The 230686-nt window shown below is 64.4% G+C and carries 204 protein-coding genes, 2 tRNA genes, 3 rRNA genes and 1 pseudogene (2 of these 210 running past the window's edge); 68 read left to right on the top strand and 142 right to left on the bottom strand.

What is annotated here, in order from left to right; genetic code table 11:
* On the bottom strand, positions 1-1119 hold the 5' portion of the coding sequence (locus tag ABG82_RS08190) for a sensor histidine kinase (RefSeq protein WP_043076028.1). Its footprint begins 99 nt before the window's first position; only the first 1119 of its 1218 coding nucleotides appear in the window; its start codon is at positions 1117-1119; its stop codon lies off the left edge, out of view.
* Positions 1120-1253: 134 nt separating this feature from the next.
* Here ABG82_RS08190 and ABG82_RS08185 point away from each other — a divergent pair, with 134 nt between their 5' ends.
* Entirely contained in the window at positions 1254-4166 is a 2913-nt protein-coding gene (locus ABG82_RS08185) for an MMPL/RND family transporter (RefSeq protein ID WP_043076029.1), read from the top strand.
* Here the strand turns inward: ABG82_RS08185 and ABG82_RS08180 are convergent.
* Positions 4163-4543 (bottom strand): hypothetical protein, encoded by a 381-nt coding sequence (locus ABG82_RS08180; RefSeq protein ID WP_043076123.1) that lies wholly within the window; start codon positions 4541-4543, stop codon positions 4163-4165. The genes ABG82_RS08185 and ABG82_RS08180 overlap by 4 nt on opposite strands.
* 91 nt (positions 4544-4634) lie before the next feature.
* The gene (locus ABG82_RS08175) at positions 4635-5270 is read right to left on the bottom strand and encodes a TetR/AcrR family transcriptional regulator (protein WP_043076124.1); all 636 of its coding nucleotides are present in this window, start codon (positions 5268-5270) and stop codon (positions 4635-4637) included.
* Positions 5271-5322: 52 nt separating this feature from the next.
* Between ABG82_RS08175 and ABG82_RS08170 the strand changes: the two genes are divergently transcribed.
* On the top strand, positions 5323-6153 hold the full coding sequence (locus ABG82_RS08170) for a class I SAM-dependent methyltransferase (protein WP_043076030.1): 831 nt from the start codon (positions 5323-5325) through the stop codon (positions 6151-6153).
* Between the two features lie 17 nt (positions 6154-6170).
* Here the strand turns inward: ABG82_RS08170 and ABG82_RS08165 are convergent, their stop codons facing one another.
* The gene (locus ABG82_RS08165; RefSeq protein WP_043076125.1) at positions 6171-6407 is read right to left on the bottom strand and encodes a DUF3618 domain-containing protein; all 237 of its coding nucleotides are present in this window, start codon (positions 6405-6407) and stop codon (positions 6171-6173) included.
* Between the two features lie 84 nt (positions 6408-6491).
* On the opposite strand from ABG82_RS08165, the gene bcp reads away from it, so the two are divergent.
* Positions 6492-6965: a thioredoxin-dependent thiol peroxidase gene (gene bcp, locus ABG82_RS08160; RefSeq protein WP_043076031.1), complete on the top strand. Its 474-nt coding sequence runs from the start codon at positions 6492-6494 to the stop codon at positions 6963-6965.
* 133 nt (positions 6966-7098) lie between these two features.
* Here bcp and ABG82_RS08155 read toward each other — a convergent pair whose 3' ends face one another.
* The 6 genes from ABG82_RS08155 to ABG82_RS08130 all read right to left on the bottom strand — a co-directional run bounded on the left by ABG82_RS08155 (position 7099) and on the right by ABG82_RS08130 (position 21629).
* The gene (locus tag ABG82_RS08155) at positions 7099-7584 is read right to left on the bottom strand and encodes an NUDIX hydrolase (protein ID WP_043076032.1); all 486 of its coding nucleotides are present in this window, start codon (positions 7582-7584) and stop codon (positions 7099-7101) included.
* Positions 7585-7684: 100 nt separating this feature from the next.
* Complete coding sequence (gene acpS, locus ABG82_RS08150) at positions 7685-8092, bottom strand: holo-ACP synthase AcpS (RefSeq protein ID WP_043076033.1); 408 nt, start codon at positions 8090-8092, stop codon at positions 7685-7687.
* The gene (locus tag ABG82_RS08145; protein WP_043076034.1) at positions 8089-17319 is read right to left on the bottom strand and encodes a type I polyketide synthase; all 9231 of its coding nucleotides are present in this window, start codon (positions 17317-17319) and stop codon (positions 8089-8091) included. Before ABG82_RS08145 ends, acpS begins: the two co-directional genes overlap by 4 nt.
* A gap of 817 nt (positions 17320-18136) precedes the next feature.
* Positions 18137-18856: a DUF1906 domain-containing protein gene (locus ABG82_RS08140; protein ID WP_043076035.1), complete on the bottom strand. Its 720-nt coding sequence runs from the start codon at positions 18854-18856 to the stop codon at positions 18137-18139.
* A 110-nt stretch (positions 18857-18966) separates the two neighbouring features.
* Positions 18967-19788: an alpha/beta fold hydrolase gene (locus ABG82_RS08135; RefSeq protein WP_043076036.1), complete on the bottom strand. Its 822-nt coding sequence runs from the start codon at positions 19786-19788 to the stop codon at positions 18967-18969.
* A 71-nt stretch (positions 19789-19859) separates the two neighbouring features.
* A complete protein-coding gene (locus tag ABG82_RS08130; RefSeq protein WP_043076126.1) occupies positions 19860-21629 on the bottom strand; it encodes an alpha/beta hydrolase in 1770 nt (589 codons plus the stop codon).
* 265 nt (positions 21630-21894) lie between these two features.
* On the opposite strand from ABG82_RS08130, the gene ABG82_RS08125 reads away from it, so the two are divergent.
* The gene (locus tag ABG82_RS08125; RefSeq protein ID WP_043076037.1) at positions 21895-22647 is read left to right on the top strand and encodes a TetR family transcriptional regulator; all 753 of its coding nucleotides are present in this window, start codon (positions 21895-21897) and stop codon (positions 22645-22647) included.
* 6 nt (positions 22648-22653) lie between these two features.
* Here ABG82_RS08125 and ABG82_RS08120 read toward each other — a convergent pair whose 3' ends face one another.
* Positions 22654-23337, bottom strand: coding sequence for a sensor domain-containing protein (locus tag ABG82_RS08120; RefSeq protein WP_043076127.1), 684 nt, complete (start codon positions 23335-23337; stop codon positions 22654-22656).
* Between the two features lie 146 nt (positions 23338-23483).
* Between ABG82_RS08120 and ABG82_RS08115 the strand changes: the two genes are divergently transcribed.
* Positions 23484-23939: a MaoC family dehydratase gene (locus tag ABG82_RS08115; protein WP_043076038.1), complete on the top strand. Its 456-nt coding sequence runs from the start codon at positions 23484-23486 to the stop codon at positions 23937-23939.
* Between the two features lies 1 nt (position 23940).
* Here ABG82_RS08115 and ABG82_RS08110 read toward each other — a convergent pair whose 3' ends face one another.
* From ABG82_RS08110 to ABG82_RS08080, 7 genes are read right to left on the bottom strand one after another with little or no spacing between them, the layout of a single operon-like run.
* Positions 23941-25134 (bottom strand): AI-2E family transporter, encoded by a 1194-nt coding sequence (locus tag ABG82_RS08110; RefSeq protein WP_234707967.1) that lies wholly within the window; start codon positions 25132-25134, stop codon positions 23941-23943.
* 33 nt (positions 25135-25167) lie between these two features.
* Positions 25168-25965: an ABC transporter permease gene (locus ABG82_RS08105; RefSeq protein WP_043076039.1), complete on the bottom strand. Its 798-nt coding sequence runs from the start codon at positions 25963-25965 to the stop codon at positions 25168-25170.
* A gap of 1 nt (position 25966) precedes the next feature.
* Entirely contained in the window at positions 25967-26860 is an 894-nt protein-coding gene (locus ABG82_RS08100; RefSeq protein WP_043076040.1) for a 2-aminoethylphosphonate ABC transporter permease subunit, read from the bottom strand.
* Complete coding sequence (locus tag ABG82_RS08095; RefSeq protein ID WP_078343557.1) at positions 26857-28068, bottom strand: ABC transporter ATP-binding protein; 1212 nt, start codon at positions 28066-28068, stop codon at positions 26857-26859. The genes ABG82_RS08100 and ABG82_RS08095 overlap by 4 nt, the downstream gene beginning before the upstream one ends.
* 1 nt (position 28069) lies before the next feature.
* Positions 28070-29110: a 2-aminoethylphosphonate ABC transporter substrate-binding protein gene (locus tag ABG82_RS08090; RefSeq protein WP_078343556.1), complete on the bottom strand. Its 1041-nt coding sequence runs from the start codon at positions 29108-29110 to the stop codon at positions 28070-28072.
* An 11-nt stretch (positions 29111-29121) separates the two neighbouring features.
* Positions 29122-29808 carry a phosphonatase-like hydrolase gene (locus ABG82_RS08085; RefSeq protein ID WP_043076042.1) on the bottom strand — a complete coding sequence of 229 codons (687 nt, stop codon included), beginning with the start codon at positions 29806-29808 and terminating at the stop codon, positions 29122-29124.
* 28 nt (positions 29809-29836) lie between these two features.
* Positions 29837-30964: a TIGR03364 family FAD-dependent oxidoreductase gene (locus ABG82_RS08080; RefSeq protein ID WP_043076130.1), complete on the bottom strand. Its 1128-nt coding sequence runs from the start codon at positions 30962-30964 to the stop codon at positions 29837-29839.
* 97 nt (positions 30965-31061) lie between these two features.
* Between ABG82_RS08080 and ABG82_RS08075 the strand changes: the two genes are divergently transcribed.
* From ABG82_RS08075 to ABG82_RS08060, 4 genes are read left to right on the top strand one after another with little or no spacing between them, the layout of a single operon-like run.
* A complete protein-coding gene (locus ABG82_RS08075; RefSeq protein WP_043076043.1) occupies positions 31062-31586 on the top strand; it encodes an HD domain-containing protein in 525 nt (174 codons plus the stop codon).
* The gene (locus tag ABG82_RS08070; protein ID WP_043076044.1) at positions 31576-32283 is read left to right on the top strand and encodes a GntR family transcriptional regulator; all 708 of its coding nucleotides are present in this window, start codon (positions 31576-31578) and stop codon (positions 32281-32283) included. The genes ABG82_RS08075 and ABG82_RS08070 overlap by 11 nt, the downstream gene beginning before the upstream one ends.
* 33 nt (positions 32284-32316) lie before the next feature.
* Positions 32317-32889 (top strand): TetR/AcrR family transcriptional regulator, encoded by a 573-nt coding sequence (locus tag ABG82_RS08065; RefSeq protein ID WP_043076045.1) that lies wholly within the window; start codon positions 32317-32319, stop codon positions 32887-32889.
* Complete coding sequence (locus ABG82_RS08060; RefSeq protein ID WP_043076046.1) at positions 32886-34313, top strand: FAD-dependent monooxygenase; 1428 nt, start codon at positions 32886-32888, stop codon at positions 34311-34313. The genes ABG82_RS08065 and ABG82_RS08060 overlap by 4 nt, the downstream gene beginning before the upstream one ends.
* On the opposite strand, the gene ABG82_RS08055 is transcribed toward ABG82_RS08060, so the two are convergent.
* Entirely contained in the window at positions 34310-36541 is a 2232-nt protein-coding gene (locus ABG82_RS08055) for a molybdopterin-dependent oxidoreductase (protein ID WP_043076047.1), read from the bottom strand. The genes ABG82_RS08060 and ABG82_RS08055 overlap by 4 nt on opposite strands.
* Positions 36538-37110: a TetR/AcrR family transcriptional regulator gene (locus tag ABG82_RS08050; protein WP_043076048.1), complete on the bottom strand. Its 573-nt coding sequence runs from the start codon at positions 37108-37110 to the stop codon at positions 36538-36540. Before ABG82_RS08050 ends, ABG82_RS08055 begins: the two co-directional genes overlap by 4 nt.
* Positions 37111-37183: 73 nt before the next feature.
* Here ABG82_RS08050 and ABG82_RS08045 point away from each other — a divergent pair, with 73 nt between their 5' ends.
* Entirely contained in the window at positions 37184-37969 is a 786-nt protein-coding gene (locus ABG82_RS08045; RefSeq protein ID WP_043076049.1) for a crotonase/enoyl-CoA hydratase family protein, read from the top strand.
* A gap of 9 nt (positions 37970-37978) precedes the next feature.
* Here ABG82_RS08045 and ABG82_RS08040 read toward each other — a convergent pair whose 3' ends face one another.
* From ABG82_RS08040 to ABG82_RS08015, 6 genes and pseudogenes are all read right to left on the bottom strand, one after another.
* A complete protein-coding gene (locus tag ABG82_RS08040; RefSeq protein WP_043076050.1) occupies positions 37979-41326 on the bottom strand; it encodes an ATP-binding protein in 3348 nt (1115 codons plus the stop codon).
* The gene (locus ABG82_RS08035; protein WP_043076051.1) at positions 41313-42053 is read right to left on the bottom strand and encodes a DUF4194 domain-containing protein; all 741 of its coding nucleotides are present in this window, start codon (positions 42051-42053) and stop codon (positions 41313-41315) included. Before ABG82_RS08035 ends, ABG82_RS08040 begins: the two co-directional genes overlap by 14 nt.
* The gene (locus ABG82_RS08030; protein ID WP_043076052.1) at positions 42050-43510 is read right to left on the bottom strand and encodes a DUF3375 domain-containing protein; all 1461 of its coding nucleotides are present in this window, start codon (positions 43508-43510) and stop codon (positions 42050-42052) included. Before ABG82_RS08030 ends, ABG82_RS08035 begins: the two co-directional genes overlap by 4 nt.
* A gap of 147 nt (positions 43511-43657) precedes the next feature.
* Positions 43658-45451 carry a fatty acyl-AMP ligase gene (locus ABG82_RS08025; protein ID WP_043076053.1) on the bottom strand — a complete coding sequence of 598 codons (1794 nt, stop codon included), beginning with the start codon at positions 45449-45451 and terminating at the stop codon, positions 43658-43660.
* Positions 45452-45499: 48 nt separating this feature from the next.
* Positions 45500-46668, bottom strand: a pseudogene (locus ABG82_RS29310) (DUF2075 domain-containing protein).
* Positions 46669-47656: 988 nt separating this feature from the next.
* Positions 47657-47740 (bottom strand) — tRNA-Leu (locus ABG82_RS08015).
* Positions 47741-47863: 123 nt separating this feature from the next.
* On the opposite strand from ABG82_RS08015, the gene ABG82_RS08010 reads away from it, so the two are divergent.
* The 3 genes from ABG82_RS08010 to ABG82_RS08000 all read left to right on the top strand — a co-directional run bounded on the left by ABG82_RS08010 (position 47864) and on the right by ABG82_RS08000 (position 49599).
* Positions 47864-48232 (top strand): hypothetical protein, encoded by a 369-nt coding sequence (locus tag ABG82_RS08010; protein WP_043076054.1) that lies wholly within the window; start codon positions 47864-47866, stop codon positions 48230-48232.
* Complete coding sequence (locus tag ABG82_RS08005; RefSeq protein ID WP_043076055.1) at positions 48229-48588, top strand: DUF3817 domain-containing protein; 360 nt, start codon at positions 48229-48231, stop codon at positions 48586-48588. The genes ABG82_RS08010 and ABG82_RS08005 overlap by 4 nt, the downstream gene beginning before the upstream one ends.
* Positions 48589-48663: 75 nt before the next feature.
* Positions 48664-49599, top strand: coding sequence for an NADP-dependent oxidoreductase (locus ABG82_RS08000; RefSeq protein ID WP_043076056.1), 936 nt, complete (start codon positions 48664-48666; stop codon positions 49597-49599).
* A 40-nt stretch (positions 49600-49639) separates the two neighbouring features.
* Here ABG82_RS08000 and rdgB read toward each other — a convergent pair whose 3' ends face one another.
* Genes rdgB through clpS form a run of 11 tightly spaced genes read right to left on the bottom strand, consistent with a single transcriptional unit; the run spans position 49640 to position 57046 of the window.
* On the bottom strand, positions 49640-50260 hold the full coding sequence (gene rdgB / locus ABG82_RS07995; protein WP_043076057.1) for an RdgB/HAM1 family non-canonical purine NTP pyrophosphatase: 621 nt from the start codon (positions 50258-50260) through the stop codon (positions 49640-49642).
* Positions 50261-50272: 12 nt separating this feature from the next.
* Entirely contained in the window at positions 50273-51049 is a 777-nt protein-coding gene (gene rph / locus ABG82_RS07990) for a ribonuclease PH (RefSeq protein ID WP_043076058.1), read from the bottom strand.
* Positions 51050-51098: 49 nt separating this feature from the next.
* The gene (locus ABG82_RS07985) at positions 51099-51860 is read right to left on the bottom strand and encodes a cyclic nucleotide-degrading phosphodiesterase (RefSeq protein WP_043076059.1); all 762 of its coding nucleotides are present in this window, start codon (positions 51858-51860) and stop codon (positions 51099-51101) included.
* A 53-nt stretch (positions 51861-51913) separates the two neighbouring features.
* Positions 51914-52762, bottom strand: coding sequence for a glutamate racemase (gene murI / locus ABG82_RS07980; RefSeq protein ID WP_043076060.1), 849 nt, complete (start codon positions 52760-52762; stop codon positions 51914-51916).
* Entirely contained in the window at positions 52759-53436 is a 678-nt protein-coding gene (locus ABG82_RS07975; RefSeq protein WP_043076061.1) for a rhomboid family intramembrane serine protease, read from the bottom strand. The genes murI and ABG82_RS07975 overlap by 4 nt, the downstream gene beginning before the upstream one ends.
* Complete coding sequence (locus tag ABG82_RS07970; protein WP_043076062.1) at positions 53433-54407, bottom strand: cysteine synthase; 975 nt, start codon at positions 54405-54407, stop codon at positions 53433-53435. Before ABG82_RS07970 ends, ABG82_RS07975 begins: the two co-directional genes overlap by 4 nt.
* A 6-nt stretch (positions 54408-54413) precedes the next feature.
* Positions 54414-54686, bottom strand: a complete 273-nt coding sequence (locus ABG82_RS07965; protein WP_043076063.1) for a MoaD/ThiS family protein — start codon at positions 54684-54686, stop codon at positions 54414-54416.
* Between the two features lie 18 nt (positions 54687-54704).
* Positions 54705-55118, bottom strand: coding sequence for a Mov34/MPN/PAD-1 family protein (locus tag ABG82_RS07960; RefSeq protein ID WP_043076064.1), 414 nt, complete (start codon positions 55116-55118; stop codon positions 54705-54707).
* 37 nt (positions 55119-55155) lie between these two features.
* Complete coding sequence (locus ABG82_RS07955) at positions 55156-56148, bottom strand: P1 family peptidase (protein ID WP_043076065.1); 993 nt, start codon at positions 56146-56148, stop codon at positions 55156-55158.
* The gene (gene aosR, locus ABG82_RS07950; protein ID WP_043076066.1) at positions 56145-56732 is read right to left on the bottom strand and encodes an oxidative stress transcriptional regulator AosR; all 588 of its coding nucleotides are present in this window, start codon (positions 56730-56732) and stop codon (positions 56145-56147) included. Before aosR ends, ABG82_RS07955 begins: the two co-directional genes overlap by 4 nt.
* A gap of 11 nt (positions 56733-56743) precedes the next feature.
* A complete protein-coding gene (gene clpS / locus ABG82_RS07945) occupies positions 56744-57046 on the bottom strand; it encodes an ATP-dependent Clp protease adapter ClpS (RefSeq protein ID WP_043076067.1) in 303 nt (100 codons plus the stop codon).
* Positions 57047-57163: 117 nt separating this feature from the next.
* Between clpS and ABG82_RS07940 the strand changes: the two genes are divergently transcribed.
* From ABG82_RS07940 to ABG82_RS07920, 5 genes are read left to right on the top strand one after another with little or no spacing between them, the layout of a single operon-like run.
* The gene (locus ABG82_RS07940) at positions 57164-58468 is read left to right on the top strand and encodes a nicotinate phosphoribosyltransferase (RefSeq protein WP_043076068.1); all 1305 of its coding nucleotides are present in this window, start codon (positions 57164-57166) and stop codon (positions 58466-58468) included.
* Between the two features lie 18 nt (positions 58469-58486).
* Positions 58487-59080, top strand: coding sequence for a TetR/AcrR family transcriptional regulator (locus tag ABG82_RS07935; protein WP_043076069.1), 594 nt, complete (start codon positions 58487-58489; stop codon positions 59078-59080).
* A gap of 25 nt (positions 59081-59105) precedes the next feature.
* Positions 59106-59660 (top strand): nicotinamidase, encoded by a 555-nt coding sequence (locus ABG82_RS07930; RefSeq protein ID WP_043076070.1) that lies wholly within the window; start codon positions 59106-59108, stop codon positions 59658-59660.
* Between the two features lie 8 nt (positions 59661-59668).
* Positions 59669-61714, top strand: a complete 2046-nt coding sequence (locus ABG82_RS07925; protein WP_043076071.1) for an ATP-dependent DNA helicase — start codon at positions 59669-59671, stop codon at positions 61712-61714.
* 19 nt (positions 61715-61733) lie between these two features.
* Positions 61734-63179: a neutral zinc metallopeptidase gene (locus tag ABG82_RS07920; protein WP_043076131.1), complete on the top strand. Its 1446-nt coding sequence runs from the start codon at positions 61734-61736 to the stop codon at positions 63177-63179.
* Between the two features lie 8 nt (positions 63180-63187).
* Here the strand turns inward: ABG82_RS07920 and glgP are convergent, their stop codons facing one another.
* Positions 63188-65818 carry an alpha-glucan family phosphorylase gene (gene glgP / locus ABG82_RS07915; RefSeq protein WP_043076072.1) on the bottom strand — a complete coding sequence of 877 codons (2631 nt, stop codon included), beginning with the start codon at positions 65816-65818 and terminating at the stop codon, positions 63188-63190.
* Positions 65819-65995: 177 nt separating this feature from the next.
* Between glgP and ABG82_RS07910 the strand changes: the two genes are divergently transcribed.
* From ABG82_RS07910 to ABG82_RS07900, 3 genes are read left to right on the top strand one after another with little or no spacing between them, the layout of a single operon-like run.
* Positions 65996-68077 (top strand): maltotransferase domain-containing protein, encoded by a 2082-nt coding sequence (locus tag ABG82_RS07910; protein ID WP_043076132.1) that lies wholly within the window; start codon positions 65996-65998, stop codon positions 68075-68077.
* The gene (gene glgB / locus ABG82_RS07905; protein WP_043076073.1) at positions 68074-70290 is read left to right on the top strand and encodes a 1,4-alpha-glucan branching protein GlgB; all 2217 of its coding nucleotides are present in this window, start codon (positions 68074-68076) and stop codon (positions 70288-70290) included. Before ABG82_RS07910 ends, glgB begins: the two co-directional genes overlap by 4 nt.
* A 53-nt stretch (positions 70291-70343) precedes the next feature.
* A complete protein-coding gene (locus ABG82_RS07900) occupies positions 70344-71798 on the top strand; it encodes a neutral zinc metallopeptidase (RefSeq protein WP_043076074.1) in 1455 nt (484 codons plus the stop codon).
* A 31-nt stretch (positions 71799-71829) separates the two neighbouring features.
* Here ABG82_RS07900 and ABG82_RS07895 read toward each other — a convergent pair whose 3' ends face one another.
* From ABG82_RS07895 to ABG82_RS07885, 3 genes are all read right to left on the bottom strand, one after another.
* Positions 71830-72759 carry a co-chaperone YbbN gene (locus ABG82_RS07895; protein ID WP_043076133.1) on the bottom strand — a complete coding sequence of 310 codons (930 nt, stop codon included), beginning with the start codon at positions 72757-72759 and terminating at the stop codon, positions 71830-71832.
* A gap of 34 nt (positions 72760-72793) precedes the next feature.
* Positions 72794-73147, bottom strand: a complete 354-nt coding sequence (locus ABG82_RS07890) for a DUF3817 domain-containing protein (protein ID WP_043076075.1) — start codon at positions 73145-73147, stop codon at positions 72794-72796.
* 62 nt (positions 73148-73209) lie between these two features.
* Positions 73210-74406, bottom strand: coding sequence for an acetyl-CoA C-acetyltransferase (locus tag ABG82_RS07885; RefSeq protein ID WP_043076076.1), 1197 nt, complete (start codon positions 74404-74406; stop codon positions 73210-73212).
* A 62-nt stretch (positions 74407-74468) separates the two neighbouring features.
* Between ABG82_RS07885 and mce the strand changes: the two genes are divergently transcribed.
* A complete protein-coding gene (gene mce, locus ABG82_RS07880) occupies positions 74469-74942 on the top strand; it encodes a methylmalonyl-CoA epimerase (RefSeq protein WP_043076077.1) in 474 nt (157 codons plus the stop codon).
* On the opposite strand, the gene ABG82_RS07875 is transcribed toward mce, so the two are convergent.
* Together ABG82_RS07875 and nucS are read right to left on the bottom strand one after the other, a co-directional pair.
* Positions 74939-75247, bottom strand: a complete 309-nt coding sequence (locus tag ABG82_RS07875; protein ID WP_043076078.1) for a hypothetical protein — start codon at positions 75245-75247, stop codon at positions 74939-74941. The genes mce and ABG82_RS07875 overlap by 4 nt on opposite strands.
* A 1-nt stretch (position 75248) precedes the next feature.
* Positions 75249-75947, bottom strand: a complete 699-nt coding sequence (gene nucS / locus ABG82_RS07870) for an endonuclease NucS (protein ID WP_043076079.1) — start codon at positions 75945-75947, stop codon at positions 75249-75251.
* A 36-nt stretch (positions 75948-75983) separates the two neighbouring features.
* Between nucS and ABG82_RS07865 the strand changes: the two genes are divergently transcribed.
* Positions 75984-77594 carry an adenylate/guanylate cyclase domain-containing protein gene (locus ABG82_RS07865; protein ID WP_043076080.1) on the top strand — a complete coding sequence of 537 codons (1611 nt, stop codon included), beginning with the start codon at positions 75984-75986 and terminating at the stop codon, positions 77592-77594.
* Between the two features lie 6 nt (positions 77595-77600).
* Here ABG82_RS07865 and ABG82_RS07860 read toward each other — a convergent pair whose 3' ends face one another.
* The 5 genes from ABG82_RS07860 to murA all read right to left on the bottom strand — a co-directional run bounded on the left by ABG82_RS07860 (position 77601) and on the right by murA (position 85473).
* Positions 77601-78464 carry a DUF4436 domain-containing protein gene (locus ABG82_RS07860; RefSeq protein ID WP_052510909.1) on the bottom strand — a complete coding sequence of 288 codons (864 nt, stop codon included), beginning with the start codon at positions 78462-78464 and terminating at the stop codon, positions 77601-77603.
* 99 nt (positions 78465-78563) lie between these two features.
* Positions 78564-78680: ribosomal RNA gene (rrf, locus tag ABG82_RS07855) — 5S ribosomal RNA — on the bottom strand.
* A gap of 94 nt (positions 78681-78774) precedes the next feature.
* A 23S ribosomal RNA gene (locus ABG82_RS07850) occupies positions 78775-81887 on the bottom strand.
* Between the two features lie 310 nt (positions 81888-82197).
* A 16S ribosomal RNA gene (locus ABG82_RS07845) occupies positions 82198-83714 on the bottom strand.
* Together the 16S, 23S and 5S rRNA genes form the textbook arrangement of a ribosomal RNA operon.
* Positions 83715-84219: 505 nt before the next feature.
* Entirely contained in the window at positions 84220-85473 is a 1254-nt protein-coding gene (gene murA / locus ABG82_RS07840; protein WP_043077132.1) for a UDP-N-acetylglucosamine 1-carboxyvinyltransferase, read from the bottom strand.
* A 51-nt stretch (positions 85474-85524) separates the two neighbouring features.
* On the opposite strand from murA, the gene ABG82_RS07835 reads away from it, so the two are divergent.
* Positions 85525-86145, top strand: a complete 621-nt coding sequence (locus ABG82_RS07835) for a cob(I)yrinic acid a,c-diamide adenosyltransferase (protein ID WP_043077304.1) — start codon at positions 85525-85527, stop codon at positions 86143-86145.
* Here the strand turns inward: ABG82_RS07835 and ABG82_RS07830 are convergent.
* The 15 genes from ABG82_RS07830 to rpmE form a co-directional block, all read right to left on the bottom strand.
* The gene (locus ABG82_RS07830) at positions 86142-86564 is read right to left on the bottom strand and encodes a DUF2550 domain-containing protein (protein WP_043077133.1); all 423 of its coding nucleotides are present in this window, start codon (positions 86562-86564) and stop codon (positions 86142-86144) included. The two genes, ABG82_RS07835 and ABG82_RS07830, sit on opposite strands and share 4 nt — an antisense overlap.
* A 49-nt stretch (positions 86565-86613) precedes the next feature.
* Positions 86614-86979 (bottom strand): F0F1 ATP synthase subunit epsilon, encoded by a 366-nt coding sequence (locus ABG82_RS07825; protein WP_043077134.1) that lies wholly within the window; start codon positions 86977-86979, stop codon positions 86614-86616.
* A 60-nt stretch (positions 86980-87039) separates the two neighbouring features.
* The gene (gene atpD, locus ABG82_RS07820) at positions 87040-88467 is read right to left on the bottom strand and encodes a F0F1 ATP synthase subunit beta (protein ID WP_043077135.1); all 1428 of its coding nucleotides are present in this window, start codon (positions 88465-88467) and stop codon (positions 87040-87042) included.
* A gap of 12 nt (positions 88468-88479) precedes the next feature.
* Complete coding sequence (locus tag ABG82_RS07815; RefSeq protein WP_043077136.1) at positions 88480-89406, bottom strand: F0F1 ATP synthase subunit gamma; 927 nt, start codon at positions 89404-89406, stop codon at positions 88480-88482.
* Between the two features lie 20 nt (positions 89407-89426).
* A complete protein-coding gene (atpA, locus tag ABG82_RS07810; RefSeq protein WP_043077137.1) occupies positions 89427-91076 on the bottom strand; it encodes a F0F1 ATP synthase subunit alpha in 1650 nt (549 codons plus the stop codon).
* Between the two features lie 46 nt (positions 91077-91122).
* Positions 91123-92469: a F0F1 ATP synthase subunit B/delta gene (locus ABG82_RS07805; protein ID WP_043077138.1), complete on the bottom strand. Its 1347-nt coding sequence runs from the start codon at positions 92467-92469 to the stop codon at positions 91123-91125.
* A 6-nt stretch (positions 92470-92475) separates the two neighbouring features.
* On the bottom strand, positions 92476-93009 hold the full coding sequence (locus tag ABG82_RS07800; protein ID WP_043077139.1) for a F0F1 ATP synthase subunit B: 534 nt from the start codon (positions 93007-93009) through the stop codon (positions 92476-92478).
* Positions 93010-93014: 5 nt separating this feature from the next.
* Positions 93015-93266, bottom strand: a complete 252-nt coding sequence (locus ABG82_RS07795) for a F0F1 ATP synthase subunit C (RefSeq protein WP_043077140.1) — start codon at positions 93264-93266, stop codon at positions 93015-93017.
* A 62-nt stretch (positions 93267-93328) separates the two neighbouring features.
* Positions 93329-94087, bottom strand: coding sequence for a F0F1 ATP synthase subunit A (gene atpB, locus ABG82_RS07790; RefSeq protein ID WP_043077141.1), 759 nt, complete (start codon positions 94085-94087; stop codon positions 93329-93331).
* Positions 94084-94527 carry an ATP synthase subunit I gene (locus ABG82_RS07785; protein ID WP_043077305.1) on the bottom strand — a complete coding sequence of 148 codons (444 nt, stop codon included), beginning with the start codon at positions 94525-94527 and terminating at the stop codon, positions 94084-94086. Before ABG82_RS07785 ends, atpB begins: the two co-directional genes overlap by 4 nt.
* A 261-nt stretch (positions 94528-94788) precedes the next feature.
* Positions 94789-96006, bottom strand: a complete 1218-nt coding sequence (locus ABG82_RS07780; RefSeq protein ID WP_043077142.1) for a glycosyltransferase family 4 protein — start codon at positions 96004-96006, stop codon at positions 94789-94791.
* Positions 96007-96021: 15 nt separating this feature from the next.
* Positions 96022-96702, bottom strand: a complete 681-nt coding sequence (locus ABG82_RS07775; RefSeq protein ID WP_043077143.1) for an L-threonylcarbamoyladenylate synthase — start codon at positions 96700-96702, stop codon at positions 96022-96024.
* Positions 96703-96711: 9 nt separating this feature from the next.
* The gene (gene prmC, locus ABG82_RS07770) at positions 96712-97554 is read right to left on the bottom strand and encodes a peptide chain release factor N(5)-glutamine methyltransferase (RefSeq protein ID WP_043077144.1); all 843 of its coding nucleotides are present in this window, start codon (positions 97552-97554) and stop codon (positions 96712-96714) included.
* Entirely contained in the window at positions 97554-98624 is a 1071-nt protein-coding gene (gene prfA / locus ABG82_RS07765; protein WP_043077145.1) for a peptide chain release factor 1, read from the bottom strand. Before prfA ends, prmC begins: the two co-directional genes overlap by 1 nt.
* A gap of 94 nt (positions 98625-98718) precedes the next feature.
* Positions 98719-98943 carry a 50S ribosomal protein L31 gene (gene rpmE / locus ABG82_RS07760; RefSeq protein WP_043077146.1) on the bottom strand — a complete coding sequence of 75 codons (225 nt, stop codon included), beginning with the start codon at positions 98941-98943 and terminating at the stop codon, positions 98719-98721.
* 253 nt (positions 98944-99196) lie between these two features.
* On the opposite strand from rpmE, the gene ABG82_RS07755 reads away from it, so the two are divergent.
* From ABG82_RS07755 to ABG82_RS07745, 3 genes are all read left to right on the top strand, one after another.
* Complete coding sequence (locus ABG82_RS07755) at positions 99197-99604, top strand: hypothetical protein (protein ID WP_043077147.1); 408 nt, start codon at positions 99197-99199, stop codon at positions 99602-99604.
* Positions 99605-99757: 153 nt separating this feature from the next.
* Complete coding sequence (locus ABG82_RS07750; RefSeq protein ID WP_043077148.1) at positions 99758-99988, top strand: hypothetical protein; 231 nt, start codon at positions 99758-99760, stop codon at positions 99986-99988.
* A gap of 112 nt (positions 99989-100100) precedes the next feature.
* A complete protein-coding gene (locus tag ABG82_RS07745; protein WP_043077149.1) occupies positions 100101-100565 on the top strand; it encodes a hypothetical protein in 465 nt (154 codons plus the stop codon).
* 60 nt (positions 100566-100625) lie between these two features.
* Here the strand turns inward: ABG82_RS07745 and rho are convergent, their stop codons facing one another.
* The 6 genes from rho to argS all read right to left on the bottom strand — a co-directional run bounded on the left by rho (position 100626) and on the right by argS (position 109255).
* Complete coding sequence (gene rho / locus ABG82_RS07740; RefSeq protein WP_043077150.1) at positions 100626-102566, bottom strand: transcription termination factor Rho; 1941 nt, start codon at positions 102564-102566, stop codon at positions 100626-100628.
* 327 nt (positions 102567-102893) lie between these two features.
* Positions 102894-103814, bottom strand: a complete 921-nt coding sequence (gene thrB / locus ABG82_RS07735; protein WP_043077151.1) for a homoserine kinase — start codon at positions 103812-103814, stop codon at positions 102894-102896.
* Positions 103811-104878 carry a threonine synthase gene (gene thrC / locus ABG82_RS07730; RefSeq protein ID WP_043077152.1) on the bottom strand — a complete coding sequence of 356 codons (1068 nt, stop codon included), beginning with the start codon at positions 104876-104878 and terminating at the stop codon, positions 103811-103813. The genes thrB and thrC overlap by 4 nt, the downstream gene beginning before the upstream one ends.
* Entirely contained in the window at positions 104875-106188 is a 1314-nt protein-coding gene (locus ABG82_RS07725) for a homoserine dehydrogenase (protein WP_043077153.1), read from the bottom strand. Before ABG82_RS07725 ends, thrC begins: the two co-directional genes overlap by 4 nt.
* Positions 106185-107606, bottom strand: a complete 1422-nt coding sequence (lysA, locus tag ABG82_RS07720) for a diaminopimelate decarboxylase (RefSeq protein ID WP_043077154.1) — start codon at positions 107604-107606, stop codon at positions 106185-106187. Before lysA ends, ABG82_RS07725 begins: the two co-directional genes overlap by 4 nt.
* Positions 107603-109255 carry an arginine--tRNA ligase gene (argS, locus tag ABG82_RS07715; protein ID WP_043077306.1) on the bottom strand — a complete coding sequence of 551 codons (1653 nt, stop codon included), beginning with the start codon at positions 109253-109255 and terminating at the stop codon, positions 107603-107605. Before argS ends, lysA begins: the two co-directional genes overlap by 4 nt.
* Before the next feature lie 120 nt (positions 109256-109375).
* Between argS and ABG82_RS07710 the strand changes: the two genes are divergently transcribed.
* Positions 109376-109448: transfer RNA gene (locus tag ABG82_RS07710), tRNA-Arg, on the top strand.
* Positions 109449-109463: 15 nt separating this feature from the next.
* On the opposite strand, the gene ABG82_RS07705 is transcribed toward ABG82_RS07710, so the two are convergent.
* The gene (locus ABG82_RS07705; protein WP_043077155.1) at positions 109464-110039 is read right to left on the bottom strand and encodes a hypothetical protein; all 576 of its coding nucleotides are present in this window, start codon (positions 110037-110039) and stop codon (positions 109464-109466) included.
* Between the two features lie 23 nt (positions 110040-110062).
* Positions 110063-111262 carry an FAD-dependent monooxygenase gene (locus tag ABG82_RS07700; protein ID WP_043077156.1) on the bottom strand — a complete coding sequence of 400 codons (1200 nt, stop codon included), beginning with the start codon at positions 111260-111262 and terminating at the stop codon, positions 110063-110065.
* An 80-nt stretch (positions 111263-111342) separates the two neighbouring features.
* On the opposite strand from ABG82_RS07700, the gene ABG82_RS07695 reads away from it, so the two are divergent.
* A complete protein-coding gene (locus ABG82_RS07695; protein ID WP_043077157.1) occupies positions 111343-111942 on the top strand; it encodes a TetR/AcrR family transcriptional regulator C-terminal domain-containing protein in 600 nt (199 codons plus the stop codon).
* On the opposite strand, the gene ABG82_RS07690 is transcribed toward ABG82_RS07695, so the two are convergent.
* Both ABG82_RS07690 and ABG82_RS07685 read right to left on the bottom strand, forming a co-directional pair.
* Entirely contained in the window at positions 111939-113168 is a 1230-nt protein-coding gene (locus tag ABG82_RS07690) for an MFS transporter (RefSeq protein ID WP_043077158.1), read from the bottom strand. The two genes, ABG82_RS07695 and ABG82_RS07690, sit on opposite strands and share 4 nt — an antisense overlap.
* Positions 113169-113311: 143 nt before the next feature.
* Positions 113312-113878, bottom strand: a complete 567-nt coding sequence (locus tag ABG82_RS07685; RefSeq protein ID WP_043077159.1) for a YdcF family protein — start codon at positions 113876-113878, stop codon at positions 113312-113314.
* A gap of 156 nt (positions 113879-114034) precedes the next feature.
* Here ABG82_RS07685 and ABG82_RS07680 point away from each other — a divergent pair, with 156 nt between their 5' ends.
* Entirely contained in the window at positions 114035-115378 is a 1344-nt protein-coding gene (locus ABG82_RS07680) for a cytochrome P450 (protein ID WP_078343902.1), read from the top strand.
* A gap of 6 nt (positions 115379-115384) precedes the next feature.
* On the opposite strand, the gene ABG82_RS07675 is transcribed toward ABG82_RS07680, so the two are convergent.
* Genes ABG82_RS07675 through ABG82_RS07665 form a run of 3 tightly spaced genes read right to left on the bottom strand, consistent with a single transcriptional unit; the run spans position 115385 to position 117896 of the window.
* Entirely contained in the window at positions 115385-115960 is a 576-nt protein-coding gene (locus ABG82_RS07675) for an HD domain-containing protein (RefSeq protein ID WP_043077160.1), read from the bottom strand.
* Positions 115957-117516, bottom strand: coding sequence for a cytochrome P450 (locus tag ABG82_RS07670; RefSeq protein WP_043077161.1), 1560 nt, complete (start codon positions 117514-117516; stop codon positions 115957-115959). Before ABG82_RS07670 ends, ABG82_RS07675 begins: the two co-directional genes overlap by 4 nt.
* 2 nt (positions 117517-117518) lie before the next feature.
* Entirely contained in the window at positions 117519-117896 is a 378-nt protein-coding gene (locus ABG82_RS07665) for a hypothetical protein (RefSeq protein ID WP_043077162.1), read from the bottom strand.
* 157 nt (positions 117897-118053) lie between these two features.
* Between ABG82_RS07665 and ABG82_RS07660 the strand changes: the two genes are divergently transcribed.
* Positions 118054-118731 carry a TetR family transcriptional regulator gene (locus ABG82_RS07660; protein ID WP_043077163.1) on the top strand — a complete coding sequence of 226 codons (678 nt, stop codon included), beginning with the start codon at positions 118054-118056 and terminating at the stop codon, positions 118729-118731.
* Here ABG82_RS07660 and ABG82_RS07655 read toward each other — a convergent pair.
* Complete coding sequence (locus tag ABG82_RS07655) at positions 118673-119044, bottom strand: VanZ family protein (protein ID WP_054175724.1); 372 nt, start codon at positions 119042-119044, stop codon at positions 118673-118675. The genes ABG82_RS07660 and ABG82_RS07655 overlap by 59 nt on opposite strands.
* Before the next feature lie 77 nt (positions 119045-119121).
* Between ABG82_RS07655 and ABG82_RS07650 the strand changes: the two genes are divergently transcribed.
* Positions 119122-120339 carry an acyl-CoA dehydrogenase family protein gene (locus ABG82_RS07650; protein ID WP_043077164.1) on the top strand — a complete coding sequence of 406 codons (1218 nt, stop codon included), beginning with the start codon at positions 119122-119124 and terminating at the stop codon, positions 120337-120339.
* A 5-nt stretch (positions 120340-120344) separates the two neighbouring features.
* Here ABG82_RS07650 and ABG82_RS07645 read toward each other — a convergent pair whose 3' ends face one another.
* Positions 120345-122969 carry an AAA family ATPase gene (locus ABG82_RS07645; RefSeq protein ID WP_043077165.1) on the bottom strand — a complete coding sequence of 875 codons (2625 nt, stop codon included), beginning with the start codon at positions 122967-122969 and terminating at the stop codon, positions 120345-120347.
* Positions 122966-124150 (bottom strand): metallophosphoesterase family protein, encoded by a 1185-nt coding sequence (locus ABG82_RS07640; RefSeq protein WP_043077166.1) that lies wholly within the window; start codon positions 124148-124150, stop codon positions 122966-122968. Before ABG82_RS07640 ends, ABG82_RS07645 begins: the two co-directional genes overlap by 4 nt.
* A 134-nt stretch (positions 124151-124284) precedes the next feature.
* Here ABG82_RS07640 and ABG82_RS07635 point away from each other — a divergent pair, with 134 nt between their 5' ends.
* Complete coding sequence (locus ABG82_RS07635; protein ID WP_043077167.1) at positions 124285-124797, top strand: SixA phosphatase family protein; 513 nt, start codon at positions 124285-124287, stop codon at positions 124795-124797.
* 9 nt (positions 124798-124806) lie between these two features.
* Here the strand turns inward: ABG82_RS07635 and ABG82_RS07630 are convergent, their stop codons facing one another.
* From ABG82_RS07630 to ABG82_RS07620, 3 genes are read right to left on the bottom strand one after another with little or no spacing between them, the layout of a single operon-like run.
* Positions 124807-125325: a DUF3558 family protein gene (locus ABG82_RS07630; RefSeq protein WP_043077168.1), complete on the bottom strand. Its 519-nt coding sequence runs from the start codon at positions 125323-125325 to the stop codon at positions 124807-124809.
* 32 nt (positions 125326-125357) lie between these two features.
* Positions 125358-125915, bottom strand: coding sequence for a DUF3558 domain-containing protein (locus ABG82_RS07625; protein ID WP_078343901.1), 558 nt, complete (start codon positions 125913-125915; stop codon positions 125358-125360).
* Entirely contained in the window at positions 125912-126472 is a 561-nt protein-coding gene (locus ABG82_RS07620; protein ID WP_043077169.1) for a DUF3558 domain-containing protein, read from the bottom strand. Before ABG82_RS07620 ends, ABG82_RS07625 begins: the two co-directional genes overlap by 4 nt.
* Before the next feature lie 155 nt (positions 126473-126627).
* Between ABG82_RS07620 and ABG82_RS07615 the strand changes: the two genes are divergently transcribed.
* On the top strand, positions 126628-128349 hold the full coding sequence (locus ABG82_RS07615) for an ABC transporter ATP-binding protein (RefSeq protein WP_174544355.1): 1722 nt from the start codon (positions 126628-126630) through the stop codon (positions 128347-128349).
* Complete coding sequence (locus tag ABG82_RS07610; RefSeq protein ID WP_043077171.1) at positions 128346-130241, top strand: ABC transporter ATP-binding protein; 1896 nt, start codon at positions 128346-128348, stop codon at positions 130239-130241. Before ABG82_RS07615 ends, ABG82_RS07610 begins: the two co-directional genes overlap by 4 nt.
* Here the strand turns inward: ABG82_RS07610 and ABG82_RS07605 are convergent.
* From ABG82_RS07605 to ABG82_RS07520, 18 genes are all read right to left on the bottom strand, one after another.
* Positions 130238-130762, bottom strand: a complete 525-nt coding sequence (locus ABG82_RS07605; protein ID WP_043077172.1) for a hypothetical protein — start codon at positions 130760-130762, stop codon at positions 130238-130240. The two genes, ABG82_RS07610 and ABG82_RS07605, sit on opposite strands and share 4 nt — an antisense overlap.
* 76 nt (positions 130763-130838) lie before the next feature.
* Positions 130839-131045, bottom strand: coding sequence for a hypothetical protein (locus ABG82_RS07600; RefSeq protein ID WP_043077173.1), 207 nt, complete (start codon positions 131043-131045; stop codon positions 130839-130841).
* Between the two features lie 29 nt (positions 131046-131074).
* Positions 131075-132112, bottom strand: coding sequence for a mechanosensitive ion channel family protein (locus ABG82_RS07595; protein WP_043077174.1), 1038 nt, complete (start codon positions 132110-132112; stop codon positions 131075-131077).
* 133 nt (positions 132113-132245) lie between these two features.
* Positions 132246-133190, bottom strand: coding sequence for an alpha/beta hydrolase (locus ABG82_RS07590; protein WP_078343899.1), 945 nt, complete (start codon positions 133188-133190; stop codon positions 132246-132248).
* On the bottom strand, positions 133183-134433 hold the full coding sequence (locus ABG82_RS07585) for an MFS transporter (RefSeq protein ID WP_043077310.1): 1251 nt from the start codon (positions 134431-134433) through the stop codon (positions 133183-133185). Before ABG82_RS07585 ends, ABG82_RS07590 begins: the two co-directional genes overlap by 8 nt.
* A 5-nt stretch (positions 134434-134438) precedes the next feature.
* Complete coding sequence (locus tag ABG82_RS07580) at positions 134439-137318, bottom strand: MMPL/RND family transporter (RefSeq protein ID WP_043077175.1); 2880 nt, start codon at positions 137316-137318, stop codon at positions 134439-134441.
* 24 nt (positions 137319-137342) lie between these two features.
* Complete coding sequence (locus tag ABG82_RS07575) at positions 137343-137801, bottom strand: MmpS family transport accessory protein (RefSeq protein WP_043077176.1); 459 nt, start codon at positions 137799-137801, stop codon at positions 137343-137345.
* A complete protein-coding gene (locus tag ABG82_RS27580; RefSeq protein WP_078343898.1) occupies positions 137801-139090 on the bottom strand; it encodes a phthiocerol/phthiodiolone dimycocerosyl transferase family protein in 1290 nt (429 codons plus the stop codon). Before ABG82_RS27580 ends, ABG82_RS07575 begins: the two co-directional genes overlap by 1 nt.
* A 57-nt stretch (positions 139091-139147) precedes the next feature.
* Entirely contained in the window at positions 139148-140089 is a 942-nt protein-coding gene (locus tag ABG82_RS07565) for an ACP S-malonyltransferase (RefSeq protein ID WP_043077177.1), read from the bottom strand.
* A gap of 59 nt (positions 140090-140148) precedes the next feature.
* Positions 140149-140898 carry a thioesterase II family protein gene (locus tag ABG82_RS07560; protein WP_043077178.1) on the bottom strand — a complete coding sequence of 250 codons (750 nt, stop codon included), beginning with the start codon at positions 140896-140898 and terminating at the stop codon, positions 140149-140151.
* 97 nt (positions 140899-140995) lie between these two features.
* A complete protein-coding gene (locus tag ABG82_RS07555) occupies positions 140996-141766 on the bottom strand; it encodes an SDR family NAD(P)-dependent oxidoreductase (protein WP_043077179.1) in 771 nt (256 codons plus the stop codon).
* Positions 141767-141805: 39 nt separating this feature from the next.
* A complete protein-coding gene (locus ABG82_RS07550) occupies positions 141806-143071 on the bottom strand; it encodes a beta-ketoacyl synthase N-terminal-like domain-containing protein (protein ID WP_043077180.1) in 1266 nt (421 codons plus the stop codon).
* A gap of 22 nt (positions 143072-143093) precedes the next feature.
* Positions 143094-144383, bottom strand: coding sequence for a beta-ketoacyl-[acyl-carrier-protein] synthase family protein (locus ABG82_RS07545; RefSeq protein WP_043077181.1), 1290 nt, complete (start codon positions 144381-144383; stop codon positions 143094-143096).
* Positions 144380-145522 (bottom strand): beta-ketoacyl synthase N-terminal-like domain-containing protein, encoded by a 1143-nt coding sequence (locus tag ABG82_RS07540; protein WP_043077182.1) that lies wholly within the window; start codon positions 145520-145522, stop codon positions 144380-144382. Before ABG82_RS07540 ends, ABG82_RS07545 begins: the two co-directional genes overlap by 4 nt.
* Before the next feature lie 6 nt (positions 145523-145528).
* Entirely contained in the window at positions 145529-146842 is a 1314-nt protein-coding gene (locus ABG82_RS07535) for a beta-ketoacyl-[acyl-carrier-protein] synthase family protein (RefSeq protein ID WP_043077183.1), read from the bottom strand.
* 26 nt (positions 146843-146868) lie between these two features.
* Positions 146869-147372, bottom strand: coding sequence for a phosphopantetheine-binding protein (locus tag ABG82_RS07530; RefSeq protein WP_043077184.1), 504 nt, complete (start codon positions 147370-147372; stop codon positions 146869-146871).
* A gap of 476 nt (positions 147373-147848) precedes the next feature.
* Positions 147849-149090, bottom strand: coding sequence for a haloalkane dehalogenase (locus tag ABG82_RS07525; RefSeq protein WP_052510962.1), 1242 nt, complete (start codon positions 149088-149090; stop codon positions 147849-147851).
* Between the two features lie 69 nt (positions 149091-149159).
* Positions 149160-150155 carry a GlxA family transcriptional regulator gene (locus ABG82_RS07520; RefSeq protein WP_043077185.1) on the bottom strand — a complete coding sequence of 332 codons (996 nt, stop codon included), beginning with the start codon at positions 150153-150155 and terminating at the stop codon, positions 149160-149162.
* Positions 150156-150260: 105 nt separating this feature from the next.
* Here ABG82_RS07520 and ABG82_RS07515 point away from each other — a divergent pair, with 105 nt between their 5' ends.
* Genes ABG82_RS07515 through ABG82_RS07490 form a run of 6 tightly spaced genes read left to right on the top strand, consistent with a single transcriptional unit; the run spans position 150261 to position 156154 of the window.
* Positions 150261-150680: an HIT family protein gene (locus tag ABG82_RS07515; protein WP_043077186.1), complete on the top strand. Its 420-nt coding sequence runs from the start codon at positions 150261-150263 to the stop codon at positions 150678-150680.
* A 54-nt stretch (positions 150681-150734) separates the two neighbouring features.
* On the top strand, positions 150735-152006 hold the full coding sequence (locus ABG82_RS07510; protein WP_043077187.1) for an MFS transporter: 1272 nt from the start codon (positions 150735-150737) through the stop codon (positions 152004-152006).
* Positions 152007-152016: 10 nt separating this feature from the next.
* The gene (locus tag ABG82_RS07505) at positions 152017-152850 is read left to right on the top strand and encodes a mycofactocin-coupled SDR family oxidoreductase (protein WP_043077188.1); all 834 of its coding nucleotides are present in this window, start codon (positions 152017-152019) and stop codon (positions 152848-152850) included.
* Positions 152847-154214 carry an FAD-binding oxidoreductase gene (locus tag ABG82_RS07500; protein ID WP_043077189.1) on the top strand — a complete coding sequence of 456 codons (1368 nt, stop codon included), beginning with the start codon at positions 152847-152849 and terminating at the stop codon, positions 154212-154214. Before ABG82_RS07505 ends, ABG82_RS07500 begins: the two co-directional genes overlap by 4 nt.
* Before the next feature lie 47 nt (positions 154215-154261).
* Positions 154262-155503, top strand: a complete 1242-nt coding sequence (locus ABG82_RS07495; RefSeq protein WP_043077190.1) for a cytochrome P450 — start codon at positions 154262-154264, stop codon at positions 155501-155503.
* A gap of 39 nt (positions 155504-155542) precedes the next feature.
* Entirely contained in the window at positions 155543-156154 is a 612-nt protein-coding gene (locus ABG82_RS07490) for a TetR/AcrR family transcriptional regulator (protein ID WP_043077191.1), read from the top strand.
* Here ABG82_RS07490 and ABG82_RS07485 read toward each other — a convergent pair.
* Both ABG82_RS07485 and ABG82_RS07480 read right to left on the bottom strand, forming a co-directional pair.
* A complete protein-coding gene (locus ABG82_RS07485) occupies positions 156057-157253 on the bottom strand; it encodes an acyltransferase family protein (RefSeq protein WP_043077192.1) in 1197 nt (398 codons plus the stop codon). The two genes, ABG82_RS07490 and ABG82_RS07485, sit on opposite strands and share 98 nt — an antisense overlap.
* Complete coding sequence (locus tag ABG82_RS07480; RefSeq protein ID WP_043077193.1) at positions 157250-159046, bottom strand: DEAD/DEAH box helicase; 1797 nt, start codon at positions 159044-159046, stop codon at positions 157250-157252. Before ABG82_RS07480 ends, ABG82_RS07485 begins: the two co-directional genes overlap by 4 nt.
* Positions 159047-159136: 90 nt before the next feature.
* Here ABG82_RS07480 and ABG82_RS07475 point away from each other — a divergent pair, with 90 nt between their 5' ends.
* Together ABG82_RS07475 and ABG82_RS07470 are read left to right on the top strand one after the other, a co-directional pair.
* Entirely contained in the window at positions 159137-159709 is a 573-nt protein-coding gene (locus ABG82_RS07475; protein ID WP_043077194.1) for an LppP/LprE family lipoprotein, read from the top strand.
* 36 nt (positions 159710-159745) lie between these two features.
* Positions 159746-163171, top strand: a complete 3426-nt coding sequence (locus ABG82_RS07470) for a TM0106 family RecB-like putative nuclease (RefSeq protein WP_043077195.1) — start codon at positions 159746-159748, stop codon at positions 163169-163171.
* A gap of 13 nt (positions 163172-163184) precedes the next feature.
* Here ABG82_RS07470 and ABG82_RS07465 read toward each other — a convergent pair whose 3' ends face one another.
* Both ABG82_RS07465 and ABG82_RS07460 read right to left on the bottom strand, forming a co-directional pair.
* Positions 163185-163772, bottom strand: a complete 588-nt coding sequence (locus tag ABG82_RS07465) for a CerR family C-terminal domain-containing protein (RefSeq protein ID WP_043077196.1) — start codon at positions 163770-163772, stop codon at positions 163185-163187.
* Entirely contained in the window at positions 163759-165018 is a 1260-nt protein-coding gene (locus ABG82_RS07460; protein ID WP_043077197.1) for a M24 family metallopeptidase, read from the bottom strand. Before ABG82_RS07460 ends, ABG82_RS07465 begins: the two co-directional genes overlap by 14 nt.
* A gap of 114 nt (positions 165019-165132) precedes the next feature.
* On the opposite strand from ABG82_RS07460, the gene ABG82_RS07455 reads away from it, so the two are divergent.
* On the top strand, positions 165133-166461 hold the full coding sequence (locus ABG82_RS07455; RefSeq protein ID WP_043077198.1) for an FAD-binding oxidoreductase: 1329 nt from the start codon (positions 165133-165135) through the stop codon (positions 166459-166461).
* On the top strand, positions 166458-166823 hold the full coding sequence (locus tag ABG82_RS07450) for a nuclear transport factor 2 family protein (RefSeq protein WP_043077199.1): 366 nt from the start codon (positions 166458-166460) through the stop codon (positions 166821-166823). The genes ABG82_RS07455 and ABG82_RS07450 overlap by 4 nt, the downstream gene beginning before the upstream one ends.
* On the opposite strand, the gene ABG82_RS07445 is transcribed toward ABG82_RS07450, so the two are convergent.
* Together ABG82_RS07445 and ABG82_RS07440 are read right to left on the bottom strand one after the other, a co-directional pair.
* A complete protein-coding gene (locus ABG82_RS07445) occupies positions 166761-168251 on the bottom strand; it encodes a DHA2 family efflux MFS transporter permease subunit (protein WP_264031970.1) in 1491 nt (496 codons plus the stop codon). The genes ABG82_RS07450 and ABG82_RS07445 overlap by 63 nt on opposite strands.
* Positions 168238-169533 carry a Bcr/CflA family efflux MFS transporter gene (locus ABG82_RS07440; RefSeq protein ID WP_043077200.1) on the bottom strand — a complete coding sequence of 432 codons (1296 nt, stop codon included), beginning with the start codon at positions 169531-169533 and terminating at the stop codon, positions 168238-168240. The genes ABG82_RS07445 and ABG82_RS07440 overlap by 14 nt, the downstream gene beginning before the upstream one ends.
* Before the next feature lie 462 nt (positions 169534-169995).
* On the opposite strand from ABG82_RS07440, the gene ABG82_RS07435 reads away from it, so the two are divergent.
* The 3 genes from ABG82_RS07435 to ABG82_RS07425 all read left to right on the top strand — a co-directional run bounded on the left by ABG82_RS07435 (position 169996) and on the right by ABG82_RS07425 (position 176093).
* Positions 169996-170751 carry a hypothetical protein gene (locus ABG82_RS07435; RefSeq protein ID WP_043077201.1) on the top strand — a complete coding sequence of 252 codons (756 nt, stop codon included), beginning with the start codon at positions 169996-169998 and terminating at the stop codon, positions 170749-170751.
* Positions 170752-170924: 173 nt separating this feature from the next.
* Positions 170925-174614, top strand: a complete 3690-nt coding sequence (locus ABG82_RS07430) for a multifunctional oxoglutarate decarboxylase/oxoglutarate dehydrogenase thiamine pyrophosphate-binding subunit/dihydrolipoyllysine-residue succinyltransferase subunit (protein WP_078343896.1) — start codon at positions 170925-170927, stop codon at positions 174612-174614.
* A 159-nt stretch (positions 174615-174773) separates the two neighbouring features.
* Complete coding sequence (locus tag ABG82_RS07425) at positions 174774-176093, top strand: lipase family protein (RefSeq protein WP_043077202.1); 1320 nt, start codon at positions 174774-174776, stop codon at positions 176091-176093.
* Positions 176094-176101: 8 nt separating this feature from the next.
* On the opposite strand, the gene ABG82_RS07420 is transcribed toward ABG82_RS07425, so the two are convergent.
* Positions 176102-177256 carry a PucR family transcriptional regulator gene (locus ABG82_RS07420; protein WP_043077203.1) on the bottom strand — a complete coding sequence of 385 codons (1155 nt, stop codon included), beginning with the start codon at positions 177254-177256 and terminating at the stop codon, positions 176102-176104.
* A 241-nt stretch (positions 177257-177497) separates the two neighbouring features.
* Here ABG82_RS07420 and ABG82_RS07415 point away from each other — a divergent pair, with 241 nt between their 5' ends.
* From ABG82_RS07415 to ABG82_RS07405, 3 genes are all read left to right on the top strand, one after another.
* Positions 177498-178139: a class I SAM-dependent methyltransferase gene (locus tag ABG82_RS07415; protein ID WP_043077204.1), complete on the top strand. Its 642-nt coding sequence runs from the start codon at positions 177498-177500 to the stop codon at positions 178137-178139.
* 95 nt (positions 178140-178234) lie between these two features.
* Positions 178235-179065 carry an SDR family NAD(P)-dependent oxidoreductase gene (locus tag ABG82_RS07410; protein WP_043077205.1) on the top strand — a complete coding sequence of 277 codons (831 nt, stop codon included), beginning with the start codon at positions 178235-178237 and terminating at the stop codon, positions 179063-179065.
* A 45-nt stretch (positions 179066-179110) separates the two neighbouring features.
* A complete protein-coding gene (locus ABG82_RS07405) occupies positions 179111-179944 on the top strand; it encodes an SDR family NAD(P)-dependent oxidoreductase (RefSeq protein WP_043077206.1) in 834 nt (277 codons plus the stop codon).
* Between the two features lie 29 nt (positions 179945-179973).
* Here the strand turns inward: ABG82_RS07405 and ABG82_RS07400 are convergent, their stop codons facing one another.
* The 5 genes from ABG82_RS07400 to ABG82_RS07380 form a co-directional block, all read right to left on the bottom strand.
* Entirely contained in the window at positions 179974-181242 is a 1269-nt protein-coding gene (locus tag ABG82_RS07400) for a serine hydrolase domain-containing protein (protein WP_043077207.1), read from the bottom strand.
* Positions 181243-181346: 104 nt separating this feature from the next.
* Entirely contained in the window at positions 181347-182618 is a 1272-nt protein-coding gene (locus ABG82_RS07395; RefSeq protein ID WP_043077315.1) for a serine hydrolase domain-containing protein, read from the bottom strand.
* 88 nt (positions 182619-182706) lie between these two features.
* A complete protein-coding gene (locus ABG82_RS07390; RefSeq protein ID WP_234707995.1) occupies positions 182707-183474 on the bottom strand; it encodes a glycine betaine ABC transporter substrate-binding protein in 768 nt (255 codons plus the stop codon).
* A gap of 97 nt (positions 183475-183571) precedes the next feature.
* A complete protein-coding gene (locus ABG82_RS07385) occupies positions 183572-184714 on the bottom strand; it encodes an NAD(P)-dependent malic enzyme (RefSeq protein ID WP_043077316.1) in 1143 nt (380 codons plus the stop codon).
* An 84-nt stretch (positions 184715-184798) separates the two neighbouring features.
* Positions 184799-185410 carry a MarC family protein gene (locus ABG82_RS07380; protein WP_043077209.1) on the bottom strand — a complete coding sequence of 204 codons (612 nt, stop codon included), beginning with the start codon at positions 185408-185410 and terminating at the stop codon, positions 184799-184801.
* A gap of 93 nt (positions 185411-185503) precedes the next feature.
* On the opposite strand from ABG82_RS07380, the gene corA reads away from it, so the two are divergent.
* A complete protein-coding gene (gene corA / locus ABG82_RS07375) occupies positions 185504-186598 on the top strand; it encodes a magnesium/cobalt transporter CorA (protein WP_043077210.1) in 1095 nt (364 codons plus the stop codon).
* Between the two features lie 26 nt (positions 186599-186624).
* Positions 186625-187125: a hypothetical protein gene (locus tag ABG82_RS07370; RefSeq protein WP_043077211.1), complete on the top strand. Its 501-nt coding sequence runs from the start codon at positions 186625-186627 to the stop codon at positions 187123-187125.
* 9 nt (positions 187126-187134) lie between these two features.
* Here the strand turns inward: ABG82_RS07370 and ABG82_RS07365 are convergent, their stop codons facing one another.
* The 6 genes from ABG82_RS07365 to ABG82_RS07340 form a co-directional block, all read right to left on the bottom strand.
* Positions 187135-187740, bottom strand: coding sequence for a suppressor of fused domain protein (locus ABG82_RS07365; protein WP_043077212.1), 606 nt, complete (start codon positions 187738-187740; stop codon positions 187135-187137).
* Between the two features lie 11 nt (positions 187741-187751).
* Positions 187752-188924 carry an ABC transporter ATP-binding protein gene (locus ABG82_RS07360; protein ID WP_043077213.1) on the bottom strand — a complete coding sequence of 391 codons (1173 nt, stop codon included), beginning with the start codon at positions 188922-188924 and terminating at the stop codon, positions 187752-187754.
* Positions 188925-188926: 2 nt separating this feature from the next.
* The gene (locus ABG82_RS07355; protein WP_043077214.1) at positions 188927-189760 is read right to left on the bottom strand and encodes a carbohydrate ABC transporter permease; all 834 of its coding nucleotides are present in this window, start codon (positions 189758-189760) and stop codon (positions 188927-188929) included.
* Positions 189757-190656 carry a carbohydrate ABC transporter permease gene (locus ABG82_RS07350; protein ID WP_043077215.1) on the bottom strand — a complete coding sequence of 300 codons (900 nt, stop codon included), beginning with the start codon at positions 190654-190656 and terminating at the stop codon, positions 189757-189759. Before ABG82_RS07350 ends, ABG82_RS07355 begins: the two co-directional genes overlap by 4 nt.
* Entirely contained in the window at positions 190653-192077 is a 1425-nt protein-coding gene (locus ABG82_RS07345; protein WP_043077216.1) for an ABC transporter substrate-binding protein, read from the bottom strand. The genes ABG82_RS07350 and ABG82_RS07345 overlap by 4 nt, the downstream gene beginning before the upstream one ends.
* A gap of 198 nt (positions 192078-192275) precedes the next feature.
* The gene (locus ABG82_RS07340; protein WP_043077217.1) at positions 192276-192797 is read right to left on the bottom strand and encodes a general stress protein; all 522 of its coding nucleotides are present in this window, start codon (positions 192795-192797) and stop codon (positions 192276-192278) included.
* 157 nt (positions 192798-192954) lie between these two features.
* Between ABG82_RS07340 and ABG82_RS07335 the strand changes: the two genes are divergently transcribed.
* Complete coding sequence (locus ABG82_RS07335) at positions 192955-193617, top strand: DUF4190 domain-containing protein (RefSeq protein ID WP_043077218.1); 663 nt, start codon at positions 192955-192957, stop codon at positions 193615-193617.
* On the opposite strand, the gene ABG82_RS07330 is transcribed toward ABG82_RS07335, so the two are convergent.
* Together ABG82_RS07330 and ABG82_RS07325 are read right to left on the bottom strand one after the other, a co-directional pair.
* The gene (locus tag ABG82_RS07330) at positions 193614-194576 is read right to left on the bottom strand and encodes an HpcH/HpaI aldolase/citrate lyase family protein (RefSeq protein WP_043077219.1); all 963 of its coding nucleotides are present in this window, start codon (positions 194574-194576) and stop codon (positions 193614-193616) included. The two genes, ABG82_RS07335 and ABG82_RS07330, sit on opposite strands and share 4 nt — an antisense overlap.
* A gap of 23 nt (positions 194577-194599) precedes the next feature.
* Positions 194600-195550, bottom strand: coding sequence for an oxygenase MpaB family protein (locus ABG82_RS07325; RefSeq protein WP_043077220.1), 951 nt, complete (start codon positions 195548-195550; stop codon positions 194600-194602).
* A gap of 326 nt (positions 195551-195876) precedes the next feature.
* Here ABG82_RS07325 and ABG82_RS07320 point away from each other — a divergent pair, with 326 nt between their 5' ends.
* Positions 195877-197160, top strand: coding sequence for a lytic transglycosylase domain-containing protein (locus tag ABG82_RS07320; protein ID WP_043077221.1), 1284 nt, complete (start codon positions 195877-195879; stop codon positions 197158-197160).
* Between the two features lie 23 nt (positions 197161-197183).
* The gene (locus tag ABG82_RS07315; protein WP_078343894.1) at positions 197184-198320 is read left to right on the top strand and encodes an Mrp/NBP35 family ATP-binding protein; all 1137 of its coding nucleotides are present in this window, start codon (positions 197184-197186) and stop codon (positions 198318-198320) included.
* A gap of 95 nt (positions 198321-198415) precedes the next feature.
* Here the strand turns inward: ABG82_RS07315 and tatB are convergent, their stop codons facing one another.
* From tatB to sigE, 4 genes are all read right to left on the bottom strand, one after another.
* Positions 198416-198826, bottom strand: coding sequence for a Sec-independent protein translocase protein TatB (tatB, locus tag ABG82_RS07310; protein ID WP_043077222.1), 411 nt, complete (start codon positions 198824-198826; stop codon positions 198416-198418).
* Entirely contained in the window at positions 198826-200304 is a 1479-nt protein-coding gene (gene htrA / locus ABG82_RS07305; RefSeq protein WP_043077223.1) for a serine protease HtrA, read from the bottom strand. The genes tatB and htrA overlap by 1 nt, the downstream gene beginning before the upstream one ends.
* 9 nt (positions 200305-200313) lie before the next feature.
* A complete protein-coding gene (gene rseA / locus ABG82_RS07300; protein ID WP_078343893.1) occupies positions 200314-200757 on the bottom strand; it encodes an anti-sigma E factor RseA in 444 nt (147 codons plus the stop codon).
* Between the two features lie 106 nt (positions 200758-200863).
* Positions 200864-201634 (bottom strand): RNA polymerase sigma factor SigE, encoded by a 771-nt coding sequence (gene sigE, locus ABG82_RS07295; RefSeq protein ID WP_043077224.1) that lies wholly within the window; start codon positions 201632-201634, stop codon positions 200864-200866.
* Positions 201635-201807: 173 nt separating this feature from the next.
* On the opposite strand from sigE, the gene ABG82_RS07290 reads away from it, so the two are divergent.
* From ABG82_RS07290 to ABG82_RS07270, 5 genes are all read left to right on the top strand, one after another.
* A complete protein-coding gene (locus ABG82_RS07290; protein ID WP_043077225.1) occupies positions 201808-202455 on the top strand; it encodes an O-methyltransferase in 648 nt (215 codons plus the stop codon).
* 134 nt (positions 202456-202589) lie between these two features.
* Complete coding sequence (locus ABG82_RS07285; RefSeq protein WP_043077226.1) at positions 202590-203234, top strand: TetR/AcrR family transcriptional regulator; 645 nt, start codon at positions 202590-202592, stop codon at positions 203232-203234.
* Positions 203231-204136, top strand: coding sequence for an ABC transporter ATP-binding protein (locus tag ABG82_RS07280; RefSeq protein ID WP_043077227.1), 906 nt, complete (start codon positions 203231-203233; stop codon positions 204134-204136). The genes ABG82_RS07285 and ABG82_RS07280 overlap by 4 nt, the downstream gene beginning before the upstream one ends.
* Positions 204133-205755: an ABC transporter permease gene (locus ABG82_RS07275; RefSeq protein WP_043077228.1), complete on the top strand. Its 1623-nt coding sequence runs from the start codon at positions 204133-204135 to the stop codon at positions 205753-205755. The genes ABG82_RS07280 and ABG82_RS07275 overlap by 4 nt, the downstream gene beginning before the upstream one ends.
* 13 nt (positions 205756-205768) lie before the next feature.
* Positions 205769-206443, top strand: coding sequence for a methyltransferase family protein (locus ABG82_RS07270; RefSeq protein ID WP_043077229.1), 675 nt, complete (start codon positions 205769-205771; stop codon positions 206441-206443).
* A 10-nt stretch (positions 206444-206453) separates the two neighbouring features.
* Here ABG82_RS07270 and ABG82_RS07265 read toward each other — a convergent pair whose 3' ends face one another.
* Complete coding sequence (locus ABG82_RS07265) at positions 206454-207965, bottom strand: amidase (RefSeq protein WP_234707996.1); 1512 nt, start codon at positions 207963-207965, stop codon at positions 206454-206456.
* A 64-nt stretch (positions 207966-208029) separates the two neighbouring features.
* Positions 208030-208734, bottom strand: coding sequence for a pyridoxamine 5'-phosphate oxidase family protein (locus ABG82_RS07260; protein WP_052510967.1), 705 nt, complete (start codon positions 208732-208734; stop codon positions 208030-208032).
* 114 nt (positions 208735-208848) lie between these two features.
* Here ABG82_RS07260 and pdxR point away from each other — a divergent pair, with 114 nt between their 5' ends.
* Positions 208849-210252 (top strand): MocR-like pyridoxine biosynthesis transcription factor PdxR, encoded by a 1404-nt coding sequence (gene pdxR / locus ABG82_RS07255; RefSeq protein ID WP_234707997.1) that lies wholly within the window; start codon positions 208849-208851, stop codon positions 210250-210252.
* Positions 210253-210265: 13 nt separating this feature from the next.
* Here pdxR and glgC read toward each other — a convergent pair whose 3' ends face one another.
* The gene (glgC, locus tag ABG82_RS07250) at positions 210266-211480 is read right to left on the bottom strand and encodes a glucose-1-phosphate adenylyltransferase (protein ID WP_043077231.1); all 1215 of its coding nucleotides are present in this window, start codon (positions 211478-211480) and stop codon (positions 210266-210268) included.
* A gap of 93 nt (positions 211481-211573) precedes the next feature.
* Between glgC and glgA the strand changes: the two genes are divergently transcribed.
* Positions 211574-212785: a glycogen synthase gene (gene glgA / locus ABG82_RS07245; RefSeq protein WP_078343891.1), complete on the top strand. Its 1212-nt coding sequence runs from the start codon at positions 211574-211576 to the stop codon at positions 212783-212785.
* Positions 212786-212804: 19 nt separating this feature from the next.
* Here the strand turns inward: glgA and ABG82_RS07240 are convergent, their stop codons facing one another.
* The 3 genes from ABG82_RS07240 to ABG82_RS07230 all read right to left on the bottom strand — a co-directional run bounded on the left by ABG82_RS07240 (position 212805) and on the right by ABG82_RS07230 (position 213988).
* Positions 212805-212972, bottom strand: coding sequence for a DUF3117 domain-containing protein (locus tag ABG82_RS07240; protein WP_005059648.1), 168 nt, complete (start codon positions 212970-212972; stop codon positions 212805-212807).
* Between the two features lie 133 nt (positions 212973-213105).
* Entirely contained in the window at positions 213106-213684 is a 579-nt protein-coding gene (locus tag ABG82_RS07235; RefSeq protein WP_043077232.1) for a DNA-3-methyladenine glycosylase I, read from the bottom strand.
* Entirely contained in the window at positions 213674-213988 is a 315-nt protein-coding gene (locus ABG82_RS07230; RefSeq protein ID WP_078343911.1) for a DivIVA domain-containing protein, read from the bottom strand. The genes ABG82_RS07235 and ABG82_RS07230 overlap by 11 nt, the downstream gene beginning before the upstream one ends.
* Positions 213989-214037: 49 nt before the next feature.
* Between ABG82_RS07230 and ABG82_RS07225 the strand changes: the two genes are divergently transcribed.
* Entirely contained in the window at positions 214038-214529 is a 492-nt protein-coding gene (locus ABG82_RS07225) for a pyridoxamine 5'-phosphate oxidase family protein (protein WP_043077234.1), read from the top strand.
* Between the two features lie 26 nt (positions 214530-214555).
* Here the strand turns inward: ABG82_RS07225 and ABG82_RS07220 are convergent, their stop codons facing one another.
* Together ABG82_RS07220 and folP are read right to left on the bottom strand one after the other, a co-directional pair.
* Positions 214556-215479 (bottom strand): glucosyl-3-phosphoglycerate synthase, encoded by a 924-nt coding sequence (locus ABG82_RS07220; RefSeq protein ID WP_043077235.1) that lies wholly within the window; start codon positions 215477-215479, stop codon positions 214556-214558.
* Positions 215476-216351, bottom strand: a complete 876-nt coding sequence (folP, locus tag ABG82_RS07215) for a dihydropteroate synthase (protein WP_054416741.1) — start codon at positions 216349-216351, stop codon at positions 215476-215478. Before folP ends, ABG82_RS07220 begins: the two co-directional genes overlap by 4 nt.
* A gap of 133 nt (positions 216352-216484) precedes the next feature.
* Here folP and ABG82_RS07210 point away from each other — a divergent pair, with 133 nt between their 5' ends.
* On the top strand, positions 216485-217462 hold the full coding sequence (locus tag ABG82_RS07210) for an NAD-dependent epimerase/dehydratase family protein (protein ID WP_043077237.1): 978 nt from the start codon (positions 216485-216487) through the stop codon (positions 217460-217462).
* Here ABG82_RS07210 and ABG82_RS07205 read toward each other — a convergent pair.
* From ABG82_RS07205 to ABG82_RS07175, 7 genes are all read right to left on the bottom strand, one after another.
* Positions 217459-217791, bottom strand: a complete 333-nt coding sequence (locus tag ABG82_RS07205) for an HNH endonuclease (protein ID WP_043077238.1) — start codon at positions 217789-217791, stop codon at positions 217459-217461. The two genes, ABG82_RS07210 and ABG82_RS07205, sit on opposite strands and share 4 nt — an antisense overlap.
* A gap of 25 nt (positions 217792-217816) precedes the next feature.
* Positions 217817-219607: a long-chain-acyl-CoA synthetase FadD6 gene (gene fadD6, locus ABG82_RS07200; RefSeq protein ID WP_043077239.1), complete on the bottom strand. Its 1791-nt coding sequence runs from the start codon at positions 219605-219607 to the stop codon at positions 217817-217819.
* Between the two features lie 90 nt (positions 219608-219697).
* Complete coding sequence (gene fadD6, locus ABG82_RS07195; RefSeq protein ID WP_043077240.1) at positions 219698-221488, bottom strand: long-chain-acyl-CoA synthetase FadD6; 1791 nt, start codon at positions 221486-221488, stop codon at positions 219698-219700.
* 103 nt (positions 221489-221591) lie between these two features.
* Positions 221592-222134: an LOG family protein gene (locus ABG82_RS07190; RefSeq protein ID WP_043077241.1), complete on the bottom strand. Its 543-nt coding sequence runs from the start codon at positions 222132-222134 to the stop codon at positions 221592-221594.
* Positions 222131-222883, bottom strand: coding sequence for an LOG family protein (locus ABG82_RS07185; protein ID WP_043077242.1), 753 nt, complete (start codon positions 222881-222883; stop codon positions 222131-222133). The genes ABG82_RS07190 and ABG82_RS07185 overlap by 4 nt, the downstream gene beginning before the upstream one ends.
* Positions 222884-222910: 27 nt before the next feature.
* The gene (locus tag ABG82_RS07180) at positions 222911-223849 is read right to left on the bottom strand and encodes a TIGR03564 family F420-dependent LLM class oxidoreductase (RefSeq protein ID WP_078343890.1); all 939 of its coding nucleotides are present in this window, start codon (positions 223847-223849) and stop codon (positions 222911-222913) included.
* A 29-nt stretch (positions 223850-223878) separates the two neighbouring features.
* Complete coding sequence (locus tag ABG82_RS07175) at positions 223879-225078, bottom strand: MFS transporter (RefSeq protein ID WP_043077243.1); 1200 nt, start codon at positions 225076-225078, stop codon at positions 223879-223881.
* A 55-nt stretch (positions 225079-225133) separates the two neighbouring features.
* Between ABG82_RS07175 and ABG82_RS07170 the strand changes: the two genes are divergently transcribed.
* On the top strand, positions 225134-225874 hold the full coding sequence (locus ABG82_RS07170) for an AraC family transcriptional regulator (protein ID WP_043077322.1): 741 nt from the start codon (positions 225134-225136) through the stop codon (positions 225872-225874).
* Here ABG82_RS07170 and dapE read toward each other — a convergent pair.
* Positions 225864-226940, bottom strand: a complete 1077-nt coding sequence (gene dapE / locus ABG82_RS07165; protein WP_043077244.1) for a succinyl-diaminopimelate desuccinylase — start codon at positions 226938-226940, stop codon at positions 225864-225866. The two genes, ABG82_RS07170 and dapE, sit on opposite strands and share 11 nt — an antisense overlap.
* 23 nt (positions 226941-226963) lie before the next feature.
* Here dapE and dapD point away from each other — a divergent pair, with 23 nt between their 5' ends.
* Together dapD and ABG82_RS07155 are read left to right on the top strand one after the other, a co-directional pair.
* Positions 226964-227911: a 2,3,4,5-tetrahydropyridine-2,6-dicarboxylate N-succinyltransferase gene (gene dapD, locus ABG82_RS07160; RefSeq protein ID WP_043077323.1), complete on the top strand. Its 948-nt coding sequence runs from the start codon at positions 226964-226966 to the stop codon at positions 227909-227911.
* A 7-nt stretch (positions 227912-227918) separates the two neighbouring features.
* A complete protein-coding gene (locus ABG82_RS07155; protein WP_043077245.1) occupies positions 227919-228872 on the top strand; it encodes an SGNH/GDSL hydrolase family protein in 954 nt (317 codons plus the stop codon).
* 8 nt (positions 228873-228880) lie between these two features.
* Here the strand turns inward: ABG82_RS07155 and ABG82_RS07150 are convergent, their stop codons facing one another.
* Positions 228881-229429: a DinB family protein gene (locus tag ABG82_RS07150; protein ID WP_043077246.1), complete on the bottom strand. Its 549-nt coding sequence runs from the start codon at positions 229427-229429 to the stop codon at positions 228881-228883.
* Positions 229426-230686, bottom strand: partial view of an acyl-CoA synthetase gene (locus tag ABG82_RS07145; protein WP_043077247.1) — the 3' portion only. It continues 131 nt past the right edge of the window; 1261 of the gene's 1392 nt are visible here — the last part of the coding sequence; the start codon falls outside the window, past its right edge; the stop codon is at positions 229426-229428. The genes ABG82_RS07150 and ABG82_RS07145 overlap by 4 nt, the downstream gene beginning before the upstream one ends.

Raw genomic sequence — 230686 nt, 5'->3', positions numbered from 1 at the left:
TCTCCCCGCACGGAACTCCCCGCCGAGCATCTCAATGCGCTGTCGCATGCCCGCGAGCCCACCCCCGGAACAGGTATCCGGGGGCAATCCGGCGGCCAGATCGTTGCTCACCGTCAGGCTTGCCACCGAGCCGTCGATATCAAGGAGTACCGCGGCAGACGATCTCGGCGAATGCTTGGCGATGTTGGCCAAAGACTCCTGGGCCACTCGGTACAAGGCCAAACCCACTCCAGCGCTGACAGACTCATCTGAGCCGTAGATATGCGATTCCACCGCCATTCCTGCCGCCGTGAAATCAGCGATGAGATCCGGGATATCGGTGACGCCGGGTTCGGGCGCCAGCCGCATCGGCTCGACACCGCCCGGGCCGGAACTCAGTAACCCGACCGTGCCCCTGATGTCCGACATGGCCTGTCGTCCAAGACGTTCGGCATCCAACAATCCCGCGACGGCATCGTCCACATCATGGTCCTCTTGTAACGCACGCCTGGCGCCGGTCAGGTGAAGCATTGTCACCGAGAGGGAATGCGCTATCACGTCATGGATTTCCCGCGCGATTCGACGGCGTTCATCTGAGGCGGCCTGTTCCAGCATGCGCACCTGCTGTGCGCGTTCCTGTAAGAGCAGACGTTGTTGCAACTGCATGATGCGCCCTATCAACCACCCGCACAGCACGAAGAACACCATGTAGAGCGAGAAGGTTCCTAGGTGGTTCAGCTGTTCGGCCGCCACGAGCAGCGCCACACAGGCGCCCACCGCGATCAGACCGGCGCGCACCGAAGCGATGGCTCCCACTTCCCCCAGCGTGAACATCAGCAGGAAAGGCGCGGCATCGACGGCGTTGGGAGGCCAGGTAAGGAACAGCCCGACCCCCGCCAGCGCGAACGCCACGGTCCAAAACGCGTTCAGCTTGCGCCCAGCGACGATGAACGACAGGATCGGAGTCAGCGCGAGCAGGGCCGCCAAGGCCAGTAGCCACGGACGGGTGAAACCTCGCTGCAGCACGGCACAACCCACGATGAGCAACGTGCTGATGTACATCACCAGCGGCACCGCCCACGGAAATTCGTACGGCACCAGAGCACGACGTCGCAACGCAGTCTCCCGGAACCAATCCATAGCGCCAGCGTAGAGGCGGCCAGAACGTCGCACATCATGCTTGGCGCGGATCCGTATGTCATACCACGGTAGGAGAAGAAGTCTCGCCCACAGCACGACGCCGCCACTGTGCCCTCTCCGTAGCGTCGGCAGGTATGTGGGATGCCATCGCACGGTTCTCCAGCCGCTATGCGGTTCTGATCATCGGACTCTGGATGCTTGTCGCTGGGGCGGGCAATCTGCTTGTGCCGCAGGTGGAAAGCACCGCACACAACCACGCTCGCGGCTTCCTGCCACACGACGCACCGGTGAACGCCGCCGGCGCGGTCATGGGCAGGCAGTTCCAGGACGGAGCGGGCAACAATCTCAACTACCTGGTGTTGGAAAGCGACCACAAGCTCGGACCCGTCGAACATCAGTACCACAACCGGCTACTGACGAGACTTCGCGCCGATAGCGCTCATCTGGACTCCGCGATGGATCTGTGGGCCGATCCGCTGACCGCCGAGGGTGCGCTCAGCCCAGACGGCAAGGCCGTCTACACCATGCTGCGGGTCAACGGTGAGCTCGGGGCGGCCAAGGCCAACGACGCGTTGAACGCTGTTCGCAAGATCGTCGCCGATGAACCAGCGCCCACGGGTATGCACGCCTGGGTCACCGGGCCCGGCGCCACCATCGCCGACGAGCTCACTGCCATCGACACTCAAATGCTGATGATCACCGCTGTCACCGTCGTTCTCATCGCGGTGCTGCTGTTTGTCGTGTACAGGTCGGTCATCACCGCGGCGATTCCACTGCTGACTGTGGGCCTGGGGCTTGCGGTAGCCCGCTCCATCGTCGCGTTCCTCGGTGAACGCGATCTCATCGAGGTGTCCATCTTCTCGGTATCGCTGCTCGCCGCACTGGTTCTCGGCGCGGCGACCGACTACGGCATCTTTCTGCTGGGGCGCTATCACGAACAGCGCCGCGCCGGAGTCGAGCACGAGCAGGCCCTCGTCATCGCGAATCGGTCAGTGGCGCCCGTCATCGCCGCCTCCGGGCTGACAATTGCCGCCGCCCTGTCCTGCCTACTCTTCGCGCAGGTGGGCATGTTGCGCAGCGCGGGATTGCCTTGTGCCATTGGGATACTCACCGGAATGGTGGCCTCGTTGACGTTGTTACCCGCGCTTATCGGGCTGGCGGGCCGCCGGGGCCTGGCCCAACCACGTGCTCGGCAGCAGGGATCGAGCCAACCGGGGCGTCGCTGGCGCCGGGTGGGTGCCATGGTGGCGCGCTGGCCCGGCCCGGTACTGGCGGGATCGCTACTTGCTCTCCTCGTCTGCGCCCTCCCGGTGGCGGGTCTGCGTCTTGGCTTCGACGAGCTTGCCGCCCAGCCACTTTCCACACATGCCAACCGCGGATATCAGGCGATGGACAGGCATTTCCCGCCAAACCGGCTACTGCCGGAAATCGTCTCGATCGAATCCGACCACGATCTACGCACCCCCGCCGGAGTGATTGCCGTCGAGCGAGTGACCAAACAGCTCATGGAAATCCCCGGAATACGCATGGTGCAGTCGGCCTCGCGTCCCGCGGGCACCATTCCCGAACAAGCAGCCCTTACCGAACAAGCGGGAATCATCGCCGACCAGCTGGATGACGGCACCGCGCAGATGAGCCAGCGGCTGGGGGCCGTCGACAAACTATCGACGACACTCAGTCAGTTCTCGGGCGCCATCGCCCAGCTGCAGCAGGGCCTGGCCGGCGGAGTACATGGACTGGGCGAACTCAACGGCGGCATCGGCGATATGCACTCCGGAATGAAAGCACTGCAGGACAACGTGTCCCAGGTCTCCGGGTACATGGAGCCATTACGCAACTTCACCAACGGTAACCCGAATTGCGCCAACGACGGCATCTGCTCACTGGTCCTCAAGGCGGTCGAACCCATGGATTCCGTGGTGGCGGCGACGGCCGCGCTGACCGCCAGTACCGACAAGTTCGGCGCCGGCGCGCAGGGCATGCAGAGGTCGTTCTCCGGTGCCGTGGACTCGGTGAAGAACATGCGATCCACCGTCGCGCAGCTGAGCGCGGTCACCGATCAGCTCACCAAGGCCGTCGGCGAGACCCGCGCCATGTTTTCCGGGCTCACCGAGTACCTACGGGCCATGCGCGAGGATTTCCGTAGCAGCGGCGAGGGCGGCTACTACCTGCCGCAACGCGCTTGGCAGGACCCGCGATTCCAGCGTGCGGCCGGGCTCTACTTCGGGCCGGACGGCCGTTCCACTCGCATGCTGGTGTTCGGCGACGGCAAGGTGTTCGGCGCCGACGGTGCGCACCGGTCGCCGCAGATCCTGCTCGCGGTGAGCGAGGCCACCAAGGAAGGCACCCTGGCGGGTAGCTCGGTAAACCTCACCGGATTCGGAACCGGCACAGCCGAATTGCGCGGATATGTGAACGATGACTTTCTGCTGCTGGCCGCGGTGGCGCTGGCATTGGTTTTCCTCATTGTGTTGGTGATGTTGCGTAGCCCGGTAGCGGCCGCAGTGGTGATTGGCACGGTGATCGTCTCGTACGCATCGGCCCTCGGTGTCACCACGCTGATCTGGCAACACCTGCTGGGCCGTGACCTGCACTGGGCCGTGCCCTCCATCGCCCTGATCGCACTGGTCGCCGTCGGCGCCGACTACAACCTGCTGTTCACCATGCGCATGCGCGAGGAGGTGTTCCTACACGGAGCAAGCTTGCGTACCGGCATGATTCGCACATTCGGCGGGACGGGTGGAGTCGTGACAACAGCCGGAATCGTCTTCGGGATCACCATGTTCGCGATGCTGTCCAGCGACGTGCTGAGCATCGAGCAGACCGGCACCACCATCGGTGTGGGTTTGATGATCGACACACTGATCGTCAGAACGTTCGTGGTTCCGGCTACGGCAGGTGTGCTGGGCACGTGGTTCTGGTGGTCGCCGGCGCCGCTGCTGCGCGGGCTGTTGTTCCGGTGGTCCCAGGCTCGTTCACCGCGCACCGCGGGCGTGCTCTCCTATCTGTTGACGAGGCCGTCGCGGCTGGAACGGACCGGGGCCTAGCTGTCCTCGGCTTCCCTGTCGATGAGGCGCCGGGGAAACGCCAGGATGCCGGCGACCGACAGCAGCCACGCCACCAGGCGCACCACACCGATTCCGATATCGGGCGCCGCGGTGTGGTCGATGATCCACGTCGACCACGCGTCCAGTGTGAACGCGATCATCAGGCCGACCGCTACCGCTATCGAGAGCCGATCGAAGCGTTCGCGCTCCGGCCAGTAATGCAAAATCGTCGCCAAGATACCGACAAGCAACACCACGGCAAGGCGCATGCCATCGACGCCGAAAAACACCGTGAACGCGAAACCGATGACATAGAGCATCATCGCCGACGCCTTCACCACGGTCGCGTCAAGCCGCAGTCCAGCGACGATAATCATGGGCATCTAGGCCGTGCAAGGAAACTTCGCACAAGGAAAGAGTACCCAGGTAACAGCACAATTGTGCTGTTATGCAGCGAATATTACCGAATTAGGAATGGCTACCCATTCTGCGCGCGAGATCTTCCTGTGCCGATGTTGCCTGCTCGGCAGTCAGCAGCGGGTTCGCATACACATCTACCAGCGTGGCGGCCATCTTCAGGTCCCCTTCGGGCGAATCGACGTCCACTCCCAGCCCACGCGAAACATGTTGCTGAAGTAGCGGGACCGCCAAGGCCATGGCCGTGATGACGGTGGCGCGCGATTTCAGATCCACCTCGGCCGGAACCACCCGATGCTGATCAGCCGCGGCCAACCAGTCTTGGGTCATCGCGACCATCTCGTCGAAGAGCTGCCCCGCAGAGCCTTCCACCAATGCCCTCGTGATGTACCCCTGATACTGACCGATGGGAATGCGCGCCGAGACGTAGTGCACGTCACCATGTTCCACGTTCGAGCGCACCTGCTCATTGATGGCGCGCATCGTCTTGACGAGGTATTCGTCGCAGGCTTCCCGCAGCTCGTGCTTGGACCCGAAGTGATGTCGCAGCAGCCCGGAAGACACTCCGGCGCGGGCGGCAATCCCCCGGATGGTGGCGCCGTCGTACCCCTTCTCGCCGAACTCGCGCAGCGCCGCATCCCGTATCCGGGCACGGGCGGTGAGGTCGTCGGGATCCACGGTCTCCATCGCCATATTTTACACATCTGGACAATCGACTACACGCTTGTATAGTCGGTCCATGGGCATCAACACCAGCGGAATCACCCCCGAGGAAGAAACCGCCTTTCTCACCCTGAAGGCACGGGCCGTCAACGACGGTTGGCAACGGCCGATCCTGCCGGATCCCGGCGCGGTGGCCGCCGTCGCAAGAATCGACTACGACTTCGACGCTCTCGGCCTGATCGTCCCGGTGGTATGCCAATCATCGCTACGCGCAAAGCTTCTCGACGACAGGGTGCGCACCTTTGTCACCGAGCACCCGAACGCGGTGGTAGTCGATCTGGGGGCGGGTCTTGACGATGGATACCGGCGCATCCAGCCACCGGCCACCGTCGACTGGTACAGCGTCGATCTACCCGGAATGGCTCGGCTGCGCGACGAAGTGATGCCCCCCGGGCCCAATGAGCACACCATCGGGATGTCCATCACCGACCCAGCGTGGATCGACGGAATACCGTCGGATCGTCCGGCGATGGTGATCGCCGACGGGTTCTTCGCCTTCCTGAGCAAGGAACAGATCATCGCGACGATGCGTGCCGTCACCGACCACTTCCCCACCGGACAGCTGGCATTCAATGACTACGGCCGCATGGTGGTGGGCGTGTGGATCTCAAAACTGTTCCCACAGAAAATGTTCAAGAAGGTCAACCAGGTGCGGGGCTTCGAGGGCTACAACGATCCGCGCACACCCGAACAGTGGAATCCCCGGCTGCGCTTTGTCGAAGAGTTCAATCTGGTGGACGCACCAGAGGTGGAGTTGTTTCCGACCTGGCTGCGGATCTCGTCATGGTTGGCGCGCTACAGCCCCTCGATGAGACGGTCAGCCCGTATTCTGCGTTTCGAGTTCTAGAACCGCACGCGGCAGGACTAGTCGCGGCGGAACTTGCCGACAACCTTCCGGGCCACCAGCAAGGCAACCACCGCGCCAAAGCCCAGAATGGTGAACTTGACGGCCGGCTTGTTCAGTGTCGCCAGCACCGAAGCCTTGGCGTCCTCCGCCAGACGCTGCGGGTTTGCGCGGTCACTCAGGGTGTCGACGGTAGCCGCGAGCTGGTCGCGCGCCTTGTCGATATCGGCCTTGATTGCCTCTGGATCCCTGGCCACGTGCACTCCTCCACGTCCGCGGTTTGAAACTCAAGCAACTACCCTAGGGCAACAACTGTACGGGTCAACAGAAAGGCACCGGTCATGGCGGAAACCAAGCGGCTCGAAGTTGGCGACAAGGCCCCCGCGTTCACTCTCCTCGACGCCGATGGCAAGAAGGTGTCGCTGTCCTCGTACAAGGGTCGCAAGGTGATCATCTACTTCTATCCCGCAGCCATGACGCCCGGCTGCACCAAACAGGCCTGCGACTTCCGCGACAGCCTCGCCCAGCTCAACGAAGCAGGCCTCGACGTCATCGGCATCTCGCCGGACAAGCCCGAGAAGCTGGCCAAGTTCCGCGAACGCGATGGGGTGAACTTTCCGCTGCTGTCCGACCCGGACAAGACCACGCTGACCGCCTACGGTGCCTTCGGAGAGAAGAAGCTGTACGGAAAGATCGTCGAAGGTGTCATCCGATCCACCTTCGTGGTCGATGAGAAGGGCAACATCGAGGTCGCGCAGTACAACGTGAAGGCCACTGGCCACGTCGCCAAGCTGCGCCGCGACATCTCCGTCTAGTACCGCCGAGTAGCCCCCAACGACCGAGTGCGAGCGTGGCGCGGAAAGCAGGCCCGAATTCCGCGTCAGACTCGCACTCGGAACCAAAGGCGAACAGCATGCCTGAGACTCCACACGGTTCGGCCCCGTCACACTAGTCCGACGGCTCGGTGACCTCGAAAACTGTTCCGGCACTGTCAGGATCGGCGGCGAGCTGGATCCGGCGGCGCATGTCCGCAGTCATATCCGGCATCGCCGCGATATCGAACCACTGCGCGGCATCATTCTCGTCGTCCGCGGCATAGGGCGATCCCGCGACCCAGTCCATCCGGAACACGTGATCCAAGTACTGGGCCTGGTCGCCGTTGACATGAACGATCGGCCTGCTCACGTGCACCCACACCAACCGCAGGGGTACTGCCCGCACGCCGGTCTCTTCCAGCACTTCCCTGACAGCGCAGTCCGCCGGATTCTCGCCCGGGTCAACGATTCCGGTGACCGCGGTCCAGGCGCCATTGTCGGCGCGCTTGACCAACAGCACCTGCTCATCGCGGATGACCACACCGGTCACGCCCGGCAGCCACAGCGGTGCGTGCCCGATGTGCCGACGCAGTTCAACGACGAATTCGGGAACCGGCATAGGCACTTTCTAACAGACGCCACCGCATCACCACGCGCCGAGTGTGAGCGCCAGTGCGCCAATTGCGTCGAGTGTGAGCAGTAGCGCTCACACTCGACGGTTAGGGGGAGGCTTCGCCGCCCTCTTGCTCCAGCACGACGAATGCCGCCGCCGTGTCGCCATCGTGCGTCAGCGTCACGTGCATCGTCATATCCGCCAGGTACTCGGCAATCGCCCCGGACAGCCGGATGCGCGGGCGGCCCCAGGTGTCCGTCACCACCTCGATATCCCGGTGAATGTTCTCCGGTAATACCGGCCGTTGCGAGTACCGCGACCCCGACCACGCCTTGATGACGGCCTCCTTGGCCGCCCACCGAGCCGCCAGGTATCGCGCCTCGCCTCCGGTCTTCGAGGCCGCGTCACGCCGCTCTCCCGGCGTGAACGCGGACCCGAAAGCAGTTCCGGGACTGGCTAGTTGCTCTCCGAATTCGGAGATGGTCACTAGGTCGATCCCGATACCGACAATCACCGGTGGTAGACCTCGTCCTCACTCAGGCGCGCACCTGGATCCAGCAGCATCGAGGCTTCCTGACGCTTCTCCGACTCGTCATGGTCGTGGTCGAAGCGGCGTCCGTCCGGGCGCTCGTACATCGGCCGGCCACCGGCCATGGCCGAGGCGAGACGACGCTGTCCGGCCAGAACACGCTCGCGCGAACGCTTCTCGTAGTCGGCACGATCCTCTGGACGCAGCGATGCGATGAAGGCCTGCGGATGCACCAGCGCGACCAGACCCGATACGTGACCGAAGCCGAGGCTCGTCACCAGGCCAGCCTTCAGCGGCAGCTTCTCCTTCAGCGGCAGCGACTCGCGCAGCCACACGAAGTGCTGACTGGTGGCCAGGTCATCATCGACACAGTCCAGGCTGCGGTTCGGCGGGATGACGCCGTCGCGCAACACCTGGCACAGGCCCAGCATCTGGAACACCGCGGCACCGCCCTTGGCGTGACCGGTCAGGTTCTTCTGCGAGATGATGAACAGCGGCGCACCGTCCGAGCGTCCCAGCGAAGCCGCGAGCCGCTCGTGCAGCTCGGTCTCGTTGGGATCGTTGGCGAGCGTGGACGTGTCGTGCTTGGAGATGACGGCGATGTCGTCGGCGGTCACGCCCAGCTTGTTCAGCGCGCGTGCCAGATCCGAGTCCTTGCCACCGCGTCCGGCCGCCAGCGCACCCAGTCCCGGAGCCGGGATGGAGGTGTGCACACCGTCACCGAAGGACTGCGCGTACCCGACCACCGCGAGGACCGGCAGACCCATCTTCAGGGCCAGATCGCCGCGCGCCAGCAGCACGCTGCCACCACCCTGTGCCTCCACGAAGCCGAGGCGGCGACGGTCGTTGGCACGCGAGAACCGCTTGTCCGCAATGCCCTTGGCCCGCATCATCTCGGTGTCGGCGGTCGCGGCCATGTCACCGAAGCCGATGATGGCCTCCAGCGTCAAGTCGTCGAACCCACCGGCCAGTGCCAGCTGCGCCTTGCCGAGCCGGATCTTGTCGACGCCTTCCTCGACGGATACCGCCGCGGTGGCACACGCGGCCACCGGGTGAATCATCGAACCGTAGGAACCGACGTAGGACTGCACCACGTGTGCGGCAACGACGTTCGGCAGCACTTCCTGCAGGATGTCGTTCGGCTTGTTACGGCCCAACAGGTTGCCGTGGTACATGGTCTGCATCGAGGTCATGCCGCCCATACCGGTGCCCTGGGTGTTGGCCACCTGGCTCGGGTGCACCCAGCGCATCAGTTCGGTCGGGGTGAAGCCCGCCGACAGGAACGCATCCACCGTCGCGACCATGTTCCACAGCGCCACCCGGTCGATCGAGCTGACCATGTCCGGGGTGATGCCCCACACGGTCGGATCGAAACCGGTCGGGATCTGCGCGCCGACGGTCCGCGAGAGCTTCGTCTTGCGCGGCACCCGAACCTCGGTGCCCGACTTACGGGTCACCTGCCAGTCGCTGCCATCGGCCAACGGCTGGATCACGGTGTGCTCGGGATCCCACTTCGCGAACTCGCGGGCCTCGGCCTCGGTCGACACCGTGAAGGTGAAGTCCTTGTCCAGGAACACCGAAACCAGCAGCGGCGACGCGTGATCGGGATCGATCGCGCCGTCGTCCACGAACTCACGGACACCGATGTTGGCGACCACTCGGTCGTGGTAACGCTCGACCAGCTCCGACTCCGGCACCAATTCACCGGTTTCGGTGTCGTACCAGCCGGCCTCGGGATCGTTCTCCCACTTGACCAGACCGGTCGTCCAGGCGAGCTCCAGCACGCCGGCCGCCGACAGTTCGTCGTCGACCTCCATCTCGTAGCGGGTACGCGAGGAGCCCAGCGGACCGAGCTCGCCACCACCGACGATGACCACCAGGTCTGCGGGGTCGACGTCCAGATCGGCCCACTCCGGCGGCAACGTGGAGGTGTATCCGCGCGGCGGAGACGGCAGTGCCGCAATGAAATTCGGATCGTCCTCGTCGTCGAGTTCATCGGACTTGGCTGCCGTGCTCACCATGTCCTCGCGGGCCTTGGCGGCCAGCTCGGCCATATCGAGCTGGACCTCGGCCAGCCCGCCGGTGAGATCCTTCTCCACCGGCGCCTGCGCGGCCTGTACACGCGCCTCCGGGCTGCACAGCGCCAGCAGCATCGACGCCATGTCCGCGGTGGAGTACGTGGTGACTCCCGCTTCTTCGACGGCGGTGACAATGGCGTCGTTGTGCCCCATCAGGCCGGTGCCACGGGTCCAGCCGATCAGCGCATGCGCCAGGCTGACTCGCGACGCCCATGACGACTCCGCCTTCCAGCGGGTGACCAGTGCGTCGAGCGCCGCCTTCGATTCGCCGTACGCGCCGTCGCCACCGAACATGCCGCGGTTCGGTGAACCGGGCAGCACCACGTGCAGCCGCGAGGCGATATCGCGTTCAGCACCGATGGCCGACAGGCCACCGATGAGCCGCTGCACGGCCCACAGGAGCACCTTCATCTCCATCTCGGCACGCGACCCGGCCTCCGACAGGTCCCCCACCACCTTCGGTGCGGCGAACGGGAACAGCAGCGTCGGGGTCTGCGCGTCCTTGAGGTGAATCGACATCGGCCCAAGGCTTTCGGACTGCTCGGTGCCCACCCACTGCACCAGTGCGTCGATATCGGCGTACGAGGCCATATTGGCCGGTACCACCCACAGCTTGGCGCTGAACCGCGCGCTCTCGCGGTACAGGTTGCGGTAGAACGCCAACCGGTCCTCGTCCAGACGTGACGTGGTCGCGATGACCGTCGCCCCACCGGACAGCAGCGCGGCCACCACGGACGCGGCGATCGAGCCCTTGGAGGCACCGGTCACCACCGCGACCTCGTCACCCCACTTGCCCTGCTCGGGGCTCTCTGCACCGGCGGCGATCCGCCCGTACAGCGAGGCGTGCACGTTGCGGCCCTGCGCCAGCGACTTGCCCTGCCACCAATTGGCCTGCGTGCCAACGGCATGCCCGGCACCTTCAAAACTTTCGGCCAGCTGTGCCCACTGGCTGTCGATCTCGTCTTCCTCGGTGATCCACAGTCGCGCCAGATCTTCGCGGGCGCTGGCCCACCTGTCGTCGAACACCACGGCCTTCTTGCCGTCGAACGTCGGCGCCACCAAACGCGGCCAGTCCGAGCCCAATTCGGCCGAGACCAGCTCGACGAGCTCGGTATCGGTGGCACCGCCGGGAACGGCGACCGGAGTCGACAGCCCAAGCTGGTCGAGTACCAGACGGGCGGCCGAGGCCAGCACGCCGTCACGCCCGGTGATCTGATCGGTGAACTCGCTCAGCGCGGCGGCATCGACGGTCGCACCGCCACCACCACCGGCCGACGGCAGCGACACACCGACACCGCGGCGGCCTGCCACTGCGGCCACGGCGGCGTCGATCGCCGCGTCCACCGCATTGCCATCGGCCAGCGTGCTGGGGGCCAGTCCACCGAGGTCGCCGCCACGAACACTGGTGCCCTCGCGGGTACCCAGAGACAGCTCGACAGTGACGTGCTTGACCCAGCCCGGGCCGAGTTCCCAAGTCTTGGTGACCCGCTCGGCGATGGCGGTGGGGCGCTTACCCGACGGCCCGAAGACGGTCTTGAGCTGATCGTTGATCGAGTCCGAGAGCACCGGGCCGAACGGCTTGTAGGTGCGCGCCAACTTGGTGACCTGCACCCGCAGCCCGGACAGGTCCGCCTCGGCGGCACCGTCGATGGCACTCAAGTTCAGCTCGGAACCCAGGTCGACCAGCAGCTGGTTACGCCGCGAGGAGGCGCCGTCGGTCAGGCTCTCGATGGAGTCCACCGGCTCGATCTGGTCGATACGCATCTTGGTGGACAGTGCGATGAGCGCCAGCGTCGCGTCGGAGGCATCGAACCCGATGTCGTCCGGACGCGGGCCGCCGCTCGGTGCGGCGGGGGCGGCGGCCGGAGCCGCGGCGGCGTCTGCCGGTGCCGGCGCGACTTCTTCGATCTCGGGCTCAGGCTCGGGATCGCTGTCGGTACCGAACAACACGGCGTGGTCGCGCTCGACGTTGAGCACCTCGACCGAGCTGTGGCTGAACTCGGGCAGCTTCAGGGTGTTGTTGGCCAGGCCCGCGACCGTCGGCATCGACTTCACACCGACCTCGACGAACCGCTCCACACCGAGACCGCCTGCGGCCTCCTCGGTGAACAGCAGGTCCTGGGTCTCGATCCACCGCACCGGGCTGGCGAACTGCCAGGCCAGGAGCTCGATAAGCACCTTGCGGCACAACAACACCGGCTTCTCGTTGCGCCAGGTGTCGTAGTCGGCGAGCACCTCGTCCAGCGGCTCGGCGGGCACCAGATCACGGATCTCCTGGATGAATTCACGATCCAGGGTGAACGGCTTGGGCACCAGGTTCGGGATGTACTTGCCGATGATCAGGTTCGGGTCACCGTCCATCGGCAGGACGCGCTCGAGGGAGCGACGGAACTCGGCGACACCGACGCGCAGCACCTCAGAGTGGAACGGCACATCGATACCGGGCACCATGATGAAGGAACGACGGCCACCGAACGCTTCACGGCGCTTCTCGACCTCGGCCTCCAGCAGTTCCAGGCCGCGCACCGTTCCGGCGATGGCGTACTGCGAACCGCGCAGGTTGAAGTTCACGATCTGCAGGAATTCTCCCGAACGATCCCCGATGTCAGCGACGAACGCCTCGACATCGGCATCTTCCAGACCGATCTGCGACGGGCGGATGGCAGCCAGACGATAGTTACTGCGCCCCTGCTCATCTCGCGGCACGATGTCATGCATGGCCGATCCGCGGTGGAACACCACCTCGAGCAGGCCGTCCTGCGGGATGACGCCGCTGACGGTGGCCAGCGCGGTGTACTCACCCACGGAGTGACCACAGGTGATGGCGTCCTCGACAAACGAGCCCGATTCCTTCATCTCCGCGATCTGCGCCGTGGCCAACGTGGCCATCGCCACCTGGGTGAACTGCGTCAGGTACAGCACGCCCTCGGGGTGCTGGTAGTGCACGCCACCGGCGATGAGACTCGTCGGGTTGTCCTTCACGACGTGCAGCACCGAGAAGCCGAGGCGCTCGCGGGTGAACTTGTCGGCCTTGTCCCAGACCTTGCGGGCGGCCTTGGAGCGCGAGCGCACATCCATGCCCATGCCCTTGTGCTGGATGCCCTGGCCTGGGAAGGCGTACACCGTCTTGGGTGCTGCCAGACGGGCGGTGGCCGACATCACCAGATCGCTGCCGACCTTGGCCTGAATCTCCACAACCTCTGCACCGGAATCGATTCCGACGCGGTCCACCCGCACGTCAACCTCGTCGCCCGGCTGCACCATGCCCAAGAACCGCGAGGTCCAGCCGATGAGTGTGCGCGGCGGTGTGCTGGAGCCGTCCGCCGAGGTGACCACGTGCTGGGCCGCGGCGGAAAGCCACATGCCGTGCACGATGGGCGATCCCAGCCCGGCCAGCAGCGCTGCCGACTTGTCGGTGTGGATCGGGTTGTGATCACCCGACACCACCGCGAAGGCACTCATGTCGGTGGGAGCGAAGATCTTTGCGTCACGCCGGCGACGACGAGTGGTGTCCTCTTCGTGCTCGGAGAGCGCACCGCCGGCACGCACCGGGTCTGCCAGCGCGGCAGCGCCATTGCGGCCCAGAATCGCGAATCGTTCCTTCAGGGTGGCCAGCACGGTGCCGTCGGCCGCCGCCACGGTGACGTCAACTGGGACGACGCGGCCGACCTCGGTGTCGGTGGCCGTGGAAGCCGTTGCGGTAACAGTCAGTTCGGCGCTCTCGGCGGGAAGCTTGGAGAGCAGGTGCGCCGCGTGGTCCAGGTGCACCAGCGAGAGCAGCCCCTCGATAACTCCGGTGCCGTCCTCGGTCTTGGCATCGCCGATGGCGGCGAACACCGCGGGCCAGCACAATCCCACCAACGCGTCCGGCACGATCGACGATCCGGGTGCCAACGGCGCGGGAAGCACAGCCGTGACTCCGGTGTGATCGGCCACGCGCTCCGGATCCCAGTGCGCGACAACGCGTGCGGTCCCGTTTTCCACACGCGGGAGCATCGCTGGGTTCTCAGCACCGCCGGCTACCGCGAGGACGGTCCGCATGGCGGCGGCCGCGGCCTCGGTGGTCACCACCGGGGTGCCTCCGTCGCGAGTGGTGGCGGGCAAGGTCAGATCGATGTCGACCCAGGTGCCCGACAGCGGCACGCTCAAACGCACCGAGTCGTCGCCGGTGACCTCCAGACGTGCACCGGTCGACGGGTGTGAAGCGGTGCGGTCTTCGAAGACCTGCCAGGCGCCATCGGGGGCGATCCGGTGCACCGGGTTGACGGCAATACGTCCGGACCACAGCACATCTGGCGCGTCCAGGACGGTGGCCAGCGGGCCCTCGACATCCCAGCGGCGACGCAGGCGCGAACGCACCGGCAGCGGCTCGACACCGGCGGCTACCACTTCGTCGATGGCCTTCTGCTCGAACCGGTTCAGCAGGTCACCCACCGGCTCGTCGACCCGGGTGATGCCTGCCACCGCGGCGGTGCCGGGAATGATGCAGACCTGCTCGGCGGTGTAGCGGGCATCGTGCGCCTGCCACAGCGAGTCGCTGCGCCACCAGCGCCGCACATCCTTGTCGATGACGGGCACGAAGTTGACGGGCTTACCCAGGCTCTTGCACAGCGCGACAAAGAAGGGCACATCGGCCGGGTGCAGCTTGATGGACTCTGCCTCGGGGTAACGCTGCAGCAAGGCCGCGATGGCGTCGGCCGGGCGCTCCAGCAGCGTGTCGTCCACGAACAGGGTCTCGACGGGCCCGAAGTCCTTGGGGTGCAAACGAGCCTCGGCGCGCTTCAGCATCTGCTCGAAGCGATCCCGCCAGGTGATGTCCAACCACGGCGAGTGGGCCACTGCGGTGTCGGCGGTGCTGTCGCCCTCACCGATGGACAGCTCCACGTAACGCGCCAGCCACTGCGCGTAGGTCATCTCCGCGACGTCGCCGAAGTACTGCTTGGCCGTCAATTCCATCGCGGCGATGATTTCGTCGCGGCGCTTGGCTACCGCGTCGGCGTCACCGGCGACGTCGTCAAGCAGGCGGCCGCAGCGCGATGCCGCATTGTCGATCTCGTGGATGTCGGCGCCCAGCTGGCTGCGCCCGGAGGCCATGCCGCCCTGCGCCTTTCCGGCGGACACCCATTCCGGGGTGCCCTGAGTCTCGACCAGCATCTGCTTGACGGACGGCGAGGTGGTGGCCTCCAGCGTGGCCATGGCCGCGGTACCGACGAGGATGCCGTCGACCGGCATCAGCGGGAAGCCGAACTTCAAGGCCCAACGGCCGCTGAGGTATTCGGCGGCCTGTTCCGGCGTACCGATGCCACCGCCCACACAGACGGTGATGTTGGAACGCGAACGCAGCTCCGAGTAGGTCGCCAACAGCAGGTCGTCGAGATCCTCCCACGAGTGGTGTCCACCCGCGCGGCCGCCCTCCACATGCATGATGATCGGGCGGGTGGGCACCTCGGCCGCGATGCGCACCACCGAGCGAATCTGCTCGACCGTTCCGGGCTTGAAGACGATGTGCGCGAAGCCGATTTCGGTGAGTTCGTCGATGAGCGCGACGGCCTCTTCCAGCTCCGGAATGCCCGCCGTGACAACGACACCATCGATCGGCGCGCCGGCCTGACGAGCCTTCTGCACCAAGCGCTTCGAGCCCACCTGCAGCTTCCACAGGTACGGATCCAGGAACAGCGAGTTGAACTGGATCTGACGGCCCGGCTCCAGCAGAGTCGTCAGCTCCTGAATGCGGTTACTGAAGATCTCTTCGGTAACCTGACCGCCGCCGGCGAGCTCGGACCAGTGGCCCGCATTTGCAGCTGCCGCAACGATTTTCGCGTCGACAGTGGTGGGAGTCATACCCGCCAGCAGGATCGGCGAACGGCCGGTCAGGCGAGTGAACTTGGTGGAAAGCTTGATCGAGCCGTCCGGCAGTGACACCACGGTGGGGGCGAATGACGTCCACGCGCGGGCGACCTCGGGAACCGCGCCGTGCATGAAGAGGTTTCGCTGCCCGCCACGGGTGGCTGTGGGCACGATCCCGATGCCCAGCCCGCGGATGACGGGGGCGGTCAGGCGGGTGAGGAGATCTCCGGGACCAAGGTCGAGGATCCAGCGGGCACCGGCGTCGGCCACATGGTTGACCTCATTCACCCAGTCGACCGGGGTGACCAGGATGGCTTCTGTCAGCGCCTTGGTCAGTTCGACATCCAGACCCGCCGCGGCGGCCCAGCGGCCGGCGATCTCGACACCGTCGGCCAGACGCGGGGTGTGGAAGCCCACCTCGACATTGACCGGGTCGAAGACCGGGCTGAACACGGCACCGCCACGCACCTTGTCCTTGCGCTCAGCCGCCTCTCGCTCGGCGATCTGCTCGCAGTACAGCTCAAAACGCGACAGCTGTTCGGGGGTGCCGGTGATGACGACGGAACGGCGGCCGTTGCGGATGGACAGCGCGGGCGGCTGCACGGTGCGGACGTCCTGGGCGAACTCATCGAGCAGCGCCTTGATGCGCTCGGGGTCGACGTTGGTCACCGACACCATGGGGGTGCGGTTTCCCCGCACCACGATGCCGCGCCGACGCGCGACCAGAGTGGCGGCGGCACCGACCAGCTGAGCGATCGCCAACAGTTCGACATCGCGCGCGCCGTGCCCCTTGAGCGCCTCGACGGCCAGTACGCCCTGCGAATGCCCGATGACGGCGACGGGCGGCAGCTGCGCCAGATCGAGACCCTGGATCTTCAGCGCGCGGATAGCGGCCAACTGGGCCAGCAGCACGCCGGGCATCGAAACCGCGGCCGAGGTCAACTGCGCGGCGGCGGGGACGGGCTCCTCGGCCGTGAGCGCACGCACCCAGGTGAGCGGTGCGAAGCCGACGGGACGAACAACGACGAGCTCCTTGGCGACGGGCTCCAGCCGCAGCTCGGCCTCACCCGCGAGGGTGGCCAGCTCAGATTCGATACCGGCCGAGGCTGCCAGGTCCGCGAGCGACTCCAGCCAGTCGCTGCCCTGGCCTCCGAACGCCACCGCGTAGGGCTCGCCGGACTCCAGGCGGTCGATCAGCGCGGGGCCCGCACCGGGACCCGGATCAACCGCACCATTGGCGTCGGGGTCCTCAGAGCTGGTCACCTTGTCGTATTCGTTGATCGTCACGTCGCCGCCTACCCGTCTTTCCGTCAGTCGTGAGTCCAGCCGCACCCGTGTCGTCGTCTCTGTCGATCGGGGCGTGTTGTGGCGCCTTCATCTGCACCATCACCGCAGGGTCTGGACTTAAGAGTGTCATAAGAGGGGTGGCGATTTCTTCTGGCGTAATAGTTACTGCCGAGTTCTACGCGGGAGTAACCACCGCTTCAGTAACACCAGGCCAGCCGCTGGCAACCAACCGCCAAATCAAACGTGCTGCATGCGGGTGGTTACGGTCGAGTAGGTATAACATCGCAGATCAGACATAGATTGTTATCGAATCGTTATATTGAATTTGAGTGGCGCCGGCCACATACGCGCGTGTCGCGTTCAGCGGCTCGGCGGATGGCTCAGGAACAGCGAAAACCCAGAACCGGTGTTGAATGTTTGCTGTGACCCAAGCAGTCCTGTTACTGATGTGTCTAATGTGACCAATGATGTTTGTCTGGTGGCACGCACATCGCCGCCTACCCAGCCGGCCAGGGGTCACCGATACCGTCAACACTCCCCTCAACGCCTGGAGTCTCAACCACACCATCGTGCCGCCCCGCACCGACGGCCGCCTCGGTCCGAACCAATAATCCGGCGCAACGCGGGCTCGGGCATCAGCAGAGCTTCGGGATAGCCCGGTACTACGCGCCGGGACGGCATCTGTGCAGTCAGCCGAGGCACGAGACCGAAAAAACACCACCGGCAATCGCCCCCGAAGCTCGGCCGCGATCACCACTGTCGCACCGCGGGCTACCCATCATCGGACGCTCCACCAGCGCTTTCACCGAATCAGGTGCTAGGCCCACTGCCCGAAATCGGGCTTGAGAATGTCATTGAGGTCCACGCCGATTCCACCGACCCGGCGCTGGTCGATCTCGAATTGATGCAGGTGCGCCTCGGGATGCACGAAGCCCTTCGGCGTGCCCCAGTTGTGCTGCCAGAAGTACGAGCACAGCCCGTCCTGCAGGGCCCAATCGATGGTCTTGGAGTTGCCGTACAGCCCGGTGCGCGCATGCCCCACTACCGACTCCCACGCCTTCAGGTACGGCGCCACTTGGTTCTTGTACTGCTCAGCGGTCGGGTTGTCGTCTATCGAGACATAGATGGGCACGTTGTAGGAACCACCGGCCGCCACGTGTAGCTGCCAACCTCGCTGTGCATGCTTGATCCCCGCATCGCGACCACCGAGCCAGTCCGCCGTGTCCTGCTTGCCGTACTGATAGTTGGAAACAATCTTGAGGCCGGCCCGGTACAGATCGCGTGCCTCGATGAGTTTGATGGGCTTACCCGCCGACAGCCCCGGGTTACGCGGATCGGACACGTACCTGATGGCGCCCAGGTGCCCGGCGGCCTTGATCGACTCGGGTGTGGGGACGCCGCCGGCATAGTCGATCAGTGTTCCCAGCGACGCCGCGTTCGCCCGTGGGATTGCCCCTGCCGCTGCGCCGCCGAATGCCGCCGCGGCAGGCAGGACGGCGGCATATCTGAGGACATCCCGCCGGGATATGGACACCACTGCTACCTCACCAAGCCGTTCCGGGCACTCCGAAGAACTCGGGCCTCAGATTACGACAGCTACCTCAATAAACACGTCAGCCACGCTTGTCACATGCGACACACGCGCCGCTAGGCGTCGGCGATCCGGAACACCTCGTCGGCGATCAGACGTGGTTCGGTGAGGACGACTTGGTGCCCGGATTTGCGGGCCACGACATGGCGCGCCCCGAGCCGATGCGCTGTCAGCTGATGCGCGGCGTTCAGCTCCGATCGGGTCTCCTCATTGAGAAGCTCCGCGCGCGCTCCCGAGATCACGGTGACCGGGATGCCGTCAAGAACGGGCGGGTTATCGCGCAGCCCGGTCATCCCCGCGACGAACCGGCGGTCCTCCTCGTCGGCGGCCCGCCGGGCCCGCGCGGTGAGGTCTTCGGACACCATGTCGTCGAGAACATCGCGGGGCATCCGGGGCATCATGCGGCGAACGAGATGTGGCAGCAGGCCCACCCTGCCCATCGCGTCAAGCACAGCACGGTGGACTGCGCCGAGGAGCCGAAGGCCCCGAGACGTTGGCCGGTAGTACGCGTCGAGGTTCTCATCGGAGTGGTCGACGAGCACAACACCCGCCACGCGGGATGGATCGGCCACCGTCGAGGCCAGCGCGATGGTTCCGCCGTAGCTGTGGCCCACCAGGATGTAGGGACCCGAGCCGAGCGCCGCCAGCAGGGCATCCAGATCCGCGGTGATCCGTTCCAGCGTGCGGGGTGCAGGATCGTCGTCGCTGCGCCCGAGGTTCGCACGGTCATAGACGACCGACCGAAAACGCTGCGCGACAAGGGGTTGCACCAGGCCCCACGCGGTTCGCGAGAAACCCATTCCCGATTCGAAGACAACCGTCGGCTCACCGCTGCCCGCCACCTGATAATGCAAGGCACGCCCGTCGGCGGTCGTCACGTAGTTACTCGACCCCAGGGTGTGGCTCACCTTGCCACCGTACGGAACATTCGCCTCCCACGGGTGGCCCGCTACGCCCCCGAGTGCAACAGCGGCCGCAGCCGTTGCGTCTTTTCGGGTGTCCACCCCGGCGGTTGCAACACCGCGGCCCAGGCGTCGGCGACGGCCTGGACATAGACATGGCCATGCCCGTCAGGGACATTCACCGCGACGGCCATGTCGGCGGATACCTGCAGGAAGGTGACGAACGGTATCCACTCCATGCTGGGCAACACGTCGTAGCCGCGAGGTTCGCGCAGCCAGTCGGGCTTGCTCAGGATCAGATCGGGATTGAACCAGGCAATGGGATCCGACGCGTGCTGGAGATAGACGATACGAGGGCGCGCCCAAGGATCCGCGGGACGATTGAGATCCTCTGGGCGCGAGACGAATCGAACGTTTCTTCCGTTGTCGTAGATGGGCAGCACCTCCGGCGACCCATCGTCGCGGTTGTGAGTCGCCTCCAACCACATGGAGTTGTTGAACGTGGGACCGGAGAACAGCGCACCATCGGTGCGCGCCACGATGTTGTTCACCGACAGGAACGGCGCCTCGCCCCCGAACGATCCGAGGCTCTCGCCGAACACCACGAGCTTGGGCCGCACGGCTTCCGGCATCGCACGCACCCGCGCGGACACCGCCTCGAACAATGCCTGCCCCGCCTGACGCGCGTTCTCCTTGTCCACCAGGAACGAAAGCCAGCTGGGCAGAAAGGAGTACTGCATGCTCACGATGGCGGTGTCGCCGTTGTACATGTATTCGAGCGCATCCGCCTCGGCCTGATTGATCCAGCCGGTCCCCGTTGTGGTGGCCACCGCGACCACCTTGCGGTGCAGGCCGCCTTCGCGTTCGAGTTCACGCGCGGCAAGATCGGCCGCCGCCTTGATGCCGTCTGCCGACTCCAGACCCGCGTACGCGCGGATCGGTTCGGTGGCCGGCGCCTTGTTGAATGCCGAGAGCTGCTGAACGGTCGCGCCACCGCCGACGAAGGCACGCCCCTGATTACCCAGGGACGCCCACGAGACCAGCGAACCAGGCCCACCCGAGCGCAAGGACGTGGTTGGTGCCGGGTTGTCCGGGCTCTCCTCGTTGTTCACCGCGGAGAAGGTGTTGTTCAGGAAGTCCATGGCCACTCTGACGACCACACCGTTGATGAGCGCCATCGCCAGGGCTACCACCAGCGTGACAGCTACGACCGCGGAGACGCGTTTGGGGGCAACACGGTTGAGCCGCGCGATGAGGAACAGGATCAGCCGGCGAATCTGCTGACCGATCTCCACGAGAACAAACAACACAATGATCGACATCACCGCGGTCTGCGGATGTGCCCAGAAACTCAATCTCGGTACGCCCATGAGATCACGCACACGGTCCTGCCAAAAGTGGAACCAGACGATCATCAAGACCGTGCCGACCAACCCGACCACGACGAGAATCCGCCACGCGATGGGCGGGGCCTTGGGGCTTGAATCCTTGGACCGCATGTAGCGCACCAGCCATACCGCCAGCACGCCGAGCGCGTAACCGATGGCCCCGGAGCCTCCGCTCACCAGTGCCTGGAACAGGGGGCCGCGTGGAAGCAGCGACGGGGTCATCGAGAGCCAGAGAAACACCAGGCCAACCGCGGTGCCCGTGAAGGTGTACTGCCTCACCCACCACCCGGCCCGCGCGGGCTTGGCGGTGTCGGTGGTGATTGAGTCTGCCCCGGGCTCCTCGTCGTGGTCCTCGCCGATATCGCTGTCGATATCCCTGTCTATCGCCATTGCCACACCCTTCTTGATGCCGCCAGCCTGAGTGTCAATGGTGCCCGCACGCCGGCACACCGCACAGGGGTATTACCAGATCTGCAACACGGCCGCTACGTCAGGACCGCCATGCCACCGCGTCTGGTGATCCCACCGCGCAAATCCCGGAAAGTAGCCCCGCGTCCCTGGCGCAGCGAACTGGCCGCCCCGGGGAGCCAACCGTGCCGCCATGTTTCTGCGGTATCCTGCCAACTTGCTATCAGGGCCTTCAACGGTGGGACGGGGATAAAGCGACACAACGGGGGCACGACGAGGATTGCACATGCGACATGCCGGTGCCGGCCGCGAGGCCAGGACGACCAGCACACAGAGCCCTTCACACACCCCCAAGCGGGAACGGCGGCGCCGCGGCTCGATATCAGCTGAGGACATCATCGCCGGGGCGTTTGAGCTCGCCGAGGAAATTGGCATATGTGGGCTGAGCATGCCGCTGCTAGCGAAGCATCTCGACGTCGGTGTCACCAGTATCTACTGGTACTTCCGCAAAAAAGATGAGCTACTCGACGCGATGACCGACCGCGCGACCAAGCAGTACCACTTCGCCGCACCGTTCGTTGGCGACGAAACCTGGCAGGACGCGCTGCGCAACCACACCCACCGGATGCGCCAGGCGTTTCGAGAGCGCCCCGTACTGGTCGAGCTCATCCTGATGCGCACCAGTGAACTCAGCAGTGAGGCCCTGCAGGCGAGTATCCAAAACCTGGAGTCACTCGTGCGCACGCTGATCGGTGTCGGCTTCAGTCCGGACAACGCGCTGGATGTGTACTTCGCGCTGTCCTTGCACATTCGGGGCATCGTGGTGCTTGAACATATGGACACCGTGATGCCGGCATCAGGAAAGGCCCGCACTCTGGTGCCGAGCGCCACGCTCGCCCCTACCCTGCACGAGCTGGCGACGCGCGGCCATTCCATCGCGACCATCTCCGATGCCAACTTCGACTTCACCGTCGAGGCCATCATCGAACGGGCAGAGAACCTGCTCGCCCAAGACATCGCGGCACGCGAAGCGTCCTGACCTGGCTCAGACCTTCGAGTTCACAAGCTCGTCGATCTTCTGAAGCCGCTGATTCGATAGCGCCGTATTGTCGATGGACCGATCCGGCGAGCAGGTGACCAGCTGCGAAATCACATTCGCCTTGGCGATCATTGTGAACTCGCAAATCCATTGATCTCCATCCAGATTCGTAGACCACCGCACCATGTCGGGTGAGCCGGGAGTCACCGGACCGGGTGTGACCATATGACGTTTCTCGTCGTCTCCCCAGGCCGCCACGGACCGCTGGCATCTGGACACCGTCGCGCGGACCGACTCCAGGAATTTCGCCGCCTGGAAGTCAGCCGGGTACGTGGCCGAAACCTCGAGGAGCTGGTGCTGGTTGGGGAACTGGTTGTCGGTCTGTGTGCGCGCCTCACGACCGGTGTAGTTCGTCGGGAAAAGCGGATGGCGGCCATACCCGACAACTCCCTGACACTCCGCGGGATCGGCCCCGGTCCACAGCGCGGATTGCATATCGGTTTCGAAGAGCGGCTTACCGGGCGTCACCGTGAGCGATAGAGACGGAGTCAGGAGCTGGTCGAGCTGTGCGGGCTGGATCGGTCCAGACGGTCCGGCTCCCCGCTCCGCGGTCGCCTCGCCGTCGACCCCCTGTCGGCAGCCCGTCACCGCCAGCAGCAACGCGAGCACAAGCGCCAGCGACCACCTCATGTCGGCAAACAGTACTCGCATTCAGCGCCCGTTCGGATTTCGGCATTGTCCCGTAGCAGGCATGCGATCTCGGGTATGAAGAGTCCAGCCGGCGTGAGCAGTCGGTAATGCGACCAGGCACCACGACCCGAGAAGGAGCGCGCGGTATGTCCACGAAGCTGGCGACACCACAGGAGCTGCTGTCCCTGGGCAGAGTCGAATTGGGTACCAGCAGTTGGGTTCAGATCACCCAGGAACAGGTCAACGAGTTCGCCGACGCGACAGGTGACCGGCAGTGGATTCACATCGACACCGAACGCGCCAAATCCGGCCCATTCGGCGGCACCATCGTGCACGGCTACCTCACGCTCGCACTGGCCCCGGCGTTCCTGGACGAAGTGCTCGAGATCGCTTCGTATGACGCGGTGCTCAACTACGGAGTGAACAAGGTGCGCTTCCCGGCGCCGCTGCATGTCGGCGCGCGCGTGCGCGGACATGTGACGCTGCTGTCAGCCAAGCTGCGCGACAAGGGCACCGTCGAGGCAACCTACGGAATCAAGTACGAGATCGAGGGCAAGGACCGCCCGCCCTGCGCCGCTGAGACCGTGTACCTATATCAGTAGGTCACGCCTCATCGAGTGCCGGAAACAGTAACTCCTGCGCGAGTACCTGGATCGCCGCCGCGACCGGGATCGCCACCAGCACACCGACGATGCCCAGCAGTGCCCCGCCGATCAGCACGGCCACCACGGTGACGCCCGCGGGCACCTTGACCACGCGCCCAATCACTTTGGGGGTCAGCACGTAATCCTCGAACCAGCGGAAACAGGCATAGAACGCCAGGGTCGCGACGGCTATCGGTACCGAGACCGTCAGCGCCACTGCGGCGACGACGACGCCCGCAATCGTCGATCCGTAGGGAATCAGGTCGAATATCGCCACGAACACCCCGAGCAGCACCGCATAGGGCACGTCGAACGCGACACACCAGATGAAGGTGGCCAAACCGGCGATGATCGAGGTGGTCAGATTGCCGCCGACGTAGGCTCCCACCTTCGCGAACACCTCGTCGCCGATGAGTACCGCGCGTGGTCTACGTGAATGCGGCACTAGGCGATACACCGCTGCCCGGATGCGGGGCATATCAATGAGGAAGTAGATGGTCAGCACCACGACGATGCCGACATCGGTGATGGCTCCAAAGACTGCTGTTCCGGCGCGTAGCAGGTCGGAGAACGCGGTCTGCCCCTCCTTGTTCACAAAGTCACCGACGCGCTGCTGCACTCCGAACCGCTCGTTGATTCGCCCGACGAGCGACGAATGGTCTTGTGCCGACTGCAGGTAATGCGGGGCCTGCTGAACCAGTTGCGTTCCCTGCTCAACAAGCGGCGGAATCGCGGCGGCCAGAAAGGCCGCCAGCACCCCGAAGGCGATCAGCACCACCGTCAGCACCGCCGCCCAGCGCGGGAATTTGTGGATGACCAGCCAGGACACCGCGGGTTCGAGTCCCAACGCAAGAAACATCGCCAGTCCGATGAGGGTCAACACAGACGACATGGCACCGAGCAACTGGACCGCACCGTAGGTGACGGCCACACCCACCGATGCCGTCAACCCCACATAGAACGGCGCGTGACGGTTCCAGGTGGTGCCGCGGCGGCCCAGCGGATGCTCGTCCGAACGTATTTGTGCCGCACGGCGTTCCGCCTCCGCGATGGGACCTTCGTCCTCGCTGTGAGGTTGTGCCACCCAACGATGGTGGCCGGCGCCGGTATCAGCCAATGCGTACCCGTCTTCCGAGGTGAACAGCGACATCATAGGAGTGACGGTCGCGGTTGGGGCGGGTTCTGGCTACCGAAGAGCCGCCTTGCCCCGCAACTTACCGACCAGCAGCAGCGCAAGCAGTGTCACCAGCAGCAGTAACGTTGTCGATGCCGCGGCGGAGAACACCTGACCTCGGTCCGACAGGCCGAAGATGGTGACCGGCAGAGTGCGCCAGGTGGCCGGGTACACCATCACCGTGGCACCGAGTTCACCCATCGACAGCGCGATCGCCAGCCCCGCCGCCGCCCCTAGCGCCGGCGTCAGCAGTGGCAAGGTCACCGTTCGCAGTACTCGCGCTGATCCAGCCCCCAACGACTCGGCCACCTGCCGGTAGGCCGGATCGAGACGCTCCAGCGCCGCGGACACCGCGCTGAACGCGAAGGCCAGAACCAGCGCGGTGTGCGCGACGATCACTATCCATTTCGTTCCGCCGAGCAGGAAGGGGCGTTCGTTGAAGGCGGTCAACAGACCCAGGCCGATGGCCACCGACGGGATCGCTATCGGCAGGTGAAAGACCGCGTCAATGATCCGACGGAACCACGAGGGCACCTCGCGCACACTCAGCGCGGCCCACGTACCGAGCATCAGCGCGATACCGCTGGAGACGAGCGCGGTCTGCAGGCTGACTGTCAAACTCGCGAGATCATCTCCGCTCAAAGCCTTTTCGAACCGTCCAAGGCCGAGCTCTGAGGGCAATGGACCGGTCCATCGTCCGGCGAACCCGGCCAGCGCCACCGTGGCAATCGGCGCCACGAAGACCGTGGTGACAGCTAGTGCGAAGATCGTCCACAGGAAGATCCTGCTGCGCCGGTTCCACAACAACATCTCAGACTCCCTTCTGGCGGGCAGGTGATCGCCCGGACACCATGCGCGAGAAGATGATCCGATACAAACCGTAGAGCGCCAGCGACAGCACCACCTGAACAGACGCGATGACGGCGGCGCCGGGCAGATCAAAGGTGACTATCCCCCGGGTATAGATCAGTACGGGCAGGGTGACGACTTCCTTGGCGCCGGTGAACAACACAATCCCGAACTCGTTCAGCGCCAGGAGCAATACCAGGCTGCCGCCCGCCATCAACGCCGGCCAGGCCTCCGGCATCACCACCTTTCCCAACACCCGCCATGGCGACGCACCGAGACTGGCCGCGACGTCGAGTTGCTCACGCGAGACTGTCGCGAACGCGGCGAGCAAGGGCCGCACCACAAACGGCGTGAAGAAGGTGATCTCGGCCAAGATGACACCCGTCGGACTGGAAAGAAAGCCCAATGGCCGCGAGCCGCCCGAGATGGCCGCGATGACCGCGTTGACCGCACCGGCGGTGCCGTACAGGAAGGTGAACGCGAGGGTGATCAGGAAGGAAGGAAGCGCGAGCACCGTGTCGATGAGGCGGCCCACCAATTCCGAGCCCGGGAATGGTACGAACGACAACACGACGGCGATGAATGTGCCCAACAACAGACAGCCGGCCGTGGTGAGCACGGCAATGTGGGCGGTCGTCACCAGGGCTCGCTGGAACGCGGCCGAGACCAGTACCGCCGGCCAGCTGCTTTTCCCTTCTCCTTCAGTAGAATTCGATAGCACGCGCAGCAACGGGTAACCGACGATGACGAGCACCGCCAGCAGCGGCGGCAGGGCCCATAGAACGGATGCGGTTCGCCGCGGATCCCGGCGCACTGGTGCGCTGGCCGGCTCCGCACACTCCAGAACCGCGGTCATCGCACGTCCCCGGGCGTCGTGACGAGCACACCGGCCGGCTCCGGAAATTTCACGCCCACAATAGAATTTGACAGGTAGTCACCGTGCCCGGGCACATCCGCCTCGATCAACTGGTCGGGGAATCCAGCGATCGCGAGGGCCAGCCTGGTCGACGCGCCTCGCCACATCTGCGTGGCCACCCGCGCCCGTAGCGCACCAGGCTCCGTTGCCGCCACCACCGACAGCGCGTGTGGGCGCACACAGATCAGAGCATTCGCGCCGGGCGCCCAAGGGTCCCGGCCAATGCCGGGCTTCGGCGCGATGGCACTGAACATCTTGTCCCCCACCGAGACCAGGGCAGACTCACCCGATACCCGGCCAACCGTGCACGGGATCAGGTTGGCGCCACCGAGGAAGTTCGCGGTGAAGTCGGTGGGCGGCCGCGTCCAGAGATCTTGCGCGGTGCCGATATCGACAAGTTCGGCGTTACGCATGACAGCGATCCGGTCCGCCAGCGCCAGCGCCTCACTCTGATCGTGGGTGACGTAGAGCATGGCGGTGTCCGACAGGGTCTCGCGTAGCTGCTGCAGCTCGGCGATCATTGACTGGCGCAGTTGAGCGTCCAACGCGGCGAGCGGTTCGTCCAGAAGTAGCACCCGGGGCCGGATGGCTAGGGCGCGCGCGATGGCAACACGTTGCTGCTGGCCACCCGATAACTCACGTGGGTAGCGGTCGGCGTAGGCGGACATGCTCACCATCGCCAGCGCCTCATCCACGCGCGCCGTGACCCGATCGGATGAGGTTCGCCGCGCCCGCAGCCCAAAGGCAACATTGTCGCGCACCCGCATATGGGGAAACAGCGCGTAGGACTGCACCACCACGCCGATTCCGCGCTTCGCGGGCGGCAGATCGGTGACATCCTCGCCGTCCAATCGGACGGTGCCGAAAACCGGCCGCACAAATCCGGCGAGTGCCTTCAGTGCGGTGGACTTCCCCGATCCGCTGGGGCCCAGTAGCGCCACCGTCTCGCCGCGGGCGATGCGTAGCGTGAAGTTTCGCAACGCTTCCGACCTCTTCCGGCCACGCCCATAGGCGACGGTCACGTGGTCGAAGATGATGGCCGGTGTCTGAGCCCGCGCAGGTACCGACGGCACGGCGCCGGCATTCGTATCCACGACAGCCTCGCCGACGAGCTCCTTACGCGAGGAGAATTCGGCACTGTTATCCATGTCAGCTCCCCGTCGCATTCTGATAGGCACTCAATGAGGCATCGAGGGTGGCGACAACCCGATCCCAGTCCGGGTGCCAGATATCGACCCCCTCAAGGACTTTCGCCGGGGTGCCGGGTCCCGATTCGGGTTTCACATCGGCGCGCACCGGCATACCCAGCGCGTCCCGCGAAACCGTCTGCTGCACGGGCACCGACAGCAGGTACCCGAGCAGATTCCTCGCGTTCCCCACATGCGGCGCTCCGTCGGTGATTCCGGCGGCGTACGGAAGCGAGATCGTGGCCCGCTTGCCGTCTCCGGTCGCGGGAATGAACACCGAGAAGTTGGAATGGTCGTCGCGGATCGAAGCCAGGTTCATCTGGACGTCCCCATTGGCCACCCATAGCTCGGCATTGCTGACCTTCGGCTGCAGCTTGCCGGTAGAGCTGGAAGGCCCGACGTTGTTGTGCTGCAGCTTGCCTAGATAGTCAAGAGCGCCCTGGTCGCCCATGAGGTGTTGAAGCAGAACCAGCATCGCGGTCCCGTCGCCAGCCTGCCCCGGCGTCGAATACTGCACCTTGCCCTTGAGCCGGGGGTCAAGGAAGTCGTCCCACCGTGCGTCCTTCAGGGCCGCTAGGGGGTGGGCGATGAATGTCAGGTAGTTGTCGACGATGGCAACATATCGGCCGTCCTTGTCCCGATTGTTCTCGACAACCACGGAGAAGTCGACACCGGCATCAGCGAGCAGTCCACTGTCCGCTGCCTTTTGGATGAAAGGCGGCAAGGTGACCAATAGATCAGCCTGCGGATTGGCCTTCTCCTTGGCCACCCGGGACACCACCTCGGCAGAACCCGCCTCCACGAGATTCACTGAAATTCCGGTCTTTTGAGTGAACTCCGCGAAGCGGGCCCGGTACCACTGTCCCAGCCCATCGGCACTGTAGACGGTGACGGAATCTGGTCCGTTGCCACCTCCGGTGCCGCCGCACGCACTCACCGTCGAGACGTCAGCCAGCGCAAGCAGAACCCATATCGACATCCGCATCCACCAGAGAGATTTCATCCCTGGATCTTTCAGACTCGAGGCAAGACGAGGTCGGCGAACTCCCCCACCGAATGCACAATGTGGGTAGGCTGCGCGGCGCCGAGCTGCGCCGCGTCATGAGCACCGGTGAGCGTGCCTGCCACAATCTGCGCGCCCGCGCGATGTCCGGCCAGTACATCGCTGGCAGTATCGCCCAGCACCGCCACCTCACGAACATCATCGACGCGCAGGCGAAGCACCGATGCCAGCACCAGATCCGGAAATGGCCTGCCGCGCCCAGCTTCCGAGGGTGCAAGCGTCAGGTCGGCGATATCGGTCCAACCGAGCGCCGCCAGCAGCTTTTCTTTGGTAGAGGCGCTGAAACCGGTCGTCAGCGCAACCTTGACTCCCGCTGCCCGCAGCTTCGCAATGGCCTCCTGGGCACCTTCGATCGGCTTGGCATGGCCGTCGGCGATCAGCGCATCGTATGCGTCCTCGAAGGCCCGGTTAGCGTACTGAGCCCTGTCCTCGTCGCCCAGCAGGTGCCGGAACACCACGATCTTGGATTGCCCCATGGTGTCGATGACGTACTGACGGGCGCGATCCCGTTCGGGCCCGGACTCCTCGATACCGCCGGCGGTTGCCGCGGTTTCGAAGGCCCGCAACACCAATCCGCCATCGGCCACCGTGGTTCCTGCCATATCGAGCACAGCCAGTCGAATAGGGATATCGGACATGAGATTTCCTTCCGTGTAGTCGCCGGTGCTAGAGGTTCATCAGGTCGGCGGTATCCGCACCGACAGCGGGCCCGAGGGTCATGCCGCGCCCACCGGGTCCCGTCACCACCCAGACTCCCGGGACGGCTTGGCGCCGGAAGACGATCTGGTTGGGATCGAGGCACTGGGAGTAGACGCCCGCCCAGCGCCGCACGACCGGCGGAAGTCTTCGGCCCAACAGCTCCTCGGAGGTGTTGATCAGATGCCGGTATGGCGCCTCCTGGACGTCGAACGCGAATGGCTCGGTGTACTCGTGCGTGTCGCCGATCGTGAGTCCGCCGTGCAGTCGTTGCACGCACAGCAGCTGCATCTTGTGCTCAGCCGCCGTGGGTTCTTGCAGTTGCGCGGCATTGAGCGCGTCGAGCGCCGGGCCGGCGAATGCGGGGTAGTAGCGCAGACTGTCGCCGTCGGCAATCGCGGTGGTCAGCTCCTCGCCTAGCGGCGCAGTCTGCATCATCTGCAGCCGCACCCGCCGAACCGGAATGTCTCCCAAAAGCTCTCGCGTCAATCCTCCGTGCGAAGCCCCAGCGCACAGCACCACCGCGTCCCCTCGATAGGTCTCACCGTCGTCGGCCCGGACGGACACTCCCGCGGAGGTGGACTCGATGGCACGAGCTTCCCGCCCGGACATGAACACATAGCGGCCTGTCGTCTTCATATGCAGCCGCAGGGCGGGCAGCGCCAAACGCGACTCGACCGCGGCATCGCGCGTACAGTGCAGCCCGGCAAGGAACTTGCCGCGCAGCGCGGGATTATGCCGCGCGACGGCGTCGGGTTCGAGCAACGCGAATCCGCGCTCACCGGCGTCCGGACGCGCCATCATCTCCTCCGCTACCGCCACCTCCTCATGGGTTCGCAACAAGGTGTGTGAGCCTGATGCCCTAAAACCGATGCCCGGCACCGATTTCGCAATCCCTTGCCATAGATCCCGGGAGCGTTGGGCTGTCGCGAGCTCTGCGGCCGATCTCCCCGATACCCACACCAACCCGAAGTTCCGCACAGTCGCACCGCGTGCTTCCGCTTCACGTTCCAGCTGAACCACGTCGTGCCCGCGCTCGATAGCGGCCCACGCGTGTGCCGTCCCCAGAATGCCGCCGCCAACCACAATCACTCGCATGTCACCAGCGTCGCGCATTGGTCTAGACCAATCAATAACGCGGATACAAACAGCGTATGAACAATTGGTATAGACCAATTTGGCGTACGCTCTTTTCATGACAGCCGTCGACGAACTCGAAGCGGTATTGCTCTCGTTGCGCGGGATATGGGACGAAGAAGCTGTCGATGAACTCGACCACGCACTACAGGCCGGATACCTTGCCCGCGCCGATCACGCAGACGATGCACTCATCCTCGCGTGCGCCGTGCACGATATCGGACACAGTCCACTGCTGGGCCCCGCCGACGAGCACCGGCACGATGCCGTGGCACGCCAATGGCTCACACCCCGCTTCGGGGAGCGCGTCGGCTGGCTGGCCGGCTCGCACGTCGCAGCCAAGCGATACCTGGCGCTGACCGATTCCGACTACGCCGCCCATCTGTCCGCCACATCCCTTGATTCACTCGCCCACCAGGGCGGAGCAGGCGTCGACGGCCGATGGCACGGCCACGCGTGGTGGCCCGACGCGCTGCGGCTACGACGATTCGATGATGGGGCGAAAGTTCCTGGAGCCAAAACACTTTCGATTTCAGATGTCCTCACACTGGCCAGAAAGATGGTGGCGCGAGATGACCACTGACGTGCGACTACCCAAGCACTACCGGGTCCGTACCGAGCTCGACCGCATCCTCTCCACGCTGCACCAGGGCGACCCGGTTCCACCCGAGCGTGACCTTGCCGAACGTTTTGGGGTATCGCGAGAAACCGTCCGCCAGGCACTGCACGAGCTGCTGGTAGAGGGCCGTATCGAGCGGCGCGGGCGCGGGACGGTGGTGTCTTCACCAAAACTGGTGCAGCCGTTGTCATTGCGCTCATACACCGAGGGCGCGCAAAGCCAGGGCCGAATCCCCGGGCGGCTGCTGGTCACCTGGGAAGAAGTCACCGGAGACGCCGACCTATGCCGCGACCTGGGCATTCGGACCGCATCGACGGTGATCCACCTGGAACGTGTCCTGCTAGCCGACGGCGCCAAGCTCGGACTGGAGAGCACCTACCTGGCCAAATCCCGGTTTGGCCCGTTGCGCAACACCTTCGATCCCGGCACCTCGCTGTACGCGGCGATACGCGCACTGGGCGTTGAGTTCGGCAGCGCCGTCGAGCGCATCGAAACGGTGCTGGCCTCACCGCGCGAAGCATCACTGTTGGACACCTCGACCGCCATGCCGATGCTGCTACTGCACCGGCGCACGCTCGACACCGACGGTCGCCCGATCGAGCGTGTGCGCTCCCTGTATCGCGGGGATCGAGTGGCCTTCGAAGCCGTATTAAAGGAGTGATATTAAGTGTACGTTTTGCGTACACTTAATATCATGATTCCCCGAGGGGCGGCACGCAGCGCCGCAATACTCGACGCCGCACTACAGGTGCTGATACGGGACGGGTATGACCGATTCTCCATGGATTCCGTTGCAGCACAAGCACACGCAAGCAAGACCACGATCTATCGCCGGTGGGGCAACAAGGCCGAATTGATCAAGGCGACCTTGGATGCCCATGACGCGAGCTTCAACGACGACATCCCTGATACCGGAACACTGCGCACAGACCTCATCGCGACATTGAGCACGCTGCGCCGCAAGGCAGAGGCGGTCCCGCCAACCCTCTACTCGGATCTGCTCCGCGCGATGGAGCACGACGCCGCCCTGACCGAGGCGATCCGTCGCCATCTCACCGATACAAGCCTGTCCCCGTTCGATGTTCCGCTGTCGCTGGCCATCTCCCGGGGCGAGGTGTCTGCCAATGTCGACCGCGAGCTCATTCACGATGTCGCCGAGGCAATGCTCACCCATCGGCTCACCCTGGGCGAGCCCGTTGATGATGCGTTTGTCACCCGACTGGTCGACGACGTCCTGCTCGTCCTCATCCGGAGTGAGACTCGATGACCGTCGTGATCGCCGGGGCAGGCCCCACTGGTTTGACACTGGCCTGCGAATTGGCGCGGCGCGGCATACCGTGCCGGGTACTGGACAAGGCGCCCGGATTATTTCCCGGCTCGCGTGGCAAGGGGCTGTCCCCACGCACCCAGGAGATATTCGACGATCTCGGCGTCGCCGCGGCGATCAGGAGCGGAGGCATGCCGATGCCGCCCTTCCGTATCTACGCGGGCCACGAAATAGTGTCCGAGCGAACTCTTTTGGAGATGCTGGGCACCGAAATCCCGTCGGGCCCGGGCATCCCGTACCCGGGATTTTGGTTGGTGCCGCAATGGCGTACCGATGAGATCCTGTCGAGCAGATTGCGTCAGCTGGGCGGTGAGGTGGAATTCGGCTGTGAAGTAGTCGACTTCTCCCAAGATACGGGCGGAGTGACCGTCTCGGTGTCACGCGCCGGGCACGCCGAAAAGATCCGGGCCGCCTACCTGGTCGGCACGGACGGCGGCCGCAGCACGATCCGCAAGGTTCTTGGCGTCGGTTTCGCCGGGGACACCTTCGAGAGTGAACGAACGTTGATCGGCGACGTTCGGGCTGACGGCCTGGCAGGCACATGCTGTCACGTTCTGACGCGCGGCGGCCAGGTGTCGGAACGCTTTTCGCTATGGAATCTTCCGGGCAGCGACCATTATCAATTCGTCGCGAACATGGACCGCGAGGACGTACCTGCGCTGACCCTGGAAGCGGTGCAGAAGCTGCTCGTCGATCGCTCCGGTCGCGAAGACATTCTGCTGCGGGATCTACGGTGGATATCTCTGTATCGCGTCAACGTACGGATGGTGGACAGATTTCGGGTGGGCCGCGTGATCCTGGCCGGCGACGCAGCGCACGTGCATTCCTCGGCGGGCGGACAGGGTCTGAATACCAGCGTCCAAGATGCCTACAACTTGGGGTGGAAGCTGGCGGCCGTCATCTCGGGCGCCCCCGACGAGCTGTTGAACAGCTACGAAGAGGAACGGATGCCCGTGGCGGCAGCGGTGCTCGGAATGAGCACCGAGCTGCATCACCGGAACTTCGCACCCTCGAATGGCCCTGCACCACAACTGCATCAGCTGGACATCAGCTATCGCGAGAGCTCATTGTCCATCGACGATCGCTCCTCGCCCGGAGGACTCCAGGCCGGTGACCGGGCGCCCGACGCCGCACTGCACGCAGGGGCGCGCCTGTTTGACGTCTTGCGGGGCACACATTTCACCCTGTTGACATTCGGCGACAGGACGCCCGACATCGCCGGTGTACGCGTCCAGCAGCTGGCACCATCACCCGACTACGACGTCGCTGAATCGACACTGGCGCTGGTGCGCCCGGACGGGTACATCGGTGTCATCACCGAGTCCGAACGCACGGTGCGTGAGTATCTCACCCGGGTGCGTTAGATGGCCGCGGTCAGTGCTTCCAGCCGAGCGGGGACGTGCTTATGCCAAGGGGTTCCGGCGTATTCGTCACGCCAGGCGGTGGAGGTGAGGGCATTCGGTGCCACGCCGGGCGTGTGCGTTTCCCCGGACTCGTCGGTGTAGTCGAGGCCGAACCCGTTGGGCAGTGAGGCGTGGCCGGGCTGCATCATGTCGCTGATCTCCACCGTGGCCTCGGCGGCGCCGGCTGCTGTAGCAATGCGGACCCGGTCACCATCGGCGATACCAAGACGCTGAGCATCCTCCGGGCTGATTCGCAGCGCCCCCTGCTGATCACGCTTACGCCAGGACGGGTCACGCAGAATGTCGTTGGCGGTGTACGCCCGCCGTTCTCCCGCGGACAGCACGATCGGAAACTCCGGAGTCGTCAGCTGCGCCGGGCGCGACACCAGTCCCCTTATCTCGTCCAGCATTTCGGGAATCGCGAGTGCGATCTTGCGGTCCGCATGCGTGATCAAGGCGAAGTCGTCCTCGTAGTCGTGGACGGTGAAGGTCACGCCGGATGGGCTGTTCAGGATGGCGTCGAACAGCGCGTTGCCGTCGGGATGTCCCGCCCGAGCCACCGCCTGCGGGTAGGTCATCATCGCCTTCTGCGCCAAACCCCACAGCGCGGCGGCGCCCTCCAACCCCTGGGGAAGCGTCGGGCCGAGGGTCTCGTAGAGGACGTAGGGAGCCAGGGCGCCGAGTACCGGATTGGCAAGCACTGCGAAGAATGCCTGTAGGTAGGCATCCCGCCCCTGCGCGGCGGCTTCGCGCAGCGGCTGCAGATCCTTATCGTCGACCACTCCCAGTGCCCTGACCAATCGCGCCCAGATCTCGGGTTCGGGCAGGGTTCCCGGCTCGGGTTCGAACAGCGGGTGACGCAGCTGAAAGGTGTTGTGCGGGAATTCAAGATTGAAGAAGGTGGCCTCCACCTTCTCGAACTGGGTAGCGGCAGGCAGCACATAGTGCGCAAGCCGCGCGGTCTCCGTCATCGCCACGTCGACGACCACAAGCAGCTCCAGGGCTCCGAACGCCTCCTTGCATCGCGCCGAATCAGCCAGGGAATGCGCGGGATTGCTGCTCTCGACGATCATCGCGCGGAAGCGTTCCGGGTGATCGGTGAGAATCTCGTCCGGGATGACGTTGGAGGGCACCAAGCCGCCGATGATGCGGGATCCGGTCACCGGGGTGGTGCCGAAGAACCCACCCATGAGTGGGGCCATCCACGAATGCAGATGCTGCCCGCCCCGTTTGGCGAAGTTCCCGGTGAGAATCCACAGCATCTTGTTCAGGTACGAGCTCAATGTGCTGTTCGGCGCCTGTTGAATCCCGAGATCCTCGAAGACCGCTACGCTCTCCGCCGCGGCGATCCTACGGGCGGCTCGCCGGATGAGCTCTTCCTCGACACCGCAGCGTTGCGCGTAGTCCCCGATCGGGACCGTGCGCAGCACCTCCCGAACCTCCTCGGTGCCGGTGACATGGTCGGCGAGAAATGCTTCATCACAGAGATTTTCCTGCACCAGCACCGCCGCCAGTGCCGCAAGGCACCAGGCATCGGCACCAGGGCGCACGCGCAGGTGAAAGTCCGCCATCTTGGCGGTGTCGGTGATCACCGGGTCGATGACGATCATCGAGCGCTGCGGATCCTTGGCGATCTCGTTGAGCACGACGCGAGCACGCGGAAAGCTCTGTGACATCCACGGGTTCTTCCCGACGAACACCGACACCTCGGCGTACTCGAACTCGCCGCGGGTATGCCCGCCGTACAGGTTCTTGTCGATCCAGGCCTCCCCCGTTTTCTCCTGAGCGAGCGCATTGGAACGGTACTTGGACCCGATGGCTTTCAGGAAAGCGCCGCTGTAGGCCCCACCGAGGTGATTACCCTGACCACCCCCGCCGTAGTAGAAGATCTTGTCTCCGCCATAGCTGTCCCGGATGTGCTTGAACCCCTCGGCGATCTCCACGATCGCGGTGTCCCAATCGATTTCCTCATAGGAGCCGTCGGGACGGCGCCGCATCGGCGAGGTCAGCCGGTTCGCATTGTTCTGGTAGTGATCCAGACGCAATGCCTTATTGCACGTGTACCCCTTGGAGCCCGGGTGATCCTTGTCTCCGCGGATCTTCGCGAGGGTGCGGCCCTGCGTCTGCACCACGATGCCGCAGTTGCATTCACACAGGATGCAGGCGGTGGGCAACCATTCCGTGGTCATGATCCGGCCTCCTCGATCAAAATGCGTAACTGCTTATGCACCACATCGATTGGTGTGATGTCCCGGGTCGATCGCGCGATGATGATGGCCCCCTCCAGGGAAGTTGTCATCAACATCGCCAGCTCGTCGGCGCGCGCACGAGCCACCCCGGCAGCCACCAACTTGTCGGCGATGAGGTCGATCCAGCGCCGGAACACGGCCGCCGAGCGTTCGATCAGCTTCTGGTTACTGGCCGGGCTCTCCGGGTCGCCGGCCTCGACGGCGACCGCCACCACCGGGCATCCTGCCCGGAAGTCGCTCCGCATCAATTGTTTCCGATAAGACAGGACCAGGGTATCGAGAGCCTCCACCGCGGCGGGCTGGGCGTCGATCATGCCCGCGATGTAGTCCCCGGCCAGATCCACCGCCTCGCCCAGCAATTGGGTACGCCCGCCCGGAAAGTAGTGGTACGCCGAACCTCGAGGTGCGCCACTGTGCTCGAGGACATCGGAAATCGCCGTGGCGTGGGCACCTCGCTCGCGGATCAGCAGGGCCGCCGAAGCCACCATTCGTTCACGCGGGGTGCTCAATCGTCGTCCTTCCCGAGGGATTGGAGCCTATGTATGATGCTCTACATAATCCGCTACCGACCCGGAGAAGTCAATGTCTGACTACGAAACCCTGAACATTCGCCGCGACGGATATGTCCTGGTTATCGGCCTGAATCGGCCCGCCAAGCGCAACGCGTTCGACAAGACGATGCTCCAGGAGCTCGCGTTGGCGCTTGGTGAATACGAGGCCGACGCCGAGCTGCGGGCCGCCGTGCTGTACGGCGAGGGCACCATGTTCACCGCCGGCCTTGACCTGGCCAGCGTGGCCGCGGAGATTCAGGGTGGCGCGTCACTGACTCCCGAGGGCGGAATCAATCCGTGGCAGGTCGACGGACGACAGCTCTCCAAGCCGCTGCTCGCCGCCGTGCACGGCAAGGTGCTGACGCTCGGCATCGAACTGGCGCTCGCCGCGGACATCGTCATCGCCGACGAGACCGCCACCTTCGCTCAGCTCGAAATCAACCGTGGCATATACCCGTTCGGCGGAGCCACCATTCGTTTCCCACGTACCGCCGGTTGGGGCAATGCGATGCGGTGGATGCTGACGGCCGATACCTTCGACGCCACCGAGGCCCACCGCATCGGGATCGTGCAGGAGATCGTGCCGGCCGGTGAGCATGTCGACAGGGCGATAGCCCTTGCCCAAACGATCGCCCGCCAGGCGCCATTGGGTGTGCAGGCCACCCTGCGCAATGCCAGACTGGCCGTGCGCCAGGGCGACGCTGCCGCCGAGGAGCAGCTGGTTCCCACCGTGCGGGAGCTGTTCACCACCGAGGACGCCGCGCTGGGTGTACAGGCATTCCTTTCCCGCACTACCGCCGAATTCCTGGGTAGGTAGGGCGGGTCGCTAGCGAGCGTTCACGGCCTTGCGTACATCGCCGAGTTCGCCGATCGGCACCGTGCGCGTCGAGGCAACGGGCCGTACCCCAGGGCCATCCGGCTTGGACACCATGACGACGCTGTCGATGTAGGGCTGGATGGTGGTGGTGTTCTGCACGGTGGCCACGATCACCAGCTGGAACCCGAACTTGCGGAACGCCGACAGCGCCTGCTGCGCGAATTGCGGGTCCGATTTCGAGAACGCCTCATCCAGCATCAGCTGGGCGAAGACCGGCCGGTTGTCGCCCGTCTCCGGGTTGGCCAGGTTGAAGCTCAGCGCACCGGCAAGGCAGAACGCCATCAACTTCTCTTGCTCTCCACCGGAGTTCGCGCCCGCATTGCTGTAGGTACGGATCGGCTCACCGGTGGTGGCATCGCGCTCCTCGCAGTACAGCACGAAGCGGTTACGCACATCCAGGGCATCACGTGTCCACTGTCGTGCTTCAGGCGTCTCGGCAGCCAACAGATTCCGCAGTTGCAGGATGTCCTGGTACTGGTCATGGATGGCCTTCTCGTCCCCCATCGAAACGGCGACGGCACGCCCCGATATCCGCCGGGCACGCTCGTTGAGCTCGCCGACCGCCTCAAGCGCCTTCGGCTCGGCGCGCAGAGTCAGCCGCGTACCCCGGTTGAACTCCACCGATCCCAAACCGCTGTTGACACGGTCGATCTGATCGGTGATGCGATGGGCTTCCTCCTCGGCGAGCTGGTGCAGCCGCAGCACGGCGGTGGGCGCCTGCTCGGTGATGAGCCGCAGCATGCGCTCATAGGCGGCCGGCAGGTCACGTTCATCGATCCGGCGGCACAACGCGACATAGTCGTGGATCTTCTCGTCGAAGTTCTCGCTGTCGTTGGGAATCGAGTCAGGGAAGTCCCGGTCGTAGGCGTTGAGAATTCGGTTCAGCTCGTTGCGTGAGCGAGTGACACTCTCGCGCAGCACCGACTGATCCTTCTCGATCTGGCGCCACAACTCCACCCGATAGGCGTCCGGCTCCAGCACGTCCAGGCTGGACGAAAGTTGCGGTACATAGGCTTCGATACCCGATCGAGTGTGCCCACCCACCTCACGCGGGCTCAGATTATCCATCAGGTCCAGCAGCCGGGTACGCCGCGAGTCATGTTCGGATTCCTGCTTTCTCAACGCTCCGATGCGTTCGGAAAGCTTCTTGATCTCGTCGAGATAAGAATCCGCCTGCTGCTGCAGGCCGGTGAGGTCGGGGTTGGCGTCCAGCATCGCGTCGTACTGATCCTGTAGCCGCCCCACGGCCGCCTCGGCCGAATCGGTGTCGATCTGGCTCCAATACTCGTACTGGCTATGGAGTTTGGACCACCGCACCACCTCCGAGCGCAGCTCCTCGCGCTTGGTGTCCATTTCGCCGATGAACTTCTCGGCATCGCTGACCGCCTGCTGCGCCTCAACCACATCATCGGACAGCGCGGCCCGCTTGTCGCCGGCATTGCCCTGGTAGATGTATTGGGATGCACGCAGTTCCCGCCGGTCGTCCTTGACCGCGCGCCGGTCGCCGTCCTTGCGCAGCCCCTGATCGGTGACCGCCCGGCGGTGTTTACTGAATTCATCGGGGCTGTCGACCAACACGTAGTCGCCCACACCTGCCACCAAATTCATGGCGGCGCCGGCACATTCGTGGTTCGGGTTGGTCACGCGCAGGCAGTCGGCAAGCGTGCCCGGCTCCGCGCGGCGGGGCGCACCGGACGGGATCACCCGTTCCATCTGCAGGTAACCGCGCATCGGATTCTCGTTGACGTAGCGCAGCACCTGCCGGTGATGCTGATCGGGCACCAACAGGCAGAGCCCGGTAGATCGCAGTACCTTCTCGACCGACTTGCGCCACCGTTCCTGTCCGGGCCGCAGATCCATCAGCTCGCAGACGTAGGGCAGGTCCTTGGCGGTCAGACCGAGTGCCGCGGCGATCTCCCCACGCATGCGGTCCTCGTCGGGCGGCACCGGGGTTCCCAGATGCTCGACCCGCTTGAATTCGGTGGAGGCGGCCCGCAGTTGATCGCGTGCCGTCGACAGCGCACCGGCGGCCATGACATAGGCGTCATGCCCGGCTTCGAGTTCGGCGTTGATCCGGGTGACCGCACGCAGGCTCTCCACCCGCATGGCTTCGAATTCCTCGGCGGATTCGATGTCCTCGTCATGGCCCAGATCCCATAGCGCGCTGTCGTAGGCGGTACGACGGCGCGACACCTCCTCGGCGCGGGCGCGGGCATGAGCCAGCTCGCTCTTGAGCGGAGCCAGATTGCTGTCCGCGGCGGCGATCCGGCCGAGCAGCTTGTCCCGCTCACCGGTGAGAATGTCTTGACGCGACTGGATTTCATCGCATTCACCACCGAGGCGGGTGATCTCGGTGTCCAGCAGATCGATCTCGGGGCCCGCCAGGGCCAGCCGCTGCTGATCGACGTAGTCGCGAACAGTGTGATGATCGACGACGTCCACGGTGGCCAACTGCGCCGCATCGCTGGCGTAGGTCTGCTGGATCTGTTCGATGTCGCCGAGGGTCTGGCGCTGGCGCTGCGCAACCGCGAGCGCGGCGCGCGCGTCGACCAGCGGCGTGATCTGGCCCAGCGCTTCGGAGATGGCTGCCATCGACTCGGGCTCGTCGAGCATGTACTCGCGTACGAACTGTTCCAGACCACCAACGCTCTTGAGCGACTTGGCCTTGCCCAGCAGCTGCTGAGCGGCCGAGGAACCCTGAATACCGACGGCGGCATACAGCTGTTCCAGGTACCAGCGCTCACTCTTGTGACCACGCCAGCCGGCACCCTCGAACACCGAGCCGGCATATCCCTTGCTGGCCCACGCATTGCACAGATCACGGATATCGGCATCGGCGTCGATCAGGTAGTACCGGCTCGACGAGTCCGAATCCGAGCCCGGGGCAAGCCATTTGAGTACCAGGCCGGTGATCACACGCCCGTCAGTGCCCGAATAGGTGACGGCGATCGCCGACCACGCCCCGCCCTTGCCGCGCAAGAACATCTGCTTGGGGCGCTCCCCCGGATTCTTCAGTTCGCCCCACAGGCCGCGCACATACTTGTCGACAGTGCGCTTGCCCATGCTGGAACCGGCCGCGGTGGTGTCGCTGGAGGCGTTGAAGTTACGGCGGTTCGACGACAGGAATGCCAGCGAAATCGCATCCAGCAGAGATGATTTACCGCTACCGGAAGAGCCGGTGATCAGGGTGCCGCGGCGGCTGAACTCAATGCTGTGGTAGCCGTCGAACACACCCCAGTTGATGACCTGCAGACGGGACAGCCAGAACTGCTGGGTCGCTGCGTCACTCATCGTCATCGGTCTCGCCATCTTCTTCGTCGGTGGAGTCTGCGGCGTCGGTGCCGTCTTCGGGGGCGCCGCCGCCCCGCTGCAACTGCTCGTATTGACGCTGCAGCGCCTCGATCATCTGCGCGGACATCAGGGCGTTGATGACCGGACTGATGGTGTAGCTGTGCTCGTCATCGCGGGTACGTTGCAGAATCTCCGCTTTGGACAGCCTCTTGATCGCCTCGTCGACACGGTCACGCAGCATGGCCTCGTCGCGGTCGACATCGTGGGTGACGTTGGCGAAAAGCTCGTGAATATCGTCCCGGCTCACCAGCACGTGTTCGTCGTGCGCGGTTCGGGCGATCTTGGCCAAGTGCAGCGCCACGATCGATGCGTAGGTGCCCAGGGGTTCCCGTCGCAACACCCGGGCGCCGTAGGCGCTGGGGTTCTCCAGCGGTGCCGGTTCGGCGTAGGCGACCTCAAGATCGTCGAACACCCGCAGCCGCAGATCCAATTCCGAAAGGCGCGAGGCCAGCACCTTGCGGTGCTCGATCATCGAGGCCCACAGTTCAGGCTGGCCGTCCTTGCTGAGATAGCGCCGGGCCACCAAGTTCTGCAGTGCCCAGCACGCCTTGTCGGGCAGCTCGCTGGTGTCGCCGTCGAACCGCGGCCCCTTGGCCGTTCTCGGCGCGGAGGCGTCGGGTTCGACACCCGGCAGGTCGTCAAAGTTGATATTCCCCAACGGCGTTGTCGTCACAGCGTCGCCCCCTCCTCGTCAAGGGTGGCCAGCACCGGTTCACGGAACATCAACTGAGGCACCTCCATCACCCGGTCCTGTCCGTCGAGGGACCGGAACTTCACATTGACCGACTCACGATCGGCCGTGTTGTCCTGCTTGAGCGCCAGCGACCACAACACGATCACATCACCGAGATACGGCGCGTCGACATGAGAGATCATGTCCGGCAGGGAAACCGGGCCACTGGCAACAGCGCTGTTGACCGTCTCGGCCAGTGCTGCCATGTCCACCTGGGTGGCCAATGCCGAGAAACCGCTCAGATCGAGCGGCCCCGACGGCGCGTCCTGTGCGAGCACCGGTGGCGCGGTGTCCTTGATGGTGAACGAGAGGGCGCCGATGGCGGCCGCCGCCGAGCGCCCGATCGGCAGTTCCGCCCCGATCGGCGAGTCCGCCGTGGATACCTTGAGCAGCGCATGACCTGCCGCGAGTGCGTCGTTGAGCTGGCGTGCGCGGCCACGCGCCTGCTCCGTGGTGCCGGCGGCGAAGAACCTCCGAATGCGCTGCGCACAGCGCTGTTCGATGCGAGAGACCTCCGCGATCTGTTGGGAAACCAGCTTGAAGAAATTCCTCATGACTTCCCGCAGACCGGGGTCAAGGTCGGGCAACCCCTCTGCGACACAAGCGATATCGCCCCGTAGCGCAGCTCGCTGATCCGGATCTTGGATGGTCCGCGTGAATGCCGCATACGAGGCGCGTTCCCGAGAGTCGAAGAGTGCGTCGTAGTCGGCGAACATTCGGCGGGCGCGGTCGCGGAAACCGGAATCGGAATCCTCGGCGGCGTCGATGAGCCCGGCGGTGATCTCGTTCTGCATGCTGCCGTAACGCACGATGTCGGTGATCACCTGCTCCATCTGGTAGGCGATGGCGCGGGTCTCGTCCTCCAGGTCGACGATGTCCGGTTCGGGACGGTAGCCGTCGTCGATGGCGTGCAGCTGGGTCTGCAGCTCGGCGATCTGGGCTTCGATATCGGCGCGCAGACGGGCCGGGTCACCATCGAGCTGCGTGGCGACCCGCTTCAAGCCGGCGGCGATACCGGCGATCGACCCGCCAGTGGCCACGGTGTCGGCGCGGCGCAGGCGTCGGACAAATGCCAGCGCGCTGCGCGCGTCCTCGGTCAGGGAGCAGACGTTCTCGGCGTCGGGGCCGGCGCCGTCGGACGCGCGGTGCAGCCATCCGTCGCTCGCCCAGCTCTTGATGAGGGCCAATCCCGACTGCTCCCCCAGGCCGACCGCGGCCAGATCCCGGTCCAGCTTGGCCACCAGCTGCGGCTCGGAGACCTTGGCGCTGCGATCCAAATGGCGTTCCATAAGCGTGATGTACGGCGCCAGATTCTTTGCGGCCAACAGCCGTACCGCACGGGATTTCTGCACGTCATCGTTGTGCGCGAACAGCTCGTCAACTGTCAGATCATTCATCGCACACCTCCATCACATTGCTCGCGGCTTGTCCCCGGCCGTGCAGCCGTCATAGCCACTGGCCCGGAAAACCTACCGGTCTGACGCGGGCGTGGCGAATGGGCTCGCTGACATGGGACAAATGAGGCAAATGGGTTAGCTGAGATCTCAGTGGACGCCCAGCGTGCCGTCCAGGTACTGGCGGCGACAGGCCCGTCGCGCCAGTTTTCCGCTGGTGGTGCGTGGGATGGCGCCCGCGGGCAAGAGCTGCACGTCGCGAGCTTCCAGGCCGTACTCGGAGCCGATCGCGGCACGAATCGCGTCGATGGCCTCTTGGGGGTCGGCCTTGGCCGTACGGGACGCGCGCTCGGCGACGACGACCAGACCGCTGGGCACCGTGAACGCCGTCACGTATCCGCGCCGGACGATCGGCGAGGCATCGGCGACGGTGGTCTCGATGTCCTGCGGGTAGTGGCTCCTGCCGTCGAGCACGAGGTGGTCGGCGAGGCGGCCGGTGACATACAACTCGCCGTCAAGGTAGAAGCCCATGTCACCCGTGCGCAGCCAATCGCCCTGACCATCGGCCTTGACGGCATGGCCGTTCGGTTGTGGCGCGCCGAGCCGGGCATGAAAGACCCGCTCGGTGTCCTCCGGGAGCCCCCAGTATCCGCGACCAACGTTGTTGCCCTGCAACCAGATTTCGCCGACGTGACTGTCCGGAAGCTCATCGGCGGTGCCGGGGTCGACGATCACGCCATGCAGACTGCGGGCCAGCTGACCACAGGAAACGTGGATGCTGGCATTGGCCGCATCGGGAGTGGTTGACACCGCCCGGCCTTCGGCGAGCTGAGCACGATCGAGGTACACGACCGAGGGTTCGGCGTCCGGGGCGATATTCGCGATGAACAGCGTCGCCTCGGCGATGCCGTAGGACGGTTTGAAGGCCGTCGACGGTAAACCGAAGGGCGCGAAGGCCTTTTCGAAGTTTCGGATAGCGTCGATACTGACCGGTTCGGACCCGATGATCATCACCACCTGGCCCAGGTCGATGTCGGCACCGTCCTTGGGCACGCCACGTTGTGCGGTGTAGTCGTAGGCGAAGTTCGGCGCCGCGGTGATCACCCGACCTTCCTTGCATCCGTCGGAAAGCGCCGTGATCCAGCGCTGCGGGCGGCGGATGAAAGCCGTCGGCGACATCAGGGTGGAGTGGCCGCCGTAGACGGTCGGGAAGCCGATCATCGACAGACCCATGTCGTGGTACAGCGGTAACCAACTGCAGCCGTGTGTGTTTCGGTCCAGCAGATCGATGGACAGAATCATCTGTGTCAGATTCACGCCGACCGCCCGATGCGTGATTTCCACGCCCACCGGCGGGCGGGTGGCACCCGAGGTGTACTGCAGATGCGAGACGTCGTCGTCAACCAGGTGAACGTACTCAAACGTCTCCCCCGCGCCGTCGGGAATCTCGTCGATAACCAGCACGCGCGGCGCCTCCGCCCGACCGCTGAGAAAATCCTCGACGGTGGCCCGGGCGGCTGCGGTGGTCAGCACCACCGTGGGTGTGCAGTCCGTCAGCGCGGTATCCAACCGTTCGGCGTGTCCGGGAAGCTCGGGAGCGAAGAGCGGCACCGCGATGGCACCGGCCTTGATCGCCGAGAAGAAGCCGACGATGTAGTCCAGACCCTGTGGCGCCAGGATGGCCACCCGCTCGCCGCGCCTGATGTGGCGTTGCAGTTGCGCGGCGACGGCCTTGAGCCGGATGCCGAGCTGCGACCAGGTGAGCTCGACGCGGCTGCCCTCTTCTGAGGTGGTGAAGTCCAGGTACCGGTAGGCGACGGTGTCGCCGACATTCCTGATGTTCCGCTCGATGAGGGATATCAGCGTGGTGCCGGGCGGCAGCTCGATGTTTCCGTCGGCATTCAGACAATCGTCGATATCAAGCAAACCGTCACTGCGAACCACATTTTCAAGTCTAGGCGCGGCGGCGGTGGGCGCGCAGATTCTCAGAGGCTACGCGGCGACCAAAGCTCGCAGCGCTGCACGAGTATCCGCATCTGTGGCATATATGACCGTGCCGATCATTCCTCTGGTCAGCAACACCTTGTAAACATTGCGGACCAATGCATCAAATCTGATATCGCTTACCTTTTTTGAGCTCTTCATTTCTGGGTCGCGATTCGCCGCACGATTGGTCACAAAACCACCATTACGCCACACAAGATCTGGGCCGATGATTACTCCGCTCCAGTCGTATTCGAATCCCTGCGCCGTGTACACGCAACCGACTTGATCGAAACCACCATCCTCTGTGGCCCAAAGCATCGAGGGAGGCGCTGTCCCTGTTCTCCTGTCGCTCTTGTTGTTCCACGGCCGTGACCAGCCGCCAATTTGGATGTCGGGAACTAGCGTTGAGTCTTTACGTGGGTCGCTCCACGGCAGCAGTATCCGGCTGACATACGTGCCGAATACCGGTCATTGAGTTTCTGCGTCAGGAGGAATTCCATCTCTTCGGGGGTTTCGGCGATCCGCACAACGAAATTAGAGTTGTCACGCCATACGGTGGGCGGTTCCCCGGAGAGGCCCAATAGCCGCATAACCCAGCCGACGTACTCCTCGCTCCCGCCGCACCTGAACTGTTCTCCGAGATGGATGTGCTGTGTATCCAACCCGAGCGATCGTGCATGGTGTTCAATCTGGGCGACGGTGCCCATTTCGCCGGGCCGCACCACCTGGTGCTCGTCGAGCAGAAACACCGGTACTCGGGCCGCGGCAATCAGCTCTTCGACCTGGGGTCGCCCAGTTCTGTGTTCAGCGCGGGTGAACCTACTCGCAGACGTTTCGCGGATACGGTGTGCTTCATCCAAGATCAAAACATCCAGCCCGTTTCGCTCGGCATCGATGAACTGGTTGAAGTACTTGAACATCTGCCGCACCTGAGGGGCGCGTTGCCCCGTCACACGCCTTAGAGTCTGCGTAAAGGAACGGGAACCCGTGGCGTGCAGTACAGTTCGCCCTCGCCTTGACAGCTCGCCAACAAGGGAGAGCGCAATCACACTCTTCCCGCTGCCGGGCCCGCCCGTCACGATGACGACGCGTTTGTGGTCTGCGGAGCGAGAGTGCTCAACTGTGTGAAGGACCAGATCCACTGCAAGCTGCTGGTTACCGATGAGCTGAAACATTGGCCTAGAACGAACTTCTTCGGCAGCCACCCTAAGCAGTTGCTTCGAGGGTGCGACTTTCGATCGGAGAAGTGTGTCACCAGCGCTGGAACCTGCACTGGAATCAGAGAGCCTGGATCTGAGAAACTCCAACATCTCTGCGCGGTCGGCACCCGTGAACAGCCGCGACCTGATATCGCTCGGTACGAGCCGCAGGTCTGAAACCGTCGTCGGATCCATAGCATTGTGTAGATACGCCATCCCGGCTAACACCCCAGGCTGGTTATGAATAGCAATCGCGAAGTTCGCGAGATAGTCGCAGTAGCCTTTGACTTGAAGCGCAGGGTGTTGCTTAGGGCCGCCCGGCATCCCCGGAACATCGACAAGCTCGGGATTGCTCTCGAAGCGGTAGGCCGCCGTCCATTGTTTCAGTTCGACCACCACAAACGAAGGCGCACCATCAAGCGGGTTCGTACCCGCAAGTACCACATCTGCGCGTTGCGACGACAGCGGGAGCGAATATTCGACGAGGACTTCCACGTTCCCCAAACCAGCGTCGACCAAGTCCTCTGCAAATCTGGGTAGGCTACGGCGCCATGACATCTGCTCCGCCGGACTCGCTCTCCTGCCGGTTCGGTACAGCATCTGCTCTAAGAGTTGTTCAACGAGCGAGTCAGAGTTTGCCACGCGGGTAAGACGACTCGCGGTAGTACGCAACAAAGTCACGAAATGTAGTCCCCCTGGGCAGCACGAATACGGTCGTGCGGGTGGGGACATGTCCTAACGAAGGTTCAGCGGAGCGTCCGTCGGGCCGCACTGAAAGAGTACTGCTCGACGAAAAACCGACGCATCTGCGGCTCGCGAGCACCAGCACGGCACCCAACGGTTCCAAATCTACGTTTCGCAGCGACCCACTCGCACGTTGTCGGCAGAACGTCGATTTCGATGAAAGTACGTCGCGACGGGCCGCGCCGACGCCGGTCAGCGAGACATCATGAACACTCCGTTGTGCGGGCGGAGGGACTCGAACCCCCACGTTCTTTCGAACACGGGGACCTAAACCCCGCGCGCCTACCAATTTCGCCACGCCCGCAGGGCTCCGATATTACCTGGTGAGTGTCGGACCCCTCGCCAGGCGCCATGACGAGTTCCTCGGACCAAAGCGCTGACCAGGGGCGTTGGCATATTCACCGCCGTCACACGGTACCGTCAGAAGATGTCCACTACACGGCGTCGGAGACCCGCACTCATCGTGCTGGTGGGCGTCAGTGCGATCGCGTTCCTCGGGCTGGCCTACTGGCAGTTCCAGCGCTTCGAGTCGGTGACCGGTGATGGCCAGAATCTGGGCTATGCCCTGCAGTGGCCGCTGTTCGCGGTGTTCGTCATCTGGGCCTACCGTCGCTTCGTCCAGTACGAGGACGAGGGCCCGCCCCCGGCGCCTACCGATCGAGTCACCGAGATCCCCCAGGGTCTGCTGCCCGAACGTCCCGCCGCCGCGAAACCGGACCCCGCCGACCGCACACTCACCGAGTACAACGCTTACCTTGCCGCCCTGGCCGAAGAAGATAGGAAGCCCGCCCCGTGACCGAGAACGAAGCCACGCCCGACGCTCCGGTAGTCACCACTCCGGTAGAGAAGATCCGCGGCGCGCTGTGGCGCTACCGCATTCTGGCGTGGACCACCGGCGTTTGGCTTATCGCACTCTGCTGGGAGATGTGGCTCAAATATGTTGAACAGGTTGCGCATCCGCCGAGCTGGATCGGCATCGTGCACGGGTGGATCTACTTCGTGTATCTGATTTTCACCACCGACCTGGCCGTAAAGGTCCGGTGGCCCTGGCTGCGCACCATCGGCACGCTGCTGGCGGGCACCATCCCGCTGCTCGGCTTCATCGTCGAGCACTACCGCACCAAGCAGGTCAAGGAGCAGTTCGGCATCTAGGGCCGCCCCGTCTACCCGCGAAGAAAATCCGGCATGTCAGGAATATTGACATGAAGACGAGCATTGCGTACGTGTATGAACATGACGCACATAGTGGTAGCGACAACATATGGCGGTCCGGACGCGCTCGCGCTGCAGGACATCACGACGCCGAGTCCCGCCGAGGGGCAGGTCCTCATCGACGTCAAGGCCGCCGGGGTCAATCCGATCGATTGGAAGCTGTACTCGGGTGCCTTCGGTACCGACCCTGACAAACTTCCCATGCGCCTGGGACTTGAGATTTCCGGGACAGTCGCGGCGGTCGGTCCGGGCGTCGTGGGACTTAATCCGGGCGACGACGTCATCGCGGCGGGGTCGATCGGCGGGTACGCAACTCAGGTCATCACCGCCGCAGACGACGTTTTCAAGAAGCCCGCAAGTTTGTCCTTCAACGAGGCCGCCGGGTTCTTGCTGACCGGGCAGACCGCGGTCCACCTTCTGGAAGCCACCAACGTCACCGAGGGCGATACCGTCCTCATCCACGGCGCGGCCGGGGGTGTGGGGCTGCTCGCCACCCAGCTCGCGAAGGCCCGCGGCGCCACGGTGATCGCGACCGCCAGCGCGGCACGCCACGATCAGTTGCGCGGCTACGGTGCCATCCCGGTGGAATACGGTCCAGGTCTACAGGAACGGGTGAGCGCAATTGGACCCGTGGACGCCGCGCTCGATCTCGTCGGCACCGACGAGGCCGCTGACGTCTCGCTGGCCCTCGTCGCCGACAAAGACCGCATCGCCACCATTGCCGGATTCGCCCGCGCCGCAAGCGATGGCTTCAAGGCACTCGGTGGCGGCCCCGGCGCCGATCCGGGTACCGAAATCCGGCGCGCCGCCCGCCCCGAATTGATCCGTCTGGCAGGAAATGGCGAGCTGGAGGTCACCGTCGACCGTACCTACCCGTTGACCGAAGCGCGCCAGGCCCACGAATACGGCCAGACCGGTCACGCCCGCGGAAAGATCATCCTGCTGCCGTAGTCGGGACTTTTGTGTCTGCCCGCGAATGGGAGACGAGGAGCTAGGGCGCGGTCCGGCCCAGATTCACCAGGTTGCGCAGCATCGGCAGCAGCGCCGCCAGTGCGCGTCCGCGATGCGAGACCGCGTCCTTCTCCTCGGCAGTCAACTCCGCCGCGGTACGTATACCGCCGCGCGGCAGGAAGATCGGGTCGTAGCCAAAGCCGTTCTGGCCCGCCGGTATCCGCGCGATGGAGCCCTTCCAGCGGCCCTCCACGACGACTTCTTCGCCGTCCGGCGTCACCAGCGCACACGCGGACACGAAGGCCGCGCCACGACGCTCGTCGGGCACATCCGTCAATTGGGCGAGCAGCAGCGCGGTGTTGGCTGCGTCGTCTCCATGCCGCCCACTCCAGCGGGCCGACAACACTCCGGGCATCCAGTTCAGCGCATCCACCGCCAGCCCGGAATCATCGGCGACGCAGGCCAATCCGGTGTGCTTGGCCCCCTCGCGCGCCTTGATCAGCGCGTTGTCCTCAAAGCTCGCGCCCGTTTCGGGAACTTCTTCGTATTCCGGGACATCGGCCAGCGATACCAACTCGACACCCGAGATACCCGATGACTCAAGCACTCGCGACAACTCCGCAAGCTTCTTCGGATTACGGCTTGCGACAAGTATTTTCATTACCCCCGCCTACTACGAACCGAATGCCTTTTTCTGCGGCGCGTCGGGTAGCACTCCCGGGTAGGGCAACGCGAGCGCTTCCTTCTGTAACACGAACAGCTGCTCGGCGGCGCCTACCGCGGCGTCGAGCAATTTGTCCAGGGTAGATCGGGGGAAGGTGGCGCCCTCGCCGGTACCCTGCACCTCCACCAGGGTGCCGGTATCGGTGGCCACCACGTTCATGTCCACCTCGGCACGCGAATCCTCTTCGTACGGAAGGTCGACACGCACCCGGCCATCCACCACGCCGACACTCACGGCGGCGATCGCACACGACAGCGGTTCGTCATCTGCCAGCTTGCCGTGTGCCGCCAGATACGTCACCGCATCCGCGAGCGCCACGTACGCGCCGGTGATGGCGGCGGTGCGGGTACCACCGTCGGCCTGCAACACATCACAATCGATGGCAATGGTGTTCTCGCCCAAAGCCGACAAGTCGATACACGCCCGCAGCGAGCGCCCGATCAGACGGCTGATCTCCTGCGTGCGGCCGCCCACCCGCCCCTTGACCGATTCTCGGTCGCTGCGGGTGTGCGTGGAGGCCGGCAGCATCGCGTATTCGGCTGTCAGCCAGCCAAGTCCAGATCCCTTGCGCCAGCGCGGTACCCCCTCGGTGGCACTGGCGGTGCACATCACCCGCGTTTGGCCGAACTCGATGAGCACCGAACCCGCTGGATGAGAGGTGAATCCCCGGGTGATGGTCACCGGGCGCAGTTCGTCGTCTTGTCTGCCGTCTTCTCGTCTGGACACGCCATCGACCTTATCGTCTCCTCGGCGGTACCGAGTGTGAGTGGCAGCGCTACAGGTCGATGTTCTCCCCGGCGACCACGGCGTGCACCGGTCCGTCAAATGCCGACTTGGCCTCCGCGATGACATCCTCACGTGAGGTCCACGGCGGGATATGGGTCAGCAGCAGTTCCTTCACGCCCGCGCGAGCCGCGATCTGGCCCGCCTCGGTCCCCGACAGATGCAGGTCCGGCGGGCGGTGCCCCGGCATGTGCGTCCACGACGCCTCGCATAAGAACACATCGGCATCGCGCGCCAGCTCGACCACGGCGTCGCAGATGCCGGTGTCGCCGCTGTAGGCCAACACGGTGCCCGCGGTGTCCTCGATGCGCAGCCCGTACGACTCGGGCGGGTGCGCCACCCTCGTCGGTGTCACGGTCAGCGACCCGAACTGCACGGGCTCACCATCGGCCCACGGGAAGACGTCGAAGATGTCGGTGAAGTCGTCGACCTCACCCCCGATCTCGGCGGACGCGGCCCCCACCCGGACCAGAGTGTCGGCAGGCCCGTACATGATCGCCTTGCCTGTGGGCGGATTCGGGTGATACCGGCGCCACACGAACAGACCGGGCAGGTCCAAGCAGTGATCGGCGTGCAGATGCGACAGCAGGACGGAGACGGATCCGGGGTCGGCAAAACGTTGCAGAGAGCCCAAGACACCGCCACCGAAGTCGATGACCAACGGTGGCGCATCCGGTGCCGTCAGGAGGTAACCAGACGCCGGTGAATCCGGTCCGGTGACACTGCCCGAGCAGCCGAGCACGGTGACTCGCACAGCCCTAGCTTGCCACGCCTGGCAAGCGTCTCCGCACAGGGGCGCAGGGGTGTCTAACTGGAGTGCGTAATTTCGGTGTAACCCGGAACACTGCTAGCCCGAGTTTGCACTGCTGTCACAGCGGGGCCGAGGAATCGGGCCGCCAGCGCACGGAACGCGTCCGGATCACCGGTTGCTTCGAAGATACGGTTCGGAGACGCGGTGCTGGAATGCTCCGGGTGTGGCCGCAGCAGATCTCTCTCCGTCAACACCCGCAGCAGGTCCTTAGCGGTTTCCTCGGCACTGGACACCAACGTGACGTCCTCACCCATGGCCAATTGGATCAGCCCGGACAGCAACGGATAGTGGGTGCAACCCAGCACCACGGTGTCCACCTGTGCCCGCTGTAGCGGCTCCAGATAGCCCTCAGCCAACTGAAGAACCTGCCGCCCACTGGTGATGCCACGCTCGACGAAATCGACAAAACGCGGACACGCCACCGCGGTGATCTCGGTGTCGCGCGCGGCCGCGAACGCGTCCTGGTAGGCGCCCGACGCGATGGTCGCCTCGGTACCGATGACGCCGATCTTGTTGTTGTGCGTGGTGTGCACCGCCCGCCGGACCGCGGGCAGCACCACCTCGATGACGGGCACCGGCGCGTACCGTTCCCGGGCATCACGCAGGCAGGCCGCCGAGGCCGTATTGCAGGCGATCACCAGAGCTTTCACCCCGCGTCCGACGAGATCGTCACCGATGGCCAGCGCGTGCCCGCGAATTTCCGGAATGGTCAGTGGGCCGTACGGCCCGTTGCCGGTATCGCCGACATAGACGATGTCCTCATCGGGCAGCTGATCAATGATGGCGCGCGCCACCGTCAATCCGCCGACCCCCGAATCGAAAATCCCGATGGGTGCGTCGCTCACGTGGTCAACCTCGGCGGTGCTCCAGGTCCAGGTACGGCCTTTGCCTTACGTTCTCTGCCGGAGAGCCAGTAGGCCGCGAGCACGCCGGCGATGGCACCGCTGAGATGCCCCTGCCAGGACACCCCGAACTGTCCGGGCAGCACGCCCCACAGCACGCCGCCGTAGAGGACGATCACGACGACGCCGATGAGGATCTGCCCCACGCTGCGGTTGAAGAACCCGCGCACGATCACATAGGTGAGCCAGCCGAAGATCAGGCCCGATGCGCCGATGTGATTGGTCTCGTAGGGCGATCCGAGATTGCCGATGAGCCACGTACCAACTCCGCCCAGGATCCAGATGATGGCGGTGGCCAACAGGAAACGACCCACGCCCGCCGCTGCCGCCAAGAAACCCAGTACCAGCGCGGGCACGGTGTTCGCGATCAAGTGCCCCCAGTTCGCGTGCAGCAGCGGGGCGAAGAGGATGCCGTCGAGGCCGTCGGTCTCCAGGGGGCGGATACCGTTCTCGTCGAGGCGGTGCCCGGTGACCGAATCGATGCCTTCGACGACATAGAGCAGGGCGACGAACGAGACCACCAAGATTCCGCCGGTGACCCATTGCGGACGGCCGGACCGTTCGGGACGGGGGCGAGCAGAACCCGGATACCCGGATCCGCCGCCATATCCCGTCATGCCCACAGCTGCCCTTCTAGTGCGTCCTCTGCGTCATCCACGGTACCGGCGTACGCACCGGTCGACAGATACTTCCAACCCGCGTCGGCCACCACGAACGCGATGTCCGCGCGCTCCCCCGCCTTGACGGCCTTGGCCGCCATGCCCAAGGCGGCGTGCAGAATCGCGCCGGTCGAGATGCCCGCGAAGATGCCTTCCACCTGGACCAGTTCCCGGGTACGGCGGACCGCGTCAAAGGAACCCACCGAGAAGCGGGTGGTCAGTACCTCGGGGTCGTACAGCTCGGGTACGAATCCCTCGTCGATATTGCGCAGCGCGTAAACACCCTCGCCATATCGCGGTTCGGCGGCGACGATCTGGACCCCTGGCACGTTCTCGCGCAGGAATCTTCCCGTGCCCATGAGGGTGCCGGTGGTGCCGAGCCCCGCGACGAAGTGCGTGATCTCGGGCAGGTCGGCCAGGATCTCCGGGCCGGTGCCCCGATAGTGCGCATCGGCATTGGCCGGGTTGCCGTACTGGTACAGCATCACCCACGAAGGATTTTGCGCGGCAAGCTCTTTGGCCGTGGCGACGGCAGTGTTTGAGCCACCCTCGGCCGGCGAGAAGATGATGCGGGCACCGTACAGTTCGAGCAGCTGGCGCCGTTCGATGGAGGTGTTCTCCGGCATCACGCAGATCATCGTGTAGCCCTTGAGCTGCGCGGCCATCGCCATCGAAATTCCGGTGTTGCCGCTGGTGGGCTCCAGAATCGTGGCCCCCGGTTCCAGCAGCCCGTCCCGTTCGGCCTGTTCGATCATCCGCAGAGCGGGCCGGTCCTTGATGGATCCGGTCGGATTGCGGTCTTCCAGTTTGGCCCACAACCGCACGTGCGCAGAACCGTCATCACCTGAATCCCACCGAGGGGACAGTCTCTGCAATCCAACCAGCGGCGTGTTCCCGAGCGCCTGCAGCAGCGAGTCGTATCGGGTCATGCGCCGCTAGCCACCGGCCACGGCGGGCAGGATGGTGACCGAATCGCCATCGGCGATCGCGGTGTCCAGCCCACCCGAGAACCGCACATCCTCGTCGTTGACGTAGATGTTGACGAAGCGGTGCAGCTTGCCGTCATCGACGAGTCGCTCGGAGATTCCCGAATAGTTGGACTCCAGGTCCGCGATCACCGCTTGCAGCGTGGAACCCGTTGCGTTGACACGCTTCTCACCGCCGGTGTGAACCCGCAGGATGGTGGGGATCGATACTTCAATCGACATGGTGGACAGTCCTTTTCTCTAGTACTGCTCGACGATGGTGATGTCCTCTTCGGTGACCACTCCATCGATGATCCGATAGCTGCGCAGTTCATGCTGCTCGGGATCTCGGGTGGACACCAAGACGTAGTGGGCATCTGGCTCGGCGGCCAAGTTGATATCGGTGCGACTGGGATAGGCCTCTGTTGCGGTGTGGGAATGATAGATAACCACCGGCACCTCGTCGGCGTCATCCATCGCGCGCCAAACCCGAAGCTGCTCACCGGCATCAAAGCGATAAAAAGTCGGAGACCGCTCGGCGTTGATCATGGCGACGTGCCGCTCGGCGCGATCGGTGCCCTCCGGTCCCGCCAGCACCCCGCACGCCTCGTCCGGATGGTCCGCGCGGGCATGCTTGACCATGGCGTCGACCAGGTCGGCACGAATACGAAGCACTACCGGTCCTTCCTACCTTGTGGGGCCACAACGGCCACTACGAAAACGCTCCTGGCAACACGTCACGATATGCGGGTATTCCGGCCACGCTCGCGGCGCCCACCACCGCGCGCACGACGGCGCGCTCCACACAGTCGGCGGCCGCGATCCCGACCGCGGCGGTGAGGGCATCTGCATCGCCCCCGCCCGTTCCCGTCGCCAGCACGTACAACGTGTCCCCATCCATCGGGGTATGCGCGGGCCTGACGGCCCGCGCCAGCCCGTCATGGGCGGCGATGGCGACGCGACGGCACTGCGCCTTGCTCAGGGCCGCGTTCGTGGCCACCGCGCCGATCGTCGTGTTCAACGACACCGACTTGTCGGGCAGCCCTCGCAACTTCTCGACCTCGGCGGGCGGAGGCACACTCAGCTCGGACAGAATATCGGCGCTCCACGGCAGGCCTGTTGCCGGATTGATCACCAGCCCAACAGGGTTCGCGACGACCACGGTCCCGACGACTATCCCGTTGCCTAAATCCACACTGGCGGACCCCACACCACCCTTGAGAGTGCCTGCCCTGGCCCCTGCACCGGCACCCACCGACCCCCACGCAGGGGCATTGTCAGCGAGTTCTGCCGCGCGGTAACCGAATTCAGCGTCGGGCCGATTTCTCCAGGCACCTACCGGAAGATCAAAAATGACCGCACCCGGCACAATAGGCACGGTACCGCCGGGTAACGCCACTCCCCTGCCCTGTTCCTCCAGCCAGCGCATCACCCCATCGGCGGCGGCCAGGCCGTAGGCGCTCCCGCCGGTGAGCACCACGGCGTCCACCGTCGAGACCGTATTGGCGGGGTCCAGCAGATCGGATTCGCGCGTGCCCGGAGCGCCGCCGCGCACATCGACAGCACCCGTCGTCCCCGGCGGGGTCAGCACCACAGTGGTACCGGTGGCCCAGCCCGCTCCGAGACGCGCATCGGCGTCTACTCGCTGGTGATGGCCCACGAGTATTCCCGGAACGTCTGTGATCGCCCCCGAGAACTGGGTCATACCGCCGATTTCCCCATCAGGGCAAGCACCAACAGCTCCTGCATCACGGTCAGCCAGTGATAGATGTCCATGTGCCCGGCCATGGGGTCATCGATGGGCAGCTCCTGGGGTCCGTCACTATCGATTCCGAGCATTGCCCCCAGCGCCAACCGCACGTCGTTCAGCGCGGTCAGCCACGCCTGCGCGTCGGCTTCGGACAACTCGAAGCGCCCCCCGTCCGCGGGAAGTGTGCGCAACAATCGTTGCCCGGCCTCGCGTTTGGCGTCGATGATGTCCGGCTCATAGAGACTGCGTAAGGCACTGTTGAGACCGCTGACAGCCTCGATGCTGCTGGTGCCGTCCTGATCGGGCCGATGAAAGTCAGGGAGAAGCCGCCCCAGGGTGACATCGCTGGGGGCCTCGGTGTTTCCGGTACGAATACCGGTCAGCTGCGCCAGTTCGTCACTGGGCGCTGCCGATTCCCGCTCGTCCAGCATCGCCAGCATGGACGTCACCATGGACTGCACCAGTGCCGCCTCGTGCGGCTCCATTTCCGAACGCAACCGAATGCCATCGGAGGCGTTGACGCGCTTCCATTTTCGCACGAATCAGCGGCTCATCGGTCCTGCTGCAGGGTGGCCCACAGTCCCGCGGCATGTAGCTTGCTGACGTCGATCTCCATCGACTCCCGCGCACCGCAGGAGACCACGGCCTTACCCTCGTGATGGACCTGCAACATCAAATTGGTGGCCTCGGTCTCGCTGTAACCAAAAAGCTGCTGGAACACGTAGGCGACGTAGTTCATCAGGTTCACCGGGTCATCCCAAACAATGGTGACCCACGGCGACTGGGTCTGGTCGACATGTTCGACAGACCTCTCCGCAGTAGTACCTGGCAATGCTCGCGCCGGTGCGCCCATGGCCCCAGAATACCGGGACCGCTGAGTCTGTCAGCACGAAGTTCGGAGTTTCCCGCGAACGCCCGACGCCGCCGAGCGGCCATTCATACCCCGGGATATCCCGCTAACGTGGCGCACATGGCGCATCCGTCCACGTCATTGCTCACCGACAAATACGAGCTCACCATGCTCGCCGCCGCCCTTCGCGACGGCACCGCGGGCCGCCAGGCCACTTTCGAGGTGTTCGCCAGAAGACTGCCCGACGGGCGCCGATATGGGGTGGTCGCGGGCACCGGCAGGTTGCTTGAGGCGATCGGTGAATTCCGGTTCGGATCCGACGAGCTGACGTCACTGTCCACCTTTCTGGACGGCGATACCCTCGACTACCTCGCCGCCTACAGCTTCAGCGGGGATATCGACGGCTATCCCGAGGGTGAGCTTTATTTCCCAGGCTCCCCTGTGCTCACCCTGCGCGGCTCCTTCGCCGAATGCGTCATCCTGGAGACCTTGATCCTGTCGATCCTGAATCACGACAGCGCCGTCGCCTCGGCGGCCGCCCGAATGGTGTCGGCGGCCGGGGGCCGCCCGTTGATCGAGATGGGGTCACGGCGCACGCACGAGCTCGCCGCGGTGGCCTGTGCCCGCGCGGCCTATCTCGCCGGGTTCGAGTCGACATCCAATCTGGAGGCGCAACGCCGCTACGGCGTGCCCGCGCGGGGCACCGCCGCACACGCCTTCACCTTGCTGCACGCGAAGGACGGGATGAGCCCCAGCGAGGCCGAACGTGAGGCATTTCGGGCTCAGGTGGAGGCGCTCGGCGTCGGCACCACCCTGCTGGTGGATACCTACGACATCACTGCAGGGGTAGAAAACGCCATCGCCGTGGCGGGCCCCGAACTCGGCGCGGTGCGCATCGACTCGGGCGACCTGGGCATGCTGGCCCGGCAGGTTCGGGCGCAATTGGACGATTTGGGCGCACCCCGAACACGCATCGTCGTCTCCGGCGATCTCGACGAATACTCCATCGCGGCACTACGCGCCGAGCCCGTCGACAGCTATGGCGTGGGCACCTCAGTGGTGACCGGCTCGGGGGTGCCCACCGCCGGCATGGTCTACAAGCTCGTCGAAATCGATGGCATTCCGGTGGCTAAACGCAGCAGTCACAAGGAATCTCATGGTGGCCACAAATGCGCCCTGCGCATTGCCAAACCGACAGGCACCATCACCGAGGAAGTGGTGTACCGCGCGGCCACCGGCCGGCCCGCGGTCACCGAGCCGCACCGGACGTTGACCAGCGCGCTGGTACGCGGCGGCACGCCCGTCACAACCGACACCCTTGAGGACGCCAGGGAACGGGTACGCACCGGGCTACTGAGCCTGCCGTGGGAAGGCTTGGGCCTTTCCCACGGGGATCCTGCGATTGCGACCCGACTGGTGGGATAATTCGGGGCCGGAGGTCACATGGCTGCCAGAAGGCAATGGGCGGGAACCACTCCCGAGGAGCGCCGAGCGACGCGTCGGCGCGCACTGCTCGACGCGGGTATCGACGCGCTCGGCGCGGTTGACGGACCCGCGTTGACCATTCGCACCGTGTGCCGATCTTCCGGTGTATCTGAACGCAATTTCTACGAAGAGTTCAGCGACCGAGACGACTTCGTGCGTGCGGTGTACCAGGACGTACTCGAGTCCGTGATGCGCGTTGTCACCGAATTCGCCCCCGAGGGGGATGATTTGGAGACCCGCGCGGTAGAGACCTTCATCGGCGCCACTGTCGACAACCCCGTGTACGGACGCATCCTGATGGTGGCCCCGTTCACCGAACCCACCCTCGGCAGCGCCGGCTTCGCGGGCTCCATGGCCTTTGCCTCGCTCGCCGAGAAGGCACTGGTCGATGTCGATGATCCGGGACGCCGCCGGTTCCTGTCGGTATCACTCGTCGGTGCCGCCTCGGGCGCCATCATCGACTATCTGCGCGGAGATCTGGCCATCAGTCGCGACGAGCTCATCGACTACATCTCACGCATGGGCCGCCAAGTGTCGGCCATCTTCGACTGAGCACCGGCCGGGGTACCGTCGATCCGTGGGCAGGGCACTTATCGTCGTCGACGTGCAGAACGATTTCTGCGAGGGCGGATCGCTGTCCGTGCCCGGTGGCGCCGCCCTCGCCCGGGAACTGAACGGTTTGACCCAGTCCGGCGCGTACGAGGCGGTCGTGGCGACACGGGATTTCCACGTCGACCCCGGCAGCCACTTTTCCGAGGCGCCGGACTTCCAGACGAGCTGGCCGCCGCATTGCCGGGCCGACACCCCCGGCGCAGACTTTCACCCCGACCTGGACCTCGGCCCCATCGACGAGGTGTTCTCCAAAGGCGCCTATAGCGCGGCATACTCGGGGTTCGAGGGGGTTTGTGTCGACGGGACCACGCTGTCGGCGTGGCTGCGGAGCCGAGAACTGGACAGCGTTGACGTGGTGGGCATCGCCACCGACTACTGCGTCGCGGCCACCGCCCGGGACGCGGCGCGCGAGGGGCTGCACACCCGCGTGCTCACCGCGTATTGCGTTGGTATCAACCAAGAATCAGAGATTCGCGCCCTGGACGAGCTCCAGGGCGCCGGCGTCGAGGTAATCCGCTGAAGGAGAAATTGAGCGACGCATCCGTATCGGCCACCGGCCTGCTCGCCACCGCTGTCGCCGCACTCGGCGGCACCGAGCGCTCCGGGCAGCTCACCATGGCCACCGCCGTAGAGCACTCCCTGCACAGCGGCGAGCATCTGGTGGTCCAGGCCGGCACCGGCACCGGTAAATCTCTGGCGTATCTGGTGCCGGCACTCGCCCACGCCATCGAGGAATCGTCACCGGTGGTGGTCTCCACGGCAACCATCGCGCTGCAGCGTCAGCTGGTAGATCGCGATCTACCTCGTCTCGCCGAGGCGCTGACACCGGCACTGGAGCGCAAGCCCAGGTTCGCGATCCTCAAGGGCCGGGGAAATTACCTGTGCCTCAACAAATTACATAACGGTGCCGCGGCCGAGCAGGAGGCGCCAGACACGCTGTTCGAGCCCTTCGCGGCCAGCGCGCTGGGCCGCGATGTGCAGCGGCTCAACGAATGGGCGGATACCACCAAGACCGGGGACCGCGACGAACTCAAGCCGGGCGTGCCTGATCGTTCGTGGTCGCAGGTCAGCGTGTCGGCGCGCGAATGTCTCGGTGCCACCCGGTGCCCTTTCGGCACGGAGTGCTTCGCCGAGCTGGCCCGGCTCGACGCCGGCCAGTCCGACGTGGTGGTCACCAATCACGCACTACTGGCCATTGACGCCATCGCCGATATCAACATCCTGCCCGAACATGACGCGGTGATCGTCGACGAAGCTCACGACCTTGTCGACAGGGTGACAAGCGTTGCCACCCAAGAACTCTCGGCGGTCGGACTCACTGTCACCATCCGCCGGATAGGCCGCTTGGTGTCGCCCGAGACGGCGAGCCGTTTCGAAGCCAGTTCGGCGACGTTCTCGTCACTGATTCACGACAGCAGGCCCGGCACCATCGACCGCGCGGACGAGGAAACCGTCACCTACCTGACCGCGCTTCGCGATGCCGCGGCCGCGGCCCGTACCGAGATCCCCACGGGCCAGTCGACCGACCCGGCCACCGCTTCAGCACGCACGGAAGCGATTGCCGCGCTGGATGACATCGTCGACGCCGCGTCCTTGGCATTAACCTGCTGGGCCGAACCCGACATCACCGCGCGTCCCAATGTGGTGTGGTTGGATCACGAGGACAACCGGGGCTCGATACGACCGGTCCTGCGGGTCGCCCCGCTCTCGGTGGCCGGACTGCTGCGTACCCGGCTGTTCGGACAGCGCACCGTCGTCCTCACCTCCGCGACCCTGGCACTCGGCGGCAAGTTCGACGCGATGGCCGCATCCTGGGGGCTGCCGCCGCGGACCACCGATACGGATTCCACTACCGAGCCCAAGGCCACCTGGCATGGCATCGACGTCGGATCTCCGTTCCAACACGAGAAGTCGGCCATTCTCTATCTGGCGCGCCACCTTCCCGCACCCGGCCGCGACGGCGTCGGCGCGGCAACACTCGATGAGATCGAAACACTGATCCGGGCGGCAGGCGGGCGTACCTTGGGGCTGTTCTCCTCGATGCGCGCCGCCAAGGAAGCCTCCGAGGTGATGCGCACCCGACTCGACACCCCGGTGCTGTGCCAGGGCGACGACACGACCTCTATCCTCGTCGAGCAATTCAGCGCGGACGCGCGGACCTCACTGTTCGGCACCTTGTCACTGTGGCAGGGCGTCGATGTACCCGGCCCCTCGCTGTCCCTGGTACTCATTGACCGAATTCCCTTCCCCCGCCCCGACGACCCGCTTCGCGCGGCCCGGCAACGCGCGATCAGCTCACGCGGAGGCAATGGGTTCATGGCGGTGGCAGGCACCCAGGCCGCACTGCTGCTGGCGCAGGGCACCGGACGGCTACTGCGCAGTGCGCAGGACAGAGGTGTTGTCGCGGTGCTCGATTCGCGGATGGCAACGGCGGGATACGGCGGATTTCTGCGCGCGTCGCTGCCGCCGTTCTGGTCGACACACGATCTGTCGGTGGTCACCGCGGCACTGCAGCGCCTGAGGAACAAGCATGACCCGACCTATGCTGGAGGAGGTTCCCCCGCTCGGGGATGACCACGACAGGGAGACGGCCATGTCGAATCCGGCCCGGTGGTTGCGCACGCCGACGGTGATCCTGGCCTGCTGCGCCCTCGGGCTGACGGGATGCACGAATAGCGTTGACGGTCTGGCAGTTTCACAGCTCGGAAATGCGTACCAAATCGCCGGACTTCCTGTCCTCGACGGCCCTTCCGGCCTGCGCGCCAACCCCACACCGGCCCCCAGGACCGCGCGCGGCACCGATGACGGCGCGATGGACCGGCTCGCGGTCGCCGCCATCGCCGATATCGAGGACTTCTGGCGGGAGGCCTACCCCAAGACCTTCTGGGCCGCGTTCCGCCCCGTCGAATCCTTGACGTCCTGGAACAGCGACGACCACGCCGCCACGGAATTCTGTGGCCATTCCACCGGCGGCTTCGACAACGCCGGGTACTGCGTCGATCAGAACGGCCTGGGCTGGGACCGCGGCGTACTGCTGCCCAAGCTGGTGCGGATGTTCGGCCCCATGGCGGTACCGATGACGCTGGCCCACGAGTACGGGCACGCCGTCGCACACCAATCGGAGATGGTGGATTCGCGAACGCAGACATTGGTCGGCGAGCAAATGGCCGATTGTCTCGCCGGCACGTATCTGCGATGGGTGGCCCAGGACAGCTCACCGCGATTCACGCTCAGCACCGGCGACGGCCTCAACAAGGTCATCGCGGCACTCATCGCCTTCCGGGATGACCCGATCGAACTCGTTGACGCCATCGACTCGCACGGATCGGCATTCGACCGGGTATCGGCGTTCCAGCGCGGATTCGTCGACGGAGCAGGCCAATGCACCCGGATCGACATGGCCGAGATCACCCAGCGCCGCGGCGGAGTACCGGCAGACCTACCGGCCGGCCAGCCGACAGAGATGCCGGTCACCGTGGATACCTTGCGCACGCTGGCGATGGTGCTCACCTCGGTGTATCCATCGTCCACCGACACCGCGCCGCACCTCGCCCTGTCCGGAGCTGCCTGCGATGAGCCCGGCCGCCGCGTGGAATCCTCACCGGCGGTGTATTGCCCGGGTTCCAACACGGTGGCCCTGGATCTGCGGGGACTGACCGACCTAGCACGGCCCACTCATGACCAGGGCCAAATAACCGGCGATTTCACCGCGTACTCGGTGGTCATCTCGCGCTACGCGTTGGCGGTCGAAAACCAACACGGTCTACCGCTCGACAATGGGCAGAGCGCACTGCGCACCGCCTGCCTGACGGGTGTGGCATCAGCCGCCCTGGCCAAACCCACCACGCCCGGCCGGGAACCGAATCCGATGGTGCTGGGCGCGAGGGACTTCGACGAAGCCGTGTCGGGCCTGTTGACCAATGGCATGGTGGCCAGCGATGTCAACGGAACCACCATCCCCGCCGGCTTCTCCCGCATCGATGCCTTCCGTGACGGGGTGGCCGGCACCGCTGATCGCTGCCTCACCCGCTACGGCTGACCGCGCCGCTAATGCTCCAGGTCGCTGGCGGCCAACACCGCCAGACCCAATTCGCTGTCACTTGCCAGCAGTGGGTGGTGCGGCAGCACCCGTACCGTATAGCCGACAGACCCCGAGACCGGCAATGTGGTTGCGGTAGAGAACGTCTCCACCCCGCCGCCACGGCTACCGGTATGCGTCATCGGGACTATCACCGAATCGGAGAGCTTGTCGTCCAAGTCGACTCGCCCGATGACGGCCTGCACCGCCACCTCCGACGGCGCCAGCCCGGCCAGCTGTACCGAGGCGGTCAGCGTCAACGGCGATCCCAGCAGCGGCGTGTCCGGCAGGCCCGAACTATCGACCTCGGTGATGACCAGGGACGGCCATACCTGTTGCACCCGTTCCCGATAGCGCGCCAGCTCCTTGGCCGGCGTGAACGAGTCGTCCGCGCCCACGGTGGCACGCAGCGACCTGGCCGCCGGGGCGTAATAGCCGACGGTGTAGTCGCGCACCATCCTGGATGCCAACACCTTCGGCCCCAGCTTCTCCAGGGTGTGGCGAACCATCTCGACCCACCGCTGGGGCGTGCCGTGCTCGTCACGTTCGTAGAACTTGGGCGCCACCTTCTGCTCGAGCAGCTCGTAGAGTGCCGCTGCCTCCAGGTCATCACGCCGATGGTCGTCGGTGACTCCCTCGGCGGTCGGTATTTCCCAACCGTTTTCACCGTCGTACCACTCGTCCCACCAGCCGTCGCGGATGGACAGGTTGAGCCCGCCGTTCAGGGCGCTCTTCATACCCGAGGTTCCGCACGCCTCCAGCGGCCGCAACGGATTGTTCAGCCACACATCGCAACCGAAGTACAGGTATCGGGCCATCGACATGTCATAGTCCGGCAGGAAGGTGATGCGGTGCCGCACATCGGCTTGATCGGCGAATCTGACGATCTGCTGGATAAGCCCCTTGCCGCCGTCATCGGCGGGATGCGACTTGCCGGCCACGATCAGCTGCACGGGATGCTTCTCGTCGAGCAGCAACTCGCGCAGCCGGTCCGGATTGCGCAGCATCAGGGTGAGCCGCTTGTATGTCGGCACCCGGCGCGCGAAGCCGATGGTCAGTACGCCCGGATCGAAGGCGCTGTCCACCCAGCCCAATTCAGCCTCGGCAGCGCCGCGCTGCAGCCAGGACGCGCGTATCCGCCGCCGCACATCCTGGATCAGCTGCTCACGCAGCTGCGATCGAATCCACCAGATGTGCCCGGGGTCAACATCGTGAATGCGCTCCCAGCCGCTGGCATCGTCGAACGCCTCGGCGCCGACCAGTTGTTGCCCCAGTTCCAGCCATTGCGGTGCCGCCCAGGTGGGCGCGTGCACGCCGTTGGTGATCGACCCGATGGGGACCTCGGCGGCATCGAACGACGGCCACAGGCCGTTGAACATCGCCCGGCTCACCTGGCCGTGCAGCAGTGATACGCCGTTGGCGCGCTGTGCCAGACGCAGCCCCATGTGGGCCATGTTGAACGTGGAGGGATCGTCCTCCGCCCCGAGCGCGATGATGCGGTCCACCGGCACACCCGGCAGCAACGTGGAATCACCGGACTCACCGAAGTACCGGCGCACCAAGTCGACGGGGAATCGGTCGATACCCGCCGGAACCGGAGTGTGCGTGGTGAATACGGTGCTGGAGCGCACCACCGTCAGTGCTGTTTCGACATCGAGTCCGTGCTGTCCGACGTACTCCCGAATGCGCTCCAGGCCCAGGAACCCGGCGTGCCCCTCGTTGGTGTGGAACACCTCAGGTGACGGCGCATCCGGCCCAGAGGCACTAGACGAGACGTACGCGCGGATGGCGCGCACACCGCCGATCCCGGCCAGGATTTCCTGCTTGATGCGGTGATCCTGGTCGCCGCCGTACAGCCGGTCGGTGACATACCGCAGTTCTCGATCATTCTCTGCGATATCGGAATCCAAGAGCAGCAACGGAATTCGGCCCACCTGGGCAATCCAGATGCGGGCCGAGAGCACGCGATCCTGCGGCATCGGCACGGTGATCAGAATCGGGGTGCCGTCGTCGTGCGCAAGCAGCCGCAACGGCAGTCCTGCCGGGTCGATCAGCGGGTACTGCTCGGTCTGCCAACCGTCGGCGGTCAACGACTGCCGGAAGTACCCGGACCGGTAGTGCAGACCCACCGCGACGAGCGGCAGCCCCAGATCGGACGCCGCCTTCAGATGATCACCGGCCAGGATGCCCAGACCACCGGAGTAGTTGGGCAGCACCTCCGAGACACCGAACTCCATCGAGAAGTACGCGATCGCGGTGGGCAGCGCGGCACCCGCACCGCCGTCCTCTTCGACGCGCTCCTGCTGGCGCTGGTACCACATCGGCCGGCTCAGGTAATCGTGCAGATCGGCTGCCAGTGCCGCCACCCTGTCGACGAAGCCGTCGTCGGCCGCCAGCTCATCGAGCCGCTGCGCGGGCACCGATCCCATCACCGCGACCGGGTCATGGTTGGTCTGTTCCCACAGTTGCTGGTCAATGTCGGCGAAGAGATCGCGGGTGGGCTGATGCCAGGACCAGCGCAGGTTGTTGGCCAACTCGCCCAGCGCCGCCAACCGCTCCGGAAGATGGGCACGAACCGTGAATCGACGTAGGGCTTTCACCCTTCAGAACCTTACTGAGATTTCGGTGAAGCGCATGCCCTGCGGCATTTCCCCACCGACACGCCTGCTGGTGGCGGTTCCGTATCGCACGTTTCCGCCACCAGCCGGCGTGTCGAAGACGGTTCGGTACCTGCTTCTGTCCCGCGCGGCAAGGGCACGTCTACTACGGTGGACGTGGTGACCGGACGCATAGGCATCGACGATGTCGCCCCCGTGATCTCGGGTGGACGCTATCCGGCCAAGGCCGTCGTGGGCGAGGTCGTGCCGGTGGCCGCCACCGTCTGGCGGGAGGGCCATGACGCGGTCGCCGCAACCCTGGTAGTGCGCTGCCTGGGCCCCCACTACCCGCAACTCGCGGAGGGACCACTGCGCCGCATCTCGGCCCCTCGCGAAAAAGACAGAAACGCGGCGCGCGTCAAGCCGCTGCATGTTCCGATGCAGCCGGGCGGAGCTCTCGACCGATTCCACGCCAGCTTTATGCCGGACCGGGAGGGGCTGTGGACCTTCCGGGTCGACGGGTGGGGTGATCCGGTCGCAACCTGGCGCCACAACGTCGCGGCCAAGCTGGAGGCCGGCCAGGGCGCCGCCGAACTGGCCAACGATCTGGAAATCGGAGCCCGCCTTTTCGAGCGTGCGGCGGCCGGAGTGCCGCGGAAGCGCCGCCAGCCACTGCTGGACTCCGCGGAAGCGCTGCGCGGTCACGACGATCCAGCTACCCGCTTTCAGCACGCGTTGTCAGCCGAAGCCCTGGCGTTGCTCGACGAATTCCCGTTGCGTGACCTGCTCACCCGGGGAACCCAGTACGGCATCTGGGTGGACCGCAACCGCGCGCTGTACGGCGCCTGGTACGAGCTGTTCCCGCGCTCCACCGGCGGGGTCGGACCGGACGGGCGGCCCATGCACGGCACTCTCGCCACCGCTGCCGCCGACCTCGCCCGCGTGGCCGCAATGGGATTCGACGTGGTGTACCTACCACCGATTCACCCCATCGGCGAGATAAACCGCAAGGGCCGCAACAATAATCCTGTTGCCGAGCCCGGCGAGGTGGGCTCACCGTGGGCAATCGGCAGCGCCGCGGGCGGCCATGACGCGATCCACCCCGAACTCGGCACGCTCAAGGACTTCGACCGATTTGTCTCCACCGCACGCAAACTGGGCCTGGAGGTGGCGCTGGACCTGGCGTTGCAATGCGCGCCAGATCATCCCTGGGTGAGCACGCACCCCGAATGGTTCACCGAGCTCCCCGACGGGACCATCGCTTACGCCGAAAACCCCCCGAAGAAGTACCAGGACATCTACCCGCTGAACTTCGACACCGATCCCGCGGGCCTGTACACCGAGGTACTGCGCGTGGTCCAACATTGGGTAGCCCACGGCGTCAAGATCTTCCGGGTGGACAACCCCCACACCAAGCCGCCCGACTTCTGGCAATGGCTGATCAGCGAGGTCAAAGCGGCCGACCCCGACGTCCTGTTCCTTTCTGAGGCCTTCACCCGCCCGGCCCGGCTCTATGGTCTGGCGCGGCTCGGCTTCACCCAGTCGTACACCTACTTCACCTGGCGCACCGGGAAAACCGAGATCGCCGATTTTGGCAGGGAGATCGCCGCGCAGGCAGACCTGGCGCGCCCCAATCTCTTCGTGAACACCCCGGACATCCTGCACGCCAGCCTGCAATACGGCGGACCGGGCATGTTCGCCATCCGCGCCGTGCTGGCGGGGACGCTGAGCCCCACCTGGGGTGTGTACTCCGGATACGAACTCTACGAACATGTCGCGCTGCGCGAAGGCAGCGAAGAATACCTCGATTCAGAGAAGTATCAGTTGCGCCCCCGCGATTACAAGGGGGCCGCGGCGCGGGGTGAATCATTGGAGCCATTCATCACCCGCCTCAATGAAATCCGGCGCCTACACCCGGCGCTGCACCAACTGCGCAACATCACCTTCCACCATGTCGAGAACGACGCACTGCTCGCGTACTCCAAGTTCGATCCGGTGACCGGCGATGCGGTCTTGGTCGTGGTGAATCTCAATCCCTTCGGCCCCGAGGACGGCACCCTCTGGCTCGAACTGCCCGCACTCGGCCTAGATTGGCACGAAACCTTTTGGGTACGTGATGAACTCACCGGCGAGCAGTACCGCTGGGGCCAGGCCAACTACGTGCGGCTGGACCCCCTGGCCTCTTCCCGGCAAGTGGCGCACATCTTCAACCTCCCGCAGGTTCGGGAACCTGCCCGAGCGCAGCTGGTGTGCCGCCCATGAGTAAGAAAAGGGCGGTATCGCCAATCCTGGCACCGGATCCAGCCGAAATAGCCCGACTGACGGCGGGCACCCATCACAACCCGCACTCGATCCTGGGCGCGCATGAGTACCCCGGCTCGGGCCGCAAGGGGCACACCGTTATTCGCGCGTTCAAACCGGGCGCCAGTGCCGTCGCCGCCGTGGTGGGTGAGGCACTGCATCCGATGGCCGATCTCGGATCGGGACTGTTCGCCGTGGCGCTGCCCTTTCTGGACCTCCTGGACTACCGCCTCGACATCGACTACGGCGATACCGCGCTCGTCACCGCCGACGCCTACCGATTCCTGCCCACCCTCGGCGAAGTAGACCTGCACCTGTTCAACGAGGGCCGCCACGAACGACTCTGGGAGATCTTGGGCGCGCACCCGCGCTCATTCGTCACCGCCGACGGCGAGGTCAGCGGCATATCGTTTGCGGTCTGGGCACCCAATGCGCGCGGCGTCTCGGTGATCGGCGATTTCAACGGGTGGAACGGAAATGACGCCCCCATGCGCACCCTGGGCTCGTCAGGAGTCTGGGAGTTGTTCTGGCCGGGCATGACGCTCGGCGCGCTGTACAAGTTTCGCGTGCATGGCGCCGACGGATCGGTGACCGATCGCGCCGACCCGTTCGCATTCGCCACCGAGCTGCCACCGGCCACCGCGTCGCGGGTCACCGCCTCCTCGTACTCCTGGGAAGACGGCGAATGGATGGCGCGGCGCGCCTCCCGCAACCCGGTGTTCGAGCCGATGAGTACCTACGAAGTACATCTGGCATCGTGGCGCCCCGGACTCAACTACCGCGAGCTGGCCAAGGAGCTCACCGAATACATACTGGCACAGGGGTTTACCCACGTCGAGCTGCTACCGGTGGCCGAACATCCCTTCGGCGGATCCTGGGGTTACCAGGTGACCTCGTACTACGCCCCCACCGCACGGCTCGGCACCCCCGACGAGTTCCGGTACCTGGTCGATGCCCTGCACCGGGCCGGCATCGGCGTGCTCGTCGACTGGGTCCCCGCCCACTTCCCCAAGGACGCATGGGCACTGGCCCGCTTTGATGGAACCCCTCTGTACGAACACGCCGATCCGCACCGTGCCGAACAGCTGGATTGGGGCACATACGTTTTCGACTTCGGGCGCCCCGAGGTCCGCAACTTCCTCGTCGCCAATGCCCTGTTCTGGCTCGACCAGTTCCACATCGATGGGCTGCGTGTCGACGCCGTCGCGTCAATGCTCTACCTGGACTACTCGCGTCCCGCGGGCGGCTGGACGCCGAACATCCATGGCGGCCGCGAGAACCTGGAAGCCGTCCAGTTCCTGCAAGAGATGAACGCCACGGTGCACAAGCTGCATCCCGGGATCGTCACGGTGGCGGAGGAATCCACCTCCTGGCCCGGGGTGACACGGGCGACCAGCCTTGGCGGACTTGGCTTCTCCATGAAGTGGAACATGGGCTGGATGCACGACACCCTGGGCTACCTGGGGCGCGACCCCATCCACCGCAGCTTCCACCACCACGAGATGACCTTCTCGATGTTGTACGCGTTCAGCGAGAACTTCGTGCTACCCATCAGCCATGACGAGGTGGTGCACGGCAAGGGCACCCTGTGGACCCGGATCCCCGGTGACGACCACGCCAAAGCCGCCGGACTGCGCTGCCTGTTGGCATACATGTGGGCGCACCCCGGCAAGCAACTGTTGTTCATGGGACAGGAATTCGGCCAACGTGCCGAATGGTCCGACGAGCGCGGCGTCGACTGGTTCCAGCTGGGCGAAGACGGGTACTCGCCGGGAATCGCGGCGCTGACCGCCGACCTGAACCTGGCATACCGGCAGCGGCGCGCCCTCTGGTCGCAAGACACCGCGCCCCAAGGGTATTCGTGGATCGACGCCAACGACTCGGCCAACAACGTGCTGAGCTTCCTGCGGTTCGGGGACGACGGCTCGGTGCTGGCATGCATCTTCAATTTCGCCGGCGTCGAGCACAGCAGCTACCGCGTCGGCCTGCCCCTCACCGGCCGCTGGCGCGAGGTCATCAATACCGATGCGCTGCAATATCGCGGCAGCGGTGTCGGGAACCTCGGCGAGGTCATCGCGTCGGCGAACCCGTGGCACGGCCGTCCCGCCTCCGCCACGCTGGCGCTGCCGCCCGCCGCGGCCATCTGGCTTGAACCCGTCTCTGAGCATCTGTAGAAAACATTAGGATGCGCTAGACGCAGGTTCGCGTAGTCAAAAGGGGTGGCTCGATGTCCAAACGCTGGATGGCACTGCTGGTGGGGTTGGTACTGGTCATCACCTCGTGTGGCCGCCCGCTCGGCGGGCAAGCCCAGTCGATCTACGCCGACCCGCTACGCGTTGCCGGCATGCCGGCTGTCGACGGCCCGTCGGGCATGAAACCCGGAGTGCAGGTTCCCAAGCGCAAGATCGAGAACACCGACAACGGCGAGATCGACGATTACGTCAAGGTCTCTCTCGCCGATATCGAGGATTTCTGGACGCAGTTCTACGGTGACTCGTTCGCGAACTTCCGCCCCGTGTCCCGGCTCATCTCCGCCGACTCACGCAAGAACAACGACAACCTGGAGTTCTGCAAGGGCAACCTGACCGACTTCGTCAATGCCGCGTTCTGCCCGCTGGACAACTCGTTCGCCTGGGATCGCGGTCAACTGTTTCCCTTCCTGCGCAAGCAGATGGGCGATATGGCCATGAACACCGTGATGGCCCACGAGTACGGCCATTCGATCCAATTCCATGCCCAGCTCATCAATCCGATCAACGATCCAAAGATGAGCAAGGACCAGATCGAGTACCTGTTAGACCTGAATCAAGAGCAACAGGCCGATTGCTTCGCGGGGGCCTATCTGCGCTGGGTCACACAGGGCGACTCGCCGCGGTTCACGCTCAACACCGCCGACGGGCTCAACAAGGTGATGGCCGCGATGATCGCGATCCGCGACAACGACACCAGCAAGAAATGGGCCATCCACGGTTCGGCGTTCGAGCGGGTGTCGGCTTTCCAGTTCGGATTCACCGACGGTCCCATGGCCTGCAAGCGCATCGATTCCCAGGAGATCATCAAGCGCCGCGGCGAGCTCCCCCGCGGCCTCGGCGTGGGCCCCAACGGCGACAACTGGCCCATCAATCCGGACACTATCGGCGCGGTGCTGTCCGCCGCGTCGCAGGTGTTTCCCATGGACAACCCGCCCAAGACGGTCTACGGCGACGGAAAATGCTCCGACGGCTCGGGCACGGCACCCGCCTCGTTCTGCCCCAAGGACAACACCATCGCGCTGGACCCCCAGGCGCTGCAGAAGATGGCGAAGCCCGTCACCGACCGCGCACTGTTCTCCGCGCAGGTGAACGGCGACTACTCGGCGTTCAGCGTGATCGTCTCGCGCTACGCGCTGGCAGCCGAGAAAGCCGCCGGACTGGAGACCGAGGGCATCCTGACCGGACTACGCACCGCGTGTCTGACGGGGTACTTCACTTCCCGTGCCGCGGGTAAGGGCATCGTGACACCACGCGCGCCGGTCATTCTCTCCGGCGGTGATCTCGATGAGGCGGTCTCCGAATTGCTTTCCAGCGGTAGGGCTTCCAGCGATGTGAAGGGCCAAACCGCACCGGCCGGATTCTCCCGCATCGACGCGTACCGGATCGGCGTGCTCGGCAACGATCAGACCTGCGCCAAGCGCTTCCCCTAGCCGGATCCGCGCGAGCGGGACACAGCGGAGGTCAGAACAGCGCGTTGGCGAGCTTGCGGCGTCCCGCGATCACCGCGGGATCGGCGGGATCGAACAGCTCGAACAACTCCAACAGGCGGGCACGCACCGCGGCCCGCTCGTCGTCGCTGGTACGGCGAACCAGCGCGACCAATCTGTCGAAAGCTGAATCCGGCTGCTGGGATAGCACTTCCACATCGGCGGCGGCCAAACCGGCCTCAACATCGCCCGGCGCGGCATTGGCGGCGAGCACCGCATCCTGACGCTGCGCCGTCGCCCGGATGAGGAAAGCGATCTGGCGTACTGACGCGGTCGCCTCGATCGCCACCGCACCGGTGGCGCCGTCGTCGAGCAAGCCTTGGTAGGCGGCGCGAGCGGCCTCGAAATCTCCCGAATCCAGCGCGTCACGCGCGGCCGCCAGCGCGGGGTCGGTGTTGTCTTCGGACTCCTCGCCATCCTCGTCATCCGATACCGGTGCGTCGGGCAGCTTCCCTGCCACCGCGTCGAGAATCGAATCGAGCCAGCGCCGCAGCTGGTCGGCCGGCTGCGGCCCGGCGAAGCTGGTGATGGGCCGCCCAGCGGCAACTGCCACCACAGTCGGCACTGCCTGTACGCCGAAGACCTGCGCGATCTGCGGGTTGGTATCGACGTTGACCCGTGCGAGTGCCCACTTGCCGCGGTCCTCGGCCACCAGGTCATCCAGTGTCGCGGCAAGTGTCGCCGAGGCATCGCTACGCGGCGATCCCAAGAGCACAATGACGGGCACGCGATTGGACTGCGCCAGCACTTCGGCCTCGAGGTTGGCCTCGGTTACTTCAACAGTCCATTCACCGCCCGCCGCGGGCTCGCGAGACGCCGCAGGCTCCTGCGCGCGCTGCTTGAGGGCAGACAGGTCGACGGCTCCGGACATGGCCGCAGCCATCGCGGGACGTGGTCGGGTCACGCCCTCCAGTCTGTCACGGCGCGCGGGCCGCGCACTACGGTGCCGTGTCGCCTGCCGCCGCAGCACCCCCGAGTGGCAATTTACCCGTCTTATCAGCCCATATGACAAAGATCACACTGCACAATGGGGCAACGCCAGCTAACAGCGCGAGCAACCAGGTGAGTGGCTTCCAGCGATATTCGCGTCCTGCCAGGAACCCCACCACCAGATACGCGATGAAGATGACGCCGTGGATCCAGCCGAAAACCTTCACGCCGATCTCATTGCCGGGGTCCGGTACGTACTTGAAGAACATTCCGGTGAGCAGACCTGCCCAGCTGACGGCCTCGAGCAACGCGACGGTACGGAACCTGCTCGCAGTGCTGCGCAGGTCGAAAAGCTGTGTCATGCCCTCAGTCTGCCCGATGCGGTGTCCAACACCGCATCGGACCTACTACAACACGTCGTAAATCACACCCGGACGATGAGGGCATCACCCTGACCGCCGCCGCCGCACAGCGCCGCCACCCCGATGCCACCGCCGCGGCGCTTGAGCTCCTGCGCCAGATGCAGCGTGATCCGGGCACCTGACATGCCGATCGGGTGACCGATCGCGATCGCACCACCGTTGACATTGACCTTCGCCGGATCGATACCCAAGTCCTTGATCGATGCCAGCCCCACCAGGGCGAAGGCCTCGTTGATCTCGACCAGGTCGAGCTGCTCGGGAGAAATCCCCTCCCGCTCACAGGCCTTCCGAATGGCGTTGGCGGGCTGCAGTTGCAGACTGGAATCGGGGCCGGCGACAACACCGTGTGCGCCGATTTCGGCGAGCCACTCCAGGCCCTCGCGCTCCGCGCGCTCCTTGCTCATCACCACCACGGCGCACGCACCATCGGAGATGGGCGACGACGATCCCGCGGTGATGGTGCCGTCCTTGCTGAAGGCCGGACGCAGCCCGGCCAACGAGGCCGCCGTGGTGTCGGCGCGGATGCCCTCATCCTCGGAGAACTCGATCGGGTCGCCCTTGCGCTGCGGGATCTGTACCGAGACCACCTCATCGGCAAAGGCGCCGTCCTTCCACCCGCGGGCCGCGTTCTGGTGCGAACGTGCCGCGAACTCGTCCTGCTCCTCGCGGGTGAACGTGGCCGAGCCTTCCTCGGCATTGCGCTGCTCGGTGAGCAGGCCCATCGCCTGGTCGGTGAAGGCGTCATGCAGGCCGTCGAAAGCCATGTGATCGATGAGCGTCACGTCGCCGTACTTGAATCCGGCACGGCTCTTGGGCAGCAGATGCGGGGCATTGGTCATGGATTCCTGCCCACCGGCGACCACCACCTCAAACTCACCGGCCCGAATCAGCTGATCAGCCAGGGCGATGGCATCGACACCGGACAGGCACACCTTGTTGATGGTGAGTGCCGGAACATCCATACCAATGCCGCCGGCAACAGCGGCCTGGCGCGCGGGCATCTGGCCCGCACCCGCGGTGAGGACCTGACCCATGATCACGTAATCCACGGCCTCCGGGGCCACCCCGGCCTTCGCCAGCGCGCCGGCGATAGCGATACCACCGAGTTGAGCACCGGAGAAGTCCTTCAAAGATCCCTGGAACCGGCCAACCGGCGTACGCGCTCCAGCAACTATTACGGACCTATTTGTCGGGGCCATGGGAGTCCTTCCGTAACTTTCTTGATTGGACGCCGTTTTCTGGAACGGGTTACCGTTGCGTTATGACGACTTCGTCTCCTCTTGATGTACCCGCGATCTTATCGACCGGGTTGGTGACCGCCATCGACCACGTCGGCATCGCCGTGCCCGACCTCGACGCGGCAATCGAGTGGTACCACGAGCACCTGGGCATGATCCTGGTGCACGAGGAGATCAACGAGGGTCAGGGTGTCCGCGAGGCCATGCTGTCCTTCCCCGGAGCCGAGCCCGGCAGCGCCCAGATTCAGCTGATGTCTCCGCTCCACGCGGCCTCTCCCATCGGCAAGTTCCTGGACACCAAGGGACCGGGCCTGCAGCAGCTGGCCTACCGGGTCACCGATATCGACGCACTGACAGATCAGCTGCGTGCCGCGGGTGTTCGGGTGCTCTACGACGAACCGCGCGTCGGCACCGCTAACTCACGCATCAACTTCTTGCATCCCAAGGACACCGGCGGCGTGCTCATCGAGCTGGTGCAGCAGACGGAGTCGCACTAGCTCCACCTGCGCGTCGGACTTCGGTTCGCGCGGTTGGTCCAGCACGGAGTGTGCCAGTGCCGCCGGTCATCCATACCATCGTCGGGGCCACTCGTGGCGGGCCACACCACCACGTGGGCTACCCCCATGGCGATCTCGTGATCGCATCCCGGGCAGCGGTACACCTTGATGGCTCGTGCTCCCGCGATGCGGCGCACGTGATAGTCGAAACCATCGGTGCCCTGCTCGATCCGATCGCCGCCGATCGACAGCGCCGCCGGGATCTCGCGGCGTGGCGGCTGACGCCGCTTCCCATGACGGACCATGTCAGAACAAACGGAACTCGTCCGAGTCCATTCCCCGCATTGCGTCGTAATCCAGTGTGAGGCATCGAATTCCGCGATCCTCGGCGAGCGTGCGTGCCTGCGGCTTGATCTGTTGCGCAGCGAACACGCCCGCTACCGGCGCGAGCGTGGTGTCGCGGTTCAGCAGCTCGAGATAACGGGTCAGCTGCTCGACACCATCGATCTCGCCGCGGCGCTTGATCTCCACCGCCACCGTCGCACCATCGGCGTCGCGGCACAGCAGATCGACCGGGCCGATCGGCGTCATGTACTCGCGGCGCACCAGGGTGTATCCCTCGCCGAGCAGCGCGACATGCTCGGCGAGCAACTCCTGCAGATGCGCCTCCACACCGTCCTTGACCAGTCCCGGGTCCACCCCGAGTTCATGCGCGGAGTCGTGCTCGATGTTCTCGATGGTGATCCGCAGCTGCTCCCCTGCTTTGTTCTCCACCACCCAGACAGTCGACGCGCCGGACTCCGTGGTGTCGTCGCCGCCGTCGCTCTCGGTTTCGGTGAGCCAGCACGGTGGGCTCATCCAGTTCAGCGGCTTGTACGCACGGTCATCGGCATGCACGCTCACCGAACCGTCGGCCTTGATGAGCAAGAGCCGCTTGGCCGATGGGAGGTGGGCGGTCAGCCTGCCGACATAATTAACGGTGCACTGAGCTACGACGAGACGCACCGGCCCACTGTATAGGGCGTTAGGCTGGCGACAACTATGGCAAACGAGTCGATTCGCGCAGTGTCGCGGCGAGTGGGCGCGGCACTGGCTGCTGTCACCGGGCAGACCGGTCGACTTGAGGCCGGTGCCGGCTATGGTTCCTGGCTGCTCGGCCGATATGACGAGAGCACCCTCATTCAGAGGATCCGCATCCAACTGATCCTCACGGTGTTCGTGGTGGCCGCGAACCTCATCGGCATCGGAGTCGTCCTGCTCTTGGTGATCGTGGCGATCCCGGATCCCAACGTGTTCGATGCCCCAATTTGGCTCAACTTCATCGTGGTGCCGGTGTATGTCTCCCTGGCAATCCTGATCGGGGCGATTTGGGGCACGCGGCGGATTTTCAAGGCGGTGCGCTGGGCGATCGATGAGCGCACACCGACAAAGGCCGACCAGCGCAACACCTTTGCGGTGCCGCGGCGGCTCACCGTCGTCGAGGCAGTCTTGTGGGCTGGGGGTACCGCCCTCTTCACCACGCTCTACGGGCTGCAGAATCCGCTCTACATCCCGAAGATCTTCTTCGCCGTCGGCTTCAGCGGGGTCGTCGTCTGTGCCGCCAACTACCTTTTCACCGAGTTCGCGATGCGGCCGGTGGCCGCCCGCGCCCTGGAGGCGGGGGCCCGTAAGCGCCGGCTCGCGTCCGGGATCATGGTGCGCACGGTGCTGGCATGGACGCTGGGGTCGGGGGTTCCGGCCGCGGGCATCATGCTCACCGCGTTCGGCTCACTGATCTTCGGCAACTTCACCATCGATCAGCTCGCGGTCGCGGTCATCATTCTTTCGTCGTTCCCGGTTGTATTCGGCCTCATCCTGATCTGGATCGCATCGTGGATGACCTCCACCCCGGTCAAAGAGGTGCAGGCCGCGCTCAAGCGTGTCGAGCAGAACGACCTGGATGTGAACCTCGTCGTGTACGACGGCACCGAATTGGGTGAGCTGCAGGCGGGTTTCAACACCATGGTCGAGGGCCTGCGTGAACGCGAGCGGGTGCGGGACCTTTTCGGTAAGCACGTGGGTCGCGAGGTGGCCGCGGCCGCCGAACTGCAGCAGCCCGAACTCGGCGGCGAAGAGCGCCATGTCGCAGTGCTTTTCGCCGACATCGTAGGTTCCACACGCCTCGCCGCCACACGGCCCGCCGTAGAGGTGGTGGCCCTACTGAACCGCTTTTTCGCTGTCGTCGTCGAGGAAATCGACCGCTTCGAGGGCATGGTCAACAAATTCGAGGGAGATGCCACCCTCGCGGTGTTCGGCGCACCCGTCCGCCAAGATCGCCCCGAAAGCCAGGCCCTGGCCGCCGCACGTGCCATCGCCCGCCGGCTCCGTACCGAGGTGCCCGAATGTCAGGCCGGTATCGGAGTCGCCTCCGGACAGGCGGTAGCCGGAAACATCGGGGCCCACGACCGATTCGAGTACACCGTGATCGGTGATCCGGTCAACGAGGCAGCCAGACTCTGCGAGCTCTCCAAGACGGTGCCGGGGCATTTGGTCGCGTCCCTCGATACCGTGTTGCGCGCACACCATCGCGAAGCACTGCATTGGCGCTCGGGCGATACGGTCACGCTGCGCGGTCGCACCGAGCCGACCGACCTTGCCGTTCCGGTGGCCTGACGACGATCAGTCGGACTGCTTCCACCACGCCTCGACGTACAACACCATCGCCACCACCAGGGCGATCAGCACCCACAGCACCAGTGCCTGATCTATCCAGGCACCCGGCGGCGGTGCACCGGGCAGGATATTGCGCAGCGGCACGATCGCGAACAACATCGTGCCGAACCACGTGGTCAGCGGCGGGTGGAATTTCTTGACACCCCGTACGGTCTCGATCGCCACGATCAGGGCCATCGTCGGCAGCGTGATCAAGACCAGACAGATACCGACATCGAACGCCAAGGTGCCACGCGCCCGCACCAATCTGATCGCTGTTTGATCGCCCTTGCCCGCAGGGGCCGGTGATGTCGCCGTCGATACGCGCCAACCACCCAAGCTGCCGATGACCTCAATCCGCGCGGGGACCGGACGGCGTCCCTCACCGTTACCCACCATGACTTCCGCACGCAGATTTCCGGTCGAGTACTCATCGAATGGCCATGATTGGGCATCGCCGGTGGCAATCAGCGTGTCGTCCATGGCCGCGGGCAGTGTGCCGCGAGGAAAGTACCGTTCCCCATAATCCAGCGACGACACCAATCGGACCGACATGTCCGCACTCAACAGACCGAAGCCGTCGAGGGCTGTCTTCGCGGGCAGTACCACCACCTCGGCATCCAGCCGATTGTTCACCGTGCGTAGGTCCTGCAAGTCGATGACCACCACGGTCTCATTGTCACGAGACAGATCCAGATCGGCCGACGCCGGCCCCGAGTGGTGATCCAATAGCCGATAGATAGCCAGAAAACCCACGTAGATGACCAGGACGAGGATGACTGCACCCACTGTGGTCGCCGTGGGTTTGAGCTTGAAGCGTCGCGTGAACACGTGCTCTGGCCCCTATCTCTGCCGTGGCCTGGTTTGTGGAATTTAGCATTTGGGGTATGAAAATGCCCCCCAGTTTCCTGGGGGGCATTTCCAATGTGTGTTCGGCGGTGTCCTACTCTTCCGTTCCGTGTCGAGAACAGTACCATCGGCGCTGAGAGGCTTAGCTTCCGGGTTCGGGATGGGACCGGGCGTTTCCCTCTCGCTGTGGCCGCCGTAACTCTTTCGTGTGTTTAGTACACACAAGTTATCTGGTGGTGGAGTGTGGTTATCCAATTGCTCGGATAACTCCAATAGTGGTTGCAAGCTATTTATTAGTAAGTTTTCGGTCGATTAGTGCCAGTTCCCTGAACGTATTACTACGCTTACAGGTCTGGCCTATTGAACCCATAGTCTGTGGGTGACCTTATCCCTCTAAAAGGGTAAGAAACCTGGTCTTGGAATAGGTTTCCCGCTTAGATGCTTTCAGCGGTTATCCTGTCCGAACGTAGCTATCCAGCCGTGCTCCTGGTGGAACAACTGGTACACCAGAGGTTCGTCCGTCCCGGTCCTCTCGTACTAGGGACAGGTTTCCTCAAGTTTCTGACGCGCGCGGCGGATAGAGACCGAACTGTCTCACGACGTTCTAAACCCAGCTCGCGTGCCGCTTTAATGGGCGAACAGCCCAACCCTTGGGACCTGCTCCAGCCCCAGGATGCGACGAGCCGACATCGAGGTGCCAAACCATCCCGTCGATATGGACTCTTGGGGAAGATCAGCCTGTTATCCCCGGGGTACCTTTTATCCGTTGAGCGACACCCCTTCCACTCAGAGGTGCCGGATCACTAGTCCCGACTTTCGTCCCTGCTCGACTTGTAAGTCTCGCAGTCAAGCTCCCTTGTGCACTTGCACTCAACACCTGATTGCCGTCCAGGTTGAGGGAACCTTTGGGCGCCTCCGTTACATTTTGGGAGGCAACCGCCCCAGTTAAACTACCCACCAGGCACTGTCCCTGGACCGGATATACGGTCCGAGGTTAGAGGTTCAATACGATCAGAGTGGTATTTCAACGATGACTCCACAAACACTGGCGTGCCTGCTTCACAGTCTCCCACCTATCCTACACAAACCGAACCAAACGCCAATACCAAGCTATAGTGAAGGTCCCGGGGTCTTTTCGTCCTGCCGCGCGTAACGAGCATCTTTACTCGTAGTGCAATTTCGCCGAGTCTATGGTTGAGACAGTTGAGAAGTCGTTACGCCATTCGTGCAGGTCGGAACTTACCCGACAAGGAATTTCGCTACCTTAGGATGGTTATAGTTACCACCGCCGTTTACTGGGGCTTAAATTCTCCGCTTCACCCAAGGGTTAACGGGTCCTCTTAACCTTCCAGCACCGGGCAGGCGTCAGTCCGTATACATCGTCTTGCGACTTCGCACGGACCTGTGTTTTTAGTAAACAGTCGCTTCTCACTGGTCTCTGCGACCCCGATCAGCTCACGGAGCAAGTCCGGTCACCAAGCGAGGTCCCCCTTCTCCCGAAGTTACGGGGGTATTTTGCCGAGTTCCTTAACCATAGTTATCTCGTACGCCTTAGTATTCTCTACCTGACCACCTGTGTTGGTTTGGGGTACGGGCCGTGTGTGAACTCACTAGAGGCTTTTCTTGGCAGCATAGGATCACTGAATTCGCCTCAATCGGCTATGCGTCACCTCTCAGACATATGACACCCGGATTTGCCTAGATGTCGTCCTACGGGCTTGCTCCGGTAAACCACTAACCGGTACAGCTACCTTCCTGCGTCACCCCATCGCTTGACTACTACCACCGAAGGTCCCACGCAGCGGGTTCACGTCGCACTCCGAAGAGATTGATCTAGAACCTTTTGGGTGGTTAGTACCGATGATTCATCATGGGCGCGCACACACGGGTACGGGAATATCAACCCGTTGTCCATCGACTACGCCTGTCGGCCTCGCCTTAGGTCCCGACTTACCCTGGGAGGACTAGCCTGGCCCAGGAACCCTTGGTCATTCGGCGGGCAAGTTTCTCACTTGCCTGTCGCTACTCATGCCTGCATTCTCACTCCCGCACCCTCCACTGCTGGATTACTCCGCAGCTTCGCTGGGTGCAGGACGCTCCCCTACCCATCCATGCCACTGCCCCGAAGGGAATGTATTGCATGAATGCCGCGGCTTCGGCGGTGTACTTGAGCCCCGCTACATTGTCGGCGCACAATCACTTGACCAGTGAGCTATTACGCACTCTTTCAAGGGTGGCTGCTTCTAAGCCAACCTCCTGGTTGTCTTCGCGACTGCACATCCTTTTCCACTTAGTACACGCTTAGGGGCCTTAGCCGGCGATCTGGGCTGTTTCCCTCTCGACGTACGGAGCTTCTCCCCCGCCGTCTCACTGCCGCGCTCTCACTTATTGGCATTCGGAGTTTGGCTGACGTCAGTAACCTAGTAGGGCCCATCGGCCATCCAGTAGCTCTACCTCCAACAAGAAACACGCGACGCTGCACCTAAATGCATTTCGGGGAGAACCAGCTATCACGGAGTTTGATTGGCCTTTCACCCCTACCCACAGCTCATCCCCTCAGTCTTCAACCTAAGTGGGTTCGGGCCTCCACGGCGTCTTACCGCCGCTTCACCCTGGCCATGGGTAGATCACTCCGCTTCGGGTCCAGAACACGCCACTACGGGCGCCCTATTCAGACTCGCTTTCGCTACGGCTACCCCACACGGGTTAACCTCGCGACGTGTCCCTGACTCGCAGGCTCATTCTTCAAAAGGCACGCCATCACCCCACAAGGAGGCTTTGACGGATTGTAGGCACATGGTTTCAGGTACTATTTCACTCCCCTCCCGGGGTACTTTTCACCATTCCCTCACGGTACTAATCCGCTATCGGTCACTAGAGAGTATTTAGGCTTACCGGGTGGTCCCGGCAGATTCACAGCAGATTCCACGAGCCCGCTGCTACTCGGGATGAAGTACGAGACAGGTGTCGGATTTTCGCGTACCGGACTCTCACCGTCTGCGGCGGGCCGTCCCAGACCACTTCCGCTAATCACAACACTTTTTTACTGTCCGCCGGCCTGGTAGAACCGGCAAGTACAACTCCCACAACCCCGCACACACAACCCCTACCAGGTATCACATGCATACGGTTTAGCCATCTTCCGCTTTCGCTCGCCACTACTCACGGAATCACGGTTGTTTTCTCTTCCTACGGGTACTGAGATGTTTCACTTCCCCGCGTTTCCTCCCACAACCTATATATTCAGCAGTGGGTAACACGACATCACTCGTGCTGGGTTTCCCCATTCGGACATCCTCGGATCAAAGCTCGGTTGGCAGCTCCCCGAGGCTTATCGCAGCCTCCTACGTCCTTCTTCGGCTTCTAGTGCCAAGGCATTCACCATGCGCCCTTAAGAACTTAGCTAATAAAATTGCAAAAACCAGCCCCACCCGAAAAATCGAGCGAGGCTTGTTTAGATGCTCGCAACCACTATTCAGAAGTCAAAGTCCACACCCCACCACCAAGCAGGGCGACAACACAATGTGTTGCCTCAGGACCCAACAGTGTGCCAGCATTCCAATTCTTTTGACAGTCCGACGTCTTGCCGACTACCCATCCACCTCGATAACGAGAGCGGACAGGATTTATAAAACATATTCACCAAGCAGGAAACCACTACAGAAACCCGCTTTATGTTCCCACGCTCATTCGGCGGGGAAATGGTGCTCCTTAGAAAGGAGGTGATCCAGCCGCACCTTCCGGTACGGCTACCTTGTTACGACTTCGTCCCAATCGCCGATCCCACCTTCGACAGCTCCCTCCACAAGGGTTAGGCCACTGGCTTCGGGTGTTACCGACTTTCATGACGTGACGGGCGGTGTGTACAAGGCCCGGGAACGTATTCACCGCAGCGTTGCTGATCTGCGATTACTAGCGACTCCGACTTCATGGGGTCGAGTTGCAGACCCCAATCCGAACTGAGACCAGCTTTAAGGGATTCGCTCCACCTTACGGCTTCGCAGCCCTCTGTACTGGCCATTGTAGCATGTGTGAAGCCCTGGACATAAGGGGCATGATGACTTGACGTCATCCCCACCTTCCTCCGAGTTGACCCCGGCAGTCTCCTACGAGTCCCCGGCATTACCCGCTGGCAACATAGGACAAGGGTTGCGCTCGTTGCGGGACTTAACCCAACATCTCACGACACGAGCTGACGACAGCCATGCACCACCTGCACACAGGCCACAAGGGAATACCTATCTCTAGATACGTCCTGTGCATGTCAAACCCAGGTAAGGTTCTTCGCGTTGCATCGAATTAATCCACATGCTCCGCCGCTTGTGCGGGCCCCCGTCAATTCCTTTGAGTTTTAGTCTTGCGACCGTACTCCCCAGGCGGGGTACTTAATGCGTTAGCTACGGCACGGATCCCAAGGAAGGAAACCCACACCTAGTACCCACCGTTTACGGCGTGGACTACCAGGGTATCTAATCCTGTTCGCTACCCACGCTTTCGCTCCTCAGCGTCAGTTACTGCCCAGAGACCCGCCTTCGCCACCGGTGTTCCTCCTGATATCTGCGCATTCCACCGCTACACCAGGAATTCCAGTCTCCCCTGCAGTACTCTAGTCTGCCCGTATCGCCCGCACGCCCACAGTTAAGCTGTGAGTTTTCACGAACAACGCGACAAACCACCTACGAGCTCTTTACGCCCAGTAATTCCGGACAACGCTCGGACCCTACGTATTACCGCGGCTGCTGGCACGTAGTTGGCCGGTCCTTCTTCTGTAGGTACCGTCACTTTCGCTTCGTCCCTACTGAAAGAGGTTTACAACCCGAAGGCCGTCATCCCTCACGCGGCGTCGCTGCATCAGGCTTGCGCCCATTGTGCAATATTCCCCACTGCTGCCTCCCGTAGGAGTCTGGGCCGTATCTCAGTCCCAGTGTGGCCGGTCACCCTCTCAGGCCGGCTACCCGTCGTCGCCTTGGTAGGCCATTACCCCACCAACAAGCTGATAGGCCGCGGGCTCATCCCACACCGCAAAAGCTTTGCACCACACACCATGAAGCATGCGGTCCTATCCGGTATTAGACCCAGTTTCCCAGGCTTATCCCAGAGTGCAGGGCAGATCACCCACGTGTTACTCACCCGTTCGCCACTCGAGTACCCCGAAGGGCCTTTCCGTTCGACTTGCATGTGTTAAGCACGCCGCCAGCGTTCGTCCTGAGCCAGGATCAAACTCTCCAAACAAAATTTAACCCCGACAAAACAACTGACAAAAGAATTGTTTTTTCGACATAATAAAATGTCACGACATAACAAAATGTCTTGTAAACACTGACACACTATTGAGTTCTCAAACAACACACCAAACTATTTGAACAAAACCCCGGAAAACCAACTCCCGGAACCCCGTTCCGCCACCCTCTCGGGCAACTCGGAAACCGTATCAAGTCCGTGAACCCGAAGCAAATTCCCGATTTCGGCCAGTCACCTGCACACCAACCAACCGCCGACATTCCCGAATAACATTCGCAAACCCCGGCTATTGCTCTTCATGAACAACCCAAGAATTACATCAAATTCAAAAAACTTGAATAACACTCTGGGGTTTTGGCCGGTCAAACGCACACCGACCTACAACCGGAATTTCGGAATCGCTTCCTCGTCCCGGCCTCGCTCTTTCAGGGCAACCCCACCACTGTACCAAGTCCAATGAACTTCAGTCAACTTCGGGTTGGGGGCTTGGTCAGCGCTAGCTGACCCGCTCGACTTCGGCACCCAAGCTCTGGAGGTTCTCCACGAACAACGGGTAACCGCGGTCGATATGAAACACATCGTATACCTCTGTGACGCCGTCCGCCACCAGACCCGCCAGCACCAGGCCCGCGCCGGCACGGATATCCGATGACCAGACCGGCGCACTCGACAGTTGCCGGATACCCCGCACCACCGCGTGGTGCCCGTCGGTCCGGGCATCGGCGCCCAGCCGCATCATCTCCTCGACAAAGCGGAATCGGGCCTCGAACACGTTCTCGGTGATCATGGAGGTGCCGTCCGCTATCGCGGCCAGCCCAATTGCCATGGGCTGCAAGTCAGTTGGGAATCCAGGGAATGGCAGGGTGGCCACGTTGATCGCCTTCGGCCGCTCATACTGGACAACGCGAAAACCATTGTCGCTCTGAGTAACTGTCGCCCCGGCGTCGTGCAGTTTGTGTAGCACCAACTGCAGATGCTCCGGATCCACTCCGGTGACCGTGACGTCGCCACGAGTCATTGCCGCCGCGAGACCCCAAGTCGCAGCGACGATTCGGTCTCCAATAACGCGATGCTCGGTGGGGTGCAGCTTGGACACACCGGTCACCGTCAGTGTCGACGTTCCGGCGCCCTCGATCTCCGCCCCCATCTGCACCAACATGGTGCACAGGTCCACCACATCGGGTTCACGCGCCGCGTTATGGATCGTGGTGACACCGTCGGCCAGCACCGCGGCCATCAGAATGTTCTCGGTGGCGCCCACTGAGGGAAATTCGAGATGAATGTCGGCTCCGTGCAAGGCCTTTGCCTCCGCAACCACGCACCCATGTTCAATCGTGCATTCCGCACCGAGCTGGCGCAGACCCGCCTGGTGCATATCGAGCGGCCGCGACCCGATCGCATCGCCACCGGGCAGCGCGACCTTGGCCCTACGGCAGCGGCCCACCAGCGGCCCCAAGACGCAGACCGAAGCACGGAACTGTCTGACCGCCGCGAAGTCGGCGTCGTACTTCGGCTCATCGGGCGAAGTGATCCGCACGACATCGCCTTCCAACTCGACTGTCGCACCCAATCCCCGCAACACCTCGGCCATGAGCGGGACATCCAGGATGTCCGGACAGTTGGTGATGGTGCTGGTCCCCTCCGCCAGGAGTGCGGCCGCCATCAACTTGAGCACGCTGTTCTTGGCGCCGGTAACCGCCACGTTGCCTGTCAGCCGGGCGCCGCCGGTCACCAAGAAATGCTCGCTCACGCCCGACAGCGTAGCCGGGTAACGTCACGACGCATGACCGATGAGGCTTCCGTGAGTGAGACAGACCCCCCACACAAGCGAACAGCCTCCAGTGGCGTCCACCTCACTCGCATCTACACCCGCACCGGGGACGACGGCACCACGGGTCTGAGCGACTTCTCGCGGGTGCCGAAGAACGATCCGCGGCTGATCGCCTACGCCGATTGTGACGAGGCCAATGCGGCCATCGGTGCCGCCGTGGTGCTCGGTGGCCCCAGTCAGGCCGTCGGTGCCCTGCTGCTGCAGATTCAAAACGACCTGTTCGACGCGGGCGCGGACCTATCCACGCCCGTCATCCCCGATCCGCAGTACCCACCGCTGCGCATCACCCAGCCGTACATCGACCGTCTAGAGGCTTGGTGTGACGAGTACAACGAGAATCTGCCGAAACTGAATTCCTTTGTACTGCCGGGCGGAACCCCGCTCTCAGCCTTGCTGCACGTGGCGCGGACAGTCGCGCGACGGGCGGAGCGCTCGGCCTGGGAGGCCATCGAGGCCTATCCCGAGAGCACCAACGTTTTGACCGCCAAATATCTGAACCGGCTCTCGGACCTACTGTTCATCCTGTCGCGGGTCGCCAACGACGGAAAAGACACACTCTGGAGGCCGGGAGGCCCGGCGCAGCCGGCCTAACGATCCCGGCTGCGGCGCTGCGCCCGAGGCGATGGACGGGACTCCACCCAGGACATGAACGCCGTCAAAGCGCCGCGGTCCAGCGCCATTTCGTAATCGCGTGCACCATCGCGCAACTGCAACACCACGATCTCGGCGGTCATGATGTCGTACTCGTCACCCCGCGGGATCCGGCGGTCGATGATTTCAAGATCGCGGCGGGACAGCTGGCGATCGGGCCAGAGCCGCACACTGGAAAGCCGATAGAACTCGGCCTGAGATTCGCGATACCGCATGACGCCATGGCGCCAGCGGCCCTCCCCCGTCTCCGGCATATCGCGCAACAGTGCCGCGGTGCCCCCATTGCGCAACTTGAGCAGCCGGAAGCTCAACGCGGCCACCGCCAAAGCGAGGACGGCGATGACCGATATCTCGATCATCGCCGTCACGCTCAAAGCGGTATTTCCTTAGTTGGCCGTGTTGGTAGTACTAGACCGTCTGGCCGAGCGCACGCAGACGCGCGCGCCCCTGCGCCGCTACCCGTGCATCCTCGGAACCCGAATCGGTCTTGGCCTTGGACTCGTCGATGTCCGCACGTGCCTGTGCGGACTCGGCAAGGATGCTGACCTTGGTGTCGGTGATCGACAGGAATCCTCCGTCGATGGCCCACCACAGGTCGTCGGCACCCTCGCGCTCGATCTTGACCGCCGCATCGTCCACCAGCTGCGCCACCAACGGAATGTGGTGCGGCAAGATGCCGATTTCGCCGGAGGTCGTGCGGGTGAAGACGAATGTGGCCTTACCCGACCAGATCTCACGCTCGACGGCGACGATCTCGACGTCAATCTCGGACATTCAATGCACCTCCTTCAGAAGAGACGAAGCTCAGCCTTGCGTTCTTCGCGCAAGCGCTCATCACAGCTTGGCGCCGAGGCTTTCGGCCTTCTTCGCCAGATCGTCCAAGCCACCGATGAGGAAGAACGCCTGCTCGGGCAGGTGATCGAACTCGCCCTTGGTGAGCTTGTCGAATGCCTCGATGGTCTCCTTGAGCGGCACGGTCGAACCGGGCTGACCGGTGAACTGCTCGGCCGCCATCATGTTCTGGCTCAGGAAGCGCTCGATACGACGTGCGCGGCCCACCAGCTGCTTGTCCTCTTCCGACAGTTCGTCGATACCGAGGATGGCGATGATGTCCTGCAGGTCCTGGTAGCGCTGCAGGATGCGGATGACTTCCTGCGCGACACGGTAGTGCTCCTCGCCCACCACAGACGGCAGCAGAATCGTCGACGACGAAGCCAGCGGATCCACGGCCGGGAAGATGCCCTTGGAGAACACCGTACGAGAAAGCTCGGTGGTGGCATCGAGGTGCGCGAAGGTCGTCGCGGGCGCCGGGTCGGTGTAGTCGTCGGCGGGCACGTACACGGCCTGCATCGAGGTGATGGAGCGACCGCGGGTGGAGGTGATGCGCTCCTGCAGCTCACCCATCTCGTCGGCCAGCGTCGGCTGGTAACCCACGGCCGAAGGCATGCGGCCCAGCAGGGTCGAGACCTCGGAACCGGCCTGGGTGAACCGGAAGATGTTGTCGATGAACAGCAGCACGTCCTGGTTCTGCTCGTCGCGGAAGTACTCCGCCATCGTCAGCGCCGAGAGGGCAACGCGCATACGCGTGCCCGGCGGCTCGTCCATCTGGCCGAACACCAAGGCGGTGTCCTTGAGCACGTTCGCGTCGGCGAGCTCGACCCACAGGTCGTTGCCCTCACGGGTGCGCTCACCCACACCGGCGAACACCGAGGTGCCACCGAAGTTGCGGGCGATGCGGTTGATCATTTCCTGGATCAGAACGGTCTTACCCACACCGGCACCACCGAACAGGGCGATCTTGCCGCCTCGCACGTATGGGGTCAGCAGGTCGACGACCTTCAGACCGGTCTCAAGCATCTCGGTGCGCGGCTCAAGCTGGTCGAAGGCCGGCGGCTTGCGGTGGATGGACCACTTCTCGAAGTCGCTGCCGTAGCCCGGCTCGTCGAGGCAGTGCCCGAGGGCGTTGAACACGTGGCCCTTGACGCCATCACCGACGGGCACCGCGATGGTGTTACCGGTGTTGACGACGTCGACACCACGCACCAGACCGTCGGTCGGCTGCATGGAGATGGTGCGCACCAGGTTGTCACCCAGGTGCTGCGCCACCTCGAGGGTCAGCGTCTTGGCCAACGACTCGAAGGTGATCTCGGCGTTGAGGGCAGAGAAGAGCGGCGGCACGGCGTCACGCGGGAACTCCACGTCGACAACCGGGCCGGTAACGCGAACTACTCGCCCGACGGAGGTTTTGGTTGGTGCCGTCATCTGACCTATTTCCTATTCGCTTGCCGCCGCGGCCAGCGCGTCCACGCCGCCGACGATTTCACTGATTTCCTGGGTGATCTGGGCCTGGCGCGCGCGGTTGGCTTCCAGGGTGAGTCCCTTGATGAGCTCATCGGCGTTATCCGTGGCCGCCTTCATGGCGCGCCGGCGGGATGCCGACTCCGAGGCCGCCGCCTCCAGCAGTGCCGCGTAGACCCGGGTTGCCAGGTAACGAGGCAGCAGCGACGCGAAAAGCGCTGTGGCGTCAGGCTCGAACGAGTACTGGGTGGTCGGTTGGGTCGACTCGCCGACGTATTCGACCTCCATCGGCGCGATGCGCTTGGCGACGGCCGACTGCGTGAGCATCGACTTGAACTCGGTGTAGACGATGTGCAGTTCGTCCACACCCAGAATGCCGTCGGCACCGGGGTCATCCCCGTCGTCGTCGGCACCTGCCATGAAGGCATCGACCAACACGCCCGCGATCTCCTGGGCATGCGAGTACTCGGGCCGTTCGGAGAACCCCGTCCAGGACTGGGTCACCGTGCGGCCGCGGAACTTGTAGAAGTTCAGCGCCTTGCGGCCGATCACGTAGATCACCGGCTTCTTGCCCTGCTCGCGCAGCAGCGCGAAGAGCTCCTCGGCGACGCGCAGCACGTTGGCGTTGTAGCCACCGCACAGACCACGGTCCGAGGACACGATGAGCACACCGGCCCGCTTGGGCTCGGCCCGCTCCACCAACAGCGGGTGATCCAGTGCGGCATCGTCGGCCAATGCGGTGAGCACGTTGGTGATCTCGGTGGCGTACGGCCTAGCCGCCACCACTCGTGCCTGTGCCTTGGAGATTCGCGATGTCGCGATCAGTTCCTGCGCCTTGGTGATCTTCTTGATCGACCCGGCGGATTTGATCCGCCGGCGCAACTCTCGGATTTGTGCAGCCATTTGCGTGAGGCCTTACTGCTCTACTTTTTCGCCGGAGCCGGCTTGCGGACCTGGACGGTCTCCTGACCGACCTCGGACTCGTCCAAAGGCGACGCCGCCGAGTCTTTCACCTCGACCGAGCTGCCATCGGTGGCGGCGAAGCTCTTCTTGAAAGAGTTCACAGCATCGGTGAGCTTGGTTTCGGTGTCCTCCGAGAACTTCTTGGTCTCGCGGATGTCGGCCAGGATGTCGGCGTGTGAGCCACGCACGTGGTCGAGGAACTCCTGCTCGAACCGGATGACGTCACCCACCGGAACCGAGTCGAGGTGTCCGCCGGTACCGAGGTAGATCGCGACAACCTGCTCCTCGACCGGGTACGGCGAGTTCTGCGGCTGCTTGAGCAGCTCGACCAGGCGCGCACCGCGCTCCAGCTGAGCCTTGGAGGTGGCATCCAGGTCGGAGGCGAAGGCGGCGAAGGCCTCCAGCTCGCGGTACTGCGACAGCTCCAGACGCAGCGAGCCGGCCACCTCCTTCATGGCCTTGATCTGCGCGGCACCACCGACGCGGGACACCGACACACCGACGTTGACGGCGGGGCGGACACCCTGGTTGAACAGGTCGGTCTGCAAGAAGCACTGTCCGTCGGTGATGGAGATGACGTTGGTGGGGATGTAGGCCGAGATGTCGTTGGCCTTGGTCTCGATGATCGGCAGACCGGTCAGCGAGCCCGCGCCCAGCTCATCCGAGAGCTTCGCGCAACGCTCGAGCAGACGCGAGTGCAGGTAGAAGACGTCACCCGGGTATGCCTCACGGCCCGGCGGGCGGCGCAGCAGCAGCGAGATGGCGCGGTAGGCCTCGGCCTGCTTGGTCAGGTCGTCGAACACGATCAGGACGTGCTTGCCCTGGTACATCCAGTGCTGGCCGAGGGCCGAACCGGTGTAAGGCGCCAACCACTTGAAGCCGGCGGCGTCGGAGGCCGGGGCGGCAACGATGGTGGTGTACTCCAGAGCACCGGCCTCATCCAGGGTCCGGCGCACCGCGGCGATGGTCGAGCCCTTCTGGCCGACCGCGACGTAGATGCAGCGCACCTGCTGGTTCGGGTCGCCGGTCTCCCACGCCTGCTTCTGGTTCAGGATGGTGTCGACGCACACGGCGGTCTTACCGGTCTTGCGGTCACCGATGATCAGCTGACGCTGGCCACGGCCGATCGGGGTCTGCGAGTCGATCGCCTTGATACCGGTCTGCAGCGGCTCGGACACGCTCTGGCGCTGAACCACCGTGGCGGCCTGGTGCTCCAGGGCGCGGCGGGTCTCCGCCTGGATCTCTCCGCGGCCGTCGATCGGCTCGCCGAGCGGGTTGATGACGCGACCGAGGAACGCGTCGCCCACCGGTACCGAGAGCACCTCGCCGGTGCGCTTGACCTGCTGGCCCTCCGCGATGTCCTGGAAGTCACCGAGGATAACGGCGCCGACGCTGCGTTCGTCGAGGTTCAGCGCCACGCCCAGCACACCGCCGGGGAACTCAAGGAGCTCCTGGGTCATGACCGAGGGCAGCCCCTCGACGTGGGCAATACCGTCACCGGCGTCGGCGACGATGCCGATCTCTTCGCGGGTGGGATCGGCAGAGAACGCGGCGACGTACTGCTCGACCGCGCCGGAGATATCCGCCGATGAGATCGTCAACTCTGTCATGGCTTTTCGTCTTCCTGCTCGTCTTTAAGGGATGCGTCTAGTGGGGTTAGTTGGGCAACTGGAGGGCTGCGGCGGCAAGCCGGGAGGACAGGCTGCCATCGATCTCCTCGTCACCAACATTGACGACGAGACCACCGAGTAGCGCCGGATCGAAATCCAGCTGCACTGCGATGGTGCGGCCGTAAATCTGTCCGAGCACCTGCGCCAACCGTGCGCTCTGCGCCTCGGTGATCGGAGCGGCGGCCTTGACATGTGCGACGGACTCGTCGCGCCGGGCCACTGCCAGTTCGGCGACCTCAAGTACCGCGATGTCGGCGCGCTTCCCACGCAACAGACGCACGGTTTGGGCCAGCAGGCCGGTCACAATGAGGTTGGACCGTCCGCCGAGAACGTTCTTCAGCAGCGTCACGCGGTCAGCGGCGGGTGCGGCGGTGTTGCTCAGCAGCGCACTCAGCTGCGGCTCTCCGTCGAGGATGCGGCTGACCCGGAACAGCTGGTCTTCGACGTCGTCGATCTGCCCGTCACGCTCGGCCCGCTCCAGCAGAGCCAGGCGCGCTATGTGCTCGATCGCGGTGATCAGGTCACCGGTGGCCGACCACCGCGCGACGACTGCCGCACGGACGACCTCGAGGGCGGGCCGCCCGATCTTGGATGCGAACACCGCGTCAGCAAGGGTGATCTTGGCGCCCTGCTCGCTGGCATCGACCGGCTCGGCGAGGTGCTTGCGGAGCACCAGCTCCTTGATCAGCAACTCGGCAACCGCGGTCAGATCGTCGGCCAGCGCGTTGAGCGTCAGGCTGTCGAGGGAGACCGCGTTGGCCTGGAAGGCCTTTACCTGCTCAGCGAGGGATTCGCGGCTGGCGGCGTGCAGACCCGCGCCACCAGCGGCCAGCGGGCGGCGCTCGGTGTTGACGCTGCCGGCCATCTGCGACAGCTCGTCCAGGAACCTGTCGACGGTGGCGGACTGTGCCGCCGCGTCGCCCACATGCGCCCGGACCAAATCGCCGGCACGGCGCACAGATTCGGCTCCGAGGTCACCACGGAGCTGACGGATCAGCTGCTGGCGCTGGAGCACGATCTGCTCCTGGCCGTGCACCTTGATCCGCTCGACCTCGGCATCGGCCTGCTCACGCAGCTGCTTCGAGATCTGCACGGCGTCGGCCTTGGCCTCTTCCGCGATCTGGGCGGCGTCGGCCTTGGCGTCGTCGATGGCCTTGGCATGCGCGCCCTCGGCCTCGACCAGCTTGTCCGCGGCGGTCTTGCTGTCAGCGAGCTGCTGGCGCACCGTGTCCTGTTGCTTGGTCATCAACGTGCGCACCGGAGGCACCACGTACTTGACCACCAGAAACACGATGACAGCGAAACCGATGAGCTGTCCGATAAATGTCGACATCTGTGTTTAGCCTCGCCCTGCGCTCGCTGGTTCCGAAAGGCTCACGCCGAGAACACGTTCGGCGAGCGTCCGGGACAGGCTGTCGACGCTTGCCGCCAGCTCTCCGGATGTCGCCTCGCCCTGACGGGCCAACTCTGCGGCGGCCGTCGCATTCACTGCGGCCGCTTCGGTGTTGGCCCGCTGACGCATGTCCTCGAGAATTCCGCGTCCCTCGGCCCTGGCCTCGTCGCGCACCGCCGTTGCGGCACCGCGCGCCTTGGCCAGCTCATCTTTGTAGTCAGCCTCGGCGGCGGTGAATTGCTCAGCGGCGTTCCGGTTGTCTTCGGACGTCTTGGTGACCATGTCCTCGCGTGCCTTGAGCACCTTTTGGATCGGCGGCACCACGAAGGTTCCGATGACCGCCAGGACGATCAAGAAGATCGCCAGGACGACAAAGAAGGTGCCGTTGGGGATGAGGAAGTTGTTCTGCTTCCCACCCTCTCCGGCGGCTTCCGCCGCTACTGCCGTGACGGCAGAGGCGACACTGTGCAATTCACCCATGCCGATTAGCTGGCGCCGGGAGTCGCGAAGACGAACAGAGCCATGAAGGCCAGGTTGATGAAGTACGCCGCTTCAACCAGACCGACGGTGATGAAGAACGGGGTGAACAGCCGGCCCTGAGCCTCGGGCTGACGAGCCACACCGGAGATCAGCGCGTTACCGGCGATACCGTCACCGATACCGGCACCGATGGCGCCACCGGCCATGATCAAGCCGCCGCCGATGAGGGCGCCCTGGATAATCTGGGGATCCGCCATTTTCTTCCTCCTTATTAAGTGGTAGCTGTGCTACCAGGGTCTATACAGGTTGGTCTATGTAATTAGTGGTGTTCGTCATCCAGTTCCATCGACTGGCTGAAGTACAGGACAGTCAACAGAGCGAAGATGAAGGCCTGGATGAGGCCGACGAACAGGTCGAACGATTTCCAGATGGCGTTGGGCGCCCACATGATCCACGCCGGGAACATCGCGATCAACGCGACCATGATCCCGCCGGCGAACATGTTGCCGAAGAGCCGCAGCGACAGCGAGATGGGCTTGGCCAACTCCTCGATGGGGTTGATGAACGCGGTCACCCAGGTGTGGCCCTTGAGCAGCTTGAGCGGGTGGCCGATGAGGCCCCGCCGCGCGAAGCCCGCGATGTGGTAGCAGACGAAGACGAACAGCGCGAGCGCCAGCACGTAGTTGATGTCCGAGGCAGGCGGCGCCAACAGTTCAGCGGTCTTACCCTCGTCATCCGTGTACTGCACGGGCAGCACCGAAATCCAGTTGGACACCAGAATGAAGACGAAGATCGTCACTGCCAGCGGCAAGACGAATGGCGCGATCTTCATGCCGATGGCCGACTCGACCTGGTTGCGGAACTGAACGGTCACCGCTTCGAAGAACAGCTGCACACCGTTCGGCACACCGGTCGAGGTGACCTTGGCGCGCAGGAACAACGCCAGCGCGATCACGACCACCCCGGCCAGGGCGGTGGCGACAATGGTGTCGACGTTGACCTCACCGAGGAAGCCCCAGTACGCGTGCTTGTGGTGGCCAACCTCGATGGCGGCCTCCGCCTGGAATGTCGTAATCATGCTGGGCTATGCCCCTCAACCTGAGCCTGCGGCTGATTCACTGAACGGATCCCTTTCCACACCGGCACAGCGGTGGTCAACACCAGCAGCACCTGGAACAACGCAACCCCGAAGAACACCCCAAGACCAGCGGGGCGGAACACGAAGGCGAGCACCAGGGCGAGGACGGTGATGATCATCAACCGCGCAGCGGAATTGATGGCCATCTTTTGCTTGCTTGGATTGTCTTGCGCGGTAATCACTTCCGCAGATTGGCGAACGAGGAGAGCGTTCACCAAGCCGAGTCCAAGCCCAGTAACGAAGAAGACGCCGAACTGCCAGTTCCCTAGAAGGGCGGAGGCCAGCAGAGCCAGGGCACCGAGCACGCCACACAAAGCCGCCAGACGAAACGGTCGAAACGCCAATGCCGGAAGGACCAGCGGGGCGTCGGGCGTTGTCACCTGGGGTGTCACCTCACATCTTTGTCGGGGTGGCGGAACAAAAAACTGCGTTCGTCGGTTCCAGACCTTATAGGAGGTCTGCGGGCTCGCTGAACTCACCTCAAAGGGCAGCTCCCTGTCGGTCAGTTGATCCGTCCGGTGGAGCCTGAAAAGTCGAGACAGACTTTCCAGAAATTCCGCCGATCCGGTGTGGCCGGCACCCGTGAGTTTTCGGGTATGGCAGAACCGTATCACATGGTAGAGGCGGTTAATGCACCCCTACTACTTTTCGTCGTACACGGTCCGTTCCGCCGGCACAGCCGGCTCCGGCGCGGCGGCCGGGACTGAATCCGGCTCGTCGCCGCGTAGCAAGGGGATAACCGTCGCGACAATGGCGATCCCAATCGCGCCCACGACGACCGCTCCCGCGTATCGGGGTTCGAAGAAGATCGTGCTGGCGGCCCCGAAGGCGATGATCGCCACCCAGAGGTAGATGATCAGCACCGCCTTGCGGTGCGAATGCCCGATCTGCAGCAGCCGGTGATGCAGGTGCATCTTGTCCGGGCTGAACGGGCTGCGGCCCGCACGGGTGCGCCGGATGATCGCCAACAGCGCATCCAGCGCCGGCACCAGCAGCACCGCGATCACCAGCAGGAAGGGCGACAGCAGGACGAACATGTCCTTGGCCCCGTACGAGCTCTGCGAGATCGGGCCCGCGGCGGTCGTCGACGCCGCGGCCAGCATCAGGCCGATAAGCATCGACCCCGAATCCCCCATGAAAATGCGGGCCCGATGGAAGTTGTGTGGCAGGAAGCCCAGGCAGGCCCCGGCCAGCACCACCGAGATCACCGCGGGCGGGTAGTACAGGACGTCGCCGCCGTGGCTGCGTAACAACCCGATCGAGAAGATGCAGATGGCCGCCGCGGTGATCAGCCCTAGGCCCGCGGCCAGACCGTCCAGTCCGTCGACGAAATTCATCGCGTTGACGATCGACACCGTCAACGCCAACGTGACCAGGATGGACGACATCTGGTCCAGAACAATCGTCCCCACCCCACCGAACGGGATGTAGATCATGCTCCAGGCCACGCCCATGGTGACCAGGACACTGGCGGCGGTGACCTGACCCGCAAATTTGGTGAGCGCGTCCAGCCCCCATTTGTCGTCGATGAGTCCGACGATCATGATGATGCCGCCCGCGACGACGACGGCAGGCATACCCGAGGAGTAGACGAAACCCCTTGTCAGGGCGGGTAGTTGCGAAGCGAGGAAGATCGCGGCACATACCCCGAAGTACATGCCGAGCCCGCCCATTCGCGGGGTCGGCTGCAGATGCACGTCACGCTCACGTGGGTAGGCGACCGCACCCACCCGAGTCGCGAACATCCGCACGCCGCCGGTGCAGAAGAAGGTGGTGATGGCCGCCGTCAGCCCAACCAGGGCAAGTTCACGCAGAGGGACACCCGCGCCGCGATCGGCGAGGGCCAGCAGCTCACTCACGCATCCGACCGTACTTCACGAATCTGTGGGCTCCCCCGATTCGCCCGGCACGACAGGCTCGATGTCGCCACCGATCACGTCCACGATCTGTTGCCGGCTGATCGGCCCCTCGCGCACGATCACCGGCACCGGCCCGGTGAGATCGACGATGGTCGAGGCGGCACCCAGCTCGGCCGGACCGCCGTCCAGGTACACCGCAACCTTGTCGTCCAATTGATCGCGGGCCTGTCCGGCGGTGAGCGCCGCGGGCTGGCCCGACACGTTGGCGCTGGAAACCGCCATCGGGCCGACGGCGCGCAGCAGTTCGATGGCTACCGGATGCATGGGCATGCGCAGCATGACGCTTCCCTGCGCGTCACCCAGGTCCCAGGACAACGAGGGGGCGTGCCGCACGATGACGCTCAGCGGTCCCGGCCAGAACGCCTCGATGAGTTCGCGGGCGGCGGGCGGAACCGCGAAAACCAACCCGTCGATGGTGTGCCAGGACCCCACGAGCACACCGACGGGCATGTCCCTGCCACGCCCCTTGGCGGCCAGCAGCGCCGCCACCGCACCGGAATCGAATGCGTCACAACCCAATCCGTAGACAGTGTCGGTGGGCATCACCACCAGTTCACCCGCTTTGAGCGCACTGGACGCCGCGTCGATCCCGTGCTGGCGGGTCGCAGCGTCCTGGCAGTCGTAGACGACGGTCACCTGTCCAGTCTAGGACGCCGAGGTTTTCCGGCGAGCGGTGACGAACCGCGGCCTCCCGGCGAGGTCGTGCCGCTGCACAACCTCATCGAATAGACCGCTGGCCGTGAACAACTCGCATGTTCCGTCGCCATTGCTGTCATCGTGCTCAACGCCGATGACGCCGCCGGGGCGCAGCAACCGGGCCGCCACGGTCACAAGCGGCGCGATAACGGCCAGCCCGTCGGCACCCGCGAAGAGCGCCAGCGGCGGATCATGCTGCGCCACTTCGGGCTCCAACTCAGCCCCATCGGGAATGTAGGGCGGGTTGGCGACGATCAGGTCGACCGCGCCGTTCAGCTCGGTCAGCAACTCCGGTGAAGTCGCATCGGCCTGGATCACCTCGACCCGAGTTTGCGCGGCGTTACGCCGGGTATAGATCAACGCCTCATGGTCGAGCTCGATCGCCACCACACGGGCAGTCGGCTCGTGGCGCGACAGGGCGACGGCGAGCGCCGCGGATCCGGCGCATAGTTCGATAACGGTCGCAGCCGACGCCAACTCCCCTGCGGCCCAGGCATACAGGGACTCCGTCTCGGGACGCGGGATGAAAACTCCGGGGCCCACACAGACCTCGATGGGGCCGAACGGGGCACTTCCGGTCAAGTGCTGCAAGGGAATGCGTTGCGCACGCCGCGCCACCAGGTCGCGGTATCGCTGCGGAAACTCCGCGGTCGGCACGGCGAAACGCAGCCGCATCCGCGAGATACCCAGCAAGTACGCGGCGAGTTCTTCGGCATCTACTTGCGGGCTGGAAACCCCTGCCCGCGATAGAGATTCGATTGCCTCGGCGAGCAACAGACGCAAGTGGCTCATCAGGCCTCCTGCAGCCGGGCCTTCCGGTCCGCTGCGGCCAACGCGTCGAACAGGGCATCCAGATCGCCGTCGAGAACCTGATCCAGGTTGTGGGCCTTGAACCCGACACGGTGATCGGTGATGCGGTTCTCCGGGAAGTTGTAGGTGCGGATCCGCTCACTGCGGTCCACGGTGCGGATCTGGCTGGCGCGGCCGGCCGAGGCGTCGGCTTGCGCCTGTTCCTCCGCGAGCGCCTGCAGACGCGCCGCCAGCACCTGCATGGCGCGTGCCTTGTTCTGCAGCTGCGAGCGCTCGTTCTGGCAGGTCACGACGATCCCGGTCGGCAGGTGCGTAATGCGCACCGCCGAGTCGGTGGTGTTGACGCCCTGACCGCCCTTACCCGACGAGCGGTACACGTCGATACGCAGATCCGATTCGTCGATCTGAATTTCTTCGACCTCTTCGGGCTCGGGGTAGACCAGCACACCGGCCGCCGAAGTATGCACGCGCCCTTGGGATTCGGTCACAGGCACACGCTGAACACGATGCACGCCGCCCTCGAATTTCAACCGTGACCAGACACCGTCGGCAGCGTCACCCTTGCTGGCGATCGCCAAGGTGGCGTCCTTGTACCCGCCGAGATCGGACTCCGTCTCGTCGAGAACCGTGACCTTCCACCCGTGCCGCTCGGCGTAGCGGATGTACATGCGGGCCAGATCGGCAGCGAACAGCGCCGATTCCTCACCGCCCTCGCCGGATTTCACTTCCAGGAGGATGTCGTCGCCATCGTGAGGGTCGCGTGGGGCAAGCATGTCCGACAACTGCGTTTCCAGCTCGGCGATGGACGACTCCAGCTCCGTCACCTCATCGGCGAACGAGGGATCGTCCGCCGACAGTTCACGAGCCGTGGCCAGGTCGTCACGGGCGGTGACAAGCTTGCGGTGGGTGGCAATGATCGGCGACAGCATCGCGAAGCGGCGGCCCGCCTTGCGCGCCGCGGCGGCATCGGCGTGTAGCGCCGGATCGGCCAGTTGCTTCTCCAGCTCAGCGTGCTCGGCCAGCATCGCTTCGATCAGCGGAGTCTCGCTCATGCACCCTCCTCCCAATGTTCCTACCCGCGGTGGTCATACAAAAAAACCGACGCCCGGACTGCACACATGGCAGATCCGGGCGTCGGCAAGGAAGCTATTTGTCGGCCGCGGCCTTGCGCTTGCCGTAGCGAGCCTCGAACCGGGCGACACGGCCGCCGCTGTCCAGGATCTTCTGCTTACCCGTGTAGAACGGGTGGCACTGCGAGCAGACCTCGACCACGATGTGGCCGCTGTCCTTGGTGCTGCGCGTGGTGAACGTGTTGCCACAGCCGCAGACCACATTGGTCTCGACGTAGTTGGGGTGGATACCCGATTTCATGGTGTTTCCTCTTCGTGTTTGTGGCCGCCGGGTCGCCTGCGTTACGGCGTGAACCGGAACCCTGCAAAGGCTGAGAGGCCATTATGCCAGCTCAGTTACGCAAATCCTAAACGGCGGCGACCAGCGCGATATTCCCGGCCGATAGAAATCGGCGGATGCGCGCCGCAGCATCTTCCCAGCGGAGTCGCAGCCGGTAAATAGTTCGCATTCCTAACCTTCTTGTCAGTCGGGACGAAGTGAAGGGAGTTTCGAGATGACCATCAAGAGCATGATCGCCAAGGGCGTACTAGTCGGCGCTCTGAGCTTCGGCGCCCTCGGCCTGAGCGCCGGAGTCGCCAACGCGGCACCGGCGCCGTCACAGCCCGCCGCGGTGAGCACAGACCGGCACGACCCCGGTGGCGACCATCGCGGCGGCCCGGGCGGCTGGCCCGGTGGCGACCGCGTGGGCAACTGGCGAGGTGGCGACGATCACCGCTGGGACGGCCAGCATCCCTGGGGCTGGGGCGCGCCACCTCCCCCGGCGTGGAATGGCCCGCTGCCGCCGCCGGATGGGCCCCCGCCGGCACCGTTCGATTACTGGGGCCAGACGGTGACACCCATGTGGGATCCCGGATTCAACCAGTGGGGGTTCTGGTTCCTGGGCATCTGGATTCCGCTGTAGAGAGCCATTTCCGTGTGGGGGCCCGGGCGGTGGGCACGTCCGGACCCCCACGGTTTCCGCGGCGGGCGCGTACGTTGGATAGTGGCGCGTGAATTGCGAATCACTGCCGATCCGGAAAACCGCCTAGGAAAACCGATTCGGAAAGGACTCCGCATGAACATCAAGGGCATCAACGTCAAGAAGTTGATCGTGGCAAGCGCATCCGCTGCGGCGATGGGACTGGCCACGTTCGCGGGCGCACAGGGTGTGGCCAATGCCGACCCGATCACACCCCCGGCGCCACCGCCCATCCCCCAGGCTCCGCCGATTCCCAACGGGACCGGCGTACCGCCAGTGCCGCAGGCTCCACCGATACCTCAGATTCCGGCGATCCCACAGCCGTGATTCACGCCCGCATCAGGGCATGTAACGGCCGTTGACATCCTGTCGATATTCAACACGGCAGAGGACGGTTACGTCGGGGCGAACCGCCGAGATACTCGGACAGGAGTCGCACATGAATCTGAAAAGTGTTGTGGTGCAAGGTGTCATCGTGGGCACATTGACAATGGGCTCGGTTGGGATGAGTGCCATTCCGGCCGCCGCGCAGCCCACGGGTCATCCCGGTTACACGCAAGACCATCCGAATCGCCCCCACGGCGACGATGATGACTGGGGTGGCCGCGACGGCTGGCGCAACGCGGGTAATTGGCGCGGCAATGAGAACCGGCACGATCGGGACTGGCGCGATGACCGCCGCGAATGGCGTGACAACCCGTGGCATTACGACCAGCGCCCGCCATGGGGCTGGGCACCACCGCCGCGTGCGGAATGGCGCGGACCGCTGCCCGACCGTTGGGGCCCACCGCCCCCTGCCTTCGACTACTGGGGCAACCGGGTACAGCCCATCTGGGATGACGGATTCAGGACCTGGGGATTCTGGCTCTTCGGAATCTGGATTCCGCTGGCCGCCGTCGGCTAGCTCCGCGGGTCCGGCAAAACCGCGAGGAGATCACCGGTTCTCACCGGTGATCTCCTGGCATCAGCTGTACTGCGGCTCCTCGGCACCGGCGGCGCCCGGGGTGTTCTTGGAGACCTGGACCAGGAACTCGTAGTTGTTCTTGGTCTTGCGCAGCTGGCTCATCAGCAGGTCGATGGCCTGATGTGAATCCAGACCCGAGAGCACGCGGCGCAGCTTGTGCACGATCGCGAACTCGTCACCGCTCATGAGCAGCTCGTCCTTGCGGGTACCCGACGGGTTCACATCGACGGCCGGGAACACGCGGCGTTCGGCGATCTTGCGGTCGAGCTTAAGCTCGGCGTTACCGGTGCCCTTGAACTCCTCGAAGATCACCGTGTCACCGGTGGAGCCGGTCTCGACCATCGCCGTGGCGATGATCGTCAGCGAGCCGCCGTGCTCGATATTGCGCGCCGCGCCAAGGAATCGCTTGGGCGGGTACAGCGCGGTGGAGTCCACACCACCGGACAGGATGCGGCCCGAGGCCGGCGAGGCGTTGTTGTACGCACGGCCCAGGCGAGTGATCGAGTCCAGCAGCACCACGACGTCCTTGCCTTGCTCGACAAGGCGCTTGGCGCGCTCGATGGCGAGCTCGGCCGCCTGGGTGTGATCTGACGGCGGGCGATCGAAGGTGGAGGCGATGACCTCACCCTTGACCGAGCGCTGCATGTCGGTGACCTCTTCGGGCCGTTCGTCGACCAGCACCACCATCAGATGGCATTCGGGGTTGTTGGCCGAGATCGCGTTGGCGATGTTCTGCATGATCGTGGTCTTACCGGCCTTCGGCGGCGACACGATCAGCGCACGCTGCCCCTTACCGATCGGCATGATCAGGTCGATCACACGAGTCGTCAGCTTCTCGGTGGTGGTCTCCAGCCGCAGCCGCTGGTTCGGGTACAGCGGGGTCAGCTTGGTGAAGTCGGGACGCTTCTTGGCGTCCTCGACCGGGCCACCGTTGACAGAGTCCAGACGCACCAGCGGGTTGAACTTCTGCCGCTGGTTCTGGTTCCCGGCGTCTGGATCGCGAGGCACCCGCACCGCGCCTGTGATGGCGTCACCACGACGCAACCCGTTCTTACGCACCAGGTTCATCGAGACGTAGACGTCGTTGGGGCCGGCCAGGTAGCCGGAGGTACGGACGAACGCATAGTTGTCGAGCACGTCCAGAATGCCCGCGACCGGCTGCACCACATCGTCTTCACGAAGCTCGGTCTCGCCGCCCTCGCTGTTGTTGTTGCGGTCGCGGCCACGGCGACGTTCCCGAGTGCGGCGTCCACGACGGCCACGGCCATCGCCGTCATCGCCGCGATTGCCCTGGTTCTGGTTGTTGTCCTGACCCTGGTTATCCGAGCTCTGCCCGCCCGAGCCGCCTTCGCGCCCGGCGTTCTCGGTGTTGTCAGCATTGTCGCGGTTATCGCGGTTGTCGCGGGCGCCGTTCTGCTTGCGCTCGCCCTCGGCCGCCTGGTTCTGGCCCTGGTTGCGGCGCCGCTCGCCGCGGCCCTCACGGGGCGCGGAGCCGTTTTCGGCGTCCTTACCCTCGGAGCCCTGCGCGCCATCGGCGGACGGCGCGGACTTCGGCGCCTCGGCAGGAAGATCGAGTGCCGTCTGGGTGGGCTCGGACTGGGCCGATTCCTGACGGCCCTGATCCTTCTCCTTCTTGGGCGCCTCGGCCGGCGCAGACGAGGCCTGCGGCTGCTGAACCTGCGCCGCCTGATTGTTCTTCGGCGCGCCGAGCGCGCCTTGATGCTCGCGAATGGCGGCGATCAGATCGCCCTTACGCATACCCGAGGTGCCCTTGACGCCTACCTGGCTGGCCAGTGCGCGCAACTCGGGAAGCACCATCGTCGACAGCGCACCCAGCCCGTCACCGCGGCGCTCCTTGCTGGCGCGATCGGATGAGGCTGCGGCGGGCGCCTCCGGAGTTTCCGGGGCGGCTTCGGTCGCGATGAGGTCCGTATCGGTCACGGATTTCCTTTCATTCCCCGCCGAACATGGGGCGAGGGGTCTCACTTAGGCCAGTTAGGTTGCTGGCCGCGAAGTTCATGGTGCGGGCCCACACAGATAGGGCCACGCGCGGTCCGGAGAAATGGCAGCTCACCATCGACCTTGCCCAATATCGCCGCCTGTCGGCGACAACTGAAATATCAGGAAGAATTTGTGATCGTCCTCGTTCTCGGCGCAGGTGCGCAGAAGCTGCAATTGCTGGGACTGATACCGAGGATAACCCTCAGCTGGGTATCAAGCAACCAGCACCCCCCGGCGAGTCCCCCGGCTCACCAGCCATAACGTCGGCTATCGAACCGACACACCCGCCGATACCGACATAGACACCAGTGAGAAACCTTGATTTTCAGCGTATTTCACCGCAGAATCCGGCATGTCGCCCGTTGTCAGCGCCAACACCGCAGGTCCAGCGCCCGAGAGCACGGCCGCGACTCCTTGGCCACGCAGGTATCCAAGGACCTGCGCCGACGCCGGCATCGCGGAGGCGCGCTGCGGTTGATGCAACCGGTCTTCGGTCGCCGTCATCAGCAGATCCGGCCGCCCGGTGAGAGCCACGGTCAGCAGAGCCGCCCGGCTAATATTGAATCGAGCGTCTACATGTGTAACAGATTCGGGTAGCAACACACGAGTGTGCGCGGTGGAGGACTGCTCCTCCGGAATGGCTGCGACGATCCTGATATCGGGGTGCACTTCCAGCCGCGTGGCGGCATACACCGGGCCCGCCTCCGAAGTCTGCGACCAGGACACGACGGCGCCACCGAGCACGCTGGCGGCCGCGTTGTCCGGATGCCCCTCGAACTCGGAGGCCAGCTGCACCAGCACGTCATCGGAAAGCACGGGACGCCCAGCCTTGGCGAGCAACCCGTTCGCGGCACCCAGGCCCGCCACCGCAGCGGCGGCCGACGAACCCAGACCACGCGAGTGTGGAATCTTGTTGTGGCACTGCACGATCAGGCCCGCTGCGGCAGCTCCCCCAGCGGCGAGCCCGCGCTCGATCGCACGCACGACGAGATGGCTGCCATCAAGCGGAACCTCTCCGGCGCCCTGCCCTTCGACGGCCACCTTGAGGCCGGATTCGGTTGTATTGACCTCGATCTCGTCATACAGGGACAGCGCGATGCCGAGGCTGTCGAAGCCCGGGCCCAGGTTCGCACTCGACGCGGGCACCACAACGGTGGTGGTCAGCCCCGCGGGCAGGATTTCGTTCACGCCAGTTCCAGCGCCTCGGCGACCGCGCTCGCCTGCACCGGGATGGGAGTCACCTCGGGCATTCCACTCAGCGCGTTGTCGGGATCCTTCAGACCGTTTCCTGTCACGGTGCAGACCACGGTCGAGCCCTTCGGAACCCAGCCGTCGGCAACCGATTTCAGCAGACCCGCGATGCTGGCCGCCGACGCGGGCTCCACGAACACACCCTCACTGGAGGCAACCAGCCGATACGCGTTGAGGATCTCCTCATCGGTGACGGCCAGAAACTTGCCACCGGATTCCTGTTGCGCGGCAACCGCGCCCGACCACGACGCCGGCGAACCGATCCGGATCGCGGTGGCGATGGTCTCCGGATTGGCGACGGGCGCCCCGTTGACCAGTGGTGCGGCACCCGCGGCCTGAGCCCCCAGCATTTTGGGCAGCCGATCCGAGAGTCCGTCCCGGTAGTACTCGTTGTAACCACGCCAGTAGGCGGTGATGTTCCCCGCGTTGCCGACCGGAAGCGCGTGAATATCGGGGGCGGTACCGAGCGCATCCATGATCTCGAAGGCGGCGGTCTTCTGCCCCTCGATGCGCACCGGGTTCACGGAGTTCACCAAGGCGATGGTCGGGTAATCCGCGGTGGTCTTGCGCGCCAGCTCCAGACAGTCGTCGAAGTTGCCGTCTACCTGGATGATCCGCGCGCCGTGGATGACGGCCTGGGCCAGCTTGCCCATCGCGATCTTGCCCTGCGGGATCAGCACCGCACAGGTGATACCGGCCTTGGCGGCGTATGCCGCCGCCGAGGCCGAGGTGTTCCCGGTGGAGGCGCACAGCACCGCGCGCTGGCCGCGGGCGAGCGCATCGGTCACTGCCATGGTCATACCGCGGTCCTTGAACGACCCGGTGGGGTTCAGCCCTTCGACCTTCAGGTGCACCGTGCATCCGGTCAGTTCGGAGAGCCGCGCCGCGGGAAGCAGCGGGGTGCCACCCTCGCGCAGGGTCACCGGCTGCCAGTTTTCGCCGATCGGGAGGCGGTCCCGGTAGGCGGCGATGAGACCGGGCCAAGGGGTATGAACGGTCACTCTTGTGTTCCTTCCAGCCTGATGACGCTCGCGACACCCAGCACCACATCGAGATCGGCAAGGGCGGCAACGGTTTCCGAGAGGGCGGCATCGGTTGCCTTGTGCGTGAGCACTACCAGCCGGGCGCCCGTCTCATCGACCTCGCCCTCCTGCCGGACGGTGGCGATGCTGACCTCGCGCTTGGCGAATTCGGTGGCGACGGTGGCGAGCACACCGGGCTTGTCGGCCACCCGCATCCGGACGTAGTAGCGCGTCGGGATGAGACCGATCGGCGCGATGGGCAGCTGGGCATACCGCGACGAACGAGGACCGCGTCCACCCTGCACCCGGTTGCGGGCAGCCATCACCAGATCGCCTAGTACCGCGGATGCGGTCGGTGCACCGCCGGCGCCCTGACCGTAGAACATGAGCTCGCCGGCCGCCTCGGCCTCGACGAAGACGGCGTTGAACGCTCCGTTGACACTCGCCAGTGGGTGGGTCAGCGGCACCAGGGCCGGATACACCCGGGCCGAAACACGTTGGTGTCCTTCGTTATCCGTGAGCCGCTCACAGATGGACAGCAACTTGATGGTGCACTGCAACGCCCGCGCGGAGTCGAAGTCGTCGGCGCTGATCTTGGTGATGCCCTCGCGGTACACATCGTCGGCGCTCACCCGGGTGTGGAAGGCGATTGAGGCGAGAATCGCCGCCTTGGCGGCCGCGTCGTAGCCCTCGACGTCTGCCGTCGGGTCGGCCTCGGCATATCCGAGCTCTCCCGCCTCGGCCAGTGCGGTGTCGTAACCGGCGCCGGTGTTGTCCATCGCCGACAAGATGTAGTTGGTGGTGCCGTTGACGATTCCGGATACCCGGATCACCGAATCACCGGCCAGCGACTGCGTCAGGGGGCGGATGACCGGGATGGCGCCGGCCACGGCTGCCTCGAAATAGAGGTCGACCCTTGCCTTTTCGGCAGCTTCGGTGAGTTCCCCGGCAGCCTGCGCCAGCAGCGCCTTGTTGGCGGTGACCACTGACTTACCCGCGTTGAGCGCACCCAGGATGCCGCGCCGCGCGGGCTCCACCGGACCCATCAGTTCAACGACGATGTCGACGTCGTCGCGGGCGACCAGGGCATCGATATCGTCGGTGAGCAGGTCCACCGGGACGCCGCGGTCAGCGGCGACGCGGCGCACGCCGATGCCGCGGATTGCCAGCGGGGCACCGATACGGGCAGCGAGATCACTTGCGCTGCTTTCGATGATGCGCGCTACCTCGCTACCGACATTGCCCAGGCCCAGGATCGCTACGCCTATGGGACGACCGGAGTCGCTCACCTTTCCTCCTCCAAACTCACCAAGTCCTCCACGGTCTCGCGCCGCAGGATCAGTCGCGCCTTGCCGTCCTTCACGGAGATCACCGCCGGACGGGTCAGCAGGTTGTACCGGCTGGACATCGAATAGCAGTAGGCGCCGGTCGCGGCGACCGCCAGCAGATCTCCGGGGGCCACGTCATCGGGCAGCCAGGCATCCCGCACCACGATATCGCCGCTTTCACAGTGCTTCCCGACGACCCTGGACAGCACTGGTGCGACATCGCTATCGCGGGAAACCAGTTGGGGGTGGTACTCGGCCTGATACAGCGAGGTGCGGATGTTGTCGCTCATACCGCCGTCGACACTCACGTACCGGCGCTGGCCGTTCGAGAGGATCACGTCCTTGGTGGTGCCCACCCGATACAGGGTGACCGTGCCCGGGCCGGCGATGGCCCGGCCCGGCTCGATCACCAACCGTGGCTCGGGCAGCCCCGCCAGCGCCGATTCGGTGCGCACGATCTCCCCGAGCTTGGCGGCGAGGTCCTCGATGGGCGGCGGATCATCGGACGGGACATAGCTGATGCCGAGTCCGCCGCCGAGGTCGATGATGTTGAGCTGCGCGGTCTTCTCTGCGCCGAATTCGGCGACCACCTCACGCAACAGTCCGATCACCCGGTGTGCGGCGACCTCGAAACCGTCGACGTCGAAGATCTGTGAGCCGATATGGCTGTGCAGCCCCACCAGCCGCAGGTTGCCGGTGGCGAAGACCCGCCGCACCGCCTCCAGTGCCTGCCCGCCCGCGAGCGACAAACCGAACTTCTGGTCCTCGTGCGCGGTGGAGATGAACTCATGGGTGTGCGCCTCGACACCGACGGTGACCCGCACCAGCACGTCTTGCACCACGCCGGCATTGCCTGCGATGGTGTCGAGGCGCTCGATCTCGATCATCGAGTCGACGACGATGTGCCCGACACCGGCACGCACCGCCTGTTCGAGTTCTGCCTCTGATTTGTTGTTACCGTGCAGCGCGATTCGCTGCGGCGGGAAATCGGCGCGCAGCGCGACGGCAAGCTCGCCCGCCGAGCAGACATCCAGGCCCAGTCCCTCGTCCTTGATCCACCGCGCGATCTCGGTGCACAGGAACGCCTTCGACGCGTAATGCACGCGGGCGGCGCCACCGAACGCCGCCGCCATGTCGCGGCAGCGCGACCGGAAGTCGTCCTCGTCGATGACGAACAGCGGAGTGCCGTACTGCTCGGCGAGGTCGGACACGGCCAGACCCGCGAGAGTGACCTCACCATCGGCGCGGCGGGAAGCATTGCGGGGCCATACATTCGGCGCTAGCTCGGTCGGGTTGACCGGTGCCGATGCGAGGTGTGCTGACATGGTTCCGTTCTTCTCCCCTTCTGCGTGGCGGGGGCCTGCCGGGTGTGCGCTCACATCCGCTCCGGTGCGCTCACGCCGAGGATATCCAGGCCGTTGGCGATGACTTGGCGAGTGGCCAGGCACAGTGCGAGCCGGGCCGCGTGGAGATCACCGGGTGTTTCGTCGCCCTGCGGCAGCACCCGGCACGAATCGTAGAACCGATGGTAGTCACCGGCGATGTCTTCCAAATACCTTGCGACGCGATGCGGTTCACGAAGCACTGCGGCGTTTTGCAGAATTCGGCCGAACTCACCGAGCCCCCGGATGAGCGCGCCCTCCTTCTCGTGGGTAAGCAGCTCGAGATGCTCGGTCGAGTACTGCAGGCCCAGATCGGCGGCGTTGCGCGCCAGCGCGGACAGCCGCGCGTGCGCGTATTGAACGTAGTAAACCGGGTTCTCGCTCGAAGCAGATGCCCACAGCTCCAGATCGATGTCGATCGAGGTATCCACCGAGGAGCGGATCAGCGCGTAGCGGGCCGCGTCGACGCCGATGGCGTCCACTAGGTCATCGAGGGTGATGACGGTGCCCGCACGCTTGGACATCCGGACGGGCTGACCGTCGCGGACCAGATTCACCATCTGACCGATGAGGACCTCGACGCTGTCCGCGTCGTAACCCAAGGCAGCGGCAACGGCTTTCAGCCGCGCGATGTAGCCGTGATGGTCGGCACCGAGCATGTAGATGCACAGGTCGAAGCCCCGCTCGCGCTTGTCGAGGTAGTACGCGATGTCACCGGCGATGTAGGCGGGGTTGCCGTCGCTCTTGATGACGACGCGGTCCTTGTCATCGCCGAAGTTGCTGGACCGTAGCCAGGACGCGCCGTCCTTCTCGTAGATGTTTCCGGTCTTGCGCAGCTGCGCGATGGCCTCCTGCACCCGGCCGGAGGTGTGCATCGAGTCTTCATGGGTGAAAACGTCGAAATCCGTGCCGAACTCGTGCAGCGACTCCTTGATGTGCGTGAACATCAAGTCCACGCCGATCTCCCGGAACACCTCGGCCCTCTTGGGCTCCGGCAGCGCGAGCGCGTCCGGACGCTGGGTGGTGACCTGCTTGGCGATATCGGCGATGTAGTCCCCGGCGTAGCCGTCTTCCGGGGCTTCCTTGCCCTCGGCCGAGGCGATGAGCGAGCGGACAAACCGATCGATCTGGGCACCGTGATCGTTGAAGTAGTACTCGCGGGTGACCGTGGCGCCCTGACGAGTCAACAGGCGCCCCAGGGCGTCACCCACCGCGGCCCATCGGGTGCCGCCGATGTGAATCGGCCCGGTCGGGTTGGCGGAGACGAATTCCAGGTTGATGGTGTGGGTGCCCTGCGCGTCGGAGTTACCGTAGGTCTCCCCCGCGTCCAGGATGTTCGCGACGATGGTGCCCTGCGCGTCCGCCGCGATCCGCAGGTTCACGAATCCGGGCCCGGCGATCTCGGCCGCGGCGATCGCGTCATTGGCGACAAGAGCCTCCGCAAGCCAACCGGCCAGGTCGCGTGGGGCGACACCCACCTTCTTGGCGACCTGCAAGGCCACGTTGGTGGCGTAGTCACCGTGCTCGGGATTACGCGGCCGTTCGACCGTCACGGCGGCGGGCAGTGCCGACGTGTCCAGACCTCGCTCGTCCAGCACCGTGGTAGCGGCGGAACGTAGCAGGTCGGCGAGGTCGGCGGGAGTCACGGCGATCATCCTATGGGCTGGGGTAGCCCGGCCCCGAATCCTTTACCCCGACCGAAACGGTGGTCGGGGTGTGCGTCTGGATGCGCTAGGCTGTCTCCGCTAGTCTTTCCAAGCCCTGACGCCCTCGTAGCTCAGGGGATAGAGCGTCTGCCTCCGGAGCAGAAGGCCGCAGGTTCGATTCCTGCCGAGGGCACACACGATCATACGATCATTCTGTCGCGGTATCACCGGCCGCGACAGCGGCGGCACGAAGCTGCTGCTTCTCGGCTTTCACCCGCCTGCGCCAGTTGCGCACGACGACATACCCGACGAGTAACACGATCAAGAGCGCGACGATGGCCCCGATGGCCGTCGCTCCCCGGAATCCGGGTGCCTCGACGTCGAGAACTCGCTCGCCGGCATGAGCGGAATTGCTGGTTCCGAGCACAATGGTGAGCGTCATCAAGTTTGGTATCGCGATGATGACGGCCAATAACGTCAGCACCCCCGCGAAGAATTTCCCGCCGCGGCGCCCTCGCATCAGAAACGCCCACATCGCCAGCAATAACGGAATTCCGGTGCACAACAAGCCGAGCGCCAACCCGCTGCCAATGCCCTTGGTGAAACTGCCATGACCGGACATATCGGCGATACGCTGCGCCCACCAGCGCGGGATGAAGGCCGATAACGCGAAGTACACGACCACCAGCGCCAGCAGCAGCGCGATGGCCGCGAATACCCGTCCACGCCATCTCGCCCAGGTGGATTCCTTGTCCGCAACTTTTACTTCGCCACTTCCAGCCATACCGAAAGGCTATGCGAACAACGCTACTTTCGTGCGCGGGAAGGAGGATTGGCAAAGGCCGCTCGCACGGCGGCCAGCGTGCGGTCACGGAGAACATCGGATTCCCTGTCGGCCGCGAGTTGTGTTTCCGGCGGGATGCCACGTGCGTCATCGGGCTGGATGAACCAGCCCAGAGATGCCCGCGCCAGTTCCTGACTGAGCCTGGCCATATCGCGGATACGCGACGCGTATCGGGCGAACGCTTGCTGGTGGTCATCGGGATGGCCAGAGATCTCGTCGGCCAGAATGGCAGCGCCCACGATGGCCAGGGTTGCCCCCATCCCGGAAAGTAGTGACGGCCCGTAGGCCGCGTCCCCGACAAGGGCCACCCGGCCGCGGTACGGCCTGGCGAGCGATACCTGCGCAATGGCATCGAAGTAGAAGTCGTCGCACGCCCGCATGGCCTCGAGCAATTCCGCGGTGCGCCAGCCCATGCCGTCGAACACCCGGTTGATCCAGTGCCGCTGCGCTGCCACGTCGGCGCGGTCGTAGGAGCGTTGGGCCGACTCGAAAAACAGTCCGATCACCAACTCCGTGTTCTGGTGCACGGTGTAGCACCCGAGGGTGCGGCCCGGACGGTTGAACAACAAGCCCGCGTTGCGCAGGCCGAGAACGTTGCCGGTGGTGAAATGCGCCTGATAGCAACCGAGATGGCGAACGAACTCGGTCTCAGGACCGCAAGTCAGGCGGCGGGTGCGTGAATGCAGCCCGTCGGCGCCGACGACGAGGTCGAAATCGCCACGTCCACCACTGTCGAATGCGACGCAGACGCCATCACCCCGGTCGTCGAGCGATCGAATCGAATCGCCAAAGCGATATTCGACACCAGCGTGCGCGGCGTCCAACAACACCGCATTGAGTTCTGTTCGGAGCAGCTCGATCTCGCCACCGATCACCTCCGGCGCCATGGTGAAGACCCGCTTACCCGACGAGTCGATACGGAAGAACTCGTCCAATTCCGTAGCGCGCGCTTCCAGTTCGCCGAGTACGCCCATCTCGGCCATGACCTCGACGGCCGGGCCGCGCAGATCGACGGCGTTTCCCGCCCGGCGCAAAGCCGCGGATCGCTCCACCACCGTCGGCCGCAAGCCGGCGCGGGCCAGCCGATAGGCCAGCACCGTACCGGCGATACCGGCGCCGCAGATCAGCACGGTATCCGCGCCGGGTCTTCCAGTTGACCGCATAATCACAGGCTAGAAGCCTACTTGACCAATGGTCAAGTAGAGCCTGTTGCTATCGTGCACGCGAGTCAGGAGGTACGCGGATGGCACGTCTGGATAGGGCGGCAGTGCTGACGGGCGCCTGGACCTACATCGAGGCACACGGCGTGGATGCGCTGACGATGCGCAAGCTCGCGGCCTCGCTCGGGGTGAATCACGGAACGTTGTACTGGCACGTCGAGAACAAACACGCCTTGATCGACGCGCTCGCCGATGATCTTCTGGCAGGCGTCGCCGATCCCCCGTACCGTGGCACAGTCGGCATGGAGCGACTCACCGAACTGGCACACCGCCTGCGTGCGGCCCTGCTGTCGCATCGCGACGGCGCGCGAATTCTTGCGGGAACCTTTGTCCGCGAGTCACATACGCTGATGTTCGGCGAAGCCGCGATCGGCGCAGCCCTGGACGCGGGCGTAGGCGAGCAGGACGCGGTACTGCTTGCCTTCTCAGTGCAGTACTACGTCACCGGATTTGCCATCGAAGAACAGGCTGCTCAGCAACTCAAGCACCCGGAAAGCGCTCGCGTACGACGCGATATCGATGAGACACGTTTCCCCCTGGTGAGGGCTGGACTGGAAATCCTGCGAAACACCCCACCCGACAAGCAGTTCGACTATGGCCTACGGCAGTTGTTGAAGACTTAACCGGCCCGGTCAGGCAGTGGCGGAATCCGGTACCGGGAATAAAGCAGCGAAAACCCCAGCACGACAAGACCGGCGACCGCAAGCACGGCACCGACCAGAGACGGGGCCCGGTAGCCGTATCCGGCGGTGATGACCAGACCACCCAGCCACGCCCCGCCCGCATTGGCGATGTTGAGCGCCGAGTGGTTCAGGGCGGCCGCCAATGTTTGTGCGTCGTCCGCGACATCCATCAGACGTGTCTGCAGCGCGGGGACCAGAGAGGTACCCGAAACACCGACCGCGAACACCAACACCAGTGCGGCCCAGGGATTTCTGGAAACCACCGCGAAGATCACCAGCATCACGGCGACCAGCACCAGGCCGATGGCGATGGCCCGGACCACACTGCGGTCGGCCATCCATCCGCCCAGCACGTTTCCGGTGACCATGCCGATTCCGTAGAGCGCCAGCGCCAATGGGACAAGAGTCCTGGGCAGCCCGGAGACGCTGGTGAGGGTGGTGCTGATGTAGGTGTAGAAGGCGAACATGCCCCCGAAGCCCACGATGCCGATGAGCAGGGTGAACCAGACCTGCACGCGGCGCAACGCGCCAAGCTCGGTCAGCGGATTCGTGATCGTCATATCTGTCAGCCCCGGCAAGTAACGCACCAGGGCCGCGACAGTGACGACGCCGATGACCGCGACAACGGCGAAAGCCGAACGCCACCCCACCGCGTTGCCCAGCCAGGTGGCCACCGGGACTCCCACGACGTTGGCCACCGACAGGCCCAGCATGGTTTGGCCCACCGCCTTGGCCCGCTGGCCCGGGCCGGCCAGATGCGCGGCGACCAGGGCCGCGACCCCGAAGTACGCGCCGTGCGGTAACCCGGCGATGAATCTGGACACGATGAGGGCCGCATAACCCGGCGCGAAGACGGTGGCCGCGTTTCCGATCGTGAAGGCGATCATGAGCGCGATGAGCAATGTCCGGCGGGAGGCACGGGCGGTGAGCGCCGCGATGACCGGTGCGCCGACGACGACACCGAGCGCATAGGCACTGATGACGTGTCCCGCCTGCGGCTCGGTGACGTGCAGGCCGTGCGCGATATTGGGCAGCAGTCCCATTGCCACGAATTCGGTTGTCCCGATCCCGAAGCCGCCGATGGCCAGCGCGAGAATTGCGCCGCGGCGCGCGCGTGCCGACACCGGCGGCTCGGGCTGCACGCGTGAATCGACAACGGCAGTCATGAAATGGCTCCTGTGCGGTATGCGATGGGGTGCCGAATGCGCGAACGCACACGGCGGCGCACACCGGTGAGCGCCTTGGTCGGTCAACCACCAATTCTGCCGGGTTCATTCCCTTCAGGCGAACCGTGGTCGTCCCGTAGTTGTCAGCGGAACGGGCTGATCACGTCGCGCATGAACTGCCCGATATTGGTCGGCATATCTCCGTCAGGGAAGCTCGCGGTGGCCAGCACGTTGCCGCCCGCGTCGGTGAAGTTGCGGTCGGCGCGCTGCTGATGGGTCGAATTGGTCACCAGGATGATTCCCGACGCACCCGCCTGTTTGGCCAGCGGCACCGAGAACTGTGCGTTCTGCACGGTGCTGTTGGCCCGCGGCTCCACGATGATCCGGTCGGACGGGTACCCCAAGCCGACGAGCATATTGCGCATCTGATCTGCCTCGGACACACCGTTTTGCGGATTGCCTCCGGTCACGATGATGAATGAATTGGGGAACATGTTGGCGATCGCCCTGCCGGTCGCGACGCGCTGATAGAGCTTGTCGCGCATCGAACCATCGGGCTTGAGGCCGTATCCCAAGATGACGATGGCCGGTTTCGAGAAGTCCTTGCCCACAGCCAGGGGTTCGGCGCTCGTGGTCGCCGGAGCGCACAACGCGAGGACAGCACCGACGACCGCGACGGCCGCCCAACGTGTGATCAACGCGTCCTCCAGACCTCAGTGACTTCTGAGACGAACGAGATACATGGTGCCAGAGTGACCCCTGTCAAGTCGACCCGCCGGGGAAATCTTTCGCGATTTCCGCTGGTGTGACCCACATGACAGATGTAGGCTGTGCTATCAGACACATGTCTACTAAGCCACAATGCCGTGGAGGATGACGTGACCGAGACCTCAACCATCGACCGGGCAGCCGCCGACGCCCCGGAGCCTGCCGCTCCCCCGCTCGTAGCACTTCCCAAGCTCGCCCAGGGCATCGCCTTCGTGGCCTCGCGCCGCTGGACCACGACCCGGCTGGCAAGGAAGTACGGGAAGGTCTACACGATCAACATCCCCAAATTCGGCTACACGGTGGTGGTGGCCGATCCGGACCTGGCCCGGCAGGTTTTCACCACCAGCACCGAAATCCTGGGCAACATCCAGCCCAACCTGAGCCAACAACTCGGGCCCGGATCGGTGTTCGCCCTGGAGCGCAATGAGCACCGGCACCGCCGCAAATTGCTGGCCCCGAAGTTTCACGGCAAGGCCATGGCTCAGTACGAACAGATCATCGAGGAAGAGACCCTGCGCGAGTGCGCGTCGTGGCCCGAGGGGCAGCAGTTCGAAACCATGGAACCGATGATGCGGATCACGCTGAATGCGATCCTGCGCGCGGTGTTCGGCGCCGACGGTGCCGAACTGGACGAGCTGCGCACGATGATCCCGCCGTGGGTCGTGTTGGCCTCCAGCATGACCCGATTGCCGCAACCCAAACGCGACTACGGCCGGTTCAGTCCGTGGGGCATCCTCAAGGCGAAGCGCGCCCGCTACAACAAGGTCATCGACACCTTGATCGACAAAGCCTTGGCCGCACCGGATTTCGAAGATCGCACCGACATTCTCGCACTGCTGTTGCGCTCCACCTATGACGACGGCACCACCATGTCGCGCAGCGATGTCTCCGACGAACTGCTCACCTTGTTGGCGGCCGGCCATGAAACCACAGCCACCACGCTGACGTGGGCGTTCGAACGCATCGCCCGGAACCCGCAGATTCTGTCCCGCCTATCCGAAGAAGCCCAGACCGGCGAGAATGAATACCGCCAAGCGACAATCCTTGAGGTACAACGCAGTCGGCCCGTCATCGACTTCGCGGGCCGTCATGTGCTGGCGCCGTATGTCGACATCGGCCCCTACCGCATCCCCCGCGGCCATTCCCTCGTGGTGAGCATCAACCTGATGCACGATGACCCTGTCGCTTACCCCAGCCCGGAGCGGTTCGATCCGGAACGGTTCCTGGGCACCAAGCCCGGCAACTCCTGGGTACCGTACGGCGGAGGCACCCGGCGTTGTGTCGGGGCAGCCTTCGCCAACATGGAGATGGACATAGTCCTGCGCACTGTGTTGCGGCACTTCACCATTGACACCACATCGGCCCCCGGCGAGAAGTGGCACTCACGCGGAGTCGCGTCCTGCCCAAAGGATAACGGGCTCATCACCGTGCGGCGGCGCTGACGCTCCTCAGCCAAGTCTGCGCAGCTCCGCCCCGACATTGCGCCGGGCGGCCGCCTCCCACCGCACTCGCCCGGCCCCGGTGTGAAAGAGCTCGGGCTTGTCTAGCAGTGCACGCAGCACCCGGGCACGCTCGGGGCGAAACACCTCATCGGGAAAGGACGCGTACTCCTCGCGCACGGCGTCGACATACCGGGCGTAGCGCTCGGCAGACGCACCGAGCACCGACAGGTCGGCATCGCTGAGCACGGCACCGTTCACATCGTCGGGCTGCACGCGATGCGTCTCGGTGAGTTCCACCAGGCGCGCCACTTCATCACCAACGCTGGGAAGCAACAGTTCCCGGGCCAGGTCGGCGGATTGTCGCTCGTTATCGGTCCGGCCGATCTCGTACACCGCGTCGTGGAACCACGCTGCCAGCTCGACGGGCTCGCGATCGAAGACCACGCCATCCTGCGCCAGCAGATCAACCGCATCGAGCACCTCACGCAGGTGAACCACATCGTGATGACGCCGGTGCGGTTCGGACCATCGACGCAACAGATCTGAACGCAGATCATCGGTGAGTGCGGTTGTCGCGGTCATGGATGCCGCTTGCGCAGCCGCATGAGTATCTCTCCCTCGGGACCGCCGGTGAACGTCACCTCACGGCGAGGGCTCTGTCCGGGCAGCAGATCCAATTCATACTTCTGTGCCAGCGAGGCGATTCCGATGATTGCCTCCAGATTCGCGAAACCCGAAGCGATGCACATTCGCCTGCCCGCCCCGAAAGGCATGTGCGCCTTCCGTTGTTCGGGTTGCAGGTTCTCCTTGAGGAAACGTGACGGATCGAAGGTTCTGGCGTTCTCCCAGACACGTTCGTTGTGGTGGATGCTGTCGATGAGAACCATCACCGTAGTTCCCGCCGGAATCGGATAGTCCCCGAGTACGTCGTCGGCCTTCGCGGCGCGTGCAAGTCCCAGAATGGGTGGATACACCCGCATGGCCTCATTGAGCACCGCCGCGGTCCACGGAAGATCATCGACATCGGCGGCCGTCGGGAGTCGCCCGCCCAGCACGCGATCGACTTCTTCACCCAGCTTGGCGCGCGCATCTGGGTTGCGGGACAACAAGTACCAGGTCCAGGCCAAAGCGGCGGCGGTGGTCTCGAAACCCGCTCCCAGAAAGGTCATCAGCTCGTCCCGGATCTCCAGATCCGTGTACTTGGCTCCGGTCTCGGGATCCTCGGCGGCCATCAACAGTGCGAGCAGATTGTCCTGCCTGGTGATCCGGCCACTGCGGTGGTCCGCGATGAGCTGATCGATGGTGCGCTCCACCCAGCGCAGGCCCTTCATTGTCCGCGGCGCGGCGACCGATGCGCCGATGCGCAACGCCTTGATGGCCAAACGCGGTGTATGCGAGGCTAATTCATCTGGCCCGTGAGTGGCGAGCTTATCCACTATCCAGCGCAGCGGCGGAGCCGCTCCCGCGATGAAGCCGACGCCGAAGAGTTTGAGTAGGCGCGCAAAGTTGATACGCATGCGCTCGGCCATATCGCCGGACAGGTCGATACCGAACATGGTCTGCGCGACGATATCCATCGTCAGGTAATTCATCTCGGCGGTAACGTCTACCGGCTTGCCCTGCCCATGCAATGTGTCCCACCGCGCGATCGTCCGCGCACTGGCCTCGGCCATCTGCGGCGCGAACAAGTCAACTTGCCTCTTGGCGAAGATCGGCTGCACCAAACGGCGATTGCGGTTCCACAGCGTTTCATTGAGGTCCGTTACCAGGCCCCGACCGAAACCCACTGCGAGCAAGTCATATTCGGCGCTCTTGATGTAGTTGTCCTGATTGGCGACCAGCACATGGCGGGCCAATTCCGAGTTACGGACGATGACAGCTTTCCGCATGGGCGCCCTGGCGACAATGACGTCGTCCTGGCCGGGCAGGTCGGCGAGGTACTCCGAAATGGTGTGCCGGTATGTGGACCACACCGCGCCGAGCGCCAGTCGCCACGACTTCAGATAACCGACGCGGGTGTGATGCCATCGCAGAAAGGTGGGGCCACCGGGATATAGATCATGATTGACCGGACATGCACCGGTGGCCACCTCAACCGGCACGGAAAGGGGTTCTGGCTGCAACGCTGGAGCCGACACGATTAGACCCTTTCTTGTTCTGAGGCGTTGTCATGCGCCTCAGAATCTGATCCGGAAGTCACCTCTTCCGCCACGGCGTCGAGCTCGTCGCCAGCGGCTTCGTCGTCCACCTCGTCATCGAGGTCCACGAGCTCGCCGGCCTCGTCGTCATCGCCCGCCTCGGCGTCGGCCGCGTCCTCGGCGTTCCATCGGTCGTGATCAGCACGCGCTCTCTTACTGGCCTCCGCGATTTCGAACCCGTCAGCCACGACACCACTCACCTCACGGGCAACCTCGCCCACCGTCCGGGTGATGATCCGAATGATCCGGCCAACTCGAGTTCCGACCGACTCCAGAACTTCCTGGGCGACGTTGACGTTGCGCTCAACAGGTCCCACCATGCTGCACTGTCCTTCCGGATTCAGTAACCAAATAGTGAACAATCGTGCACTGGGCCCCAGTCTGCGCAACCTAGATGAACCTGTCAATACCAGATATCAACGCGGTTTCGAACGAAACAAGGTCTTACAGTAGGAGTACGCACGTACACTCATTGACATGCGACACAGTCGTGCCGAGAAGAAGTTGCACACCCGCCGCGCGTTGCTCGACGGGACCCTGGAGCTGCTCAAGCTGCGCGGCTTCGCGACCGTGAGCCTGCGGGAGGTAGCCAAGTCCGCAGGCTTGGTTCCCACTGCGTTCTATCGGCACTTCGAATCGATGGAAGACCTCGGCACGGTTCTGGCCGAGGAGAGTGTTCGTGCGCTTCGTGACACCTTCCGTCAAGCCCGGGGCCAGGCCGGTAGTGACAACCCCGCCAAGATTCTCGGCCTCATGGTTGACCGAGTGGGCGAGCATGCGAACAACTTCCGGTTTCTAGTACGTGAACGTCATGGCGGCTCGCCACAAATCCGGCGAGCCATCAATAACGAGATGCGGATGCTCACCAACGAAGTGGTGGTGGAGCTGGCGCGCAATCCGGCGACAAACCATCACAGCACCGAGGATCTCGAGATCGCCGCGGATCTGATCGCCGGGTCGATTCTCAGCACCATCGGCATGCTGGTGGACACCGACCACCCCACCGATGCCGACGCGAGCGCCGCGCTGAACCGCGCGCTACGTCAGTTGGACCTGGTCACCAGCGGGCTGATTCACACCCGCACCGTGACGACGGTCATCGCGGAGCCTGCCCGCACCCACGATGAATCGTCCGCCACAACAGCAGCGCCGTAAGCAGGCCGACCATATCGGCGAGCAGGTCCAGCACGCTCCCGTCACGGCGCGGAATCCACAGCGCTTGAACAACCTCCGACGCCACCGCGAAGGTCAGAACCCAAGCCAGTGTGGGTAACTCAGCGATCCTCGCGAAGCGCGAGCATGTCGCCAACATCGCAAAAATCAAGAAATGTGCCACCTTATCCACGCCGGGCGGCCCCGACGGAACGGTGCCGCCAGGCGTGAACAGCAGCAGGCAGGACACCACGAACGCACACACCAGGGTGAGCCAGCGGACACCCGAGGACCAGGGTTCAGCGATCCGAATCATCGTGAGCTATATTGCCGCTTCGGCTCTGAGTGATTCAAAGCCATGCCGCCGAAGCGCATGCTGCGTAGAACGAAGGCATGACTTCCGCCGCGTCTGTCCTGGAAATCCGCGCGCTGCCCGGCACCGAGACCTATCGGAATCTGCTCGCCCAAGTGGCCAAGGGGGCGCGAGACCGCGACCTGGATGACGAGAACCCCTTTGACCAGGTTCGCCTGCTCAAAGAGGCAGGATTCGGGCGGCTTCGCATTCCGGAAGAACTCGGCGGATCCGGACTATCTGTGCGACAACTCTTTTCCGCCATCATCGATCTCGCACAGGCCGACCCCATCGTCGCGCACATCTTCCGCACCCACTTCTGGTTCGTCGAGGAAAGACTGCGCACACTCTCCGATCCCCGATCGGCCACCTGGCTGACCAAGGTGAATGAGGGCAATCTGTTCGCCAACGCCTTCAGCGAGAAGGGCTCGCTGGCCGTGGGCAGCCTGGTGTTCAACACCCGGCTGCTACCGGTGGGCAACGGGTACCGGCTGAACGGCGAGAAGTTCTACAGCACCGGAACGTTGTTCGCGGACTACTTGACGGTCACCGCCAGCACCGATCGCGATTCGGTGGCATCGGTCATCGTGCCCGGCGACCGCGACGGTGTGCGGCTGGTGGACGACTGGGACGGCTTTGGCCAGCGGCGCACCGGGACCGGTACCACGATCTTTACTCAGGTCGATATCGGCGCCGACGAAATCCTTTCCGAGACACCGTATGACGCGCCCGCGGTACCCACCACTCAGTACGCGTCGCTGCAGCTCTACATCCTGGCGATCGTCGCCGGCGTGCTGCGTTCGGTGGTGGACGACGGCGAAGCACTTTTACGTTCGCGTCAGCGCAACTTCAGCCACGCCCTCACCGAGCGGCCGGTCGACGACCCGCTGCTGCAACGCACATTGGGCGAACTGAGCGCGACTGCCTTCGCCGCGGAGGCCACGGTTCTTGCCGCCGCCGACGCCATAGCTGCCGCCACCGCCTCGCTGCGGGACGGAGTTCCCGACACGCAGCTGGCCGAAGAGGCCCAGCTCGCGGTCGCCAAGGCCAAGGTGCACATCGACGCCGTCGCGCTTGACGCGGCCACCAAACTGTTGGACCTGGGGGGAGCCAGCGCTTCGAGCCGTAGCCGCAACCTGGACCGTCATTGGCGCAATATTCGCACCATCAGCCTGCACAATCCGGTGCACTACAAAGCGCGGGTGATCGGACAGAATCTGCTGCACGGTACGCCACTGCCCGCGAACGCGTATTTCTGAGTCGCTCAGGCCGACAAGCTGATTCGCTGCGCGCCGGTCACCGCATGATAGCGGTCGGGGCTGCAGGTCAGCACGATCACCTGCGCCTCGGTGCCCACCGCATCGAAGACTTCGCCCATTCGCTCAAGCCTGTCACTGTCGGTGAACCCCAACGCGTCATCGATGATGACGGGCACCGCGTCCTGAGGCGCCACCAGTGCGGCGCTGGCCAGCCGCGCCACTATGCCCAGCTGCTCCTTCGCGCCGCCCGACAGTGACTCATACGGCACGGTCCTGCCCTCCAAGGTCCGGCTGCGAATGCTCAGGTCGCCATCAATGTCCACTTCGAAGGTGGGGCCGAAGACCATGCGCCCCAACCGTTCCAGTTCCGCGCGGAACGGGTCGACGTACCGCAACCGCATACCGTCACGGTGCCGCATCATCACCGACCGCAACGTATCGACGGCCCGCGCCTTCGCGCCGATCCGGGTGAACTCCGTTGCCGCGTATTCGCGTTCGGAGGCGGCCGCATCCAGTTGATCCTGACGCCCCTGCCTACCGAACACCTCCAGCCGCACCGAGATATCGCGCAGCCGATCCCGCGTCGACTCATGCCGCTCATCCAGCGCCCGCGCCACTGCCGAGGCCTCGGCCAGCTCGGCGCGCACCTTGTCGGCCTCCAGCGCCGCCAACTGACTCACGAGGTCGGTGACACGCCGGGCGGTCAGGTCGGCCGCCTGCACCGCCCGCTCATGGCGCTCGGTCAGCAGATCATCGGAAGCGGAGGATCGTACGTGGGCAAGACGCTGCTCGGCAGCGGCCAGCTCGTCGGCACGCGCGGCACGCTTCTCCCGTGCCGCCATGGCATCGGCGGCCTTCTCCGCGAGCTGTTGACCGGCGGCCTGGACGGCCCGGCGGTGGGTTATCTCTTCAGCCTGTAGACGTTCCACCTCACCGATCAGCCGGGTGACCTCGGCGCGAGCTTGTGCGGGGTCGATCGCATCCCACAGTCCGGTGGCCTCCGGAACCAATTCCCGTAGTCTGCTCAGCTTCTCGCGCAAGGCATCGAGATTCTCCGAACCCATCAGGCCATCGAGCAGCGCGGTCAACCGGTCACGTTCGGCATTCAGCTCAGTGCGCCGCGCATACTGCTGCTGCGCCTGTCCGACATCGGCGACGCCGGCGGCCGTCAGCGCACCGGTCAGCGTCTGGCGCGCGGCGTCGAGGTTGTCGCGAAGCTGAGCCGCATTGGCCCCCGGGATGATTCGGGCGACGGCCACACCAGGGGCGGCGATCTCGATGGTGTCCGTCGCAGCACTGGCCCACTGTTCACCCGCCGCGACCCGCAGCTGCTCACCGTTGACGGTGATCTCGACGTCGGCGAGCGCCCGGACCTCGACCTGTGCCGAGGCCGTCGCCAAGGCTGCCTCGGCCATGCCGACGGCGCGGGCGGCGGTCTCGACCGCACTCAGGCTCTGCGCGGTAATGACCACCGACGCGAGCTCCGCGCCGATCGATGCCAACTGCCGCGTGGTGAGGTCGATACGTGACACTCGTGCCGCCAGCCCGTCCACCTCGTCCCGGGCCAGCGCACGTTCCAGGGTGTCGCGCGCCGTTTCCAGCTGGGTGCGGGCCGCGTCGACGGCGGCCGTCGCCCGCGCCGCTGCGATCTCGGCCGCCTCGCCTACCTGCTTGGCCGTTTCGTGCGCCGCTGCCGTGACGGAAACCTGTTCCGCGAGAGCGTCGATGGATGTCCTACGGGCCTGGATATCGGAGAGCAGCTGCGCCCGTTCATCGCGCTTTGTGTGCGCTGCCACCGCGGCCGCCTCGGCGGCCTCGGCAACCACGATCGCGTTGTCACGCTGCTGGATGAGAGTCGAAACCGCTTGGGAGGCTTCTTCCAGCGGCGCCAAACGGCGATTCACCTCGGCACGCTTGGCGATGACCGCGGCCAGTTCCTGGGTCAACTCGTCGTGCTCGCGAACCTGCTGATCGACCTCTGCCATGGCCTCACCCGCAACGGCAAGAGCGTCCTCGGCGGCAGTCAGCCGCGCGCCTGCCTTGGCCCATTCACCAGTGGGCCGCCCTGTCCCGGTGAAGTACAGCGCGTACTCGGCATCGATTCGCTCCACCAGATCCGGCTCGCTACCCGAGAGCGCAACCGACTGTCCCGCAGCCAGATCCAGCGCCCGGGTGAGCGCATCGCTCGACGACAGGTCCAACACACCTGCCCCTGCCGACTGCAGGACGCGTTGCGCCTTCCATAAATTCATGTCGATGGACTGATCGAGCATGTCCAGAACCCGCTGATGCGCCTCGTCGCCGGAGAGCTGCTCACGGCGCGGTTCGATGACGGTCAAATGCGTTTCGGCACGCTTATGAAACCTTTTGCGGTACACAAAGCGATAAGGACCACAACTGATCTCGGCTTCAACCTCGGATCCGACATCGGCAAAGGTCGGCTTGACCTGCTTGACGTCTTTCTTGGTGGAACGATCCTTGGATTCGATCAGCAGGTCCAGGGCCTCGATCATCGAGGTCTTGCCGATCTCGTTGGCGCCACCGACCACGACAACACCACGATCAGGAAAAGTGATGTCGCGGTGCGCGATCCCGCGGTAGTTGGTGACGGAGAGTCGATGCAGCTTCACGCCGCCGCCCCTCTTTTCTGCGCACCGCCCTTCGCCGGGCCGCCCAGGCCGGCACCGGAGGTGAGGCGCAACAACAATGACAGCGCGCCCTGAGCGTCCGCGGCGGACGGTCCGGCCGCGGCGGCCATGTCCTTGAGCTCTGCGATCGCCGATTCGGCGAACCCGCCAACCCCCAGATCACTGAACTCTCCGTCGGCCGGGACCACCGCGATATCGGTGTGCCGTTCCCACGCTCGCAGGCTGGCGAACAGCCGCGTGTACTTGTCCAGGCACTCCTCGAGAAGCGCGTTGTCGGTCACGCTGAGAGTTCCGGTGAGCGCCAAGCGCACCACGGTGCGCTCCTTGTCGGGGAAGAGCTCCAGATTCAGCCCCAGGTCGGCGATATCGCGCGCGGTATCCACCGACCAGCGCAACGTCACGAACCGCCATCTGCCCACGTGATGGGCATCGACCCGGACCGCTCCCGACTCGTCCAAATCGACCACCAACGCGTGCCCCGGATCGGATTCGACATCGTCGTAGTTGGTGACCTCGGGAGCGCCCGAATACCAGATGCGCCCGCTGGAACCGACCTGAGTACGGGAGTGTTTGTCCCCCAGCGCCACATAGTGGACGGCGCCACGGGCGATGGCGTCTTCGACGGCCTTCAGCGCGATGAGCGCCGGTTTCGTCGGATCGGGGTCCAGGATGTCGACGCCTCCGTGGGCCACCACGATGCGGCGGGTGCCGTCGGCGGGGAGTCCGTCCAGCTGCTCGGCCACAAGATCGTGGGTGGGTGCCTTGGAGCGCCACGGCACCGCGACCAGCTCGATACCGGGAGCCACCGGATGAATACCGGCGGCATCAAGCACGTGGACGTTCGCGGGCTTCTCGGCCAGGAACAGCTCGCTGGTGTACACAGAGGCCGCGTCCAGCGGATCATGGTTGCCGGGGAGCAGATAGATGTCCACACCGACGCCCCGCATGACCTCAAGCGCCTGACTGATGACGCGCGGTGCGAGTTGATTGGACTCGAAGACGTCGCCACACACCACCATGAAGCCACAACCTTGCGCCACAGCAACCTCACCGAGGGAGGAAATAGCCTCCCTACGAGCGGCTGAGTACTGCGGCTGCGCCTCGCCGGCAAGAAAATGCCGTGTCATGCCGAGCTGCCAGTCAGCGGTGTGCAGGAACTTCACGATCGAAAGTCTATTGCCGTCGACCGACAACCTCGGGGATGCCGCGCCTGACCTCACCGGCCTGCGTCAGAGGTCTATCCACAGGTCTGGCATTTGCCCGACGCTCACCGCGCGGCCCCGCTACGGTACGAATCATGCCGGATGACGCCAAGCGCACCCTGATCCTGATGCGCCACGCGAAGTCGGCGTATCCACCCGGGGTCGACGACCACGAGCGCCCGCTGAACCTGCGTGGCACCCGACAGGCGACGCAGGCCGGGACTTGGCTGCAAGATCACTTCAATCGGATTGACGCGGTGCTGTGCTCAACCGCCACCCGAACCCGTGCGACCCTCACCCAGACCGGGGTGCACAGTCAGCTGGTGAGGTTCAGCGACAAGCTGTATGACTCGACACCGGGCATCACGCTCGGGGAGATCAATGCGGTGCCCGACTCCGCGATCACCGTGCTGGTCGTGGGGCATGAGCCCACCACGTCACAGCTGGCCCTCGCACTCGCCGACGTGGGTACCAGTAGCGCCGAGGCCGCGAACCGCATCTCCACCAAGTTTCCGACCTCGTCGATCGCCGTCCTGACGACACGTTCACCGTGGTCACGGCTGGAGCTTGGCGGCGCCTCGCTCACCACATTCCACGTACCGCGCTAGCAGCCCGGCTCAGACCTTTTCCGCCACCTGGGAGGAGAGCTTCATCGCGCAGTGACACGCGGCCGATGAAGTGCCATGGCCGGCCCCGAGCAAGGTCACCGCCAATTCGAAGAACTGATCGTCGCCGTACTCCAGGGCCGTGACACACATCCCGTAGGTAGAACTGATGAAACCGTTCTTACCCGCTGCGGAAAAGTCTCTGACCTCCTCGCGCGTCCGCTCCTCCCCCTCGCGCTCGCGCCCGATCGGGCTGCCGCGGTACCAGGACAGGGTGACGTTGGGGAGCACACTCCAATATCCGTTCGGGGTCCAGGTACATCCCGCCGGAGTCTTCGCCACAAGCTTGAGGTCGGCCCGGTGCAACACTGCCGCGACATCGGGGGTGGTCAGACTGCCGCACTCGGAATAGGCGGGGCCCACCCTGACATCGTGCAGGCTCGACGCGTCATGACCCATATGTTCACCGTGATGGCCAGAGCACCCCGCGGTGAATAGAACACCCAGAGCCAGCGCGGTACACAAAAGCATCCCGGCGAGACGGGACGAGCGAACACGACGCGTCAGATGTTGACTGACAGCGTCATTTCCATCAATTTGATTGCCTGCGTGCATGAGTCTCCGCCTCGGCCCTGCGGGTTGACCCACCATCCAACAACACCTGCGGCATCGCTGGCAACTCCACAGGCGCCCGGCTGGTCCGGTGGCTTCATCACGATCGACGGGATCCCCTGGATCGCCCGTTCCTGAACGTTGTACTTCAGGCTGTTCGCTGTGGCCTTCTCGGCTTCGAGACTGCCCGTCTCGAACCAGAATCGGGTGATGTCGACCAGGCCGCCGCTCTTACTCATGGCCTGCCACCGGCACAGCGCGCCCACGAAGGTGCTCTGAATATCCCTCGGGTCGGCGTCGACGGCCTTGGCCAGCACGTCCGTGGTGAGAACTTCACATTCCTTGAGCAGATTCGGGTATTTCTGTTCGGCGTTGGGTCCCTCCGCCGAATCGCCCTTGCCGGGCATGACGGCCTCACCGTCTACCGTGCCGCCGCAACCGGCGGAACCCCACGCGACGAGCGCGACGCATGCCGCCGCGAACAGTGACTTCGTCTTCCGATGCATCATTTCTTGGCCGCCTTGATGGACGTCTCGGTCAGCTGCTTGGCCACATCACAGGAGTCCGGGGCACCCGTACCCGGCTCGAAGTTGATCGACCATTCGATGAAGTCGTTCCCGAAGTCCATGCCGATCTCGCAGAGAGTGGTCACGGTTCCGGGGTAGCCATTGGTGGCGATGAATCCCTTGTATCCGGCGATCTCGATGTCCTCGACGCTCGGGCGAGTCCGCTCCTCCGTCGCGCGCTCGCGACCGATGGGGCTGCCTCGGTACCAGTTGAAGGAGAAGTGTGGCCCGACGATGCTGCCGCCACGCAGCCAAACGCAACCGACCGAGTTCTTGGCGGTGCCCACCAAGCCCACAACCTTGGTCATCTGCATCATCGCCTGGTCGCTGACGCCACCGCATTCGGTGAACATCGGACCATCAACGCCCTTGGACTTGGTCTGCGCCGGCGCGGTCGCATTCGGCGCGGTGCCGTTGGGCTGATCGGACTTGTCACCACCCGAACAGCCGCTCACTACGAGTGCGACCATCACCAGCGCGACAGCACACTTGCTCCACATGTTGCGAGAACCTAAGCCCAACCTCACATGTGCACTGTAGCGGCACAAACCGCAGTCAACCACTGAGCTGCGGGTTTGTCGCCAGCGTGGTTGAACCGCGTGCGCCATGACCTCATCTGGCGTGTGCGACAGTGGTGCCCATGCCTCAGGGTCAGTTGCGGGCCCTTCTGCCGCGATATGTGCGCCCGTATCGCGGCGTGATCGCGACAGTGGTCATGTTGCAGATCATCAGCACGCTGGCTTCGTTGTATCTGCCGACGGTCAACGCGGCGATCATCGATGACGGGGTGGCACAAGGCGATACCCGCATGATCCTGCGGCTCGGCACGGTGATGCTGGCCGTCACGCTCGTGCAGATCGCCTGTTCGATCGGCGCCGTGTACTTCGGTTCCAGGACCGGAATGGGTTTCGGCCGCGATATGCGTTCGGCCCTTTTCCATCACGTCATCGGGTTCTCCGCCGAAGAGTCGGCCAGGTTCGGCGCGGCCACCTTGTTGACGCGCACCACCAATGACGTTCAACAGCTGCAGCTGCTGGTTCAGGTCACCTGCACCATGCTGGTGACCGCCCCCATCATGTGCGTCGGCGGTATCGCCATGGCGATTCATCAGAACGCGGGCTTGTCCTGGCTGCTCATGGTGAGCATGCCGGCGCTGGCGCTGGCCAATTGGTACATCGTGCGATCGATGCTGCCGATATTCCGCCGCATGCAGCGCCTCATCGACGCCATCAACCGGGTAATGCGCGAACAGCTGTCCGGGATTCGGGTCGTCCGCGCGTTCACCCGAGAAGCTGTGGAACGTCGCCGATTTGGCGCGGCAGTCGCCGAGGTGTCGGAAGCGGCGCTGGCCGCGGGCCGATGGCAGGCCTTGATGCTGCCCGCCACCTCGCTGGTCATCAACACTTCCAGTGTCGCGTTGATCTGGTTCGGGGGCCTACGTATCGACCACGGGCAGATGCAGGTCGGATCGCTGGTGGCGTTCTTGTCCTACTTCCTGCAGATCCTCATGTCGATGATGATGCTCACCATGCTGGCCGTCATGGTGCCGCGCGCTTCGGCCTGTGCCGAACGGATCACCGAGGTATTCGAGACCACCGGGTCCATCACCGCACCGCCGGATCCGGTTCGTGCCGAAGTCCTGAATCCGGGTGTCGAGTTCGTCGACGCCGGATTCCGCTATCCCGGAGCCGAACGCGCCGTGCTGGAAGGTGTTTCGTTCACCGCACGGCCCGGCACGGTCACCGCCATCGTCGGCGCCACTGGATGCGGGAAGAGCACGCTCCTGAGCCTGGTTCCGCGCTTGCACGACGTCACTGCCGGTTCGGTGCGCGTGGGTGACAATGACGTCCGGCGCTATGACCCGGAAGACCTGTGGACGGTATTGGGTTTGGTTCCGCAGCGGGGGTACTTGTTCTCCGGCACGGTGGAAAGCAATCTGCGTTACGGCAAGGCGGATGCCACCGAGGACGAGATGTGGGAAGCGCTCCGGGTCGCCCAGGCAGCGGACTTCGTGCGCGCGCACGGCGCCGGACTACAGACGCCGGTATCGCAGGGCGGCATCAACTTCTCCGGCGGACAGCGTCAGCGCATCGCCATCGCGCGTGCGGTCATTCGCCGTCCGGGTATCTACCTGTTCGACGACGCGTTCTCGGCACTCGACGTACGCACCGACGCACGACTGCGCCAGGCGCTGCGCGAGGTGGCCGCCGACGCCACCGTGATTGTGGTGGCGCAGCGCATCTCGACCGTGGCGGACGCCGACCTGATCGTGGTGCTGGAGGACGGCCGGGTGGCCGCCGCCGGCACCCATGCCGAGCTGACACAGTGCTGCGGCACGTATCGGGAGATCTGCGATTCTCAGGCGGTCTTCGCGTGACCCGGGCGATCGGCTTCCGGGGCGTGCAACAAGGTCCGGCGGAGCGCTCACGCGATTTCCGCGCCACCGCCGTCCGTATGGTGAGGCGCCTTGCCCCGCAGCGCTTCCTGACGATCACCGTGATCGCCCTATCGATGACCGGGATCGCGGTCGGGGTGATCGGACCACGGATCCTGGGGCATGCCACCGACCTGTTGTTCAACGGAGTGATCGGAAGAGCACTGCCCGCGGGGCAGAGCAAGGAACAAGCCATCAATGCCGCCCGCGCCCGGGGGGACGGACAGTTCGCGCAGATGCTATCCGGCATGAATGTGACACCGGGGCAAGGCGTCGACTTCCGCGCGATAGGCATGACCTTGGCACTGGCCTTGAGTCTGTACCTGACGGCGGGGCTGCTGGGGTGGGTGCAGGCCCGGCTCCTGAACGTGACGGTGCAACGCACCGTGGTAGCCCTGCGCACGGACGTTGAAGACAAGCTGCATCGTCTTCCGTTGTCGTACTTCGACTCCCGTCAACGCGGCGAGATCCTGAGCCGCGTGACCAATGATGTCGACAATATCCAGACATCGCTGCAGATGAGCATCAATCAGCTGCTGAGTTCGATGCTGACCCTGGTCGCCGTGCTGGCCATGATGCTCACCATTTCACCCATGCTGGCGATGATCACGGTCGCGACGGTGCCGTTGTCGCTCTGGGTGACGCGCGCGATCGCCCGCCGGTCACAGCGGCTGTTCGTGGCGCAATGGGCCAACACCGGCCAGCTGAACGCCCACATCGAAGAGACTTACAGCGGCTTCACCATCGTCAAGACCTACGGGCATCGCGCGGAGGCCGAAGCCACCTTCGCGGAACGAAACGCCGAGGTCTACCGCAGCGCATTCGGCGCGCAGTTCTTCTCCGGCCTGGTCTCGCCGGCAACCGCGTTCATCGGGAACCTGAGCTATGTCGCGGTCGCGGTGGCCGGCGGCCTCAAGGTGGCCTCGGGCGATCTGACCCTGGGCAGCATCCAGGCCTTCAGCCAGTACGTGCGGCAGTTCAATCAACCGCTGACACAAGTGGCAGCGATGTACAACACCCTGCAGTCCGGACTGGCCAGTGCCGAAAGAGTTTTCGAGCTACTGGACGCCGACGAGGAAGTGCCGGACCCAGCGGCCCCGGCGACGGCGCCGCGCGGTTCTCCGCGTGTCGAGTTCGAGGACGTCAGCTTTGGCTACTCCCCCGGCAACCCGGTGATCGAAGGGTTGTCGCTACGTGTGGAGCCGGGGCAGACCGTCGCGATCGTCGGCCCGACAGGGGCGGGAAAAACGACCCTGGTGAACCTCCTGATGCGCTTCTACGACATCGATTCCGGCCGAATATTGCTTGACGGCGTTGATATCTCAACCATGACCCGAGACGATCTGCGTTCACGGGTCGGGATGGTGCTGCAGGACACCTGGCTATTCGGCGGCACCATCGCCGAGAACATCGCCTACGGCCGGCCAGGAGCCTCCGAGGACGAGATCCTGGAGGCCGCACGTGCCGCATACGTGGACCGACTCGTGCGCACACTTCCCGACGGATATGACACCAGGATCGCCGATGACGGCGGGAACATCAGCGCGGGAGAGAAACAGCTGATCACCATCGCACGTGCCTTTCTGGCACGGCCGCAACTGCTGATACTCGACGAGGCCACCAGTTCGGTGGACACCCGTACCGAGCTACGTATCCAGCGAGCGATGGCCGAGCTGCGTCGAGACCGGACGAGTTTTATTATCGCCCATCGACTTTCCACGATTCGCGACGCCGATCGCATTGTCGTGCTGGATGGCGGCCGTGTCGCGGAGAGCGGCACACACGCGGAACTGCTGGCACGCCGCGGCGCCTATTTCGCGATGACGCAGGCTTAAAGCTGCGGGCCCTGCGTGCGCAGATCCCGAACTTCGGCCATCGCGGCACGCAGTTTGTCCAGCCATTCCTCGGTGTGCTCACCGACCAGGCGGACCGCCCATGCCAGCGCGTCCGAACGCGATCGGGCTACTCCGGCCTCGACCAACGTGTCCAGTACCTGGCGCTCCGGCTGACGCAGTCTGGTCATCACCGGAACTGCGATGTGCGTGAACAGGATTCGCTCGGAATCTGCGACGCTGCCGACGTCAACGCCCCACGAGACCTTACGTCCGTAGCGGGCCTGCGCCTCGTCCGCGATGCGCATTCGGTGCGAGCGCGTCTCTTCCCGAAAACGCGAGGCCCGGCCGGCGGCGCGCGCCTCGCTCTGCTGCTCACTCTCATCGGCCACCAGCCGTCCGATGACGGTGATTTCTTCTCTGTCGACGACGACCTCGGGGTCGCCTTCGAACCACGCGTCGGGCAGGCGCCCGGCAAACCATTCCGCGGCGTCGGAGGCGTCCGCTTGTTGATCTCGCTTCATGATTACAAAATTACATAATTACAGACGCTATGGCGTTCGCTTACAGCGAACAACCAAGAGGCGCCGGCACGTGGCGTCAGCTGCGGCGCATGACGATCGCGGCACCGCCGGCGAGCACGATGACCACCGCCAGAACCAGCGCCCATCCGAGACCAGCGATCCACCAGACCGCTCCGAGGACGGCCAGCACCGGGACTGCCAGGAAGAAGACCATTCCCGGGTGCTGCCGGATCACCGCCAGCGCGGCATTTGCCCGCTGCTTGTCGATTTCCTTACCAGCCATCTGTCCAGCGTACTGCGCACCGGCGATGACTACCGGCTCGCTTTCTCAAGAGCGTCGACGGACATACCGGAGAATCCGTCCAGGTAGAGCGGACGGATACCGTTCTCGTCGAATGCGATGAGGATGCGCCGCCGCAGCTCGCGTTCCACCGCCCACTGCGCGTTGGCGCGCACCGCCACCGTCAACCGCAGGCTGATCGCATCCGCGGTGATGCCGTCAACGCCGAGCATCTCGGGAGCACCGATGACCTCGTGGCGCAGCGCGTCATCGGCGACCGCCTCTTGGGCGGCCTCGAGGGCGACCTTGCAGGCCAGGTCCACGTCTGCGCTATAGGAAACGGGCACCTGCAAAAACGCCACCGCGTAGTCCTGGCTGAAGTTGCCAACCCGGGCAATGCCGCCGTTGCGGACATACCAGAGGGTGCCGTGCAGGTCGCGCACCGTGGTAATCCGTAGGCCGACGCTCTCGACGGTACCGACCGCGTCACCGACGTCCACCACGTCACCCACCCCATACTGGTCCTCGAACAGCATGAATATGCCAGTGATGAAGTCGCGCACCAGGTTTTGCGCACCGAATCCCAGCGCGACACCGACGATTCCCGCCGAGGCGATGAAGGGCGCGACGTTAACCCCCAGGATCGCAAGCGATTGCAGAATCACCCAGACCAGCACCAAGAACGAGACTGCCGATTTGAGCACGGATCCGAGGGTCTGCGCACGTTGCGCACGGCGTTTGCGCCTGCGTGCGTCACGGACCGGATCCTGCGTGCGCCCGCGCAACGTACGCATCGTTGAAGGCCGTCGATCGGCCTCGTCGGGAGGTGCCTGCTCGCCCGGATCCTTCGCCCGGCGCAGGAAGCTCCACCACTGGCGTTTCGGACGTTCCCCGGGGTCCGTACGCTTTGCGCCCTGCACCAGGCGATCGATGGCCCGGTGCAACACATATCGAACCGCGAGCGCCAAAACCACGTAGATCGCGATGTTGACCGGCCTATGGATCAGCCAATCCCGGCCGGACTCTGACAGTTGAATCGCAAGGTCTGACACCTCCCCGAGGGTACCCATTTACCACGACCATGCGAGCCGGCAAACCCACGTCGGGCCGTTCCCGTGGTGCGAAAACTATTTGCCCCCTGAGTAATTCGATACGAACGCACAACCGGCTCCAAAAGCCTTACAGCAAAAGCGAAGTGACCCCCTACAACGCGGCTTTGCAGGCGTCCAACGAAAGTAGGAATTCCTCTTTCGCCGCCGCGACGACGCTGGCGAAATCAAGGTAGCCGTGCACTAGGGTGTCGGCGTTGCGCAGCTGGACCGGCACCCCTGCATCTGCGAGCAGTGACGCGTACATCGTGCCGTCGTCTCGAAGCGGGTCGTGTTGCGCGGTGGCGATGTATGCCGGCGGTAGACCCGCAAGGTCCCCATTGACCGGCGCAACAGTGAAGGGCAGTGCCGCCGGGTCGGCGGTTTCGGACAACTCACCGAGATACGCCTCGCCAAAGATTCTCATGATGTCCCGGGACAGGACCGGACCGTCACAATTCTCGGCGACCGACGGCAAGGTGAGGTCGCTGGTGGTGCACGGATACCAGAGCAATTGAAACTTTAGATGTGGGCCACCGCGGGACTGCGCTAGCTGGGCAACCACGGTCGCGAGGTTGCCGCCGGCAGAATCGCCGGCTACCGCGATCCTCGCCGGATCAGCTCCCAACTCCGCGGCATGCTCTGCCACCCAGGTCAACGCAACAAAGGCATCATCGACAGCGGCTGGATAGGGATTCTCGGGGGCCAGGCGGTAATCCACGGACAGCACCACTGCTTCGATGTGTGCGCATATCGACCGCGCGACCCAATCATGAGAATCGATGCCGCCCAGTGCAAAACCGCCACCGTGGTAATAGACGACAAGCGGGAGTTCTCCGGCGTCTTCGAAGCCCACCGGCCAGTAGATGCGCGCCGCAACGGAGGGCGCATCGGTAGCCGGAATCACGATGTCCTTCACACGGCCGATCGTTGGCACGTTGTCGGTGGGTGCGCGCCGACGGGACTCACGTACCAGGGGCAAATCTTCGGGCCGATTGAGCTGCTCCGTGGGGATCGCCTCGAGGACTGACATCAGGACAGGATCAACGGGGCTAGTCATGACTTCCTACTTTCGTATGTGCATCGGCGGGTGTTGTATCGCGGACGGTGAGCGCCAGCAAGAAACCGAGCACCATCAGTACGCCGATGTACACCAGTAGGCCGTCCCATCCCGCGTTCGTGAGCACCCGGCTACCGATCAGTCCCAACATCGCGCTCCCGGTGAAGCTGGATGCGAGAAAAAGCGCGGATGCTTGAGCTCTACCTTTTTGCGCGATCGTCGCCGACAGGCTCGTGAGGCACGTGTACCCCGCAAACCCTCCCCCGGTGACAAGCGCTGCTCCGAGCACAATGATCCACACCACGGGAACGGCTAGCAGCGCTACTCCGGCCAGCATCATGACAACAGCCAGAAGTAGCGTGTTCCTGATTCCGATTCGCGCGGCCAATGTGCCCGAGGCCTTCGCGGTAAAGACACCAAATAGGATAACCAGGAAAAATGTGCCGTACACGCTTGGAGATACGTTAAACGGTGGCGATTCAACCCTAAAAGGTAAGGCATTAAATATCGAAATGATCGCGCCCATGAAGCAGAACACCAGCAGGTAGACAACCAGCATCCGAGGGTTTGAAAGGTGAGAAAGAAAAAGCTTGGATTCCTGGACGTATGGAACGTTGCTTGGCACGAAGAATCTTGAACGTGGAAGCGCGACGGCAGAAATAATGATTACCACAAGTACGAGTACGACCAGCCCCCCGAGCGCCAATCTCCATGAACCTGTGCCGCCAACGATCCAGGCTGGCAACATTTGACCCAATAGCGACCCTAGAGCGTTTCCTGCCGCGTATACCCCCATCGCGGGGGTGACAGCCTGGGGCTCAAACTCTTCTCCTATGTATGCCATCAAGATGGCAGAAACGCCCGCCAGCAGGGCGCCCTGGAGCGCTCTTAGTAAGACTATTTCAGTAAGGTCATTACAGAACACCAGAAGCAGACAGATCAACGTCGCGAGCGTAGATGAAGTTAGTAAGATACGTCGCCTGCCATAGCGTTCAGATAACAGGCTGATCGGAATCAGCCCGACGGCGAAGCCGGCGAATGCCGCCAGGAAAATAAGCTGGCTGTCGCCCGGAGAGATATGCAGCCCCTGCGCGACCTGCGGAAGAATTCCCTGAAGGCAATACAACTGTCCGGGCCCGATCATTGCGGCGAGGAGCAGACCAACCGCCGCGATCCGAAACTCTCGGGACTTGGCACGGATTCTGTGTGCGGCGCCATCATACGGCGGTTCAGCGGTGGGCATCAAAATCACGCCCCCTTTGACGCGCTTGTGAGTGCTGCGTTAGAAGTATGCGCCGGGCGCCAACGCACGACTCGCGGCCACCAGAACCATGGGCCCAGAATCCTCGCGATAGCTGGGACGATAAACGAGCGCACAATCAGGGTGTCAAGCAGAAGGCCTACACAGATAATCGAGCCTACTTGCGAGATGGCGCGTAGATCATTCGGCACCATGGACAGCATGGTGAATGCGAATACCAAGCCGGCGGCTGTCACAACACCACCGGTTGACCCGACCGACCGTATGATCCCAGTCTGGATTCCGCCGTGCAATTCTTCCTTCATTCGTGCGATTAATAGCAGATTATAATCCGAACCCACCGCGACCAAGAGGATAAAGGCAAGAGGCAGGACCATCCAGTGCAGGTTCAAGCCAACTATGTGCTGCCAAATCAACACACCCAGTCCAAAAGCTCCCGAGAAGGAGAAGGCTACGGTGCCGATAATGGTGCACGCGGCAATTATGCTCCGCGTGATGATCAGCATTATGACGAAGATCAAAGTGAACGAGGCGATAGCCGCGATCAGCAGATCGGACTTTACATATTGTTCGATGTCTCGATAATTCGAGGCCGAGCCTCCGAGGTAGATCTTCGCCCCGGCGAGAGATGTGCCTTTCAGCCCCTCATAGGCGGCCTTTTCGATGGCATTAACATGGGCTACCCCCTCGGGGCTCAGGGCCTCACCGTCATGGTTGATGATGAACCTGGCCGCGGTACCGTCCGGCGAGACAAGAAACCGGAGAGCGACCTGAAAGTCAGTATTACTGAAGATATATTTCGGCGCATAGAAGAGGTCATCATTACGAGAATCGTCAAAATCCTGACCGATATCGATCATGTCGTTCGCGTCGTCGGCCGCAGTGTAGGTATTCAGCGCCTGTGTGCCGCGCGACTTGACCATCATCCCGCGCATGATGGTCATGTCACTTAATGCCATGCGTGTCTGCGCAAGCATGCGGGGCAGCAGCTGGTCCATGACCTGCATGGAGGCCAGCGCCTCCGCTGTCAGTGCCGTCATCGAGTCGATGCTGTCCATCGACTCGAACATCGACCGCCCCATCCAGCAAATGGGGATGTCCGCACAGTGCGGTTCCCAGTAGTAGTAGTTCTTAATAGGTCTGAGGAAATCGTCGACGGCGCTGATGTTTACTTCCACCTGGTCAGTAAGCGCCTTCATCTCCTCCATTGTCCCCACCATGTCATGGGTGAGTTGCGTCATTTGATCCATGAGCCCAATAACTGTCTGCATGATCGAGATGGTGTGATCCATGACGGCCACTTGGTTATCTAAATCTGCTACTTGGTTCTCGGTAAATGGCAGCTGTTGACCACTGCTACTACCTTGTCCCGCCAGTATGTTGGCGATTGACGCGCGCTCCATCGGACGGCCTTCCGGCCGGGTGATGCCTTGAACTTGGGCAATCCCCGGAGTGTGGAAGATGGTCTTGGCGACATGATCGAGCGAGATGAAATCGGCAGGGTTTCGCATATCGTGATCGGACTCGATCAAGAGCATTTCCGAGTTCAGTTTCCCGCCCGCAAAATGTCGGTCCGAGGCCATGAATCCGGCGTTAGCTGGAGTGTTCACCGGCTGGAAGGCCCGCTCGTTATAGCTCACTCGGTAGGACGGCAGAAAGACGGCCCCGACCAGTACTGCTGCACTTGAGGCAACGAGGACTGGCTTTGGCCAGCGCACGACGATCGTGCCTACCCTGCGCCATCCCCGAGACTGTCGGGTCGGTCTCGGGTCGAGAAGGCCAAATTTGCTCGCGATTGCGAGCAGAGCCGGGCCGAGCGTCAATGCCGCTGCGACCGTGACCAACATGGCGATGGCGCAGGCCGGCCCCATCGTATTGAAGTAGCCAAGCCGCGCAAAACCAAGGCAGAGGCATGCCCCCGCAATGGTGAGCCCCGACCCCAAAATGACGTGCGACACTCCGTGAAACGTTGTGTAAAACGCGCGGTCCCGATCCTCACCCGCATTACGTGCCTCGTGATATCTGCCGAGCAGAAATATCCCGTAATCTGTTCCGGCTGCAATGATAAGTGACTCGACCATACTGGTCGCGAATGTCGAAATGCCGATGACATTGTGCACCACGAAAAAGGAAACAATGCCGTTGGACACCGTGAATTCGAAAGCGACGGTGAGTAATATCAGCACTACGCATGCAATGGAGCGGTAAACCAAGACAAGCATGATGATGATGACAGCAACTGTGAAAAGCAGGACACGCTTCATGCTTTTGTCGCCGGCGTCAAGCAGGTCCGCAGACAGCGGCGCCGCCCCGGAGACGTACACCTTGAGTCCGGGTGGGGGCGGGGTTCGCTCAAGGGTATTTTGCACCGTCTTGCGCAGTGCGATGGTGGACTCGTTGGCGGCGGCCTCGCCGATATCGCCGACCAAACGCAGCATCACGTAGGCGGCCTTGTTGTCGGGACTCTGACTGCCCGCGGCCGTGATCGGCTTACCCCACATGTTCATGATGAACTGGACATGCTGCTTGTCCGCGTCGAGCAAACGGATTAACTCGTCGTAGTACTTGTGGTCGGCATCCCCCAGTATTCGCCCCTCGGTCTCCAGCAGGATGTAGGCGAGGCTCGTGGAAGTCGATTCTTGAAACTTCTCGCCAATGTGCAGCATTGCGCGCTGCGAAGGCGCATCCAGGGGAACCATCGGCCCTGCGTGTTGCTTTGTCACGCCGTCGAGCTTGGGGACCAACAAGCTAGCCGCAACGGCAGCGCCGACCCAGAAGAGGACGATCGGGATCGCGAGCACCCGAACAGCGTGCGCGACGAAAGGGCGCCTTTCGCCGCGGTCGGGCCCCACATGCTTGTTACCCACGTGTCACGTCGTCTCGTGCGGTGGTCATGCCGACTTCACCTTGCATGCGACCGATCCCTGCTCGCGACTCTGGACCTGTTCGTCGCGAACCTCGCCGTTGACGATGATCCTGCAACCGAGTTCATCTCCCGTTGACTGGGCCATGAGATTGGCCAACATCGACGTGCGGGTCGTCACTTCTTCGTGCGTCCAAGGCAACGTCGTGAAGTCGACACGGTGTGGTCTGCTGTCGACGTCTAGGTAAGTGAGCGTCCCTGTGCCCGCGGATTCCCCGAACACCATGTAGACCACATGCTTGGGAGCGAACGACGGGAGCTTCGGTGCACCCTTCGGACTCACCACCGGCCCCGACGGGGCAGATAGCGCGCGCACCTTCACCACGGATACGGACGCAAGCGAGGCCACGACCGCTATCACCACGACCAACCAGCCGTGTCGGATGACCTTGCGCCCGAACGCACCGAGCCCTCGAGGGAACGCCATCAGATGCGAGCGTCTATCGCCGCGGTCAGTTCGTCTTCGATGTACGCAAGAAGCTCATCGCTCTTTTCGTAACTTCCGGCTAGGAAACCCACCCGCAGTCGTTGATTCAGCGAGTCAATCGTGTACACCGAAACTTCCCGACCGTACAAGAACGTATAAATACCCGGCCCCAATGCCGATGCATGGCTGGACGTGATGTCGTCTACGACCAGATTCCCCGGTAGTCGGGGAACACGAATTCGACCTAGCTGGGTGGCATGAATTGCGCCACCAAAAGACTTATCAGCGAGAAGCTTCGTTGGCTCATTTCTAACTCGCGTTCGGTGAATTGTGCCGTCCGCTAGGTCCCTGTCGAATTGGACATGTATCTTTCTGGCGAGTGTGATGAGGTCCGGCCCGATCTCAACATCACCGAACCATGCGTTGGAGAGCAAGTTGGTCGCTTCGGTGGGGGCAACCGGAGGCGTGACACAGTCGCGAAGGTCTACCGGATAGAAATACAGTGGGACTGGGTCGCCAGCGCGGACATGCGCACGAATGAGAGCTGCCGATACAAGCGCGTTGATCGAGATGCTTTCGATGTTGCCGAGGCGGGCGAGGCTTGCTCTGCCGAGTTTTTCCAACGTCATCTGTTTGGCGAGCGCGGGCTCCCGAGGGGGCGGGAGTTTCTGGGCAAGCGCGGCCTCATCCCACAGCGGCACACGCAACACTTCATCCGCCTGCACGCCCGGATCCGCGCCCGGATACTGCGTGCGGTTCAGGAAGTACTCCCCCGACTGTGGGAATTTTTGGGCGAGGATCGGCGGGAACTGCCCTTCCTCGACGCGCTGAACGTAAAGGCTCCAAAACTCGATGAGGATCGCAGATCCGTGGCGGCCGTCCGCGATTGAGTGGTGGACGAAGAACGTTACGCGGGCCTGGCCGTCCCCGAGAAGCAGATCTACGTAGAAAAGCTGCTGCGTCTGATCGAATACGGCCGCACGCCCAGTGGACCGGGTCCCAAGGTCTTCTCCCTCGAATACGCGGATTGATTTGGGCGGTTGGTGCGTCGCCACAAACTCGGGGACTTGATCATTCTTACGGATGACGCTTCGCAGGGATTCGTGGCGGAGCTGCATCTCAATACAAGTGTCATTCAGCGCCTCGATATTTAAATCTCCCGAGATAAGCATTGACTGCCCGCCGAAATGACCAAACCCAAAAGTGAAGTATGTCTCCAGGCGGCTAAGTGGACGAATTGGCTCGCCAGGCGCGTCCACCGTGTCCTGATGCGGTCGCGTGTCTGTCACGTTGCCTCCTTTCTCGGCTATTCGCCCTGTTACGCATAGTGTTCGCAAGGAACTTGGCTAATCAATCGCAAATTCGCCGGAAAGCAGCTCCACGTCGCCTGGCTCGCGGATTGCGACAGTCTGAAATTTTGCGTCCAAACGTTCCGCCAGACGGGTCAACGGTCCGCTTGGCGCTAGTTCGATGAACACGGTGTGTTCGGTTCCTGCCGACGCGATCGCGGCGGCGCACAGATCCCAACGGACCACCGAATTGATCTGGGCAATCAACCGCTTTTTGAAGTCCGTCGGACCTTCGATGATCGCCCCGTCGCTATTGCCGATCATGGGCGATGACGGGGACGAAACCGTACAGCTATTCACCGCTTCTGCGAACGGCGATACCGCAGTATCCATCGCCGATGTGTGAAAGGCGCCCGCCACATCCAATTTCATGACGCGCATGCCCTCGGGTGGTGCGTCAGCAAAACTTTCGACGGCGTCGAGAGGCCCGGCGACGACGAACTGGTTGCAGCCGTTGCGGTTTGCGGTTGACAGGCCATGTTCATGCGTCTTGGCCACAATCTCTTCATCTGACGCACCACCCCGTTTCGTCGGCATCACCGCGGCCATGCCGGTAGCGGCGAGGGCGCATGCCGACGACATCGCACCGCCTCTTACGCCGGCCAACATCAGCGCGTCCTCATCGGTCAGATAGCCCGACCCGACCCCAGCGGCTAGTTCGCCCACTGAGTGACCAGCGAATAACACCCTGTCTCCGGAGATATCGATCGTTTCGCGTAGCAAGTTCAGTGACAGCAGGGCCGCCGCGATGATGACCGGCTGCGCGACAGCGGTATCACGCAAAGAATTCTCATCTCTGCTGGCGGCCGCCAGGTCGAACTTGACCGCGTCAGACCAGATAGCAATGTGATCGCGCGCAGCGGGCAGGGTTAGCCATGGATCGAGCATGCCCGCCTTCTGCACACCTTGCCCGGGGGACGTGACGATGTAGTTGTACACATTTCCTCGCTTTCCCAGTGGGGTCAGGAATTCGCTAGCGGTAGCTTCGGCTTCGTCGCCTAGCTGATAGTGCTGACGGTGAACACCTGAATGAGATAGGCGCTCACTTCGTCGATTTGGTCTTCCAAGTAGAAGTGCCCGCCGCTGCGAAATACCCGTAGATCGAAATTTCCACGTGTGTGCTCGCGCCACGAACTCACCCGCTCCAATGGGGCCAAGGCGTCGTTGTCACCGAGGAGCGCGCTGATATCGCACGCGACGGTCGCGTCGGGCGGTGGAGAGTATGTCTCGCCTGCGGTGAAATCGCTACGTAGCACCGGTAGAAGAGCGCTGAGAGCCGAAGGGTCGCTGAGAATTTCAGGTGGTAGGCCACCCAAAGCCGCTATTCTTTCGATTCCTTCGGCTTCGTTGAGTAGCCGGTAACCGAGATCGACCACCTTGGACGGTGCCACGATGCCGGACACCACAAGTTTGCGAACGGGCAGCCTCCGCGCCACCTCGAACGCGATGTGGCCACCGAGGCTGTGACCGAACAGCACGTCTTGCTTGTCGCTAGCGGGCAGGGCCGACGCGATGCCTTCGGCGAGCAGGGGCACCGACTCAATCGGCTGCTCGCGCAATCTATTTCCCCGTCCCGGATATTGCACGGCGAGTACTTCGGTGTCGGCGGGCAGCATCTTTGCCAATCGCCTGAAGTAACTGGCGGAACCGCCTGCATGGGGGAAACAGATCACCCGTGTCGCACCGTTCCCGTCGCGGAGCCTGCGCAGCCAAGGATTGCCAGGCAACAACTCATCGGTCCTGCGCACCTGTCCTCCTTAATCTGTCGAGGCGTCCGTCGGTGATGAAACCCGGCGGACGCTGTTTGAGAAATTCTGTTGTGTTCGCGCTCTTCGCCTTTGAGCGCTATTTCATCTTGTACCCGCCGTCGATATGTAGCACCTCGCCCGTGATGTAAGTGTTCTGGCGGCTCGCGAGGTATAGGACAGCATCGGCGACTATTTCCGGCTTCGCGAAGTCTTTGGCCAGTATCTGGGCCTTCAAGCGTTCGAAGGTGGCGGGAACATGAGTACGCGTGATCTCTGCCATGTCGGTGTAGATGACGCCTGGCGCCACCGCGTTCGAGATGATGTTTCGCGACGCGAACTCGACGGCTATGGCTTTGGTAAACGACTCCAAGCCGCCTTTCGTTGCGGCATAAGTAGATTGGCCACTATCGGGCTTGTCGGCGGCCACGGAGGAAATGTTGATGATTCGTCCGTATCGCTGGCCCAGCATGTGTGCGACGACAGCTCTCGTCATCCGGATGGGGCCAAGGAGGTTGGTGGCCACCGTCTCCTCGAGATAGTCCGGGGCGATGTCAAGGAGCAGTCCGGCTCCGTGGGTGCCCGCGTTGTTCACGAGGACATCGATCCGACCGAATTCGGCGTGCACGGTATCCGCTAGTAGCTCGGGCACTGCCGGATCGGCTATGTCGCCCTGACAGAGGAGGACCCGTCTACCCAATGCAGATATTTTTTCGGCGACCTCTTCTGCTGCCGGTTTCGAGTTTCCGTAGTGCAACGCGATATCCGCCCCATGTTCGGCAAGCGCCAATGCGATGGAACGTCCGATTCCGCGTGAGGCCCCGGTGACAAGCGCAACCTGACCTTCAAACTCTCTGCCGCTCAAAGACACGTTTCTCCCTGGTTTGTGATGCTCAAGTGGTCCTGATGTTCAGGCCGCGCCCGCTGCGTCTGGACGTTTGGCCAGTACCGCACTGGAGATTCCGTTGAAGTTGGTATAGGTACCCAGAACTGAGTCGATCCGCTGCTTTCGGGGTCCGCCCTGTACGAACTCCAGCTGATCAGACAGTGGATCCCCGAGATGGGCGATTGCCGGCAGAGTATTTTCGCTGAAGATTCGCCCAGCGAGTGCCAGATCGACCAGCGGGCCGGCCGCACCTGGTGTGCCGGTTATCGGCCGAACGGTCGATACGGGTATGCCACTGCCCTTGAACAAGGTGGTGAGCAGTTCGATCTCGGCGAGGTCGTAGCCGGGGGCCGCCTTGCCGTCGGCCAGCACCGCGCCGAGTTGCTCTGCCCCAATCCCGTTCTGGTGCAGCATGTCACCGTAACGGTGGGCGATGCGTGCGGGTCCGTCGCCGCGGCTGCCCGAAACGACAACCGTGTCAGACAATTGGACCAGCGGTGTGGCACCGCGCGCAGTCGCGTCTCGCGAGCGTTCCAACACCAGCGCTACCGCGCCCTCGCTCAGGACCGTTCCGTCCTGCGCACTATCGAAACTCCGCAGCTGGCCATCGCCGCCAGCGTCTTTGCTGAGATGGCCCAGGCGATAATGCCCGGCCAGCGTGAGTGGTTCGTTGTAGCTGCCCGCACCCACTACCAGCGCGATATCGCAATGCCCGTTACGCAGACTGAACTTGGCACGTTGCAGTGCGGTGACCGCCGCGGATTCGCCCTGGACCAGCGCTGCGCAATCCCCGCGTAGCTCATGGACGATGCTTACCAACGCGAGCGTGTTGTTGTTAAGGGCATGAATGATGGTGAACGGATCAAGCCCTCCGTTCATGAGTAGCTCGTTTGTCAGTGCGCCGAAATCGATTTCGCGGCCCTCACCCAGTTGTGTCAGTCCTCGAGCGAAAGTTCCGATGCTGGGTGTAGTGGAATTGTCTTGTGCGACAAATAGTCCGCGTCGATGGTCATCGATGGTCGCCCAGCCAGGTCCAGCCTCAGCGATCGCATCTTGAGCTGCCAACACCGCGTTGAAGGTGTATGGGGTGCCGTATTTGCGCTGCCTGTGTGGCACTGCTTCACGGCTTTGTTCCACGACCTCAGCCGGTACATGGCCGAAATGCGTGATCCGGCGCGTGGAGACCAGCGGATCGAGGTACGGCGAGATAGCCGGTTTCCCGTCAGTCCAAGCGTCCCACAAGGGCGTGATGTGACGACCCGTCGGCAGCACCACGCCGGTTCCGGTCACGACTATTGATTGATCTGAATGTTCAGTTGTCATAACGGCGTACCACCAGAGCAGCGTTGAGCCCACCGAACCCGAGCGAGTTGTTGATTGCCACCTCGATATCGGCCTTGCGGGCCTGGCCAGGCACATAGTCAAGGTCACAGGCCGGGTCGGGGTTCTCCAAGTTCAGGGTCGGCGGAATGATTCCGTCGCGCAACGACAGCACCGTCGATATCAGCTGTTGGGCGCCCGCCGCGGCGAGCATGTGACCCAGCATCGTCTTGATAGAGCTGACCATGAGTGAGCGGTAATGCTCACCGGTGCGGAACACTTCCTTGATCGCCGCTGTCTCTGCCGCGTCGCTCAGCGGGGTGGATGTACCGTGCGCACTGACATAACCCACCTCGGACGGGGCGACTCCAGCGTCGGCAAGGGCACGCCGCATCGCCAAAACCGACCCGCCTCCTTGCGGGTGCGGTGCGGTCACCTGATATGCGTCCAGCGAGCTGCCAAATCCCGCCACCTCGCCGTACACGTGCGCACCACGCGCCAGCGCCGACGACTCGCTCTCCAAGAGCACCATTGCCGCCCCCTCTGCGGTGACCATCCCGCTGCGGTCACGGTCAAACGCCCGACATAGTCGGTCGCCGTAAAGTTTTGATGTTGATGGGGCGCCGAGCAGGTACAGACTCGTCATTATCGGCAGATTCAGTGGGCTAACCGCTCCCCCGGCGATCACCGCGTCCGTTTCCCCGCGCCGGATCATCCGGAAGCCGTGCCCGAGTGCGTGTGTCGCTCCGGCGCACGCCGTATTGAGGTTCAGCGTGGGACCAGCTAGGCCGGAGCGCTTAGCGATTTCGGTCGCCAAGGCATCGCCAGTGGCCAACGGCGCGTGGGACCGGTCAAGGCCGATCTGCTGTTCGTGTACGCGTTTCCAGTCCACGACCCCATCGACATACGCACTCAACAACTCTCCCGATTCACGTTCTGGCATTTCCGAGGCGATCGAAACACCGACGCGGCCCAGTGCCGCGGCGTTCGTCACACCGGCGTCCTCCAGTGCTTGCTGCGCGGCCGCGAGGCCGAACCGGGTGCGCTTCTCCATCGGCGCACCGAAATCGGGAAACAACGCGGTGAACGCTTGATCGTCTACCGGTGCCGCGTAGCCGACAGGAAAGTTCGGAACATCCGGCGGCGACCATGCCTGTATTGCCGAGCGCCCGTTTACCAATCCGTCCCACATGGACTGCCAATTCATGCCAAGGCCACAGACCACGCCAAGGCCCGTCACCAGTACACGATTGCCGTGTCTGGGCTGGTTCACATCGCTCATCGCGCCACCTTTTCCACTACGACAGCGCAAACCTGTCCTTGGACACCGCAACTGAGCACCACAACCGCCTGATTGTTTGACAGTGATTCTTCGGCCACGGCATCGTCGCCGTTTCCGTTCACCGGGAGCAGCCGTAGCCCGCGCAGCAATCCATGCCGGGCCAACAACACGTGCACCAGGGGCTGAGCAGGCCCGGTTACTCCGATAGCCTGCTCCGCGGAGAACACCGGTGCCTGGTCGTTGAACACGCTGCTGATCGCGGCATGCTGCGCGTGGGCCACCTCGTCCGTCCATGGGCTATCGGCCAGGATCCAGCCCACGTCCTCAACCGATATTTCGGCCACGCGCAACGCATTTCGCAGTGTGTCGGCGAGTACCTCGGGGCGATTCTGGCTGGTAGCGAACCCACGGCTGTAGCCCGTGAGTACAACATCGCTGGACTGTCCGACACTGAAGAATGCCGCCGCTTCGCCGGGGATCGCTCCGTTCCAGTCCAGATCGTCGTATTGCAGTGCCAACCAAGGGGATATCGACGGGCTTACCGCGCCGACCAACGCGCTCTCACAGTCGCCTTCGGCAACTGCGAGTGCGCCTTCGATCAGCGCCTGCATGCCTGCGTCGGAGAAGGGCGAATACACCGATGTAGGACCGGTCAACCCAAACAGGATTGCGATATGGCCGGCCACCGTGTTGTTCGAATCTGTCAGCGCGAAGAACGGTGGAATATCTCGAAGATACAGCTCTGCGATCTTTTCGGGATCTTGCGCCACCTCGCCAAGGTCAGGCGTATCAATCTGCGGCAGTAGAGGACTGAGAACCATGGGCAGTCCGAGATAGGCGCCCCACTCAGGGCGGCCAACATCTGAGATGCCCTTCAGCGCCAGTTGGGCCCCATACATCGCCAAGCGAGTTTGTTTCACCGTCGTGCGCAGTGCTTTTCGGTGGATGCCAAGCGTCGACGCATCTGGATCGGGAACTGCGAAGACTTCAGGAAGCTCGGACCATGATCCGAACATGAATTCGTTTGGAACAGTGCTCTTTTTTCCTACTCGCAGTGCTTCCCATACGGTCTCCACGCCAAGCCCGGTTGCGGAATACAAGCCTGGATTACACAGTCCTACCGCCAAGCGTTGATTCATCGAGTGTCACGCTTCCTTTGCCAGGATCAGTGTGCAGTTCATGCCGCCAAAGCCGAAGGAGTTGGAGAGTACGGTGTCGAATTCGTGGTGCCGGGCCTTGGTGACTACGTCGAGCCCTTTCGTGACATCATCCGGTTCACTGAAATTCAGCGTGGGCGGAATAACCTGTTCACGCAAGCTCATCGCCGACACCACGGCTTCGATGGCGCCGCTTGCCGCAAAACCATGACCGAGCGAGGACTTGGTGCTGGTCAACGGAATTGAGGCCGCGTCGGCACCGAACACCAAGTGCAGGGCTGCGGCTTCGCACTCGTCGTTGGCTTGCGTGCCCGTCCCGTGCGCGTTCACATGATGTATGTCTGACGGACTCAGACCGGCATCAGCGATCGCGGCACGCATACATTCCGCGTATGTCGCACCGTCCCGCTCACTTGAGGTTATCCGTACCGCTTCAGCGGTACCCGTGTACCCGGCGACCCTTGCCAGCGCCTGTGCACCACGCGCCTCGGCATGCGAGCGTCGTTCCAGCACAAGGAACGCGGCGCCGTCCGCGATGACGAAACCGTTGCGCCCCTTGTCGAATGGCCTGCTTATCTCGGCGCTTGGTTTGTCGCCGGTGGGAGCGAGCGCGCCGAGCGCGGCGAAAGCCGTGACGATGCTGTAGGTAGTCAGTCGCTCGGCGCCGCCGACCAGCGCCACATCCAATTCGCCTGAGCGAATGTGCCGGTAGCCGCTGCCGATCGCCACACCGCCCGCGGCACATGCCTCCGCATGAGTCACCAGCGGCCCACCCAAGCCGAAATACTCGGCCAGAGAGGCGGTCATCGTATCCGGAAGAAACCGCAGAATTTCATCCGGAAGATCCGATACGGCCTCAAGATGGTCCAGGTAGGCGTCGAGATCGAACGTGCCGGCCTGCCGGTCATAGAGCCGGGACAGATCCGCGAGCGTGTCCGGCGCGAAGGCCAGCTTGTTGCAAGCGGAGAACACACCGACCCGGTCGCTGCCCGCAAGGTTAGGCAGACCACTGCGCTTCCAAGCCTCCACCGCCGCATGCCATCCGAGCACGCCAGCCGGACCAACCCGGGCCGCCTGCTCCGGCAAGGCGCTGGCCAGCTTGCGCACGGTTTCCTCATCGACATGCCCTGAAGCCGACGCCGGCAACTCGGCATCGCGATGCTCTTGGTGTTGCCGAATGAAGGAGACACCGTCATTCAACTGCCAAAATAGCTCCTCGGGATCGGTAACCGTACCCGCGACAAGTCCAATCCCTGTGATGACTACATCGTCGTCATCAGGTGACCGTTTCTGTAGCTCCATCTGTGCGGATGCTTTAGCTGAAGACGCTATGCGACAGCCGAGTTGGCCTGAGTAAGCGTTTCCCGCACATCGGCGACCAGAAGTTCATCGCCGGTGACCGGACCAGCCGAAGGGTTGAGGAGGCGATACGCGATGGCCGCCCAATGGGCGGTCGTTGTCGACCCCGAAACCTCGTGCGGCCAAGCACCGGCCTGGAAGTCCTCGGCCGTGTAGCCGAACGCCGATTGATACAACGCATCTTCAGCCAGTTTGGTGATCCGGCCTTCCGCGTCATACACGCGGTCCTTACCGCCAAGCTCATCGGCGAGAGCGCTGAGAACATTGCTGCGCGGGAAGGTAACGCGGAACTTCGACTCCAGATTGCGCCGGAGTTCGACGATGTCGAGCGACTCTACGCCCTGGTCAGCCATCGGCGCCGTCGTGACTTCTTCGGTCTCGATGCCGAGCACCTCGGCCAATTCCTCACGCACAATGGTGTGAACCTGGTCGTAGCTAAGCAGATTGCTCATGGGTATCACAGTGCCTTTCATCTTTGCCGTCTGGTTCGCTCCGGGCGAGCCGAAAATGGCTCTGCCAGTGGGCGATAGATTCGAACTTCGATCAGGTGACAACGTTGGCACTTGGCGATTTCTCGCCGTGAACCTGATACCACAAACCATAAGACCGGCCGATAGCCTTCGCAACCGGTAGACGAAGTCTGTCAACTACAGGTTGCGCGGCAGCTCACGACCGCAAGCGCGGTGCGGTGCACCGCGCCCACGACCCGAATACGTCACTGCCGCAATGTGATTATTGCGCCGAAGTCGCCCGAGAGCAGGCCAAGCACCGGGAAATTGCGCTCGAGAGTGAGGTGTCACACAGCTCAACTGCAGATGCGTGACGGGTCACAGAAGGCATCAACCGTCGCCTCCAACACCCCAATACCACCGACAAGTCCCACCACCTGACGTGGCAGAGGGAATCACAGCAGCTCAAGGGATTTGAGAGCCGATCGACCTCGCTAGCGTCAGACGACGGCTAGCCAGGCGGCCAATGCCTCGCCCATGACATGCGGGTCGTCGAGCGGCGTCCAATGCAATCCCGCGACCTCGCCGACCGTGAGATTCGGGAAGGCGGCAATGGTGTCACGGCGCCGGCCTCCCACGGCTTCAATGCCACCGGGCACACCGGCGAGATGCAACTTCGGCACAGCGGAATTCGCCAGCCAGGCAGCTTGGTGTTCCAGCACCGCACGGAGGGGGGTGTCGTCGTCACCAAAGGGCACAGAGCGCGGCCAATCCAAGGTCGGACGGCGATCTTCGCCGGGTTGGGCATAGGGGCGCTCAATCTCCGCCCACTCCGCAGGTTCGAGGACGCGCATGAGGTTATCGCGCGCGGTATGAAGAAAGTAGTTGTTATCCAACACATCCCGCCCGCCTTCCGCGCTGCGCATATATCTGAACGGTTCGCGCACCAGCAACGGCCAATCCGACCAGTCGAACGGCGGCAACAAGGCTTCCGTGAATGCGATCCCCCGCACGCGACCCTCATTCTTGATTGCCCAGTCGAACGCGAGGTTCGCTCCCCAATCGTGTCCCACCAAGATCACCTCATCGCCTAGATCAAGCGTGTCGAGCAATGCGCCGAGGTACCTGGCGTGCAGGCCGAAGGAATAGGTGCCTTCTCCGCTGTCGGGAATCTTGCTGGAGTCCCCGGCTCCGATGAGATCGACAGCGATGGTCCGAAACCCTGCACTCACATACGGAATAACGTTGTGCCACAAGAAGGACGACATGATATCGCCATGAAGAAACACAACTGGCCGCCCATGGCCAACGTCGATGTAGCTCATCGTGTGGCCCAACACGATCGCAGATTGCTTCTGGTACGCCTGCGCCGCGGCAATCGACTCCCCTTGCCGCACAGCTGGTTGCAACATGACGTTCTTCATCAGCGCGCCTGCCGGGGAGAGGGCCGCGCCGCTGATGTTGACCTGGTCGAAGTACCGATACCACCCCGAACCGGCGATCTGTGCTTCGAACACACGCTGCAGTCGCGCGTCGGGGACCCGGTAGACACAGAAGAAGTCATACGGCGCACGGTGATCGGTATCGAGGTCATTGACTCCGTATGCCACAATCTCGACTCCCTGGTCGCGAAATCTGCCGAGCGCACCGGCGAGAGCCCCCACGAACGCCTCCCGTTCGGCAATGCTCAACCCTGACCATTCAGGCCGGTAGTTGTACAGCTCAACGAATATTTGTTGCATGGCAACGCCTTTCATATGAATTGGCAATAGTGAAGATTTCGCCGCCCAAGCACCCGGGCCGGAACACTGCTAGTGAGGCGATGCCGCGAAGCGTCGCCGATACTCCCGGGGCGTAGCGCCGACGCGGGCACGAAACACCCGGTGCAACGTCTCTACCGATCCCAATCCGCTCTCGACCGCGATGCGTTCTGTGTTCATATCGGTACGCTCCAGCAGCCGCCGAGCATGCTCGACACGCATGTTCTCGACAAACAATCCCGGGGTCACGCCAAGATCAGCGTGGAAGACCCGTGCCAAATGGCGCGGCGTCACAGACAGCCGACGGGCTAGCGCCGCAACGGACAGATCCTCGGTGAGGTGGTCACCGATCCAGCGCCGCAGCTCGGCGATATCCGGCCGGGTACCGGCCGGAACGGACAATGCCACGCTGAACTGGCTCTGCCCGCCTGGCCTTTGCACATACATCACCATCAATTGCGCAACCCTGAGGGCAATTTCGTCGCCATGGTCATGCCCGACGAGAGCCAGTGCCAGGTCCATCGATGCCGTGATGCCCGCGCTAGTCCACATCCGGCCGGACTGTACGAAGATGGGATCGGCGTCGACCTCCACCATCGGGTGCTCGGCCGCCAGTTGTGCGGCCGTTCCCCAGTGCGTCGTCGCCCGATGCCCGTCAAGCAGCCCCGCCGCCGCGGCAATGTGGGCGCCGGCGCACACCGCGGCAACACGTCCCGCTTCCTGGCCGTTGACGCGCAGCCAATCCCGCACCTCGTCGTCGACCATCGCGACAGGCAACCCGTCCGTACCAACGTCTACCCGTCCGGTGATCACGATCGTGTCCGGCCGCCCCACCTGGTCAAGCGGCTGATCGACGCCGAGACGAATTCCGGCCGAGGTCGAGACCGAGTCACGCTGGGCGGCGGCAACACGCACCTGATAGCGCGCGGCGCCCTCCGGCAGCACCAGGTTTGCCATCGCGAACACCTCTGCCGGCCCCGCCACATCGACGGCATCAATGCCAGGAAAGACCACGATGACGACCAGGTGAGGAAGACGCGTACCCATGAACTCAGCTTGGATGCCGCACGGCTTGTCTGCAATGCCAAATTATTGTCAGATACAGACATTGGATTCGGCGGCCACCCAGCCCCCAACCGCTACGGTGTGCTCATGTCCTGTGTCTTCTGCGCCATCGTCGCCGGCGAGTCACCATCGTTCCGCGTGTACGAGGACGAGACGACGCTCGCCTTTCTCGACATCCGCCCTATCACCCGCGGACACACTCTGGTCATTCCCAAGGCCCATGCGCAGGACCTGACAGATCTGAAGCCCGATGACGCCGCCGCACTCATGACGGTGGGTCAGCGCATCGCCAATGCCATGCGCGTCTCGGAGCTACGCAGCGACGGCACCAACCTGGCACTCAACGATGGTCGGGTGGCATTCCAGACGGTCATGCACGCGCATCTGCATGTAGTACCCCGTCGCACCGGCGACAAGCTGGCCTTCGCAAAGGGATTCATGATTCGTCGCGATTCCGACCTGGAAGGGACCGCCCGCATCATCCGCGGCGCGGTGCAAGCCGGCTAGCCGAGAAAAAATCGCTCGACCGGCCCCCTCGGCCGCTGTTAGGTTTCCTGCGACATGTCCACTCCGACGGCGGATTCGCCGATAATCAATCAGGTGAATCGCGGGCCGGTTCTTCTGCTGCTCTTCGCATCCGTCATCGCGGCCATCGGCAATGGCGTGTCCATCGTGGCGTTGCCCTGGCTCGTATTGCAGCGCAATGGATCCGCGGCCGATGCCGCCATCGTGGCAGCCGCGGGTACCTTGCCGCTGGTCTTCTCGACGCTCATTTCGGGAACTGCCGTCGACTTCTTCGGGCGGCGTGTGATGTCGATCTTCTCCGACGCCCTGTCTTTCGTATCGGTCTCCGCCATCCCGATCCTCGCCATGACCACCGGCCTCAATGTGCCGCTACTGGCCGCGCTGGCCGCGCTGGGTGCCCTGTTCGACCCGGCGGGCATCACCGCACGCGAGTCCATGCTGCCGGCCGCAGCCAAAACCGCCGGCTGGTCCCTGGACAAGATGAACAGCATGTACGAGGCGACCTTCAATGTCGCCTATATCGTGGGTCCCGGGCTGGGCGGCCTGCTCATCGCGTCAATCGGCGGCGTGAACACCATGTGGGTGACGGCCGCAAGCTTCGTCGTGTCGATCATCGCCATCGCCTTGCTCAAGGTCGAAGGGGCCGGAAAGCCCGCACACGAGACCCGGCCGACGGGCATGTTCAGCGGTGTACTCGAAGGCCTGAAATTCTTCTGGAACGTGAAGATCCTGCGCACCATCGCCCTGATCGACATGGCGATCACCGCGCTGTACCTACCCATCGAAAGCGTGTTGCTACCCAAGCACTTCAGCGACACGGGCGCGCCGCAACAACTCGGCTGGATGCTCATGGCGATCTCGGTGGGCGGGTTGCTCGGGGCGCTCGGGTACGCCACCATGGTGCGTCATTTCCAGCGGCGCACGATCATGCTGTGTGCCACCTTCACTGCCGGCACAACCACATTGGGCATGTCGCTACTGCCGCCGATCACCGTGCTGCTGGTGCTGGCCGCCTGCCTCGGCTTTATCTATGGGCCCGTCGCGCCGATCGCGAACTTCGTGATGCAAACCCGGTCCCCGGAGCATCTCCGCGGCCGCGTGGTCGGAGTGATGACGTCCACCGCTTACTGCGCCGGACCGCTCGGCTTCATGCTCGCTGGTCCCATCGCCGACTCGTTCGGTGTCGCCACGACCTTGGTGGTCCTCGGTGCGCCGATGCTTCTCATCGCCATCGCGAGCACCCAGATGCCCGTCTTACGTGAGTTGGACCGAAGCGAACCGCAGCCCGATACGGAGCCAACTCGGTAGGGTCGGCTCCGTGGCTGACTTCGAGGGAAAAACTGCACTGATCACCGGCGGCGCGCGCGGTATGGGCCGTTCACACGCCCTGGCGCTGGCCGAGGCGGGCGCCGATATCGCGATCTGCGATCGCTGCGAGAACAGCGATGTCGTGGGCTATCCGCTGGCAACCGAGGACGACCTCGCCGAGACTGTCGCATTGGTAGAAAAGACCGGACGCCGGTGTCTTTCGGCCAAGGTCGACGTGAAGGACCGGGCCGCGCTGGAATCGTTTGTCGCCGAAGCCGAGGACACCCTGGGCGGTGTCGATATCGCCATCACCAACGCCGGGATCAGCACCATCGCACTGCTACCCGACGTCGAATCCGCCCAGTGGGACGAGGTCATCGGCACCAACCTGACCGGGACCTTCAACACCATCGCCGCCGTCGCACCCGGGATGATCAAACGAAACTACGGCCGCATCGTGACCGTGTCGTCGATGCTCGGGCACAGCGCGAATTTCGCCCAGGCCTCCTACGTCTCGTCGAAGTGGGGCGTCATCGGTCTGACCAAATGCGCGGCCCACGACCTCGTCGGCTATGGCATCACCGTCAATGCCGTCGCACCGGGCAATATCGAAACCCCGATGACCCACAACGACTTCGTGTTCGGCACGATGCGCCCGGATCTGGAGAAGCCGACGCTCAAGGACGTCGAATCCGTCTTCGCCTCACTGCATCTGCAATACGCACCCTTCCTCAAGCCCGAGGAGGTCACCCGTGCCGTACTGTTCCTGGTCGACGAGGCCAGCGCACATATCACCGGTACGGTGCTGCCGATCGACGCCGGCGCGACCGCGCGAATGATATGAGCCAGCCGGCTCTTCACGAGCTCACCACAATCCTGGGCGAGGGTGCGGTCATCACCGACCCCGACATCACCGCGTCCTATCGACAAGACCGCGCCTTCGACCCCGATGCGGGCACGCCCCTGGCCGTGGTGCGCCCCCGCAATACCGAAGAGGTTTCCACCACTCTCAGATGGGCCAGCGGACACCGTATCCCGGTGATTCCCCGCGGTGCGGGCACCGGGCTATCCGGGGGCTCGACAGCTCAGGACGGTGCCGTCGTGTTGTCCACCGAACGGATGCGGACGATCACGATCGACACGGCCACGAGGGTCGCGATTACCCAGCCGGGCGCGCTGAACTCCGAGGTGAAGGCCGCCGCCGCCGAACATGGCCTGTGGTACCCACCCGACCCGTCTTCCTTCGAAATCTGCAGTATCGGAGGCAATATCGCGACGAACGCCGGCGGCTTGTGTTGCGTCAAATACGGGGTAACCACCGACTACGTCCTGGGCATGCATGTAGTGCTGGCCGACGGCACGATCCTCAGATTAGGTGGACCGCGCCTGAAAGACGTTGCCGGGCTCAGTCTTACCAAGCTGTTCGTGGGCAGCGAGGGGACGCTTGGGGTGATCACCGAAGTCACTCTGCGGCTGCTGCCCGCACAGCCGAGTCCGTGCACTGTGGTGGCGACCTTCTCGTCGGTACACGACGCCACCGATGCGGTGCTGGCGATCACCGCGCAGATCCGGCCATCGATGCTGGAGTTCATGGACTCGGTGGCCATCAACGCCGTCGAGGACAAGTTGAAGATGGGGTTACACCGTGAGGCCGGTGCCATGCTGGTGGCCCGCTCCGATGAACGCGGTACGACCGCGGCGGAAGACGCCGCGCTCATGGCCCGCATTTTCACCGATCATCATGCCGCCGAGGTCTTTTGCACGGACGACGCCGAGGAAGGCGAGGCATTCGTCGCGGCCCGGCGGTACGCGATCCCCGCGGTGGAGGCAAAGGGGTCGCTCCTGCTCGAAGATGTCGGCGTCCCACTGCCCAAACTCGCCGACCTGGTGGAAGGCGTGGAAGCCATTGCCACTCAACATCGGTTGCTGATCTCGGTGATCGCGCATGCCGGCGATGGCAATACCCACCCGCTCATCGTGCACGACCCCAACGATGCCGATGAAGCGCAACGCGCTCACCTTGCCTTCGGCGAAATCATGGACCTCGCGATCTCGCTGGGCGGCACCATCACCGGCGAGCACGGCGTCGGGCGGCTCAAGAAGCCGTGGCTGGGTGATCAGGTCGGCCCTGAGGTGCTTGAGGTCAACCGCCGCATCAAGCGGGCGCTCGATCCCGACGGCATCCTCAACCCCGGCACGCTGATCTGATCACACTGGATATTGACACAACAATTGACATGCCTTACACATAAGACATGTCGCTTGATGTGTCTCACACTGTCGTCCCGCGCTACATCCCCGGCGCCGCCGACAACTGGACCAATCCCTGGCCCATGTACTCCGTCCTGCGCGACCGGGATCCGGTGCACCATGTGGTTCCGGAAAATGCGCCCGACGAGGACTATTACGTACTCACCCGGCACGCCGATGTCTACGAGGCCGCTCGCGATTGGGAGACGTTCTCCTCCGCGCGGGGCCTCACCGTCATGTACGGCGACCTGGAGAAAACCGGCATGGGCGACAACCCGCCCATGGTCATGCAGGACCCACCCACACATACCGAGTTCCGCAAGCTGGTCTCCCGCGGATTCACGCCACGCCAAGTCACCGCCGTCGAGCCCAAGGTTCGCGAGTTCGTCGTGCAGCGTCTGGAGCGACTGAAGGAGCGCGGCACAGGCGATATCGTCGTCGAACTTTTCAAACCGCTGCCCTCGATGGTCGTCGCGCACTACCTCGGGGTGCCGGAGGAGGACCGGGCACAATTCGACGCCTGGACCGACGGCATCGTCGCGGCGGCATCCGGTGGTGCCATCGATATCGAGGCCATGCAAGGTGAGGTGGCGCAGACCATCGGCGAATTGATGATGTACTTCACCGGCCTGATCGAGCGCCGTCGTGCGGAACCCGGCGACGACACCGTGTCACACCTGGTGGCCGCGGGCGTCGGAGCCGACGGCGATATCAGCGGGACGCTGCAGATCCTGGGCTTCGCCTTCACCATGGTGACCGGCGGCAACGATACGACCACCGGAATGCTGGGCGGCGCAATACAACTGCTGCATCAGAACCCCGCGCAGCGGCAGCAGCTCATCGACGACCCCTCGCTCATTCCGGGTGCCGTGGAGGAGTTTCTGCGCCTGACGTCCCCTGTTCAGGGCCTGGCGCGCACTGTCACCCGCGACGTGACCGTAGGCGACACCGCCATTGCCGCCGGCCGGCGCACGCTGTTGCTCTACGGCAGCGCCAATCGCGACGAACGTGAATACGGCGATGATGCAGGCCAATTGGACGTGCTTCGAAAGCCGCGCAATATTCTCACCTTCAGTCATGGCAACCACCACTGCCTGGGGGCGGCCGCCGCACGCATGCAATCACGGATTGCCTTAGAGGAACTACTCACCCGCATACCAGATTTCGAAGTCGACTTGGACGGCGTTACCTGGGCTGACGGTTCATACGTGCGAAGGCCCCTGACGGTACCCATCCACGTGCGATGATGGATCGATGAGGCACCTGCGCAACGAGCACGGACTCAGATGAGCTGGCTGGGCGACACCCGGACCGCGGTGGCCGCGGAGAAGATTCTCGACGCGGCCGCCGAGTTGTTCGTGCGTGATGGCGTCGCCGCGGTCGGCATGAACGAAATCGCCCGGGCCGCGGGCTGTTCCCGCGCCACCCTCTACCGTTACTTCGAGAATCGCGAAGCTTTACACATCGCGTACGTGCACCGGGCCGCCGGTGTGATCACTCGGCGCGTGACCGAACATGTCGCCGGTATCGAAGACTCCACCGAGCTTCTGACTGAAGCGATGGTCACCGCCCTGCGATTGGTGCGGGAGGATCCAACGCTTTCCGCCTGGTTCCGTCCGGGCGAGTACTTCGGCGGCTCGCTCGGCTTGCACTCCGATGTCATCAACGCCATGGTCGCCTCATTCATCAACAACGCGGAAGCCGACGCCGGAACCCATACTAAAGCGAAATGGTATGTCCGGGTTATTGTTTCGCTGCTTGCCTACCCGGAGGGTAGCGAAGCAGACGAACGCGCGCTGATCACCGCGTTTGTTGCGCCGGCGATCTCCGCAGATGTGAGCCCCAGGCCAGCAGCACCTCGACAGTCCGATGAATCAGCCATGAAGCAGGCACGCTGACCAGCATCGTCACCAGAAAGACGATCACCACGGACCCTGTGTAGACGTGGTAGTGCAGTAGGTCCACCATCACGATCTCCATCAAGATCATGTGGATGAGGAACAGCTCGTAGGAGATCTCACCCAGCCACACCATGGGCCGCGTCGACAAAAACCTGACGTACCAACCGGTGTCACCCAGCGCCGCCGGGGCAACCAGGAGCGTGGCGATCACCACATAGAAGATCGACTTGGTCAGCGCCTGCGGTAGTGCCCACGGCGAGGTGGTGGGGTCGCCCGCGATGCGCGTGGACACGATGAGGTAGCAGATGAGGGCCAACGGCACCGTGACCAGTGCGTAGCAGCGCACGCCCATGACGGCCAGCACCGACAGGATCATGCCGCCCACGAACCACGACAGGTAGGCGGGCAGCCACAGCTTCGCCCCATCCGGGAAGGCACTGTTGGTGTACACCAACGTCATCCACAGCGGAGTCACCGCGGCGAGGCCACCCAGTCCGACCAACAGCCGTACCGGATGCCATTGCCCGCCGCAGAGTTTCTTGACCAGCAGCCAGGCCAGGAACGGCAGCGCCACATAGAAGGCCGCTTCCACTGCCAGACTCCAGATCTGCGTCATGCCTTGGTGGATGTAGCGATATCCATAGTTGGAGGTGTAGATCTGCGTCAGTGTGAGATTCCGGAGCAAGCCAAGCCAGGTGTGTCCGGGGTTCGGATACTGGTCACGGATGTGGTACCAGATGTACGCGATGGCCACCAGAATCCAGTAGGCCGGCATGATCCGCCGGAAACGGTGCCAGGCATAGCGTCGTACCGACGGTGGGGTGGTGCTCTCGGCGGCGGCACGCACCCAGGGCAAGAACAGCAGGAACCCGGAGAGGACGAAGAAGATCGGCACCCCGATCTCCAGACGGGACTGCAGCAGATGCAGATAGGCCTTCCAGGGAGAAACCCCGTCCACCACATAGTTTCCGGTGCTGTAGGCCGCATGGGTGGCCACCACCAGAGTGGCGGCGACGGCACGGACACCGGTGAGCGCGGCGACGCGCCCGGGGGCGTGGACTACGGGTGCACTTTCTGCTGCAGAGACTGCCGTCATGGTTTCTTCGGGGACCGCTTGGGACGCTTCGCCTCCGAACGTTTGTGGTCCGTATGTTTGTGGTCGGGGCGCTTGCGCTCCTGATACTTACGGTCGGGGCGTGCCCCGTCCGGCTGGCCCGCGGGGCGCAGGTCGATGAGCACCCCCGAGATCCTGGTGCTCTCCAGCGCCTTCAGCGTTTTGGGCGACAGCTTGGCGGGCAGCTCCACCAACGAGTGGTCGGGACGAATGGTGATGTGCCCGAAGTCGCTGCGGTGCAATCCGCCTTCGTTCGCGATGGCGCCCACGATGGCACCGGGCATCACCTTGTGCCGCTTCCCCACCGCGATGCGATAGGTCGCCAGCCCAGGGGTACGGGGACGCTCCCCACGCGGTCCGCGCTCCGGGCGCTCGCCACGCTCTTGGCGCGGTTCACGCGGCGGATCGGGTTGCAGCAAGAACTGCTCGCCGTCGCGCGACAACACCGCCAGTGCCGCGGCGATATCGGCCACCGGCACATTGTTGTCGCGTTCATAGTCCTCGACGAGACGGCGGAAGAGTTCGACCTCCGGCGCCGCGAGCGCTGCCGTGATGGCATCACGGAACTTGGTCACCCGCTGGGCGTTGACATCCTCGACCGAGGGCAACGGCTCCTCGGCGAGCTTGGCGCCGGTGGCCTTTTCAATGGACTTGAGCAGATGCCGCTCACGCGGAGAGACGAACAATACGGCCGTACCCGAGCGGCCCGCGCGACCGGTACGGCCGATGCGGTGTACATACGACTCGGTGTCGTGCGGGATGTCGTAGTTGAGCACGTGCGAGATGCGCTCGACATCCAGGCCGCGCGCCGCCACATCCGTGGCCACCAGGATGTCGATAGTGCCCGCCTTGAGCGCGTTGATGGTGCGCTCGCGCTGCGACTGGTTGATATCGCCGTTGATGGCCGCCGCCGCGAACCCGCGGGCCTTGAGCTTCTCCGCCACCTCCTCGGTGGCCTGCTTGGTCCTGACGAAAACGATCATCGCCTCGAAGGTCTCGACCTCGAGGATCCGGGTCAGCGCGTCCATCTTGCGCGGTCCGGCCACCTGGATGAAGCGCTGCCTGATGTTCTCGGCGGTCGAGGTCTTCGCCTCGACCTTGATCTCGACCGGATCGTGCAGATACTTCTTGGTGAGCCGCCGGATGGTGGTGGGCATGGTCGCCGAGAACAGGGCTACCTGCTTGTACTCGGGGGTGTCGGCCAGGATGCGTTCGACATCCTCGGCGAACCCCATGGTGAGCATCTCGTCGGCCTCGTCGAGCACCAGGTAGTCCAGGTGTGACAGATCGAGGGTGCCGCGCTCCAAGTGGTCGATGACACGTCCGGGTGTGCCGACCACCACTTGAGCGCCCCGCTTGAGCCCCGACAACTGGACCACATAGGACTGCCCGCCGTAGATCGGCAGCACGTTGAGCCTGGGCATATGGGCGCCGTACCGGCCGAAGGCCTCGGCAACCTGTAATGCCAGCTCCCGGGTGGGTGCCAGCACCAGCGCCTGGGTGTCCTTCGAGGTCAGGTCGATTTTCGACAGGATCGGGATCGCGAACGCCGCGGTCTTTCCGGTTCCGGTCTGCGCCAGGCCAACCACGTCGGAACCCGCCAACAGCGGCGGAATGGTGGCGGCCTGGATCGCGGAAGGAGTCTCGTACCCCACATCGGATACCGCACGCAGCACCTCGGGGGCAATCTGCAGGTCCGCGAAGGTGACGGTGTCGTCCGCGCGGGGTGCACTCGAATCGCCGGTGTCGGGCGTGGGGATATCTGTAGAGGTCATGGCGTTATGAAGTCTAGGCGTAACTGGGCTCAACTCCCGCCTCCGCGGCATCTTCGTCAAATGTCGGTAGTGTCCGGGGCCGTGCGAGGGATGGTTCTGAGAACGACACCGCCGGTGCTGACGACTCTGCTGGCCGCGCTGTCGGTGCTGGGTTCGGCATGCACCGGTGGCGACAGCACCGTGTCGAAGACCCCGACCAACACCATCGCCGCGGCGTCACCGGCACCACCGTCCCCCGGGCAGCCGAGCGCGGCAGTCAAGCCCAAGCTGCCGTCCACCAAGGACGACTGCGCCGTCAACTTGAAGGATCCGGCCGTCGCGTCGGCCATCGCACAACTGCCGCCGGCCCCCAACAATCCGGCCAAGTGGAATCCGGTGCCCGTGGCGGGTAACTACAACAAGTGCGCCCCGCTGTCGGCGATCATCGTCGCGGCGGATACGCACGAGCCCCAACCCCCCACTCGCGCGGTGTTCTTTCATGTGGGCGGCGTGATCTCCCATGGTGTGCCCGACACCTACGGCTACAACGCCATCGACCTGTCGGCGAGCACGCTGGACACCGTGGTACTCAACTTCTCCAACGGCATTCCCGGACTGGAGAGCGTGGTGTCGTTCCGCTGGAACGGAACTGGCGTGGAAAAGGTGCAACAGGCCGGCCAGTGACGGCTCGGCGTCGGTGCCAGCACCTACAGTGATCGGGTGTTCGTGCTCGACGATCGGGTGGTCTACAGCGCTTCGGATCTAGCCTCCGCCGCGCGCTGCGAGTACGCCCTGCTGCGGACGTTCGATGCCAAGCTCGGCTGGGCAGCGCCGCCCCCGCGCGACGATGAACTGCTGGCACGCACCGCGACCCTGGGTGATGCGCACGAGGCCCATTTCCTTTCTGGGCTGCAGGCACGTTTCGGCGCCGACGTGGCCAGCATCCCTTTTCCGCCCACCTTCACACTCGACGGGCTGCGCGCGGTCGCGGCGGCCACCACCGACGCCTTCGAGCAGGGGCGTCCGGCGGTGTATCAGGCCGCGATGTTCGACGGCCGGTTCCTCGGTTTCGCCGACTTCGCCGTGCGCGAGGGCGAACGGTACCGGGTGTGCGACACCAAGCTGGCCCGCAGCGCCAAGGTGACGGCACTGTTGCAGCTGGCTGCCTACGCCGACAACCTCGCGGCCATGGGTGTGCCGGTATCCCCGGACGTGCGGCTGATCCTGGGCGACCGTTCCGCGCTCGACTACCCGGCGGCGGACATGGTGGGTGTGTACCGGCAACGGCGAAAGCAATTGCAGGACTTACTCGATCGACATCTGGCGGGCGGGGCGCCGGTGCAATGGTCAGATGACCGGGTGCGGGCCTGTTTCCGTTGTCCGGTGTGTGAACCCGAGGTCGAGCGCACCGATGATCTGCTGCTGGTAGCGGGCATGCGGGTCAGTCAGCGCGCGGCACTGCTGCAAGCCGGCATCAGCACCGTCGCACAGCTTGCGGACCGCACCGACCCTGTCACAGATCTCTCGGCGCGCAACCTGCACCAACTGGTGGCGCAGGCCACGTTCCAGATTCGTCAACGAGACAGCGGCACGCCACAATTCGAGGTGGCCGATCCGATTCCACTGGGCACCCTGCCCGCCCCCAACCCCGGCGACATCTTCTTCGACTTCGAGGGCGATCCACTGTGGACCGAAGACGGTATGCACTGGGGGCTCGAGTACCTCTTCGGTGTCCTCGAATACGACCGCTCAGGTAATGAGAAGTTCCGGCCGATCTGGGCCCACGATCGCCGCACCGAGCGTAAAGCTCTGATCTCCTTTCTCGATCTGGTGGCCAAGCGCCGCCGACGCCATCCGGGGATGCACGTCTATCACTACGCGGCCTATGAGAAGACGGCGCTGTTGCGGCTGGCCGGCCGGTACGGCGTCGGCGAGGAACAGATCGACGACCTGTTGCGCGACAACGTATTGGTCGACCTCTATCCCGTGGTGCGCAAGAGTATTCGCTCCGGCTCCAGCGGGTATGGACTCAAGGCATTGGAGCCGCTGTTCATCGAATCGGGAAAGCGTTCCGGGGAGGTCACCACCGCGGTCGACTCGATCAACGAGTACGCCCGCTATTGCGCGCTGCGAGATAGCGGCGACCCCGCGGCGCAGGAAGTGCTGGACTCCATCGCCGAGTACAACCGCTACGACTGCGCCTCGACACGCAAGCTCCGGGATTGGCTGCTGGTGCGCGCCTTCGAACACGGCATCACCCATCTGTCGTCATCGGCGCCCGCCGTCGAGCAACACCAGCCGGAGCCCGACGAGGTGGGCCGGGCACTTGCCGATTTCGCCGGGGACAGCACCCCTGCCGACCGGACCGCGGATCACACCGCGGCAGCCATGGTGTCGGCGGCGCGCGGGTACCACAGCCGGGAAAGAAAACCCTTCTGGTGGAGCCACTTCGACCGCCTGAACAATCCCGTCGACGAATGGGCAGATACCGCCGGAGTTTTCATCGTGGAGGACGCCCAGCTGGTCCAGGACTGGCATAAATCGGGTGGACAGCGCAAGCTCCGGCGGCATGTGAGGGTCAGCGGGGATCTCGCCGGCGGCGTTCTGGACGACAGTGTGTACGCGCTCTACGAACCGCCGGCGCCGTCGGGGCTCGGCGACGGAGATCCCGACCGCCGGGCATCGGGTTCTGCCAGCGTTGTGGAGATCACCGAATCCGGCGGCGTACCCGTCGATGTGACGATCCAGGAACTCACCCCGAAGAACGGCGAGATCTTCGCGGAAATGCCCATGGCGCTGGCGCCCGGGCCGCCGGTGATGACCAAGGCGCTGGAGGCTGCCATCGAGGACGTGGCGGTGGGGGTCGCCCATGGACTGCCCGACATGCCGCACACCGCGTCCGTGGATATTCTGTTGCGCCGCGACCCCCGTGGGGGCGGCGCGCTACCTCCGGTCGGCGAGGGCGGGTACGCCGGAGCTATCACTTCCGCCCTACGTAACCTGGATTCGTCCTACCTTGCCGTGCATGGTCCGCCGGGAACGGGCAAGACCTTCACCGCGGCGCGGGTCATCGCCGATCTGGTGATGCGAGATGGCTGGCTTGTCGGTGTGGTGGCGCAGTCCCATGCCGTGGTGGAACATCTCCTCGACCAGGTGGTCTCGGCGGGTGTTCCGGCGGAACGCGTCGCCAAGAAGGTATCGCCATACAGCGGCGATGCCGCATGGACTCAGATTCGCGACAGCGACTACGCCGGGTTCATCGCCGCACATGCCAATGATGGCGCCGTGATCGGCGGCACTGCTTGGGATTTCGCAAACACCGGACGAGTGGGCGACGGCGCGCTGCGCCTATTGGTCATCGACGAGGCGGGGCAGTTCAGTTTGGCGAACACCCTGGCGGTAGCGCGCGGGGCACAGAACCTGTTGTTGCTGGGTGATCCGCAGCAGCTACCGCAGGTATCGCAAGGTGTGCATCCCGAACCCGTCGACACCTCGGCGCTGGGCTGGCTCGTCGAAGGGCACGGCGCGCTGCCGGCCAGCCGCGGATACTTCCTGGAGCGCTCGTACCGGATGCACCCCGCCCTGTGCCAACATGTTTCGCGACTGTCGTACGACGGAGAGCTTGAGTCCGCGGCCCCGGAGCGCACCTTGACCGGACACGCCCCCGGGGTTCGAACACTGTGGGTTGATCACGAAGGAAATGCCACAAGCAGTCCGCAGGAGGCCGAGGCCATCTCCGCCGAGATAGCCACGCTGCTCGGTTCGGACTGGACCGACGAGTCCGGTACCCGCCCGCTGGAGCAATCCGATGTCCTGGTGGTGGCACCGTACAACGCCCAGGTCTTGACGCTGCGCGCCACACTCGCCGCCGCCGGATTGGGCGAGGTGCTGGTGGGCACCGTGGACAAGTTTCAGGGTCGTCAGGCACCCGTGGTGTTCGTATCGATGACGGCCTCGGCCGTGGATGACGTGCCGCGGGGAATGTCGTTCCTGCTCAATCGCAACCGGTTGAACGTCGCGATCAGCCGGGCCAAGTACCAAGCGGTGATCGTGCGCTCCCCCGCGCTGACCGAATACCTGCCGGCCACACCCCACGGCTTGGTAGAGCTGGGGGCATTCTTGGCGCTGAGCCCGGACCGCGCCTAGTGCCGGGCGAGCGCTATCGCAGTGCCTTCCCGCTCATCTCGCCGACCACCCGCGCGATGACGTCGATCTCTTGCGGCGACAAGCGCACGCGCCCCACCCGCCGCAGGTAAGTCGTCTGGGCCACCGCGAATCCCAGAGCCTGGCCGATCACGGCATGCGCCTTGATGACCGTGATCTGGTCGTCGGCACCGGCTCCGGAGGCGTCGGCCACCAGCGCGCAAATTCTCCGGTGCGTTGGCTCCACGAACCCGGTGAACAAACGGTCGTAATGTGTTGTCGGATTGAGTTGTTCGCGCGCGATCAGCAGAATTCTGGCACGGGCCTGCGCGCCCCCCAAAATGGCGCGGGTGAACCGTTCCATCACTTCCGCGATCTGCGCGTCGCCGGGCAAGCCTGTCGCACCGCCGAGCTCGGACACCAGATGATCTATCACTGCGGCATAAACGCCTTCCTTGCCGCCGAAATGGTAAGGAATCGCCGACTGATTGACTTCTGCTCGCTGCGCGAGGGTCCGGGTACGAACGCCGGTGAGCCCATGCTCGGCGAACAGCGTGAGGCCGGCGGCGATGAGGCGTTCCCGGGTTGCGTCAGCCGATGTCATCGGCCCACATCATACGAGTCGAGTTACTGTTCAATTCCTGGCCGCCGTCGGTACCCACCAGGGCAGTTCCGCCGAGATTGGCCAGGCGCCTACCGAATCCGCAGTTGGGCTCGAATGCGAACGACATCGTTTCCCTCAACTCGATATCCCGCCCCACCGTCGGCAGGCGACCGCAATCACCGTAACCCGCCGCATCGGCGAACACCTCGATTCCCGGCGCGCTGCCAAAGCCGATGGGTCCATATGGATTGATGCTGTGAATCAACGGATGTACATGCCACCCCTTCGCCTCAAGCAACGGTGCTTCCATGGCATCGACCACATCACCAAAGGTATTGCCCACCCGGAGAGCACTGACACCCGCCTCGTAGCTCGCCCGCGCCACCGCCGCCGCACGGATGAACTCCGGATGCGGCTCCCCGATGGCAATCATCGGTTGATGCTGAGTCTCAAAGAGACCGAAGAGCGAAAATACCTCGGCCAGCACAACATCACCATGCTCCAAGATGCGCGGCTGCTGCGCGCGGTAGTTCCAGGCCGCCGGTCCCCATCCGATGTGTTCGGAACCGGAGCCGATCAGCACCTCGGCGGTGTATCCACCGTCACGCAGGCATGTCGATACCGCCGCTGCCACCAGGTCGGCCTCGGTCGCACCCGGCCTGGCTTCGGCCCGCATCGCCTCACACATCCGCTCGCCGATGCCGGCGGCGTGGCGAACCAGCCGGAGTTCCTCCTCGCTGCGCACCGACGCGAGCTCAAAGAATTGGCGGTAGACGGGCACGAGACTGATGTCGGGCAGTGCCTCGGTCACCGCGTGCAGAGTCCGAAACGGGATCGCGCCGTCAAAGTAGAATGGCGGATACGGTTCAAGCCCGAGCACACCCACCGGCCCCGACGAAATACCGTGACGTTTCAGGGCTTCCGCCAGATGCAAGCCAGTCTTCCCCACGAATATCTGGTGGGGCTCTATCCACTGCATGTCACCGCGCAGCCGGGCTTGCAAGTGGTCGGCAACCATCATCGACGCGAACGTCAACACAATCGGCGCCTCGTCGCGCACAAACAGCACGATCGATCCCAGCCGGTCATTGGTGAAGTAGCCGTCGACGTTGAATGCCGCGGGAGCTCCGGCCTCGCGGTCGCCGTACACAATCAGCGCTTCCACCCCCGTCTGGCGCATCAGCTCGCGCGCCAGCTCCCACCGACGATCTCGCTCAGACCATGACAATGTCGGAACCGATTCCATGAGAACACCTTTCGAAGCACGGGTACCGGCCCACGGTAATTCATTCATTTGAATGAATGCAAGAAGACTCGGAAGAATCTTGAGAAGCACCACTGAGATGCCACACTGGGGTCCATGTCTGCGCTCGCCCCCGCCCTGGCCCAGATCGTCGGCGATCGATACTTCAGCACCGACGCCGACGTGCTGGCGGGGCGAACCATCGATCACACCGGGCGCTACCGCGGCATCGCAAGCGCGCTGGTCCGTCCCGGCTCTGCCGAAGAGATCGCCGCAGTCCTGAAGGCTTGCAAGGAGCACGGTCAGCCCGTCACCACCCAGGGAGGACGTACCTCCATGGTCGCCGGCACCGTCGCCGAGCACGACGACGTCCTGCTGTCCACCGAGCGACTCACCGAGATCGGCCCCATCGACACCGTCGAGCGCCGGGTTCGCGCCGGGTCGGGCGTGCCGCTGGCCGCGCTCCAACAGGCCGCCGCCAAGGAGAACCTGCAGTTCGGTGTCGACATCGGTTCGCGCGACTCGGCCACCCTCGGCGGCATGGCATCCACCAATGCCGGCGGCCTGCGCACGGTGCGTTACGGAAACATGCGAGAACAGGTCATCGGCATTCAGGTCGTGCTACCCGACGGTTCAATCATGGAGCGCCACAGCGATGTTCGCGCCGACAACACCGGATACGACCTCACCAGCCTGTTCGTCGGCGCCGAGGGCACTCTCGGTGTCATCACCGCACTGGAACTACGCCTGCATCCCGTCCCCACCCATAGCGTCGCCGCCATCACCGGGTTCGACAGCCTGGATCAGCTGGTCGATGCCAGCCGCATCTTCCGCGACCTCAGCGGCATCGCCGCGCTGGAACTCATGGACGCGCGGCTGGGGGTACCCAGTCCCGTCGACAACCCCTGGCTGTTGCTCATCGAGCTGGCCCGCGACAGCGACCCCACCGACGACCTAGCGCAGGCCCTGGAAAGCGCCGGGGTAGCCGACCAGGCTGCCGTCGGTCTGGACAGCACCTCCCGTGAACGCCTGTGGCAGGTGCGCGAATCCATCGCCGAGGCGCTGGGCGCATACGGCCCCCCGCTGAAATTCGATGTGGCACTGCCCCTGACACATATCGGCGAGTTCGAACGGCGCGCCACCCAGCTGATCGCCGACACGGTGCCCGGCGCCATGCCCGTACTGTTCGGCCACGTTGGCGAGGGCAACCTGCACTTAAATGTGTTGCGCTGCCCCGACTCCACCGCGTTGTATCAGCCCATGATGACGCTGATCGCCGAACTGGGCGGCAATGTCAGCTCCGAGCACGGAGTGGGCACCCTCAAACGTGACTACCTCGGCATGGCCCGCACCCCCGGGGATATCGCCGCGATGCGCGCCGTCAAAGCGGCTTTTGACCCCACCGGGTTCCTGAACCCCGCGGTGCTGTTCGGCCCGACATCATGACGCTCGCCATCGACTCTCACGAGTTCAGCCGCGACTGGTTCACGGCGTGGAACGCGCACGACATCGACGCGGTGCTAGCGCACTTTCACGATGACGCCGTCTTCACCTCCGCCTACGGCGCCGAAATCGCGCCCGAGACGGGCGGCGTCTTCCGGGGAAAGCAGGCCATACGCGCCTATTGGGCCGAGGCGCTGACCCGCAACCCAGATCTGCGTTTCGAACCGGTCGGCACCTATGTGGGCGCCAAGGCCCTCGTCATCAACTATCGAAACCACAAGGGCGCGCTGGTCAACGAAGTTCTAATCTTTGACGGCGACCCCGTCAGTCCGAGAGTCGTCGAGGGGCACGGCACCTACCTGTAAACCCGTGGGCCGCATGAAGAGCGCGGCCACCAAACCGACCACCAACGCCGCGACACCCAGCAGCATGGACTGGGCCATCGCTGTCGAGAAGGGCGCGCGCAACCCGACGGGCAACACCCCCAGCTGGTCGGTGGATCCGGAATCGGGCGCCATCGCAGGCATGTTCGAGGCCAACCGGGCCGTCATCAACGCACCCATCGCCGAGGCGCCTACCACGCCGCCGACCTGGCGCAGCGTGTTGTAGACCCCGGACCCGGCACCGGCCACCGCCGACGGCAGGTTTCGCGTCGCGGTGGTGGCCAGCGGGCCCCAGATGCATGCCATGGCCGCACCGATACCCGCGGCGGGAAGCAGCAGCTGCCACATCTGCGTCTCCGGCCGCATCAACACCGTCCACCACAACGTGGAGACGATCATCAGCGCGATGCCGCTCCCGATCAATATCGACGGACGCACCCGATCGACCAGCCACCCGGACACGGGCGCCAAGATCCCGCTCACGATGGCCGTGGGTGCCTGTGTCAATGCCGCCTTGGTCGGCGAAAAACCCAGCGCCAGTTGGGTGTAGAACATCATCGGCAGCCCAGTGGAAATCACACAGAAACTCATCGACGCGATGGCGACCCCGGCGAGCGAAAAGTTGCGATCGGCGAACAGCCGCAACGGAATCAACGGCTCACCCCGATTAGCCGACTGCCACCACACAAACACACCCAGCACCGCGAGGCCCGCGACCATCATCGCCCACACCCCCGGGACCCACTGGAAGCTCTCGCCTTCCTGTAGCGCGAAGACGAACGCGAACATGCCCGTGGCCGAGAGTGCCATACCGAGCAGATCCAGCCGATGCGGATGTGTCGGCATCCGCGGAATGTAAATGGCGCCCAAGATGATTCCCAGCACGCCCACCGGAATGTTGACGTAGAAGATCCACTGCCAGCCCCAGCCGTCCACCAGCAGACCGCCCGCGACGGGGCCGACCAGGGTCGCGATTCCGGCGACGGCGCCCCATACCCCCATGGCGGTCCCGCGCCGCTGCGGCGGAAACACCCGCTGCACCACCGTCAGCGTCTGCGGGGTCAGCATCGCCGCACCGATCCCCTGCACCACCCGCGCGGCGATGAGCCAGCCGATCGATCCGGCCAGGCCACACCACAGCGAGGCGGCAGTGAAGACCGCGAGCCCTGCCAGATACATCGAGCGCGGACCGAACCGATCTCCCAAGCGTCCAGTGGTCAATAGCGGCACCGCGTAAGCCAGCAGGTACGCGCTGGTGACCCACACCGTCGCCGAGTAGTCGGCACCGAAGCCAGCCTTGATGGCCGGATTGGCGACCGACACGATCGTCGAGTCGAGCAAGATCATGAACAGCCCGAACAGCACCACCCACAACGTCGTCCACGGGCGCGGGTACTCAGGCAGCGACACGATTCCTCACGACGGCCAGCCCGGCCAATGCCAGCACCACCCCGATCATCATGACGACGGCGACCGCAAGCGCGTTGTTACCGAGCGCCCCGACCAGGGGTGCGATCACAGCACCCACGCTGAACTGCGCGGCACCCAGCACCGCCGCCGAGGTACCCGCGGCCTCACCGTGGCGGGACAGCGCCAACGCCGGGGCATTCGGAATGACGAATCCCATCAGCGCCATCAACGTCCAGACCGGACCCACGAAACCAACAAGCCCACCGATACCGAATCCGGCAAGCACCAGGAGCACCACCGCAGGGATGAGAGCCAGCGACAGGCACCACCAGACAATCTGCTGCGGTTCGAATCGGTTGAGCAGCACCACGTTCAACTGCGAGGCAGCGACAAATGCGATGGCGCCCGCACCGAATGCGATCGCAAACACCTGCTGATTCATGCCGTACTGCCCCTGCAGCACAAATGAAGCGCCCGAAATGTAGGCGAACAGACCGGACAACGACAGCCCGGCTACCAGCACCAGAACCACGAACACCTTGTCGCGCAGCAGATCGCGATACGTCCGCAGGATGGCCCCCACCCGCAACGGGCGCCGGACGGGCGGTGGCAGCGTCTCCGGCAGCGCGACCACGGCGAGAATGAGAAGCAGAACGCCCAGACATGACAGGGCCGCGAACACGTTCTGCCACGACCCATGCACCAGCACGGCCGCACCCAACGACGGGGCAAGGATCGGCGCGATACCGATGACCAGCGTGAGGCGGGAGATCACGGTCGCCGCCGCCTTATCGGTGTAAAGGTCGCGCACCACCGCCATCGCCACCACCATGGCCGCCGCCGCACCCATTCCTTCAACCGCACGCAGCACGCCCAGCACCACGATGTTGGGTGCGACGGTGATGGCCAGTGAGGACACGATGTGCAGCGCCGCCCCGGCAATCAGCGGGAGTCGTCTGCCGAGCGAATCCGACAGCGGCCCCACCAGGAGCTGCCCCAGACCCAACCCCACCAGCGTTCCGGTCAGCGTCAGCTGAGTGAGCGTGGAGTTGACGTGCAGATCCGACCCGATATCGGGCAAGGCCGGTAGGTACATGTCGATGGTGAGCGGGCCCAGGGCAACCATGGCCCCCAGCACCGTGATGAGCCATGCCCTGCCCAATCGGGTCGCCGGGGGTGCGACGGAGCCGGCGGCAGTGTGAGCGGCCGCCGCGTCCTCCGCAGTCGTCTCACCGGCCGTCTTACCAGGGGCAGCACTCACCTCAGTGCTCAGCGCGCGCACGTGGCAGAACCTTCCCTTCTCTAACAAATGTGAGCCGGGTCTCACTCAATTGGTCAAGTCTGCGCTCCCGACAGGGAGGAGACGCCACCCCGAGAGGCGTGATCAGCGCCGACAGAACGATTCCCCGAGTCGGCGGCGCGGGCACGCCGTTGCTCTAGACAACACAGGACAGTGCCCGCCCGTCAACATCGAAGCACAGCGTGCGCGTCCCGTCACTGCGTTTTCCGGTCCCGCCCGAGTCATCGCGACTTTGCTCATCACTGCGCCACTCGACCTGCCGTAGCTACCCAAACGGTTGCCAGCACCGGCCAGAGGACCCAAAACGTCGCGTAAATCACCCCGTTGGACCCCTATTTGAGGAACGAATGACCCTCGCCATTCGTCTTCACTACTGTGAGCACAAACCCTTCGCTCACACCCAGTGGACCCACCCAGACCACAGCACTGAAGGAACACACGCCGATGAGCACACGCATCACCGAACCGCAGCGGCAGTTGACACTCGGAGGCAAGGGCAAGGAATCCAAGCCCGGCGCCTCGGGGAAGCTACTCTCGCTCGTGCTGGACCAGAGCACCAAGGTTCAGGAGCCCGCGGTGCGCGCGTATGTGCAGAAGCTACGCGCCGCCCATCCCACCGCCACGCCCGCCGACATCATCACCATGTTGGAGAAGCGGTACCTGGCCACGGTGATAGGCAGCGGCGCGGCGGTCGGCGCGGCCGCCGCCTTCCCGGGAGTCGGCACGCTGGCCGCGCTGTCTGCCACCGCCGGCGAAGCAGTGCTGTTCCTGGAGGCGACATCGCTGTTCACCTTGGCGCTGGCCGCGGTCCACGACATCGAGCTTGCCAAGATCGAACACCGCCACACGCTGGTGCTTGCCGTTCTGCTGGGCGATGACGGCGAGACCACGGTGTCGGACGTGCTGGGCAAGGAGCGCACCGTCGGCGGCGGCTGGCTGGCCGAAGCGACCTCGACACTGCCGGTGCCCGCGCTCAGCCATTTGAACGCCACCCTGCTCAAGCGGTTCACCAAGAAGTTCGCGTTGAAGCGCGGCGCGATGGCGGCCGGCAAGCTGCTGCCCGCCGGAATCGGGGCGGTGATCGGTGCCGGTGGCAACCGGTTTATCGGCAAGCGAATAATTACCAACGCACGCAATGCCTTTGGGAATCCCCCGACGGCGTGGCCGGTACAACTACGACTGGTGGCGCCGGACAGCTAGCCAGGACGGGGGTGGTTGTTCACCAGGTATCCACCCCTGAGCCATCCGTGGCGCCGATGCTGTCGCCCCTGTGATGGAACGTGACATGTCACCCCCAATGGCGACGCGTTAGCCTGGTACCGGTCGCTAAACGGACTGAATATCGAACGAGACGGAGCGAGGCGAAGACTGCCGTGAACGGTTCAAATCCACAATTCGGGCAGAACGAATGGCTGGTCGAAGAGATGTACCGGCGATTCAAAGAAGACCCGTCCTCGGTGGACTCCAGTTGGCATGAATTCTTGAGCGACTTTGGCGCCGAATCGGTGGCCGAGCCCGCGACCGCTACCGCCAACGGTCAAGCCGTAGCCGCACCCGCTGCCGCCGCACCAGCACCGGCACCCGCCGCACCCGCCGCACCACCGGCCCCGGCGCCGAGCGCGGCCCCCGCAGCGCCCAAGCCGGCCGCCGCGCCGCTTCCGACTTCCGAGGGTGACCAGACCCAGGTGCTGCGCGGTGCCGCGGCGGCCGTCGTCAAGAACATGTCGGCCTCGCTGGAAATCCCGACAGCCACCAGCGTCCGGGCCATCCCGGCCAAGCTGATGATCGATAACCGCATCGTCATCAACAACCACCTCAAGCGGACCCGTGGCGGAAAGATCTCGTTCACGCACCTGCTGGGCTACGCCATCGTCCAGGCCGTCAAGGACTTCCCGAACATGAACCGGCATTTCGCCGAGGTGGACGGGAAGCCCACCGCCGTAACGCCCGCTCACGTCAACCTGGGCCTGGCCATCGACCTGCCCGGCAAGGACGGCAACCGCACCCTCGTCGTGGCCGCCATCAAGGGCTGCGAAGCATTGGGTTTCGGCCAATTCATCGCCGCTTACGAGGACATCGTGCGCCGCGCCCGGGACGGCAAGTTGACCGCCGAGGACTTCTCCGGAGTCACCATCTCGCTGACCAACCCGGGCACCATCGGCACCGTGCACTCGGTACCCCGACTCATGCGGGGGCAGGGCGCCATCGTCGGTGCCGGTGCGCTGGAGTACCCCGCGGAGTTCCAGGGCGCCAGCGAGGAGCGCATCGCCGATCTGGGCATCGGCAAGCTCATGACGCTGACCTCCACCTACGACCACCGCATCATCCAGGGTGCCGAATCCGGCGACTTCCTGCGCACGGTGCATCAGCTGCTGCTGTCCGACGACTTCTTCGACGACATCTTCCGTGAGCTGGGCATCCCCTACGAGCCCGTGCGCTGGCGCGTCGACAACCCCGACTCGATCCTCGACAAGAACGCTCGTGTGCTGGAACTGATTGCGGCATACCGCAACCGGGGCCACCTCATGGCAGACACCGATCCGCTGCGCCTCGACAAGACCCGTTTCCGCAGCCACCCCGATCTGGATGTGCTGAGCCACGGCCTGACCCTGTGGGACCTGGACCGCGAATTCAAGGTCTCGGGATTCAAGGGCCAGGAGTACATGAAGCTGCGCGATGTGCTGTCGGTGCTGCGCGACGCGTACTGCCGTCACGCCGCAGTCGAATACACCCACATCCTGGAGCCCGAACAGCAGAAGTGGCTGCAGGAGCGCATCGAAGTCAAGCACGACAAGCCCACCGTCGCGGAGCAGAAGTACATCCTGTCCAAGCTCAATGCCGCCGAAGCATTCGAGACCTTCTTGGCCACCAAATACGTTGGGCAGAAACGGTTCTCGCTGGAAGGCGCCGAGGGCGTCATCCCGATGATGGATGCCGTCATTGATCAGAGCGCCGAGCACAGCCTCGACGAAGTTGTGATCGGCATGCCGCACCGCGGCCGGCTCAACGTGCTGGCCAACATCGTCGGCAAGCCGTACTCGCAGATCTTCACCGAGTTCGAGGGCAATCTGAACCCGGCGCTCGCGCACGGCTCCGGTGACGTGAAGTACCACCTGGGCGCCTCGGGTACCTACATTCAGATGTTCGGCGACAACGACATCGAGGTGTCGCTGACCGCCAACCCCTCGCACCTGGAAGCCGTGGACCCGGTGCTGGAAGGCCTGGTGCGCGCCAAGCAGGACCTCCTGGACGTGGGCACCGACGGCGGCCGCTTCACTGTGGTGCCGCTGATGCTGCACGGTGATGCCGCGTTCGCCGGACAGGGTGTGGTGGCCGAGACCCTGAACCTGGCCAATCTGCCCGGATACCGCACCGGCGGCACGATCCACATCGTGGTCAACAACCAGATCGGATTCACCACCGCACCGGAACACTCGCGTTCCACCGAGTACTGCACCGATATCGCGAAAATGATCGGCGCACCGATCTTCCACGTCAATGGGGACGATCCCGAGGCGTGCGTGTGGGTGTCGCGACTGGCCGTCGACTTCCGGCAGAAGTTCAACAAGGACGTCGTCATCGACCTCGTCTGCTACCGCCGGCGCGGCCACAACGAGGGCGACGATCCCTCGATGACCAACCCGCAGATGTACGAGGTCATCGACACCAAGCGCGGTGTGCGTAAGACCTACACCGAATCCCTCATCGGCCGCGGCGACATCTCGATGAAGGAAGCCGAGGACGCCCTGCGCGACTACCAAGGTCAGCTGGAGCGGGTGTTCAACGAGGTCCGCGACCTGGAGAAGTACCAGCAGCGGCCCAGCGAGTCGGTCGAGGAAGACCAGCAGCTCCCGCAGAAGCTGGTCACCGCCGTCGACAAGGCGCTGCTGCAGCGCATCGGTGACGCCTTCCTGGCTGTACCCGAGGACTTCAGCGTGCATCCCCGCGTCAAGCCGGTGCTGGAGAAGCGCCGCGACATGGCCTACGAAGGCAAGGTCGACTGGGCCTTCGGCGAGCTCCTGGCGTTCGGCACCCTGGTGGCCGAGGGCAAGGTGGTGCGCTTGTCCGGCCAGGACTCCAAGCGCGGCACCTTCACCCAGCGCCACGCGGTGATCATCGACCGGCACAACGGCGATGAGTTCAGCCCCTTGCAGCTGGTCAGTGTGGACGCCGAAGGCAACCCCACCGGCGGCCACCTGGTGGTGCACGACTCCTCGCTGTCCGAGTACGCGGCCGTCGGCTTCGAATACGGCTACTCGGTGGGCAACCCCGACGCAATGGTGTTGTGGGAGGCCCAGTTCGGCGACTTCGTCAACGGCGCGCAGTCCATCATCGACGAGTTCATCTCGTCAGGAGAGGCCAAGTGGGGCCAGCTCTCCGAGGTGGTGCTGCTGCTCCCCCACGGCCACGAAGGACAGGGTCCCGACCACACCTCGGGCCGCATCGAGCGGTTCCTGCAGCTGTGCGCGGAAGGCTCGATGACGGTGGCGATGCCGTCGACACCGGCCAACTACTTCCATCTGCTGCGCCGGCACGCGCTGGACGGCATTACCCGGCCGATGGTGGTCTTCACGCCAAAATCCATGCTGCGCAACAAGGCTGCCGTCAGCGACATCAAGGACTTCACCGACCGCAAGTTCCGCTCGGTGCTTGAGGAGGCCGGGTACGAGGACGGCATCGGCGATCGCAGCAAGGTCAAGAGGATCCTGCTGACCAGCGGCAAGCTCTACTACGACCTGTTGGCGCGCAAGAACGCCGACAAGCGTGACGATGTCGCGATCGTGCGCATCGAGCAGCTGTACCCGATCCCGCGCTACCGCCTGGAAGAGACCCTCAGCCGGTACCCGGATGACGCACAGTACATCTGGGTGCAGGAAGAACCTGCCAACCAGGGCGCTTGGCCGACATTCGGCCTGAACCTGCCCGAGGTGGTTCCGCGTTTGACCGGCCTCACCAAGATCTCCCGGCGCGCCATGTCGGCGCCGTCGTCCGGCTCCTCGAAGGTGCACGCCGTCGAGCAGCAGGAGATCATCGACGAGGCGTTCACACCCACCTCTGCGTAGGAGTGAGCGGTCACAAGGTGCCGTCGGCCGTTTGGTGAGTCAACATGATCTGGACTCAATGCGGTACGACGGCACCAGGCCGGTTAATACGCTGCTCACAGCAGTGCGCATCCCCTGAACCGGACGATAGGACCGCCAGTGCAAGGACACCCGGGCTCGATGACGGCCGGTGCCGCATCCACGCCTGCCGTGGCACCACCGTCGATCGACGACTGGCCGCTGCAGGTCGACAAGCCGTTATCGGCCGCGTATGACCCGTTCTTCGGCCCGGCTCCGGAGGGGTGGGAGGCCACCGCGCCCGGAACGCCGCTGCGCCGCAGACGGGTCCGGCTCGGGCTGTTCGGATTCATCCCGATAAAGCTGCATGCCTGGCAGGTTCTGTACCGCAGCACCGACCTGCACGGCAATCCGGAGACCACGGTGACGACGGTGGTGGTGCCGCAGCGCGCGACACCGGACTCACCATTGCTGGCGTTCCAGAGCGCCATCGACGCCGTCACTCCAAAACGGTTCCCGTCGTACTACCTGCAGCAGGGATCATTCGGCCTGACCCAATCGCAAAACGAATTCCTGTTGGTGGTGGCCGCACTCACCAAGGGGTGGGTTGTCACCATCAGTGATCACGAGGGGCCGCACGGACTTTGGATGGTGGCCCGGCAGCCCGGCTATCACGTTCTGGATGGGCTACGAGCCACCATCGCCGCTTCCGGCGTCGACGGCATCCCGCAACTGTCCCCACAAACCCCTGTCGCGGTCTGGGGATACTCCGGAGGCGGCACCGCGAGCGCGTGGGCGGCAGAGCTTGCCGGCGAGTACGCCCCGGAGCTGAACATGGTCGGGGCGCTGATCGGGGCACCCGCCGCGCAACCCGGCCCCCTGGTGCACTTTCACAGTGGGCGGCCCGCCTCGGGCCTGATCATCCCGGTGCTCGCCGCGATGATGCGCGCCCATCCGCCGGCCCGCGAGTTCCTGGAGCGCCATCTCAATCGCAGAGGGCGCCGGATCGTGGAGAAGTCCGAGCGCATGACGCTGCTGGAATCGGTACTGCGCTGGCCGTTCCTGGACTTCAACAAGATTCTCGATCGGCCCCTCGAAGAGGTCATGGACGGGCCCGAGATCACCGCGCTCACCGACGAGATGACGCTCGGGCAGCGCACACCGACCGCGCCGGTGTACCTGTACCACCCCATCCACGATCTGCTGCTGCCGATCCAGTACACCGACCAGCTGGCGGAGGACTACATCGCGGGCGGCGCTCACGTGACCTATCGGCGCGACCGCGCCAGCGAGCACATCGTGCTGGCTCTGGCCGGCGGCGCCGACGCGCTGGCGTGGCTCGATGAAAGGTTGCGCGGCAAGGCGTTACCCGCCAAGTCGGATGTTCGCACCGTGCTGTCCACTTCGTTGACCATGCGGGCGATCCGGATGCTGTTGCGCTGGCAGCGGGGCATCATCCAGTTGCTCGCCGGCAAGCTCTGAGCAGGAGATCAGCGCGCCTTCACGGCCAACAACGCGGCCGCCAGGGTCCGCGCGGCCGACGGCTGAGCCGGGTCAAGACCGGTGAGTTCGGCGACCCGGCGCAGCCGATAATCCAGGGTGTTGGGATGCACATGCAGCGATTTGGCCGCCAACTGTCGACCGTGCTCGTGCTGTAGGTATGCGCTGAGCGCCTGCTGTAGATGCGGGTGCGCCGCCAGTGGCTGCACGGCCGCGGCGAGCAGGTCACGGGCCCGGCCTGGCCGGGTGATCTGGTACTCCAACAACAGATCGGAGAGCCGGTACGCCCCCGCCACCCGGCCGAGTTTGAGTGCCAGTAAAGCCAATTCGCGTGCCTCTTCGGCGGCGTCGGCAATCTCGCCGGGGTCGTTGGCGTCGGAGACGCCCACGGTGACAGCCCCACCCGCCACCTCGGAGAACAGCGGTAGCAGTGCTTCCACCTTGCCCACCGCGGGCAGCAGAACAATGCCGCCGCGGCCATCCAACGAGGTAAGCACGGGTTCGCGTGCGTATTGGTCGACGATGTCCTGCACCCGGTGCGCGCGCAGGCGAGCCACCACGGTGTTCGCCGCGGGTTCCGGCATGTAGAGAAACAGCACGTTATACGCCAGTGCCAACGTCACGCTGGCCCGTTCGGCCGCCTCCCGCCACGGTGTGCCCTTGATCAGCGCGTCGAACAGATCGCGCCGGGCTTCTGACGTCGCACTGTAAAGACCTTGCCGCTCTTCGAGATAGGCGGCGGCGACCGCCGGCAGTAACAACTGCAGATAGCGTTGCAACTGCACACTGACGGCAAGTACCTCATCGGCTTCATCCGGACTCGCCAACTCCCGGAGCGTCTCGATGCCGACGCGCGCGGCGACGTTGTAGACGGCCAGGATTGCCGGAAGCGGGATGTCCTCCTGCGCCCGCCGCGATGCGGCCAGGATCGCCACCGCGAACTCATCCTCGGTGGGCGGCCGCGCTTCGAGCATCACCCGCGCGAATATCCGGAAATGCTGCTTGGTGAACTCGGTGATCTCGCCGTCGAGAATCTCGCGCGGGAGCATCCCGTAGTAGGGCACCTCGGCGGCGAAACAGTCCACCGCGCGGCGCGCCGTCTCGGGCAGCCTGCGCATGAACCGATCACTCAGCGACGCCGTCATCAGCGGACTCAACCTTCTCCCACCGCAGTGTGGAATTCCCGTATCCCTCGCGGATCAGATCCGTGAGACCCTTGCGCACCCTACCGTCTGGCAGTTGAGTTCGGCGGTTTGCTCCGAGGTTCATCCCGCGGCCCACCAGGAATTGGGGCCGGTCATAGCTTTGGGGCGTCTGCCTCGTATCTTTCACAAAGGTCGCGCCGAGTCACGGACATTGCCCGGCACCGCTTCTAGGTTTCCAAAGATGACTGTCATCGTCCAACGGCGTTCGTTCAACGAACTGGTCACCCGGTACTGGACCCTGATGTCCAGGGTCTACAACTTCCCCTTCGTACAACGCCACATCTATAGCCCGGCCCAGACCGACACCATCAAGCAGCTATGCGAACATGACGCCCGGCGTATCGCCGATATCGCTTGCGGTACCGGCATATTGGCTTCGCGCATCCGGTCCGAGCTGCCACATGCGACAGTGTTCGGGGTCGATATGTCCGACGGCATGCTGGCCAAAGCCCGGGCGCGCTGCGCCGAGGTGCAGTGGCGCAAGGCTCCGGCCGAGCAGCTCCCCTTCGCCGACGCCAGCCTGGACGCCGTGGTGACGACGTCGGCGTTTCACTTCTTCGATCAGCCCGCCGCGTTAGCGGAGTTCTCTCGCGTGTTGGCTCCGGGCGGCATGGTGTCGGTCGCCACGATCTGCCCCAAGGAGCGCCGCTGGACGCGCAACGGGATGGGCGAGCGCGGGCCGGCGCATTTCCCCACGGCCGGCGAGATGGAGCGGCTCTTCACGGCCGCCGGTTTCGATGTCGTCGTACATCGCCCGGTGGCACGCCCCGTCACACCGCCGCTGGTCTCCGTCGACTGGATTTGTGTGGGCCTCAAGACCTGACGGTCACCCCCGCCGCCATGACCACGGCACCGGGCCATCCATTACCCTCACTGATTGACGTCAGCCTCGCAACGTAAATCTGTCAGGAGTGCCCAATGGAGGGTTTCAGCGGCAAGGTCGCCGTGGTCACCGGCGCCGGTTCGGGAATCGGCCGCGCACTGGCCATCGAGCTGGCACGATCGGGCGCCAAGGTCGCCATCAGCGATATAGACAACGAGGGGCTGGCCGAAACCGAGCGCCAGGTCAAGGCCCTGGGCGCCGAGGTGCGATCCGACCGCCTGAACGTCGCCGAGCGGGAGGCCTTCCTGCTCTACGCCGACGTCGTCAAGGAACACTTCGGCAAGGTCAACCAGATCTACAACAACGCCGGCATCGACTTTCACGGCGAAGTGGAAGCCAGCGCGTTCAAGGACATCGAGCGCATCATCGACGTCGACTACTGGGGGGTCGTCAACGGCACCAAGGCGTTCCTGCCGCACCTGATCGCCTCCGGCGACGGCCACGTCGTCAACGTCTCGTCGATCTTCGGGGTGATGGCATGCCCGGGCCAAAGCGCCTACAACGCAGCCAAATTCGCGGTACGCGGATTCACCGAGTCGCTGCGCCAGGAAATGATCGTGGGCAAGAAGCCCGTCGCCGTCACCTGCGTGCACCCCGGCGGCATCAAGACCAACGTGGCCCGTAACGCCACCATGGCCGAAGGCTACGACCCCGCCGAATTCGCGAAGTTGTTCGATCTGCTCGCACACACCAGCCCCCAGGCCGCGGCCCGCATCATCCTGACCGCGGTGCGCAAGAAAAAGCCGCGCGTGCTCGTCGGGCCGGACGCCAAGCTGATCGACGTGCTGGTGCGGCTCACCGGTGCCCGGTACCAGGATCTGTTCTCGCTGGGCGCACGATTCCTGATGCCCAAACGTTCCCACTGACCCACTACTCTGACTATTTGACAGTCGTCTAACAAGGAGACACTTATGGAAGGCTTCAGCGGCAAGGTTGCCGTGGTGACCGGCGCGGGTTCGGGTATCGGCCGCGCACTGGCCGTCGAGCTGGCACGATCGGGCGCCAAGGTCGCCATCAGCGATGTCGACGCCGAGGGGCTGGCCGAGACCGAACGCCAGGTCAAGGCCCTGGGCGCCGAGGTACGTTCGGATCGTCTCAATGTCGTTGAGCGCGAGGCCTTCCTGCTCTACGCCGACGCCATCAAGGACCACTTCGGCAAGGTCAACCAGATCTACAACAACGCCGGTATCGCCTTCCAGGGCGAGGTGGAGGAAAGCCAGTTCAAGGACATCGAGCGCATCATCGATGTGGACTTCTGGGGGGTCGTCAACGGCACCAAGGCGTTCCTGCCGCACCTGATCGCCTCCGGCGACGGCCACGTCGTCAACGTCTCCAGCCTGTTCGGCGTGCTCTCGATGCCGGGCCAAAGTGCTTACAACTCGGCCAAGTTCGCGGTCCGCGGATTCACCGAGTCGCTGCGCCAGGAAATGATCATCGGCAAGAAGCCCGTCGCCGTCACCTGCGTGCACCCCGGCGGCATCAAGACCGCCATCGCGCGCAACTCCACCACCGCCGAGGGCTATGACCAGCAGGCGATGGCCGCGATGTTCGACAAGTACCTGGCGAACACCAGCCCCGAGGCCGCGGCCCGCATCATCCTGACCGCGGTGCGCAAGAAGAAGCCGCGCGTGCTGGTCGGCCCCGACGCCAAGATCCTGGACGTCATCGTTCGGCTCACCGGAGCCCGCTACCAGGACATCTTCTCGCTGGTAACCCGCTTCATCCTGCCCCGGCCCGGCAAGTAAACCGCCCGATCGATCATTCGCGCGCCGCGTCAGCGCGCCGCGCGAATGATCGACGGCAAGAAGGTCCCGATGACGGTCTGATCGAACACCATCGTGCTGGGTAGTCGGTTATGCACGACGGCCACCGAGATCTTGCGTTTCTGATCGGCCCAGCCAAAGGAGCCACCGGCGCCGATATGCCCGAAACCGCCTCCGATCACCGGCACCGTCAGAGAGTGATACCCCCGGTGCCAGCCCATCGGTAGCCCCAGCGTGTGATCGATCTGGTAGCTGGGCTTGCGCGCCAGCCCCTTGGTGATCTCCGGTGACAGCAGTCGCACGCCATCCACGCTGCCGTCACCAGCCAGGGCGGCATAGAGCTTGGCCAGCGCCGGCGCGGTGCAGCAGGCACTGCCGGCCCCGCACCGCAGATCCATCACCGGCGCGCTGGCGTGTCCGTCATCCGCCAGCAGCATCTCCGCACCCGGCTGATACAGCGTCGACGCGGCACCCTTGGCGCCGGGCATCCTGTCGAGCACACCCATGACGGGCGGGGCCGTGCGACGGATGAAGGCGGATCGGGCGACCCGATCCAAATACGGTGTGAGCGCGGCAGATTCCGATGGCGCCCCGACGGGTGGGCGCCCCATGTAGATGCCGTCGACGCCGAGCGGCTCGGCCAGCTCGGTGCGGTACAGCTGCTCCAGGTCTTTACCGGTAACAGCCTTGGCCAGCCGTCCCATGAGCCAGCCGATGGACAACGCGTGGTACGCGGGCTTGCCGAAGTAGCGGTCCACGGGCGCCGCGGCCAGCCGGTCTGCCATCAGATCCGGGTCGAACATCTCCTCGTAGTTGTGCGCGATACCCGTCAGCCGCGACAGCCCCGCGGTGTGCGAGAGGATCTCATCGACCGTGATCGCCGCCTTGCCGTTGGCGGCGAATTCCGGCCAGTACCTGGCGACGGGCGCCCGGTAATCCAGGAGCCCGCGGTCTACGAGTTTGTGGATGATCGTGGCAGTCACGCCCTTGGAGGCCGAGAAGATCACCGGCGCGGTGTCACGGGTCCATGGCGCACCCTTCTGCGCCGTCCCCGCCCACAGGTCCAGCACGGGCTCACCATCCACGTACACACAGAGGGCGCCACCACCGACGCGGTACCGGGTGAAGGCCAGGGAAAAGACGCGCACCACCCCTCGAAACTCGGGGCGCGCCCAACCGCTCACCCCCGGCGGCAGGTCCGTGCCGCGTTCCAGCGGGGGGTATGCAAAGGGCGGACGGGGTTCTGCGGCCGCGTCATCGAGGCCATGCGGTTGTGCCATAGGTAACAGTCAGTACCAGGTACTAGACGTCAAGGCAAGGCCCGCGGCGCTGAAATCAGGCGGCATCCCAATCGACGTGCACCACTTGGGGGCACGTCACCAACTCAGTTGACCGCCTTGACGATCTGCGGCCACAAGAACGCGAACGAGATCTGATCGAGCGCCATGGTCAGCGGCAGCCGGTTGTGCGCGAAGCCGACGGCAATGTTGCGCCGGGGATCAGCCCATCCCATCGAGCCACCCAGCCCGATATGCCCGAAACCGCCGCGGAATCCGTTCATCGGCAGCGACATGTATCCCAGATGCATACCCATCGGGAACAGGACAGTGCGGTCGATGGTCAGGTTGGTCTTACGCCCCAGTCCGGCAACAGTTTCCGGCGACAGGAACTCGCGGCCGTCGACGCTACCCCTACCTGCCAGGGCCGCGTACATCTTCGCGAGTGCGGGTGCGGTGGCCACCGCGTTGGCGGCGGGTGCCTGCATGTCATACAGAGCCGAATTCAACGTGCCGTCGTCGGCGAGAATCCGCTCCATGCCCGGCTCGTACATGGTGCCGATAGCGCCCTCGAAACCAGGAAGGCGATCAATGGCGCGAATGACGGTGGGCAGCACCCGCCCCACCACGGGCTTGTTCGCCACCGCGTCCAGAAATGGGTACATCGAAGCGGCCTTGGTCACCGAGGTACGTGGCGGGCGTCCCAGATGGATACCGTCCACTCCGAGCGGTTCAGCGATCTCGGTGCGGAACAGCTCACGCATGTCCTTGCCGGTGACCGATCGGGCCAGACCCGCGAGCAACCATCCGAAGGTGAGCGCGTGATAGGCGCGCTTGCCGTAGAACTTGTCGACTGAGGCCGCCGCGAGGCGCCGCTCCATCAACTCGTGATCGACGACTTCCTCTGCGTGGTAAGCGATTCCGTCAAGACGGGAGAGACCTGCGCGATGATCGAGCACCTGCCGGACGGTGATCGCGGACTTCCCGTTGGCGCCGAACTCCGGCCAGTAGCGCGCGACCGGGGCGTCATAGGACAGCAGCCCGCGATCGGCCAGGCGATGAATCACCGTGGCGGCAATACCCTTGGATGCCGAAAAGACCAGGGCCCCGGTGTCGCGCGTCCAGCCCTGCCCCGCCGCGGCCGCGCCGGCCCAGATATCGAGGGCGAGTTCACCATCGACGTAGACGCTGAGACCACCCCCGCCGAGCCGGTACTTGGTGAACAGCCACTCGAAGGTCCGCACGACTGAGGACAGTTCGGGGCGCGCCCAGCCCTCGACTGCGTCCGGCAGCCGTAACCCGGGCTGATCACCCGGATACAGTTCGTCACTACGGGTAGGTGCCGTGGCCGCAACATTGGGGCCCAGTGGGATCGCCATAATGAACATTTAGGTACCACGTGTCAAATAATCGGGTCAAGTCACAATCTGATTGCCTGCCGTATTTACGCAGGTCACGGTGCCACGGCTAGCCGCGCAGCAAAATCTGGTGATCATTGAGCCAGGCGTCCACCACGCGCTGCGGATCTCCGCCGGCGGAGACCTCCCTGGTCATGGCCGCCAGATCCCCGGTGGTGAGCTCGCCGGCAACCTTGTTAAGCGATAGCACCTGCGGTTCGGACAGCTCATTGCGCCGGTACAACGGGACAACGTTGTTGGCCGGAAGCCAACTCTTCTCGTCATCGACAACGGTGACTCCGGCCGCGGGAAGGGCGGGATCGGCGGTGGACGTCCACGCGACCGCCACGTCGCCGTGCCTGAGAGCCCCGAAAAGCGCTGCGGTGTCCGGGAATTGGCGAGGGGTGCCGGTCGGACACGAACCGATGCGGGCAGCCGGAACGGTGCCCGGGCCCACCTGGCCCGCCCGCGCCAGTTCATCGCAATGGCGGGCCAGCCCGGCCAATGTGGGCTTGGCCGAGGCGCTCATCGCGGCGGAAGGAACGGCCAGCGCCGCACGATCCTCGGCCGTGCCGTAGTCCGCCGCTGCGACACCGGCGGGCAACGCCGCGATCATGGACTTGTACGTGGTCTCCTCGTCACCGCTGGGCCGCTGCTGCGGCGCGAACTGACGTAGCACGCGCGCGGTGAAACCGGGCGCGACGCTCGCGATACCGGTGTCCAATTCCGCTATCGGATCGGCACTCTCGCGCACCTTGGTATCGATACCGGTTGCTTTGACCACCGCCGCGTAAATGAAAGCGAGCACCCGATATTGCGGGTCATTGGTAGTCACCACCGTCAAATACGGTGCCGGACCGTCATTTTCCGAACAACCGGCGAGTACGGACGCTGCCACCAGCAGCCCCGCCGACCACGCACGAAACCTCAAATGGCTAGTCGCTCTCGTGCGCGACAGCCTGCACGGCGGCCGCCACGGCCGGCCCGACGCGTGGGTCCAGTGGGCTGGGCACAATCTTGTTGGGAGCCAATTCCGGCTCCACGACCGAGAAAATCGCCTCAGCCGCTGCCACTTTCATTCGCTCGGTGATCTTGGTGGCCTCGGCGTCCAATGCCCCACGGAACACACCCGGGAAGGCCAGCACGTTGTTGATCTGGTTCGGGAAGTCGCTGCGCCCCGTCGCCACAATGGCGGCGTACTTGGCCGCGACATGCGGGTGGATCTCGGGGTCGGGGTTGGAGCACGCGAAGACGATGCTCTCGTCGGCCATGGTCGCGATGAGCGACTCGTCGACCTTGCCTGCCGAAACGCCCAGGAACACATCGGCACCCGCAAGCGCCTCGGCCTGCCCACCGGTGAGACCGCGCGGATTGGTGCGCGACGCGAGATCTGCCTTGAATTCATTGAGGTCATCGCGGCCGGCGTGCACGATGCCCTTCGAGTCCAGCACCGTCACATCGCTGATGCCATCGGCCAGCAGGATGTTGGCGCAGGCGACGCCGGCCGCACCGGCGCCGGAGATGACGACCTTGAGCGACTGCTGGTCACGGCCCAACACCCGGGAAGCACCCATGAGCGCGGCGAGCACCACGATGGCGGTGCCATGTTGGTCGTCGTGCATGACGGGACAGTCCAGCGCTTCGATGACGCGCCGTTCGATCTCGAAACAGCGCGGCGCCGAGATGTCCTCCAGATTGACGGCGCCGAAGGTGGGCCGCAGCCGGATCAGGGTCTCGACGATCTCATCGGGATCCTTGGTGTCGAGCACGATCGGGATGGAGTTGAGGCCGGCGAACGTCTTGAACAGCGCGCTCTTGCCCTCCATGACCGGCAGCGAGGCGGACGGGCCGATATCGCCCAGCCCCAGCACGGCGCTGCCGTCGCTGACCACCGCGACCAGGCGATGCGCCCAGGTGTACTTCTTGGCCAGGCTGGCGTCGGCGGCAATGGCCCGCGATACCTGTGCGACACCCGGGGTGTAGGCGATGGACAGCGCGCGCTGGGTATCCAGTGGCGACTTGAGCTCTACCGACAGCTTCCCGTCGATATGTGCGTCGAAAATCTCTTCATCTGTCACAACAACGTCGGATGCGGTCACAGCGTGAGACTACTGGCCCCCATCGAGGTCACTGGTGCCGACTCTGGAACTGTGAGCCGCGCGTTACCCGCCCGCCACGAATCCGCGTACCGACTCGGCGATCATCTGCACCGCGATCGAGGCCAACAAGAGGCCGGCTACCCGCGCCAACAGCATGATTCCGCCCTCTCGCAGCACCCTGATCAGCACTGTCGAGAACCTCAGCGTCAGATACAGCACCACATGCACACACAGAATCGCCGTGGCGATGGCCAGATAGGTGCCGAAGTACCCCTGCGCTTGGCGGACCGCGATGATGGTCGCCGCGATGGCCCCCGGCCCCGCCATCAACGGGGTGCCGAGCGGCACCAAGGCGACATTCACGCCGCTATCGGCGTCGTGGCTGGTCGCCCCGCCCATCAATAACGACAGACCGGTGATCAGCAGCAGCAGGCCACCGGCGCCCTGCAGTGCCGGCACACCGATATGTAGGTACGCCAGGATCGCCTGTCCACCGATCGCGAACATCGAAATGACCGTCAACGACACCGCGGGCGCCTGCCACGCGGCGCGATGCCGTTCGGATGCGGGCAACCGCCCCGTCAGCGACAAGAAAACCGGCACCGCACCCGGGGGGTCCATGATGACCACAAGGGTGATGAACACTGAGGTGAACACCGCGATATCGAATGCCACATCATCAGTCTCCCAGGCGCTCCCACAGGTTCGCGGGTTACCATCGCGCAGCACGGTTCCGCAGAATTGGTTTGCGAGCAGGGAGCCCTCATCATGGCGCGATTTCCGTCGGTCACTCCGTCGTCGTTGCGTTCGCCCATCCGGGGCCGCGAACCAGAGACCGATGCCAAACGCATCCCCGTCCCGCTCGCCCGGGCCATCGTCGACTGCGCCGTCTATGTCGACGGGGTACGGCTGCCGGGCAAGTACACCCCGAGCGCCGCGCTGGAGAAGGTGCGCTCGCTGGACCGCGGGTTCGTCTGGGTGGGTCTGCACGAACCCGACGAACACCAGATGGAAGCGGTCGCCCAGCCTTTCGGGCTGCACCGGCTGGCCGTCGAAGACGCCGTGCACGCCCACAACCGGCCCAAGCTGGAGCGCTATGACGACACGCTGTTCTTGATCCTGAAGACAGTCAATTATGTTGAGCACGAGTCGATCTCATCGGCACGCGAGATCGTGGAGACCGGCGAGATCATGATCTTCGTGGGCGGTGACTTCGTGGTGACGGTGCGCCACGGCGACCACAGCGGGCTGGCTAAGGTACGCGCCCAGATGGACGCGGACCCCGACCACATGCGTCTTGGCCCCTACGCCGTCATGCATGCCATCGCGGACCGCGTGGTCGACTCCTATATGGAGGTCTCCGATCTCGTCGAGAACGATATCGACGCGATGGAGCAGAACGTCTTCTCTCCCCGATCCAGCACCGACATCGAACACATCTACATGCTCAAGCGTGAAGTCGTGGAGCTGCGCCGCGCCATCAGCCCGTTGACGGGAGCGCTCAGCAAGCTCACCCAGGACCACAACGACCTCATCACCAAGGAAGTACGCCGGTATCTGCGTGACGTACTCGATCATCAGACGCACGCGGCGGACAAGATCGGGAGCTACGACGAGTTGCTCACCTCGCTGGTCAACGCGGCTTTGGGCAAGGTCGCCATGCAGCAGAACACCGATATGCGCAAGATCAGTGCCTGGGTCGGTATCGCCGCATTTCCGACCATGCTCGCCGGTATCTACGGGATGAACTTCGAGCACATGCCCGAGTTGGCCGAACCCGCGGCCTACCCGATCGTCTTGCTGGTCATGGTTCTGGTGTGCACACTGCTGTACCGGAACTTCCGCAAGAACGGCTGGCTGTAATCCCGCACCGATATCCACACCCGGCAATGACATTGCGCATGGCGTTGATGCTGATGCTGGCCCTCGTGTGCGCGCCGAACGCACTCGCGGACCCGGCGCTCCCCGACTTCTCCTCCATGCCGAAGGCGGCCGCCAAGGACTTCACCGTGCGAGACGGTCTGGTCTACTCGGTCCGCGGATTCCGCACTCCCAGCGGCGCATACTGCACATCGTCGTCACATCGCGGGATGTCCGCGCTCGATTGCCACGGCAGGTTCTTCGGCGCGCCCGACGGAGCCAACTCCGCCCACCTGTTCAACAACTCGGCGGAGCCGCTGCGGTTCGGCACCGAAGACGTGGACTTCACCAAAACCCCTGAGTTCGAAGGGCATCCACTCCCTCTGCTGCTGCCGGGTGTTGACTATGCGTTCGACAATTCACACTGCGCATACATTGCCGGATATCAGCTCGCGTGCGTCATGAACATCCAGGACTCACCGGTTGGCTTCGTCGCCGGCCTCGCCGACTTCGCCGTCATTGGGCAGTGACGCCCGCGACTAACTCGGTTGCGCGTGGGCGCGTGACGGGTCCGTCACGTCGATGCCTGCCTGCCGCCAAGTGTCCTGCAGAGCCTCGGCGCCCTTGATCCGGACCCAGGCGGCTTCGTTGGCGGTGATGGGTACCGCGGCCAGGAATCGCACAGGCGAGAGTGGTTCGGGCAGTGGCAGATCCGGGATATCGCTGGCCTGTAGCAGTACCGCGGTGAAGGCTTGCCGGTCCGGGTCGTCCCACAGCGGCTGGCCCAGATCGACAAGTGCGTCCTCGGTAAGCACCAGCCCCTCCACGGCGGGCGAAGCGGCCAACACCGCGAGCGAGCGGGCCAGGCCCGGGAAGACATTGCCACGCAAACTGATCAGCACCTCGGCACGCGGGCCGAGGTGCTCGGAGGCGAGCATCTCGCCCGGGTCGGTCATCGGGTACCTGCTGGCCCCCACCGAAGCAAAGTGTGTCAGGCCGGAGTCGTCGGGCCCATAACGCAACAGCTCATAGGGCTCAGCGCCCAGGAAGGTGACGGACGCCGAATCCGGCTCTCCCACACCACGACCGGCGAAATGATCGGCCAGCTGCGCGCGCACGCGGCGGACGATCTCGTCCGAGTTCATGGGCGCACTGTTCACTCGCCGGCAGCCAGGGAGAGATTCTCACCCGACTCGGCATCGAAGATCACCAGCTTGCCGGTATCGATGATCAGCTCGATCGGCTGCCCAGCGACGACCTTCGAGGCCGCGGAAATCCGTGCCACGAACTCATTCTCGGCAACCTCGGACTCCTGCGCGAGCTCGGTCAGCTCATCCGAATGAGCCGCGCCGCCCTCGGTAGTGAAGTGCACGTACTTGTCCGACCCCAGCGACTCGACCACATCGGCATTGACGGTCAGCGTCAGACCGGTGATGCGCTTGTAGGTGTCGACAAGAGCCGCGTCCTCGAACTGCTCGGGCCGAATGCCCACGATCACATCACCGGACGGCTTCCGGGCCGTGATGCCCGCGTACACCCCGGCATCCAGCGTTACCTCGCCGAAGGGCAGCTGCACCCCCACATCGGTGAGTTTCGCCGGAAAGAAGTTCATGGCAGGAGAACCGATGAAGCCCGCGACAAACAGATTCGCGGGCGTGTCGTACAGCTCCTGCGGGGCGCCCACTTGCTGCACCTTGCCGGCGCGCAGCACCACCACCCGGTCTCCGAGTGTCATCGCCTCGGTCTGATCGTGGGTGACGTACACGGTGGTGGTGCCCAGCCGCTTCTGCAGCCGCGCGATCTCGGTACGCATCTGCACCCGCAGCTTGGCATCGAGATTGGACAGCGGCTCGTCCATCAGGAACGCCTTGGGGCTGCGCACGATCGCGCGCCCCATCGCCACCCGTTGCCGCTGGCCACCAGAAAGGTTGGCGGGCTTGCGATCCAGGTAGTCGGTGAGATCCAGGATCTTCGCGGCCTCTTCGACCTTGGCGTTGATATCGGCCTTACTCATCTTGGCCAGCGTCAAGGGAAAGGCGATGTTCTGGCGCACCGTCATATGCGGGTACAAGGCGTACGACTGGAACACCATCGCGATATCGCGATCCTTGGGCGCTTTCTCGTTGACCCGCTCACCGGCGATGGTGAGTTCTCCGGACGAGATGTCCTCAAGTCCGGCAATCATGTTCAGCGTTGTCGACTTGCCGCAACCGGAGGGTCCGACCAGGATGATGAACTCGCCGTCGGCGATGCTCAGGCTGACGTCCTCTACCGCGGCCGAACCGTCCGCGTACGTCTTGGACACCTGGTCGAGCACTATCTCAGCCATCGCTAACCCTTCACTGCGCCGGAGGTCAATCCGGCGACGATCCGTCGTTGGAATATGAGCACGAAGATGATGATCGGCACGGTGATGACAATGGCGCCCGCGGCGATCGATCCGGTGGGCTCCTCGAATTGCGAACTGCCGGTGAAGTTCGCGATAGCGACCGGTGCGGTGATGGATCGGTCGGTGGCCGTCAGCGAGATCGCCAGCAGCAGGTCATTCCACGCGAAGATGAACACCAGGATCGCGGAGGTGACGATGCCGGGCGTGGCCAACGGGGCAATGACCTTCCAGAAGGCCTGTGCCGGTGTGGCGCCGTCTATCTTGGCCGCTTTCTCCAGCTCCCACGGGATCTCGCGGAAGAACGCCGACAGCGTGTAGATGGCCAGGGGCAGCGCGAAAGTGATGTACGGGATGATCAATCCGGGCCAGGTGTCGAACAGACCGACGGACCGCTCGATATTGAAAATGGGCGTCACCAGGGAGATCTGCGGGAACATCGCGATCAGCAGTGCGGCACCGATGAGCGCCTTTTTCCCGGGGAAGTCCAGGCGCGCGACCGCATAGGCCGCCATGGTGCCCACACTCACGGCGATCACCGTCGCGATGAGTCCAATGCCGATGGAGTTGACCAGTGCCGACGTGAAGACGTTGCCGCTGAAGATGCCACGGTAGTTGTCCAGAGTCATCGGCCACGGAAAAAACGTGCCGTCCTTGACCGACGACGTCGGTTTGAGGGACAGACTCAGTACCCACAGCACCGGAACCAGCGCGTAACACAGCACCAACGCGTCGGCGATCGCCCACCCGGCCGCACGTGAGGAGTCAGTACGGGTCATCGTCCCTCCTCACCGTCTGCCGTGGGTGCTGACGCCCCGAAACCCTTGATGAAGACGAAGGCGATGAGGGCCACGCACAAGAAGATCAGCACGCTGATGGCCGAGCCCAGCCCCACATTGAATGCCTTGAACAGGTTGTCGTACCCCAGTATCGATACCGACCCGGTGTTGTTGCTGCCGCCGGTGAGCACGTAGATGTTGTCGAAGATGCGGAAGGCGTCCAAGGTGCGGAAGAGCAGCGCGACAAGAATCGCGGGCTTCATGATCGGGATGGTGACGCGGATCAGCCTGCTCCAGCCGTTGGCACCGTCGACCTGGGCGGCTTTCAACAAATCGTCGGGCACCAACGCCAGACCGGCCAATAGCAACAGCGCCATGAACGGCGTGGTCTTCCACACCTCGGCCAGGATCACCACCGCAAGCGACGGAATCTGTTGCGTCAGTGGCGCACTGCCCGCGGGCAGCAGATTCGCCAGATAGCCGGTGCCGGGCGTCCATGCGTAGTACCAGCTGTAGGACGCTGCCACGGTGACGATTCCGTACGGGATCAGCACAGCGGTGCGCACCACGCCCCTGCCGAAAATCGTGCGGTGCATCACCAATGCGAGAGCCAGCCCGAGTACGAACTCGATGATCACCGAAATCACCGTGATCACAAGTGTGACGACAAGCGCGCTCCACCAGTATCTGTCGGTCAACACGGTGATGTAGTTGTCGAACCACACGAACTTGCGATCCTGCGGGCTGGCGAAGCTGTACTTCTGCACGCTCAGCCATACCGCGTAGCAGATGGGATACGCGGTGACGGCCAGCATCAAGAGTGCGGCCGGTGCGATGAGCAGCAGTCCGAGTCGGCGTTCGGCCTTCTTGCCCTCGGAGCTTGTCTTGCCGGTCATGGGATAAGCCCCCGCCCGTCAACGGCCTTCTGCACCTGATCGGTCAGCAGGTCCGCGGTGCGCTCGGGATCGATTCCGGTAATCGGTGCCAGCACCGCGGAGACCCGCGTCGAGATCGCTTGGTAGTAGGGCGAGGCCGGCCGCACCGCGGCATTGGCCAATTGGTCCCGAATGATGGCGTACGCCGGGTACTTGGCCTGGAACTCGGGATCGTCGTACAGCGAGGCATCAACCGCGGGCAACCCGCCTTCGATGGCTGTTGCCTTCTGATTCTCGCGGCTGCGCAGACAGTTGAGCGCCTCGAAGGCCTGTGCCTTGTATCGGGTCGTCCTGGCGACGGCGATGTTCAGTCCGCCGATGGTGACCTTGGCGGGCTGCCCCGCCAGCACCGAGGGGAAGGGCGCGAAACCGAGCGCGGCACTGGCTCCCTCGTACGCCGCCGTGAACTGCTCGTCGCTGGGCTCAAAGCGGCCCGCTGCGCCGATCGCACCGGTCAGATCCGGGCGCCGGTCCAGGCGCAGGAAGGGGACTCCGCCCTTGATCGCGTTCTCCATCATGCTGGCCATCACGAACGGCCAATTGATCTCGAAGGCCGCCTTGCCCTGCTCGAATGCCAAACGTGCTGTGCCTTCATCGGTCTGCGTGATCGAAGGATCCGCACCGTCTGCTGTGGCGATTGATTTCATGGTGCGCAGCGCGGTGACCGTGGCCTCCCGGTGCGCTGGCGTATCCGTGAGGGTAACGGTCTTACCGTCACCGGACAGCACCGAGCCACCGGCGCTGGCCAGCAGGGTGTTGAACAGCACCACCAGGCCCTCGTACTGCTTGCCCTGCAATGCAATCCAACTGGGCCCGCCCGACCGCGCGAAGGCTTCGGCCGCCTGCACCGTCTGATCCCACGTCGCGGGAGGTTCGGGTACCAGATCCTTGCGGTACCAGAGCAGCTGAGTATTTGTGCTGAGCGGGGCGGCATACAGCTTGCCCTTCCAGCGGGCACTCTCCAGCGGCCCGGCAAGGGCGTCACGCTGCGCGCCGGCCTCGGTCACACCCGCCGGGTCATCCGAAAGCGGTAGCGCCCAACCTGCTTCGGCGAACTCAGCGGTCCACACCACGTCCATACCCATCAGATCCAGGGTGCGGTCGTTTCCGGTGAGCCGGCGGGCGAGCTGCAACCGCTGCTCATCGGCGCGCTTCGGGAGACTGACCTGCCGGATGGTGAACCGGCCGCCCAGCTCTTGGTTGCAGCGCTGCGCGGCAGCCGAAAAGGTCCCCGCCTCACTGGCCGGTGTGTAGAAACGGATGACGACCCCGTCGTCGGAGCGGGCACAGCCGGTCAGCGAAGCCAGCGTCAGGCAGGTCAGCAGGGTCGAGCCCAGCGCCACACCCTTCCGTCGGAACCATCCGGCCGACGACTCCAGCACGACCGCCTCCTGGTCCGTTGACGTGTCTCGGCACCTCCACGTGCCCGCACGGCGGGTACACCCGTCCCGCGCGGCAACCGTAGAGCGAAAACCAGGTGACATGCAACATCTTCGGTGCGAGCGTCCCATTCCGTGTCCGGCTCGGGAGCCGCCGGCGATACCGCAGGCCAGGGCGGTACGGCACGAAACAGGCGGAGCCTAGATAGCCAGCTTGGCCAACATGTCGCGCGCGGCCTCGGCCTGCGCCGGCTCGCACAACACGTCGTAACGTCCCGCGACAAGCTGCATCGTCGACGCGAAATCCCTTGTGCCCCTTGTCATGGCATAGGGCACAGCGGCTGTCACCAACCCGAACACCAGCCCGACGGTAAGTCCCACTACCAACGATCCGGCGAGATTTGTGCTGAACATACCCAGCACCAGCCCGATGAACAGACCCAGCCACGCTCCGCTGAGCATGCCCCCACCCAGCACCTTGGGCCAGGTCAGGCGACCGGTCACCCGTTCCACCTGCATCAGGTTCACGCCCACGATGGTGACGTTCTCGACCGGGAACTGCTCATCGGACAGATAGTCGACGGCGCGCTGGGCCTCGGCGTATGTCGGGTACGAGCCGATCGGCCAGCCCTGTGGCGGTGTCGGCAGAGACAATGACGAAGACAGCTGGGAACGCTGCGATGTCGAACGCGGTGGTTGCCCGGGTGTGAGCGGTTGTCCCACGAGTACGGTCCTCCTGGAGAGTCGACGGCGCGCGGTGGCGCACTGGCTAGCACTTATTTAACGCCCAGGGCGGCCAGTTGGTGCCCCTTTGACCGCGACCTGCGACTTTCCGTCCACAGCGCGGCCCCCAGCCCCCTCTATACGCTAAATTTGCGCCATGACTAGCCCGGGTAACGAACCCTCCGGATCCAGCCCCGACGTCTCATCCGGATACGAGTACCCGTCCCTGGAACAGTCCGTGCCGCCGGCCGATGCAGCGGCTGCGGCGAACCCCGCGCCGAGCGCCCCACCGGCCTGGGAAACGCCTGGGCCCACGCCGACCTACCCCGCGTATCCGGCCTCCGGATATCCGGCCGCTCCCCCCGCTTATCCCACCGCGCCGCCGCCGTATCCGACGGCACCGCCCGCATACCCCCAATACGGCCAGGGCTATCCGTCATATCAGCAGGTGCAGCCCGGCGCGTACCCGCCCCCGGGCTATCCCGTTACCGGCGGCTACCCCGGATATCCGCCCCCGGGGTACGCCGACCCCTACGGGTATGGCGGGTACGGGCAGGCCGGCGGCACCAACGGGCTGGCCATCGCATCACTGATCACGTCGATCGCGGCCATCGTGACCTGCTACCTGGGCATCATCCTCGGCATCGTCGGCGTCATCCTTGGCGTCATCGCGCTGAATCAGCTCAAGACCCGCCAGCAGGACGGCAAGGGCATCGCGATTGCGGGCATCATCCTGGGCGCGGCGATCCCTGTGCTCTGGATAGTGGTCCTCATCCTGGTGGCCGCGGGGAGCAGCAGCGGTACCTCAGGCTCCTTCTAGCCCGTCGACGGTTCGTAGGGCGCCGCCTGCCGCACCATTCCCGCAGCACGTCCCTTGCCGGCGATCACCAGTGCCATCTTGCGACTGGCCTCGTCGATCATCTCCTCACCCAGCATCACCGCGCCGCGGGCGCCCCCGGCCACCGAGGTGTGCCACTCATAGGCGTCCAGGATCAGCTCGGCCCTGTCGTAGTCCTCTTGGCGCGGGCTGAACATCTCGTTACCCGCCTCGATCTGCGCGGGGTGCAGCACCCACTTCCCGTCGAAACCGAGTGCGGCCGAACGACTTGCCGCGACCCGGAAGGCCTCGACGTCGCGCACCTTCAGATACGGACCGTCGATGGCGTCGATGCCGTGTGCACGGGCGGCGACCAGGATGGTCATCAGCACATGGTGATAGGCCTCGCCGTCATATCCAGGAGGCTGCTCACCGACCACGAGCGTGCGCATGCCCAGGCTGGCCATGAAGTCGGCCGGGCCGAAGACGAGTGAGCGCACGCGCGGGCTCGCCGATGCGATCGCGTCGATGTTGGTGAGCCCCTGCGCGTTCTCGATCTGGGCCTGGATACCGATGGCGCCCACCGCAAGCCCGTGGGCTCGCTCTACCTGAGTCAGCAGCAGATCCAGCGCGGACACATGCGCGGCGTCAATGACCTTGGGCAGCAGGATGTTGTCGAGGTGGGCACCGGCCCGCGAAACAACCTCTACGACGTCGGCGTAGGTCCATTCGGTGGTCCAGTCGTTGACGCGTACCGACAACAGCTGCCCGGACCATCCCGGAGCGTTGAGGGCATCGGCGATACGCTGACGCGCCTCAACCTTGGCCGGGGCCGCGACCGCGTCCTCGAGATCTAAGAAAATCTCATCTGCCGGAAGCGTTTTCGCCTTGTCGATCATCTTCTGGCTGCTGCCGGGAACGGCCAGGGTAGTGCGGCGCGGACGGTACGCGGGAGCTGTCACAGGTAATCAGCGTAGGCGCCACCCTATGCGGTGGCCCGCCTCCCGTACCGCTCCTTGGCCTCGGCCGGTGTGACGGTGACGGGCCGCAGCGGCGCCTTGGCCTTGTAGAAGTCGCGCAGAGCGCTGCGGGTCATCGGCAGGCTGCGCCGCAGAATCGTGGTCTCCACCTTCGGGATGCCGGCGATGCGCACACCGGCGGACACCAGCGGACGGTACGCGGCGTCCACGATTCCGGGCTGGTCGAACTGTCCCAGCTCACGCATCCAGCGCGGCAGCGTCGCGATGGTCGCCGGTGCCAGCATTCGGCTGATCGCCCAGAACTGCATGTTGCTGTTCCCCGAGCGCGGGGTGCGCAGCAGGTAGTGCATGGCGTGCTGGGCCCGCTCGGAGGTGCACAACGTGGGCCGCATCCGCGCGAAGTATTGGCGGACCTCATCGCGTGATCGCGGCACGTCGGCCGGATTGACGGTCTGTAGCTCGGCGGCGATCACACACTCGGACCAGTAGCGGTCCTCCTCGGCCCGGCTCAGTGGCCCCGGACCGAACACCTCGTAGCACTTGAGCACCGAATGCCACCCGGTGACATGGATCCACAACTGCGACGCCGGATCGTTGGCGCTGTAGCGCGTTCCGGTGACCGGGTCGATGCCCTTGGATCGCGCGTGCACCTTCTGCAGATGTTCGGAGGCCTCGACGGCGGTCCGCGAGTCGGCCGTCGCCACGATCAGGAAGTAGGCAAGGGTCCCGTCCATCCGTCCACGCGGATCGCGATAGATGCCGGCCGCGTCGGCGACCGCGGCGGCCAGATGGGGCTCGAAATGCTCCAGCACCACCGAGCGCTGGAACCCGATGAGGGCGGTCGGACTGGTCCACACCTTCCATGTCGGCGAATCGGGTCCAAAGAAGCCGTGATCCTCTCGCGGCCGATCGGAGCCCAGCTCCCAGTGGACGGCGACATCCGGTGATGCGGTCATACTGCAACGCTATCAAGTGATTATGTTTACGTCCAGATACTGACCCTAAGTCAGCTCGCGCAGAGGCTCTCGAGCGGAACTCGAGCGGAAGATAGCCAATCGTCAATTTCCGGCGGCCGCGCGGACCGAACTCGGCGCAGACAAGGAAGATTGGGCCGCTGCCCGAAATTCGCTGGGGTTTGCCTATTTCGCAACCCGGCAGTGATCACGCCGGTATCGTTTCTCCGGTTCACATCGGCCACACCCGTCACGACCGCATAGGTCAGAATGAGTGCCGACAGATGGGGCGCGGACAGGGACCCGAATAGGCCCGAGGAAGGAACCGAGTGGAGCTGCCAAGCTGGGTTGCGACCTCGGTAGATCATGCCCGCAGCGCGGCATCGCGCCTCAAGGGCACCTCGGCCCCCGTGCCGTGGTTGCGTGTCGGTGGACTCAGCGCCCTGACGATCGCCGGGTTGGCGGTCGCGGCCAGCAGCGCCCAGGTGAGCGGTCAGGCCGTGGTGCCGGTACCTGTCCCCATCGTGTCCGCGGCCACCGTGCAGGCAGATGTCGGTGAACTGAATCTGGTCACCGTGATGCGTCCGCCGACCCAGTACCGCATCGCGCCGAGCGCCGCGATCGCGCCACCACCACCCGGGATCGTGATGGCGCCTGGGGGCCTTGGCATTCCGAAAATCGCCCTGGAGGCCTATCAGAACGCCGAGAAGATGATGGCCAAGGCGGCGCCGGGCTGCGGCGTGAGCTGGAATCTGCTGGCGGGCATCGGCCGCATCGAATCGGGCCACGCCAATAACGGCGCCACCGACGCGAAGGGGCGCGTCGTCCAGCCCATCTACGGCCCGAGCCTGGACGGCACCCTGCCCGGCAACGAGGTGATCGTCGATCACGAACAAACCCGGACCCAGGGTGCGCAGGTATACGTCCGGGCCATCGGCCCCATGCAGTTCCTGCCGAGCACCTGGAGCCGGTACGCCTCCGACGGAGACGGTGATGGCAAGGCCGATCCGCAGAACGTCTTCGACGCCAGCCTGGCCGCCGCCCGCTATTTGTGCAGCGGTGGATTGAATTTGCGGGACCGCTCGCAAACGATGTCGGCCATCCTGCGCTACAACAACTCCGTGGCCTACGCCCAGAACGTGCTCGCCTGGGCGGCCGGCTACGCGACAGGCGTGATTCCGCTCAACCTGCCGCCGCTCACCGCAGCCGACGTGGCACCCGAACGCAAGGCCCACCTGGGTGGCGGCGAATCACGCGGACTGGGTCCCGGCTCGGTGACCGATGTCGCGGGCCTCTCCCCCAACGATCCGCTGGCCCAGCTGCCGATCGTCAACCCGCTGACCGCGGACCGGGGCGGCGTCGCGGGCCCGCCCGGAGCCGTCCAACCTGCTCTTGAGGCACCGCAGGCGCCCTGCATGTTCTTCTGCGCGCCGCCGCCTCCCCCGGCCGAACCGTTCAACCCGTTCGCGCCGCCGCCACCAGCCGAGCCGTTCAATCCCTTCTCCCCCAACCCGGCGCCCCAGCCGTTCAATCCCTTCGCCCCGCCACCGCCTCCGGTGGAGCTGGGACCCGCCCCCGGGCCGGCTCCGGCACCGGCAGCGCCGAAGCACTAAGCGGCACGCCCTAGACTCGGCTAGTGACATCCGAGCTCACCTCGGCCGTGCGCAGCGCACTTGCCGGGGTTATCGACCCTGAACTTCGCCGTCCCATCACCGAGTTGGGGATGGTCAAGGACATCACGTTCGACGACGCGCACAACGTCGAGATCGGCATTTACCTCACCACTTCCGGATGCCCGAAGAAAGCCGAGATCGCCGAGCGGGTGACGCAGGCCGCCGCCGACGTCGACGGGGTGGGCACCGTGCGGGTGCAGCTGGACGTCATGAATGACGAGCAACGCACCGAGCTGCGCAAGCAGCTGCGCGGAGACAGCCCCGAACCGGTCATCCCGTTTGCCCAGCCGGGTTCGCTCACTCGCGTGTACGCGGTGGCCTCCGGTAAGGGTGGCGTCGGAAAATCTAGTGTCACAGTCAATCTCGCTGCCGCGATGGCAGCCAAGGGACTGTCCGTGGGGCTGCTCGACGCCGATATCTACGGCCACTCGGTGCCCCGCATGATGGGCACCTCGGACCGGCCGACCCAAGTGGAGCGGATGATCCTGCCCCCGGTGGCTCATGACGTGAAGGTCATTTCGATCGCGCAGTTCACGCAGGGCAACACCCCGGTGGTCTGGCGCGGCCCGATGCTGCACCGTGCCCTGCAGCAGTTCCTGGCCGACGTGTTCTGGGGCGATTTGGACGTGCTGCTGCTGGACCTGCCGCCGGGTACCGGCGACGTCGCGATCTCGGTGGCGCAGCTGATTCCGGGCGCCGAGATCCTGGTGGTCACCACGCCGCAGCAGGCCGCCGCCGAGGTGGCCGAGCGCGCGGGCGCCATCGCGACCCAGACCCGTCAGCGCATTGTCGGCGTGGTCGAGAACATGTCCTGGCTGGTGCTGCCGGACGGCACCCGGATGGAAGTGTTCGGTTCCGGCGGTGGCGACACCGTCGCCGAAAGCCTGACCAAGGTGGTGGGCACCAAGGTGCCACTGCTCGGCCAGGTTCCACTGGACCCTGCCGTGCGCGAGGGCGGCGACGACGGGCTGCCGATCGTGCTCAGCCAGCCGGATTCAGCCGCGGGCCAGGCCCTTCGGGCGGTGGCGGACAAGCTCTCGACACGCAGCCGCGGATTGGCGGGTATGTCGCTGAACATCGACACCACCCGGCGGAACTAGGCCCTTGCCTGCGCGAGCATGCTCAAATGTGCCTTTTTCGGCGTGAATCGGGCACATTTCGGCATGCTCGCGGACGGGGTGAAGGCGGGCGCGGGTTAGGTCGCGTCGGCGTCGTAGCGCGTCGGCCCGGGCTCCGCGGGTTTGGTGAGTTCGGGGTTGACGACAGGCGTGGGCGCCGGCTCGGTGACAGCCTTCCGCACGTCATCCAACGGCCTCGTCAGTGAATCGAGTACCGAATCATCGCCGTCCAAAAGATGTTTGGTGATGACGGCGCGCGGCGTCATACCGCGCAGCTTCTGCAACTCGGCCAGCGGCTTGCGCACATCGTCGAATTCCGGCCCCAGCTCCTCGCGCAACGACGCCGTCGCGCCGCTGGCGTAGTCGCGGACCTTGCGCAGCGATTCGGTGGTCCACCGGATAGCCCCGGGTAGTCGCTCTGGGCCGAGGACCACGAGCCCCACGATCAGCAGGACCAGTAGCTCTCCCCAGCCGACGCTGCCGAACATCAGGAACCGTCTGGACCGGGAGTGACTTTGAGCTCGACGGGACGTCCCTGGCGCAGCACGGTGATGGTGGCTTCCTGGCCAATCTTCAACTGCCGCACCGCGACCACGAACTCGTCGGCGTCGGCCACCGTCCGGTTACCCACCTTGACGACGACGTCGTTCTCCAGCATGCCGCCCTTCTCCGCGGGGCTGCCGGCCTTGACGTTGGCCACCTCGGCGCCCGTGGCGGTCGCATTGCTGACGGTCCGGGAGCTGATCCCCAGTGTCGCGTGCACGATCTTGCCGTCGCGGATCAGCGTCTGCGCGACCTCGGCCGCCTCGTTGATCGGGATGGCGAATCCAAGACCACTTGAGCTGTCGCTCAACGACTTTCCGGCGGTGTTGATCCCGATCACCTGAGACTTCATGTCGATGAGCGGACCACCGGAGTTTCCGTGGTTGATGGCGGCGTCGGTCTGGAGCGCGTCGATCACGGTGTCGGTGTCACTGCCCTCGCCCGAGAGCGGCACCGGGCGGTGCAACGCGCTGATGATGCCGCCGGTCACGGTGCTGCGCAGACCCAGTGGCGAACCGAACGCGATGACCTCGGCGCCGACGGCGACCTTGTCGGAATCGCCCAGGCGCGCCACGGTCAGGTTGTCGACGTTATCGACCTTGAGCACGGCGATGTCCGTCTTCGGATCGCGCCCAACGAGATTCGCGGGCACCTTCTTGCTGTCGTTGAAGATGACCTCGATCTTGAACTTGCCGGGGTTCTTCGCGGCGTCGGAGATCACGTGGTTATTGGTGATGATGTAGCCCTTGGGGTCGATCACGACGCCCGAGCCCTGCGCCACCTCGTCATCGGAGCTGGCCTCGATGGTCACCACGGAGCTCTTGACGGCATTGGCCACCGCGGTGAAGCGGGACTCGTCGGGCTGCGTGTTGTCGTCGGTGGTCAAGGTGACCTTGGAAGTGGTGAAGGCCTCGACCACCTCGGCCGTCTTGCGCCCGATGATGCCGCCGACCAGACCGATCAGCAGCGCCACAGCCGCGAGAACAGCAAGCGCGGGAATGGATACCCGGCCACCGAAAAGGACATCGCGTACACCCAGCTTCGGAGCCGGAGCGCCGGATACGGTCACGGCCGACTTGGTGACCGCGGGCCTACCCAGCTGGACCTGCGCCGTAGGGTCGCGCCACGGATCGTCCATGGCATCGGGGCCCTCATCGGCGGCATCGAGCTTGCCGGCGTCGGCGGGGTGACGCTGCAGAGACGTCGTCGCGTTACCGGGCCGTCCGAAAGCCTGCGCCAGCACGGGGTCCGGCGGACCGACCCGCGGCGTGTACTCCCCCTGGTCCCGGTACTTATCCGTGCCCTGGAACGAACCTGATACCCCCGAAGGACGGCCGAAAGCCCGCTGCGAAGCCGGATCGACAGGCGGCCGGTCAACCGGGCGCGGCGCCAACCGGGGGGCGGTGTCCTGATGTGCGGTCACCGGCCCACCCTACCGGCGCTTACGGCGTGCTCGGCTATCTGGCCGCACCGCGTCATTGCCCAATGTCTGCGGCAGGTCGCCGTCATGGGCCGACTGCTGGGGCGAGGCGACATCGTGCGGAATATGAGGAATCTGGCTGAGCAGCCCGAGCAGCGAACCCGGCACCCGGATGGCTCCGGAGTCGCGCAGCGCGCTACGCGCCTGACGTTGCGCGTCGATCTCCAGTGCGCATTCGGCACACATCGACAGATGGTGTGCGGCCCGCAGGTGCGCACTCATCCGGAGTTCGCCATCGACGAATGCCGCTATCGCCTCCGTGGACAGATGCTCGGTGGATCCGAACTGCCGTGGGGCGCCTACCGGCGCCCCGCTCTGCGAGGCGAACGGGGACGGCAATCGCGAGAAGGACGAGAAGCTCGAGAATGCCCTGCGGAACGAGCCGCTATCCACCACGGCGACGCTCCCTTCGGTTCGGAAAGGCCGACGGACTCGTACCGGCCTACCTCGAAGATAGCGCGCGAATGCACTCATTGCGTACCAACCTGCGCGGTGTCGCGCGCTACTCAGCGGCCGCGAGTGCGGACGCCGAGGAGTGTGCAGCCAGGTAGTCACGGATCGCCTGCCGACCGCGGTGGATGCGGCTGCGGACGGTGCCGAGCTTCACATCCAGGGTGGCGCCGATTTCCTCGTAGGACAGGCCTTCGATGTCACACAGGACCACGGCGGCACGAAACTCCGGTGCCAGTGAGTCCAGCGCCGCTTGCAGGTCCGCGTCCAGCTGAGCGTCGTGGTAGATCTGCTCAGGATCGGGGTCGGTTGCCGGCACACGGTCGTAGTCCTCAGGCAAGGCCTCCATACGGATGCGGCCGCGGCGGCGAACCATGTCCAGGAACAGGTTGGTGGTGATGCGGTGCAGCCAACCTTCGAAGGTGCCGGGCTGGTAGTTCTGCAGCGAGCGGAACACCCTGATGAACGTTTCCTGAGTCAGATCCTCGGCGTCCTGCTGGCTGCCCGAGAGCCGATAGGCCAGGCGGTACACGCGGTCGGCATGCTCACGAACCAGCTCGTCCCACGACGGCATGGCCGCCTGGTCGCCGGTGGCATCGAATACTGCGGTCCCAGATAGCTCGTCGGGGTTGATGTCCTCGACGAATTCGGTGTACTCGGGCTCGCTGATACGCGTAAGCGAAATCGCGTGTTCCTCCTGTTCGGTTGTGGCTGCCTCGCCCCCAGTGGGGAGACCGTCAGCTTGCTCAACCCAGATGCCATCGGTGTTATTCCCGGAAAGACGCGGGGCACTCAGGCTCTGGTTCAGGATGGATCGCGACATGCACTGACCCTCTACCACCCAGGTATGGGTCACTTAGGAGCTAACTTAACTCTTCCTGAGAATGCGGTCTCGATCCGATCTCACCAGGGATTTCCACACGGGAAACCCGCCCGATCCTTCGGGAGTTCGGCGTGTCGCAGGACAGATTCACTCAGGCTCGACAGGATCGAATCGTGACCAGCAGCGCAGATCGATCCCGCGTCGAGGCGATGGTGAGCCACGCCGAGGGCGCCATCTTCGAAGATGACATCGTCGCCGCGGCCAGGGAACGAGCCGTTGACCTGGGCGCGGGCCCGGTGACGCCTGCGGTAGGCGCACTCCTGAGCGTGTTCGCGCGCCTTTCGGGTGGCAAGGCCGTGGTCGAAGTCGGCACAGGCGCCGGGGTCAGCGGCCTTTGGCTGCTCTCAGGTATGCGTGAGGACGGCGTGCTGACGACCATCGACGTGGAACCCGAACATCAGCGCAGCGCCAAACAGGCATTCTCGGAGGCCTCCATCGCGCCCTCGCGCACCCGGCTGATCGGTGGGCGTGCCCAAGAGGTATTGCCCCGGCTGGCCGATGAGTCCTACGACCTGCTTGTGATCGATGCCGCCCCGGCCGACCAACCGGATTTCTTGGCCGGCGGCATTCGTCTGCTGCGGCCGGGCGGCGCCGTCGTCATCCACGGGATATCCGCGGGTGGCCGTGCGGGTGATCCGAGCGCCAACGATCCCGATGTGGTGGGGGCACGCGAGGCCGCGCGCATCATCGCCGACGACGGGCGGTTCACCGCGGTACTGATTCCGCTGGGCGACGGCCTGCTCGCCGCCACCCGCGACTAAACAGTCCACCTTCTCCCCCGCCGAGTGTGAGCACCAGTGCTCACACTCGGCGTTTTTGTCGCACCTGCGCTCACACTCGGCGCCACCACAAACATCCTTGACTTCCCACTGAACGCATGTTTAGCCTATTAAACATGCGTTCAGTCGATGACCTCACCGCCTCCGCCCGCATTCGCGACGCCGCCATCAAGCTGTGGGGCGAGCAGGGTTACGGAGCGAGCGTGCGATCCATCGCCGACGCGGCGGGGGTCAGCCCCGGGCTGGTCATCCACCACTACGGGTCCAAGGACGGGCTGCGGCAGGCGGTGGACGAGTACCTGCTGGAATACATCCGCTCGGAGAAATCACGCACCATCACCTCGAACGATCCGCAGGTCTGGCTGGACGCCCTCGACGAGATCGAAACGTTCGCGCCGATGGTGCGATACCTGCTACACAGCGTGCAGTCCGGCGGTGAGCCGGGCCGGGCCTTCCTGCAACGCTCCATTGACAATGCCGAGGAATACCTCGAAGAGGGCGTACGCGCGGGCACCATCAGGGCCAGCCGCGATCCCAAAGGGCGTGCCTTGTGGCTTTCCCTGAACAGCGTTGGCTCTCTGATCATTTACGTGCAGATGCACCCCAACGAGGATCTGCGGACAATCTTGCGGCGCTACTCCGATGAACTGATCTTCCCCGCGATCGAGGTCTACACCGAAGGTCTCATGACCGACTCCACCATGCTCGACGCCTTTGCCGCAGAACGGGATAAACCTCTCAACGAAGGAGATCCGAAGTGACATACCAGAATCTGGCCGTCGAAATACGAGGACTCACCAAGTCATTCGGAAAGACCAAGGCGCTTGACGGTCTAGACCTCTCGGTTGCCCACGGCGAGGTGGCAGGATTCCTGGGCCCCAACGGCGCAGGCAAGTCCACCACCATTCGGGTGCTGCTGGGACTGCTGCGCGCGGACGCCGGCACGGTACAGCTGCTGGGTGGCGACCCGTGGGTCAATGCCGTCGACCTGCATCGGCTCATCGCCTACGTGCCCGGTGATGTCACGCTATGGCCCAATCTCACCGGTGGTCAGGCCATCGATTTCTTGACCAGAATGAGAGGCGCCGAACATATTTCGATTCCCCGGCGCAACGAACTCATCGAACGCTTCGAACTGGACCCCTCGAAGAAGGCACGCACGTATTCGAAGGGAAATCGGCAGAAGGTGGCGCTGATTGCCGCCTTCTGTTCAGACGCGGAGCTGTTCATTCTCGACGAGCCGACGTCCGGCCTGGACCCCTTGATGGAAACCGTGTTTCAACAGTGCGTGGCCGAGGTTTCCACCCGCGGCTGCGCGGTCCTACTTTCCAGCCACATCCTGGCCGAGGTGGAGAAACTCTGCCACCGGGTGACCATCGTGCGCGCCGGACGTACCGTGCTCTCCGGCTCGCTGGCCGAGCTCCGGCATTTCATGCGAACATCGGTCACGGTCCGAACGTTGTCCAATCCTTCAGGGCTCAAATCGATTCCGCAGCTGCGCGATGTCACCATCGGCGGTAACCGGGCATCCTTCACGGTGGACCGCAGTGACCTGGACCGCACCATGGAACAACTGGCAGCCCTTGGAATAGTCGATCTCAGTGTGGCTCCCGCCTCCCTCGAGGAACTGTTCATGCGTGAGTATCAGGGCGTGTCCCGGTGACCACCGACTACGCGACACTTCCCCTCCGCCGGCCGATCGCGGAGGGCACCCCCCGACACCCACTGACCGGTATCAGCACGTTGATCGTCTTGGCGCTGCGCCGCGACCGGTTCCGGATCTGCATGTGGGTGGGCTGGCTGACACTGCTGATGACCTACACACCGTTGGCGTTCAAGTCGATGTATCCCACGGCCGCCGACCGCATGGCCCGGGTCACCATGATGAAGACGCCGGCCGGAATCATCATGGGTGGACCGAACTTTGGGATCAACGAAACCGATATCGGTGTCATGGTCGCCAATGAACTCATGACCGTCATGATCGCGGCGGCAGCGATCATGTCGATTCTGACCGTGATCCGCCATACCCGCGCCGAAGAAGAGTCCGGCGGTGCCGAGCTGGTGATGTCGGCAGTCATCGGCCATCAGGCACGCACGTACGCCGCCCTGATCGTGGTGGGCCTGATGAATGCCGTCCTCGCCGTCGCCATGACGGTGGCATTGTCAGCGGCGGGCTTCGACTTCGCCAACAGCCTCGGAATCAGCCTCGGAATCACCGGCGCTTCCATGGTCTTCGCCGGTATTGCCGCTGTCACAGCACAACTCTGGCGAACCTCTCGGGCCGGCAGCGGCGCCGCCATGGCGGCCCTCGCCGCGGCGGTCGTGATTCGTGGGCTCGGCGATATCATCGACAACAAGGGCAGCGCCCTCAGTTGGCTCTCGCCGCTGGCCTGGGCGCAGCAGATGCGGCCGTTCGTCGACTTGCGCTGGTGGCCCTTCCTGCTGCTGGTGGGCACCACCCTCGGACTCATGCTCACCGCACATATCCTGGAGGGGCACCGCCAATACGACGCGGGTGTGCTGCCGTCGCGCGGCGAGAACCCCAACGCACATGAGATCAAGTCTTTGTTCGGGCTGAACCTGCAACTGCAGCGCGGATTACTCACCGGATGGTCCGTCGGAGTCTTTCTGGGCGGCATGGCATTCGGATCGATGGCCAAGAGCCTTCGCGATTCCATTGATACCAACCCGCTGCTGGCGCGCGCGTTCAAGTCCCACGGCCTCGACAGCATTTTCGCCACCTTCAACCAGGTACTCGCCATCGCGGTAACCGCCTACGTCGTCTCAGCGATCCTGAAGCTGGCCAAGGATGAGCAGTCGGGTATTGCCGAGGCCGTGCTGGCCCGCGCCGTGTCGCGCTGGAACTGGCTGCTGTCCGCCGTCGCAATAACCGCGTTGGGCAGCGCACTGCTGATGACAATCGCCGGTCTCGGCGCGGGATTGGGCGCCGCCAGCACTCTGCACGAACCCGATCTGGTGTGGCGTCTCATCCTTGCCGGGCTGGCTCAAATTCCAGCGCTGTTGGTGGTATGTGGCATAGCCGCTATCGCAGTCTCCTTGCGGCAGAGCTGGATCGGCTGGCTGGTGGTCGCCTTCTCGGTGGGCATGCTCTATGCCGGGATATTGCAGCTGCCGTCGTGGTTGGTGAAGCTATCGCCGGTGATGCGCGTCAGCGCACCTGTCGACTACCCATGGCTCACCATGTCGCTTCTTGTCGTGATCGGCTCCGGTTTAGCAGCGGCGGCGGGCGAGATATATCGCCGGCGCGACGCAATCTGAGAAGGGAAGTTCCATGAAAACTGGTGTACAGGCATTCGTTTCAGGAATCATCGCGCTCGCGGTGTTTGGGGCGGCACTCTTCTGGCCCGCTGGCACATTCGACTACTGGCAGGGTTGGGCCTTTCTGGCGATCTTTGCGGTCTGCTCCACTGTCTCCTCGATCTACTTGGCCAGATCGAACCCCGCAGTGTTGCGGCGGCGTCTCCACGGTGGCCCCATCGCGGAAACCCGCCCGGTGCAAAAGTTCGCGGTCTCGGTGCTACTGAGCTCGTTCCTCGCGATCGTCGTGGTGAGCGCCTTCGATCACCGGTTCGGCTGGTCTCATGTACCGACCTGGCTGACGATCGTCGGTGAGGTACTGATGATCGGCGGATTGGGCGTCGCCACCTTGGTGGTGGTCCAAAACAACTACGCCGCCGCCAGCATCACGGTCGAATCCAGTCAGACCGTCACCTCGACCGGCTTGTACGGGCTGGTTCGCCATCCCATGTACACCGGCTCTCTGGTGATGATGGCGGGTATGCCGCTGGCCTTGGGGTCGTATTGGGGTCTGCTGGCGGTCATCCCAGCGGCGGCATCACTGGTGATACGCATCGTCGATGAGGAAAAGATGCTGCGCAACGACCTACCGGGCTACGACGAATACACCGAGAAAGTTCACAGCCGTCTGGTGCCGCTGGTGTGGTGAGCAGAACCAGTCACAACAACGGGTGTCTACAGTGCCAATCAGTGACCTGCTGGTACGCATAACCGGTTCTTATCAAAAGGCTTTCGCCGAGATGCCGCGCGACAAGCTGAAACGCCAGCGGTAATCCGTCTGCCGTGAATCCGCCGGGCAGTGTGATCGTGGGGTTACCGGACATGTTGAACGGCTCGGTGAATCGCCACATGAGCGCGCGCCCCTGGGCGGTTGTCCAGACGTGCTCCATCTGTCCGATGGTCAGATTGGACAGCGGTTGTGTGGGCGTGAGGAGCACGTCGATGGTGGAGAACAGGTCCTCGAGACCACGCGAGAAGACCACACGCGCATGCTGGGCCTTCATCACCTCGGCGCCCGTCGCCGCCCTGCCCGCATCCAAAAGTTGCCGCAGTGAACCGTACTCGGAAGCACGCGAAGGGTACGTCGCCTCGTGCGCAAGGGCCGCCTCTGCCGCGCACGAGGCGAATCCCGCGTCTATCAATTCGCGGGTATCTGGGACTTTGACATGTTGGGTCACCGCACCAAGAGATTCCAGCACCGCCCCGGCTTCCCGCACCATGGCGACGGTCTCCGGGACTGCGTCTCTCTCGTTGTATTCCGTGTCGATACCCACCCGCAAACCTTCGACACCTGCACCGATCTCGGCCAGATAGTCGGGCACGGATGCGGTGAGCGTGGTGGGGTCGTTGTCGTCGAACCCGGCGATCGCGGCCAACAGCGCCGCCGCGTCCGCCGCGGAACGAGCCATCGGGCCAACGTGATCGAGGCTCTCCGCCAAGGGGAATACACCGTATCTACTCACCCGGCCCCATGTCGGCTTAATGCCCGTGACACCGTTCGCCGCCGCCGGATACCTGATCGAGCCCGTGGTATCGCTTCCGATGGAACCGAAACAGAGACCAGCCGCGGTGGCCACTCCCGGACCACTCGATGAGGCCCCGGGTGAGTGGTCCTTGTTCCACGGATTGACCGGTGCCGGCCCGAACGCGGGATGGTGGTCCCCGCCAGCGCCCTCCGTCATCGCGAGCTTGCCGAGCAGGATCGCCCCGGCTCGCTCCAACCTGTCCATGACCGTCGCGTTGTAGTCCGGCCGGTACTGCGCGTGAATCGGCATCTCTGCCGTGGTGAGGACACCCCTGGTTCGAATCAAATCCTTGACGGCGATAGGGATTCCGTGCAGTGGTCCGCGATAATGGCCATCGCGGACCTCCCTGTCAGCGATCGCGGCCTGGCGCATGGCCAGCTCTTCGGTAACCGTCACGTAAGCGTGTAGCCGGGGCTGCAGGCGGGCTATTCGAGCCAGCATCATCGACGTGAGCTCTGTGGGCGACACCCGCCCGCTACGCACGGCGTTCGCCGCGTCGAGCAGTGAGGCGTAGTGCGCCTGGCCGAGAGAAGTGGCACGAGGTGGCGGCGGTGCGGCGCACGCTGCCGCCGCCCCAGCTGCTATCGCCACGGTGGCCGCCAGGAAGCCCCGCCGGTCCATCGCGCCCCACGCCCCCGCCGTCACACCCCGAGTCAAACTCGCGGAAGCGAAGTTACGGCCCGCGACACGCCGTCGCGGGCAATGATCCCTACAGCGGCCCGTCCGGGATTGGTCGCGACAGCCGCGCTTTCCAGACATCAGACGCCGTGGCGATGGATGCGGCCTGCGCGACATCTACACCGGGCTGCGGTACCGGCTCCCCCACCGCGGATTCAAAGGGAACGTATCCCGTCCACACTCCGGGGCTGACGTCTTCGGTGGGTTGCCCTGTCCGTACTTTCACACTCGCCATCTCCAACGGCAGCCGCAGGACATGAGTTGCGGCAAGTTCCCGCTTCGTCGGCGGGCGCACTTCAGCCCAGCGGCCCGGCATCAGCCGCTCGGAAATGATCCGGATGCAATCCAGGTGTTCCTGCTCCGGAACCGGCACCGCATTACCGAAAATCATTGCGCAACGGTAGTTTACCGTCGAGTCGAACAGCGACTGCGCGTAGACCAGACCATCGAAGATGGAGATCGTGGCCGCCAGGTCCACGCCCGAGTTGGCCGATTTCGTCAGGCCCGAACCCGTGGACCCGTGCATGAGAAGGAAGTCACCGTCCCGCGCATAGGCCATCGGAATCACCATCGGCTTGCCGTCCGCACGCACGAATCCGACATGCGCGATGGTCCCCGCATCGAGAATCGCAAACAAATCCCCACGTTCATGCCGTTGTAGCCATTTATATCGGTGCACCAGAAGGTCTGGGCTGTCGAGCAGTTCGGCGCCGGTATTCGTGGTACTCGCTGTCATGCGACTGATGGTGCCGCGAAAGCACAGTGCGGCGACAGACCACATTCTGCGATTACGACCAGTCCAGTGCCGGTGTGAAATGATGCCGAAGAACTGCGGCGGTGAGGTGTTGCCTTGACTCTGGACATCCCGATGAGCGTTGATCGTGCGTCCAGGGTGAGCATTCGAGCGCAGATCGTGCAGCAGTTTCGCAACGTGCTGGAATCCGGGCTGCTCGCCCCGGGGTCACCGGTGCCCTCAAGCCGTGCGGTGGCATCCGGGTTGGGTGTGTCCAGGAGCACCGTGGTGGCGGCGCTTCAAGAGCTTGAAGGTGAAGGCTGGATCGAATCCTGCCAAGGCGCGGGCACCGTGGTCGCACACCGCCAGCATTCCCCGCGCAGCGCGGGGCATCGTCAAGTTCGGCTGGCGATACCAGCAGAAGAAGACATCGAAATCGACATGCGCCCAGGAGATCTCAATCCTGAGGACATCTCGCGGGTCGGCTGGCGCGCCGCCTGGCGGTCGATCGAACCCTCCGCAACGCCTCCGCCGCCACCCGGCAACGCAGCACTGCGTGAGGCGCTATCGGCCTATCTGCGGTCCTCGCGCGGATTGCCTTGCGACCCGTCACAGATCGTGGTGTGCGCCGGAACCGCCGAGGCTCTCACGCTGTTGACCCTTGCCTTCAGATGGCAAGGGCATGCGGTCGCCGTGGAAGACCCCGGATATCCCGACATCCGCCGGACTTTCCAGGCCCTCGGGGTGCGGTGGGTGCCCGTGGATGTCACCGATCCCGAGCAGATCCTGACCAGACTGCAATCCACCGAGAAATCCATTGCGGCGGTGTGTCTGACGCCCAGCCATCAGTATCCGCTGGGCCACCGCATCAATCCCGGTATGCGCGGCGACATCCTGCGCTGGGCACGCAAAGCGGGAGTAATCCTGGTGGAGGACGACTACGACAGTGAATTCCGGTTCGGGGTCTCACCCCTGCCCAGTCTGGCCGGTCTCGACACCAGCGCGAGCACCATCTATCTGGGGACGATGTCGAAGGTGCTCGACCCGGGCCTGCGGCTCAGTTATCTGCGCGTACCAACGCATCTGCTGGAACCCGTCCTCAACACCCGGGACGCACTCGGCGCTACTGTCGCCGCCCCTGTCCAGCAAGCCGTTACGCACCTTCTCACCAGTGGTGAACTCGCCCGGCACACCGCCCGGGTCCGCAAGAGATACCAAGACCGTCGAGCGACCATGCTGCAGTCACTGGAAAAGATCAGCGCCGTCACTCACGTCACCGGAACCGAGGCCGGTCTGCACGTGTTGGCATCACTGCGCCAAGGCATTTCAGCGTCAGTGACGGTGGAGCAGGCACGCGGCCGCGGCATCCACATCACCGATCTCGATGACTACCGGGCGCAGCCCGACCCACGGCACCCCGGGCTCGTCCTCGGATATGGACAGCTCAAACCCGCCACAATCCGGCACGCGGTGAGTCGATTGGCCGCCTTGCCCGTGTTACGGGAGAGCGACGGCCCCTAGCGTCCGATTCGGCTCAGATCCAAACGCCCTTGCCGACGGCGACAACGCCGCCCGCGCTGACGTTGAACCGTTCCCGGTCGCGTTCGATATCGACGCCAACCTGTTCTCCCACACCGACAACCACGTTCTTATCCAGAATCGCGTGCCGCACCACGGCCCCGCGCCCCACCCGCACACCGGGCATGAGCACGCTGCCCTCGACAACGGCGCCGTCGTCGATGACGACGTTGGAGGACAGCACCGAGTTGCGCACCGAGGCGGCCGAAACGATGCTGCCGGCTCCTACCACCGATTCCTGTGCCGAACCGCCATTGACGAACTTGGCGGGCGCCAGGTTCTCCGATTCACCGCGAATCGGCCAGCGCCGGTTGTACAGGTTGAACACAGGATGCACCGACACCAGGTCCATGTGCGCGTCGTAGAACGCGTCGAGGGTTCCCACGTCGCGCCAGTACGCGTGGTCGCGTTCGGTGGCCCCGGGCACCAGATTGGTGTTGAAGTCGTACACCGCGGCGCGGCCGTCGGCCACCAGCCGGGGAATGATGTCGCCACCCATGTCGTGATCGGAGTGGTCATCCTCGGCGTCCGCACGGATGACGTCGATGAGTTCTTTGGTGGTGAAGATGTAATTGCCCATCGAGACAAAGGCCGCATCGGGATCATCGGGCGTGCCGGGCGGATTCGCGGGCTTCTCGACGAACTCACGAATGCGCCCGGTGTCGTCGGCATCGATACATCCGAAGGCGCTTGCCTCGGTGCGCGGCACCCGGATTCCGGCGACGGTCACCGCTGCTCCACTTTCTATGTGAAAGTCCAGCATCTGCTCGGGATCCATCCGGTACACGTGGTCGGCACCGAAGACGACGATGTACTCGGGATCTTCGTCGAAGATAAGGTTGAGCGACTGGTGGATGGCGTCAGCGCTACCGGTGTACCAGCGCGGGCCCAGCCGCTGCTGGGCCGGGACCGGGGTGATGTACTCGCCCGCCAAACCTGACAGACGCCAGTTCTGTGAGATGTGCCGGTCCAGTGAGTGCGACTTGTATTGGGTCAGAACACAAATACGGAGGAACCGCGCGTTGACCAGGTTGCTCAGCACAAAATCGATGAGGCGGTACGCGCCTCCGAAAGGCACCGCCGGTTTCGCTCGATCGGCGGTCAACGGATAGAGCCGCTTGCCTTCACCGCCGGCAAGCACGATCCCCAGAACGTGTGGCGATGCCCTCATAGCAATCAACCTATCGGCAGTCGGCAGAAGCGGCCAGCGCTACACCCCGTGGCGGGCCTGCGGCCGTCGGAGCCACCTACTACGGTCGTGGCTATGACCGACGGTCCTGGCGCATCTGACGCATCCACGACGCGGGTGGCGATGATGACGCGGGAGTATCCGCCCGAGGTATACGGCGGGGCCGGTGTGCACGTCACCGAGCTGGTGGCGCAGCTGCGCACGCTATGCGATGTCGACGTGCACTGCATGGGCGCACCCCGGGACAACGCCTTTGTCCATCGGCCCGACCCCGCGCTGGATGGCGCCAACCCGGCGCTGACGACGCTGTCGGCCGATCTGGTGATGGCCGCCGCGGCAGCCGGTTCGACGGTGGCGCATTCACACACCTGGTACACCGGGATGGCCGGTCACCTGGCCAAGCTGCTGCATGGCATCCCGCATGTCCTGACGGCACATTCCCTGGAGCCACGCCGCCCCTGGAAGGCCGAGCAGCTCGGCGGCGGCTATCGGGTGTCCTCATGGGTGGAACACACCGCCATACACGCCGCCGACGCCGTCATCGCGGTCAGCAGCGGGATGCGCGATGACATCCTCGTCACCTACCCCGACCTGGACCCTGACCGTATTCATGTGGTGCGCAACGGGATCGACACCGCCTCGTGGTACCCGGTAGATCCGGCGGATGCGATCACCCAGCCTGGATCGGTGCTCGCCGAACTCGGCGTGGACCTGAACCGCCCGATTGTCGCCTTCGTGGGACGAATCACCCGGCAGAAGGGGCTGGGACATCTGGTGGCGGCAGCGCATCAATTCTCGCCCGAGGTGCAGCTGATTCTGTGCGCGGGTGAGCCCGATACTCCCGAAATCGCCGAACAGATCACCGGCGCCGTCACCGAGTTGGCCGCTGCCCGGCCCGGTGTGCACTGGATCCGCGAGTTTCTGCCCATCCCCAAGCTGCGAGAGGTGCTCTCCGCGGCAACAGTTTTTGTGTGCCCGTCGATCTATGAACCCTTGGGCATCGTGAATCTTGAGGCCATGGCGTGCGGTACCGCCGTGGTGGCGTCACGCGTCGGCGGGATACCCGAGGTGGTTGCTGACGGAGTCACCGGGACCTTGGTGCCGTACGAGAGCAGCGAAGCCGCCGCATTCGAGTCGGGTATCGCCGACGCGGTCAACGCGCTAGTCGCGGACCCAGCCCGCGCCACCGAATACGGCAACGCCGGTAGAGCCCGCTGTATCGAAGAGTTCTCGTGGGCGCACATCGCGGAGATGACCCTGCAGATCTATCAGAAGGTCTGCAGCTAGCGCCGGGGGCTGGTAGGCCCTAGCTGGTGACGTTCTTGAGTTCGTCGCCGAGCGCGGCAGCCTCATCCGGGGTCAGCTCGACCACCAAGCGACCGCCACCTTCCAGTGGCACGCGCATGACGATTCCGCGCCCCTCTTTCGTAGCCTCGAGAGGACCGTCGCCTGTTCGGGGCTTCATGGCCGCCATCGTGTGCTCCCTCCAAATTCCAGCCAAGGGTGTTCGGCATCTCCGACCATTGTTCCCTATCTGAGCTGCCGTTTCACTGGACCATTCTTCCCTATCGGGAGCATCTGGGGACAGCAGACCCTCAACTGGCCCCTCAGTCGGGCGTGGTGTCGGCCCGCGGAACCCAACAGGAACGCACATGATCGTCCACCATGCCGGTGGCCTGCATCAGCGCATATGCCGTGGTAGGACCCACAAAACGGAACCCGCGGCGTTTGAGCTCCTTGGCCATCGCGGTGCTCTCCTCGGTCACCGCGGGCACGTCGGAAAGACGTTGCGGCCGGGCGCGGCGTTTCGGCGCAAACGACCACAGTAGGTTGGACAGATCGGTGTCCAGATCCAGAACGGCACGGGCATTGGAAATCGCCGATTCGATCTTGGCGCGGTTCCGCACGATCTCGGCGTCTGCCATCAGCCGGGCGACATCGGTGTCGGTGTATCGGGCAATCTTCTCCGGCTGGAACCCGTCGAACGCCCGCCGGAATCCCTCCCGTTTACGCAGGATGGTGATCCAGGCCAGACCACTCTGGAAGGCCTCGAGGCAGACCCGCTCGAACAGGGCGTCACGGCCGTACAGCGGCCGTCCCCATTCGTTGTCGTGGTAGTCGGTGTACAGCGTGGACCCGGCCGAATCCACGGCCCAGGAACAGCGGGTGGGCTCCTTAGTCGGCATTTGCTTCGATGTTGACTCGGGCGCCCCGCACCTCGTCGAGCTCGGCACGCAGGTCGTCGATCTGGCGGGCCAGCCGGTCCAGCACCCAGTCAACCTCGCCGGCCTTGTACCCACGGAACACCAGGGAGAACTTGACGGCGTCCACGTCGGCCCCGGTCACCTTGTCGGCGGGCAGGACGGTGGCGGTGGTGCCCTTGGGCAGCGGCGGCAGCTCCTCGCCCCGACCGAACAGCATCGAGCCCAGCACGAACAGCACGGCGGCCACCGCGATGAGAACCAGCAGATACGTCAGTGCGAACGTCACCCCACAGATCTTGCCAGCGGGGTCCGACATCCCGACCTACCGTGGGGCCATGACCACCTGGCGAGAGTTCACCCGGCAGGCCCCGACCGTCGCCGACGTGTTCACTCGCCGCCACGCCGCGACGCGCAACCTGTGCTTCCTGTCCACGCTTCGCCGCAGCGGCGCGCCTCGCATCAGCCCGATGGAGCCCCGCATCTTCGACGGCAGACTCATCGTGGGCGGCATGCCCGACACCACCAAGCTCGCAGACCTGGCGCGCGATCCCCGCTTCGAGTTGCACACCGCGACCACCGACACCCAGCTCACCCAGGGCGATGCCAAAGTGTGGGGCACCGTGCACGACGAGCAGGATCTCGATCTGCATGCCAGGTTCGCCCAGAATCTCTACGCCACCATCGGATTCGATCTACGCGGACGGCGATTCACGCCGTTCTATGTCGCCGATATCGAGGGCGCGTCCTCGGTGCGGCTCGATGACGGCCACATGATCGTCACGGTCTGGTCGCCAACCGGGGGCGAACGCGAAATTCAGAAGACCTGACGCCGAGTGTGAGCGCTAGTGCGTACCTATCGCAGGGTGTTCATCGGCGGGCGGTCCTCCAGCGAAACCGCCGAACTGCGCGGGGTGAATCCGTCGCCGTCGGCGAAGAATTGCGTGATACCCACACCGGAGTCCGGAATCCCACACCGCGACAGCATGGTCGCCATCACCTGCCGGCTCATCACCCCGAGTTCCACCAGCGGCCGGTTGCGGTGACTGCGCACACCCAGGTTCACCTGGGCGATGGACGTCAGCCCCAGCTTGTCGTAGGTGTCGATGAGCAGTCCGATCTCCACGCCGTAGCCGGGCGCGAACGGCACCGAGGACAGCAGCTCACGGGTGCCCGCGTACTCGCCGCCCAGCGGCTGCACCACGCAGCTCAGCTCGGGCCGTAGCGCCGCGAGCATGGGCCGGGCCACCAGCTCGGTCACTCGCCCACCACCGTTGGCATCCTCTGCCCCGCTGACCTTGAGCGGACGCCGATAGAAGCCCTTGACCAGATGGATGCCCTGCCCCAACAGCAGCGGACCCAGCAGGTGGGGCACAAACATCGGGTCGGGATCGATCAAGTCGGAGTCGACGAATGCGATGACGTCACCGGTGGTCGCGGCCACCGACCGCCACAGCACCTCGCCCTTGCCCGGGTTCGGCGGCACTTCCGGCAGCGCCTGTTCGCGGCTGACCACGCGCGCACCCGCGGCCACGGCCCGGATCGCGGTGTCATCGGTGGAGCCCGAGTCCAGCACGATCAGCTCATCCACCAGACCGCCCAGCAGCGGGCTGATGGTGTCGATGACGGCCGCCACGGTCTCCTGCTCATTGAGCGCGGGGAGCACCACCGAGACGGTGCGGCCCTTCTTCGCGGCGATGAGCTGTTCGACGGTCCATTCGGGCCGGTTCCAGCTGTGGGTGTCCAGCCAGCTCTGTTCGATGCCAATTGTCGAGGTCATGCCAACCCCCTCACTGTTCGCGCCGGTGGGCGAGTTCCGACGATGGAGCCCACCATTTCCAGCGTGCGGCGTGTGGGCCCGACTTCGTGCACCCGGAACATCCGGGCACCGGCGGCCGCCGCCAGCGCGGTGGCGGCGAGGGTGCCCTCGAGTCGTTCTGTCAGTCCCACACCAAGAGTCTCCCCGATGAAATCCTTGTTGCTCAACGCCATGAGCACGGGCCATCCGGTATTAACGAGATCGTTTACGTGGCGCAACAAAGCGAGCCCGTGGAACGTGTTTTTGCCGAAGTCATGCGTCGGATCGATCAGGATCGCGTCTTTTGATACGCCCAGAGCCATCGCGCGCTCGGCGGAAGCGGTCACTTCGGCGATGACGGCGCGTACGACGCCGTCGACCTCGGTTCCGTAGTTGACGCGGTAGGGCCGGGTGCGCGGCATGGCGCCTCCGGTATGGGAGCAAACCAATCCGGCACCGTGGGCGGCGGCGACGGCCGGTAGCTCGGGATCGACCCCCGCCCAGGTGTCGTTGATCAGGTCGGCGCCTGCCGCACAGGCCTGCTCCGCGACCTCGGCACGCCAGGTGTCCACGCTGATCAGCAGGTCCGGATACGCGCCACGTACCCATTCGATGAAGGGCACCACCCGCGCGGTCTCGGCTTCGGTGTCGACGGTCTCCCCCGGACCTGCCTTGACGCCTCCGATGTCCACCACATCGGCGCCCTCCTGCACGGCGCGGTGCACGGCGGCCTGGGCGGCTTCGTCGGTAAAGGTGGCTCCACGGTCGTAAAAGGAGTCCGGTGTGCGGTTGACGATCGCCATGATGAGGGCACGATCGGTGCGGACGGGTCGCCCACAAAACGTCTCACGCACGCCCTCATTGTGCAGGCCAAACCCATGGCGCCACGCGCCGAGTGTGAAGCTATTGCGGGATTTGCCCCGTTTTCTCGCAACAGCTTCACACTCGGCGAACGAAATGACTTGCAGGCCTTGGCAGTATGGGCATATGAGCGAGAATCGATTCCTGGTTACCGGGTCCTCGGGCCACCTGGGCGAGGCGCTGGTACGCACGTTGCGGCGAGGCGGAGCCGACGTCGCAGGAATCGATATCGCCGCGGGCCCGGCAACCGACATCGTGGGCTCGATCGCCGACCGTGAACTCGTCGGCGCGGCGATGGCCGGGGTGACCTCGGTGCTACACACCGCGACCCTGCACAAACCACACGTCGGATCGCATACGCGCGCCGACTTCATCGAGACCAACATCGAGGGCACCCTGGCGCTCCTGGAAGCGGCGGTGACCGCCGGGGTCACCAGCTTCGTCTACACCAGCACCACCAGCGCGTTCGGGCACGCGCTCGTCGGTTCGGGCGAGGCGGCTTGGATCACCGAGGACGTGGCCCCGGTACCCAAGAACATCTATGGCGCCACCAAAACCGCCGCCGAGGACATCGCCCATGTGGTGCATCAGGACAGCGGTCTTCCGGTCATCGTGCTGCGCACCTCGCGGTTCTTCCCCGAGCAGGACGACAACGACGCGGTACGTAATCGGTACCGCGACGAGAACGCGAAAGCCAACGAGTACCTGTACCGCCGGGTGGATCTCGCCGATGTGGTCGACGCACATCTGCTGGCTGCCGATCGTGCGCCAGCCATCGGCTGGGCCATGTATGTGGTGTCGGCGACGACGCCCTTCACGCCGGATGACGGCGCACAACTACGCACCGATCCGGGCGCCGTGGTGGCCCGATACTTCCCGGATCAGCCCGGCCTGTACGCCGCGCACGGCTGGTCCATGTTCCCGACGATCGACAGGGTCTACGTCAATACCAGGGCCCGAACAGAACTCGGCTGGCGGCCGCGATACGACTACCGTCATGTCCTCGATTGCCTTGCCGGGGAAGCGGATTTCCGCAGCCCGCTGGCGCGTGAGATAGGTACTAAGGGCTATCACGATGAGCCGACGGGCGTCTACACCACCTAGGCGAGCGCTTGAGTGACCTCCACATACCGGCGCAGAAAGGCCGTCTCATCAAGGCGCTTGCGCCGCATCCAGCTGGTCACCTCGGCATTGCACTTGCTGGAGTTGCAGGACGCGCAGGCCGGGACCACGTTGGATTGCGTGTATCGGCCGCCCCGCGAGATCGGCTGCACGCAATCGCGCTGTAGTGCGGTTTCGGTCGCACCGCAGTAGGCGCAGCCACCCCAGGCCCGTACCAGCCCCAACCACTGCTCATTGGTGAGGTCGTTGTCGGCTCGGCTCACCCGCAGACGACGGCGCCGCGACGCACGCACTCTCCGGCTGACTCCCACCGGGGAACAGTAACTCCTGAGACGCCTAACCTTTGGGACGTTGCCCGGCGGCGAGCTCGGCGGGGTATTCCGGGTAGAACGGCACGTAACCTTCGGCGCGGCCGGCCAGTACATAGAGCGGATCGCTCACCGCATCGCCGTAGGCCTCATCGCGCAGCTCCACCTTGCGGCTCTTGAACGTGACGGTATGTTCCAGGCTGTCCACTATCCGGATGAACAGCGGTAGCGCATAGCCGGGCAGCGTCTTGAAGGCCAACTGCCCCAGCCTTTCCGGATCGAAGTGCGCCGCGCCGTGAAGTTTGATGGCGGCCATCCCCGCGCGGCCATCGCAGCCCGGTACCTCGACGCCGAAGACCGTCGACTCCTCGATCGCGTCATCCTGGTCCAGCGCCGCCTCAACTTCGGTGGTGGCGACATTTTCACTCTTCCACCGAAAGGTGTCGCCCAGTCGATCCCCGAACGCGGCGTGGCGCCAGCCCAGGTCCCGGAGCAGATCACCGGTGTTGAACCAGACGTCGCCCTTCTTGAAGGCGTTACGTACCAACTTCTTTTCTGTCGCCTTCGCATCGGTGTAACCGTCGAAGGGAGCCAGCGAGGTCACCTTGCTCAACAGCAGCCCCTGCTCACCGGTACCGACCTTGGTCAGGAAGCCTTTGGCGTTCCGGGCGGGCTCGCCGGTCTCCACGTCGTATTCGACGAAGGCGATCGGCGATGGACAGATTCCCACCGTGCGATCGATGTTGAGTACGTTGACGAATCCGGTGTTCGCCTCACTGGCCGAATACAATTCGCTGATCTGCTTGATTCCGAATCGCCGGCTGAACTCGCCCCAGAGCTCCGCCCGCAGGCCGTTGCCCACCATCACCCGCACCTTGTGTTGGCGGTCAACGGGTTTCGCGGGCTGGTTCAGCAGATACCGACACAGTTCTCCGATGTAGATGAAGCCCGTCGCCTGGTTCGCGATGAGTTCGTCCCAGAAGCGCGAAGCCGAGAAGGAGCGGCCGATGGCCAGGGTCGCGCCGGTGGTCATGGTGGATCCCACGGCCACGGTGAGCGCGCTGTTGTGGTAGAGCGGCAGGCAGCTGTAGAACACTTCCGAGGGCCGCAATCGCAGTGTCACACTGCCGAATCCGGCCGCGGCGCGCAGATAGCGGTAGTGCGTCATCACACTGGCCTTGGGCAGGCCGGTGGTCCCGGAGGTGCAGATGTAGAGCGCCTTGTCACTCGCGCGCACCGCCGCGGTAGCCGCGGGATTGGTGGCCGGAGCGTGCTGCGCCAACTCGTCGAACTGCTCGACGGTGAACAGCACGTCGACCCGTACACCACAGTCCTGGATCGCGGAGACAAATTCCGAGTCGGCGACGAGGACCTTCGCGTCGAGCAGCCCGATGCTGTGCGCCAGCACATTGTCGCGCTGATTGAAGTTGAGCATGCCGGCCACTGCCCCCAGCTTCGTGGCCGCCAACATCAGCAGCACCACCTCCGGGGAGTTCCGCAGCATGATGCCCACCACGTCACCGCACCGCACACCCTGGGACGCCAGCGTGGCCGCGTACCGGTTGGCGGTGGCGTTGGCCTGCGCGTAGGTGACGTCCTTGCCCTCGCACCGCAAGAAAACCCGATCGGCATGGCGGGCAGCACTCTCGGCGAACACGCTGCCGATCGAGGTGCGCGCCCCGGGTGTCGCCTTGGCCGCGCTGAGCACGCCGCGCACGATGGTCGGCAGATCAGGCAACAGGGCCGGCAGCCGTACCAGCACGTCAGCCAGATTCACCCGCTCGCGAGCTGCTGCCGGAATGTTTTCGCGCACCACCATGTGTCCTCCGAATTCGCCGTACCACGCTGTCCGGGCCTAACGAATCGTTGACGAATGGAGTAGATACGTCAAGTACTACCGACGGGTGGGCTAGCCCTTGGGGCGCTGGCCGCCCGCCAATTCCTCCGGGTACCCGGGATAGAACGGGACGTACCCCTCGGCGCGACCGGCCAGCACGTACAGCGGATCGGACACCGACTCGCCGTACGCCTGCTCACGCAGCTCCACCTTGCGGCTCTTGAAGGTGGTGGTGTGCTCCAGGGTGTCGACGATCCGGATGAACAGCGGCAGCGCATAGGCGGGAAGATGCTGATAAACGGTATCGCTCAACGACTTTGGATCGAGTTCGACGCCGTCATGCAGCTTGATGGCGGCCATGCCGGCACGCCCATCGGTGCCCGGCACCTCGACGCCGAACACGGTGGACTCTTCCACCGCGTCGTTGTTGTCGAGGGCAGCCTCTACCTCGGTGGTGGCGACGTTCTCGCCCTTCCAGCGGAAGGTATCGCCCAGCCGGTCCCCGAACGCCGCGTGACCCCAGCCCAGATTGCGCATCAGATCGCCCGTGTTGAACCAGGTGTCGCCCTTCTTGAAGGCGTCGCGCACCAGCTTCTTCTCCGAGGCGGTCGGGTCGGTGTACCCATCGAACGGGGACATGCTGGTTACCTTGCTCAGCAACAGCCCCGCCTCGCCCGCCCCGACCTTGGTCAGGAAGCCCTTCGCGTCGCGCAGCGGCTCGCCGGTCTCCACGTCGTACTTGACGTAGGCGAGCGGGTACGGGCAGATACCTACGGTGCGATCGATGTTGAGCGCGTTGACGAATGCGGTATTCGACTCGCTGGCCGAGTAGAACTCGCACACCCGCTTGATGCCGAAGCGCTTGGTGAACTCACCCCACAACTCGGCCCGCAAACCGTTGCCGATGATCACGCGCACCTTGTGCTGCCGGTCGGTGGGCTTGGGCGGCTGGTTCAGCAGGTAACGGCACAGCTCGCCGATGTAGATGAATGCCGTTGCGCGGCTGGCGATCACTTCATCCCAGAAACGCGACACCGAGAACGAGCGGCCAATCGCCAGGGTGGCTCCGGCATTGATCGTCGTCGATACCGCGAGGGTCAGCGCGTTGTTGTGGTACAGCGGAAGGCAGCTGTACAGCACGTCGCTGGACCGCAACCGCAAGGCCAGGCTCCCGATGCCATACATGCCGCGCAGCCACCGGTAGTGCGTCATCACGCTGGCCTTCGGCAGCCCGGTGGTGCCGGAGGTGAAGATGTAGAAGGCACGGTCCTTGGCCAGCACGGCCTCGGTGGCGCTGGGGTTGGTGGTGGGCGCCAGCACCGACAACCGGTCGAGTTCGTCGGCGGTCAGCTGTGAGACCACGTTGACGCCCGACTCACCGATGGCGTCCTCGAACTCCGCGTCGGTGACCAACATCTTGGAATCGAGCAGCCCGATGCTGTGGGCGAGCACATCGCCGCGCTGGTTGTAGTTGAGCATGCCCGCGATGGCACCGAGCTTGACCGTCGCCAGCATCAGCAGCACGGTCTGCGGCGAGTTACGCAGCATGATGCCGACCACGTCGCCGCGGCCGACACCGTGCGAGGCCAGGGTGGCCGCGTATCGGTTGGCGGTGGCGTTGGCCTGCGCGTAGGTGATGTCGTTGCCCTCGAACCGCAGGAACACGTTGTCGGCGTACTTGGCGGCGCGCTCGGCGAACAGCGCGCCGATCGAGAGGCGCCCATTGGGGTTCGCCTTGATGCCGCCCAACACACCACCCGCCATGATCGGCAGATCGAGCGCCAGCGACGGGAGCTGTGCCAGCACTTCGGTCAGCCGCACCCGGTTACGGGCCGTGGACGGAATGGTGCTGCTTGCGGACATCTGATTCTCCCTGTTGTCGGTCGTCCCGCGCGCGGGTCATCCGTGTTTATTACCGCTCAGTAGGCATTGGCTCACCGCATTGTTGACGAACCGTAGGGCCCCGTCAATCCGTTGGTTTACACGCGTCGAGTGCGGCGGCGATATCGGTGTGCACCAGCAGCCGGTCCCGGGCCGGGGCCGCGACGTAGCCCTTGTCCTGAAGTTCGTCGAGCCAGCGCAACAGGCCGGTGTAGTGGCCGTCAGGGTCCAGCAGCACCACCGGCTTCTCGTGCAATCCCAGGTAGCCGGCGGTCCAGGTCTCGAAAACCTCTTCCAGAGTGCCGATCCCACCGGGCAGCGTGATGAAGGCGTCGGCCCGATCCTCCATGATCTGCTTCCGCTCCCGCATGGTGGTGGTAACGATCAGTTCGTCCGCATCGGTGTCGGCGACCTCTCGGTGCACGAGCGTCTTCGGAATGACGCCGATGGTGCGTCCACCGGCCGCCCGCGCCGCTTGGGCGATCGCTCCCATCGCCGACACATTGCCGCCACCGGACACCAGGGTCCAGCCGCGCTCGGCGATGGCAGTGCCCAGACGACTCGCCAATGTCAAGAGCTCAGGGTGGCGTGGCCCGGACGCGCAGTACACACAGACGGAGAGGCTCATCGGTGGCTTCCGTTTCCGTTAGCGGCCGACGCGAGAATGATCTCGACGGCCTCGTCGACACTGTCGGTCACCGAAAGCAGCGCAAGATCCTGCTCACCGACCTTGCCCGCGGGCAGCAGCGTGCCGCGGATCCAGTCGAGCAGGCCCGACCAGTACTCGGTGCCCAGCAGGATGATCGGAAACCGCGTCACCTTACGGGTCTGCACCAGGGTGAGCGCCTCGAAAAGTTCGTCGAGAGTCCCGAATCCGCCGGGCAGACATACGAAGGCCTGGGCGTATTTGACGAACATCGTCTTGCGGACAAAGAAGTAGCGGAAGTTGATACCGAGGTCCACCCATTCGTTGAGGCCCTGCTCGAACGGCAGCTCGATGCCCAGCCCCACCGAGTAACCACCCGATTCACTGGCGCCGCGGTTGGCGGCCTCCATGGCGCCCGGTCCGCCGCCGGTGATGACGGCGTACCCGGCGTTCACCAGGGCGGTGCCCAGGTCACGCCCCAGCCGGTACTCGAATGAATCCGGGGTGGTCCGGGCCGAGCCGAAAACGGTGACCGCCTTGGGGGTTTGCGCCAGCGCGTCGAATCCCTCGACGAACTCACTCTGGATGCGCAGCACCCGCCATTGATCCGTGTGTGTCCACGCGCCGGATTCGTGACTGTCCAGCAGGCGTTGATCGGCGGTGGTCAGCTCGCAACGGTCGCGGCGCAGCCGGACGGGTCCGTGCAGTTGGGTTAGCGGTTGATCGGGCACCTAGCCAGCCTAGGGGCCGCCGGCAATTCAGTTTCCGCGGGACAGCTCCCCCAGCAGCGCCAGTGTGCGGGCCTCGTCCTGGGCCCCGCCCAACTCGGTGTGGCTGGCGAAGACTTCGGTGGCCCCGGCGTCGAAATAGCGCTGCAGCTCCGTGGCCACATGCTGCTCATCGCCGATGATCGCCAGCTCTCCGGTGTGCTGAACACCTTCGGCGTCAAGCACTTTCCGATACGACGGGATGTTCTCGTAAAAGGCCATGTCTTCAATGGCCAGCGCCCGCACCCGTTCGGGCTCGGAAGTGACGACGACAGCCACGCCGGCGATGACCCGTGGGCGCGGCCGGCCGGCGTGTTCGGCGGCGGTGTTGATGACGGGGACGATCTGTTGGCTGAGCGCGCGCGGTCCGGCATGCAGCGGAATCGTGCCGTCGGCCAGCTCGCCAGTGGCGCGCAGCGCCTGCGGCGCCATCGCCGCCACCAACACGGGAATGTTCTCGCCGCCAGGCTGGGCGGTGGTGAATTCAGGTGCGACGGTGAGAGTCTCACCATGGAACTGCGCGGTTCCGGTGTCCAGCAGTTGCCGCAGGGTGGTGAGGTACTCACGTAGACGGCGTATCGGTTTGTCTACGTGCAGGCCGTAACTGGGACCTTCGATCACCGGGGCGCCGAGCCCCAAGCCCAACTGGAAGCGCCCGTGGGTGGCGGCCTGCGCGGTCTGCGCGGCCGCCGACACCTCGATGGGATGGCGCGGGTTGATGGGAATGACCGAAACCCCCACAGTGACATCGGGAACTGCTTGCCCTACGACGGCAGCCATGGTGATCGAGTCATAGTGGTACATCTGCCCCAGCCATAGCGTGCTTACCCCGGCGTCTGCCACCCGGCGTGCGTGCGCGATGAACGAGTCGACCAGGTTGGTGTCACTCTGAACGCTGAGGGGTCGGCCGATGGCCACTCCGAGTTTCACCTCTCGGCCAACCCCCCACATTCGGTGCGCTATTCCCGCCCGGGTTGCGGCAGCAGGAAGGCCAGCACAATCGCCAGAATCGGTATGCCGCACAGCGTGGTCAACACCGCCGCGGGGCCATGGTGATCGGCCAGCACGCCCAGCAGCGGAACGAAGAATCCGCCGACGCTCACGGCCAGCCCCAGTGTCACCCCGGCGGCCGTGCCGGGACGTGTCGGCAGATAGTCCTGTCCGAGTTTGACCAGTACCGCGAAGGGGATGTTCACGGCGATGCCGACCACGGCGGCCAGCGCCAGCGCGACCCAGGGCTGCGGGCATATGCGCAGCGCCACGAAGGCGGGGATCGCCACGATGCTGCCGACCCGGATGGTGGCGATCATCCCGATCCGGTCGCTGATCCGGCCGCCGAGCAGGGTGCCGATCACACCGCCGCCCAGGAACATCGCCAGCCCGGCACCACCGATGGCGGCGGAAACACCGAGGTGATTGATCAGGTACAGCGCGATGAAAGTGTTCATGCCGAAGTAGACCGCCGAACGCACCACCTCGACGGCCACCAGCACCGAGAAGGCGCCCCAACGATCCCTGCCGGCCAGCTGTCGCTGCACGGAGGTAGCCGATCCCAGCCGCAGCTGATAGCGCCACAACACGAATCCCATGATGACGGCGGGCGGGATGAACCAGGCCGTGGCACCCAGACCTGAGGACACCAGCGCGGGAGTCACCAGTGCGGGCGCCAGGAAGAAGCCGACGCTGCCTCCGGCGGCGAACAGACTCATCGCGGTGGCGCTGTCTCCCGCGTCGCGCCGGGCATCGCGTCCGGCGGCAGGATGAAAAGCCGCCACCCCCAGTCCTGAGATGAGCAGCATGGCCCAGACCAGCCAGTAGCCCGGCACCAGTCCGGCAAGGCCGGCACCGACTCCGGCGGCTGCCAGGCCCACGGGCGCCATCCACAGCAGCCGCCACCGATCCGCGATGAGACCGAGCAGTGGTTGGGGCAGTGCACTTCCCAGCGTCGCCGCGAGCGCCAGGCCCGATGCTGCCGCGTAGCTGTAGTGGCGCTCCAGCACGAAGAAGGGAATTGCCGCGGGCACCAGGCCTTGATAGAAGTCGTCGACGGCATGCGCAACTGCCCAGTACCGCATGCGATTCCACGCCGATACCGGTGCGGGCGCGATCCGTGGGGTATGCCGCGCTGTCAGCTGTTCATCGTTCGCCAAATCGGTCACGAAGGACGAGATTATGGATGCGCCGGCGCGCAAGCCTCCGATAAAATGCCATCTTGTGTTGATTAACCGCCATCTCACCGGGGCGATGTCGGTGGCCGGGGGCCATCGCATCAATCGCCATTGGCACGAGGAACACCAAATCGTGTACCCGGCCAGCGGCGTTCTGGCGGTGACCACCGATGACGGCACCTGGATCGCACCACCGAACCGCGCGTTGTGGATCCCCTCCGGCGCCGGTCATGAACATCGCTTTTACGGCCCCACCCAGTTCCACTCGGTGGCATTCGATCCGGCGGCCTACTCCGTGGAGCTGGCGAACCCCACCGTCATCGCGGTCTCGCCCTTGCTACGTGAGCTCATCATCACCTGCTCCGATCCCGGCGAGCTACCCGAAGACGAGGTCGCGCGGCTACGTGTGGTCCTCATCGATCAACTCCGGCACAGCCCGGAGCAGGCACTCAAACTGCCCACCCCACACGACGAACGCTTGGCCGAGGCGTGCGCCCTGGTGGAAGAAGACCTCACCCAGGTATGGACGGTGGCCGACCTGGGGCGGCGCGTGGGTGCCAGCGAGCGCACCCTGACCAGGCTGTTCCGCACCGATATGGGCATGACCTACCCGCAGTGGCGTACCCAGATCCGCCTTCATCACGCGTTGCGGCTGCTCGCCGAGGATCGTCCGGTGACCTACGTGGCGCATCAATGCGGCTGGGCCACGCCGAGCGCCTTCATCGACGTGTACCGGCGCACTCTCGGTCAGACGCCGGGAACGTACGCCGCACCCGTCACACGCTGAGATAGCGGCGAAGCACCTCGGTGACATCGGTGATCTGCCGGACCGGAACGTGTTCGCCACGCGTGTGCGCCAAGTTGGGATCGCCCGGCCCGTAGTTGACCGCGGCGATGCCGCGAGCCGCGAATCGGGACACGTCGGTCCAGCCGTACTTCGCGCGCACCACTCCCCCTGCCGCACCGATCAATTCAGCGGCGGCCGGACGATCCAGGCCCGGCAACGCGCCGGCGGCCGAGTCGGTGAGTTCGATCTCGGCGTCCAGCCCGTCGAAAACCTCACGCACATGCGCGAGCGCCTGTTCCGGACTGCGGTCAGGGGCGAACCGGAAGTTGACGGTGACGGCCGCCGCGTCGGGGATGACGTTTCCGGCGACACCGCCGTCGATCCGTACCGCTGACAGGCCTTCCCGGTACTCGCAGCCGTCGATGTCGACGATGCGCGCCCGGTACGCGGCAAGTCGGTCCAGCACGGTACCCAGCTTATGAATGGCGTTGTCCCCCAGCCAGGATCGCGCCGAGTGCGCACGGGTACCCGCAGCCCGGATGACCACGCGCAAGGTGCCCTGACAGCCTGCTTCGATGAGCCCGGCGGTGGGCTCGCCCAGGATGGCGAGGTCCGCGTCGAGCCATTCGGGTAGTTCACGTTCGATACGGCCCAGACCGTTGGCCGAGGACTCGATCTCCTCGCAGTCGTAGAACACCAGGGTTAGATCGACGCGGGGTGTCACGGTGGCAGCCAAGTGCAAGAAGACGGCGTCCCCGGACTTCATGTCGACGGTGCCGCAGCCAAACAGAATGTCGCCGCCCTCCCCACGTTCCCAGCGACTGGGCACGTTGTCGGCGGCGGGCACAGTGTCCAGGTGCCCGGCCAGCATCACCCGGGTGCCGAGGCCCTTGTTGGTGCGGGCCAGCACCGCGTTGCCGTTGCGGATCACCTCAAAGCCACTGGTCTGGTCCCGCAGCGCAACCTCGACCGCATCGGCGATTTCGGCCTCGTGACGGGACTCACTGGGGATGTCTACCAGGGCAGCCGTCAGGGCGATGGGGTCACCAGCGAGTTCAAGCGCCACTGATTCAGGCTAGCGTGTACACCGTGAGCGGAGCAGTAGCACTTGGCCTGGCGACCATCGCGGCGGACGGATCGGTTCTGGATACCTGGTTCCCGGCCCCCGAATTGACCGATACCCCGGGCACCCCGGGTACCGAGCGAATCTTCGAGCCGGAAGCATCCGCCGAGCTGGCCGGGCTGGCCGGCTCGGATCCCGCTCGTGGTGTCGAGAAGGTGTTGGTACGCACCACGATTGGCTCGCTGGAAGACAAGCCCGTCGACGCCTATGACGCCTACCTGCGCTTGCATCTGCTCTCGCACCGGCTGATCCAGCCACACGGCGCCAGCGTCGACGGACTGTTCGGCGTGCTCACCAACGTGGTGTGGACGAACTTCGGCCCCTGCGCGGTCGAGGGATTTGAGACGGTCCGCGCCAGGCTCCGCGCCCGCGGTGTGGTCACCGTGTTCGGTATCGACAAATTCCCCCGCATGGTCGATTACGTGGTGCCCTCGGGCGTGCGTATCGCCGACGCCGACCGGGTACGCCTCGGCGCGCACCTCGCGCCCGGCACGACGGTCATGCACGAGGGATTCGTGAACTTCAATGCCGGCACGCTGGGCGCGTCGATGGTGGAGGGCCGAATCTCCGCGGGCGTCGTGGTGGGCGACGGCTCCGACATCGGCGGCGGCGCGTCGATCATGGGCACGCTGTCCGGCGGCGGCAGCCAGGTGATCTCGGTCGGTCAGCGCTCGCTACTGGGCGCCAACTCCGGCCTGGGCATCAGCCTCGGCGATGACTGCATCATCGAGGCCGGCCTATATGTCACCGCGGGCACCAAGGTCGCTACGCCCGACGGCAAGACCATCAAGGCACTCGAGCTCTCCGGCGCCAACAACCTGCTATTCCGGCGCAATTCGCAGACCGGGGCGGTTGAGGTGGTGTCGCGCGACGGCGGTGCGTTCGAGCTGAACGCAGCGCTCCACGCCAACTAGTTCCGCCATGTCCCCATCGCCGGCACAGACCGACGCACCTTCGCAGCGGTCGCGACTGGCGCGGGGTGTGGTGCTCGCGCTGCAGGTGTTGGGCGCCTTCATCATCGCGGTTCTCATGGTGATCGGTACCGCGACGGCACTGATCGCATATCAGGGCAAGCGGGCCCCGGCCGGCAATCATGAATATGTAGCCCTGGGAAGTTCGTTCGGCGCCGGGCCGGGGGTACCCAACCGAGATCCGACGAGCCCCATTCTCTGCATCCGATCCGGCAACAACTACCCCCACCAGCTGGCCAGGCTGCGGCACCTGGGCCTCACCGACGTCACCTGTTCGGGGGCCACCACCCAGCATGTTCTGCACGGTGGGCAACACTTTCAGCCGCCCCAGCTCGACGCGGTTCGTGATAGCACCAAGCTCGTCACCATCACCGCGGGCGGAAACGATATCTACTACCTGCCCAACCTCGTCGCATGGTCATGCGCGAAAGATCCCAGCGCCTTGCCATTCTCGTGGCGGCTGAGCGTGTGCGGCATCCGGTCCGATGACGACGTCGACAGCGCCGCGACACGCGTGGGCGCTAGCCTGCAGGAGATCGGCCGTGAGGCGCACCGGCGTGGGCCGAACGCCATCGTCGTCTACGTCGACTATGTGACGGTGCTACCGGACACCGGATACTGCCCGGACAAGCTGCCGATCACCAACGCTCAATTCGACCGCGCCAGGTCGCTGGCGAAAACCCTTGCGGCCACAACGAAAGAAGCCGCGCGCAGCACCGGTTCGCTACTGGTATCCGCCGCCGACCTGACCCGTGGGCACGATATCTGTTCGGCCGATCCCTGGGTGTATGGCTACACGTTCCCCGCGACGCCATTGAACTACGGGCCGATGGCTTTCCACCCGACCATGCGCGCGATGACGGTGATCGCGGGCGCAATCAACAAGGCCCTCACCAAGAGGTAGACCGGGCCTTACCGCCAGGCGTACAGATCGCGCAGTAGTGCGATCTCCGCGCCGTGATGCAGTAACTCACGATTGATGTGCAATGCCAGTGTCAGGAAAGGCTTCTCGGCCCAAGGCCCCTCGGCGGGTCCGACCGGCGAGGCGAGCGCCGCATCGTCCTTGCTCGCCACACCGTCACGCCATGCCGCATACATGACGTCAAGACGCCGCAGGGCCTCACCCGCGGTGACCGGGTAGTCGTAGGTCAGGTAATCGACAGGTGGCCCACCGAAATGGCTGGCAAGGCGCGCCCCCAGTACTCCCACGATGATGTGGCCCAGCCGCCACGCAATGGTGGTCACCGGCGCGGGTTCAGGTGGCGGAGCAGCGAACTCGATCACGTAGTCACCCGATCCGCCCTGCAGCGGCGCGACCGCGGTGCCGCGTGGGCGCAGACTCCAGCAGCCACGCACCGGCTCCCAGAAATACTCTTCGTCGGTCAACCCTTCAAACCGGGGACGCAGCTGAGAGGTCCAGTGCCAGTTGATCTGATCGACGACCTCCTCGGCCACGTTCACGTGATCAGCTCCTTCTTGAGAACCTTGCCCATGGCATTGCGGGGCAAGGAGTCCACCCGTCGCACTTCGCGGGGACGCTTGTGCACCGAGAGCTGCTGTGCCACAAAATTGATGACGTCATCCTCAGCCACCTCACCCACAACGTAGGCGACGATTCGCTGCCCCAGGTCGTCATCGGGAACTCCCACCACCGCGACTTCCACGATTCCGGGATGCCCCAACAGCACGGTTTCGATTTCACCGGCGCCGATGCGGTAACCGCCGGACTTGATGAGGTCGACCGATTCGCGCCCGACGATGCGGTGCATTCCCCCCGCGTCGACGACGGCGACGTCACCGGTGCGGTACCACCCGTCTTCGGTAAGTACCTCGGCGGTCTTCTCGGGCAGGTTGTGATAGCCGCTGAACAATGTCGATCCCTGAATCTGCAGCTGGCCAACGGTTTCCCCATCATGGGCGGCCGCAGAGCCATCCTCTCCCAGCAGACGGGTCCGTACCCCCGTGAGCGGGTGGCCAACCCAGCCGGCCCGGCGCTCCCCCTCGGCGCGGGTGGACAGGGTGATGACCGTTTCGGTGGCGCCGTAGCGCTCGATGGGCGCATGGCCGGTCAGGCGGCGTAGCTCATCGAAAACCGGCACCGGCAGTGGCGCGCTCCCCGACACCAGCAGCCGTGCGGCGGACAGTGCGCGCGCACAGGATTCGTCGGCGGCGACCCGCGACCACACCGTCGGCACGCCGAAGTACAAGCTGCCCTTAGCCGCCACATAGGCCTCCGGGGTGGGCTTGACGGTGTGCACAAATCGATTTCCCACCCGCAGTGAACCGAGCAGCCCGAGCACCAGACCGTGTACGTGAAACAGCGGAAGTCCGTGCACCAGAACGTCATCAGGTGTCCACGCCCATGCTTCCGCCAGTCCGTCAAGGCTGGCGGCCAGCGCGCGCCTGCTCAGCTGCACCCCTTTGGGGGCGCCGGTGGTGCCCGAGGTGTACACGATCAGCGCCGTCGACTCGGGGCGCGGCTCAGCGTACTTGTGCCACGACCGTGCGTGCCGGCGTACCGGCACATGGGGCAATCCCTCTGCCTCATCCGGTGATTCACCCAACCAGGCGACCGCGCCGCTGTCGGTCAGAATGTGGCGCCGCTCGGCCACGCCCACATCTGCCGGTACCGGCACAATCGGCACGCCCGCGATGAGTCCGGCGACCACCGCCAGGACTGTGTCAATGCTGGGGCGGGCAAGCACCGCTATCGGACCG

It is taken from the genome of Mycobacteroides immunogenum (assembly GCF_001605725.1).
GTDB classification, from domain to species: domain Bacteria; phylum Actinomycetota; class Actinomycetes; order Mycobacteriales; family Mycobacteriaceae; genus Mycobacterium; species Mycobacterium immunogenum.
This window is presented reverse-complemented; position numbering and strand designations above follow the sequence as displayed.

Bases quoted from the DNA above. Each gene is read 5' to 3' on its own strand.
- ABG82_RS07355 (WP_043077214.1), bottom strand. From the start codon at position 189,760: ATGACCCGTACTGACTCCTCACGTGCGGCCGGGTGGGCGATCGCCGAC.
- atpB (WP_043077141.1), bottom strand. From the start codon at position 94,087: ATGATTACGACATTCCAGGCGGAGGCCGCCATCGAGGTTGGCCACCAC.
- ABG82_RS07525 (WP_052510962.1), bottom strand. From the start codon at position 149,090: ATGCAACAAATATTCGTTGAGCTGTACAACTACCGGCCTGAATGGTCA.
- ABG82_RS07225 (WP_043077234.1), top strand. From the start codon at position 214,038: ATGACCACCTGGCGAGAGTTCACCCGGCAGGCCCCGACCGTCGCCGAC.
- ABG82_RS07335 (WP_043077218.1), top strand. From the start codon at position 192,955: ATGACTAGCCCGGGTAACGAACCCTCCGGATCCAGCCCCGACGTCTCA.
- ABG82_RS07420 (WP_043077203.1), bottom strand. From the start codon at position 177,256: ATGACGGCGTCGCTGAGTGATCGGTTCATGCGCAGGCTGCCCGAGACG.
- ABG82_RS07975 (WP_043076061.1), bottom strand. From the start codon at position 53,436: ATGACGGGATATGGCGGCGGATCCGGGTATCCGGGTTCTGCTCGCCCC.
- ABG82_RS07350 (WP_043077215.1), bottom strand. From the start codon at position 190,656: ATGACCGGCAAGACAAGCTCCGAGGGCAAGAAGGCCGAACGCCGACTC.
- ABG82_RS07480 (WP_043077193.1), bottom strand. From the start codon at position 159,046: ATGACCTCTACAGATATCCCCACGCCCGACACCGGCGATTCGAGTGCA.
- ABG82_RS07660 (WP_043077163.1), top strand. From the start codon at position 118,054: ATGCGACACAGTCGTGCCGAGAAGAAGTTGCACACCCGCCGCGCGTTG.
- ABG82_RS07520 (WP_043077185.1), bottom strand. From the start codon at position 150,155: ATGGGTACGCGTCTTCCTCACCTGGTCGTCATCGTGGTCTTTCCTGGC.
- ABG82_RS08085 (WP_043076042.1), bottom strand. From the start codon at position 29,808: ATGTCCGATATCCCTATTCGACTGGCTGTGCTCGATATGGCAGGAACC.
- ABG82_RS08040 (WP_043076050.1), bottom strand. From the start codon at position 41,326: ATGACGATGAGTGACGCAGCGACCCAGCAGTTCTGGCTGTCCCGTCTG.
- ABG82_RS07260 (WP_052510967.1), bottom strand. From the start codon at position 208,734: ATGACAGCGAGTACCACGAATACCGGCGCCGAACTGCTCGACAGCCCA.
- ABG82_RS07455 (WP_043077198.1), top strand. From the start codon at position 165,133: ATGTCTGCGCTCGCCCCCGCCCTGGCCCAGATCGTCGGCGATCGATAC.
- ABG82_RS07595 (WP_043077174.1), bottom strand. From the start codon at position 132,112: ATGGGTACCCTCGGGGAGGTGTCAGACCTTGCGATTCAACTGTCAGAG.
- ABG82_RS07360 (WP_043077213.1), bottom strand. From the start codon at position 188,924: ATGGCTGAGATAGTGCTCGACCAGGTGTCCAAGACGTACGCGGACGGT.
- ABG82_RS07635 (WP_043077167.1), top strand. From the start codon at position 124,285: ATGCCGGATGACGCCAAGCGCACCCTGATCCTGATGCGCCACGCGAAG.
- ABG82_RS07600 (WP_043077173.1), bottom strand. From the start codon at position 131,045: ATGGCTGGTAAGGAAATCGACAAGCAGCGGGCAAATGCCGCGCTGGCG.
- ABG82_RS07605 (WP_043077172.1), bottom strand. From the start codon at position 130,762: ATGAAGCGAGATCAACAAGCGGACGCCTCCGACGCCGCGGAATGGTTT.
- rpmE (WP_043077146.1), bottom strand. From the start codon at position 98,943: ATGAAATCGGGTATCCACCCCAACTACGTCGAGACCAATGTGGTCTGC.
- ABG82_RS07530 (WP_043077184.1), bottom strand. From the start codon at position 147,372: ATGAAAGGCACTGTGATACCCATGAGCAATCTGCTTAGCTACGACCAG.
- ABG82_RS07955 (WP_043076065.1), bottom strand. From the start codon at position 56,148: ATGACCCAGTTCTCGGGGGCGATCACAGACGTTCCGGGAATACTCGTG.
- ABG82_RS08010 (WP_043076054.1), top strand. From the start codon at position 47,864: ATGTCCACTACACGGCGTCGGAGACCCGCACTCATCGTGCTGGTGGGC.
- atpD (WP_043077135.1), bottom strand. From the start codon at position 88,467: ATGACGGCACCAACCAAAACCTCCGTCGGGCGAGTAGTTCGCGTTACC.
- ABG82_RS07465 (WP_043077196.1), bottom strand. From the start codon at position 163,772: ATGACATCGGCTGACGCAACCCGGGAACGCCTCATCGCCGCCGGCCTC.
- ABG82_RS08055 (WP_043076047.1), bottom strand. From the start codon at position 36,541: ATGACCACGGAATGGTTGCCCACCGCCTGCATCCTGTGTGAATGCAAC.
- glgC (WP_043077231.1), bottom strand. From the start codon at position 211,480: ATGAGGGCATCGCCACACGTTCTGGGGATCGTGCTTGCCGGCGGTGAA.
- ABG82_RS08185 (WP_043076029.1), top strand. From the start codon at position 1,254: ATGTGGGATGCCATCGCACGGTTCTCCAGCCGCTATGCGGTTCTGATC.
- ABG82_RS07400 (WP_043077207.1), bottom strand. From the start codon at position 181,242: ATGGCACAACCGCATGGCCTCGATGACGCGGCCGCAGAACCCCGTCCG.
- ABG82_RS07370 (WP_043077211.1), top strand. From the start codon at position 186,625: ATGACATTGCGCATGGCGTTGATGCTGATGCTGGCCCTCGTGTGCGCG.
- ABG82_RS07900 (WP_043076074.1), top strand. From the start codon at position 70,344: ATGTCCAAACGCTGGATGGCACTGCTGGTGGGGTTGGTACTGGTCATC.
- ABG82_RS08095 (WP_078343557.1), bottom strand. From the start codon at position 28,068: ATGGATAACAGTGCCGAATTCTCCTCGCGTAAGGAGCTCGTCGGCGAG.
- ABG82_RS07460 (WP_043077197.1), bottom strand. From the start codon at position 165,018: ATGGAATCGGTTCCGACATTGTCATGGTCTGAGCGAGATCGTCGGTGG.
- atpA (WP_043077137.1), bottom strand. From the start codon at position 91,076: ATGACAGAGTTGACGATCTCATCGGCGGATATCTCCGGCGCGGTCGAG.
- ABG82_RS07675 (WP_043077160.1), bottom strand. From the start codon at position 115,960: ATGACCGCGACAACCGCACTCACCGATGATCTGCGTTCAGATCTGTTG.
- ABG82_RS07795 (WP_043077140.1), bottom strand. From the start codon at position 93,266: ATGGCGGATCCCCAGATTATCCAGGGCGCCCTCATCGGCGGCGGCTTG.
- ABG82_RS08155 (WP_043076032.1), bottom strand. From the start codon at position 7,584: ATGCCGGTTCCCGAATTCGTCGTTGAACTGCGTCGGCACATCGGGCAC.
- bcp (WP_043076031.1), top strand. From the start codon at position 6,492: ATGGCGGAAACCAAGCGGCTCGAAGTTGGCGACAAGGCCCCCGCGTTC.
- ABG82_RS08170 (WP_043076030.1), top strand. From the start codon at position 5,323: ATGGGCATCAACACCAGCGGAATCACCCCCGAGGAAGAAACCGCCTTT.
- ABG82_RS07940 (WP_043076068.1), top strand. From the start codon at position 57,164: ATGGCGCATCCGTCCACGTCATTGCTCACCGACAAATACGAGCTCACC.
- ABG82_RS07965 (WP_043076063.1), bottom strand. From the start codon at position 54,686: ATGTCGATTGAAGTATCGATCCCCACCATCCTGCGGGTTCACACCGGC.
- ABG82_RS07365 (WP_043077212.1), bottom strand. From the start codon at position 187,740: ATGAACTCGGACGAGATCGTCCGCCGCGTGCGCGCGCAGCTGGCCGAT.
- ABG82_RS07425 (WP_043077202.1), top strand. From the start codon at position 174,774: ATGACGGCCGGTGCCGCATCCACGCCTGCCGTGGCACCACCGTCGATC.
- ABG82_RS08125 (WP_043076037.1), top strand. From the start codon at position 21,895: ATGCGACATGCCGGTGCCGGCCGCGAGGCCAGGACGACCAGCACACAG.
- ABG82_RS07410 (WP_043077205.1), top strand. From the start codon at position 178,235: ATGGAGGGTTTCAGCGGCAAGGTCGCCGTGGTCACCGGCGCCGGTTCG.
- ABG82_RS08065 (WP_043076045.1), top strand. From the start codon at position 32,317: ATGATTCCCCGAGGGGCGGCACGCAGCGCCGCAATACTCGACGCCGCA.
- ABG82_RS07705 (WP_043077155.1), bottom strand. From the start codon at position 110,039: ATGGCTGGAAGTGGCGAAGTAAAAGTTGCGGACAAGGAATCCACCTGG.
- ABG82_RS07655 (WP_054175724.1), bottom strand. From the start codon at position 119,044: ATGATTCGGATCGCTGAACCCTGGTCCTCGGGTGTCCGCTGGCTCACC.
- ABG82_RS07240 (WP_005059648.1), bottom strand. From the start codon at position 212,972: ATGGCGGCCATGAAGCCCCGAACAGGCGACGGTCCTCTCGAGGCTACG.
- ABG82_RS07575 (WP_043077176.1), bottom strand. From the start codon at position 137,801: ATGGCGTTCCCTCGAGGGCTCGGTGCGTTCGGGCGCAAGGTCATCCGA.
- ABG82_RS07235 (WP_043077232.1), bottom strand. From the start codon at position 213,684: ATGCCGACTAAGGAGCCCACCCGCTGTTCCTGGGCCGTGGATTCGGCC.
- ABG82_RS07800 (WP_043077139.1), bottom strand. From the start codon at position 93,009: ATGGGTGAATTGCACAGTGTCGCCTCTGCCGTCACGGCAGTAGCGGCG.
- clpS (WP_043076067.1), bottom strand. From the start codon at position 57,046: ATGGGCGCACCGGCGCGAGCATTGCCAGGTACTACTGCGGAGAGGTCT.
- ABG82_RS08105 (WP_043076039.1), bottom strand. From the start codon at position 25,965: ATGTTGTTGTGGAACCGGCGCAGCAGGATCTTCCTGTGGACGATCTTC.
- ABG82_RS07510 (WP_043077187.1), top strand. From the start codon at position 150,735: ATGTCCACTCCGACGGCGGATTCGCCGATAATCAATCAGGTGAATCGC.
- ABG82_RS08100 (WP_043076040.1), bottom strand. From the start codon at position 26,860: ATGACCGCGGTTCTGGAGTGTGCGGAGCCGGCCAGCGCACCAGTGCGC.
- ABG82_RS08110 (WP_234707967.1), bottom strand. From the start codon at position 25,134: ATGATGTCGCTGTTCACCTCGGAAGACGGGTACGCATTGGCTGATACC.
- ABG82_RS07405 (WP_043077206.1), top strand. From the start codon at position 179,111: ATGGAAGGCTTCAGCGGCAAGGTTGCCGTGGTGACCGGCGCGGGTTCG.
- fadD6 (WP_043077240.1), bottom strand. From the start codon at position 221,488: ATGTCCGCAAGCAGCACCATTCCGTCCACGGCCCGTAACCGGGTGCGG.
- sigE (WP_043077224.1), bottom strand. From the start codon at position 201,634: ATGTCGCGATCCATCCTGAACCAGAGCCTGAGTGCCCCGCGTCTTTCC.
- ABG82_RS07700 (WP_043077156.1), bottom strand. From the start codon at position 111,262: ATGCGGTCAACTGGAAGACCCGGCGCGGATACCGTGCTGATCTGCGGC.
- ABG82_RS07620 (WP_043077169.1), bottom strand. From the start codon at position 126,472: ATGTGGAGCAAGTGTGCTGTCGCGCTGGTGATGGTCGCACTCGTAGTG.
- ABG82_RS08115 (WP_043076038.1), top strand. From the start codon at position 23,484: ATGTCCACGAAGCTGGCGACACCACAGGAGCTGCTGTCCCTGGGCAGA.
- ABG82_RS07190 (WP_043077241.1), bottom strand. From the start codon at position 222,134: ATGAGCCTCTCCGTCTGTGTGTACTGCGCGTCCGGGCCACGCCACCCT.
- ABG82_RS07890 (WP_043076075.1), bottom strand. From the start codon at position 73,147: ATGACACAGCTTTTCGACCTGCGCAGCACTGCGAGCAGGTTCCGTACC.
- ABG82_RS07500 (WP_043077189.1), top strand. From the start codon at position 152,847: ATGAGCCAGCCGGCTCTTCACGAGCTCACCACAATCCTGGGCGAGGGT.
- ABG82_RS07585 (WP_043077310.1), bottom strand. From the start codon at position 134,433: ATGCCCACCGCTGAACCGCCGTATGATGGCGCCGCACACAGAATCCGT.
- ABG82_RS08090 (WP_078343556.1), bottom strand. From the start codon at position 29,110: ATGAAATCTCTCTGGTGGATGCGGATGTCGATATGGGTTCTGCTTGCG.
- mce (WP_043076077.1), top strand. From the start codon at position 74,469: ATGACGACTTCGTCTCCTCTTGATGTACCCGCGATCTTATCGACCGGG.
- ABG82_RS08180 (WP_043076123.1), bottom strand. From the start codon at position 4,543: ATGATTATCGTCGCTGGACTGCGGCTTGACGCGACCGTGGTGAAGGCG.
- ABG82_RS07540 (WP_043077182.1), bottom strand. From the start codon at position 145,522: ATGAATCAACGCTTGGCGGTAGGACTGTGTAATCCAGGCTTGTATTCC.
- glgA (WP_078343891.1), top strand. From the start codon at position 211,574: ATGACCGACGGTCCTGGCGCATCTGACGCATCCACGACGCGGGTGGCG.
- ABG82_RS07815 (WP_043077136.1), bottom strand. From the start codon at position 89,406: ATGGCTGCACAAATCCGAGAGTTGCGCCGGCGGATCAAATCCGCCGGG.
- ABG82_RS08175 (WP_043076124.1), bottom strand. From the start codon at position 5,270: ATGGAGACCGTGGATCCCGACGACCTCACCGCCCGTGCCCGGATACGG.
- ABG82_RS07650 (WP_043077164.1), top strand. From the start codon at position 119,122: ATGACTTCCGCCGCGTCTGTCCTGGAAATCCGCGCGCTGCCCGGCACC.
- ABG82_RS08060 (WP_043076046.1), top strand. From the start codon at position 32,886: ATGACCGTCGTGATCGCCGGGGCAGGCCCCACTGGTTTGACACTGGCC.
- ABG82_RS07415 (WP_043077204.1), top strand. From the start codon at position 177,498: ATGACTGTCATCGTCCAACGGCGTTCGTTCAACGAACTGGTCACCCGG.
- rdgB (WP_043076057.1), bottom strand. From the start codon at position 50,260: ATGAAAATACTTGTCGCAAGCCGTAATCCGAAGAAGCTTGCGGAGTTG.
- ABG82_RS07865 (WP_043076080.1), top strand. From the start codon at position 75,984: ATGGCAAACGAGTCGATTCGCGCAGTGTCGCGGCGAGTGGGCGCGGCA.
- ABG82_RS07755 (WP_043077147.1), top strand. From the start codon at position 99,197: ATGACCATCAAGAGCATGATCGCCAAGGGCGTACTAGTCGGCGCTCTG.
- ABG82_RS07830 (WP_043077133.1), bottom strand. From the start codon at position 86,564: ATGATCGAGATATCGGTCATCGCCGTCCTCGCTTTGGCGGTGGCCGCG.
- ABG82_RS07625 (WP_078343901.1), bottom strand. From the start codon at position 125,915: ATGATGCATCGGAAGACGAAGTCACTGTTCGCGGCGGCATGCGTCGCG.
- ABG82_RS08030 (WP_043076052.1), bottom strand. From the start codon at position 43,510: ATGAATGATCTGACAGTTGACGAGCTGTTCGCGCACAACGATGACGTG.
- ABG82_RS07745 (WP_043077149.1), top strand. From the start codon at position 100,101: ATGAATCTGAAAAGTGTTGTGGTGCAAGGTGTCATCGTGGGCACATTG.
- ABG82_RS08000 (WP_043076056.1), top strand. From the start codon at position 48,664: ATGAACATGACGCACATAGTGGTAGCGACAACATATGGCGGTCCGGAC.
- ABG82_RS07450 (WP_043077199.1), top strand. From the start codon at position 166,458: ATGACGCTCGCCATCGACTCTCACGAGTTCAGCCGCGACTGGTTCACG.
- ABG82_RS07155 (WP_043077245.1), top strand. From the start codon at position 227,919: ATGTCCCCATCGCCGGCACAGACCGACGCACCTTCGCAGCGGTCGCGA.
- ABG82_RS07270 (WP_043077229.1), top strand. From the start codon at position 205,769: ATGAAAACTGGTGTACAGGCATTCGTTTCAGGAATCATCGCGCTCGCG.
- ABG82_RS07935 (WP_043076069.1), top strand. From the start codon at position 58,487: ATGGCTGCCAGAAGGCAATGGGCGGGAACCACTCCCGAGGAGCGCCGA.
- ABG82_RS07285 (WP_043077226.1), top strand. From the start codon at position 202,590: ATGCGTTCAGTCGATGACCTCACCGCCTCCGCCCGCATTCGCGACGCC.
- ABG82_RS08120 (WP_043076127.1), bottom strand. From the start codon at position 23,337: ATGAGGTGGTCGCTGGCGCTTGTGCTCGCGTTGCTGCTGGCGGTGACG.
- ABG82_RS07325 (WP_043077220.1), bottom strand. From the start codon at position 195,550: ATGACCGCATCACCGGATGTCGCCGTCCACTGGGAGCTGGGCTCCGAT.
- ABG82_RS07630 (WP_043077168.1), bottom strand. From the start codon at position 125,325: ATGCTTTTGTGTACCGCGCTGGCTCTGGGTGTTCTATTCACCGCGGGG.
- ABG82_RS07885 (WP_043076076.1), bottom strand. From the start codon at position 74,406: ATGGCCCCGACAAATAGGTCCGTAATAGTTGCTGGAGCGCGTACGCCG.
- ABG82_RS07545 (WP_043077181.1), bottom strand. From the start codon at position 144,383: ATGAGCGATGTGAACCAGCCCAGACACGGCAATCGTGTACTGGTGACG.
- tatB (WP_043077222.1), bottom strand. From the start codon at position 198,826: ATGTTCGGCAGCGTCGGCTGGGGAGAGCTACTGGTCCTGCTGATCGTG.
- ABG82_RS07920 (WP_043076131.1), top strand. From the start codon at position 61,734: ATGTCGAATCCGGCCCGGTGGTTGCGCACGCCGACGGTGATCCTGGCC.
- ABG82_RS08070 (WP_043076044.1), top strand. From the start codon at position 31,576: ATGACCACTGACGTGCGACTACCCAAGCACTACCGGGTCCGTACCGAG.
- ABG82_RS07535 (WP_043077183.1), bottom strand. From the start codon at position 146,842: ATGGAGCTACAGAAACGGTCACCTGATGACGACGATGTAGTCATCACA.
- fadD6 (WP_043077239.1), bottom strand. From the start codon at position 219,607: ATGGTGGTGCGCGAAAACATTCCGGCAGCAGCTCGCGAGCGGGTGAAT.
- ABG82_RS07515 (WP_043077186.1), top strand. From the start codon at position 150,261: ATGTCCTGTGTCTTCTGCGCCATCGTCGCCGGCGAGTCACCATCGTTC.
- ABG82_RS07805 (WP_043077138.1), bottom strand. From the start codon at position 92,469: ATGTCGACATTTATCGGACAGCTCATCGGTTTCGCTGTCATCGTGTTT.
- ABG82_RS07690 (WP_043077158.1), bottom strand. From the start codon at position 113,168: ATGACTGCCGTTGTCGATTCACGCGTGCAGCCCGAGCCGCCGGTGTCG.
- ABG82_RS07435 (WP_043077201.1), top strand. From the start codon at position 169,996: ATGAGCACACGCATCACCGAACCGCAGCGGCAGTTGACACTCGGAGGC.
- ABG82_RS07485 (WP_043077192.1), bottom strand. From the start codon at position 157,253: ATGACGGCAGTCTCTGCAGCAGAAAGTGCACCCGTAGTCCACGCCCCC.
- ABG82_RS07970 (WP_043076062.1), bottom strand. From the start codon at position 54,407: ATGACCCGATACGACTCGCTGCTGCAGGCGCTCGGGAACACGCCGCTG.
- ABG82_RS08045 (WP_043076049.1), top strand. From the start codon at position 37,184: ATGTCTGACTACGAAACCCTGAACATTCGCCGCGACGGATATGTCCTG.
- glgB (WP_043076073.1), top strand. From the start codon at position 68,074: ATGAGTAAGAAAAGGGCGGTATCGCCAATCCTGGCACCGGATCCAGCC.
- ABG82_RS07395 (WP_043077315.1), bottom strand. From the start codon at position 182,618: ATGGCGATCCCACTGGGCCCCAATGTTGCGGCCACGGCACCTACCCGT.
- prmC (WP_043077144.1), bottom strand. From the start codon at position 97,554: ATGAGCCACTTGCGTCTGTTGCTCGCCGAGGCAATCGAATCTCTATCG.
- ABG82_RS08075 (WP_043076043.1), top strand. From the start codon at position 31,062: ATGACAGCCGTCGACGAACTCGAAGCGGTATTGCTCTCGTTGCGCGGG.
- ABG82_RS07495 (WP_043077190.1), top strand. From the start codon at position 154,262: ATGTCGCTTGATGTGTCTCACACTGTCGTCCCGCGCTACATCCCCGGC.
- ABG82_RS07875 (WP_043076078.1), bottom strand. From the start codon at position 75,247: ATGGTCCGTCATGGGAAGCGGCGTCAGCCGCCACGCCGCGAGATCCCG.
- ABG82_RS07490 (WP_043077191.1), top strand. From the start codon at position 155,543: ATGAGCTGGCTGGGCGACACCCGGACCGCGGTGGCCGCGGAGAAGATT.
- corA (WP_043077210.1), top strand. From the start codon at position 185,504: ATGGCGCGATTTCCGTCGGTCACTCCGTCGTCGTTGCGTTCGCCCATC.
- ABG82_RS07750 (WP_043077148.1), top strand. From the start codon at position 99,758: ATGAACATCAAGGGCATCAACGTCAAGAAGTTGATCGTGGCAAGCGCA.
- ABG82_RS08080 (WP_043076130.1), bottom strand. From the start codon at position 30,964: ATGCGAGTGATTGTGGTTGGCGGCGGCATTCTGGGGACGGCACACGCG.
- ABG82_RS07825 (WP_043077134.1), bottom strand. From the start codon at position 86,979: ATGTCCGAGATTGACGTCGAGATCGTCGCCGTCGAGCGTGAGATCTGG.
- ABG82_RS07590 (WP_078343899.1), bottom strand. From the start codon at position 133,190: ATGACTAGCCCCGTTGATCCTGTCCTGATGTCAGTCCTCGAGGCGATC.
- ABG82_RS07210 (WP_043077237.1), top strand. From the start codon at position 216,485: ATGAGCGAGAATCGATTCCTGGTTACCGGGTCCTCGGGCCACCTGGGC.
- ABG82_RS07475 (WP_043077194.1), top strand. From the start codon at position 159,137: ATGGTTCTGAGAACGACACCGCCGGTGCTGACGACTCTGCTGGCCGCG.
- ABG82_RS07695 (WP_043077157.1), top strand. From the start codon at position 111,343: ATGGCACGTCTGGATAGGGCGGCAGTGCTGACGGGCGCCTGGACCTAC.
- ABG82_RS07665 (WP_043077162.1), bottom strand. From the start codon at position 117,896: ATGGTGGGACCTGTTGAGCGCAACGTCAACGTCGCCCAGGAAGTTCTG.
- prfA (WP_043077145.1), bottom strand. From the start codon at position 98,624: ATGAGCGAGACTCCGCTGATCGAAGCGATGCTGGCCGAGCACGCTGAG.
- ABG82_RS07220 (WP_043077235.1), bottom strand. From the start codon at position 215,479: ATGACCTCGACAATTGGCATCGAACAGAGCTGGCTGGACACCCACAGC.